At 63.3% G+C, this 230686-nt stretch carries 222 protein-coding genes and 6 tRNA genes (2 of these 228 cut by a window edge); 88 read left to right on the forward strand and 140 right to left on the reverse strand.

The window, feature by feature from the left end; translation table 11 throughout:
• The 6 genes from H351_RS17845 to fmt all read right to left on the reverse strand — a co-directional run.
• Positions 1-153, reverse strand: partial view of a riboflavin synthase gene (locus H351_RS17845; protein WP_003944892.1) — the 5' portion only. 456 nt of this gene lie to the left of the window's left edge; the window shows 153 of its 609 coding nt (coding positions 1-153); the start codon lies at positions 151-153; the stop codon falls past the left edge of the window.
• Positions 154-158: 5 nt separating this feature from the next.
• Complete coding sequence (gene ribD / locus H351_RS17850; RefSeq protein WP_019748385.1) at positions 159-1211, reverse strand: bifunctional diaminohydroxyphosphoribosylaminopyrimidine deaminase/5-amino-6-(5-phosphoribosylamino)uracil reductase RibD; 1053 nt, start codon at positions 1209-1211, stop codon at positions 159-161.
• An 8-nt stretch (positions 1212-1219) separates the two neighbouring features.
• Complete coding sequence (gene rpe, locus H351_RS17855; protein ID WP_019748384.1) at positions 1220-1903, reverse strand: ribulose-phosphate 3-epimerase; 684 nt, start codon at positions 1901-1903, stop codon at positions 1220-1222.
• 98 nt (positions 1904-2001) lie between these two features.
• Positions 2002-2349, reverse strand: coding sequence for an MmcQ/YjbR family DNA-binding protein (locus H351_RS17860; protein ID WP_019748383.1), 348 nt, complete (start codon positions 2347-2349; stop codon positions 2002-2004).
• A gap of 40 nt (positions 2350-2389) precedes the next feature.
• Positions 2390-3838, reverse strand: a complete 1449-nt coding sequence (locus tag H351_RS17865) for an RsmB/NOP family class I SAM-dependent RNA methyltransferase (RefSeq protein WP_019748382.1) — start codon at positions 3836-3838, stop codon at positions 2390-2392.
• Complete coding sequence (gene fmt / locus H351_RS17870) at positions 3835-4758, reverse strand: methionyl-tRNA formyltransferase (protein ID WP_020907709.1); 924 nt, start codon at positions 4756-4758, stop codon at positions 3835-3837. The genes H351_RS17865 and fmt overlap by 4 nt, the downstream gene beginning before the upstream one ends.
• 288 nt (positions 4759-5046) lie before the next feature.
• Between fmt and H351_RS17875 the strand changes: the two genes are divergently transcribed.
• Positions 5047-5253 carry a hypothetical protein gene (locus tag H351_RS17875; protein ID WP_003944900.1) on the forward strand — a complete coding sequence of 69 codons (207 nt, stop codon included), beginning with the start codon at positions 5047-5049 and terminating at the stop codon, positions 5251-5253.
• Positions 5254-5310: 57 nt separating this feature from the next.
• Here H351_RS17875 and H351_RS17880 read toward each other — a convergent pair whose 3' ends face one another.
• From H351_RS17880 to H351_RS17970, 19 genes are all read right to left on the reverse strand, one after another.
• Positions 5311-6330: an esterase/lipase family protein gene (locus tag H351_RS17880; protein WP_029255331.1), complete on the reverse strand. Its 1020-nt coding sequence runs from the start codon at positions 6328-6330 to the stop codon at positions 5311-5313.
• Between the two features lie 94 nt (positions 6331-6424).
• On the reverse strand, positions 6425-7093 hold the full coding sequence (locus tag H351_RS32550) for a PadR family transcriptional regulator (protein ID WP_370671296.1): 669 nt from the start codon (positions 7091-7093) through the stop codon (positions 6425-6427).
• Between the two features lie 190 nt (positions 7094-7283).
• Complete coding sequence (locus H351_RS17890) at positions 7284-9302, reverse strand: primosomal protein N' (RefSeq protein ID WP_029255330.1); 2019 nt, start codon at positions 9300-9302, stop codon at positions 7284-7286.
• 25 nt (positions 9303-9327) lie between these two features.
• Positions 9328-10542 carry a methionine adenosyltransferase gene (metK, locus tag H351_RS17895; RefSeq protein ID WP_003944827.1) on the reverse strand — a complete coding sequence of 405 codons (1215 nt, stop codon included), beginning with the start codon at positions 10540-10542 and terminating at the stop codon, positions 9328-9330.
• 188 nt (positions 10543-10730) lie between these two features.
• On the reverse strand, positions 10731-12029 hold the full coding sequence (gene coaBC, locus H351_RS17900) for a bifunctional phosphopantothenoylcysteine decarboxylase/phosphopantothenate--cysteine ligase CoaBC (RefSeq protein WP_020969581.1): 1299 nt from the start codon (positions 12027-12029) through the stop codon (positions 10731-10733).
• The gene (rpoZ, locus tag H351_RS17905; protein ID WP_003944996.1) at positions 12026-12325 is read right to left on the reverse strand and encodes a DNA-directed RNA polymerase subunit omega; all 300 of its coding nucleotides are present in this window, start codon (positions 12323-12325) and stop codon (positions 12026-12028) included. The genes coaBC and rpoZ overlap by 4 nt, the downstream gene beginning before the upstream one ends.
• 98 nt (positions 12326-12423) lie before the next feature.
• Complete coding sequence (gene gmk, locus H351_RS17910; RefSeq protein WP_029255329.1) at positions 12424-13023, reverse strand: guanylate kinase; 600 nt, start codon at positions 13021-13023, stop codon at positions 12424-12426.
• A 36-nt stretch (positions 13024-13059) separates the two neighbouring features.
• Positions 13060-13380, reverse strand: a complete 321-nt coding sequence (gene mihF, locus H351_RS17915) for an integration host factor, actinobacterial type (RefSeq protein ID WP_003944825.1) — start codon at positions 13378-13380, stop codon at positions 13060-13062.
• Positions 13381-13749: 369 nt separating this feature from the next.
• On the reverse strand, positions 13750-14949 hold the full coding sequence (locus H351_RS17920) for a glycosyltransferase 87 family protein (protein ID WP_020907703.1): 1200 nt from the start codon (positions 14947-14949) through the stop codon (positions 13750-13752).
• Between the two features lie 57 nt (positions 14950-15006).
• Positions 15007-15828 (reverse strand): orotidine-5'-phosphate decarboxylase, encoded by an 822-nt coding sequence (pyrF, locus tag H351_RS17925; RefSeq protein ID WP_021332968.1) that lies wholly within the window; start codon positions 15826-15828, stop codon positions 15007-15009.
• Positions 15825-19181: a carbamoyl-phosphate synthase large subunit gene (gene carB, locus H351_RS17930; protein WP_019748372.1), complete on the reverse strand. Its 3357-nt coding sequence runs from the start codon at positions 19179-19181 to the stop codon at positions 15825-15827. Before carB ends, pyrF begins: the two co-directional genes overlap by 4 nt.
• Positions 19181-20356: a glutamine-hydrolyzing carbamoyl-phosphate synthase small subunit gene (gene carA / locus H351_RS17935; RefSeq protein WP_003944927.1), complete on the reverse strand. Its 1176-nt coding sequence runs from the start codon at positions 20354-20356 to the stop codon at positions 19181-19183. The genes carB and carA overlap by 1 nt, the downstream gene beginning before the upstream one ends.
• Positions 20353-20934: a PH-like domain-containing protein gene (locus tag H351_RS17940; protein WP_020907699.1), complete on the reverse strand. Its 582-nt coding sequence runs from the start codon at positions 20932-20934 to the stop codon at positions 20353-20355. Before H351_RS17940 ends, carA begins: the two co-directional genes overlap by 4 nt.
• A gap of 6 nt (positions 20935-20940) precedes the next feature.
• Positions 20941-22248, reverse strand: a complete 1308-nt coding sequence (locus H351_RS17945; protein ID WP_003944990.1) for a dihydroorotase — start codon at positions 22246-22248, stop codon at positions 20941-20943.
• 26 nt (positions 22249-22274) lie between these two features.
• Positions 22275-23219, reverse strand: coding sequence for an aspartate carbamoyltransferase catalytic subunit (locus H351_RS17950; protein WP_029255328.1), 945 nt, complete (start codon positions 23217-23219; stop codon positions 22275-22277).
• Positions 23216-23857: a bifunctional pyr operon transcriptional regulator/uracil phosphoribosyltransferase PyrR gene (pyrR, locus tag H351_RS17955; protein WP_020907698.1), complete on the reverse strand. Its 642-nt coding sequence runs from the start codon at positions 23855-23857 to the stop codon at positions 23216-23218. Before pyrR ends, H351_RS17950 begins: the two co-directional genes overlap by 4 nt.
• Before the next feature lie 173 nt (positions 23858-24030).
• Positions 24031-24528 carry a transcription antitermination factor NusB gene (nusB, locus tag H351_RS17960; protein WP_007728014.1) on the reverse strand — a complete coding sequence of 166 codons (498 nt, stop codon included), beginning with the start codon at positions 24526-24528 and terminating at the stop codon, positions 24031-24033.
• Positions 24529-25092: an elongation factor P gene (gene efp / locus H351_RS17965; protein WP_003944958.1), complete on the reverse strand. Its 564-nt coding sequence runs from the start codon at positions 25090-25092 to the stop codon at positions 24529-24531. It lies immediately after the preceding gene.
• Between the two features lie 34 nt (positions 25093-25126).
• Positions 25127-26221, reverse strand: coding sequence for a M24 family metallopeptidase (locus H351_RS17970; RefSeq protein ID WP_029255327.1), 1095 nt, complete (start codon positions 26219-26221; stop codon positions 25127-25129).
• 111 nt (positions 26222-26332) lie between these two features.
• On the opposite strand from H351_RS17970, the gene H351_RS17975 reads away from it, so the two are divergent.
• Entirely contained in the window at positions 26333-26941 is a 609-nt protein-coding gene (locus H351_RS17975; protein WP_019748369.1) for a B-4DMT family transporter, read from the forward strand.
• An 87-nt stretch (positions 26942-27028) separates the two neighbouring features.
• Here H351_RS17975 and aroQ read toward each other — a convergent pair whose 3' ends face one another.
• The 11 genes from aroQ to H351_RS18030 form a co-directional block, all read right to left on the reverse strand.
• On the reverse strand, positions 27029-27457 hold the full coding sequence (gene aroQ / locus H351_RS17980) for a type II 3-dehydroquinate dehydratase (RefSeq protein WP_029255326.1): 429 nt from the start codon (positions 27455-27457) through the stop codon (positions 27029-27031).
• Complete coding sequence (gene aroB / locus H351_RS17985) at positions 27454-28563, reverse strand: 3-dehydroquinate synthase (RefSeq protein ID WP_020907694.1); 1110 nt, start codon at positions 28561-28563, stop codon at positions 27454-27456. Before aroB ends, aroQ begins: the two co-directional genes overlap by 4 nt.
• A 25-nt stretch (positions 28564-28588) precedes the next feature.
• A complete protein-coding gene (locus tag H351_RS17990) occupies positions 28589-29098 on the reverse strand; it encodes a shikimate kinase (RefSeq protein ID WP_020907693.1) in 510 nt (169 codons plus the stop codon).
• Between the two features lie 13 nt (positions 29099-29111).
• Entirely contained in the window at positions 29112-30299 is a 1188-nt protein-coding gene (gene aroC, locus H351_RS17995; protein ID WP_003944974.1) for a chorismate synthase, read from the reverse strand.
• A 111-nt stretch (positions 30300-30410) separates the two neighbouring features.
• Entirely contained in the window at positions 30411-31109 is a 699-nt protein-coding gene (locus tag H351_RS18000; RefSeq protein WP_020907692.1) for a S1 family peptidase, read from the reverse strand.
• Positions 31110-31334: 225 nt separating this feature from the next.
• Positions 31335-31973: a prepilin peptidase gene (locus tag H351_RS18005; protein WP_029255325.1), complete on the reverse strand. Its 639-nt coding sequence runs from the start codon at positions 31971-31973 to the stop codon at positions 31335-31337.
• An 80-nt stretch (positions 31974-32053) separates the two neighbouring features.
• Positions 32054-32893 carry a shikimate dehydrogenase gene (locus H351_RS18010; protein WP_029255324.1) on the reverse strand — a complete coding sequence of 280 codons (840 nt, stop codon included), beginning with the start codon at positions 32891-32893 and terminating at the stop codon, positions 32054-32056.
• A complete protein-coding gene (mltG, locus tag H351_RS18015; protein ID WP_019748362.1) occupies positions 32883-34193 on the reverse strand; it encodes an endolytic transglycosylase MltG in 1311 nt (436 codons plus the stop codon). The genes H351_RS18010 and mltG overlap by 11 nt, the downstream gene beginning before the upstream one ends.
• On the reverse strand, positions 34190-34723 hold the full coding sequence (gene ruvX, locus H351_RS18020; protein WP_029255323.1) for a Holliday junction resolvase RuvX: 534 nt from the start codon (positions 34721-34723) through the stop codon (positions 34190-34192). The genes mltG and ruvX overlap by 4 nt, the downstream gene beginning before the upstream one ends.
• 2 nt (positions 34724-34725) lie before the next feature.
• Positions 34726-37398 carry an alanine--tRNA ligase gene (gene alaS, locus H351_RS18025; RefSeq protein ID WP_019748361.1) on the reverse strand — a complete coding sequence of 891 codons (2673 nt, stop codon included), beginning with the start codon at positions 37396-37398 and terminating at the stop codon, positions 34726-34728.
• A gap of 77 nt (positions 37399-37475) precedes the next feature.
• Positions 37476-38822 carry a replication-associated recombination protein A gene (locus tag H351_RS18030; RefSeq protein WP_420876502.1) on the reverse strand — a complete coding sequence of 449 codons (1347 nt, stop codon included), beginning with the start codon at positions 38820-38822 and terminating at the stop codon, positions 37476-37478.
• 207 nt (positions 38823-39029) lie between these two features.
• Here H351_RS18030 and H351_RS18035 point away from each other — a divergent pair, with 207 nt between their 5' ends.
• Positions 39030-39410, forward strand: coding sequence for a nuclear transport factor 2 family protein (locus H351_RS18035; RefSeq protein WP_019748359.1), 381 nt, complete (start codon positions 39030-39032; stop codon positions 39408-39410).
• 71 nt (positions 39411-39481) lie between these two features.
• Here H351_RS18035 and H351_RS18040 read toward each other — a convergent pair whose 3' ends face one another.
• The 3 genes from H351_RS18040 to aspS all read right to left on the reverse strand — a co-directional run bounded on the left by H351_RS18040 (position 39482) and on the right by aspS (position 43647).
• The gene (locus tag H351_RS18040) at positions 39482-40663 is read right to left on the reverse strand and encodes a protein kinase family protein (protein WP_024487255.1); all 1182 of its coding nucleotides are present in this window, start codon (positions 40661-40663) and stop codon (positions 39482-39484) included.
• 191 nt (positions 40664-40854) lie between these two features.
• A complete protein-coding gene (locus tag H351_RS18045) occupies positions 40855-41820 on the reverse strand; it encodes a DUF389 domain-containing protein (RefSeq protein ID WP_019748357.1) in 966 nt (321 codons plus the stop codon).
• Between the two features lie 18 nt (positions 41821-41838).
• Positions 41839-43647 (reverse strand): aspartate--tRNA ligase, encoded by a 1809-nt coding sequence (gene aspS / locus H351_RS18050; protein WP_019748356.1) that lies wholly within the window; start codon positions 43645-43647, stop codon positions 41839-41841.
• Between the two features lie 163 nt (positions 43648-43810).
• Here aspS and ypfJ point away from each other — a divergent pair, with 163 nt between their 5' ends.
• The 3 genes from ypfJ to H351_RS18065 all read left to right on the forward strand — a co-directional run bounded on the left by ypfJ (position 43811) and on the right by H351_RS18065 (position 46141).
• Positions 43811-44734, forward strand: a complete 924-nt coding sequence (gene ypfJ, locus H351_RS18055) for a KPN_02809 family neutral zinc metallopeptidase (protein ID WP_003945028.1) — start codon at positions 43811-43813, stop codon at positions 44732-44734.
• A 76-nt stretch (positions 44735-44810) separates the two neighbouring features.
• Complete coding sequence (locus H351_RS18060) at positions 44811-45422, forward strand: ArsR/SmtB family transcription factor (protein WP_021332959.1); 612 nt, start codon at positions 44811-44813, stop codon at positions 45420-45422.
• Between the two features lie 2 nt (positions 45423-45424).
• On the forward strand, positions 45425-46141 hold the full coding sequence (locus tag H351_RS18065) for an SRPBCC family protein (RefSeq protein WP_029255321.1): 717 nt from the start codon (positions 45425-45427) through the stop codon (positions 46139-46141).
• 4 nt (positions 46142-46145) lie between these two features.
• Here H351_RS18065 and H351_RS18070 read toward each other — a convergent pair whose 3' ends face one another.
• The 4 genes from H351_RS18070 to H351_RS18085 form a co-directional block, all read right to left on the reverse strand.
• Entirely contained in the window at positions 46146-47546 is a 1401-nt protein-coding gene (locus H351_RS18070) for a DUF2252 domain-containing protein (RefSeq protein ID WP_019748352.1), read from the reverse strand.
• A gap of 31 nt (positions 47547-47577) precedes the next feature.
• Positions 47578-47997 (reverse strand): DUF1622 domain-containing protein, encoded by a 420-nt coding sequence (locus H351_RS18075; RefSeq protein ID WP_007728052.1) that lies wholly within the window; start codon positions 47995-47997, stop codon positions 47578-47580.
• Between the two features lie 51 nt (positions 47998-48048).
• Positions 48049-49080, reverse strand: coding sequence for an ABC transporter substrate-binding protein (locus tag H351_RS18080; protein WP_235867799.1), 1032 nt, complete (start codon positions 49078-49080; stop codon positions 48049-48051).
• A gap of 101 nt (positions 49081-49181) precedes the next feature.
• On the reverse strand, positions 49182-49541 hold the full coding sequence (locus H351_RS18085; protein ID WP_029255319.1) for a zinc ribbon domain-containing protein YjdM: 360 nt from the start codon (positions 49539-49541) through the stop codon (positions 49182-49184).
• Between the two features lie 113 nt (positions 49542-49654).
• On the opposite strand from H351_RS18085, the gene H351_RS18090 reads away from it, so the two are divergent.
• The 4 genes from H351_RS18090 to H351_RS18105 all read left to right on the forward strand — a co-directional run bounded on the left by H351_RS18090 (position 49655) and on the right by H351_RS18105 (position 53453).
• Positions 49655-50287 carry a TetR/AcrR family transcriptional regulator gene (locus H351_RS18090; protein WP_029255318.1) on the forward strand — a complete coding sequence of 211 codons (633 nt, stop codon included), beginning with the start codon at positions 49655-49657 and terminating at the stop codon, positions 50285-50287.
• A gap of 43 nt (positions 50288-50330) precedes the next feature.
• Positions 50331-51902 carry an MDR family MFS transporter gene (locus H351_RS18095; RefSeq protein WP_020969565.1) on the forward strand — a complete coding sequence of 524 codons (1572 nt, stop codon included), beginning with the start codon at positions 50331-50333 and terminating at the stop codon, positions 51900-51902.
• Positions 51903-51916: 14 nt separating this feature from the next.
• Positions 51917-52516, forward strand: a complete 600-nt coding sequence (locus H351_RS18100; protein ID WP_029255317.1) for a CHAP domain-containing protein — start codon at positions 51917-51919, stop codon at positions 52514-52516.
• 208 nt (positions 52517-52724) lie between these two features.
• Positions 52725-53453: an HD domain-containing protein gene (locus H351_RS18105; protein WP_029255316.1), complete on the forward strand. Its 729-nt coding sequence runs from the start codon at positions 52725-52727 to the stop codon at positions 53451-53453.
• Here H351_RS18105 and H351_RS18110 read toward each other — a convergent pair whose 3' ends face one another.
• A complete protein-coding gene (locus H351_RS18110; RefSeq protein WP_029255315.1) occupies positions 53454-53825 on the reverse strand; it encodes a cupin domain-containing protein in 372 nt (123 codons plus the stop codon). It abuts the gene before it with no gap.
• 89 nt (positions 53826-53914) lie between these two features.
• Between H351_RS18110 and H351_RS18115 the strand changes: the two genes are divergently transcribed.
• Complete coding sequence (locus tag H351_RS18115) at positions 53915-54733, forward strand: helix-turn-helix domain-containing protein (protein ID WP_029255314.1); 819 nt, start codon at positions 53915-53917, stop codon at positions 54731-54733.
• A gap of 95 nt (positions 54734-54828) precedes the next feature.
• Here H351_RS18115 and H351_RS32555 read toward each other — a convergent pair whose 3' ends face one another.
• From H351_RS32555 to H351_RS18125, 3 genes are read right to left on the reverse strand one after another with little or no spacing between them, the layout of a single operon-like run.
• Positions 54829-55020, reverse strand: a complete 192-nt coding sequence (locus tag H351_RS32555) for a hypothetical protein (RefSeq protein ID WP_244891366.1) — start codon at positions 55018-55020, stop codon at positions 54829-54831.
• A gap of 17 nt (positions 55021-55037) precedes the next feature.
• Positions 55038-55184, reverse strand: a complete 147-nt coding sequence (locus tag H351_RS32560) for a hypothetical protein (protein ID WP_244891367.1) — start codon at positions 55182-55184, stop codon at positions 55038-55040.
• Positions 55181-56236 (reverse strand): LacI family DNA-binding transcriptional regulator, encoded by a 1056-nt coding sequence (locus tag H351_RS18125; protein WP_228232709.1) that lies wholly within the window; start codon positions 56234-56236, stop codon positions 55181-55183. The genes H351_RS32560 and H351_RS18125 overlap by 4 nt, the downstream gene beginning before the upstream one ends.
• Before the next feature lie 70 nt (positions 56237-56306).
• Here H351_RS18125 and H351_RS18130 point away from each other — a divergent pair, with 70 nt between their 5' ends.
• On the forward strand, positions 56307-57536 hold the full coding sequence (locus tag H351_RS18130; RefSeq protein ID WP_029255312.1) for an MFS transporter: 1230 nt from the start codon (positions 56307-56309) through the stop codon (positions 57534-57536).
• Here the strand turns inward: H351_RS18130 and H351_RS32565 are convergent.
• The 5 genes from H351_RS32565 to H351_RS18150 are packed head-to-tail and all read right to left on the reverse strand — an operon-like array spanning position 57497 to position 63242.
• Positions 57497-57922: a class I SAM-dependent methyltransferase gene (locus H351_RS32565; protein WP_244891368.1), complete on the reverse strand. Its 426-nt coding sequence runs from the start codon at positions 57920-57922 to the stop codon at positions 57497-57499. The genes H351_RS18130 and H351_RS32565 overlap by 40 nt on opposite strands.
• Before the next feature lie 40 nt (positions 57923-57962).
• Positions 57963-58196, reverse strand: a complete 234-nt coding sequence (locus H351_RS32570) for a class I SAM-dependent methyltransferase (protein ID WP_244891369.1) — start codon at positions 58194-58196, stop codon at positions 57963-57965.
• A 6-nt stretch (positions 58197-58202) separates the two neighbouring features.
• On the reverse strand, positions 58203-60746 hold the full coding sequence (locus tag H351_RS18140) for a polynucleotide kinase-phosphatase (protein WP_029255311.1): 2544 nt from the start codon (positions 60744-60746) through the stop codon (positions 58203-58205).
• Complete coding sequence (locus tag H351_RS18145; protein ID WP_029255310.1) at positions 60743-62167, reverse strand: 3' terminal RNA ribose 2'-O-methyltransferase Hen1; 1425 nt, start codon at positions 62165-62167, stop codon at positions 60743-60745. The genes H351_RS18140 and H351_RS18145 overlap by 4 nt, the downstream gene beginning before the upstream one ends.
• Positions 62168-62204: 37 nt before the next feature.
• Positions 62205-63242 carry an Rv2578c family radical SAM protein gene (locus tag H351_RS18150; RefSeq protein WP_003944842.1) on the reverse strand — a complete coding sequence of 346 codons (1038 nt, stop codon included), beginning with the start codon at positions 63240-63242 and terminating at the stop codon, positions 62205-62207.
• 98 nt (positions 63243-63340) lie between these two features.
• Between H351_RS18150 and H351_RS18155 the strand changes: the two genes are divergently transcribed.
• The 4 genes from H351_RS18155 to H351_RS18170 are packed head-to-tail and all read left to right on the forward strand — an operon-like array spanning position 63341 to position 66906.
• A complete protein-coding gene (locus H351_RS18155; protein WP_019748335.1) occupies positions 63341-63706 on the forward strand; it encodes a RidA family protein in 366 nt (121 codons plus the stop codon).
• A gap of 53 nt (positions 63707-63759) precedes the next feature.
• Positions 63760-64644: a DUF5995 family protein gene (locus H351_RS18160; RefSeq protein WP_020969555.1), complete on the forward strand. Its 885-nt coding sequence runs from the start codon at positions 63760-63762 to the stop codon at positions 64642-64644.
• 49 nt (positions 64645-64693) lie between these two features.
• Positions 64694-66127, forward strand: a complete 1434-nt coding sequence (locus tag H351_RS18165; protein WP_230091150.1) for a putative nucleotidyltransferase substrate binding domain-containing protein — start codon at positions 64694-64696, stop codon at positions 66125-66127.
• Complete coding sequence (locus H351_RS18170) at positions 66124-66906, forward strand: Fic/DOC family protein (protein ID WP_029255308.1); 783 nt, start codon at positions 66124-66126, stop codon at positions 66904-66906. The genes H351_RS18165 and H351_RS18170 overlap by 4 nt, the downstream gene beginning before the upstream one ends.
• A gap of 115 nt (positions 66907-67021) precedes the next feature.
• Here H351_RS18170 and H351_RS18175 read toward each other — a convergent pair whose 3' ends face one another.
• Genes H351_RS18175 through H351_RS18190 form a run of 4 tightly spaced genes read right to left on the reverse strand, consistent with a single transcriptional unit; the run spans position 67022 to position 72046 of the window.
• Positions 67022-69004, reverse strand: a complete 1983-nt coding sequence (locus H351_RS18175; protein ID WP_029255307.1) for a 5-oxoprolinase/urea amidolyase family protein — start codon at positions 69002-69004, stop codon at positions 67022-67024.
• Positions 69001-69654, reverse strand: a complete 654-nt coding sequence (locus H351_RS18180) for an urea amidolyase associated protein UAAP2 (protein ID WP_029255306.1) — start codon at positions 69652-69654, stop codon at positions 69001-69003. Before H351_RS18180 ends, H351_RS18175 begins: the two co-directional genes overlap by 4 nt.
• Positions 69651-70484: an urea amidolyase associated protein UAAP1 gene (locus H351_RS18185; RefSeq protein WP_029255305.1), complete on the reverse strand. Its 834-nt coding sequence runs from the start codon at positions 70482-70484 to the stop codon at positions 69651-69653. Before H351_RS18185 ends, H351_RS18180 begins: the two co-directional genes overlap by 4 nt.
• 2 nt (positions 70485-70486) lie before the next feature.
• Positions 70487-72046 carry an amino acid permease gene (locus tag H351_RS18190; RefSeq protein ID WP_029255304.1) on the reverse strand — a complete coding sequence of 520 codons (1560 nt, stop codon included), beginning with the start codon at positions 72044-72046 and terminating at the stop codon, positions 70487-70489.
• 197 nt (positions 72047-72243) lie between these two features.
• Between H351_RS18190 and H351_RS18195 the strand changes: the two genes are divergently transcribed.
• Positions 72244-72975, forward strand: a complete 732-nt coding sequence (locus H351_RS18195) for a TetR/AcrR family transcriptional regulator (RefSeq protein ID WP_029255303.1) — start codon at positions 72244-72246, stop codon at positions 72973-72975.
• Between the two features lie 12 nt (positions 72976-72987).
• Here H351_RS18195 and H351_RS18200 read toward each other — a convergent pair whose 3' ends face one another.
• Entirely contained in the window at positions 72988-73542 is a 555-nt protein-coding gene (locus tag H351_RS18200; protein WP_019748325.1) for a LysM peptidoglycan-binding domain-containing protein, read from the reverse strand.
• Positions 73543-73981: 439 nt separating this feature from the next.
• Here H351_RS18200 and H351_RS18205 point away from each other — a divergent pair, with 439 nt between their 5' ends.
• Entirely contained in the window at positions 73982-74629 is a 648-nt protein-coding gene (locus H351_RS18205) for a hypothetical protein (protein ID WP_029255302.1), read from the forward strand.
• A 17-nt stretch (positions 74630-74646) separates the two neighbouring features.
• On the opposite strand, the gene H351_RS18210 is transcribed toward H351_RS18205, so the two are convergent.
• From H351_RS18210 to H351_RS18220, 3 genes are read right to left on the reverse strand one after another with little or no spacing between them, the layout of a single operon-like run.
• Positions 74647-76329 carry an ATP-binding cassette domain-containing protein gene (locus tag H351_RS18210; protein ID WP_029255301.1) on the reverse strand — a complete coding sequence of 561 codons (1683 nt, stop codon included), beginning with the start codon at positions 76327-76329 and terminating at the stop codon, positions 74647-74649.
• A gap of 15 nt (positions 76330-76344) precedes the next feature.
• Positions 76345-78108 (reverse strand): 3-oxosteroid 1-dehydrogenase, encoded by a 1764-nt coding sequence (gene kstD, locus H351_RS18215; RefSeq protein WP_029255300.1) that lies wholly within the window; start codon positions 78106-78108, stop codon positions 76345-76347.
• Positions 78108-78728 (reverse strand): TetR/AcrR family transcriptional regulator, encoded by a 621-nt coding sequence (locus H351_RS18220; RefSeq protein WP_020969546.1) that lies wholly within the window; start codon positions 78726-78728, stop codon positions 78108-78110. The genes kstD and H351_RS18220 overlap by 1 nt, the downstream gene beginning before the upstream one ends.
• Positions 78729-78886: 158 nt before the next feature.
• On the opposite strand from H351_RS18220, the gene H351_RS32575 reads away from it, so the two are divergent.
• The 5 genes from H351_RS32575 (at position 78887) to H351_RS18245 (ending at position 83222) form a co-directional block, all read left to right on the forward strand.
• Complete coding sequence (locus tag H351_RS32575; protein WP_230091149.1) at positions 78887-79390, forward strand: nuclear transport factor 2-like protein; 504 nt, start codon at positions 78887-78889, stop codon at positions 79388-79390.
• Positions 79387-80442 carry a BUD32 family EKC/KEOPS complex subunit gene (locus H351_RS18230; protein WP_029255298.1) on the forward strand — a complete coding sequence of 352 codons (1056 nt, stop codon included), beginning with the start codon at positions 79387-79389 and terminating at the stop codon, positions 80440-80442. The genes H351_RS32575 and H351_RS18230 overlap by 4 nt, the downstream gene beginning before the upstream one ends.
• A gap of 80 nt (positions 80443-80522) precedes the next feature.
• Positions 80523-81497, forward strand: a complete 975-nt coding sequence (locus tag H351_RS18235) for an ABC transporter ATP-binding protein (protein WP_021332944.1) — start codon at positions 80523-80525, stop codon at positions 81495-81497.
• The gene (locus H351_RS18240) at positions 81497-82288 is read left to right on the forward strand and encodes an ABC-2 transporter permease (protein WP_029255296.1); all 792 of its coding nucleotides are present in this window, start codon (positions 81497-81499) and stop codon (positions 82286-82288) included. The genes H351_RS18235 and H351_RS18240 overlap by 1 nt, the downstream gene beginning before the upstream one ends.
• A gap of 133 nt (positions 82289-82421) precedes the next feature.
• On the forward strand, positions 82422-83222 hold the full coding sequence (locus H351_RS18245) for an alpha/beta fold hydrolase (RefSeq protein ID WP_029255295.1): 801 nt from the start codon (positions 82422-82424) through the stop codon (positions 83220-83222).
• A gap of 9 nt (positions 83223-83231) precedes the next feature.
• Here H351_RS18245 and otsB read toward each other — a convergent pair whose 3' ends face one another.
• Positions 83232-84020 carry a trehalose-phosphatase gene (gene otsB, locus H351_RS18250; protein ID WP_019748315.1) on the reverse strand — a complete coding sequence of 263 codons (789 nt, stop codon included), beginning with the start codon at positions 84018-84020 and terminating at the stop codon, positions 83232-83234.
• Between the two features lie 173 nt (positions 84021-84193).
• Between otsB and H351_RS18255 the strand changes: the two genes are divergently transcribed.
• Together H351_RS18255 and H351_RS18260 are read left to right on the forward strand one after the other, a co-directional pair.
• Positions 84194-84523: a type VII secretion target gene (locus tag H351_RS18255; RefSeq protein WP_029255293.1), complete on the forward strand. Its 330-nt coding sequence runs from the start codon at positions 84194-84196 to the stop codon at positions 84521-84523.
• Positions 84520-85827 (forward strand): hypothetical protein, encoded by a 1308-nt coding sequence (locus H351_RS18260; protein WP_244891370.1) that lies wholly within the window; start codon positions 84520-84522, stop codon positions 85825-85827. Before H351_RS18255 ends, H351_RS18260 begins: the two co-directional genes overlap by 4 nt.
• Before the next feature lie 33 nt (positions 85828-85860).
• Here the strand turns inward: H351_RS18260 and H351_RS18265 are convergent, their stop codons facing one another.
• The 4 genes from H351_RS18265 to H351_RS18280 all read right to left on the reverse strand — a co-directional run bounded on the left by H351_RS18265 (position 85861) and on the right by H351_RS18280 (position 89503).
• Complete coding sequence (locus H351_RS18265; protein ID WP_019748312.1) at positions 85861-86850, reverse strand: malate dehydrogenase; 990 nt, start codon at positions 86848-86850, stop codon at positions 85861-85863.
• A 66-nt stretch (positions 86851-86916) separates the two neighbouring features.
• Positions 86917-87546 carry a hypothetical protein gene (locus H351_RS18270; RefSeq protein ID WP_020969537.1) on the reverse strand — a complete coding sequence of 210 codons (630 nt, stop codon included), beginning with the start codon at positions 87544-87546 and terminating at the stop codon, positions 86917-86919.
• Positions 87536-88807, reverse strand: coding sequence for a histidine--tRNA ligase (hisS, locus tag H351_RS18275; RefSeq protein WP_019748310.1), 1272 nt, complete (start codon positions 88805-88807; stop codon positions 87536-87538). The genes H351_RS18270 and hisS overlap by 11 nt, the downstream gene beginning before the upstream one ends.
• A 15-nt stretch (positions 88808-88822) precedes the next feature.
• Positions 88823-89503: an MBL fold metallo-hydrolase gene (locus H351_RS18280; protein WP_021344166.1), complete on the reverse strand. Its 681-nt coding sequence runs from the start codon at positions 89501-89503 to the stop codon at positions 88823-88825.
• Positions 89504-89697: 194 nt separating this feature from the next.
• Between H351_RS18280 and H351_RS18285 the strand changes: the two genes are divergently transcribed.
• Both H351_RS18285 and H351_RS18290 read left to right on the forward strand, forming a co-directional pair.
• Positions 89698-90579 (forward strand): peptidylprolyl isomerase, encoded by an 882-nt coding sequence (locus tag H351_RS18285; RefSeq protein ID WP_029255291.1) that lies wholly within the window; start codon positions 89698-89700, stop codon positions 90577-90579.
• Complete coding sequence (locus tag H351_RS18290; protein ID WP_019748307.1) at positions 90579-91391, forward strand: peptidylprolyl isomerase; 813 nt, start codon at positions 90579-90581, stop codon at positions 91389-91391. The genes H351_RS18285 and H351_RS18290 overlap by 1 nt, the downstream gene beginning before the upstream one ends.
• Before the next feature lie 52 nt (positions 91392-91443).
• Here the strand turns inward: H351_RS18290 and H351_RS18295 are convergent, their stop codons facing one another.
• From H351_RS18295 to H351_RS18340, 10 genes are all read right to left on the reverse strand, one after another.
• Positions 91444-93855: a RelA/SpoT family protein gene (locus H351_RS18295; protein ID WP_029255290.1), complete on the reverse strand. Its 2412-nt coding sequence runs from the start codon at positions 93853-93855 to the stop codon at positions 91444-91446.
• Positions 93856-93953: 98 nt separating this feature from the next.
• A complete protein-coding gene (locus H351_RS18300) occupies positions 93954-94532 on the reverse strand; it encodes an adenine phosphoribosyltransferase (protein WP_019748305.1) in 579 nt (192 codons plus the stop codon).
• On the reverse strand, positions 94529-96259 hold the full coding sequence (locus H351_RS18305; protein WP_019748304.1) for an ABC transporter substrate-binding protein: 1731 nt from the start codon (positions 96257-96259) through the stop codon (positions 94529-94531). The genes H351_RS18300 and H351_RS18305 overlap by 4 nt, the downstream gene beginning before the upstream one ends.
• 2 nt (positions 96260-96261) lie before the next feature.
• Positions 96262-97485 carry a protein translocase subunit SecF gene (gene secF / locus H351_RS18310; protein ID WP_020907642.1) on the reverse strand — a complete coding sequence of 408 codons (1224 nt, stop codon included), beginning with the start codon at positions 97483-97485 and terminating at the stop codon, positions 96262-96264.
• On the reverse strand, positions 97482-99203 hold the full coding sequence (secD, locus tag H351_RS18315) for a protein translocase subunit SecD (protein ID WP_029255288.1): 1722 nt from the start codon (positions 99201-99203) through the stop codon (positions 97482-97484). Before secD ends, secF begins: the two co-directional genes overlap by 4 nt.
• A 220-nt stretch (positions 99204-99423) precedes the next feature.
• Positions 99424-99771 carry a preprotein translocase subunit YajC gene (gene yajC, locus H351_RS18320; RefSeq protein WP_019748301.1) on the reverse strand — a complete coding sequence of 116 codons (348 nt, stop codon included), beginning with the start codon at positions 99769-99771 and terminating at the stop codon, positions 99424-99426.
• A gap of 138 nt (positions 99772-99909) precedes the next feature.
• Positions 99910-101007, reverse strand: a complete 1098-nt coding sequence (gene ruvB / locus H351_RS18325; protein WP_019748300.1) for a Holliday junction branch migration DNA helicase RuvB — start codon at positions 101005-101007, stop codon at positions 99910-99912.
• A complete protein-coding gene (ruvA, locus tag H351_RS18330) occupies positions 101004-101603 on the reverse strand; it encodes a Holliday junction branch migration protein RuvA (protein WP_029255287.1) in 600 nt (199 codons plus the stop codon). Before ruvA ends, ruvB begins: the two co-directional genes overlap by 4 nt.
• Positions 101600-102169 carry a crossover junction endodeoxyribonuclease RuvC gene (gene ruvC / locus H351_RS18335; protein WP_020907638.1) on the reverse strand — a complete coding sequence of 190 codons (570 nt, stop codon included), beginning with the start codon at positions 102167-102169 and terminating at the stop codon, positions 101600-101602. Before ruvC ends, ruvA begins: the two co-directional genes overlap by 4 nt.
• Positions 102170-102294: 125 nt before the next feature.
• On the reverse strand, positions 102295-103047 hold the full coding sequence (locus H351_RS18340; RefSeq protein WP_007732951.1) for a YebC/PmpR family DNA-binding transcriptional regulator: 753 nt from the start codon (positions 103045-103047) through the stop codon (positions 102295-102297).
• A 145-nt stretch (positions 103048-103192) separates the two neighbouring features.
• On the opposite strand from H351_RS18340, the gene H351_RS18345 reads away from it, so the two are divergent.
• Together H351_RS18345 and H351_RS18350 are read left to right on the forward strand one after the other, a co-directional pair.
• A complete protein-coding gene (locus H351_RS18345) occupies positions 103193-103549 on the forward strand; it encodes a GntR family transcriptional regulator (RefSeq protein WP_003943322.1) in 357 nt (118 codons plus the stop codon).
• On the forward strand, positions 103546-104466 hold the full coding sequence (locus tag H351_RS18350) for a hypothetical protein (protein ID WP_029255286.1): 921 nt from the start codon (positions 103546-103548) through the stop codon (positions 104464-104466). The genes H351_RS18345 and H351_RS18350 overlap by 4 nt, the downstream gene beginning before the upstream one ends.
• A 30-nt stretch (positions 104467-104496) precedes the next feature.
• On the opposite strand, the gene H351_RS18355 is transcribed toward H351_RS18350, so the two are convergent.
• Positions 104497-105198: a GAP family protein gene (locus tag H351_RS18355; protein WP_029255285.1), complete on the reverse strand. Its 702-nt coding sequence runs from the start codon at positions 105196-105198 to the stop codon at positions 104497-104499.
• Position 105199: 1 nt separating this feature from the next.
• On the reverse strand, positions 105200-105400 hold the full coding sequence (locus tag H351_RS18360) for a hypothetical protein (RefSeq protein WP_003943331.1): 201 nt from the start codon (positions 105398-105400) through the stop codon (positions 105200-105202).
• Positions 105401-105511: 111 nt separating this feature from the next.
• Here H351_RS18360 and H351_RS18365 point away from each other — a divergent pair, with 111 nt between their 5' ends.
• Positions 105512-106726 (forward strand): sensor histidine kinase, encoded by a 1215-nt coding sequence (locus tag H351_RS18365; protein ID WP_244891371.1) that lies wholly within the window; start codon positions 105512-105514, stop codon positions 106724-106726.
• On the forward strand, positions 106681-107358 hold the full coding sequence (locus H351_RS18370; RefSeq protein WP_046378508.1) for a response regulator: 678 nt from the start codon (positions 106681-106683) through the stop codon (positions 107356-107358). The genes H351_RS18365 and H351_RS18370 overlap by 46 nt, the downstream gene beginning before the upstream one ends.
• Before the next feature lie 25 nt (positions 107359-107383).
• Here the strand turns inward: H351_RS18370 and pdxT are convergent, their stop codons facing one another.
• Complete coding sequence (pdxT, locus tag H351_RS18375; protein ID WP_003943308.1) at positions 107384-107989, reverse strand: pyridoxal 5'-phosphate synthase glutaminase subunit PdxT; 606 nt, start codon at positions 107987-107989, stop codon at positions 107384-107386.
• Positions 107989-108840, reverse strand: coding sequence for an acyl-CoA thioesterase II (gene tesB / locus H351_RS18380; RefSeq protein WP_020969525.1), 852 nt, complete (start codon positions 108838-108840; stop codon positions 107989-107991). Before tesB ends, pdxT begins: the two co-directional genes overlap by 1 nt.
• 35 nt (positions 108841-108875) lie before the next feature.
• Between tesB and H351_RS18385 the strand changes: the two genes are divergently transcribed.
• On the forward strand, positions 108876-109541 hold the full coding sequence (locus H351_RS18385) for a nucleoside/nucleotide kinase family protein (protein ID WP_244891372.1): 666 nt from the start codon (positions 108876-108878) through the stop codon (positions 109539-109541).
• Positions 109542-109591: 50 nt separating this feature from the next.
• Here the strand turns inward: H351_RS18385 and H351_RS18390 are convergent, their stop codons facing one another.
• Positions 109592-110413, reverse strand: coding sequence for an acyl-CoA thioesterase (locus tag H351_RS18390; RefSeq protein WP_019748291.1), 822 nt, complete (start codon positions 110411-110413; stop codon positions 109592-109594).
• Positions 110414-110527: 114 nt separating this feature from the next.
• Complete coding sequence (locus H351_RS18395) at positions 110528-112036, reverse strand: HNH endonuclease signature motif containing protein (protein ID WP_029255282.1); 1509 nt, start codon at positions 112034-112036, stop codon at positions 110528-110530.
• A 196-nt stretch (positions 112037-112232) separates the two neighbouring features.
• Here H351_RS18395 and H351_RS18400 point away from each other — a divergent pair, with 196 nt between their 5' ends.
• Positions 112233-112709 (forward strand): RidA family protein, encoded by a 477-nt coding sequence (locus tag H351_RS18400; RefSeq protein WP_020969521.1) that lies wholly within the window; start codon positions 112233-112235, stop codon positions 112707-112709.
• A 98-nt stretch (positions 112710-112807) separates the two neighbouring features.
• Here H351_RS18400 and pdxS read toward each other — a convergent pair whose 3' ends face one another.
• From pdxS to H351_RS18445, 9 genes are all read right to left on the reverse strand, one after another.
• Positions 112808-113716, reverse strand: a complete 909-nt coding sequence (gene pdxS, locus H351_RS18405) for a pyridoxal 5'-phosphate synthase lyase subunit PdxS (protein ID WP_020969520.1) — start codon at positions 113714-113716, stop codon at positions 112808-112810.
• A gap of 171 nt (positions 113717-113887) precedes the next feature.
• A complete protein-coding gene (locus H351_RS18410; RefSeq protein ID WP_003943320.1) occupies positions 113888-114910 on the reverse strand; it encodes an NUDIX hydrolase in 1023 nt (340 codons plus the stop codon).
• The gene (locus H351_RS18415; RefSeq protein WP_003943332.1) at positions 114907-116034 is read right to left on the reverse strand and encodes a glycosyltransferase family 4 protein; all 1128 of its coding nucleotides are present in this window, start codon (positions 116032-116034) and stop codon (positions 114907-114909) included. Before H351_RS18415 ends, H351_RS18410 begins: the two co-directional genes overlap by 4 nt.
• Positions 116031-116933, reverse strand: coding sequence for a phosphatidylinositol mannoside acyltransferase (locus tag H351_RS18420; RefSeq protein WP_021344147.1), 903 nt, complete (start codon positions 116931-116933; stop codon positions 116031-116033). The genes H351_RS18415 and H351_RS18420 overlap by 4 nt, the downstream gene beginning before the upstream one ends.
• Complete coding sequence (pgsA, locus tag H351_RS18425; protein ID WP_037120344.1) at positions 116930-117625, reverse strand: phosphatidylinositol phosphate synthase; 696 nt, start codon at positions 117623-117625, stop codon at positions 116930-116932. Before pgsA ends, H351_RS18420 begins: the two co-directional genes overlap by 4 nt.
• 81 nt (positions 117626-117706) lie before the next feature.
• Positions 117707-118261: an ATP adenylyltransferase gene (locus tag H351_RS18430; RefSeq protein ID WP_019748284.1), complete on the reverse strand. Its 555-nt coding sequence runs from the start codon at positions 118259-118261 to the stop codon at positions 117707-117709.
• On the reverse strand, positions 118258-120315 hold the full coding sequence (gene thrS, locus H351_RS18435) for a threonine--tRNA ligase (RefSeq protein WP_007732914.1): 2058 nt from the start codon (positions 120313-120315) through the stop codon (positions 118258-118260). The genes H351_RS18430 and thrS overlap by 4 nt, the downstream gene beginning before the upstream one ends.
• A gap of 133 nt (positions 120316-120448) precedes the next feature.
• Positions 120449-120901, reverse strand: a complete 453-nt coding sequence (locus H351_RS18440; protein ID WP_029255280.1) for a TIGR02611 family protein — start codon at positions 120899-120901, stop codon at positions 120449-120451.
• A gap of 187 nt (positions 120902-121088) precedes the next feature.
• Positions 121089-121160 (reverse strand) — tRNA-Val (locus H351_RS18445).
• A gap of 293 nt (positions 121161-121453) precedes the next feature.
• Between H351_RS18445 and H351_RS18450 the strand changes: the two genes are divergently transcribed.
• From H351_RS18450 to H351_RS18470, 5 genes are all read left to right on the forward strand, one after another.
• Positions 121454-121526 (forward strand) — tRNA-Gly (locus tag H351_RS18450).
• Positions 121527-121551: 25 nt separating this feature from the next.
• Positions 121552-121622, forward strand: a tRNA-Cys gene (locus H351_RS18455).
• A gap of 1 nt (position 121623) precedes the next feature.
• Positions 121624-121698, forward strand: a tRNA-Val gene (locus H351_RS18460).
• A gap of 92 nt (positions 121699-121790) precedes the next feature.
• Positions 121791-121866 (forward strand) — tRNA-Gly (locus H351_RS18465).
• A 16-nt stretch (positions 121867-121882) separates the two neighbouring features.
• Positions 121883-121957: transfer RNA gene (locus tag H351_RS18470), tRNA-Val, on the forward strand.
• Positions 121958-122103: 146 nt separating this feature from the next.
• On the opposite strand, the gene H351_RS18475 is transcribed toward H351_RS18470, so the two are convergent.
• Positions 122104-122601 (reverse strand): alpha-isopropylmalate synthase regulatory domain-containing protein, encoded by a 498-nt coding sequence (locus H351_RS18475; RefSeq protein WP_029255279.1) that lies wholly within the window; start codon positions 122599-122601, stop codon positions 122104-122106.
• Between the two features lie 174 nt (positions 122602-122775).
• Positions 122776-124161: a GH1 family beta-glucosidase gene (locus H351_RS18480; protein ID WP_029255278.1), complete on the reverse strand. Its 1386-nt coding sequence runs from the start codon at positions 124159-124161 to the stop codon at positions 122776-122778.
• Between the two features lie 116 nt (positions 124162-124277).
• Between H351_RS18480 and H351_RS18485 the strand changes: the two genes are divergently transcribed.
• Both H351_RS18485 and H351_RS18490 read left to right on the forward strand, forming a co-directional pair.
• On the forward strand, positions 124278-125474 hold the full coding sequence (locus H351_RS18485; protein ID WP_019748279.1) for an MFS transporter: 1197 nt from the start codon (positions 124278-124280) through the stop codon (positions 125472-125474).
• Positions 125475-125541: 67 nt separating this feature from the next.
• Entirely contained in the window at positions 125542-126075 is a 534-nt protein-coding gene (locus tag H351_RS18490; protein WP_019748278.1) for a GNAT family N-acetyltransferase, read from the forward strand.
• 12 nt (positions 126076-126087) lie between these two features.
• Here the strand turns inward: H351_RS18490 and zapE are convergent, their stop codons facing one another.
• On the reverse strand, positions 126088-127104 hold the full coding sequence (gene zapE, locus H351_RS18495; RefSeq protein WP_019748277.1) for a cell division protein ZapE: 1017 nt from the start codon (positions 127102-127104) through the stop codon (positions 126088-126090).
• Between the two features lie 43 nt (positions 127105-127147).
• Between zapE and H351_RS18500 the strand changes: the two genes are divergently transcribed.
• From H351_RS18500 to msrB, 4 genes are read left to right on the forward strand one after another with little or no spacing between them, the layout of a single operon-like run.
• Positions 127148-127897: a pyrimidine reductase family protein gene (locus tag H351_RS18500; protein ID WP_029255277.1), complete on the forward strand. Its 750-nt coding sequence runs from the start codon at positions 127148-127150 to the stop codon at positions 127895-127897.
• Positions 127898-127916: 19 nt separating this feature from the next.
• Positions 127917-129470: an alpha/beta fold hydrolase gene (locus H351_RS18505; RefSeq protein ID WP_029255276.1), complete on the forward strand. Its 1554-nt coding sequence runs from the start codon at positions 127917-127919 to the stop codon at positions 129468-129470.
• Positions 129471-129530: 60 nt separating this feature from the next.
• Positions 129531-130814, forward strand: a complete 1284-nt coding sequence (locus H351_RS18510) for a glycosyltransferase family 87 protein (RefSeq protein WP_019748274.1) — start codon at positions 129531-129533, stop codon at positions 130812-130814.
• 9 nt (positions 130815-130823) lie between these two features.
• Positions 130824-131255 carry a peptide-methionine (R)-S-oxide reductase MsrB gene (gene msrB, locus H351_RS18515; RefSeq protein WP_003942631.1) on the forward strand — a complete coding sequence of 144 codons (432 nt, stop codon included), beginning with the start codon at positions 130824-130826 and terminating at the stop codon, positions 131253-131255.
• 185 nt (positions 131256-131440) lie between these two features.
• Here msrB and H351_RS18520 read toward each other — a convergent pair whose 3' ends face one another.
• From H351_RS18520 to hemE, 7 genes are all read right to left on the reverse strand, one after another.
• Positions 131441-132361 carry a WXG100-like domain-containing protein gene (locus H351_RS18520; protein ID WP_019748273.1) on the reverse strand — a complete coding sequence of 307 codons (921 nt, stop codon included), beginning with the start codon at positions 132359-132361 and terminating at the stop codon, positions 131441-131443.
• Positions 132361-132672, reverse strand: a complete 312-nt coding sequence (locus H351_RS18525; RefSeq protein WP_029255275.1) for a hypothetical protein — start codon at positions 132670-132672, stop codon at positions 132361-132363. Before H351_RS18525 ends, H351_RS18520 begins: the two co-directional genes overlap by 1 nt.
• Entirely contained in the window at positions 132665-133138 is a 474-nt protein-coding gene (locus H351_RS18530; protein WP_223257840.1) for a YbaB/EbfC family nucleoid-associated protein, read from the reverse strand. Before H351_RS18530 ends, H351_RS18525 begins: the two co-directional genes overlap by 8 nt.
• A gap of 82 nt (positions 133139-133220) precedes the next feature.
• Entirely contained in the window at positions 133221-135497 is a 2277-nt protein-coding gene (locus H351_RS18535) for a molybdopterin guanine dinucleotide-containing S/N-oxide reductase (protein ID WP_051119105.1), read from the reverse strand.
• A 54-nt stretch (positions 135498-135551) separates the two neighbouring features.
• On the reverse strand, positions 135552-136247 hold the full coding sequence (gene hemQ / locus H351_RS18540) for a hydrogen peroxide-dependent heme synthase (protein ID WP_019748269.1): 696 nt from the start codon (positions 136245-136247) through the stop codon (positions 135552-135554).
• Between the two features lie 4 nt (positions 136248-136251).
• Positions 136252-137613 (reverse strand): protoporphyrinogen oxidase, encoded by a 1362-nt coding sequence (locus H351_RS18545; RefSeq protein ID WP_020969510.1) that lies wholly within the window; start codon positions 137611-137613, stop codon positions 136252-136254.
• Positions 137610-138707, reverse strand: a complete 1098-nt coding sequence (hemE, locus tag H351_RS18550) for a uroporphyrinogen decarboxylase (RefSeq protein WP_021334677.1) — start codon at positions 138705-138707, stop codon at positions 137610-137612. The genes H351_RS18545 and hemE overlap by 4 nt, the downstream gene beginning before the upstream one ends.
• 168 nt (positions 138708-138875) lie before the next feature.
• Between hemE and H351_RS18555 the strand changes: the two genes are divergently transcribed.
• The 5 genes from H351_RS18555 (at position 138876) to H351_RS18575 (ending at position 145722) form a co-directional block, all read left to right on the forward strand.
• Positions 138876-139466: a DUF3000 domain-containing protein gene (locus H351_RS18555; RefSeq protein ID WP_019748266.1), complete on the forward strand. Its 591-nt coding sequence runs from the start codon at positions 138876-138878 to the stop codon at positions 139464-139466.
• Between the two features lie 60 nt (positions 139467-139526).
• Positions 139527-140933 carry a WS/DGAT/MGAT family O-acyltransferase gene (locus H351_RS18560; RefSeq protein WP_029255273.1) on the forward strand — a complete coding sequence of 469 codons (1407 nt, stop codon included), beginning with the start codon at positions 139527-139529 and terminating at the stop codon, positions 140931-140933.
• 11 nt (positions 140934-140944) lie between these two features.
• On the forward strand, positions 140945-142234 hold the full coding sequence (locus H351_RS18565) for an HRDC domain-containing protein (RefSeq protein ID WP_029255272.1): 1290 nt from the start codon (positions 140945-140947) through the stop codon (positions 142232-142234).
• A gap of 161 nt (positions 142235-142395) precedes the next feature.
• Positions 142396-143616 carry a thiolase family protein gene (locus tag H351_RS18570; protein ID WP_003942598.1) on the forward strand — a complete coding sequence of 407 codons (1221 nt, stop codon included), beginning with the start codon at positions 142396-142398 and terminating at the stop codon, positions 143614-143616.
• A complete protein-coding gene (locus H351_RS18575) occupies positions 143617-145722 on the forward strand; it encodes a 3-hydroxyacyl-CoA dehydrogenase NAD-binding domain-containing protein (RefSeq protein WP_029255271.1) in 2106 nt (701 codons plus the stop codon).
• Positions 145723-145788: 66 nt separating this feature from the next.
• On the opposite strand, the gene H351_RS18580 is transcribed toward H351_RS18575, so the two are convergent.
• Both H351_RS18580 and H351_RS18585 read right to left on the reverse strand, forming a co-directional pair.
• On the reverse strand, positions 145789-147360 hold the full coding sequence (locus tag H351_RS18580; protein ID WP_029255270.1) for a GMC oxidoreductase: 1572 nt from the start codon (positions 147358-147360) through the stop codon (positions 145789-145791).
• 102 nt (positions 147361-147462) lie between these two features.
• The gene (locus H351_RS18585) at positions 147463-148014 is read right to left on the reverse strand and encodes a TetR/AcrR family transcriptional regulator (RefSeq protein WP_029255269.1); all 552 of its coding nucleotides are present in this window, start codon (positions 148012-148014) and stop codon (positions 147463-147465) included.
• Positions 148015-148138: 124 nt separating this feature from the next.
• On the opposite strand from H351_RS18585, the gene H351_RS18590 reads away from it, so the two are divergent.
• From H351_RS18590 to H351_RS18600, 3 genes are all read left to right on the forward strand, one after another.
• Positions 148139-149143, forward strand: a complete 1005-nt coding sequence (locus tag H351_RS18590) for an iron-siderophore ABC transporter substrate-binding protein (protein WP_029255268.1) — start codon at positions 148139-148141, stop codon at positions 149141-149143.
• Between the two features lie 30 nt (positions 149144-149173).
• A complete protein-coding gene (locus H351_RS18595; protein WP_244891373.1) occupies positions 149174-149539 on the forward strand; it encodes an SRPBCC family protein in 366 nt (121 codons plus the stop codon).
• Positions 149540-149752: 213 nt separating this feature from the next.
• Positions 149753-151195 carry a sugar porter family MFS transporter gene (locus H351_RS18600; protein ID WP_020907569.1) on the forward strand — a complete coding sequence of 481 codons (1443 nt, stop codon included), beginning with the start codon at positions 149753-149755 and terminating at the stop codon, positions 151193-151195.
• An 88-nt stretch (positions 151196-151283) separates the two neighbouring features.
• On the opposite strand, the gene dxs is transcribed toward H351_RS18600, so the two are convergent.
• Positions 151284-153230: a 1-deoxy-D-xylulose-5-phosphate synthase gene (gene dxs, locus H351_RS18605; protein ID WP_029255266.1), complete on the reverse strand. Its 1947-nt coding sequence runs from the start codon at positions 153228-153230 to the stop codon at positions 151284-151286.
• Positions 153231-153482: 252 nt separating this feature from the next.
• On the opposite strand from dxs, the gene glsA reads away from it, so the two are divergent.
• Together glsA and H351_RS18615 are read left to right on the forward strand one after the other, a co-directional pair.
• The gene (gene glsA, locus H351_RS18610) at positions 153483-155309 is read left to right on the forward strand and encodes a glutaminase A (protein WP_019748258.1); all 1827 of its coding nucleotides are present in this window, start codon (positions 153483-153485) and stop codon (positions 155307-155309) included.
• Positions 155310-155318: 9 nt separating this feature from the next.
• Positions 155319-155984: an SIMPL domain-containing protein gene (locus tag H351_RS18615; RefSeq protein WP_029255265.1), complete on the forward strand. Its 666-nt coding sequence runs from the start codon at positions 155319-155321 to the stop codon at positions 155982-155984.
• A 50-nt stretch (positions 155985-156034) separates the two neighbouring features.
• Here H351_RS18615 and H351_RS18620 read toward each other — a convergent pair whose 3' ends face one another.
• The 4 genes from H351_RS18620 to H351_RS18635 form a co-directional block, all read right to left on the reverse strand.
• Complete coding sequence (locus tag H351_RS18620; protein WP_019748256.1) at positions 156035-157681, reverse strand: MDR family MFS transporter; 1647 nt, start codon at positions 157679-157681, stop codon at positions 156035-156037.
• Between the two features lie 5 nt (positions 157682-157686).
• Positions 157687-158175 (reverse strand): MarR family winged helix-turn-helix transcriptional regulator, encoded by a 489-nt coding sequence (locus tag H351_RS18625; protein WP_003942624.1) that lies wholly within the window; start codon positions 158173-158175, stop codon positions 157687-157689.
• A 154-nt stretch (positions 158176-158329) separates the two neighbouring features.
• Entirely contained in the window at positions 158330-159598 is a 1269-nt protein-coding gene (locus H351_RS18630) for a class I SAM-dependent RNA methyltransferase (protein ID WP_029255264.1), read from the reverse strand.
• Between the two features lie 48 nt (positions 159599-159646).
• On the reverse strand, positions 159647-161641 hold the full coding sequence (locus H351_RS18635) for an APC family permease (protein ID WP_007732857.1): 1995 nt from the start codon (positions 161639-161641) through the stop codon (positions 159647-159649).
• Positions 161642-161812: 171 nt separating this feature from the next.
• On the opposite strand from H351_RS18635, the gene H351_RS18640 reads away from it, so the two are divergent.
• The 3 genes from H351_RS18640 (at position 161813) to H351_RS18650 (ending at position 163554) form a co-directional block, all read left to right on the forward strand.
• Positions 161813-162478 carry a potassium channel family protein gene (locus H351_RS18640; protein ID WP_019748254.1) on the forward strand — a complete coding sequence of 222 codons (666 nt, stop codon included), beginning with the start codon at positions 161813-161815 and terminating at the stop codon, positions 162476-162478.
• An 86-nt stretch (positions 162479-162564) separates the two neighbouring features.
• On the forward strand, positions 162565-163227 hold the full coding sequence (locus H351_RS18645) for a potassium channel family protein (protein WP_003942632.1): 663 nt from the start codon (positions 162565-162567) through the stop codon (positions 163225-163227).
• 33 nt (positions 163228-163260) lie between these two features.
• Positions 163261-163554: a GNAT family N-acetyltransferase gene (locus H351_RS18650; RefSeq protein WP_019748253.1), complete on the forward strand. Its 294-nt coding sequence runs from the start codon at positions 163261-163263 to the stop codon at positions 163552-163554.
• Here H351_RS18650 and H351_RS18655 read toward each other — a convergent pair.
• Both H351_RS18655 and H351_RS18660 read right to left on the reverse strand, forming a co-directional pair.
• Entirely contained in the window at positions 163547-164260 is a 714-nt protein-coding gene (locus H351_RS18655) for a DUF3159 domain-containing protein (RefSeq protein WP_029255263.1), read from the reverse strand. The genes H351_RS18650 and H351_RS18655 overlap by 8 nt on opposite strands.
• Positions 164261-164312: 52 nt before the next feature.
• Positions 164313-164687 (reverse strand): OB-fold nucleic acid binding domain-containing protein, encoded by a 375-nt coding sequence (locus H351_RS18660; protein WP_003942613.1) that lies wholly within the window; start codon positions 164685-164687, stop codon positions 164313-164315.
• A gap of 138 nt (positions 164688-164825) precedes the next feature.
• Between H351_RS18660 and H351_RS18665 the strand changes: the two genes are divergently transcribed.
• Positions 164826-165551: an alpha/beta fold hydrolase gene (locus H351_RS18665; RefSeq protein ID WP_019748250.1), complete on the forward strand. Its 726-nt coding sequence runs from the start codon at positions 164826-164828 to the stop codon at positions 165549-165551.
• Between the two features lie 11 nt (positions 165552-165562).
• Here H351_RS18665 and H351_RS18670 read toward each other — a convergent pair whose 3' ends face one another.
• Both H351_RS18670 and dut read right to left on the reverse strand, forming a co-directional pair.
• Entirely contained in the window at positions 165563-166402 is an 840-nt protein-coding gene (locus H351_RS18670; protein WP_029255262.1) for a DUF3710 domain-containing protein, read from the reverse strand.
• Positions 166403-166405: 3 nt separating this feature from the next.
• Positions 166406-166900: a dUTP diphosphatase gene (gene dut / locus H351_RS18675; protein WP_003942635.1), complete on the reverse strand. Its 495-nt coding sequence runs from the start codon at positions 166898-166900 to the stop codon at positions 166406-166408.
• A gap of 41 nt (positions 166901-166941) precedes the next feature.
• On the opposite strand from dut, the gene H351_RS18680 reads away from it, so the two are divergent.
• Positions 166942-167439 carry a DUF3093 domain-containing protein gene (locus H351_RS18680; RefSeq protein WP_019748248.1) on the forward strand — a complete coding sequence of 166 codons (498 nt, stop codon included), beginning with the start codon at positions 166942-166944 and terminating at the stop codon, positions 167437-167439.
• Positions 167440-167519: 80 nt separating this feature from the next.
• Here the strand turns inward: H351_RS18680 and H351_RS18685 are convergent, their stop codons facing one another.
• Positions 167520-167822 (reverse strand): DUF4193 domain-containing protein, encoded by a 303-nt coding sequence (locus tag H351_RS18685; protein ID WP_003942593.1) that lies wholly within the window; start codon positions 167820-167822, stop codon positions 167520-167522.
• Positions 167823-168355: 533 nt separating this feature from the next.
• Between H351_RS18685 and cei the strand changes: the two genes are divergently transcribed.
• Complete coding sequence (gene cei / locus H351_RS18690; RefSeq protein WP_003942618.1) at positions 168356-169039, forward strand: envelope integrity protein Cei; 684 nt, start codon at positions 168356-168358, stop codon at positions 169037-169039.
• 16 nt (positions 169040-169055) lie between these two features.
• Here the strand turns inward: cei and H351_RS18695 are convergent, their stop codons facing one another.
• The gene (locus tag H351_RS18695) at positions 169056-169934 is read right to left on the reverse strand and encodes an inositol monophosphatase family protein (protein WP_021344118.1); all 879 of its coding nucleotides are present in this window, start codon (positions 169932-169934) and stop codon (positions 169056-169058) included.
• A gap of 156 nt (positions 169935-170090) precedes the next feature.
• On the opposite strand from H351_RS18695, the gene ppgK reads away from it, so the two are divergent.
• Together ppgK and H351_RS18705 are read left to right on the forward strand one after the other, a co-directional pair.
• A complete protein-coding gene (ppgK, locus tag H351_RS18700; protein ID WP_037120333.1) occupies positions 170091-170858 on the forward strand; it encodes a polyphosphate--glucose phosphotransferase in 768 nt (255 codons plus the stop codon).
• Between the two features lie 112 nt (positions 170859-170970).
• Entirely contained in the window at positions 170971-172395 is a 1425-nt protein-coding gene (locus tag H351_RS18705; protein WP_370333980.1) for an RNA polymerase sigma factor, read from the forward strand.
• A gap of 69 nt (positions 172396-172464) precedes the next feature.
• Here H351_RS18705 and H351_RS18710 read toward each other — a convergent pair whose 3' ends face one another.
• From H351_RS18710 to H351_RS18725, 4 genes are all read right to left on the reverse strand, one after another.
• Positions 172465-173274 carry a tyrosine-protein phosphatase gene (locus H351_RS18710; RefSeq protein WP_029255259.1) on the reverse strand — a complete coding sequence of 270 codons (810 nt, stop codon included), beginning with the start codon at positions 173272-173274 and terminating at the stop codon, positions 172465-172467.
• A gap of 21 nt (positions 173275-173295) precedes the next feature.
• Complete coding sequence (locus H351_RS18715; protein ID WP_003943778.1) at positions 173296-174468, reverse strand: cation:proton antiporter; 1173 nt, start codon at positions 174466-174468, stop codon at positions 173296-173298.
• Between the two features lie 7 nt (positions 174469-174475).
• The gene (locus H351_RS18720) at positions 174476-174958 is read right to left on the reverse strand and encodes a cation:proton antiporter regulatory subunit (RefSeq protein ID WP_021344116.1); all 483 of its coding nucleotides are present in this window, start codon (positions 174956-174958) and stop codon (positions 174476-174478) included.
• Positions 174959-175044: 86 nt separating this feature from the next.
• Entirely contained in the window at positions 175045-175422 is a 378-nt protein-coding gene (locus H351_RS18725) for a DUF952 domain-containing protein (protein ID WP_020969495.1), read from the reverse strand.
• A 234-nt stretch (positions 175423-175656) separates the two neighbouring features.
• Here H351_RS18725 and H351_RS18730 point away from each other — a divergent pair, with 234 nt between their 5' ends.
• Positions 175657-175848, forward strand: a complete 192-nt coding sequence (locus H351_RS18730) for a DUF7455 domain-containing protein (protein ID WP_003942643.1) — start codon at positions 175657-175659, stop codon at positions 175846-175848.
• A 133-nt stretch (positions 175849-175981) separates the two neighbouring features.
• On the opposite strand, the gene H351_RS18735 is transcribed toward H351_RS18730, so the two are convergent.
• On the reverse strand, positions 175982-177760 hold the full coding sequence (locus H351_RS18735; protein ID WP_029255258.1) for a DEAD/DEAH box helicase: 1779 nt from the start codon (positions 177758-177760) through the stop codon (positions 175982-175984).
• A 256-nt stretch (positions 177761-178016) separates the two neighbouring features.
• On the opposite strand from H351_RS18735, the gene H351_RS18745 reads away from it, so the two are divergent.
• Positions 178017-179264, forward strand: a complete 1248-nt coding sequence (locus H351_RS18745; RefSeq protein ID WP_020907556.1) for a YihY/virulence factor BrkB family protein — start codon at positions 178017-178019, stop codon at positions 179262-179264.
• On the opposite strand, the gene H351_RS18750 is transcribed toward H351_RS18745, so the two are convergent.
• Positions 179237-179473: a DUF3039 domain-containing protein gene (locus tag H351_RS18750; RefSeq protein ID WP_003942602.1), complete on the reverse strand. Its 237-nt coding sequence runs from the start codon at positions 179471-179473 to the stop codon at positions 179237-179239. The genes H351_RS18745 and H351_RS18750 overlap by 28 nt on opposite strands.
• Positions 179474-179556: 83 nt before the next feature.
• Here H351_RS18750 and H351_RS18755 point away from each other — a divergent pair, with 83 nt between their 5' ends.
• From H351_RS18755 to H351_RS18765, 3 genes are all read left to right on the forward strand, one after another.
• Positions 179557-179916 (forward strand): DUF3099 domain-containing protein, encoded by a 360-nt coding sequence (locus tag H351_RS18755; protein WP_019748237.1) that lies wholly within the window; start codon positions 179557-179559, stop codon positions 179914-179916.
• Between the two features lie 26 nt (positions 179917-179942).
• Positions 179943-181442, forward strand: coding sequence for a DUF7782 domain-containing protein (locus H351_RS18760; protein ID WP_029255257.1), 1500 nt, complete (start codon positions 179943-179945; stop codon positions 181440-181442).
• 159 nt (positions 181443-181601) lie between these two features.
• Positions 181602-182573: a sigma-70 family RNA polymerase sigma factor gene (locus H351_RS18765; RefSeq protein WP_003942639.1), complete on the forward strand. Its 972-nt coding sequence runs from the start codon at positions 181602-181604 to the stop codon at positions 182571-182573.
• A 178-nt stretch (positions 182574-182751) separates the two neighbouring features.
• Here H351_RS18765 and H351_RS18770 read toward each other — a convergent pair whose 3' ends face one another.
• On the reverse strand, positions 182752-185457 hold the full coding sequence (locus tag H351_RS18770) for a bifunctional acetate--CoA ligase family protein/GNAT family N-acetyltransferase (protein WP_020969494.1): 2706 nt from the start codon (positions 185455-185457) through the stop codon (positions 182752-182754).
• A complete protein-coding gene (locus H351_RS18775; protein WP_019748234.1) occupies positions 185450-186721 on the reverse strand; it encodes an acetoin utilization protein AcuC in 1272 nt (423 codons plus the stop codon). The genes H351_RS18770 and H351_RS18775 overlap by 8 nt, the downstream gene beginning before the upstream one ends.
• Before the next feature lie 176 nt (positions 186722-186897).
• Between H351_RS18775 and H351_RS18780 the strand changes: the two genes are divergently transcribed.
• Entirely contained in the window at positions 186898-187584 is a 687-nt protein-coding gene (locus tag H351_RS18780) for an iron-dependent transcriptional repressor DtxR (RefSeq protein ID WP_003942150.1), read from the forward strand.
• 8 nt (positions 187585-187592) lie between these two features.
• The gene (galE, locus tag H351_RS18785) at positions 187593-188582 is read left to right on the forward strand and encodes a UDP-glucose 4-epimerase GalE (protein WP_029255256.1); all 990 of its coding nucleotides are present in this window, start codon (positions 187593-187595) and stop codon (positions 188580-188582) included.
• On the opposite strand, the gene H351_RS18790 is transcribed toward galE, so the two are convergent.
• Together H351_RS18790 and H351_RS18795 are read right to left on the reverse strand one after the other, a co-directional pair.
• Complete coding sequence (locus H351_RS18790) at positions 188579-189709, reverse strand: DUF4192 domain-containing protein (RefSeq protein ID WP_037120326.1); 1131 nt, start codon at positions 189707-189709, stop codon at positions 188579-188581. The two genes, galE and H351_RS18790, sit on opposite strands and share 4 nt — an antisense overlap.
• 155 nt (positions 189710-189864) lie before the next feature.
• Positions 189865-190620: a sensor domain-containing protein gene (locus H351_RS18795; protein ID WP_029255254.1), complete on the reverse strand. Its 756-nt coding sequence runs from the start codon at positions 190618-190620 to the stop codon at positions 189865-189867.
• A 361-nt stretch (positions 190621-190981) separates the two neighbouring features.
• On the opposite strand from H351_RS18795, the gene H351_RS18800 reads away from it, so the two are divergent.
• From H351_RS18800 to H351_RS18810, 3 genes are all read left to right on the forward strand, one after another.
• A complete protein-coding gene (locus H351_RS18800) occupies positions 190982-191941 on the forward strand; it encodes a proteasome assembly chaperone family protein (protein WP_003942198.1) in 960 nt (319 codons plus the stop codon).
• A 181-nt stretch (positions 191942-192122) separates the two neighbouring features.
• The gene (locus H351_RS18805; RefSeq protein ID WP_019748230.1) at positions 192123-193160 is read left to right on the forward strand and encodes an alpha/beta fold hydrolase; all 1038 of its coding nucleotides are present in this window, start codon (positions 192123-192125) and stop codon (positions 193158-193160) included.
• Positions 193161-193186: 26 nt separating this feature from the next.
• Positions 193187-195691 carry a DEAD/DEAH box helicase gene (locus H351_RS18810; RefSeq protein ID WP_020907550.1) on the forward strand — a complete coding sequence of 835 codons (2505 nt, stop codon included), beginning with the start codon at positions 193187-193189 and terminating at the stop codon, positions 195689-195691.
• A 54-nt stretch (positions 195692-195745) separates the two neighbouring features.
• Here the strand turns inward: H351_RS18810 and H351_RS18815 are convergent, their stop codons facing one another.
• The gene (locus tag H351_RS18815) at positions 195746-196153 is read right to left on the reverse strand and encodes a DUF5997 family protein (RefSeq protein WP_019748228.1); all 408 of its coding nucleotides are present in this window, start codon (positions 196151-196153) and stop codon (positions 195746-195748) included.
• Positions 196154-196209: 56 nt separating this feature from the next.
• Here H351_RS18815 and H351_RS18820 point away from each other — a divergent pair, with 56 nt between their 5' ends.
• The 5 genes from H351_RS18820 (at position 196210) to H351_RS18840 (ending at position 202121) form a co-directional block, all read left to right on the forward strand.
• The gene (locus H351_RS18820; RefSeq protein WP_003942255.1) at positions 196210-197058 is read left to right on the forward strand and encodes a LysR substrate-binding domain-containing protein; all 849 of its coding nucleotides are present in this window, start codon (positions 196210-196212) and stop codon (positions 197056-197058) included.
• 120 nt (positions 197059-197178) lie between these two features.
• Positions 197179-197487, forward strand: a complete 309-nt coding sequence (locus H351_RS18825; protein WP_021334291.1) for a type VII secretion target — start codon at positions 197179-197181, stop codon at positions 197485-197487.
• Positions 197484-199835 carry a TPR repeat domain-containing protein gene (locus tag H351_RS18830; RefSeq protein ID WP_029255253.1) on the forward strand — a complete coding sequence of 784 codons (2352 nt, stop codon included), beginning with the start codon at positions 197484-197486 and terminating at the stop codon, positions 199833-199835. Before H351_RS18825 ends, H351_RS18830 begins: the two co-directional genes overlap by 4 nt.
• Positions 199836-199998: 163 nt before the next feature.
• Positions 199999-200643: a hypothetical protein gene (locus H351_RS18835; RefSeq protein ID WP_029255252.1), complete on the forward strand. Its 645-nt coding sequence runs from the start codon at positions 199999-200001 to the stop codon at positions 200641-200643.
• Between the two features lie 77 nt (positions 200644-200720).
• On the forward strand, positions 200721-202121 hold the full coding sequence (locus H351_RS18840) for an FAD-binding oxidoreductase (protein ID WP_029255251.1): 1401 nt from the start codon (positions 200721-200723) through the stop codon (positions 202119-202121).
• Between the two features lie 28 nt (positions 202122-202149).
• On the opposite strand, the gene H351_RS18845 is transcribed toward H351_RS18840, so the two are convergent.
• Positions 202150-203070 (reverse strand): hydrogen peroxide-inducible genes activator, encoded by a 921-nt coding sequence (locus tag H351_RS18845; protein WP_020907545.1) that lies wholly within the window; start codon positions 203068-203070, stop codon positions 202150-202152.
• Positions 203071-203299: 229 nt separating this feature from the next.
• Between H351_RS18845 and H351_RS18850 the strand changes: the two genes are divergently transcribed.
• From H351_RS18850 to H351_RS18860, 3 genes are all read left to right on the forward strand, one after another.
• A complete protein-coding gene (locus H351_RS18850) occupies positions 203300-203887 on the forward strand; it encodes a peroxiredoxin (RefSeq protein ID WP_003942119.1) in 588 nt (195 codons plus the stop codon).
• Between the two features lie 2 nt (positions 203888-203889).
• Complete coding sequence (gene ahpD, locus H351_RS18855) at positions 203890-204429, forward strand: alkylhydroperoxidase, AhpD family (protein ID WP_003942122.1); 540 nt, start codon at positions 203890-203892, stop codon at positions 204427-204429.
• 80 nt (positions 204430-204509) lie between these two features.
• Complete coding sequence (locus H351_RS18860) at positions 204510-205190, forward strand: PhzF family phenazine biosynthesis protein (RefSeq protein ID WP_003942237.1); 681 nt, start codon at positions 204510-204512, stop codon at positions 205188-205190.
• Here the strand turns inward: H351_RS18860 and H351_RS18865 are convergent.
• A complete protein-coding gene (locus H351_RS18865; RefSeq protein WP_019748222.1) occupies positions 205176-205874 on the reverse strand; it encodes a hypothetical protein in 699 nt (232 codons plus the stop codon). The two genes, H351_RS18860 and H351_RS18865, sit on opposite strands and share 15 nt — an antisense overlap.
• A 17-nt stretch (positions 205875-205891) precedes the next feature.
• Here H351_RS18865 and H351_RS18870 point away from each other — a divergent pair, with 17 nt between their 5' ends.
• Positions 205892-206158 carry a hypothetical protein gene (locus H351_RS18870; protein ID WP_007732799.1) on the forward strand — a complete coding sequence of 89 codons (267 nt, stop codon included), beginning with the start codon at positions 205892-205894 and terminating at the stop codon, positions 206156-206158.
• Positions 206159-206160: 2 nt separating this feature from the next.
• On the opposite strand, the gene H351_RS18875 is transcribed toward H351_RS18870, so the two are convergent.
• Positions 206161-207384: an aminotransferase family protein gene (locus tag H351_RS18875; RefSeq protein ID WP_020907543.1), complete on the reverse strand. Its 1224-nt coding sequence runs from the start codon at positions 207382-207384 to the stop codon at positions 206161-206163.
• A gap of 132 nt (positions 207385-207516) precedes the next feature.
• On the opposite strand from H351_RS18875, the gene H351_RS18880 reads away from it, so the two are divergent.
• Entirely contained in the window at positions 207517-207834 is a 318-nt protein-coding gene (locus H351_RS18880) for a DUF2322 family protein (RefSeq protein WP_020907542.1), read from the forward strand.
• Here the strand turns inward: H351_RS18880 and H351_RS18885 are convergent.
• Positions 207805-208482 (reverse strand): Pr6Pr family membrane protein, encoded by a 678-nt coding sequence (locus tag H351_RS18885; RefSeq protein ID WP_020907541.1) that lies wholly within the window; start codon positions 208480-208482, stop codon positions 207805-207807. The genes H351_RS18880 and H351_RS18885 overlap by 30 nt on opposite strands.
• Positions 208483-208535: 53 nt before the next feature.
• On the opposite strand from H351_RS18885, the gene hrpA reads away from it, so the two are divergent.
• Positions 208536-212441 carry an ATP-dependent RNA helicase HrpA gene (hrpA, locus tag H351_RS18890; RefSeq protein WP_021333610.1) on the forward strand — a complete coding sequence of 1302 codons (3906 nt, stop codon included), beginning with the start codon at positions 208536-208538 and terminating at the stop codon, positions 212439-212441.
• A 286-nt stretch (positions 212442-212727) separates the two neighbouring features.
• Here the strand turns inward: hrpA and nrdR are convergent, their stop codons facing one another.
• Together nrdR and H351_RS18900 are read right to left on the reverse strand one after the other, a co-directional pair.
• Entirely contained in the window at positions 212728-213225 is a 498-nt protein-coding gene (nrdR, locus tag H351_RS18895) for a transcriptional regulator NrdR (protein ID WP_020907539.1), read from the reverse strand.
• A gap of 195 nt (positions 213226-213420) precedes the next feature.
• Positions 213421-214146: a LysM peptidoglycan-binding domain-containing protein gene (locus H351_RS18900; RefSeq protein WP_029255249.1), complete on the reverse strand. Its 726-nt coding sequence runs from the start codon at positions 214144-214146 to the stop codon at positions 213421-213423.
• A gap of 286 nt (positions 214147-214432) precedes the next feature.
• Here H351_RS18900 and lexA point away from each other — a divergent pair, with 286 nt between their 5' ends.
• A complete protein-coding gene (lexA, locus tag H351_RS18905; protein WP_020723648.1) occupies positions 214433-215161 on the forward strand; it encodes a transcriptional repressor LexA in 729 nt (242 codons plus the stop codon).
• Between the two features lie 92 nt (positions 215162-215253).
• Here lexA and H351_RS18910 read toward each other — a convergent pair whose 3' ends face one another.
• From H351_RS18910 to H351_RS18920, 3 genes are all read right to left on the reverse strand, one after another.
• Entirely contained in the window at positions 215254-216396 is a 1143-nt protein-coding gene (locus H351_RS18910) for an acyl-CoA dehydrogenase family protein (protein WP_019748214.1), read from the reverse strand.
• Between the two features lie 185 nt (positions 216397-216581).
• Positions 216582-217862: a uracil-xanthine permease family protein gene (locus H351_RS18915; RefSeq protein ID WP_020907537.1), complete on the reverse strand. Its 1281-nt coding sequence runs from the start codon at positions 217860-217862 to the stop codon at positions 216582-216584.
• A 75-nt stretch (positions 217863-217937) separates the two neighbouring features.
• Positions 217938-219611 carry a putative PEP-binding protein gene (locus H351_RS18920; protein ID WP_029255248.1) on the reverse strand — a complete coding sequence of 558 codons (1674 nt, stop codon included), beginning with the start codon at positions 219609-219611 and terminating at the stop codon, positions 217938-217940.
• Positions 219612-219802: 191 nt separating this feature from the next.
• Between H351_RS18920 and H351_RS18925 the strand changes: the two genes are divergently transcribed.
• From H351_RS18925 to H351_RS18940, 4 genes are all read left to right on the forward strand, one after another.
• Positions 219803-220570 carry a DeoR/GlpR family DNA-binding transcription regulator gene (locus tag H351_RS18925; RefSeq protein ID WP_029255247.1) on the forward strand — a complete coding sequence of 256 codons (768 nt, stop codon included), beginning with the start codon at positions 219803-219805 and terminating at the stop codon, positions 220568-220570.
• Positions 220567-221562 (forward strand): 1-phosphofructokinase, encoded by a 996-nt coding sequence (pfkB, locus tag H351_RS18930; RefSeq protein WP_029255246.1) that lies wholly within the window; start codon positions 220567-220569, stop codon positions 221560-221562. The genes H351_RS18925 and pfkB overlap by 4 nt, the downstream gene beginning before the upstream one ends.
• 18 nt (positions 221563-221580) lie before the next feature.
• The gene (locus H351_RS18935) at positions 221581-223650 is read left to right on the forward strand and encodes a PTS fructose transporter subunit IIABC (RefSeq protein ID WP_029255245.1); all 2070 of its coding nucleotides are present in this window, start codon (positions 221581-221583) and stop codon (positions 223648-223650) included.
• 97 nt (positions 223651-223747) lie between these two features.
• Positions 223748-224005, forward strand: a complete 258-nt coding sequence (locus tag H351_RS18940) for an HPr family phosphocarrier protein (RefSeq protein WP_003942144.1) — start codon at positions 223748-223750, stop codon at positions 224003-224005.
• A gap of 39 nt (positions 224006-224044) precedes the next feature.
• Here H351_RS18940 and H351_RS18945 read toward each other — a convergent pair whose 3' ends face one another.
• The 7 genes from H351_RS18945 to H351_RS18975 form a co-directional block, all read right to left on the reverse strand.
• Positions 224045-225370, reverse strand: a complete 1326-nt coding sequence (locus H351_RS18945) for an alpha/beta hydrolase (protein WP_029255244.1) — start codon at positions 225368-225370, stop codon at positions 224045-224047.
• 55 nt (positions 225371-225425) lie between these two features.
• Positions 225426-226433: a hypothetical protein gene (locus H351_RS18950; protein WP_029255243.1), complete on the reverse strand. Its 1008-nt coding sequence runs from the start codon at positions 226431-226433 to the stop codon at positions 225426-225428.
• Positions 226426-227901, reverse strand: coding sequence for a GTPase HflX (gene hflX / locus H351_RS18955; RefSeq protein WP_003942213.1), 1476 nt, complete (start codon positions 227899-227901; stop codon positions 226426-226428). Before hflX ends, H351_RS18950 begins: the two co-directional genes overlap by 8 nt.
• 75 nt (positions 227902-227976) lie before the next feature.
• Positions 227977-228846 carry a diaminopimelate epimerase gene (dapF, locus tag H351_RS18960; RefSeq protein WP_029255242.1) on the reverse strand — a complete coding sequence of 290 codons (870 nt, stop codon included), beginning with the start codon at positions 228844-228846 and terminating at the stop codon, positions 227977-227979.
• 32 nt (positions 228847-228878) lie between these two features.
• Positions 228879-229550 carry a class F sortase gene (locus H351_RS18965; RefSeq protein ID WP_029255241.1) on the reverse strand — a complete coding sequence of 224 codons (672 nt, stop codon included), beginning with the start codon at positions 229548-229550 and terminating at the stop codon, positions 228879-228881.
• An 84-nt stretch (positions 229551-229634) separates the two neighbouring features.
• The gene (miaA, locus tag H351_RS18970) at positions 229635-230570 is read right to left on the reverse strand and encodes a tRNA (adenosine(37)-N6)-dimethylallyltransferase MiaA (RefSeq protein WP_029255240.1); all 936 of its coding nucleotides are present in this window, start codon (positions 230568-230570) and stop codon (positions 229635-229637) included.
• Positions 230558-230686: the 3' end of a class III extradiol dioxygenase subunit B-like domain-containing protein gene (locus H351_RS18975; protein ID WP_020907527.1), read on the reverse strand. It continues 630 nt past the right edge of the window; only the last 129 of its 759 coding nucleotides appear in the window; its start codon lies off the right edge, out of view; it ends in the stop codon at positions 230558-230560. Before H351_RS18975 ends, miaA begins: the two co-directional genes overlap by 13 nt.

Raw genomic sequence — 230686 nt, forward strand, 5'->3', positions numbered from 1 at the left:
GACGACCGTCAGGCACACGCCGTTGACCGCGATCGAATCGCCGTGACCGGCGTCGGAGGTGACCAGTGGCCCGCGCACCGTGAAGCGTGCAGCATCGACCAGTTCTTCCTTGGCGACAATTTCGCCGAGTTCTTCCACAATTCCTGTGAACACGCGCCCTACTCCTCGTTCCCCGGAGCAGAACTCTCCGGAACCAGACTCAACAAAATATCGGGGCCGATCGTTACCGCGGACTCCAAACGGAATCGGTGAGCGTCGGTGATGGTGTGCACTCCGGCATCGACGAGCGCGGAAGCGCCCGCGCCGAGCAGTATCGGAGCGATGTACGCCTCGATGACGTCGACATATCCGGCGGCGAGGAATGCTCCGGCCAGACGGGGCCCACCCTCGAGCAGTACGTCTGTGTACTCCCCCAACGCCTCGACTACTTCGTCGATATTGTCGGTGTTGAGCACCAAAGTCGGTGCGGTGTCATCGAGAACGCTTGCCGTCGAAGGTATTTCACGCTTTCCGACGACGACGCGTACGGGCTGATGCGCCGCGAGCTCACCGGTGGGCTGACGCGCCGTCAGCCACGGATCATCGGCGAACACGGTGCCGGTGCCGACCACGATCGCATCGATCTGCGCCCGCTGAGCATGCACGCGCGCCCTCGCCTGCGGACCGGTGATCCACTGACTCGTTCCGTCCTCGGCAGCGCTGCGTCCGTCCAGACTGGCCGCGTACTTCCACGTGATGTGCGGGCGACCGGTGCGCTGTTTGTGCAGCCAGGCTCGCAGTGGACCAGCTTCCACCTCGGGTGCTCTCAGTCCGGCCGTGACGCTGATTCCAGCGCGCATGAGCGTCGCTGCGCCGCCGGAAGCCTCGGGATTGGGATCACCGACTGCGTAGACGACCGCCGAGACCCCGGCGTCGATCAATGCCTGCGAGCAAGGGCCGGTTCGCCCCTGGTGATTGCACGGTTCCAGTGTCACCACGGCCGTTCCACCACGTGCCGCATCGCCAGCCTCGTCGAGAGCCACGACCTCCGCGTGCGGTCCACCGGGCGGTTGCGTCATACCGACGCCCGCGATGGTGCCGTCGGCGGCGAGGATGACAGCGCCGACCGGCGGGTTGGGGCTGGTGAATCCGCGCGCAGAATCGGCTGCGGCCAGCGCAATCTGCATCGCGGCGTCAAGATCAGCCGTCGACGCCTGTCCACCCTTTGCCATCGAGCGGCTCAGACCGACAGCGTCAGGTGCGGCGACGCCGAGGCGGCCTGCGCGCGTAGCTTGCGCACCGCCTCACCGGGATCACTCGCCCCGTACACCGCCGAACCGGCGACGAAGCAGTCGATCCCTGCTTCAGCGGCCTGCTCGATCGTGGAAGCGTTGATGCCGCCGTCGATTTCGACGAGGAGCGTCAGCTCACCCGAGTCGACGAGCTTTCGAACTGCGCGTGCCTTGTCGAGCACCTGAGGCATGAAGGACTGACCACCGAATCCGGGTTCGACGCTCATGATCAAGAGGGTGTCGAAGTCCTTGAGGATTTCCAGGTAGTCGTCGATCGGGGTTCCAGGCTTGATGCTCAGCCCCGCCTTGGCACCAGCTGCACGAATATCGCGGGCAACCGAACGCGGGTCGTCGGTGGCCTCGGCGTGGAACGTGACGTTGTACGCACCGGCCTCGGCGTACGGCGGCGCCCAGCGCTCCGGATTCTCGATCATGAGATGGCAGTCGAGAGGAATGTCCGTCGCCTTCAGCAGACTCTCGACCACCGGCAGACCCAGCGTGAGATTGGGAACAAAATGCGCGTCCATCACGTCGACGTGAAGCCAGTCGGAGCCGGACACGGCAGTCGCTTCATCGGCGAGTCGAGCAAAATCTGCGGACAAAATGGACGGTGCAATCATCGGGGAAGCCACGCCGCCGAGTTTAGCTGTGACTCATCGCCGACCGTGCATGCACATCGGCTGTGCTTCATCGCCGACCGTGCATGCACATCGGAGCCGGTGAAATCCGATCAGTTCTTGACGACGGTGCGGAGCTTTCGCACCTTGGCGGGCGCCTTGATCCGCCACGCATCTTCGAGCATCTCGCCCAACTGCACCTCGTCGATCAGTTCGAGGTGCACGAGGATCGATCCGTGCCCGTGATAGTGATCTGTGGTGAAGAAAGCCGCCTCGCCACTGGCGAGTAGCGCCTCCTTCTCGTCCAGACCGCACATCACGACCAAAGCGCCCTCCGCTTCGGTGCGGAGCCGCGCAAAAGTTTTACCTGCCACCTTGAGTGCCGGGGTGTTGTACGAGGTCGACTCTTCCACGGAGGGAAGAGCCGAACCCAGTACTACAACCTGTTCCCACGTAACCATGTAGGCACCATACGACTACCGATGCCCAGAAGTCATCCGATCAGGCCAGCGGCTTGCGCAAAGCGGCCATGAACATAGCGTCCGTGCCGTGTCGATGCGGCCACAACTGAACCGACGATCCGTCGCCGACGTCCGGGACACCTGGCACCAATTCCTTGGTGTCGAGTTCCACGACGCCATGACGCCGCACCGCATCGGCGACCACTGCCAGCGTTTCCGACAAGTGCGGCGAGCACGTGGAGTACAGCACCACTCCGCCGGGGCGAACCAGTTCGATTGCAGCAGCGAGCAATTCACGCTGCAACTTCACGAGCGGAGCCACATCGGACGGCTGGCGACGCCAACGTGCCTCCGGGCGCCGACGCAGCGCACCCAACCCGGTGCAGGGAGCGTCGACGAGGATGCGGTCGTATCCGGGTTCGAGCCCGGATTCGCGGCCGTCCGCCACGTGTACGTCCACGGGAAGCTCGCGAGTGGTCTTGCGAATCAACTCGGCACGGTGTTCGACCGGCTCGACGGCGTCGAGTCGACCACCTTCGATGCCGGCAAGAGCACCGAGAAGTGCCGCTTTTCCTCCTGGACCTGCACAGAGGTCGAGCCAGCGTCCGGAGTCTTCACCTTCGAGAGGAGCAATGCTGAGGGCGCGGGCAACCAGCTGACTGCCCTCGTCCTGCACTCCTGCCAGGCCTTGGCGGACCGCCTCGAGTTGTCCGGGGTCACCGCCGTCGAGATGCACGGCGTACGGCGAGTACGGCCCGATCTCGCCGCCGGTCACCAGTGCGAGCTCCTCGGCGGAGATCTCACCGGGGCGGGCGACGAGGTGCACGGCGGGGCGGGCGTCGTCGGCGATCAGGACGTCTTCGAGCTCTCCGGCTGCAGCGCCGAGCGAGTCGGCAAATACCTGCGCGATCCACAGGGGATGCGCGTGCTCGAAGGCGAGTCGGCCGACCGGGTCCTTCGGGGCTAGCAGCTCGACCCACTCGTCCTGGGTGCGTTCGGAAACACGGCGCAGGACCGCGTTGACGAATCCTGCTCGGCCCTGGCCGTTTTCGGCGCGAACGAGGTCGACCGAGGTGGCAACAGCAGCGTGCGGTGCGACACGAGTACGCAGTAGTTGGTACGAGCCGAGTCGGAGTACATCGAGCAGGGTTCCGTCGATCTCTTCGATCGGCCGACCCGCCGCATGCGCGATCACCGCATCCAGGAGGCCCTGAGCACGTGCCGCGCCGTACGCGAGTTCGGTTGCCAGCGCCGCATCGCGTGCGTCGAGTTTGCGGTCACGCAGGAGCCCGGGCAGAACCAGGTTCGCGTATGCGTCACGTTCACGGACCGCGCGCAGGACGTCGCGCGCAGCCAGTCGCGGCTGATCGAGCCCGGCGGTTGCCGGATCCGGCCGCTTGGCCTGCTTCGGCTTGGTGTTCTTGCCACCGGTTGCATTCTTGGCTCCGGGACCCTGTGTCCGCCGTGCCGGTCGTCGTGATTCGGTCACTGTGCTCGTACCTCCGCGTCGAGTCGGGCACCGCGTGCCCAGTCCCCTGCCGACATCAATTTCTTGCCCGGGGGCTGAATCTGCCCGAGTCGTACCGCGGTGGTCGCGGTACCGATGTACAGACCATCCTTGCGTACCGAGATCTCACCGACTGCCAGGGTCTCGTCCGTAACGGTGACCGGGCCGACCTTGACTCGAAGATCACCGATCATCGTCCATGCCCCAGGCGCGGGTGTGACTGCTCGGATGTGCCGGTCCACCGTGCGAGCGGGCAATTCCCACCGCACGCGGGCCGCGTCCACAGTCACCTTGGGGGCGTACGAGACGCCGTCGGCAGACTGCGGAACCGCGTTGATCTCTCCGGCCTCCAGGCCGTCGAGTACCGATTCGAGCAGGGCAGCGCCGTTTTCCGCCAGACGCCCGAGCAGGTCGCCTGCCGTATCGGTGTCGCGAATCCGCTCGGTCATCACTCCGTACACGGGGCCGGTATCCATGCCGGCTTCCAAACGGAACGCACTGGCGCCCGTCACCTCGTCACCGGCACTGATCGCAGCCTGCACCGGCGCGGCGCCGCGCCACGCCGGAAGCAGCGAGAAATGCAGATTGACCCAACCGTATTTCGGAATGTCGAGGACGTTCTGCGGCAACAGGTTTCCGTAGGCGACGACGGGTGCGCAGTCCGGTTCCAGGCGGGCGAGTTCGGCTGCGAAGTCGGGATCGGACGCCTTGACCGGGGTCAGGACCGGGATGCCGTGCTCGTCGGCAAGCAGACCGATCGGCGAGCGGGTGACTTTGCGACCGCGGCCCGCCACAGCGTCCGGACGCGTGACGACGGCTACCACTTCGTGGTTGGCAGACTCGATGAGACGACGCAGCGAAGGAACCGCGGGTTCGGGCGTTCCGGCGAACACGACGCGCATGTCAGCTCTCCCGTTTCGTTGGGCTCTTCGGACTCTGATCAGCCGATCGGCCTGTCGAACGCGGTGGACTGCAACTCACGAAAATGCTCCCGGATGTGTCGGTGGGTGGAACTGTCAGTCTAAGGACTGCGGGAGCTATGACCTACCTCGCGCCACACCGAACCACTTTCTCAGCAATTTCTTTGATCAGAACCCTGCAGATTCACCGGTCCTCGGTATTGACTGTCTCTGTCGTCGCCACTCGGCGGAGGCTGATACGGGATACACCGATCACACGGAGGAACTTAGATGGCAGGCATCGACAGTAAGTTCGACAAGGCCTACGCAGGAAAGTCCGTCGAAGAATTGGCGGACGCCCCGGTCGCGGCACTCAACGGCGTAAGCGATTCGGACGCAGAACATTTGAAGGCAGCGTTCAACATCAAGACCGTCCGCGACCTCGGAACGAACAAGTTCTTCCTGTGGGCGCAGGCCACTGCCAAGCTCGCCGAGTAAACATCCCGACCCACGTGATCTCGGTGCTCACGAGTTAGCAGCTCACGAATTTGCAGCTCACGAATTTGCGTCGATGACCACTTGCGGAATATCCGTGCCGAGCGGCACCACGCTGCACGAAGCGTGCCGCTCGGCATCGGGGTCGAGGACCGTCCGGATGACGTCGATCACGAAGGGGTCGTACGGCATGCGGAAGTGGCCGGTCAGGTTCGACGGGCACAGATCCTGGAGGACGATGTTTTCTGCACCGGCGTCGCGGAGCGCGATGTTCGAGGACGGCTGGATCATCTCGTCGACAGTGGACCCGATAGTCGTGTAGCGCACTCCGGGTACGGTGTCACCGCCGTCGTTGAGGGCGTTCAACGTATCCGACCCCTGCATCTGCTCGCGGACAGCTCGCGAAAAGACATCTTCGACAAAGTCTTCTCCGCCGGGGATCGCACGGACGATGGGAACCAACCCGAACATCACCCCGCCGTAGGTCGGCGAAGCCAAACCGACCCAATGATCGACGTAGGCGTCGCCGCCCATTTTGTTGACGTAGTGCCGCGTCACCGTCGCGCCTTGGGAGTAGCCGATCACGTCGACCTTGTCCGCTCCGGTCGCGGTCAGCACCTGATCGACGAAAGAACCGAACGCGGTGGCACTACCGACTATGTCGCCGACGCCGTAAGTCTCGTGTGCGATGTCCCCGTTTTCTTCTTCGATCGCACCGCCGTAATTGAGGGCGAAGACGCAATAGCCGTCAGCTGCCAGTGCCGGCGACAGGGCCGCCCAATCCGCGTACGCCTCGGTGTCGGTTCCGTGGGCGAGTACAACCGGTCGGGGATGCGTGGCGGACGGCTCACAGGCGAAATCGTTCGACCCGGCAGGTGCGGATCCTGGATGAGCATGCGCATATGCCGTGGCAACGGAACGAGTCGCCTGACCCGGACCGATGTCGAGAGGAACGTCCATCGCGTCGGCACTCGCAGACGGGAGCGTCGGTGCGGCAGCCGATATCGCCGGCGGTGCTCCGATCAGCAGCGCCACTGCTACCGAAAATGTCAGTCCCACAGACCGTTTGACGCCAGCCATTGTTCCTGCTCCTGCTCTGATCCTACGAGGGAGCTGACCGTAACACCAGAAACTTCGGGGCGCATACCCTACCGAACAGTAGGTATCCGACGTCTCAATTGCCGCCTTCATCGGCGTCATCACCGGCAAGCACTCGGTAGAGCGACTTGCGCGCCTCGACAAGCACGTCGGCTGCGGCCTTGACCTGCGCTGGTGTGCCTACAGCAGCCACTTGACCGGCCGCGCCCATCAGCTGGCCGATCAGTTCACGAAGGTCCTGCTCCGGCTCCCCTACGCTGAGACGAACGTCATCCCACGGTGCCCCAAGATCGGCGCGATGCTCCTCGACGTACGCGAGGCCTTCCTCGGTCAGCTTGGCGGTCTTGCGGCCGGCGACCTTTTCGATGATGACGAGTCCCTCGTCCTCGAGTTGGGACAGCGCGGGATAAATGGAACCCGGACTCGGCTTCCAGACGCCGCCGCTGCGCTCGACGATCTGCTGAATCAATTCGTAGCCGTGCATCGGCTCTTCCGCGATCAACAACAGAATCGCAGCGCGCACATCTCCACGACGACCTCGTCCGCCACGTCCTCGCCCGCGACCGAACTGAGCGCCCGGACCGAAGCCGGGGCCGGGTCCGCCGTCTGGACCGAAACGCCCCCGCCGATGGCCTCTGCGTGGCATGTCACCGAAGCCCGGCCGCTCGTGCGGTCGACCGCGTCGTCCACCGTCTCGATCGCCGGGACCATCGCCCGGCGCGCCGTCGTCCGTCGGCACCCACATCACAAATGGTGGCCGTTGCTCACGGCCGAAACCGCCGAAGAAGCCGCGTCGGCCGAACATCCCCTCGTTCGGGAAACTTGCATCCATCGTCGAACCTCCATCACTATCGTTGATAGTTCGACGATATATCGCCATATCAGGTTGTGCAAGATTTTTGCTGCACACAAGCATGCCTCTGAGAACTCGAAAATCAGCCGATGCGGCGTGGGTCGATCTGAATGCGGACCGGACCCGATGACTTCCGCGCACTGCGCGCGGCCCTCGCATGTGCCAGAGCATCCGCAAGGCCGCGACCGTCCTTGCGTGGAACGCGGACCAGCAGTCGCTCCGGCGCGACACCGCTCTCGTCCTCACCGGAATACGGAAGCCTCTCCCCCGCAGGCAATTCCACTGGTCCGAGTAGTACAGCACTTGCCGGCAGATCAGCTGAGTCCACCAACTCCGCAATCGCTGCGGATCCACCGTCGATCGCAGCCATGTGAACGGCCGGAGGAAAGCCGACCTCGTCCCGTTCCTCGAATTGAGACTGTGCGTGCCCCACCGGATCCCATCGGACCAACGCCTGCACCGTCGGGATACCCGAGTCTGCGACAACCACAACTTCACCGCCTTCGGACAGCGGAATCACCATGGCAGCAGCCGACATCCAGCGTCTGAGTGTTTCCTCGGCGGCGCGCAGATCGGGCCGGCCGAGCAGTGCCCAACCGTCGAGCAAGAGCGCGGCGCCGTAGCCGCCGGTCATCACCGGCTCCGCACCCACTGTCGAGACCACCAACGCGGGCCCGTGTGGCAGTTCCTTGACCACATCACCGCCCCCGGACAGAACAACTTTTACACCGGGAAACGCCCGCCCGAGTTCTTCGGCGGTCCGGCCGGCACCGACCACCACCGCGCGCAACGCTTTCGCCCCGCACGCGTGACATCGGTAGGCGGCATCGGCAACCCCGCACCAGCGGCACGCCGGTGTCCCGGCGCCGTCGGGACCTGCCGCAGCGGGAAGAGCCAGTGGGCCGTTGCACCGACGGCACCGTGCCGGGGCACGGCACTTTCCACAGGCCAGGGTCGGTACGTACCCCCGCCGAGGCACCTGCACCAGGACTCCGTTGCCCTCACCCAGAGCGCGCCGGGCGGCCGCGAATGCAATAGCGGGCAAACGAGCCGCTCTGGCTCCCGGATCGCGAGCCAAGGCTTGATCGCTGTCGGCAAGCGCGGTGATCTTGGGTGCGTGAGCACGAACGACGTCCCGCGTAGCGACCAGATCGTGCGCCCATCCCGAGTCGACGAGTACCTGCGATTCTGCCGTACGGGAGAACCCACCGATCACGACGGCGCACCCGGCGACGTAGCCACGCAGGACGGCAACTTCGCGGGCATGTGGATACGGCGACCGCGGCTCGGACAAGTTGTCGTCGCCGTCGTCCCAGACGACGACAAGACCGGTCTCGGGCGTCGGCGCAAAAACAGCACTCCGCGTGCCGACGACGATCCGGGCGGTCCCGCGCAGTGCAGCGAGCCACCTTCGGTATCGCATGGCCGGCCCCAGGCCTGCGGACAGACCCACCACTGCATCCGCTCCGGAGAGCTCGGTACATGCGGCGACGACGCGGTCCAGGTCGCGTTGATCGGGCACAACCAGAATCGCGGATTTACCACTTGCCGCTACAGCCCCGGCCAATTCGGCCAGGCGCAGTGGCCAGTTTTCACCAGGCAACGCCTGCCAGACCGCACGCGGGCTTTTCGACTCGCGAATCGCGGACAGAAAGGCGTCACCGAATCTGTAGAGATGCCAACCATTTTCGATCGGTTCAGGAGCGGACGGCGGCTCGGCGGGCTCCCACGGTTCCGCCTCGACCTTCGCGTGGCGCGGCGGTACCGCCAAACGGAGAACATCGGCGCGGGTTCCGGCATAACGCTCCGCCACACGATCGACGACTTGCGCGATTTCTGCCGTCAGGACCCGCTCGGACGAGATGACGCGTTCGAGCCAGCCGAACTTCCCCTGATGGTCACTGGTCGCCTCGCGCGAGACGATGAAACCGTCCACCAGACGACCAGCGAAGCGGATGCGCACCCGGACTCCGGGCTGCGCATCCGCTTCGAGTTCACGAGGAACGAGGTAGTCGAATTCACGGTCGAGGTGAGCGAGCGGGAGCATCGGCAGCACCCGGGCGACCGGATCGACTTCTGCCGCTACTCTTTCCGCGCCCACCCGCGCCCCGTCTGTACGTCAGTGATCAGAGACCAGCTGCGCTACGCAGCTTGTCGGCACGATCGGTGCTCTCCCACGGGAGGTCGATGTCGGTGCGACCGAAGTGACCGTATGCCGCCGTCTGCGCGTAGATCGGACGCAGCAGGTCGAGGTCGCGGATGATCGCTCCCGGACGCAGGTCGAAGATCTCGGTGATCGCCTTCTGGATCCGTGCCGGATCGGTCTTCTCGGTGCCGAAGGTTTCGACGAAGAGTCCGACCGGAGCTGCCTTGCCGATGGCGTATGCGACCTGAACCTCGATGCGGTCGGCCAGACCTGCGGCAACAGCGTTCTTGGCCACCCAACGCATGGCGTAGGCAGCGCTTCGGTCGACCTTTGACGGGTCCTTGCCGGAGAACGCGCCGCCGCCGTGGCGAGCCATTCCGCCGTAGGTGTCGACGATGATCTTGCGGCCGGTCAAACCGGCGTCACCCATCGGGCCACCGAGGACGAACTTGCCCGTCGGGTTCACCAGCAGACGAACATCGGAGGTGTCGAGATCGGTGAGGTTCACGTCGGTCAGCACCGAGTGAAGCACCTTCTCGCGAAGATCGGGCGTCAACAGGTTGTCGAGGTCGATGTCAGCGGCATGCTGGGTGGAGATGACCACGGTGTCGAGACGGACAGCCTTGTCACCGTCGTACTCGATGGTGACCTGGGTCTTGCCGTCCGGGCGCAGGTACGGCAGCACGCCGGACTTACGGACCTCGGTCAACCGGCGAGAGAGACGATGAGCCAACGCGATGGGCAGCGGCATCAGTTCCGGCGTGTCGGTGGTGGCGTAGCCGAACATCAGGCCCTGGTCGCCCGCACCCTGACGGTCGATCTCGTCGTCGCTGATTCCGTCGACGCGAGCCTCGTGCGAGTGATCGACACCCTGCGCGATCTCGGGCGACTGAGCGCCGATCGCGACGTTGACGCCACAGGAGTTACCGTCGAAGCCCTTTGCCGAGCTGTCGTAGCCGATCTCGAGGACCGTGTCGCGCACGATCTTCGGAATGTCTGCGTACGCAGTGGTCGTGACCTCGCCGGCTACGTGAACCTGGCCGGTGGTGACCAGAGTTTCGACGGCCACGCGGGCGCGCGGGTCCTGGGTGAGCAGCGCGTCGAGGATCGAGTCGCTGATCGCGTCACAGATCTTGTCCGGATGCCCCTCGGTGACGGACTCGCTGGTGAATAGCCGACTGCCGGACTTGCTCACAGATCTCCCTCTCGACGACTGAGTTCTTGACTACAGCTTATTGAAGTATCCGAATCACCGTTCGGTGACCGTTTTGTCATGCTTTGTTAGCTGGGGGCTGAGCCGACGATAACGGTTGGACCGCCTGCGCAACACCCTTGTGCTCACCCGATTATCGTGGGGTAACTCTCACCACCGGGCGCGTGTCGCTACTCGGGGAAGAGCTTGACCAGGGCGTCGAGTACTCGACTGGCCATCAAAGCCTTGGATCCGTGCTCGAGCGCGGACTCCGAGCCGTCGGAACCGAGCAGCCAACCGTCGTTGTGATCGACCTCGAACGCCTTGCCCTCGCCGACCGCATTGACCACGAGGAGGTCGCAACCTTTGCGGGCAAGCTTGGAGCGGGCGTAACTGAGAACGTCACCGTGGGCGTCACCGGTCTCTGCGGCGAATCCGACGATCACCGTTCGAGCGTCCAGATCGCCGTCACGACGCGCTTCGACGAGACCGGCGAGGATGTCGGCATTTCTGGTGAGGCTGATCGAGTCGGGTTCGTTTGCGCCCTTCTTGATCTTGCTGCCTTCGACGGTGGTGGGGCGGAAGTCCGCGACAGCTGCAGCCATGACGACTCCGTCGTGTCCCGGTGCGTGCTTCTCCACTGCCAACCGGAGATCTTCGGCCGTCTTGATGTGCACGACGTCGACAGCGGCGGGGTCGGCAAGATCGGCCGTGTAACCGGCGATCAGCGTGACGTGAGCGCCGCGTTGTGCGGCCAGACGGGCGAGCGCGTAGCCCTGTTTGCCGGAGCTGCGATTACCGAGAAAGCGCACCGGATCGAGCGGCTCGCGAGTACCGCCGGCGGTGACCAGAATGCGGCGACCTTCCAGGTCGCGCGGCAACGCGTCCGAGCGCTCGAGGAGCAACGATGCCAACCCGACGATCTCGTCGGGTTCGGGAAGTCGACCGGCTCCGGTGTCTTTTCCGGTCAAACGCCCGGAGGCAGGTTCGATCACGTGGACGCCGCGCGAGCGCAGTGTCGCCACGTTGGACACCGTTGCGGGGTGCTCCCACATCTCGGTGTGCATTGCGGGGGCGAAGACGACCGGACAGCGTGCGGTCAACAAGGTGGCTGTCAAAAGGTCGTCTGCGCGGCCCATGACAGCTCGCGCCATCAGATCAGCGGTTGCCGGCGCGATGACAACGAGATCGGCTTCCTGTCCGAGGCGGACATGCGGAACCTGCGGGACGTCGTTGAAGACGCCGGTGTGAACCGGGTTGCCGGAGAGTGCTTCGAACGTGGCGCGGCCGACGAACTCCAGAGCGGATTCGGTCGGAATCACGCGGACGTGATGACCGCTCTCGGTGAAGCTGCGGATGATCGAGCACGCTTTGTACGCGGCGATACCCCCACCGACACCGACGACAATGCGCTTACGTATCGATGTGGGCGCGTCGGACACTCCCCCGACACCCGAACGAGGTTCGGGTGCGGCAGACGTGGTGCTCACTCGCCTTCGGTGTGCTCGAGGAGATCAGCGTGGATTTCACGCAACGCGATGGACAGCGGCTTTTCCTGCAGACCGGGCTCGACCAGAGGTCCGACGTATTCGAGGATGCCGTCACCGAGCTGGTTGTAGTAGTCGTTGATCTGGCGCGCACGCTTGGCCGAGTAGATGACCAGGGCGTACTTGGAAGAGGTGCGTTCGAGCAACTCGTCGATCGGCGGGTTGGTGATGCCGAGCGGGGTGTCGTAGGCAGGCAGAGCGCCCTGACCTGCTGCGGACGCGGCTGAAGTGCTGCTCACTCTTGTGTCTCCTGAATTAGATCTTCATTGAAGAACTAGTTTTATCGATCCGGATATCTGAGAAACGGGGCGGAAATCGGTTCCCGAAGGGTGCGGAATCAGTTCCCAACCAACAAGGATACCAACTCATCGCAAGCACGGCTTACATCCTCGTTCACGATGACCGTGTCGAACTCGTCCTGTGCGGCCAATTCCACTCGGGCCGTCTCGAGTCGGCGTGCCACGACGTCTTCCGTTTCGGTTCCCCGTCCGGTCAGCCGTTGCACCAGAACGTCCCAGCTCGGTGGAGCCATGAACACCAACAGAGCTTCGGGCATCGCCTGGCGGACAGCTCGTGCTCCGGCGAGATCGACCTCGACGAGTACGGGCTTTCCAGCTTCGAGCGCTTCTTCGATCGGAGCTGCGGGGGTGCCGGAGCGCTGTAGACCGCCGTGGATTTCCGCCCATTCGAGAAGTTCACCGGAGTCGATCATCCGTTGAAATTCTTCACGGGAGGTGAATCGGTAGTCCTTGCCGTCCACTTCACCGGGACGGGGATCGCGAGTGGTCGCCGAAACGCTGAAAACGAGTTCAGGCAACCGAGTTCTCAGCTCGCGAACGACGCTGGACTTACCGACAGCCGAAGGGCCGGCCAGTACAACCAGCCGACCCCTCCGCACTGCGGTCTTGCTCTCTGACACTGTTGCGTCAGCAATCATCAGACACTGCCGCGTCAGCAATCATCACTTGTCGGCTCAGGCCTCGAAGTCAAACTTGGTGAGCAGAGCCTTGCGCTGCCGATCACCGAGGCCACGAAGGCGACGGGTCGGTGCAATCTCCAGCTCGGTCATGATCTCCTGAGCCTTGACCTTGCCCACCTTGGGCAGCGCCTCGAGCAGTGCCGAAACCTTCATCTTGCCCAAGATTTCGTTGTCTTCGGCGTCCTTGAGGACCTGCTTGAGGTCGGTGCCGCCACGCTTCAGGCGCTCCTTGAGCTCAGCCCTGGCCTTGCGGGCAGCAGCTGCCTTCTCCAAAGCAGCAGCGCGCTGCTCATCAGTCAACTGGGGAAGGGCCACGGTTCCTCCGTCTCGTCGTGTGCAAATTTTGTCTATTCCGCTGATAACCAGCAGCGATAGCGACCGTACTCACGCCTGGCGCGAATTGCTAACCCACCCCCCGCGGTCCGATGCAGATCGCGGTGGGTTATGCGCGTCGAATCGATGTCACACATCATCGCCGTTTTCGGCTGGATCGAGACGGATTCGACGCAACACGAACGTGCGTACAGTACCGAAATAGACTGTAACACAAAGCATTTCGATACATCAGATGCGACGTCCCCATGCGTGTGTGCGAAATCGTTACCTGCGGGAATGAACGTGGTCGCCGACACATCCAAAAATTTCGAGCATTTTCGACGCCCATGCGCGTGTCGCGGCCTGTTTTCAGGTCGGCAGCGACGATTTCGGATCGTCGGCATCGACCGTGTCCGGTTCGGTGCGGCTCACGCCGGGGGCGGCCAGAGCGAGTACTACCGCGAGGCTCGCCCAGAGCAATGAATTCTCCAGGACGAAGCCGACGACCGGGATATCCATGTCCGCGCCGACCCGAGGAAGCCGAAACAGCACGACCGCAGCGGTGAGGCCGATCGCGATCCAGGACCACGCGGGTACCGATCGGGTGTCCTCCCCCACGCCCGACTTGATCGGAACGAGGAGCACACCCACCGCCGGCACCAACCACACGAAGTGGTGGGTCCAGGCAATGGGAGTCACGATTGCCGCCAGCAGAGCAACCACCGTGAAACCGGCAAGATCACCTCGCAGGCGCTGAGCGCGCCGCGTCGCGACAATTCCGAGGACACCCAACACTGCACAGGCGACGAGCCATGCCGGACCCACCAGGCCCTCGGGGAGTAGCCGTAAGGCCATTCCACGCACGGACTGGTTACCGAACACGGACGGGTCACCGACCGCGACGCGCCCCGAGAGTGAGGCGATGTCACCGAAGTAGTCGATCGTCTGTCGCGGGAGAACGGCAAAGCCGAGTGCCGTGGCGCCGAGGAAGCCGGCGAGGCCGCCCGCAACTGCTTTCCAACGCCCGGTGATCACGTAGTAACCGATGTAGACGAGAGGCACCAGTTTGACGGCCCCGGCGATCCCCACCAGCACACCCTCGGGAATCCACCGTGGTCGAGCCAGCACGTCGATCAGGCACAGGAGTGTCAGGAACAAACCGACCTGCCCGTACCCGAGGTGATCGGAGATCGGCGATGCCGCCGTCCACAGGACCAGGAAACCTACGTAGACGACGACGGGCCGCCTACGTGTGAACGGGACTTCGCGATAGCTGAGCACGATGATCGCGGCCAGCATCAGGAGGCTGACGAAACTCCATCCCCACTGGACCGCACCCCAGGAACCCAAGGCGACCGGAACGGCGACGAGCGCAGCGAAGGGCGGATAAGTGAACGGCAGTCTCGCGTTGAACGACTCGTCGTACAGGTTCGAGCCGTCGAGGACGGCTTGACCTGCCGTCCGGTACACGGCGAGATCGTCGCCGTGTACGCCGGTGACGGATTGGAACCCGGTGGCGAGCAGCGCGCACGCCGCGACGAGAAGTCCGATCTGCCACCAACGATTCACCGACGGACGGTACCACCGGGTTCCACCGCTCGAACGAGCCTCGAGGTCACTCACGGATCAGTGCGCCAATGCGGCTTCGATCTCGTCTCGGTCACGCATTGCTGCCTCCCGAAGTGCCGATACCGAAGGACCATGCTTGAGCACCCCACGGGAAGTGTTCGGCAGCAGGAGCTCGGTCGATCCCGCGAAGATGTCTGCGAGATCCGCTGCCGTCGCACCCTGCGCGCCGAGCCCCGGAGCGAGAATCGGGCCGTTGAACTGCGACAGGTCCAGACCGTGGTCCCGAGTTGCACCGACCACCAGTCCGACGGTGTCGCGTCCGTCGGCGTTCGCGTCGACCGCAGCGTTGACGATCGACTGAGCCACGCTCACACCGTCGGCCGACGACTGTTGAAGTACGCCGCCTTCCGGATTGGAGGTTCGTGCCAGCACGAAGATCCCGCGTGCGTTCTGCCTTGCCAGTTCGAGTGTCGGAGCCAACGCCCCGAATCCCAGGTACGGCGAAACGGTGACCGAGTCGGAGGCCAACGGCGAATCACCCAACCAGGCTTGCGCGTACGCGTCCATCGTCGAACCGATGTCACCGCGCTTGGCGTCCGCGACGACAAGCGTTCCAGCATCGCGAAGAACCGAGATGGTCCGCTCCAACACGGCGAAGCCGGCGCTTCCGTACGCCTCGAAGAACGCAACCTGAGGTTTGACGAGTCCAACCTCACCGGTGAAGGCCTCGACGCAGATCTCGGCGAAAGTCTCCAGACCTTCGGCGGTACGTGGCAGTCCCCACGCGTCGAGAAGCGCGGGATGCGGGTCGATACCGACGCACAGCCGCCCCCGGTCCGCGATCGCGGACCGGAGACGATGCCCCCAACTGTGACTCACGACTGCTGTGCCGGCTGACGAAGACCTGCGTGCAGTTCCTGCAGGGAGTGAACCCCGATGTCGCCGCGGATGGCCGCTTCGATGCCCTGCACGGCGGCCGAGGCGCCCTGGACCGTCGTGATGCACGGGATGTTCGACGCGACTGCTGCGCTTCGGATCTCGTAGCCGTCGACACGCGGACCGTTGTTGCCGTACGGGGTGTTGATGACCATGGCGACCTCGCCGCTGCGGATCTGGTCGACGATGGTCTCGGCACCGGCCGGAACATCCTCACCCGACTGCTTGTACACCTGCTTGCACTCGATACCGTTGCGCCGCAACACATCTGCGGTTCCTTCGGTGGCAAGGATGGTGAATCCGAGATCTGCCAGGCGCTTGACCGGGAAGATCAGCGAACGCTTGTCCTTGTTGGCGACCGAGACGAACACCGCGCCTGTGGTGGGCAACGACCCGTAGGCGGCCGTCTGCGACTTGGCGAAAGCCGTACCGAAGTCGAAGTCGATTCCCATGACTTCACCGGTGGACTTCATTTCCGGGCTGAGCAAGGTATCCACGCCGGTACCGTCGGCGCGGCGGAAGCGGTTGAACGGCAACACAGCTTCCTTGACCGCGATCGGTGCACCGGCCGGGGTGTTTCCACCGTCGCCGGTCGCCGGCAGGATGCCGCTTGCGCGCAGGTCGGCGATGGATTCGCCGAGCATGACGCGGGCGCATGCCTTGGCCAGCTGGACGGCCGTCGCCTTGGAGACGAACGGAACCGTACGGCTGGCGCGGGGATTTGCTTCCAGCACGTAGAGGATGTCGTCCTTGAGTGCGTACTGGACGTTGAGCAGGCCCTTGACGCCGATGCCCTTTGCGAGAGCCTCGGTGGAACGGCGGACGTTCTCGAGATCCGCCCGGCCCAGAGTGATGGGCGGGAGCGCACACGCCGAGTCACCGGAGTGAATGCCGGCTTCCTCGATGTGCTCCATGACGCCGCCGAGGTACACCTCGGTGCCGTCGCACAGAGCGTCGACGTCGATCTCGACCGCGTCTTCGAGGAAGCGGTCGACCAGGACCGGGCGGTCGTCGGAGATCTCCGTGGCACGCGAGATGTAGTCGGCAAGTGAAGCCTCGTCGTAGACGATCTCCATGCCGCGTCCACCGAGCACGTACGACGGACGCACCAGCACCGGGTAGCCGATGCCTGCTGCGATCTCGCGGGCGCCGTCGAACGTGGTGGCGGTACCGAACTTCGGGGCAGGCAGACCGGCTTCGGTGAGCACGCGACCGAATTCGCCGCGGTCCTCCGCCAGGTCGATGGCTGCGGGGCTGGTTCCCACGATGGGAACGCCGGCAGCTTCGAGGCGCTTCGCCAATCCGAGCGGGGTCTGGCCGCCGAGCTGGACGATGACGCCGGCAACGGTGCCCGACTGCGCCTCCGCGCGGTAGACCTCGAAGACGTCCTCGAATGTCAGCGGCTCGAAGTACAGGCGATCAGCGGTGTCGTAGTCCGTGGAGACGGTCTCGGGGTTGCAGTTGACCATGACGGTCTCGTACCCGGCCTCGGACAGCGTCTGGGCAGCGTGGACACACGAGTAGTCGAACTCGATGCCCTGGCCGATGCGGTTGGGGCCGGATCCGAGGATCAGAACCTTGGGTCGCTCGGTCTGCGGAGCAACTTCGGACTCGGCCTCGGGATCAAGCTCGTAGGTCGAGTAGTGGTACGGCGTCTTGGCCTCGAACTCTGCGGCGCAGGTGTCGACGGTCTTGTAGACGGGGCGCACGCCCAGCTGATCACGCAGAGCGCGAACGGCGTCCTCACCTGCGTGCGTGTCACCACCGAGTTCGGGGCGCAGAGCCGCGATCTGGCGGTCCGAGATGCCGTGGTACTTGGCCTGACGCAGGGCAGCCTCGTCGAAAGACTCTGCAGCGCGAAGCTTTTCACCGAGCTCGTGAATCTGCTGGAACTGGTCGAGGAACCACGGATCGATCTTGGTGGCGTCGAAGAGCTGCTCGACAGTTGCGCCGAGGGCGAATGCCTTCTCGATGCCGTACATGCGGCCGTCCTGCGGAACGCTCAGATCGGCGAGCAGGGCGTCCAGGCTCTCCGTCTCGATGTCGGCGCCGGTCCAGTAACCCGCACGCTTGGTCTCGAGTGAACGCATGACCTTGCCGAAAGCCTCGGTGAAGTTGCGGCCGATGCTCATGGCCTCGCCTACCGACTTCATCGTGGTGGTCAGGGTTCCGTCGGCACCGGGGAACTTCTCGAAAGCGAACCGCGGAGCCTTGACGACGACGTAGTCGAGTGTCGGCTCGAAGCAAGCCGGGGTTTCCTTGGTGATGTCGTTGACGATCTCGTCGAGCGTGTAGCCGATGGCAAGCTTGGCGGCCATCTTCGCGATCGGGTAACCGGTCGCCTTCGACGCCAGCGCCGACGAGCGGGAAACGCGCGGGTTCATCTCGATGACAACCAGGCGGCCGTCCTTCGGGTCCATCGCGAACTGGATGTTGCAGCCGCCGGTGTCGACGCCCACCTCACGCAGAATATCGATGGAGAGGTCGCGCATCGCCTGGTACTCGCGGTCGGTCAGCGTCATCGCGGGAGCGACGGTGACCGAGTCTCCGGTGTGGACACCCACCGGGTCGACGTTCTCGATGGAGCAGACGATCACGACGTTGTCGCGACTGTCGCGCATGAGCTCGAGTTCGTATTCCTTCCAGCCGAGGATGGATTCCTCGATCAGGACGTTCGCCGTCGGCGACGCGGCCAGACCGCCACCGGCGATGCGGTTGAGATCGTCGACGTCGTACGCCATGCCGGAACCGAGGCCGCCCATGGTGAAGGACGGACGCACGACAACCGGGTAACCGAGTTCGGCGACCGTGGCGTGTACTTCGTCCATCGTGTAGCAAACTGCGGACTTCGCAGATTCGCCACCGACCTTGGCGACGATGTCCTTGAACTTCTGGCGATCCTCGCCGCGCTGGATGGCGTCGAAGTCGGCGCCGATCAGCTCGACGTCGTACTTCTCGAGGATGCCCTGCTCGTGCAGCGCCACAGCGGCGTTGAGAGCGGTCTGACCACCGAGCGTCGCGAGGACGGCGTCGATCTTGTTGCCCTGCAACGCTTCCTTGGCGATGACCTTTTCGAGGAACTCGGCCGTGATCGGCTCGACGTACGTGGCGTCGGCGAACTCGGGGTCCGTCATGATGGTGGCCGGGTTGGAGTTGACCAGGCTGACGCGCAGGCCCTCCTCCTGGAGGACGCGGCAAGCCTGGGTGCCCGAGTAGTCGAACTCACAGGCCTGACCGATGACGATCGGACCGGAGCCGATTACCAGGATGTGCTTGAGATCTGTACGGCGTGGCATTAGTTCTTGACTCCGGTTTCTTTCCGTGCGGAGAGCAGGCTGGTGAAGCGGTCGAAGAGGTACGCAGCGTCGTGCGGGCCGGCTGCCGCCTCCGGGTGGTACTGCACCGAGAAGGCCGAATCGTCGAGCAGGCGAACACCTTCGACGGCTCCGTCATTGGCGCAGGTGTGGCTTACCACGGCGCGACCGAACGGGGTGTCGAATTCCTGGCCGGCTTCACCTTCGAGTGCGAAGCCGTGGTTCTGCGCGGTGATCGCGATGCGACCCGTCTGATGCTCGATCACCGGGATGTTGATGCCGCGGTGGCCGAACTTCATCTTGTACGTGCTCAGGCCGAGGGCGCGGCCCAGGATCTGGTTACCGAAGCAGATACCGAACAGCGGCAAGCCCTGTCCGATGACCTCTTTTGTCAGGTGCACTGCGCCGTCGGCGGTGGCCGGGTCACCGGGACCGTTGGAGAGGAACACTCCGTCGGCCTTCAGGTCGAGGATCTGTTCGAGACTCGCATTGGACGGCAACACGTGGACGCGGATACCGCGCTCGGCGAACATGCGCGGGGTGTTGGTCTTGATACCGAGGTCGATCGCGGCAACCGTGTACAGCGCCTCCCCGCCCTTCGGCTCGACGACGTAGCCGCTGGTGGTGCTGACTTCACCGGCAAGATCGGCGCCGAGCATGGTCGGCTGATCCTGAACCCGTCGGACCAGTTCGTCATCGGCGGCGATGGCTTCACCGGAGAAGACGCCTGCCTTCATCGAACCGCGAGTACGCAGGTGGCGAACCAGGGCACGAGTGTCGATCCCGGCGATTCCGACGATGCCCTGCTCTTCGAGCTTGGCCTGCAGCGAACCGGTTGCACGCCAGCTCGAGGTGACGCGCGAGGGGTCACGAACGACGTACCCGGCAACCCAGATCTTGGCGCCGGCACTCTCGCCGGTCGGTCCGACCGACTCGTCGTCTTCGTCGTTCCAGCCGGTGTTGCCGATCTGCGGCGCGGTGGAGACCACGATCTGGCGGTGGTAGCTGGGATCGGTGAGCGTTTCCTGGTAGCCGGTCATGCCGGTGCTGAACACCGCTTCGCCCAGGGTCTGTCCAACCGCACCGAAGGTGGTTCCGCGGAACACCCGTCCGTCTTCGAGGACCAGTACTGCGGGGCTGTTGCCAAAGCCGCTCATGCGTTCTTTCCGTTCTGCTCGATGTCGCCAGAGCTTGCGTCTTCGTTGTCATTCGTCTTGTTCGAGGCAGTCTTGTTCGAAGCAGTCTTGTTCGAAGCAGTTACCGGCTTGACCCAGTCCGGATAAACCGTCTTGTCGTCACCGCGCACGCCCGTGTCGATCTCGGTTCCGCTCGGCAATTCCCAGCGAATCACCAGGACGCCGTCCTTGCTCATGACCTTGCCGGCAAGACCGTTCTCCGTGCGGATCGCGCGGATCGACTTCTCCGGAATCCAGATGGCCGACGCACCGTCACGCTCGACCAGAATTCCGCCGCTGTAGCGGCTGATCTCGCAGGTGGCGCGGAAACCGAGGTCGCCGACGGCGATGCGGTCCTGCCAACTGGGTGCGATGGTGCTACCGACGTACAGGCCGGTGGTCGGCAGGACGAGCAGTTCACCCAGGGTTGCCGGTACCGTCGGCAGTTCGCCGATCTTGTCTTTCTGGCGTCGAGCGCGTCCACGCCAACCGACGTACATCAGGCCGATCATTGCGACCCAGAAGATCGCCAGACCGATGATCCACAGTGCTCTGTCCATGACGCGCTACTCCTCGCTACTCCGCAGCCGCACATTCCCGTCGTGTGCGGTGATGCGGCCACGTAACAGTGTGGTCGTGACCCGTGCGGGCAATGTCATCGACTCGTACGGAGTGTTATGCGCGACACTCGCCAGGTCTGGGCCGTGGACCGTCCACTCGGCCGACGGATCGACCAATGTCAGGTTGGCGGGCTCCCCCACCTCGATGGGACGGCCTTGATCGTCGAGTCCGACGATCGCCGCCGGGCGCTCGCTCATGACCCGCGCAACACCGCGCCAGTCCAACAGGCCGGGCTGAACCATCGTCTGCACGATGATCGAGAGCGCGGTCTCGAGGCCGAGCATTCCGGGGCGGGCGGCCGCGAATTCGCAGCACTTGTCCTGCTCGGCGTGCGGAGCATGATCGGTGGCCACGCAGTCGATGATGCCCTCGGCCAGACCCTTGCGCAGGGCAGCAACATCGCTGGCCTCACGAAGTGGCGGGTTGACCTTGTTGATGGCGTCGTACGTCTCGAGACGTGAATCATCGAGGAGCAGGTGATGCGGGGTGACCTCGGCGGTGATCGAAATCCCTTGGCTGCGAGCCCACTTCACGAGTTCGACGGTTCCGGCGGTGGATGCGTGGCAGATGTGAACGCGGGCGCCGGCGTCACGCGCGAGCAGTGCGTCACGGGCCACGATCGATTCTTCGGCTGCTCGCGGCCAACCGGCCAGGCCGAGACGCGCGGCCGTGGGGCCCTCGTGGGCGACCGCACCGACCGTCAAACGCGGTTCTTCCGCGTGCTGCGCGATCAGGACGCCCAGTGAGCTGGAGTATTCGAGCGCGCGACGCATGATCAGTGGGTCGTAGACGCAGTGACCGTCGTCGGAGAACATCTTGACCTTGCCGACGCCTGCCGCCATGGTCGCCATCTCGGCGAGCTGCTTGCCTTCCAGGCCTGCGGTGACTGCGCCGACGGGGTGGACGTCGACGAGGCCGACTTCCTGTCCGCGTCGCCAGACGTGATCGGTGATGACCACCGAATCGGCGACGGGGCTCGTGTTCGCCATCGCGAAGACCGCGGTGTATCCACCCAGAGCGGCCGCGGAGCTTCCGGTTTCGATGGTCTCGGTGTCTTCGCGACCAGGCTCACGTAGATGGGTGTGCAGGTCCACGAAGCCGGGAAGCAGGATCTGCCCGCCGGCATCGATCACCTCGGATGCCGTGGCCGGATCGAGGTCCACGCCGATCTCGAGGATCGTGCCGTCGCCGACGAGGACGTCGGTGGGCTCACCTTCTCCGTAGATCAGGACTCCGCGGAGCAGGACACTCACGGGTGATTCTCCGTTCTCGTTTCTGGTCACAGCGCACCGTCCTCCGACCCGACCAGCAGTCGGAACAAGACAGCCATGCGCATGTGTACGCCGTTGGTAACCTGTTGCAGTACAGCAGTTTTCGAGGAATCGGCGACGGCGGATGCGATCTCCATGCCGCGCAGCATCGGACCGGGGTGCAAGACCACCGCGTAGTCGGCCAGCATCGCCAGTCGCTTCTCGGACAGGCCGTAGTTGATCGAGTACTCGCGCTGCGAAGGGAAGAAGCCGCCGTTCATGCGTTCGGCCTGAACCCGCAGCATCAGCACCGCGTCGAGTCCGGGCAGTTCGGCGTCGAGCGAATGCGAGACCGTGACCGGCCACGTGTGCGCGCCGACCGGCAGCAGTGTCGGAGGCGCCACCAAGACGACCTCCGCGCCGAGCATCGAGAGCAGCAGCGCGTTGGACCGGGCCACACGGCTGTGCAGAATGTCGCCGACGATCGCGATCCGCTTGCCCTCGATGTCGCCGAGGCGCTGGCGAAGGGTCAAAGCGTCGAGAAGCGCCTGAGTTGGATGCTCATGCGTGCCGTCACCTGCGTTGATGACTGCCGGGCCACCGTCGTCGGCCGCTCCGGTCCACTTGGCGATCTGATGGGCGGCACCCGAAGCCGGATGCCGCACGATGAGGGCGTCAGCACCGGCCGCGCGCAGGGTCATCGCGGTATCGCGCAGGGATTCGCCCTTGGACACCGAGGAACTCGATGCGCTGACGTTGATGACGTCCGCGCTCATCCACTTACCGGCCACCTCGAAGGACACCCGGGTGCGCGTCGAGTTCTCGAAGAACACCGTCATGACCGTGCGTCCGCGCAGCGTCGGGAGTTTGCGTACTTCGCGGCCCAGCAGCGCCTGCTCGAAGCGTTCTGCCTCGTCGAGAAGTTCTACCGCGGACTCACGATCGAGGTCCGCGATGGAAAGAAGGTGCTTCACGCGCTCTTACCTCCGGAGATGACTACCGCTTCCCTGCCGTCGTGTTCCTGGAGGAGAACCTTGACGTCTTCTGACCTCGCGGTCGGGACGTTCTTGCCGACGTAGTCGGCGCGCAGCGGCAGTTCGCGATGACCGCGATCGACCAGCACTGCGAGTTGGACGGCCCGGGGGCGACCGAGATCGCGCAACGCATCGAGGGCGGAGCGCACGGTGCGACCGGAGAAGAGGACATCGTCCACCAGGACGACCAGAGCATTGTCGACGCCACCTTCGGGGACGGACGTGCGCTCGAGCGGGCGATGCGGCTTGGTGCGGAGATCATCACGGTAGAGCGTGATGTCGAGAGATCCGATGGGAAGACGCACACCGGAGAATTCTTCGATCTTGGCGCGCAGTCGCGTGGCGAGGGTGGTTCCGCGCGTCGGGATGCCGATCAGGACCACACGAGGGGCTGTTCCCTCGGGTCCGTCGAGTGCGGTTTTCTCGATGATCTCGTGAGCGATCCGCGCGATGGTCCGGCCCACATCCTGGGCGGACAACAATTCACGGGTCTCACTACTTGCCTCGGCACCAGCGGATGCCTTGGCGCTGCCTGGACCTGCAAGATCGGATGGGCGAGACCCTTCGGGCACGCTCATACAGCGACCTCCTTCTCCGCCTCACTGGACGGATCGTTAAAGGATGTCTGACGGTCCCCACCCTATCAGCCGACAGACCTGATCCCGCCGTGCGAGCAGCGACTTCGACCGGTTGTGTGCAGACACACAACGCGCACGGTGACACTCGCACGGCGGTGGTGGAACAGAACTTGCTACTCGGTACCCGAATCCGATTCCTGCGCGCGCTGCGAGGTCGCAGCTGCAGCCGATCGAACCTGCGGCGCAACGAGAACGACCTGACCGAGGATTCCGTTGACGAATCCCGGAGAGTCGTCCGTCGAGAGCTGCTTCGCGAGTTCGACGGCCTCGTCCACGGCGACAACCGGCGGAACGTCCGTCGCATGGAAGAGCTCCCACACGGCGATACGCAGAATCGCACGGTCGACGGCGGGCAGACGCTCGAGCGTCCAATCCTGCAGATGCGAGGAGATGACCTGATCGATCCGGTCCAGATTCTCCGCGACGCCGGACACCAACGTGACGGTGTAGGCCGCGACGGGTGCTACCGCGTCGTCCTTGACGGACAGATCGGAACGCTCCGATGCGAGCGCGACCGGATCGAGGTCACGTGCCTCGGCTTCGAAGAGGAAGTCGACGGCACGCTTGCGCGCCTTGTGGCGTGCACCGAGTTTCTTATGTGTGCCGGACACTCAGGAATTCACACGCCCGAGGTAGTTGCCGTCACGGGAATCGACCTTGAGCTTGTCACCGGTGTTGATGAAGAGCGGCACGTTGATCTCGGCACCGGTCTCGAGGGTGGCAGGCTTGGTGCCGCCGGTGGAGCGGTCGCCCTGCAGGCCCGGATCGGTGTGCTTGACGACGAGCTCGACCGTGACCGGAAGCTCGACGAAGAGGGGAACGTCTTCGTGGGTCGCGACCTGGACGGCCATGTTCTCGAGCAGGAAACGCGACTGGTCGCCGACGGTGGATTCACTGATCGACACCTGGTCGTAGGTGTCGCCGTCCATGAAGATGTAGTCGCTGCCGTCGTGGTACAGGTAGGTCATGTCACGACGGTCGACCGTGGCGGTCTCGACCTTCACACCGGCGTTGAACGTCTTGTCCACTACCTTGCCCGAGAGCACGTTCTTGAGCTTGGTGCGCACGAAGGCAGGGCCCTTGCCGGGCTTGACATGCTGGAACTCGATGATCGTCCACAGCTGGCCTTCGATCTGCAGAACCAGACCATTCTTGAAATCACTGGTGGAAGCCACTTGCTTCGCGTCTCCTAGGGGTCGGGAAACCGTCTCAGACGACGGTAAGGTCTTTTGCGGTCAGTGTGAGCAGCTCTGGCCCCTGCTCACGAACAACGAGCGTGTCCTCGATCCGTACACCTCCGCGCCCGGAGAAGTACACGCCCGGCTCGACGGTCACCGCCGCGCCGGAAAGAAGTGTACCGGTGCCGAGCTTGCCGATTCCCGGTGCTTCGTGGATTTCGAGGCCGACACCGTGGCCGAGGCCGTGCAGGAACAACTCGCCGTAGCCTGCATCGTCGATCACCGAACGGGCGGCGGCGTCCACGGCCGCACATTCGACACCCGGAGCGAGGGCATCGCAACCGGCAGCTTGTGACCGCGCGACGAGTTCGTAAATCTCCCGTTGCCAATCGGAAACGGACTCGAGCACGTACGTCCGGGTCATGTCCGAGTGGTACCCACCGACCTGTGCGCCGAAGTCGAGTTTCACGAAGTCGCCCGACGCCAGGATCGCGTCGGTCGGTCGGTGATGCGGAATCGCCGAGTTGACGCCTGCCGCCACGATCGTCTCGAAGGAAATACCGTCTGCGCCGTTGTCGAGCATCAGGTTTTCCAGTTCACGACCGACCTCTCGTTCGGTTCGGCCAGGTCGCAGACCGCCGCGAGCGATCAACTGCGCCAACGCGGCATCGGCTGAAGTGCATGCGGCGCGCAACAACTCCACCTCGTGCACGTCCTTGACCATGCGCAACTGTTCGACGAGTCCACTCACCGGTTCGAACCGGATCTTCGGTGCTGCCTCGGTCCATGCGCGATGTTCGGCGAACGTCGCGACGTGTGACTCGAACGCGAGAACGGGCATCGTCGACTTCTCGATCAAGTGCGCAGCACTCGAACGGGCGATTTCAGCGCGCAGGTCCGGAACCTGCTCCGCCACCTGCGTCACGTAACGACCGTCGGTGCAGATCACCGTCGCGCGTTCGTCGGACTCCGAATCGGACGCACTGACGACGAGCGCAGCATTGGAACCGGTGAAACCGGTGAGGTACCTGATATTGAGGAGATCTGTGACGAGAATCGCGTCGAGTTCGCGCTCCGCGAGGAGGCGTCTGAGGGATTCACGGCGTGTTCTGAAGTCGACCGGCATCCCTCGAACCTACCGCCCTCGCAGACCTGCCGATCAACTCGAAACTCACGGTTACAGCAATAAGTGTGGGTTAGGCCACAAGGTGTAATGGGTTCTAGTTAGGCTGTACCCATGAATGCGTGGTTGGTACGTGGCCTCGGCATGGCCCTGATACATGTTGTGTTTCGTGCGTTGCTCGGTGCAGCAATCGCACAGTGGCCACTTCAGGGGTCCACCCTGCGCTGGCTGTCCCTGTTGATCGTCATCGTCTTCGCCGCGATCTGGGGTGGTATCGACGGCATTCGCGACCGCCGAAACTTCCCCGAACCCGAGGACGGCGCCGATCTGACCATGCTGTGGCTCAAAGCTGCTTTGGTCGGCGGATTCGTCGCCGGCGCTGCCAGCTGGGCACTCAGCCTGGTCCCCTCCCTCGAACTCACTCAGCAGGGCTTGTTCTTCGAGGTGACCTCCGGTGCGGCGTTCACGATCCTTCTCATCTTCGTCCCTGCCATGATCGCCATCACCGTCGGACGTTTCTTCGTCAGTCGTGAGCAGCGCAAGAATGGAACCGCTCCGCAGACCCCGTCCCACGAGCGTCACCACGAACCGGTGCCCGTCAGCGAGGGCTACGACTCCCCCACCGAGCAGCACGCATACAGCGGAGCCGCCATGTCCGTCGAGGAATCCGACGCCGATACCGCGGTCTTCCCAGCGATCGATCTGGGCAAGCGCGAGCAGTAACGCCCGCCGTCTACACAATCGAATGCGGCCCCGAGGAAATTTTCCTCGGGGCCGCATTCGTGTGGTCGGCTTTTCGACTTCCCTCGTTCAGCCTCGCTCGGCGAGGAACCTGATCGCCAGCGGATACGCGGCGACGCCGAGTCCGACGATCACGCCGGTCGCAATCGGACTCAGGTAGGAATGGTGCCGAAACTCTTCTCGCGCATGAACGTTCGAGATGTGCACCTCGACGAGACCTGCGGTCAGTTCGGCGCATGCATCTCGCAGGACCACCGACGTGTGCGTCAAGCCACCGGCATTGAGGATCACCGGTTCCCCCGCGTCCGCCGCGTCGTGGATCCAACCGAGCAGATCGCCTTCGTGATCGCCCTGACGGACGATCACCTCGACGCCGAGGTCCTTACCTGCCGCGACGCACAATTCGATCAGATCGTCGTGTGTGGTCGCGCCGTAGACCTCGGGCTGACGCTTACCCAGACGCCCCAGATTGGGTCCGTTGACGACGTTGATCCTCACAGCAGGACCGTTCCGCCGGCCGGCCTGGGATCACGGGCGATCGCGGAGTACGCCGCGACCAGCAGGCTCGGATCCGGCCCTTCGAGGCGGCCCGGCTTGGCGAGGCCGTCGAGGACCACGAAACGGAGTAACCCGGCACGGTTCTTCTTGTCGGTCTGCATTCCCTTCATCAGATCGCCGAACGCATCACCGTCGTACGACGTCGGCAGCCCGACGAGATCGAGGATCGACTTGTGACGATCGGCGGTGGCGTCGTCGAGTCGGCCCGCGAGCCGTCCGAGTTCGGCAGCGAAGACCAGGCCGACGGAGACAGCGGCACCGTGGCGCCACTTGTAGCGCTCACGACGTTCGATCGCGTGGCCGAGGGTGTGGCCGTAGTTGAGGATTTCGCGCAGATCCGACTCGCGCAGATCCGCGGCCACGACCTTGGCCTTGACCTCGACGGAGCGCCGAATCAGCTCGGGCAGAACAGTTCCCGACGGATCGAGAGCAGCCTTGGGATCGGCTTCGATGAGGTCCAGGATCACCGGGTCGGCGATGAATCCGGTCTTGATGACCTCGGCCATGCCTGCAACGATCTCGTTGTGCGGCACAGTCTCGAGCGTCGCGAGATCGATGAACACCGCTCCCGGTTCGTGGAACGAACCGACGAGGTTCTTGCCCGCTTCGGTGTTGATACCGGTCTTGCCGCCCACTGCTGCGTCGACCATCGCGAGCAAAGTGGTGGGGACGTGAACAACCTTGACACCACGCATCCACGTAGCCGCTACGAAGCCGGTGAGGTCGGTCGCCGCTCCCCCGCCCAAGCTCATGATCGCGTCGCTGCGAGTCAGGCCGATCCGGCCGAGCACGTCCCAGCAGAAGCCCGCGACGGCAAGATCCTTACCGTCCTCGGCGTCGGGGATTTCGATGCGGTGAGCGTCGATTCCCTTCTCCGCCAATGCAGCCCGTACAGCCTCCGCGGTCTCCGCCAGCGGCGGCTGATGGAAGATCGCGACAGTGCGCGCGCCGTCGAACTCGGCAACAAGGTCACCGAGCAGGCCGCGGCCGATCACGACCGGGTAGGGACTTGCGGTCTTCACCTCTACACGTACGGGTTCGGTCACTGCTCCACTACTCCGCTCCGGTTGTTCATTTGTCTTGAAGTTTCGACACCAATTGCCCGACGACACGCGCCGGGCTTCGGCCGTCGGTCCGAATCCGAATCGTGGCCGAACGCCGGTACAGCGGACGACGACGCCTCATCAGCTCCTGGTACTTGACCTTGGGATCTCCGCCGGCCAGCAGCGGACGATGATTGTTCGCCCCCGTGCGGCGAAGCCCTTCGGCGACACTGATCTCCAGGTAGATGACCGTGTGACCCTGGAGCAGTTCGCGCGTGCGATCGGACAGGATCGCACCACCGCCGAGCGAGACGATTCCGTCGGTGGCCTGCAACGCGTCGCGAACCACCGATTCCTCGATCTCACGAAACCGAGGCTCTCCGTCATGGGTGAAGATCTCCGGGATCGTTCTACCCGTGGTCCGTTCGATCTCGGCGTCGGTATCGACCAATTCGAGTTCGAGTGCCTGCGCGAGACGTCGACCGATGGTCGATTTGCCGGCACCGGGCGGACCGATGAGTACAGCCTTCGGCTTCATCGATACGTGAGTCCTATCGAGGCGGTCGGGCTGCGATGCCCTCGGCGTAACGACGGTAGTTGGCAGTGGTTTCAGCAATGGAATCACCACCGAACTTTTCGAGTGCGGCCTGAGCCACGACAAGCGCAACCATCGATTCGGCGACGACGCCGGCGGCCGGAACCGCGCACACATCGCTGCGCTGGTGGATGGCAACCGCTTCCTCGCCGCTCTCCATGTCGACCGTCGCCAGAGCGCGCGGAACCGTCGAGATCGGCTTCATCGCGGCGCGAACTCGAAGGGCCTCACCATTGGTCATGCCACCTTCGATACCGCCTGCGCGGTTGGTGGAGCGCACGATGCCGTCCGGGCCCGGGCGGATTTCGTCGTGAGCCTCGCTGCCACGACGGCGCGCGGTCTCGAAGCCGTCACCGACCTCGACGCCCTTGATGGCCTGAATTCCCATGAGGGCAGCGGCAAGTCGTGAATCGAGACGCTCGGCGCCACTGACGAAGGTGCCGAGTCCGACCGGCAGCCCGTGGATGACGACCTCGACGACGCCACCGAGGGTGTCGCCGTCCTTCTTGGCCGATTCGATTTCGGCGATCATCGACTCTTCGGCGGCCTTGTCGAAGGCACGGACCGGGCTCGCGTCGATCGCGTCCAGATCCTTGCCCTCCGGCACGGGCCCGACGTAAGGCTCGGAAGCACCGATGGAAATAACGTGTGAAACGACCTCGGCACCGAATACCTGACGCAGGAACGACCGTGCGACTGTTCCGGCGGCTACACGGGCTGCGGTCTCGCGAGCGCTGGCGCGCTCGAGGACGGGACGCGCGTCGTTGAAGCCGTACTTGAGCATGCCGCTGTAATCGGCGTGACCGGGACGCGGGCGCGTCAGCGGAGCATTGCGAGCCTGATCGGCGAGCAGGTCCGGGTCGACCGGGTCGGCGGACATGATGGTTTCCCACTTGGGCCACTCGGTGTTGCCGATTTCGATGGCCACGGGGCCACCGAGCGTAAATCCGTGGCGGACACCACCGATGATGGTGACCTTGTCGGCCTCGAACTTCATCCGCGCGCCACGGCCGTAACCGAGTCGACGACGGGCAAGTTCGGACGAGATGGCCTCAGAGGTCACTTCGACCCCCGCGACCATGCCCTCGAGCATCGCGACGAGGGCGGGACCATGGGATTCTCCGGCAGTTATCCAACGCAGCACGCCGACCATCTTTCCACGTCGCGGACCTCAGTTGTCACAGTGGCCCTCCCGGTGAACACAGATGGCCCACACGCACGATACGTGTGGGCCATCTCAGAGGTTCCTGCGGGTCTAGAACAGGCGGAATCCTCCACCGTTGGCATTGATGTCAGCCAAACCGATGTTGATGTCCGCCGAGTTGTCGGGAGCATGGAACGGCGGCGGGAGCGGCTCGAAGCAGTACGGTTCGAAGCCGTTGCTGATCAAGCCCACCAGGCGATCGCCGACGACGAGTGGTCCACCGGAGTCTCCGGGAATCGAGCACGTGTGCTCGACAATTTCACCGTAGACGGAGTCGTAGCCCCAGGTGATACCGCACGTGTTGCCGGTCGAACGGCCTTCCTTGCACACGATCGTGCCCGGTGCAGGCGGAGCGCCGATTCCGTTGATCGTCGTGCCGCCGACGGTACGTAGCGGGGCTACCTTCGCGTCGTCGAGATCGATCACCGCGATATCCGAGACCGGACTCGAGTAGGAGAACCGACCGATGGGGCCGGCTTCGGGCAGGTATTCGGCGAACACCCGGTCCCCGACAACTCCGCAGTGTCCGGCGGTGAGTGCCACGAGCGAGCCGGCGTTGTCGTATCCGACCGCGGTCAACGTGCACGCCGCAACTTGCTCCGGATCGGAATGATCCACGTCCGGCAGCAGGATTCCTGAGCCCCCGCCCAGTGCCACCGACGAAGGTGCAGGCGCGGCGCCGGCGACGCCCGCCCCTGCAGCCACAGCCGCCAAACAGGCTGCCGCAGCGACGAAAAGCCTTGTGCGCATAGGTTCCCCCGATAATCGAGTGCGAAACGAGATTCGTTTTGTCCCATTTCCGAAGCCTCAGTCAACGTCAGGGAGTGGACATTCGGCAAGTCCGACTCGCCGCATACTGGGACTGCGCGCCTGCGATACCCGCCTTTATGAAACCGACGGTTACGTCTTTCCTGCAGATCACGGTCCGTCGTTGAACAGTCAATAACGCAAGGTTTTCCGCGGATGTTGCACTCGTCACGTCAACCAGGCAAACGCCGTCGAACCGCAGGCTGCCAGGCACATCGAGGGACCGTGCGCGATGGGCGAATTGTGGGCTACCGGCTCCGACTGTCGCCGGCCCAGTTTTCGCAGTTCGATCACGACACCCAGGGTTGCGGTGAGCACCGATGCAGACACCAACGACCACAGCCAGGCGTCAGCGCCCACCAATCCGGTCAGAGCGCCCAACGGAAGAGAGAGCTTCACATCGCCGAGACCCATGGAACCAGGCGACATCACGTGCGCCAGGAGGTGGATTCCGGCGAACAGTGCCGATCCCACTGCAGCAACCCACACCGTTCCCGACGCCGCCGCGTAGACCATCACGACGACGTAACCCGGCAGCGTGAAACTGTTGGGCAGCCGGCGCACGGCCAGGTCGACAGTCGAGATTGCGACGCACCACCACACCACGGCAAGACCTGAGATCAGTTGCACCACCGAGGTATTCAGTGCGCCGACGGCAACCCAACCTGTGGCGACACCGCACTGGGGCACACAACAGAGAGCCACGACTGGTCGATAACCGTGTCGTCGCAACCAACTGTCGACGATCGCCCGAGCACCGGCACCAGCGACTACCCCAGCGCCTGCCAAGACCACCAACGTCCACATGGTTTCGAGCTTGGTGTCTGGCGTTCACCAGCGGCACTCTACGAATCGCCTTGTGGACTACCTCGACACTGTGAACAGAGCTAAGCGATAGCGGCTGCCATCGCCTCTCGCGGAGCGGGCTTGCCCGTGAACTGCTCTACCTGCCCGAAGGCCTGATTGAGCAACATCTCGAGGCCACCGATCACCGTGCCACCAGCCGCCTCGACAACCGAAGCGAGTGGCGTCGGCCAGGGGTTGTAGATCGCGTCGAGGACAAATCGTGCCCTCCCCAGTTGCTGGGCGAAAGGCGCGGCCGCTTCTGCGGGAACGGTGCTGACCAAGACCGAGGATTCGGCACAGATCCCACCGAGTCGTGCGTCGTCGAAGGTGACCAGATCAATGTCCAACCCGACCGCGCCGCCGCATTCGACGGCCCCGGACGCACGTCCCGGATCACGCGCGACCACGGTGACTGCCCGAACTCCCATGTCGGCCAACGCGACCAATGCCGGCCGCGCGGTGCCGCCCGCGCCGACGACTACCGCCGAAGTGCCGCTGAGATCGCCGACGCCGCCGGCGATCAACGCACCGCTGACTCCGTCGACGTCCGTGCAGTCGGCACGCCAACCGCCCTCGATGCGAACCAAGGTGTTGGCCGAGCCGATGGTCACCGCTCGCGGTGTGCGTTCGGTGGCATAGTCGAGTGCTGCGATCTTGCCCGGCATCGTCACGGAGAGGCCGACCCATTCGGGGCCGAGTGAGTCAACGAGGGCAGGCAACTGCTCGCCGGTGCATTCGATCCGCTCGTAGGTCCAATCGCTCAGACCCAAAGCCTCGTACGCAGCAAGGTGCAGCAACGGCGACTTCGAGTGAGCGATCGGGCTTCCGAGAACTGCCGCCTTACGCGGCGTCGCGAGCGAAGTCGCGGTACTACCGTCCACTGTCGAGAATCCCACTTTGCTGTGCCAGTTCGATGTTGGCCAGATGCTCCTCGTAACTCTTGGTGAAGAGCGTCTGGCCTTCCTTGTTGATCGTGACGAAGTACAACCAGTCACCGGCCGCCGGAGATTCCACGGCCTTCAGCGCGTCGATGCTCGGTGAAGCAATAGGCGTCGCAGGCAGACCGGGCATTGCGTACGTGTTCCAGGGCGTGACGCGCTCACGGTCCGCATCGGTCGTGGCGACCTCGGTGGTGTCGAGTGAGTAGTTGACCGTGGAGTCGAACTGCAAAGGCTGATCGACTGCGAGTCGGTTGACGATCACCCGCGCGACCTTGGCCATGTCGCCAGGCAATGCCTCACGTTCGACCAGCGACGCTGCCACCAACAACTGGTACGGCGACATTCCGACTCCGCTGCCTGCTGTCAGGATCCCTGTGGCCTCGTACTTAGCGGCGCTGCCCTCGACCAACGAACGCAGGATCTCGGTCGGCGTCGCAGTGGGGTCGAAATCCCAACTGCTGGCGGCGATCAGGCCTTCGAGCTGACGGTCCTTGTCCGGCACGCTCTTGACCGACGACATCGCCCAGTCCGGCACGCCGAGCGAAGCCAGATCGGAAGACGCTCCCGCAGTGTTCAATTCGTCCGTCGAGACGCACTTCTGAGCGGAAACCGGGCCGACACAACTCGCCTCGGAAATGAGGTTGTAGATGCCCTTCTTGAGCGAGCCCGTCTGCGCGTCCGAACTGTCGTGCAGCTGACGCCCTTCGGCGATGACAACACTGCCGACTCGGGAGTCCGGGGCAACCAAACTGTCGAGTGCGCTCGCGGCACTACTCTGCACCGGCACCTGGTAGAAGCCGGGTTGTACCTTCTGGATCTCCGACGGATTGGCGATCGCAGCGTTGTAGAAAGCAGCGGAACTCGCGACGACGTTCTTCGCCTCCAGCGTCGCACCGATCTCCGATGCGGTTTCTCCACTGTTGATCTGGATGACCACGGGTGCGCCGCCCGGGCCGGCGAAGTCCTCCGCGGCCTTGTTGCGATCCATGTACCAGAGGGCACCGTAGGCACCGACACCGAGAACCGCGATCACCAACACCAGGAGAGCGAGAACACCAACCTTCTTACCTCGCTTGGCGCGCTTGTTGCGCGCTTCGCGTTGCTTGCGTGCCTCCGCTCGCGACATATGCGGCGGATCGATGTTCTGCGGCAACGCACGCATGACCATGGTCTCGTCGTTGTCGAAGTCGAACGAACTGGTGGGCCGGCTTCCGCCGCCCTCATCCCACCGCGCGTTCACAGATCGCCCCCCAGTGCAGCGTCCTTCGACGACTCCCCTGGTTTCACAGCTCTACTCCGCTCGTCCAGCCAGCCTTGCAGGATTTCCACCGCCGCAGCCTGATCGATCATCGGCCGCTGGCCACGTGCCTTGACTCCACTTTCGCGGAGGTTGCGCGCAGCCGTGACGGTCGTCAGTCGTTCGTCGGACAATCTCACCGGGATCGGTTCGACGGCCCGCTGCAGTCGTTTGGCGAATGCAGTCGCGATACCGGCGGCTTTACCTTGCTCACCGCGCAGCGTCTGTGGCAGTCCGACGATAACCTCAACGGCCTCGTATTCGGACACGATGGCGATAATGCGCCGGATATCCGGCGCGTCGGGCCCACGCTCCTTCGAGCGTGGAACCGTTTCCACCGGTGTCGCGAGGATGCCGTCGGGGTCGCTTGACGCGACGCCGATGCGAACACTGCCGACGTCGATGGCGATGCGCCGCCCGCGACCAGGATCGTCGATGCCGGGGCGATCGGGACCCTGCTGCGTAGCCACCACCGTCAGCTGCCGCCCGCCAGCTCTCCGACTCTGTCCCGGATCGCATCGAGCGCTGCCGGGATTCCGGCGGAGTCCGAACCCGAGCCCTGGGCCATGTCGGGCTTTCCGCCGCCGCGGCCACCGATCTTGGGACCGAAGGACGCGACAAGCTCGCCGGCCTTCACACCGAGACCCTGGGCTGCCTTGCTTGATGCGACCACGAACGGGACCTTGCCGTCGACGTCACCGAGGAGAGCTACAACGGCGGGTTCGGAGCCGAGTCGGCCCTTGATGTCCGTGACGAGGCTGCGCAGATCGTTGCCGCCGACTCCCGCGGGAGCAGGCTCGGCGATGACCAGGACGCTACCGATGCGCTTGGCCTTGGCGACGTACTCGCCTGCCGACGCCAGCACAGCCTTGGCCTTGGTCTGCTCGAGTTCCTTCTCGGCCACCTTGAGTCGCTCGACGAGCGCCTCGACGCGGGCGGGTACCTCTTCCGAAGGAACCTTCAGTGAGGAGGAGAGTCCGGCGAGGAGAGCGCGTTCCTTGGCGAGGTAGCGGTAGGAGTCCAAACCGACGTACGCCTCGACGCGTCGGATTCCGGAGCCGACCGACTGCTCACCGAGCAGCGTGACCTGACCGATCTGGGCGGAGCTTCCGACGTGAGTACCGCCGCACAGTTCCATCGAGAACGGACCGCCGATTTCGACGACACGAACCTCGTCGCCGTAGTTCTCACCGAAGAGTGCCATCGCACCCATCGCCTTGGCCTTGTCGAGATCCGTGACAAATGTGTTGACCGCGTAGTTGGACGCCACGGCTTCGTTGGTGAGTGCCTCGATGTCCTGCTTCTGGGAGTCGGACAGCGCGCCCTGCCAGGAGAAGTCGAAGCGGAGGTAACCCGGCTTGTTGAGCGAACCCGCCTGCACCGCGTTGGGGCCGAGCACCTGACGCAGCGCCGCGTGCACCATGTGGGTACCGGAGTGCCCCTGGGTTGCACCCTTGCGCCACTCGGCGTCGACGTGCGCGAGCACGACGTCGCCCTCGGTGATCTCGCCCTTCTGCACCGTCACCTTGTGCGTCCAGACCTTCTTGGCGATCTTCTGCACGTCGTTGACCTTGGCTTCGAGACCCGGCGCGGTGAGCGAACCGATGTCGGCGATCTGTCCACCGGACTCTGCGTAGAGCGGGCTGCGGTCGAGGATGACCTCGACGTCCTGACCGGCCTTCGCGACCGGCACGCGGACACCGTCGACGATCAGTGCGAGGACGTGAGCCTCGGAGACGAGCTCGTCGAAACCGGTGAACTCGGTGGCACCTCGATCGAGCAGTTCCTTGTAGACCGTGAGGTCCGCATGCGCGTGCTTGCGCGCTTGAGCGTCGTCCTTGGCGCGCTTGCGCTGCTCGGCCATGAGCGTGCGGAAGCCGTCTTCGTCGACGGTGAGACCGGCCTCGGATGCCATTTCGAGCGTGAGGTCGATCGGGAAGCCGTAGGTGTCGTGCAGTGCAAACGCCTGATCGCCGGCGATGACCGACTTTCCGGACGACTTGACCGTCTCGGCAGCATTCTCGAACAGGGCCGACCCCGAAGCCAGCGTCTTGAGGAACGCGGTCTCCTCACCGACGGCAACGTTCTCGATGCGCGTGAAGTCGGTTTCCAGAACCGGGTACGACGGCGCCATCGTGTCGCGGACGACGATCATGAACTCGCGCATGGTGGGCTGCTCGCTGCCGAGCAGTTTGGCCGAGCGCACGATACGACGCAGCAACCGGCGCAGGACGTAGCCGCGGCCGTAGTTGCCGGGGTTCACACCGTCGGCGATCAACATCGCGGCGGTGCGTGCGTGGTCGGCGATGACGCGGAAACGGACGTCAGAAGTGTGATCGGTCCCGTACACGCTGCCGGTCAGCTCGGCAGCCTTGTCGATGACGGGGCGGAGAAGGTCTGTCTCGTAGACGTTTTCGACGCCCTGCAGGAGGAACGCAACGCGCTCGACGCCCATGCCGGTGTCGATGTTCTTCTTCGGCAGCGGTCCGAGGATCGGGTAGTCGCCCTTGTTGGTGCCCTCGCCGCGCTCGTTCTGCATGAACACGAGGTTCCAGATCTCGATGTAGCGATCCTCGTCGGCTTCCGGGCCACCCTCGACGCCGTACTCGGCGCCGCGGTCGTAGAAGATCTCCGAGCAGGGGCCGCACGGTCCGGGAATGCCCATGGACCAGTAGTTGTCCTTCATGCCGCGGCGCTGGATGCGCTCTTCGGGCACACCGACCTCGTCGCGCCAGATCGAGAACGCTTCGTCGTCGTCGAGATAGACGGTTGCCCACAAGCGCGTGGGATCGATGCCGTATCCGCCGTCCTCGACCGAACCTGTCAGCAACTGCCAGGCGTGGGAGATGGCTTCCTTCTTGAAGTAGTCACCGAAGGAGAAGTTGCCCGCCATCTGGAAGAAGGTGTTGTGGCGGGTGGTGATGCCGACCTCTTCGATGTCCAGGGTGCGGACACACTTCTGCACAGACGTCGCGCGCGAGTAGGACGGCGTCTGCTGCCCGAGGAAGAACGGCACGAACGGAACCATGCCCGCGTTGACGAACAGAAGGTTCGGGTCGTCGAGAATCAGCGAGGCGCTGGGCACCTCGGTGTGGCCGGCCTTGACGAAGTGGTCGAGGAATCGCCTGCGGATCTCGTGGGTTTGCACTAACCGGTCCTTACCTTCAAGAGCGTCGAGCTATGGGTGTCCAGACTAACGCGTCGACCGGTGGAACCTGGCAGGCGTCAGCCACGAACGATTCGGCGGAGTTTGCTCACCCGATCGGCGATCTCTCGCTCGTTGCCGTGTGCGGTGGGCTGGTAATAGTCGACACCCACCAGATCGTCCGGTGGATACTGTTGCCGCAGAACACCATCACGTGTGTCGTGCGGGTACTTGTATCCGACTGCGTTGCCCAATTGCTCGGCACCCTTGTAGTGCCCGTCACGCAGATGCTGCGGTACCAGTCCGGATTTTCCGGCGGCCACGTCGGCCATGGCCGCACCGAGAGCGGCGATCACCGCACCCGATTTGGGAGCCGTCGCCAGATGAATGGTGGCCTGTGCCAGCGCCAGACGAGCCTCCGGCATACCGATCAGCTGCACTGCCTGGGCAGCGGCGGTGGCAGTCTGCAGCGCCATCGGGTCCGCCATGCCGATGTCCTCGCTGGCATGAACCACCAGACGCCTCGCGATGAAACGAGGGTCTTCGCCCGCGGTCAGCATCCGAGCGAGGTAGTGCAGGGCGGCATCGACGTCGGAGCCGCGAATGCTCTTGATGAAGGCGCTGATGACGTCGTAGTGCTGATCTCCGGCACGGTCGTACCGAACCGCGGCCTTGTCGACACTGGCCTCGACGGTCGCTAGGTCGAGCACCACTGGGCCCGAAGAGTCACCGGCCGTGTCCAGTGCAGCTCCGGCAGCGGCCTCGAGTGCCGTCAGGGCTCGGCGTGCGTCACCGGCCGCCAGACGAACGAGGTGTTCCATCGCGTCGTCGTCGATCGCGATCGCTCCCCCGAACCCGCGCTCGTCGGCGACCGCACGCTCGAGCAGTTCCTGGACATCCGCAGCGGTGAGCGATTGCAGTTGCAGGACCAACGAGCGCGACAACAGCGCGGAGACGACCGAGAAGGACGGGTTCTCGGTGGTCGCGCCGACCAGGAGCACGATCCGGTTCTCGACCGCGGCGAGCAAGGCGTCCTGCTGGGTTTTGGAGAAACGATGGACCTCGTCGATGAACAAGACGGTCTGTTCGCCGTTCAGCAGACGACGGCGGGCAAGTTCGATGACACCGCGGACTTCCTTGACGCCGGCGGACAGGGCAGACAATGCCTCGAACCGACGGCCGGTAGCGCCCGAGATCAACGACGCGAGCGTGGTCTTGCCGGTGCCGGGAGGTCCGTACAGGAGGACCGATGCAGCGCCGGACCCCTCGACCATTCTGCGCAGCGGAGCACCAGGGCCGAGCAGGTGCTGTTGACCGACAACTTCACCGAGAGTGAGGGGGCGCATGCGGACAGCCAGAGGAGCACCGGGTGGCACCGAGGACAATGCGCGCTCGGCGACAGACACGACATCGGGTTCGTCGACGATCGCGGATTCCTCCGGAGTTGCCTCGAACAGGCCGTCTTCCGCCACCACGCCGTCTTCCGCCACCACGCCGTCTTTCGCCCCCACACTGTCTTCCGCTTGCCAATCGCTCACGAATCGACGCTACTAGAGACCACCGACGCCTGACACAACCCGCAGTTCCGCCAGCCCTCACGTCCTCGGCAAAGGCGCTGTAATAGCGTTGTCGCCATGAGCACCTCCGAGATCGCCACCGTCCTCGCGTGGCACGATGCACTCAACTCCCAAGACATCGACACACTTCTGCAGTTGTCGAGTGACGACATCGAGGTAGGCGGCCCCAAGGGCGCGAGCCAGGGACTCGCTGCCCTGCGCGAGTGGGCCACCAACGCCGGCATCACGCTCGTCCCCGGGAAGATGTACGTCCACCATGGCGTGGTCGTCGTCGAACAGACCGCAACGTGGGCGGCCGAACCGGACAAGTCCGCGACCCTGGCCTCGGCTTTCCGAGTCGTGGCCGACCAGGTGACGTCGACGTTCCGCCATCCTGATCTGGCGACGGCGCTCGCGGCGACGGACCTGTCCGAGAACGATCTGGTCTCCGACAACTGAGCGGACTCGACCGAAAAAGGGCGCTCGTGCTGCATGCACGGGCGCCCTTCTGCGTGTGATCAGTCAGAGACTCAACTGAACTCGGTGCGCAGCGCCGCCACGACGTCGCGGGCGTGTGCCTCGACGGCGTCGTTGCCGGCGAGCTTCGCCGAACGCGCGAGCCTTGCCCAGCGGCCCACCAGTGCGTCGGCGCGTGGAATCGAGAGATAGTGCTCGCGGACAGCGGCGATACGTGAATGATCCTCGGGCAGGTACAGATAGGTGCTGAGCCAGACCCAGATGAGTTGGGCCTCGACGATCCTGCGCCCCAATTCGGCCTCGTCGGCCAGGGCCGGCCACATCCCGACGACCTCGGCCCGCCAGGCATCGACCATCGCCGACGCCCGCTCTTCGGTCAGGTCGATGTTGCACAGGCAACCGGGGAACGACACCAACGCGTAGGTGATGTCGAGGAGGGCGTCCCGGTAGCCACCCCACTCGTAGTCGAGGAACTGCACGCCGTCGTCGTTGACGATGATGTTGTCTGGGCACAGGTCCGACGGACTGAAGGCGCGGAATCGACCGCCACTGAACAGTGTCTGCGCGTGCTGAACCTGCTCGAGAATGTCCGAACTCACATCGATGCCGAGACTTTCCACCAACATCGCGGGAACACCGGCCACTGCGCGTCCCACCTGATCCGCCACTTCATCGGAGCAATGGGCGACCTCGGCTCGACGCAGCAGTGCGGTGAAGTCGTCCTCACGGCCGACGGTCGCGGCGTGCATGCGCCCCATGGCCTGCGCCATGGCCATCAGCGTGTGAGTGACGGTGTCCGGGTCGGAGTCTTCGAGTCGGACGCTGATTGCGGTGGCGTCGCCGAGATCACTCAGGATCAAGAGGCGAGCATCGAGGTCGGACGCCAACAGTTCGGCGCCGGGGCGTGCGTCCTTGGCAAGCGCGTTGGCGAACTGATACGACACCGCTTCACGAAGGAAAGCGGTCTCGACGTCGAAGTCACCTTCGGACGCGGCGGGGAGCGCAATCGCGGTTTTGGTGGCTCCCTGGAAGTTGTCGCGGACCTGCTTGATCACCAGCGTTCGAGGCAGCGAGAACGGGTTCTCGGCGACACGTACGCGTAGCACGACGGTGCGGCCACTCCCCCCGAGATCGACTGGATCCACCAGGGTTACGGGTGCCCCTGTGCGGCGTGTCAGCAACTGCTCAGCAGCTGCGACGACTTCGGAAACGGGGTCTGCCAGTAATGCGGTCATCACCGACCAACTTACCCGTTAGTGACTCCGATCATGCCCAGCTCATCCACTCACAGCGGCGAATTCAAGCTCTCACAGCGACAGAAATTGCCGCCTACCTGCGGTGATGACAAAAGTCCCTAATCGCCACACCGGCACACAGTTCTCGCGAGAATTCTGCTGTCGGTGAGCAGAACTCCGAACCGGCGATGTCATGGAGTTTTGTCCTCGTCGACAAATCGAGAAATGCCTTTCAACGCTGCTTCGAATTCCTCGTCGGCCCGGGTTCTGACCCAGAGGACGAGCACGCAGGCAGTGACGATCCCGACCAGGTTGACAGCCAGTTGCAGCGACGACAACCCGGCGATCCGCCATTCTCCGTTTGCTGCCGCAACTACCGCGAAACCGGCGGCAGGAACCGTGGTGACGGAGATGAACACTCCGACCAAGGCAGCGGACTTCGACGAGACGAGTGCCAGCATTCCAGCCGCACCGGCAAGAAGCGCGACGACAAACGAGATGGGCCCGACCTTGTAGACGAAATCGACCTCGTGGAGCGATTCGAGACTCACGACGTCCATCCACCCGAAGAACTTCACCACGAACGTTGCGGCGAGAGTCACGCCCATCGCGATGGGGAATCCGACGGCGAGCGCGAGAATCGAACGTCGACGCAACCGTCGATCCCGCCGTACGAGTGCCACAGCCAGCGCGGCCAGCGGCCCGAACTCCGGGCCGACGACCATGGCGCCCACGATCGTGATCTGAGAGTCGGTGACAACGCCGATTGCCGCGAGCAGACATGCGATCGTCAGGAACGCGACGAACAATCCGTTGAGAGTTGATTCTTCCCGAGTGCGGGACAGCAATTCCTCCCACACGACGGAATCCGCGGGATCACCCGGCACGTCGCGCTCAGCTTTGCGCGCCGCCGCCGACAACACCGTCTCGACTGGTACGAGCGTCATTCCGCCGTCCTCGGCGACGCCGAGAGCGGTCAGAGCATCGACGACGTCGTTGGCCGCCTCACGGGCGACGTCGGCCTCCACCATGTCGCCGGCGGGATGAACCGCGACATCACGTAATACGACGATGTGTGTCGCGCCCCGCTGCGACGCGAGCGCACCGAGAACTTGCTCGGTGCGCTCGGTCGGGCAGATCACCCGCAAATGCAGCATGGCGATCCGGTGTCGGCTCTACTTGGCTTCGACGGTGTCGCCTTCGGACTTCTTGTCCTCTGACTTCTTCTCGGGCTTCGCATCAATACCCGATTCCTTGCGCTGCTGCGCAGAAATCGGTGCCGGAGCATCCGTCAGCGGGTCGACGCCGCCACCGGACTTCGGGAACGCGATGACCTCACGGATGGAATCCATGCCGGCGAGGAGTGCGGTGATGCGGTCCCAGCCGAAAGCAATTCCGCCGTGCGGAGGCGCGCCGAAGGCGAAGGCGTCGAGAAGGAAGCCGAACTGCTCCTGCGCCTCTTCCTCGGAGATACCCATCACCTTGAACACTCGTTCCTGAATGTCCTTGCGGTGGATACGAATACTGCCGCCGCCGATCTCGTTGCCGTTGCAGACGATGTCGTAGGCGTAGGCGAGAGCGGAATCCGGATCGGTGTCGAACGTGTCGAAGAACTCCGGCTTCGGCGACGTGAACGCATGGTGCACGGCGGTCCAGGCGGAGTGGCCGAGAGCAACGTCACCGGATGCAGTGGCGTCGGCGGTCGGCTCGAACATCGGAGCGTCGACGATCCACACGAAGGCCCACGCGTCGGGATCGATGAGATCCTTCTTGCGGGCGATCTCACCACGGGCAGCGCCGAGGAGAGCGCGCGTCGACTTGGTCGCGCCCGCTCCGAAGAAGATGCAGTCGCCCGGCTGGGCTCCGACGTGAGCGGCCAGGCCCTCACGCTCGGCGTCGGTCAGGTTCTTGGCAACGGGACCACCGAGAGTGCCGTCTTCGCCGACCAACACGTACGCCAGGCCCTTGGAGCCGCGCTGCTTCGCCCACTCCTGCCAGGCATCGAGCTGCTTGCGCGGCTGGCTTGCACCACCGGGCATCACGACGGCGCCAACGTATTCGGCTTGGAAGACGCGGAAGGTCGTGTCCTTGAAGAACTCCGCGCACTCGACGAGTTCGATACCGAAACGCAGGTCCGGCTTGTCGCTGCCGTAACGACGCATTGCCTCGTTGTAGGTCATGCGATCGATCGGCGTCTTGATCTCGTGGCCGACGAGCTTCCAGAGCGCCGTCAGGATTTCCTCGGCAAGCAGGATGATGTCGTCCTGGTTGACGAAAGCCATCTCGATGTCGAGCTGAGTGAACTCGGGCTGACGATCGGCGCGGAAATCCTCGTCGCGGTAGCAACGCGCGATCTGGTAGTAGCGCTCGATGCCGCCGACCATGAGTAGCTGCTTGAACAGCTGCGGGCTCTGCGGCAGTGCGTAGAAGCTACCGGGCTGCAGGCGTGACGGTACGAGGAAGTCACGGGCACCCTCTGGCGTCGAACGCGTGAGCGTCGGAGTCTCGACCTCGACGAACTCGTGGTGCGCGAGAACGCCGCGCGCTGCGGCACTTACCTTGGAACGCAAGCGAATTGCGGATCCGGGCCCTTCACGACGCAAGTCGAGGTATCGGTACTTGAGGCGTGCTTCTTCGCCGACCTGATCGTCGAGCTGGAACGGCAGCGGTGCGCTTTCGTTGAGAACCTCGAGTTCGGTGGCGTTGACCTCGATTGCTCCGGTGGGGATCTCGAAGTTCTGGTTGCCCTCGGGGCGAACCTCGACCGTTCCGGTTACGCGAACGCAGTATTCCGCGCGCAGACGGTGCGCCTGCTCGGCCACGTCACCTGCCCGGAAAACTACCTGCGCAACTCCGGATGCATCACGGAGATCGATGAAGATCACTCCGCCGTGATCACGACGCCTGGCTACCCAACCGGTGAGCGTTACGGTCTGCTCTGCCTGCTCGGGTCGCAATGAACCGGCGAGATGTGTGCGCAGCACGGGATTCCTTTCGAACTACTTCCAATAACCGATGACCGACTACTTTGCCTGCGATCCTACGGAGCGAACTGCGCAGAGCGGAAACGCGGACCCGCATCGCATGCGAAGCTATCTCCAGAAGTGACGGCAAGCACTTGTTCACGACAGCAGAAAGCGGACATAGATGACCTTCAACGAGGGGGCCCGCGGCGAAGCGGGACGCGTTCAGGTTCAAGGCGGCGGGGGCGGCGGTGGCCGCGGCGGCAAGATCGCGATCGGCGGTGGCGCGGGCGGCATCATCGTTCTGATCCTGGCGCTGTTGTTCGGCGGTGACCCCGGCTCACTACTGGGCACGTCCACCGAAACTTCGAGTTCGTCGACCGGACTGTCGTCGGTCGACGAGTGCACCGGCGCTCAGGCAAACGCCGATGTGAACTGCCGCGTCACACTGACCGTCGGAAGCCTCGACGACGTTTGGGAACAGCAGTTGGTCAAGCAGACCGGCACGGCGTACGTGCGACCCGAAGTCATTCTGTTCAGCGGTTCGGTCAACACCGGTTGCGGCCAGGCGTCGAGTGATGTCGGTCCGTTCTACTGCCCGGCGGACCAAACGGCGTACTTCGATACGAGCTTCTTCCAATTGCTCGTCGACCGTTTCGGTTCCAGTGCCGGACCGCTCGCACAGGAGTACGTGGTCGCTCACGAGTTCGGACATCACATCCAGAATCAGCTCGGCGACATCGGCCGCGCGCAGGCCGACCCGCAGGGTGAGCAGTCGGGTGCGGTTCGCACCGAACTCCAGGCCGATTGCTACGCAGGCGTCTGGGCGCATTTTGCCGACACGATTCCCGATCAGGCGACCGGTCAACCGTTCCTGAAGCCCTTGTCAAAAGACGACATTCGCGACGCGTTGTCCGCCGCCTCGTCGGTGGGCGACGACCGTATCCAGAAGTCCACGACCGGTCGGGTCAACCCTGAAGGCTGGACACACGGATCGTCGGCACAGCGTCAGGCGTGGTTCATGACCGGATACCAGACGGGCCAGATCTCGTCGTGTGACACGTACTCGGCGCGGGATCTGAACAATCCGCCCGATCTGAAGCGGTAGAGAACCCCCGAAATACCATCCCGCCGACAATTTTTTCTGTCTTGACAGATCTAGTTGTCGGTGGGATGGTTTTCTCATGTTGGAAGTTGCAGTCATCGATCGCCCCGCAGCTGCCGAGGCCTCGCTCGATCCGATCCGCCAACGGATTCTGGCTGAACTGGCAGTTCCGGCATCAGCATCCTCGCTGGCACCCCGAGTGGGTTTGACGCGCCAGAAGATCAATTACCACTTGCGCACTCTCGAGGAACACGGACTCGTCGAACTCGTCGAGGAGCGCAAGCGGGGAAACATGACGGAGCGGATCATGCAGGCCAGCGCCGCGTCGTACGTCATCTCCCCCGCTGCAATGTCCGCGCTCGCGCCGGACCCGAGCCGGTTCCCGGATCAGCTCTCGGCGCGCTGGCTCGTCACTCTCGCGGCGCGGATCGTCCGAGAGGTCGGCGAACTGATCGCCGGCGCAACTGCGGCCGGAAAACCGTTGGCGTCCTTTGCCATCGACAGCGACATCACCTTTGCCACGGCGGCCGACCGCGCCGCCTTCGCCGGCGAACTCGGCGAGTCGGTCAACTCGCTTGTGGCCAAATACCACGACGGCAATTCCGAAGCCGGGCGCAAACACCGCTTGGTTGTCGCCCTGCATCCCAGTCTCACCACACCCCACGTCACCACACCCGAAACGGAGCAGTAGCGATGTCCGAGAAATTCGAAATCCGCCGCGAGGTGGTCGTCCCCGGAACTCCCGAGCAGATCTGGGCCGCAATCTCGGCAGAGACGGCCGGCTGGATGTTCCCGTCTCCGCTCGAAATCCCTGCGGACGGCAGTAGTCCGGACAGCCCGATCATCGCGACGTGGGAGCCGCCCCGCGAGCTAGCCATCCACATGCAAGGCCCCGACGGCTGGTTCAACAACCTCGAGTACGTCGTCGAGGCCCGCGACGAGAGCACCGCCGTTGTCCGCTACGTCCACGCCGGAGTGTTTGCCGAGGACTGGGACAACCAGTACGACGGCGCGAGTAAGCACACGGACTTCTACCTGCACAGTCTCGGCCAATACGTGCGGTACTTCGCCGGCAAACCCGTCACCTATGTCTCAGCCGAAGGCCCGGAATCCTCGTCCTCGCCGCAAGCGATGGGAACGCTTCGCAGCGCCCTCGGAATCACCTCGGGCACCGCTGTCGGTGACGCCACGTCGGTGAAAGTCCCCGGAATCGGAACCGTCGACGCGATTGTCGACTACATCAACGACTGGTTCATCGGCTTGCGTACCGAGGACGCATTGCTGCGGTTCTACGGACGAAACGCCTTCGGCGGCACCGTCGACGCGGCCCACCACCTCTTCGCAGAGGGCGCTGACGGTGGATCAGCAACGACAGCGTGGCAGGCCTGGCTCGACGGCGTGTTCGCCTGAGTCGTCACACTCCCCGCTCTGCTGACACGCGACCGTCGTCGATCGCGGTCAGCAAAGCGGCATGATCGCGTGCGTTGCGTTTGGCGTAGGCAGCCGCGAACTCCCCGATCGCGAAATCGAATTCGGTTCCGTCACCGAGATATTCGGCGATCGCAATCCGATCGGACGAGCGAGCATGCGCATAGGCCAGGACCCTCGCGCATAGTCGCCCGTAGAGTTCCATCCCTTCAGGTTTCATGGTTTCGATGACCGCTGATCCCTTGCCGTCCCGAAGTTGGCGGATGTAGAAGTCGTGCTCATCCTCGTCGAGTCCCGGTCCGCGCTCCCACCCCAGGAAGATGTCACTGGTGGCCTGCATCAGGCGCTGCCCGTTCACTACTCGTTCGCCCTCGTTGGAGAAGGTGGGGCCATCGACGTACGCCGAGAGAACGGACGGCTGCGCCTCCTTGACCTGCAGGATCAACGGATCGTCGTCGTCGACGCCTTTCATCAGGATCATCCACGCGCGCGTTCCGACGCTCCCGACACCGACAACTTTCCGCGCGATGTGCGTCATCTCGAAGCTTTCGAGCAACACCCGACGGTCCCACTGCAACGTGCTTCGATAGGAACGAACGCGCTGACGTAGCAACTCCTCGATCTGAGTGAGGTCGGTGCCCGCGAACAATTCCTCTGCCGGCACGATCAGCGGCGGGTCACTGATGAACCGCCTTCTCCCGTCGACGATTTCGGTGAATTTGCCGGCAGCCTGAGCGCTGTCTCGGCGACGAGCCTTGTCCAACGTCGCCTGGGTCCGCTCGAGCATTCGCTTCTTCAAATCGACGCGAAGTTCTTCCAGTCCGTCTTCGGGTGCGATGTGCGCGTACCAAACTGCGAGGTTCCCCAATCCTGCCTGAGCGATCAGGGTTTCGCGATACTCGGCCGCACACCCGCGAACGATCTTCTTACGCTCTTTGCCGGAGTATCCGTTGTCCTTCGCTGCGATCGCCAAACTGGCGGCCAGCCGTTTCACGTCCCATTCGAACGGCCCCGGGTACGTTTCGTCGAAGTCGTTGATGTCGAACGCGAGCTTTCGCTCGGGCGTCGCATAGATACCGAAGTTGCTCAGGTGTGCGTCGCCGCAGAGTTGGCTGTTCAGGCCGGAATCAGGGCTTCGGGACAAGTCGTCCGTCATCACCAGGGCAGCACCACGGAAGAACGAGAACCGGGACGCCGACATGCGCCCGTATCGGATGGGCACCAGGTCCTGTACCCGCGACTTCGCCTGCAATTCCAGCAGTGATATCGGATCGCGGTCACTCTCTGTCAGATCCGCGAGCGCGGCCAATGGCGTATCTCTACGCGCCTGGCGGCCGCGCGCCCGCCTCTCGTCGACAGTGGGATGCTCGGTACGCACTGCTGTCATCTGCCCGACCTTTCACTCGCAACGGCTATCGCTACGAACTCGACGCGTCGGGCGTCGTTCGGCCTCCTGATCCGCGCGCTGCGCGTACCAGGAGTTCCGGACTTGACACCAACGCCTTGCGCCACGGAAGTACCCCGTCGATCTCGATCTGAATCGACAGGCTCAACACGGTCCGAATCAGAACGATCATGCCCAGAACTGCGGCGTCGGTCAGCGACGGTGAAGACGTCACAGTCTTCACCAGATCAGCGGCGACAAGGATCTCGAGCCCGAGAAGGATGACCGCACCCATCGTCTCGCGCAGAGTGCGAAACGCTGAACTACCGTCGCGCGTTCGACTCCAGGCGCGCCCCGCGATCACGAATGCGAACACGAACCCGAGGACCATGGCGACAACACCGAGTACTTCGAACCATTCGGTGACAAGCTCGAAGAACCTGATTTTGTCCATGATCATGATTCTCGAGGTAATGCACCGATAAGTCGAGGTGACACGACGGAGTCAGCTGAAGATCCGCTCGATGTCGTCGAGTCGCAGCTCGGTCGCGCGAGGAGAATAGCCCGAGCCCCACAGGCTGTCGTCGACGTAATGGACGTTCCCCGAGCGGACAGCGGGAAGACGCTCCCAGAGCGGGTTCATTGCCAACTGCGCGCGGACGTCCTGCTGGTCCTGGAATGCACCCACGATGATCACGTCGCTGGTCACCTGATCGAGTTGCTCCGCTGTGAGTGTGCGGGTGAACTCCTCCGATGTAGCTCGATCGCCCGGGAACCCGAGAGCATCGAGAAGAGCGTCGACCTGGTTGTAGACGACACCGTTCTCGCCGGTACGCAGCAGCGTCACCGACGGTAGCGAGCCGAGGGCCGAGAGCCGATCCTTGATTGCGAGGAGGCGCTCTTCCGTTCTCGCGTTCAATTCCGCAGCAGCTTCTTCGCGTCGGACCGCGACGCCCATCGAGGTGACCAACTTCTTCATCTCGTCCCACGTGAGGTACCCGTTGAAGCCGGCGAACACTGGAACACCGGTCGCAGAGAGTTCGTCGTAGGACTTTGCCGCATAAGCATTTCCGGCGGTCAGGAGCATGACGATCAGATCTGGCGACGCGCCGATGATCGCTTCCTTGTTCCACGTTCCCGCCGTGCCGAGGTTCGGGATGTTCGCCGCCTCCGGCATCGTGCGCAACACCGCGTCGCCGCCCACCCCTTCGAGACCGAAGAAGCCGCCGACGATCTTCTCCGGCGGCACACCGAGGTCGAGGACCGTCGCCATGGCGCTGACGTGGGCGATGACCATTCGCTGCGGATCCGACGGAATCTCGACACTGCCCGTCTCATCCTGCACTGTGACGAGACCACTTGGCGCCGAGCCGCTTTCGTCGCTGCTGCACGCTGCCAGCAAGGTCGCGGCTGCGACACCGAGCCCGGCGCCGAGGAATCCCCTGCGTGTCAGCGCATCGACGATGCGTTCCCACTGCTCGTCTGTATCGAGTGTGGTGTTATCGAGTGCGGGCGTCAGGCAGATTGAGTTCGGCACAGTTCGGTCCATTCGTTCGAGCGGTCGAAGATCTCCTCGATTGTGGCTATCGAACCGTCGAAACTGAACAGGATTTCGAGCCGACATCTATCGCTGTCCGGTCACACCTTCTTGACGACACTCGACTTCAATTGCATCGGTCCGATGCCGTCGACCTTGCAGTCGATGTCGTGGTCGCCAACGCCCTGGACAAGGCGGATGTTGCGCACTTTCGTACCTGACTTGATGCCGGTCGGACTGCCCTTCACCTTGAGTGTCTTGACGACCGTCACCGTGTCTCCGTCCGCAAGGATGTTTCCTACGGCATCTTTCACCACACCCAGTTTCACCACACCCGAGTCCTCGCCGGCACTATCGGTCGGCGCCCACTCGTGCGCGCAGGACGGGCAGACCATCAACGCGCCCATCTCGTAGGTGTATTCGCCGGCGCATTCGGGGCAAGGGGGCAAGGTTTCTTCCACGCGGTTCATCCTATCCACCAGGCACCCGATCCCCATTTTTGCATTTCATGAGGCATTCTTGGGCGAAATATTGCATTCGATGAAACTTTGCACTCTGTGCAATTATGGATGAAATGGGAACCGAAACTCTCGGATTGCGCGAACGAAAACGAATTGCGACGAGGCAGCTGATCGAGCACACTGCCGTCGAACTCGTCCTCGACCTCGGCTACGACGAAGTGACTGTCGAGAAGATCTGCGAGGCCTGCAATCTGTCGACCCGCACGTTCTTCAACTACTTCCCCACCAAGGACGCAGCGATCGGTGGGCTCATGCTCGTCGTGCCAAGTGAGGCAACCATGCTCACGCTCATCGGCGAGCACCCGGACGATCCGCTGCGCGGCGCCCTCGCGGTATTCGAGGCGGCGATGCAGATCGTCGACGAGCGACCCGATCTGCTCGCGCATCGACGCGAATTGTTCGAACGTCATCCCACGCTGTTGCAACAACATCTGGCCACCTTCCACAATCTTGAAGACACGCTCACCCGGATCCTCACGCGGGAGTTGTCGCACAGAACCGAGTATCGCCGCCTGCACTCGGATACAGCCGCTGCCGACGAAGCCACGGCAACGGTCATCACCGCAGGCGCCGCGATGCGTTACGTCTTCCGAAAATGGCAGAACAGTGAACGGGCAAGCCCCAGAACCGACTTGCTTGATCCGGCGCTACTCCTGATGGCTCGAATACTCAGGTCCGAGAGCTGATCCACACTCTCTCGCACCAGCTGTCACTCAACTAAGGAACTACATGTCCACTCGAGAAGCTGCGACCGTCGAGCCCGACGGCACGCATACCGATACCGAGGCCGCGCCGGACAAACGGTCGATCATCCTCGTTTTTGTCGGGCTTATGATCACGATGCTTCTGGCATCGCTCGACCAGATGATCTTCAGCACCGCGCTCCCGACCATCGTGGGTGAATTGAACGGCGTCAACCACATGGTCTGGGTGACGACGGCATACATCCTCGCCTCGACCGTCATGATGCCGGTGTACGGAAAACTCGGTGACCTGATCGGCCGCAAGGGCCTCTTCATCGGCGCCATCAGCATTTTCATCGTCGGTTCGGTGATCGGCGGTCTGTCCCACGACATGACCACACTCATCGCTGGTCGAGCCGTGCAAGGACTCGGCGGCGGCGGATTGATCCTGCTGTCCCAGGCGATCATCGCCGACGTCGTCCCGGCCAGGCAACGCGGCCGGTACATGGGTGCGATGGGCGGCGTGTTCGCACTGGCTTCGGTTGCCGGCCCCCTTCTCGGTGGATGGTTCACCGAGGGCATCGGCTGGCGCTGGGCATTCTGGATCAACATCCCCCTCGGGCTCCTCGCAATCGCGAGCGCAATGGCATTCCTTCACCTGCGGAAGCCGAACCTCGGCAAACCTCGCATCGACTATCTGGGAATGGTCCTCGTCGCAACGGCCGCAACCTGTCTGATCCTGTTCACCACCTGGGGCGGCAACACCTACGCCTGGGGGTCAGGCGTCATCATCGGGTTGATCATCGGCTGCATCGTGACCGCAGTGGCGTTTGTCTTCGTCGAGAAGCGTGCTGACGAACCGGTAATTCCGATGCACCTGTTCGCTCAACGAAACTTCGTGTTGACCACGGTCGCGGGTCTGATCATCGGCATCGCGATGTTCGGTGCGCTCGCATACCTGCCGACCTACATCCAGATGGTGACCGGTAAGAACGCCACCGAAGCAGGACTGATGATGATTCCGATGATGGCAGGCCTGCTGGTCGCCTCCATCGGATCCGGTCAGCTGGTCAGCAAGACCGGCCGCTACAAGATCTTCCCCATCGTCGGAACATCCATCGTCGCAGTCGCTCTCGTCCTGCTCTCACGTCTGACGCCGTCGACCTCACTGCTGGTCTTCGGTTGCTACATCGCACTCATGGGTATCGGCCTCGGCCTCGTCATGCAGATCTTGATCTTGATCGTGCAGAACACCTTCCCCGCGGCCGAAGTGGGAACGGCCACCGCGTCGAACAACTTCTTCCGTCAGATCGGTGCGTCGTTGGGCAGCGCGATCGTGGGCAGCCTGTTCGCCTCGCGTCTGACCAATCTCCTGGCCGAGCGACTCCCCGCGAATGGCGGCGCGGTCGGTGGTGACGAGAACTCCTTGACCCCGGGAATCCTCTGGAAGTTGCCCAGCCAGGTTCGCGAGATCATCGTCGGTGCGTACAACGACGCGCTGGCGCCGATCTTCCTGTACCTCGTCCCCTTGGTCATCGCGGCAGTTGTCCTGTTGCTCTTCGTCAAGGAGAAGCCACTCGCGACGACGATCGATCGCTCGGCACCCCCGCTCGAGTAATTGACTATCGTGGCGTGATGTCGCACGCACCGAATACGCCCAGACGCACTCTCGCTGTTCTGGGCGTATTCGGCGTTGTGGTGGTCGTAGCTGTCGCCGGCGCACTGTGGTGGTTCGCGCGCGGCGACGACGCTCTTGCCGGCGAGAATCTCGATTCGTTCCCGGCCGTCGACCACAGCATTCTCAGCGCTCAGCAGAGTGCGCTACTGGGCGTCCTCGAGCAGGAGTGGGAGTCAGGGAGTCCCGGCACCAAGTACGCCGAGGGCGTCGAGGAATCGTGGTGTGCCGATTTCGTGAGCTGGTCGATGAACCAGATCGGCACGCCGTTCTCGAACCCCAACTCAGGGTCGTGGCGCATCCCCGGGGTGTACACGCTGCAGGAGTATTACGAGTCCGTCGACGCGTTTGTCCCCTACGGTCAGGACTACCAGCCCAAGGTCGGCGACACGATCCTGTACGGCGACTCGAGCCCCTTCGGCCAACACGTCAACGTCGTTCTGGTCAACGACGGCGGCACTCTGACGACCGTCGGCGGCAACGAGAACAACAAGGTCATGCTCCATCGCATCGTCCCGTCGGAAGTCCCGGGGATCGTCGGGTTCGGCGTCATCTGAGCCACCCCCGCCGTCTTTGCGTGATGAAACTTGATTGCTGTGAGCGGCGAGATTTCCGAATGGGTTCAACCGTTGATTGGTGCGAATGGATCGACATTGTTCGGATAATTCCTTGTTTCCGTCGTCGACAGATATTCATATCGAACGAAGCATTAGAGCTGACAACTAGATTCATATCCAGCTGCCCCCTACCTCAGACAGGAATTCGATGCGCCCTGGTGAGCTGACCACCCTCGAGCAGATACAACTCATGGCCCGCGCGGCTGCTGCGCAGGCCATGAGTGCTCCGTCGATGCTCCGACTGCGGCTCGGCCGCTACCCCACTCGCACACCCGAGCTGCGCAAACGCCCACTCCCCGACACCAAGCTGTGCAGCGAAGCGCTCGATCACGCCAGAGGAACCCTCTCCCCCGCGGTCTTGAACCACAGCCTGCGCTGCTGGATCTGGGCCGACGCCTTCGCGCAGATCGATGCGATCGAGTACGACCCCGAAGATCTCTTCACTGCGTGCGCCCTTCACGATGTCGGACTGGGCGCAGAAGGATCGGCCGAGCACGGGTGTTTCACCTACATCAGTGCCGCAGACGCTGAAGAACTCGCGACCCGAGTGGGAACTTCGGAGAGGTCGGTACGGCGAATCGGCGAAGCGATCCGTCTACACATGGATCTGACCGTCGACCGCGGCGCGGGCGCTGACGCCTATCTACTGCATGCCGCAGCGCATTTCGACGTTGCCGGTCGGCGTGCGCCCGAAATTCCGCGAGCAACTGTTGATGCAACAATCGCGGAGTACCCGCGAACAGGGTTCACCGACGAGTTCGCGCAATCGATGCGGCGCGAGGTCGAGCTCCGTCCGCACTCTCGCGCGGCGACGCTCTGGAGATCGGGAATGGCCCTGCCGTTGCGTACCAATCCCCTGGATTGGAAGAGCCGGTAACTACGAAAAGTCCTCGAGCATTGCGGTTCGCGCCCCTCCGACGTTCCCGGTATTCACCACGCCGACGGGTTCGATCAACATCACCTCCGCTTCTTCCTCGGCGATCGGGCAATGTTCGACTCCGCGAGGTACCACGAACAGTTCACCGGGCCCCAGTGGAACATCTCCGTTTCGGAGTTGGATTCGAATCTGCCCCTTCGTCACCAGGAACATTTCGTCGGTGTCGGTGTGGGAGTGCCAGACGAATTCACCTTTGATCTTGACGATCTTGATCTCGTAATCATTGAGGACCGCAATCTTCTTGGGCGACCAGTGCTCGGTGAACTGACCGAACTTCTCGCGGAGCGATACCGCTGTTGCCGAACTGTTCATGTTGTTCCTCCCTCGGGCGCGACACCATCGCGATGACGACCCCGCCACTCTTCGTCACCCGAGGCAGCTGCGTCTTGTACGTTTCTGACATGGATCCCCGCGGCGCACAGATCACCGCGTGGGCACCGGGCCTCGCGGGAATCACCGAGGTCTTCCATGCCGATTTCGTCGGACACGCCTATCCCAAACACACGCACGATCAGTGGTCTCTGATGCTCGTCGACCGCGGCACGATTGCATACGACCTCGATCATCGCGCTCATGGCGCAGCACCCGAGATCGTGACTCTGTTGCCGCCAGGCATCGCACACGACGGAGTTCCGGTCACCGAGGCCGGATTTCGTCAACGAATCCTTTACCTCGACACGTCAGTTCTCGGCGAGGTCCTCATAGGCCCGGCGGTGGACAGCCCCGAGATTCGAGACCCTCTGCTGCGCCACCGCATCGATCAACTGCACTCTGCACTCGGCCCGGACGGCGAATCACTCGAAGCCGAAAGTCGCCTGAGGTTCCTCGCTGAAAGATTGAACGAGATCCTCACACCGGCCACAGGTCGATCCCGTCACACGCCGACCGTTGACGAACGCGTTGCCGATCAACTTCGGGACCTGCTCGATGCGCGACTCACAACGGGAATCACGATGCGGGAAGCGTCGAACATCCTGCAACGGGACCCCACGTATCTGATCAAGAACTTCGCGAAGCATTTCGGGCTTCCGCCTCACAAGTACGTGACGGGACGTCGAATCGATCTGGCGCGACGCGCAATCCTCGCCGGGCGCGAATTGGCGGACGTGGCCGTCGACGTCGGATTCCACGATCAATCCCACCTGTCGCGGCACTTCGTCAAGCATGTCGGGGCGCCGCCCGGTAAATACGCACTGAACGTGGTCGGCAGAGCGCGCTAGTCGAAGCACCTGGCACCGGTTTCCTCGAGCAGACACTGGTTCCGATCAGCTGGTGTCTGTGTCCACTGAATGAAAACGGTGTCAGGTCCCAACGATCAAGCAGCCGTCTCGAGGTCGACCAGGAGGAAGTCCTCGCGCAGCGGCCCGTATTCACGATCGGTCAGCTGATACGAGCGCAACGCGCGAGGCGCGCGGGCCAACTCGTAGAACCGCTCGGACCCGGACACGAATTGCCTCGATGCCCAACCCCAGTTCGGGCCGTGCGGAAACTTCGGGTCGGGCAGCATGTCGGACTCCATCGACATCAGCCGTAGACGGCGAACCACTCCGGTAGTTGAGGCATTCTCGTCGAAATCGGTCCACGCCTGACGGGCATTTGTGTCGTCACGAGGAGTTCCAGAGGAACGAACCACCGAAGACGCAGAGCGTCGACCACTACCGGCGTAATCATCGTGTCGAAGTTCGCCGACGCACCGACCACTCGACCGGCTCCACCGCATCGTCCAGCCCGAGAACCACGCGAGCTGCATTGCGTCCTTGATCGAACAGGGACTGGCGAACTGTGGTCAAGCCGGCGTCCGATGCGGCTGTTGTGTCGTCCCATCCGACGACTGCGACATCGTCGGGCAGCGCGAGGCCGAGTTCACGGATCGCGTCCAGAACCCCCAGCGCCAGTTCGTCACTCATCGCCAAGATGACATCGGGCCTTCGGCTCTCGGGAACGTCGAGCAGGGACCGAGCCATCCGCGCACCCTCGCTCCGCTCGTTGACGGTGACGACCCCCACCCGCACCGAGGGCCAATCGAGGCCCGCGTCGCGTACGGCGCGCTCGTAGCCCTCGAGCCGATGGCGGGACACCGGAAAGAACGCTTCACCTGGATCCACGTCCATCCGAATCTCGGACCGACGCTCACGATCCCACGGAAGGCTGATCACCGCGGGCCGCTGCGCCCCCGACAACCCGACTGCCGCGATCGCAACGGCGCCGGCAACATCGTCCATCCCGACGAGATCCACACCCTCGTGCAACGGCCCACCCTGGATGCACGCGGGTTTTCCGGTGCCGACAATCGCGTCGAGGATGGGATCGTCGAAGACGGTGGTCCAGACGACAAAGCCGTCTACTGCCGCGTCGCGAACTCTGTCGACGTCTCCAGGTTTCCCCGAGTTCGGCAGCATCATCAGCCCGGCGTTCGCATCCAGGCACGCTTCGGCGACTCCCGAGAGGAATCGCCGAGCTACTGCGTCTTCGAAGGCGTACGTCAGCTTCTCGCTGAAGACGACCGCGATGTTGTTGAATTTCCCGCTCCGCAAGGACTGCGCCGCCCGGTTAGGGCCCGCGTACTCGAGCTCTTCGGCGGCGGCGAACACCTTGGCTCGCGTTGATTCAGACACGCGCTCGGGCTGTGCGAAGGAGTACGACACCGACATCACCGACACGCCTGCGGCCTTGGCGACGTCGGCCATCGTCGGTCGACTCGAACGCTGCGCACGTATGGCCATGAGCATCAGCATAGCGAGTGCAGAATATCCATTGCGCAGGTGTGTATCGATACATGTATCGTTACACAACATGACTGTTCGACTGCCGAAGGCAACCACGCTACGGCTGATGACACTGGCCGGAGCAGCCTTCGCCTACGTGACGGCCGAAATGCTCCCCGTCGGACTGCTCAGCGAAATCTCGACGGACCTCGACGTCACCGAAGGGCGTGTCGGCCTACTGCTGACCTTCTACGCATACGGTGTCGCGGTCTTGACGCTTCCGCTGATCGGAGCGGTCAAAACCTGGCCGCGACGACGCGTCGTCGTTCTGACGGTGGCCACCCTCGCGGTGTCGCAACTGGTCGCAGCATTGGCCGTCAACTATCCGATGCTGGTGATCGGACGATTGCTCTGCGCTGCGACGCACGGAGTGTTCTGGGCTGTCGTTGCCCCGGTCGCAGCCACTCTGGTTCCGCGCGGACAACAGGGCAAGGCAATCGCGATGGTGTATGCCGGTACGTCTCTCGCTTTTGTTCTCGGAGGTCCACTGTCTTCGGCGATCGGCCAATCCTGGGGTTGGCGGACTGCGTCGGCGGCAATCGGTGTGGTGGCAGTGGTCATTGCTTTCTCACTGCATCGTGCGTTGCCCGAAATGCCGGTCGATCAACACCATCGGAGCAAGCGAGACAAACCGAAGCCGACACCGGCGATGAAACGGGCACTCGCCGTCATCTGCGCGGCAACGCTGTTTGCCGCCCTGGGGCAGTTCGCTTCGTACACGTTCTTCACACTTCTGGTGGAGGAAAGCCTCGGCTCGTCCGGTGGCATCCGTACCGCGATGCTTCTGGTCTACGGCGCCGCCGGCGCAGTCGGAGTGTGGGTCGCCGGCAAGTACTACGACCGCCGACCGCGTCTCTTCACGCTCATCTCGATCGCGACGGTGGCAGGCGCGCTGGCCATCTTCTGGCTCTTGGCGCCGTCGATGGGAGCGTTCGCCGTCGTCGCCACGATCTTGTGGGGTGCGGCGTTCACCACCGTTCCGATCTGCCTCCAATCCTCGGTTCTGCGCGCCGTCCCGATCGGGACCGACCGCGCCTCGGCCATCTACGTCGTCGTGTTCCAGATCGCGATTGCAACGGGCGCTCTGCTCGGTGCGGCCGTCGTCGACGGTGGCGGGCTCTCACATCTGGCGGGCATCGGGGCCACTCTGATGATCGGTTCGTTGGTGATAGTCGGGTTCGGCCGACGCGCATTTCCCCGCGAACCGCAGCGGTCTACTCACTCCCCCACCGACGCGGCAGCGACGGTCGCGTCGTAGATCAGGGTGTATCGCCAGAACAGTCGTCTCCTGATCCGGCTACCTGGCAAACACAACGCGGCCGCGCGTCGGACGTCAGCCATCGACTCACCCGGTTCCGCGGTGGGAGCCGTCATCGCCTTCAGTGGCTCGGAGGCAACCCGTCGATGCTTGACGACGCCGACGACGGGATTGCACACGGTCGCCAACACCGACAGGAGTGCGTCGGTGGCTGTGGTCGATCGATAACACCCGACCACGACGAGCCGGCCGCCCGGTTCGAGCAGGCCGCTCAGCCGCTTCATCGACTCTTCGAGTGGAAGATGATGCAACGCCGCGACGACTGTGATCGCGTCGTACTTCGCCTCGGATGCAAAGTCCTCGATCCGCCGTGCTTCGATGATCACGTTCTCGTCGTCGACCTTGCGCGCACGGCGGCCGACGTCGTCAGGTCAGGTCGGGTTCCACACCGACCACCACGTCGAACCGCCGCCGCAAGAGGTCGATCAGATTGCCGGTCCCGCTCCCCACGTCGAGAGCGCGACCCGACCTGACTCCGCGCAGATTACGTAGAACCCACCGGCCGTAGTGATCGTTGTGACTCCACGGATGGCGTCGGTTGAAACCGTCCAAGCGCGCAATCACACCCATACCCGACGGTATCAATCCGAGCCCGGGCACCGGCCGTCACAACCGCGGGTCGACCGGCTCCGATTCGAGAGCCAACACTGCGAACACGGCCTGGTGCGCTCGCCACAAAGGTTCACGGTCGACGAGCCTGGATACCGCCTCCATGCCGAGCGCGTACTCGCGCAGCGCCATCGACTGCTTGTGTCCGAGGTTGCGGTTACGCAATCTCGCAAGCGTCGACGGTTCGAGGTAGTCGGCACCGTAGATCAATCGCAGGTACTCCCGGCCGCGAACCTTGATCCCCGGCTGAACCTTCGCGTTGTACCCCCGCGGTCCGTGAATCTGATTCGCCAGCGGTTTGACGACCATCCCCTCACCACCGTCACCGATGAGCGACTCCCACCACTTCGTCGCTTCGGACACCGAGTCTTCGGAACCGAGATCGACGACCAGGCGACGTGTAGTGGTAAATCGATTCGGGTCGGCCGCGGCCAGGCGGTCCGAAATACCGAGGTGCCATTCGTGATCCCGTTCCCCGTACGACTGGCCCTCGGTCGCCAGAATCTGGAACGGCGCGATGGTGACGCCGTCCAGTCCGTTCGTCGGCCACACGTACCGTCGGTACGCCTCTCCGAAGCGCTCGATACTGGCGGCCCGAACAGTTGTCTGTTCGAACATCTCCGCCACGTCCAGGCCCCGCGACCCGGCCCGCGCCAACACGGCCTCGCGAGCTGTGAGGTCTGATCGCCCGGCCGCCGCGACCGACGCGTACTGCGAGCGCAGCAGACCTTCCGCTTTGACGTTCCACGGCAACAATTCGCAGTCGAGGAGCAGCCAGTCGGTGCCCAACTCTTCCCACAACGCAGCGGAGGTGACTGCGGCGGCGATGTCGTCGATCAACTGCTGAGTCAGGTCGTCGTCGAAGAACTGGCGGCCGGTGCGGGTGTGCACCATCCCGCTGAGCGCATCCGGTGCGTCGAAGCGGGACTGAGCAACCGATCGATCACGGCACACGAGCACCACTGCCCGCGAACCCATGTGCTTCTCTTCGCAGATCACTGTTCCGATTCCGCCGGCCCGGTATGCGTCGAACGCGGTCGACGGGTGTTCCAGATAATCATCGGATTGGGCGCTCGCGCAGGGCGCCATGGTCGGCGGTAGGTACCGCAGCCATTGCGGCGCGACGGCGAATCGGCTCATCACTTCCAAGGCGCCGGCAGCGTTGTCGGTGCGAACGGACACTCGACCGCGCAGTTCGGTGTCGACGCCGGTTGTTTCGAGGACGTCGGCGAGATCGAGCACATCCGGATCACGAGTCGGCGGTGCCAGCGGTACCACCGGCTCGTACCAAACCTGCTCCGCCGGAACCGACACGATCTCTCGTTCCGGGTATCGAAGGGCGGTGAGGGATCCACCGAACACACAGCCGGTGTCGAGGCACGCGGTGTTGTTGATCCATTCCACCTCGTGCACCGGAGTGTGACCGTAGAGGACCATCGCTGATCCTCGGTAGTCCTGCGCCCACGGGTATCGAACGGGCAGGCCGAATTCGTCCGTCTCACCGGTGGTTTCACCGTAGAGCGCAAAGCTTCGCACTCGGCCGGACGCCCTGTTGTGGTAGTCCTCCTTGAGACCGGCGTGCGCGACAACGAGTTTGCCGTCGTCCAGGACGAGGTGCGCGACGAGACCGTCACAGAAGTCGACGACGCTTTCGCGGAACTCCGCCGACTCGCTGGCCATCTGCTCGAGGGTCTCGGCGAGTCCGTGACTCGGCGTGACCTTCTTACCGCGCAGCGCCTTGACGAGTTTGTTCTCGTGGTTACCCGGAACCGCTATCGCATGTCCCGCCGCGACCATCCCCATGACCAGACGCAGCACACCGACCGAATCCGGTCCCCGATCCACGTAGTCACCGAGGAAGACGGCAGTTCGCCCGACCGGCGGCACCGCATCGACAGCTCTGCCATCCGTCCCGAAGTCGACGGTGTAGCCGAGTTTCACGAGGAGCGTCTCGAGCTCACTTCGACATCCGTGGATGTCACCGATGACGTCGAACGGACCACGCTCGACACGCAGATCGCTGCGGAGCGGGTGGCGCAAGAATGTGGCTTCGGAAACCGCGTCCTCACCTCTGAGGATGTGAACCGAACGGAAACCTTCCTTACCCAACCCGCGGAGCGAGCGAGTCAACTGTTGGTGCTGGCGACGAATCACGTCGCGTCCGAACGTCCGATCAGAGCGTGCGTCGTTTCGTGCAGAACAGACCGATTCCGGAACATCGAGCACGACTGCCACCGGCAGTATGTCGTGCTCGCGAGCCAACGCAACGAGTCGCTTGCGCGCAGCGGGCTGGACGTTGGTCGCGTCGACCACCGTGAGGCGTCCGCGTCGCAAACGCTTGGCCGCGACGAACTCCAGCACTTCGAAAGCATCGGACGTCGACTCCTGTGAGTTCGGATCGTCACTGACCCATCCTCTGAATGTGTCACTCGAGAGGGTTTCGTACTCACCGAAGTGGCGCGCCGCAAAGGTCGACTTTCCCGAGCCACTGACGCCGATGAGTACTACCAGGGCGAGATCTGGAATCTCGTACACCGTCATGACGTTCGTGCCTCCTTCGTGAAGATTGCCATCTGTGTCGGCCCGCCGAGGACCGGATCAATTGCTCCGATAAATTCGAACTCCACGCAATAGCCGTGGACTCGGGCCGTTTCGGTTGCCCAGTCGTCGAATTGGGTCCGTGAGAACTCGAACCTGTGATCGGGGTGCCTGAACTCTCCCGCGGCCAATGCCGGATACAGCACGTTGTAGTCGGCATTCGGAGTAGTCAGCAGCACATACTGCGGTTCTGCGTCCACGAAGACCGATCTGACCAGCGCCGGCAGGCGCGCCGTGTCGACGTGCTCGACCACCTCCATCAGCACGGCTGCGTCGAAGCCTTTCAAGCGTGCGTCGCGGTACGTCGCGGACGACTGCATCAAAGACACACGTTCACGCTGGACGTCGGACTTTTCGGTGAACTTCAATCTGCGTTGCGCCCGTGTCAGTTCGCGCGCGCTCACATCGACGCCGACAAGTTTGTCGAATTGAGCGTGCGGCATCAGCGCCTCGAGCAATTTACCTTCGCCACAACCGATATCGACAATTGTTCTCACGTGCAGTCGCTGAAGCGTCGCCAAAACTGCGTCGACGCGAAGGCGTGCCAGCGGCGGATCCGGTCTCGGTGCTTCGATCTGCGCCTCGGCTTGTTCGGGAATCAGTCGATCGACCACCGATTCGACCAGGTCGCGTCGACGAGCCAGGTAGCGGGACATGATCAGCACGGAATCCGGATGCGACGCCAACCACTCTCCAGCGACGCGGATCAATTTGTCTGCCTCGTCAGGTCCCACCCAGTAGTGCTTCACATCGTCGAGGACGGGCAACAGCACGTAGAGGTGCCGTAGGGCACTCTGCACCGTGTGTTCCCCGGTAAGTGTCAGCGACACGAAGTCGGAGTTTCCCCACGTCGGTAGGTGCGGATCAAGCTGCACCGGTATCGCGGTCACGTCCCAGCCCAGCGGCTCGAACAGCCGACGAGGCAATTCCGCATCGCCGCCACACGGAACCACCGGAATCGAGACGGTCAACGCGAGTTCGGCTCCGACGAGTTCCGGGTGCGACTTGCACGTTCCCGTCAACGCGGTCCGAAACAGCTTCGACAGAGCAACCGAGAGTATGGACGACGCCGCATACGGCCGATCGTTGACGTACTCCCCCAGCGAAAAGTTGTCGCCACTCTTGCCGCGGCGATACCTACTCTGCACAAGTTCGATGGGGTCGACGTCCACAATCACTGCCACCGTGGTCTTTTCGGCCGAGGCCTCCGGGTACAGAACCGTGGCGGTGCCGATCGCCAAGTCGAAGGTTTGCACGCGGTCGGGATGTTTGTGCAGCAGGTAGCTCAACGCGGTCGCATCAGGAGTCTGCGGGGTCGGGGTGGACGTCAGTGTGAGTAGCACCAGGCGAATGTAGCCCGGCAAACGTCCGGGGCGCCTCCGATTTACGCGCCCGCGGCCGTCAGAACAAAGTGAGAGCTGCTCCCGCACCCACCAGTTCCCGAGGCGCCTCACGCGGTTCACTGCCAGCCGCACTGACGTCTCGATGCTCCGAACGACCACCCAACCCATGACGCTCGACCAATGGCTCGACACGGCTTGCGAGCCAACGCTTGTATTCGGGAGTGACATACGCACCCCGCCCGTACAGCTCGCGGTAGCGACGGATGAGTGCCGGATGTTCCTGAGCAAGCCAATTCATGAACCAACCCCGAGTACTCCCCCGCAGGTGCATCGGGAAGACCGTCACACTCGTCGCACCGGCTTCGGACAGTGCCTCGAACAGACCGTCGAGGTGACTGGTGGAATCGGTGAGGAACGGAATGACCGGCGCCACCATGACATTGCACGAGAATCCCGCGTCGGTGATGGCCCGGATCATCTCGAGACGCGCCCGCGGTGACGGGGTACCAGGCTCGATCTGCTTCTGAAGTGCAGCGTCGTTGATCGCCAATGACACTCCGATTCCGACGTCGACCTGCGCCGCCGCCATCTTCAACAGCGGCAGGTCCCGTCGGAGCAGAGTTCCCTTCGTCAAGATCGAGAAGGGAGTTCCCGATTCGGTCAACGCGCGAATAATGCCGGGCATCAAGCGGTATCGGCCCTCCGCTCGCTGATAAGGATCAGTGTTGGTACCCAGTGCCACTGCCTCCCGTTTCCAGGACTTTCGCGCCAATTCCTTGCGGAGCACCGCGGCAATGTTCGTCTTCACGACCACTTGGGAATCGAAATCCGCGCCGGCGTCGAGGTCGAGGTACTCGTGACTCGGTCTCGCGAAGCAATATCGGCATGCGTGCGAGCAACCACGAAAAGCGTTGACGGTGAAGCTGAACGGCAACGTCGACTCTTCGGGCATCTTGTTGAGCGCGCTCTTGCAGAGCACCTCGTGAAACGTAATTCCCTCGAACTCGGGAGTCTGCACGGAGCGAACCAACCCGGCCCGTTCGAGTCCGGGTAGCGCTCCGTCATCTGCATCCAATGCCTGACCCGACCACCTCATGGCCCCAAGTCGAACACTTGTTCTAAGGTATGTCAAGATGGAGCGAATACCCGACCGTGCCTCACCACGGCCGGGAAGTTGTTGGCAGAATTCGGGGCATGTCGAACAGAATCAATATTTCGTCCGGTTCCGAATGGGAACCCAAGATCGGTTACTCCCGTGCCGTGCGCATCGGTAACCAGATCGCAGTCTCTGGCACCACCGCTCCTGGTGAGACCCTCACAGATCAGACCCGCGCAGCGCTCGAAACTATCAAGGCAGCACTTGCCGAGGCCGGCGCCTCGCTCGACGACGTCATCCGCACTCGCATGTACCTGCGCGACATGACGCAGTGGGAGCAGGCCGCTCTCGCGCACGGTGAAGTGTTCGGCGAGATTCGTCCCGCCACGACCATCCTCGAGGTCAGCTCGCTGATCGACCCCGCTCTGCTCATCGAGATCGAGGCCGACGCGGTTCTCAGCTGATCGCCAATCCGGACATTTGTGAAATGGGCGCCTAGTCTGAGCCGATGAAACCGATGCGGCTGTATCCGTTGACGCTCGCGCTCGGCATCACCGCCGCTTTCCTCTCGCCCGGTTCTGCACTCGCAGATCCGGGCGAGAGTCTTTCGACGGCTTGCGGCAGCCAGTTGAGCAATGCCGAGGTGGGCCGGATTGCCGAACTCAGCGACGTCACGACGCTGAACGGTGCCGGACTGCCTCGGCTCGAGACCGCTGTCGAACGTCATCGTGAGATCACGTCGATCCTCGTCTCACACCACGATTGGCGAGGCTTGTTCTCCATCGGCCTCGACGCTGTCGAACACGAGGCGGTGATGCCGCTGCAGCGAGACCCTGCGGCCTTCGCCGATGACGAGTGGGCCCATTCCGTCAGCTTCGAATTGCTGCGCAGGTACCTGGTGAACGTCCATGCGGAGTTCACCGGTACTCCCACCGATCCGGCGTGGACCAACTACTTCGCCCTGACACGTCAGTGCGACGCCAGTCCAGCACGGGTTGCCATGGCCGGCTACAACGCGCATCTCACCGTCGACCTCGCTCACGCCGTCGCCACGTCCGGAACCACTGCGGAGGATGTCACGGATTTCTACAAGATCGTCGATTCCATTGCCGTCAAGGGTGGTTCGATCGTGACCCTCACCAAGGCCGAGTACGACGCCGATCTGGGGCCGCTCTGGCGGTTCTACTTCGTCGGCGAAGGACTCGACCGATTGGCCGGAAACTCGCAGCCCTCGGAACTGCTGCTCCGCGCCGCCGACAGCGGATACAACACCATCACACTGGCCAACGGATTCGCCCTCCAGAATCCGCAGACACGTCCCGGCGCAGAACAGGAGATCGACGCACTCTGGCGTACTACGGATTCCGCTCTCGACGTACTCTCGCGACTCGGCGGTCTCTGACATCTCACCCTCCGCTGCCTGAAACGGACACACCTGCGACAATGACCCCATGACGGGGCACTCGGCGGGGCAAGGCATCCAGAGTCCCGCCATGCGCCGGGTGCGAGACCTGTTGCGCGGGCCCGCAATTGTCTGCGACGGCCAGGCAACCATCCGCGAGGCCGCGAAGTTGATGACCGATGCGGGCCGCCGTGCTGTTGTGATCCCGACGGAGACAAGCGATTTCGGAATCTTCACCGAAGGTGACCTACGCGCTCGCGTGGTAGTCGGTGGTATCGACAGCAATCAGCCGGTATCAACAGTGATGACGCCGTCAGCAGTGACAGTCGATCCGGATCGATTGGGCGCCGACGCCGTGACCGACATGCTCGAGTACGGATTGCGCCATCTCCCGGTCGTGACCGAGGCAGGCGCACTGATGGGTGTGCTCGAACTCAGCGACCTCCTGACTTCGGCCACCAATCAGGGTTTCGAACTGCGCGCAGCGCTCGCCACAGCACAGGACGACGCCCACCTCGTCGAAACAGCCCGCGCGGTCCCTGTTCTGGTGACGGAATTGGTGGCCTCACGGGTCTCACCGCTCGACATCGGCGCGACGCTGGCCGTGCTGATCGACGTGACGGTCAGGCGAGCCATCGAATTGGTGGTGGGCGGAGACGAGCGACCGGATTTCGCGTGGCTGTCGCTCGGCAGCGTCGCCAGGCGTGAAGCGCTCCCCTCTTCGGATATCGACAGTGCGCTGGTGTGGGGCGGCGAATCTCATCACGAGGGAGCCGACGCCGCGAAGACCATCCACGACATCCTCGATCTCTGCGGGTTCCCTCGCGACACCAAGAACGCCGTCGCGACCCAGGCCAGGTTTGCTCGGACGCTCCCACAATGGCGCACTGCGCTGCGGAAATGGGTATCCAATCCGTACCAGGACCAAGCCCTGGTCATGTTGTCGATGCTGGCGGATGCCCGCGTCGTCGCAGGCGATCCGGCGTTGGATCCTCGCCCTGCGGCGTTGGATCAACTGCGACTGCACCCGGCCGTCATGCGACTGCTCCTTCGCGAAGCGGTCGGAGACAAGGCAAAGCTCCATTCGTTCAAGGACGTGATGACGCGTCGGACCGGAACCGTCGACCTCAAAGCCAGCGCCGTCCAACCGATCGTGAACATCGCTCGATGGGCGGGGATTTCCGTGGGCGCCCGCACGAGTTCGACACTCGAACGCCTCAAGGCTGCAGCGGGAAGCGGTTTCCTACTCGACGACGACGCCCAGGTACTGATCGAATCTTTCGAGGTGTTGCAGCAGATTCGTGTCCGCCACCAGACCGATCAGTTCGCGGCAGGTCGGCCACCGACCGACGAAGTCGTGATCTCCGAACTCACTCCGCTCTCGCGGAGCTTGCTGAGCAATGCAGTGCGCGAGGTCGCAGGTGTGCAACGACGACTCGAATATGCCGCGTCCGCGTCGGCGCTACCCGACATCGACCCGTGAATCGCACTGCGCTCGAACAGGTTCTGGCGGCGGAGCGCCTCGAAGGCTGGGATCCGAGTAACGAGCAGATCGCGGAACTCGAGGCCGTCATGATCGGGATGCTTTCTCGGCGTGAGTATTTCGAGCAGGAATTAGCGCGAGCCGTCGGCCTGTCGTCACCAATTCCCCCGCGGATCCGCTGGCGAAGATCAGCGCCGTACGTCTATCGCGGTACATCGGTGCTCGAGAACAATTTCGACGTGCGAGATCCCGCCGCACTGCAATCACTCGAGTTCGCGGCGACCGCGCTTCGTCTGGGTGAGGCGCATCTCGGCAGCGACCTCGTACCGCACACGCGAGACACAGCCGAACTTCTCCTACTTCACCAGCACGTTTTCCAAGATCTGTACCAGTGGGCCGGACACATCAGAACCGTTGACATCAGGAAAGGTGCGGCAACGTTTGCCCCGGTCTCGGCGATTCGGAACTACCTGTCCGAGGTGGAAGAGATCATCGCCGCCGTCGATTGGATAGCGCTCGATCACGGCGCTGCGTCGTTCGCGCTCGCATCGGTGTACTCGACGCTCAATCATGCCCACCCGTTTCGGGAAGGAAACGGGCGAACCGGAACACTCTTCCTGCACCGACTCGCCGCCGACACCCGATATCAGCTCGACTTGTCGCGGGTGAGCAGAACCGAGTGGGTATCCGCGTCCAGGGATTCTGCGCCTTTCCGGCCCACCGGGACCCCGTCGCCTCGCCCGTTTATCGATCTGTTCAATCGCGCGCTGACTCGCTGACGCAAACATCTGCTGCCCGTTCCAGGCGGACTGAACACCGTTACTGCTGAGTGAGCACCGCTTCCGACACGCTGGAAGCGGTGCTCACTCGAAGAAAAGGGTGCTCACTCGACCATCAACCGGGTAGCGCGAACTCTCCTGCGTCGGACCAGCGCTGACGCTCGGCTCCGAATGCGACGGACTGCATCGCGCGGAACTCCTCGATCGAGCGCGAGTTCGACGCAAGGAACTCCTGATGCTCGGCCAGCGAGAAGCTGCCGTCCTCGATCTCGACTCCCCCGCCGCGGCCGGCCGCAGTGTCCGCGCGCAGATCCATCAGCTCTTCCGGCTCGACGGGGTACCAGGAGATCCGGTCGAAGAATCGCAGCAACCACGGAGTGCCCTCCTCGAACGGGCCCGACTTCGCGGGGTGGCGGTGATTCCACACCTGCGTCGTACGCCCGACGAACTGGTACCCGCCCGGGCCTTCCATGCCGTAGATGCAGAGGTACGCCCCACCGATCCCGACGGCGTTTTCGGGGGTCCAGGTGCGGGCGGGGTTGTATTTGGTCGTGACAAGGCGATGACGTGGGTCGAGCGGCGTCGCGACCGGAGCTCCGAGGTAGACGTCGCCGAGTCCGAGCACCATGTATTCGGCGCCGAAAACGGTGTCGAACACGTCGTTCACGGATTCGAGACCGTTCATCCGGCGGATGAACTCGATATTCCACGGGCACCACGGCGCGTCCGCACGCACTCCGTGCATGTACCGCTGGATCGCTTCGCGCGTAGCCGGGTCGTCCCACGACAGTGGCATCCGCACAGTGCGACTGGGCACAACGAGTTCGTTGGCCGCAGGCAAGGTGTCCTCCGCCTCGGCGAGCATTCCCATCAGTTTGCCGACGGGCAGCACGTCTGGGTCGACGCGGACCTGCAGGCTGCGGATTCCCGGGGTGAGATCGAGTAGTCCGGCCGGCTTCTCGGCTTCGAGTCGCTGATGCAGTGCATGTGCACGCGCACGTAGCGCCAGGTCGAGATTCATGTCGCCGTATTCGACCAACACGTTGTCATCGCCTGAGCGCCGGTACGTGACCGCGGTGTCGCCGTCACGGCGGGCTATGACGCCGTCGTCGCCGTCACCACCGGAGGAATGCACAACCGAATTGGACGCTCGACGCGATACTCCGAGGTCACGGCGGGAGGCTGCCCGTTCGGCGCGGACCGGCACGAAGCGAATCTTGTTCCCGGGAGCCAACTGTCCAAGCTTCCAGCGATCAGCAGACACCACCGTGATCGGGCAGACGAAGCCGCCGAGGCTCGGTCCGTCGGGCCCGAGGAGGATGGGCGTGTCGCCGGTGAAGTCGAGTGCACCGATCGAATACGCGTTGTCGTGGATGTTCGAAGGGTGAAGTCCCGCTTCGCCGCCGGTGGTTCTGGCCCAGTCAGGTTTCGGACCGATCAACCGGACTCCGGTGCGGTCGGAGTTGAAGTGGACCTCGTACTCGGTCGCGTACAGCGTGTCGATGTCGGAGCGGGTGAAGAACTCCGGCGCCCCGTGCGGGCCCTCGGTCACCGCAAGTTCCCAGCACGTGTGTATCGCCGGAACATGCTCGGCGGGAACACCTCCCGCTGCGCCGCTCGCCTGTCCGAGTTTGAGAACGTCCCCCGCCCGCAAAGTCCTACCTTCGTGTCCACCGAACCTGCCCAGGGTGAAGGTCGACGCACTGCCGAGATAGTCGTCGGTCTCGATTCCGCCCTGTACGAGTACGTAGATGCGCAGTCCTGGGCCGCTGAGCGTTCCGACGTCGAGCACCGCTCCAGCGGGGACGAAAACAGGACGCCACTGACCGTGGGCGATGCCGTCGACGGTCACAGACACCGGAGCGCCCGTGACGCACACCGTGGTGTCCTCGTCGAACGTCATCGCAGGTCCGGCCATCGCGCATTCGATGCCGGGTGCGCCTTCGGGATTTCCGAGTGCGGTGTTTCCCAACCGAAACGACAGGTCGTCCATCGGGCCCGACGGTGGGACACCGATCTGCCAGTACCCGACGCGCCCTGGATAGTCCTGAACCGTCGTCAACATTCCGGGACGCACGATGGTCAGTTTTGCGTTCATTCGTCTGCCTCCGGCCGTGTGACGATCATGCGGACGGCCGTCGGATCGAAGCCGTTGCACGGGTTGTTGATCTGCGGGCAGTTGGACACGAGGACGAGCGCGTCGCGTTCGGCACGCAACGCGAGCCGCTTGCCTGGCGCAGACAGTCCGTCGACGATTCCGAGTGTGCCGTCGGGGTCGACCGGGACGTTCATGAAGAAATTGATGTTGGACACCAGGTCCCGCTTACCGAGCCCCCATTTTGCGCCCTCGACGAGGAAGTTCTCGACGCACGCGTGCTGGTGCTTGGTGTGGTGGCCGTATCGCAGGGTGTTCGATTCCTGTGAGCACGCGCCGCCGACGGTGTCGTGGTTTCCGACCTCGTCCGCGACCAGGGTCATGAGCGGAGTTCCGTCGTCACTGCGGAGCACGGATCCTGTGGTCAGAAACAGATTCTGCTGCGCTGTGACCGTCGCTGCTGCCGAGTACCGAACGCTGTGATCGTCACTGGCATAGACGAGTGTGTCGACGGCTTGATTTCCGTGCAGATCGACGATGGTCAGGACGTCGCCGGCGCGGACAACTGCGGACCACGGCCCGAACGCTTCAGCAATCTCGTCGAGGATCACCGTTCCGGGAACGAGGGCGGGGACATCCAGGGTGGTGGTCATGCGATCTCCTCCAGGTTCGAAGCCGTCCAGGCGTCTCCGGTATTGAGCACTGCGCGTTGGTATTCCGGCCCGAGATCGTCAAGGCTGCCGAGTTCGTCGGCCGCGTTCCACGCGAGCACTTCGAGGGACGTGGTGGGAAACTCCAGCGCCGGATCGAGTGGGTGCGCGGTGTTGGCGATCATCACGATGACCGGCAGGTGGATCAGAAGGTCGACCGTCGCGCCGGCGCCGGCGGAACCCGTACTGGTGAGAGCGCCGTCCGCCTCGACGCGGACACCATGGAAGAAGGACAACGGCGGCGCAATGTCCTGCGGCCCGAGTCCGTTCTTCGCGGCAGCGACGGTGAACAGTTCACGACCGGCGGGTGAGGCACTGTGCAGCGAACCCTGCCCGTACTTCGCCTCGTTGGTAGCGCGTGACGTCGTTCCGCAGAACGCGTCGTGGTGACCCGACGTGTCGGCGACCACCGTCGCGAGTACTCGCCCCTGATCGGAGAGCAACGGGTGCCCGACACCGAGATAGGCCTGCCATGGCACCTTGACGGTATCGGCGACGTTGAGACGCTCCCAGGGGGCGTCGGCGCGGTAGAGCAAGATGTTTGCACAGGCGCTGCCGACGATGTCGCGAAGTCGCAATCGGGTTCCACGGGCGAGAACCTTGGTCGTGTATCGCCCACCCGGCACTGTTTCAGCCCAGGTCAGACGTTCGGGAGCGACGTCGTCGGGCGGGTTCGGCCAGCGGGTGGCCGGCAACACCGGCATGGAGTCTGTGATTGTTCCGGCCTGGGACCGGGCATGCTCGCGCGCTCCGGCGGTGGTCTGAGTACTCATGGTCAGGCTCCGATCGTGACGGGATTCGGGGTGGCGCGGCCACGTGGGAAGCAAGCGACTCCCAGCCCCACGACCAGCGCTATCGTGATGGGCGCGGCCCACTGCAGAATGGGGTACTCCCCCGTGGGGTTGAAGATCTCGGCTCGTGGCCAGGACAGGTTGATCACCATCAGCGCGCCGTACACAACCGCGGCGATGTTGACCGGAACTCCCCAGATGCCCAGGGAGAAAAGCTTTTTGCCTTCGGCGTCGAACTTGGGGCCGACTGCCGTGCGAGGCCATCCCTTGAGACGCTGAACCAGCAGCGGCACCGTCACCATGAGGTAGGCCAAGTAGATCAAGATGATGCATACGCTGGACAGGGTTGCGAAAATTGCCGAGTTGCCTACGTTGACGGCCAGGACGGCAATGCAGACCAGACCGATGAGGACGGACGGCGCGATAGGTGTTCCGGTGCGGGGGTTGACCTTTGCCAGTACCTGCGAGGCAGGAAGCCGCCCGTCGCGGGCCATGGAGAACATCAGCCGTGAAGCAGCAGTCTGAATGGCCAAGGTGCACACGAACACTGCGATCGAGACGTCGATCAACAAGACCGTGCCCCACGGCGAACTCAGAATGGAGGTCAGTACGTACGGCAAACCTTCCGTGGCCAGGCGTCCGTCGGTGAGTGAGGGCGCTGCCATCAACGCGCCGAGGATCATCAAGCCGCCGCCGAGTGCGGAAGCGGAGAGTGCAAGGCGGATCGTACGAGGTGCGACGCGTCGGGGGTTGCGGGTCTCCTCGGCCAGTTCGCCTGCCGAACCGAAGCCGACCATGACGTAGGCAGCCATCAGTCCGGACATGATCCACGCCCAGGCGTATCCGGGCTGACCGCCGGCACTGCCGGTGTCGAAGACGACGTCCGGTCCGCGCTGAGCGTGGGTGAAGAACATCCCGATCACCGCGATGACACCGACGATTTCGCAGGTCACGCCGATGTTGTTGATACGCGACATCCAGTTGACGCCGATGCAGTTGATGAAGGTGGTCAGAACCAGAAGTACCGATCCGAGCAGCACGGCATTGGCAGCACCGCTCGAGGAGGTGAGTGCACTGTCCTCACCGATGATCTGGAACCCGCTCCACACATTCGGGAGCACGACCTGCAAGGCGATCGCGGCGGCCGACGCGGTGACGATCTGAGCGAGAATCATGAACCAACCCGCGAACCAGCCGACGATTTCACCACCCATCCGCCGCGACCACTGGTAGATGGCGCCCGAAATCGGATATCTGGCAGCAAGTTCCGCGAAGTTGAGAGCAACCATGAACTGACCGATGAAGACGACGGGCCAGGTCCAGAAGAACGCCGGACCCGCGAAACCGAAACCGAGGCCGAACAATTGGAAGATCGTGGTCAGGATGGAAACGAAGGAGAAGCCCGCGGCGAACGACGCGAACTTTCCCAGCGATCGATGCAGCTGCTGCTCGTAGCCGAACTCCGCGAGGTCACCGTCGTCGTGAGGCGAAGAGGCGAGTGCGGATGCGGTGGTGGGCTGCGCAGCCGGGGTGGTTGCACTCAACGGCGTACTCCTTCGGCGAAGCGATTCAGAGGCGAATAACTGTCGATTGATAGTTTTCGCGAAATCCACTCGCCGCAGGTGACGCCCGCGTATACGATTCGCCTGATTCTGTAACAGGCTCGTTGAGTACGTTTCGAGCACGTGACCGAATGCTCACAGCGACGGCCACCCCGCATGTAAGGCCAGAGCCTGCCACTATGGAAGGCGTGACCAACGCCGGCCCCGGACGACCCCGCCTGACCGCTCGCCGACGCCCGGGTGGGACTGCCCGGGCGGAGATCTTGGATGCAGCCGCTGAACTGTTCACCACCCGAGGCTTCGCCGCGACGTCGACACGCCACATCGCCGAAGCAGTCGGAATGCGTCAGGCGTCGCTGTACAACCATTTCGCCACCAAGGACGACATCCTGGTTGCACTGCTCGCCGACACCGTGACTCCGGCGCTCGACTTCGCGGAGACTCTCAGGCCACGCGGCACCTCACCCGAGGTGAAGCTGTACGCGCTTTCGTACATCGACGCGGCCCAACTGATCACCGGACGGTGGAACCTCGGCGTCCTCTATCTCTTGCCGGAACTGAGAAGCGACAGGTTCATGTCGTTCCGAGCCGATCGCGATCGGCTTCGCGAGCAATACCGGGCCCTCGCCCAGGCAGTGCTCGACGCGATTGACGATCCAGCATCAACTCACCTGGCCGAGCTTCCGTTTCGCCTGGTGGAAAGCGTGATCAGCGCGCGAGCCGACGCACTCGAAGGCACCCCGATCCCCAACGCCGCCGTCATCGCCGGGTCGGCACTGCACATTCTGGGGTGGCGCCAGGATCTTGATCCCATCCACACGGAAGCGGCAGAGCTAATTGCGAACGCAGAAACGCCGAAATTGTCCGGGGCTGCATCAGCTCCGGACAATTTCGACGCAATGAGGACCTAAACGGCCACGAGACTAGACCGAGAGGGACTGTCCCGGGAAGATCAGGTTGATGTTCGGGACCTGGCTGGCGAGGTTCTCGAGCGAGATGCCGTGTGCAGCAGCGATCTTCGACAGGGTGTCGCCTGCCTTGACCACGTAGTTGCCGCTTCCGGTGCTTGCTGCCGGAGCCGACTCGACGGAAGCCTCAGCGGTGACGGGGGCTGCTGCGGCCTCGTAGTTGCCTGCGGTGGTGCCGGTGGTCAGGTACTGACCGCAGACGGGCCATGCGCCGACGCCCTGGCCTGCGAGAACGTTCTCGGCGACACGGATCTGCTCAGACTGGCTGGCGTTGGCAGCGTTGCCCGATCCACCGAACGCGTTCCAGGTGCTCTGCGTGAACTGCAGTCCGCCGTAGAAGCCGTTTCCGGTGTTGGCGGCCCAGTTACCGGAGGACTCGCAGTTTGCGACTCCGGACCAGTCGTGGCCGGCTGCCGAAGCGGTGCCGGTGCTCATGGCGAGCGGGATTGCGACGACTGCGCCTGCGGTTGCAACTGCGCCGAGGGCGCGCTTGAAGGTGATGCTGGTCATTGGGTAAATCCTCTCCGCTACCGCGGACGAGGTCGGCCCGGACGCTTTCACGTCTCGTCGATCGACTCGCCTGTTTCACTCCTGCCCCGCGAAGGTTTCGGGAGTACCGGACCCGCGGGGCAGAAGCACGCAGTTGCGGGTCGGTGTTTGCCCGGTAGTTTCGGGCTGTCAACGACCGTAGGCGATGGTCACGGATTGGTCACGGGGCAGTTTTCCGGCACTGCCGTACCAGATTCAGTCGAGATTCAAGAAATAACCACAGGTCAACTAGTTGATTCGAGCTTCAACCATACCGATCGTTATCCGTCCGTTATGTGGCAACCGTCACTGCGATTTTGTGACCCACCGCACCGAAACGGGCGTGTCGGAACGCAAAACAGCCCCATTCAAATGTTAAGAGAGTCCTGGCAACGAGCAAAAACCAACCGCCCCAATCATTATGGAGAATGAACTGGTGATCGTCGCAGTAGAAGGACCCAGCGCCGCCGGCAAGACCACCTGGTGCCGAACCCAACTCGGTGGACAAACCGCAGCGGAAGGATTCGTCGCCGAGTATCAGCCCACGGGGCGCGAGCCGGACGGCACGGATCTCGACGTCCAGGCAAGTTACTGGGCAACGGTCAATTCGAAGCGATGGTCGCAAGCGGAAGAACTCGAATCGAGAACCGGGATCGCGCTCTGCGACAGCGACCCGCTGAAACTGCACTACAGCTGGTGTCTCGCCGCGGTGGGCGCCGCACCTCGGGAGCGATTCGAGTACGAGCTCGAGGCAGTCGAGACGGCTTTTACGCGCCTCGAACTGGGTCTCGCGGATCTGACCGTCATCTCGATACCGTCACCGAAGCAACTTCGACTGCAGCGCGAAGGAGACCCCAGCCGCCGACGACGGCATTTCGAGCTTCACGCGGCGCTCGCCGAGCCGCTCACCCACTGGTACTCGGCGGTGGACAGGGTGGATCCAGGTCGCGTTCTGTGGGGCTTCCCGACACTGCTCGATCTTTCGCGCTGTCCCCCACCTCGATCGGATCGCAGCGATCCGGGCCTCCTGCGCGCGATGCTCAACGAGTTGCCGCCACTCCCCAGATAGCAAGCGGCTACTCGATCTCAGCGCGCTCGTTCGACCCTGGCCTCGTCCCATACCGGAGACTCGCTCTCGTACACGTTCCCGTCCGATCCGAATACCAGGAACCTGTCGAACCCGCGCGCGAACCAACGATCGTGGGTTACCGAGATGACGGTGCCGGCAAACTGTGCGATGCCCTGTTCGAGCGCGTCAGCCGAATGAAGGTCGAGGTTGTCGGTCGGCTCGTCGAGCAGCAACATCGTGGCGCCGGAAAGCTCGAGGAGCAGAATCTGCAGGCACGCCTGCTGTCCGCCGGACAGGTCGTCGTACTTCTGTTCGGCTGCTTGGGACAATCCGTAACGGTCGAGCGCGCGGCTCGCCGCTTCACGCCCCATTCCGTTTCGGTGTTCGTCGCCCATGTGCAGGATCTCGAGCAGCGTGTTCCCGGTCAGATCAGGCCTGGAATGGGTCTGCGCAAACAATCCGGGACGTACCCGGGCACCCAGCGTCGCAGTACCCCCGTGCTCGACCGGCGCGATGTCGAGCGCCTCGACGGGCAGATGCTCGGTCCCCGGATCGGTCCCACCACCCGCCAAGAGACGAAGGAAATGTGACTTCCCGGATCCATTGGAGCCCAGCACGGCAACCCGATCTCCGTACCAGATCTCGGTGTCGAAAGGCTTCATCAATCCGGTCAGCTCGAGATCCTGACATACCAACGCGCGCTTGGCGGTTCGCCCGCCCGCCAGCCGAACTGTCACCTTCTGCTGAAGTGGAATCGCTTCGGGTGGCCCTGCCTCCTCGAACTTCGCCAACCTGGTTTGCGAGGCGTGATACCGCGCAGCGACGCCGTCGTTGAACTTGGCCTTTTCACGCAATCGCAGAACCAGGGCACGCAGTTTCGCGTGCTCCTCGTCCCAGCGTCGACGCAGTTCTTCGAATCGAGCGTTGCGATCCTCGCGGGCCTGGTGGTAGCTGGCCAGCCCAGCGCCGTGGGTCCACGACGTTGCGCCGCTGATTCCAGGCTCGAGCGTCACGATGTGGGTGGCCGCGTTGGCGATCAGTTCGCGGTCGTGGCTGACGAACAAAACCACTTTCGACGATTCCGAGATCGTCTTTTCCAGCCATCGTTTGCCCGGAACATCGAGGTAGTTGTCCGGCTCGTCCAGCAGGAGTGCGTCGTCGGGCCCAGCGAACAGTGCTTCGAGAACCAACCGTTTCTGCTCGCCACCGCTGAGCGAGTTGGCCGCGCGCCACTTCGCACGGTCATAAGGAACACCGAGAGCCGCGGTAGTGACCTTGTCCCAGAAGTCTTCGGTCTCGTAGCCGCCCGCATCGGCCCAATCGGCCAGCGCGTGCGAATACTTCATTTGAGTTGATTCCTCGTCGCGCTCGATCATCGCGTTTTCTGCCGTATCGAGCGCCAGTGCTGCATCCCGGATCCGCGCCGGAGAGACGGACAACAGAAGATCGCGCACGGTGGACTCGTCGCGAACCTGGCCGACGAATTGCCGCATCACGCCCAGTGTTCCGGATCGAGTGACAGCGCCCTCGTCAGCGACGGCGTCTCCGGCGACAATGCGAAGCAATGTCGTCTTACCAGTCCCGTTGGGCCCGATCAGTGCAGTTTTTGCACCGTTTCCGACCCGAAAGCTGACACCGCTGAGCAGTTGTCGACCATCAGGAAGGAAGTAGTCGACGTCGGCGATGTTGAGGTGGGTCACGCTCTCAAGGGAACCCTACCCACGGCGATCTGCCAAACCATTATTCCTGCCTTCGGTGTCGAGTTCACGACCGTCATGGGATCGTCCGACCGCATCGAGCGCGGCCAGATATCCGAAAACCATTGCGGGACCGATAGTTGCACCTGGACCGGCATAGGTATGACCCATGACCGGCGAGCTGGTATTACCTGCTGCGTAGAGCCCGTCGATGACCGAACCGTCGGCGCGCAACGCTCGCGCGCGAGCGTCCGTGTTGATGCCGCCTTTGGTCCCCAGGTCTCCGGGCACCATCTTCGCGGCATAGAACGGACCCTTCGTGAGTTCTCCGAGGCTGGGGTTGGGCTTGTTGGTGCAGTCGCCGTAGTAGTGGTCGTATCTGCTTGTCCCACGGCCGAAGTCGCGATCGACTCCGTCGCGCGCGTGACTGTTGAATCGTGTGATGGTGGCGGACAGCGCATCGCCCGGCACTCCGATCTCGGCAGCGAGTTCGGCAATCGATCCAGCTCGCACGATCGCACCCGATTCGATCCACGACCGAGGTATCGGCCTGCGCGCCGGCACTCCCGCGAACAGATAACGGTCACGGTACGTCTGATCGAAGATCAGCCAAGCGGGGATGTTTTCAGCGGGTCCTTCACCTCGGCCGTACTTTCCGCCGAACATGGCGTGCGCGGCTTCGACGTAGGGAAGCGACTCGTTCATGAAGCGCTGACCGCTGGCGTTGACCATCAGGCTTCGAGGCAACGAGCGTTCCGCCAAGGCGAACCACGGGCCTTTGGGTAGCGGAATCGACGGGGCCCACCACGCGTCGTCCATGTACGAAATTGCCGCGTCGACGCGTAGAGCTGCACGGATACCGTCTCCGGTATTGGTCGGTGCCCCGAGAGTCCACTGCGCACTACTCGGCCGGCGCTGATACTCGCCTCGCATGTCGTCGTTGTTGTCGAACCCGCCGCACGCGAGGATGACACCGCATCGAGCGTGCATGGTTCTCTGCACTCCCCCGGACTCGAGTCGCGCACCCACGACACGATCATTGTCGGCAACCAAATCCACAAGCCTCGTTCCGAGCGCGACCGTCACTCCGGCGTCCCGAACTCCGAGCATCAGTTCCGCCATGAGCGCCGGCCCGAGCCCGATCAGCTTCTTCTTCCGAGCTTTTGCGACCAGGGATCTCATTCCCACCCGAAGCATTCGCACCGGCCCCCGCCAATGCCGAACCCCCGTGCTCAGCCAACGGTAATCAGATTGTTGGACAACCATGTTGAGCGGCACCTTCATGTACGGCGGATGAAGGGTCGCGAGATCGTCGCCCAGAGCTCGCGCGTCGAACGGGCGCGGCTCGCACGAGCGGCCGCTTGCAAGCCCGCCAGGTGCCTCGGGAAAGTAGTCGGAGTAACCCTTCACCCATTCGAGCTCGAGTGCAGAGTGCCGAATCAGGAAATCGAGGGCTTCCGGGCCTCGATCGATATACGTGTCGATACGGTCGGTGTCTGCATCCTCTCCGACAATGCTCTTCAGATATGTTCGCGCAGAGTCGATATCATCCGCCGGCGCCTCGCGGCGAAGTATCGAGTTTCCCGGAATCCACACTCCGCCCCCGGACCGGGACGACGAACCGCCCCAGTACTCCGACTTCTCCACGAGAATTGTCGAGAGTCCGTTGCGGGCTGCAGTGATGGCTGCGGACATGCCGGCAGCCCCCGATCCCACAACGATCACATCCACCGCTGGTACATCCACTACCGAGAGCTCGGAGTTTCGAGAGTTCTCGTTCATCACTGGTCACGACCTTTCATGTCATCGTCATCCTGCGTGCGCCACCGGGATCCCTGAACCGCGTCGAGTGCCCCCTCGACGCACACGGGAAGTGATGCCCCACGCTTCTGGGGGTTACGTATCCATTGCCGATAGCCGAACTCCGCCGCCGCCAACATCAAGTGAACGAGTAGTCCTGGTCGGCTGTCATTTTCAGGATCGAGTTGCATTCGTTGTGCCACCAACTCCACCAACCGATCACGATGCTCGGGCGCGATCAGCGCGACTCGATCCATCAGGTGCGGCGCGGTGCGGAACGCTGCTCGCCACTGATCGATCTCCGCGGACTCGAAAGCATTGGAACGCTCGAGGATTGCCCGCGAGATCGCAAGATCAGCCGACTCAGATGCCGGGCGATCCTCGAGCAGTGTCACGATCCCGGCACCGCCCTGCCTGACCGGGTCCAACAGCAGATCCTCTTTGTTACGAACGTGCCGGAAGTACGTACTCGCCGACACCCCCGCTGCTGCCGCAATCTGCTCGGTGGTCACATCCTCGAAACCGTCACGCGCGAACAGATCGAATGCCGCACGTTGAATGTCTGCTCGCACCTGCAACCGTTGTCTCTCCCGTAGTGACATCAGCAACGTCCTCCCGCCTCGGCCGAGATCCGGCCATTCTCGATAATGCGAGTCTCACCTATTGTGACAGTCACTGTCAATATCCAATTCTCTGTCAGATATCAGCAGACCCCGGCATTTCGTTGACAGGGCATTCGATGCCACGACAAGCTTCGAAGATGAAACGATGGTTCGCGGCGGGCTTCGGAACGGCGATCGTCTCGCGATCACTTCTGCGCAAAGCACTCATCTTCAAGTTCCGACGCGACGTACGTGCACTCAATTCCGGCAATTACCGGCCGCTGTTGAATTCCTATCACCACCACGCGGTGCTCAGATTCGCCGAGGGTGATCATCGGTGGGCAGGAGTGCATGCCGGACGGGACCAAATCGAGACGTTTCTCCAGGAATTTGTCGACGCGGGGCTTCAAGGCGCGGTCACCGAAGCGTATTTCGGTGGTCCGCTCTGGCGCATGACACTGCTCGCCCGATTCGACGACCGAGCCCGTGGCCCGGACGGCGCCGTCATCTATCAAAATCGAACAGTGCTTCTCGTTCGAACCAAGTGGGGAAGAATCGTCGAGCAGGAGGACTACTACGAGGACACCGCCAGAATCGGTGACTTCGACAGACGGCTCCGCGAAATCGAAGCCGGACGAGCCTGTGGCACAGTCGCGGAATGACGGACGTCAGGATTGACCGCCACCGGAAACTATCAGCATTCCTGTCTTCCCGGAACGATGTCGAACTGGCCCGACTGGTCGACACCGCTCGAGTCTCGAGCGTAGGCGTGGGCGGCGCCGCAGGACTCGTCGGTGTCTGCGAAAACAGGTTCGACAGCGTTCCGGTCTTCACCAAACGCATCCCACTGACCGAACAGGAACTCGCCGACGTGGGCTCTACTTCCAACCATTTCGACTTGCCGACGTTCTGCCAGTACGGCATTGGGGGCCCGAGCTTCAACGCCTGGCGAGAGCTGGCCGCGAACGTCATGGTCACCGAGGCCGTTCTGGCCGGCGAAACACAGTCGTTCCCAATGCTTTACCACTGGCGGGTGCTGCCCGGTCGATCGCCGGTTGCACTCGAACACGCCGACATCGCTTCCGTTCCCACCGCCTGCGCCAGTAGTGAAGCGCGGGTCCGCCTCGAAGCACTCGCCACTGCGCCGTGCAGCCTCGTACTGTTCTGCGAGTACATCGCACACCCGATCTCGGATTGGCTGCAAGACAACCCGGCCGCCAAAGCTGCCGAAGTCGAGCGACAGTTTTCGGAGATCGTGGCGTTCTTACGCGATCGACAGTTGCTGCACATGGACGGCCATTTCGGCAACATGCGCACCGATATGGAGCGGATCTACCTCACCGACTTCGGACTGGCCACATCCCAACACTTCGACCTGTCGACTACCGAACATGACTTCGTCCGGCGCCATGCCACCCATGACGCCGACTACGCCGCCATGCTTCTGGTCAACTGGCTGGTCACCGAAGTCTGCGGAGTGCCGAGACCGAAACACGGCGGACCAGTCGCCCGCAACCAGTACGTACGACGATGCGCCACAGGTCATGTCCCAGGTGATGTGGCACCGGAGGTGGCCGCGATCTTGACCCGGCACGCGCCCGCCGCTGCGAGAATGAACGACTTCTACTGGCGATTGTTCGACGGCGACTTCGATGCGCCCTACCCTCATGCCGCGGCAGTTCCGACTTCCGGTCGAGGACAGGGTTTTCCCTGAACTGCCGTCTCCACATCTCAGGGTCCATGTCATCCTCCGGACCGATGTGCTGGTCAGCGCCGTAGGGCACAGTTCTCATCATGATTGAACTGAGGGGATTGACCAAGGTTTACGGACCGACGAAAGCGGTGGACGATTTGTCGTTCACGGTCAAGCCGGGCATCGTGACGGGCTTTCTGGGCCCGAACGGTGCGGGTAAGTCGACGACGATGCGGATGATTCTGGGTTTGGATCAGCCGACGTCGGGTGCGGCGTTGATCGACGGCAAGCCGTACCGGGAGTTGAAGACGCCGTTGCGGACGGTGGGCGCGTTGTTGGATGCGAAGTGGGTGCATCCCAATCGCAGTGCGCGGGCGCATCTGCAGTGGATGGCCGCTTCGAACGGGATCCCGAAGTCCCGCGTCGACGAGGTGCTCGGGTTGGTCGGATTGTCCGAGGTGGCGGGCAAGAAGGCCGGCGGGTTCTCGCTCGGTATGTCGCAGCGTCTCGGGTTGGCGGGTGCGTTGTTGGGTGATCCGAAGGTGTTGTTGTTCGACGAGCCGGTCAACGGTCTCGATCCGGAGGGCATCGTCTGGATTCGTAAGTTCATGCAGCGGTTGGCGGCCGAGGGCCGCACGGTGCTGGTGTCGAGTCACCTTCTCTCGGAGATGGCATTGACGGCGGAGCAGTTGGTGGTGATCGGTCGGGGACGGTTGATTTCGGATTCGACGGTCGCGGAGTTCGTGGATCGCTCGTCGGAGTCGACGGTGCGCGTGCGCAGCCCACAATTGGACGCTCTCCATGCCGCATTGACTGCCCACGGACTGACTGTCCGCGAGGAGCATTCAGGATCGGAGCCGGTGTTGGTGGTGGTGGATTCGACCACTGATGTGATCGGGGGTCTGGCTGGTTCGCAGGGAATCGTGTTGCACGAGTTGGCGTCTGTGCAGGGGTCGCTCGAGGACGCGTTCATGAAGTTGACCGGAGACGATGTCCAGTACCACGCATCCGGTATCGATCCGGGTGCCGGAGCCCACCACACAAACACACAGCACGCTATGGGAGGTGCACTGTAATGGCTGTTCTCAGTGCAGAACGTATCAAGATCACCACGACCAAGTCGCCGCTGTGGTGCACGATCACAATCATCGTCCTAGGGTTGGGCGTCGCCTGGATGATCGGGCGTTCGTCGAGTTCGAGCATCCAGGCGTACAACGACGAAGCCGCATCAGGAACTCCTGATTTCGAGAAGTTCCTCCCCACGTTCAATGAAGCGGGACTGGGAGTTTCCGGCTTCGGCGTCATGGTCCTGATGATCATGGCGGCCCTCGCGATTACCAGCGAATACCGCTTCGGCATCATCCGCACCACCTTCCAGGCCATCCCGAGCCGGGCTTCGGTCCTGATCGCCAAAGCCTGCCTGATCGGCGCCTTCGGCGCGGCGCTGTCCTTCGTTCTCATGCTCGGCGCGGTATTCATCACCAAAGCTGCTGCAGGCTCTGAAGGTTCCACCAATCTGGCACTCGACAACGCCGATGCCTGGCGCGCCGTCTACGGCGTACCGATCTTCGCCTTCCTCTGCGTTGTCCTTGCCATCGCCGTCGGAGCACTCCTGCGGCAATCTGCCGGTGCTATTGCATTGCTCCTGCTCTGGCCGCTGCTCATCGAGAGCCTGTTCGGCATGTTCGGATCCTTCGGTAGGAACGTCACACCGTTCCTCCCGTTCGCCAACGCCGACCACTTCCTCTCTTCGGGTTCGAGCACCAATTTCCATTGGGGCCCTTGGGGAAGCCTGTTCTACTTCGCAGCATTTGTGCTGGTGGTTTTCGGAATCAGCATCGCCGTCGTCAACAAGCGCGACGCCTGACCTAACACCAAGACTGGCCGTACCGGAGATGTTCCGGTGCGGCCAGTTTCTTGTTGCCACAACCGCGGTTCACAGAACTTAGGATAGGCTCACTTCTATCTGATTCGGCAACGAACTGAGGCAACGGACAGCGATGCAGACTCTGACAACCCAGACTATTTCCACTCCGGGCACCGAAATGCGTGTGTGGCGCACGCCGGCGCTCGATCGGAAATGCGTGGTCTTCCTGCATGGCGCCGGAGTTGATCATCGAATGTTCGACAACCAGGTCGCGGAACTCGCGGGCGCCTATTCCCTGGTGCTGCCCGACCTACGCGGTCAAGGGCTGTCGATTCTCGAGGAAGGCCACCGCGCCACTCTCGACACTGTGATCGACGACGTGAAGGTCATGCTCGACTCGCTCGGAATCGATCGCGCAAGCATCGTCGGACACTCGTTCGGCGGAAACATCGCGCAGGAGTTCACCCATCGTCATGCGGATCGAGTAGACAAGCTCGTCATGATCGGCAGCCCTGGCCAGCACCGGGAAATGAGTGGAGCCGCTGCCTCGGCGATCAAAATCGGCACGCATTTGTATCGACGGATTCCGTGGGGTCCCTTTGCCTTTTACAGTGGCCGGTGGTCGAGTCGAAATCCCGCAACTCGCAGATACGTTGCAGACTGCATGCTGGCCGCCGGACGGCAGACCTGGCTGGATCTGGGAACAAGCGGGTTCGCGTCACTCTGCCCGGTGGATACGGCACCCCGAAAGGAGACCCTCCTGATGCGGGGAGAGGTCGACATGCCGCGCCAACTCGATCGAATCTACGACGCCCTGAGCGATCAACTACCGGACCTGATTCGCCGGGTGGTGATCACCGGCGTCGGACATCAATGCACACAGGACAATCCGGAAGAGGTCAACCGCGCGCTGGTCGAGTTCTTGGCAGACTGACCTCACGTGTCAGCGTTCCAGGTGCGCGGCAAGCTCTTTCATCCAATCGAGGAATGCCGGCGGGCCGTCGAACTGGACGCCGTCGACAGCAGCCACTTCCGGTGCAATGTCATCGCCCTTGACCACCAACGCTTCTCCACCCGAGGCAAGGACAGCAGCAAAGGCAGGTAGGTCACCACGGTCGTCGCCCGCGTACGCGACGACGTCGACGCCTGCGGTGGCGATCGCGCGAAGAAGGCCTGTCCCCTTGTCCTCCTCAACGGGTGGACGCAATTCTTCGACCAACTTGCCGGGCTCACGCCGCAACCCGGTCCGGCTCGCGATTTCTGTCGTCGCTGCTTCCACCAGGCGCTGCGCGACCGCTCGATCCGCGGCCCGACGCCAATGCACAGCCACCGCAAGGCCTTTGCTCTCGACGTGGATGCCAGGAACTGACTGAGAGTCGAACAGGCGACGCAGTTCGGCTTCTGCTTCGGCGACGGCATCACTGAACGCAGCGACGGCCGGAAGCACTTCGATTCCGTTCTCCGTCCAGGTCTCGACGCCGTAGGAACCCATGAGAACAACCGAATCCAGACTCAGTCGTTCTCGCAAGAACGACGCCGGCCGTCCCGAGAGCAAGCCCACCACGCCGAAGTGCCTCGACAAAGTCGCGAGCACCTCCTCGGCACCGGGCAGGAGCGCACTGGCCGACGGATCGTCGACGATAGGTGCAAGCACACCGTCGAAATCCATCACCAGTCCACAGCGAGCTGGATCGGACGTGAGTCGGAGGATGACGTCCGAAGCGGTTCGCATGGTTCGAGTGTGCCAAATCGATCGCACCCGCAATACCAACACCGGATCAGAATGTAATCTCTGCCACTTCGTCCAGGTTGTCCGGAAAGCGCAGGGTGAGCCGTGTCCACTCCCCTCCGGCGCCGCTTCTCTCCGATACAGTTCTCACGACGCTTACCAACTGGGGGGTAATGATGAGCGAATTGACTGTCGTCACTGACGACATCCGAAGGTACGGCTCGACGTCGGCCGAAGCTGCAGGACACATCGCGCAGGCCGCCGCCGTCGATCTGGGCGCCAACATCGCGGCAGTCGCACCAGCCGTCGGTCCTGTCGGCATCGAGTTTCTCGCGGCATTCGCGCGCGCCCAGGCAACTCACACCAAAGATGTTGCAGCACTGGCGACCTTCTACGCCGGCAACGCAGCAACGGCGAGTGCAGCCGCTCAGGCCTACGACACCACAGATCTTTCAACCGCGTCAGATCTGGCCGGCATCGCTGGATCGACGGACGTGACCGCGTGAACAGCGATCGCGTGAACAGCGATCGCATCGAGACCGATCGCATGAACACCGAAGACGACTCGACGACGGTCCTCGAATTCCTTCAAGGTGGTGCTCCGGCCCCGGCATTGCCGAACAACACGGTCGAATCGATGCTCGCCGGCATACCGGTTCCGGCATTACCCGGAATCGAAGATCTGTTCGCGCCGTTGATCGAACTCGGGAAGAGCCTCGGCACCGGCACTTTTGCCGGCATCGATCCCGTCGGCATCTTCAACCAGGCGTCCACTCTCATCGACCAAGCCATGGGACTGTCCCAAAGCGCGGTCGCCGAGGTGGGCCAGACCTGGAACAGCACCGGCAGCGAAGCCGCGACCGAACTGTCGCGATCCGCCCAGAACAGCGGCGCAGAATTGAGCGAACGCGGAACCGCGATATCGAAAACCGCTGCTGCCGCCGCGGAATCGGTGCAGCGAGGCAACGCGAATCTCGCGGCGATCGCGCAGTCCTTCGCGACCACGGTTGCAGCTGCTGCACCGATCGCGTGGACACCACCAGGACAGGCGATGCTGATTGCCTCCGCAGCCGAACACATGCAGGCAGCCGTCGCGGCGGTGACACAGACTCGCGGGGAAATGCTCGGGCACACCGCTGCCATGAACGCCCTTGCCGGGTCGATCCCCGTGCCGACTCCACCGATCGGTGAGGCTCTCGCCAACCTTGCCACTCCGGAGGCGCTCGCCGACGCCGCCCGTCAGATCGCCCAACCTCTGGCGGCATCAGCCGTGTCGGCATCGCCGCTGTCTGGATCGCCGCTGTCTGGATCGACCGATGCCGGCGACGCACCGTTCTCCACCCACTCAGGCGCCGACGCCGTTCGGACCTCGGCAGCGCAGGCAGGCGCCGGACTTCCGACCGGCGTCGACAAGCTGTGGGGCGCAGGCAATTCGTCGACGTCACTCGCAGCCGGCGGGTCGCCGTCGCCCAGTGCGACAGCGAGCTCCGGCGGAGCATGGGTGGGTGGAAGCGGCACTACCGGTGGAACGATGAGAGGTGCAGCGGGAGTTGCTGCAGTTCAACCGGTTCCGGTAGCAACGCCCGGCCTGGGTGCACCATCTTCGGCGGTCGGCAGTAGCGGCATATCGCCGGGCGGCATGATGGGCGGCGGTCCTCGCGGAACGCGGGACGACGAGTCGTCACGCACGACTCCGGGGTATCTCGTCAGCGCCGGTGACGAAAACTCGATGGTCGACGATCTACCGATGGTGTCACCGCCCGTGCTCGGTGCCGAGAATCCCGATCAGTACCTGTTCCGAGATCTCTGATCGGGACTCCCCGGCCGGGGCGGCATTACAACCTCAAACGAAGCCCAACTCCCGTACCGCCGCACGCTCCTGCTCCAATTCGCTGACGGACAGGTCAATCCGTTCGCGTGAGAAGTCGTCGATCGCGAGATCCGGAACGATAGCGAATTCACCATCGGCACAGGTCACCGGGAAGGACGAGATCAATCCTTCGGGCACCCCGTAGGAACCGTCCGAACAGACGGCCATGGATACCCAGTCGTCTTCGGCCGTTCCGATCACCCAGTCACGGACGTGGTCGATCGACGCGCTGGCCGCACTTGCCGCAGAGGACGATCCACGCGCAGCAATGATGGCGGTGCCTCGTACCTGCACAGTCGGGATGAAATCGTTCTCCACCCAGTCTCGGTCGTTGATCACCGCGAGCGCAGGCTCACCCGCGACGGTCGCGTGGGACAGGTCCGGGTACTGCGTCGCCGAATGGTTTCCCCAGACGGACACCTTGCGCACCGACGACGCACGAACGCCGGTCTTCTTCACCACCTGCGCAATCGCTCGGTTGTGGTCGAGGCGCGTCAGCGCACTGAACCGAGTATCGGGTACATCCGGCGCGTTGTTCATCGCGATGAGAGCGTTGGTGTTGGCCGGGTTTCCGACGACCAGCACCTTGACGTCCGAGGCTGCGTTGTTGTTGATCGCCTTCCCATGCGCTGTGAAAATAGCGCCGTTCGCGCTCAGCAAGTCGGCGCGCTCCATCCCCTTGCTCCGCGGACGTGCACCGACCAGCATCCCGACGTTCGCGCCGGAGAAGGCGACATCGGGATCGTCGGTGATGTCGATGGAGCTCAGCAAGGGAAATGCGCCGTCTTCGAGCTCCATCGCGACGCCTTCGGCAGCGGACACGGCGGCGGGAATCTCGAGCAGTCGAAGTTTGATCGGTACGTCAGCGCCGAGCATCTCCCCCGCAGCTATGCGGAAAAGCATGCCGTAGGCGATCTGACCCGACGCTCCGGTCACCGTGACGGTTACGGGCGCAATACTCATTGCCGACTCCTCACCTGCCGTTTTCACGACTGTCCGTTCTACAACGCTGTAAGAACGGTTTCCACGCTAGTCGAGTAATCCGGCCACTTCGTGGTCTGTCAGTGTGGTTCTCGGCACTCGTCCCTCCGCCGTCACGAGTTCGACGGCGCGGTAGAGCGGACGCTCGGCCAGTCCGGCGCCGCGGGCTTCGGCACGCAACTGTTCGATCAGCACCGAGGACAACGCGGCAGCCGGTACCAACTCACTGGCCGCCAGGGCGTCGGCGAGCTTGCGGAGTGCAAGGATCTCCAACTCGCGCCCGCCCCCTGCCGTGTAGAGCGCCAGCGGTATTCGCACGGTGGACCGACCGTCACCGAGTGTCAGGCTGACCTCGCTGATCCGGCCGGATCGCACCGTCAACGCCGCCGTGAGCACCTCGGCCACGTCGACGTCGTTGGTGCGAAAACCAGCTTGTGCTCGAATCCTGTTGCCATACAAGGTGATATGTCGGCGCAGCGTCATCAGAATCGCCAGTGACGTCGGAACCGCGATGACGGCACCGACGATCACTCCGACCGTCACCGTCGAGAACACACTGACGATCAACCCGACGACCACACCGAAGACCACCACAACAACGGCGAACTTCTTCAGCCGCGGCGCGATCAACGCCACGGGAACCAGATCGAGCGAAACCGGTTCAGCCTCAGTGCTCAACGAGATCCCCGAGCTTGTCGACAACTTGGTCGAGCGGCACCGTCTCCTGCTCACCCGTCGCCAATTGTTTGACAACGACAACGCCCTCTTCGAGCTCGCGCTCGCCGAGAACCAAGGCGACTGCGGCACCCGAGCGATCGGCCGCTTTCATCGAGCCCTTGACGCCACGATTTCCGTACGCCAGGTCGACGCGAATCCCATTGGCACGCAACTGGTGTGCGATCTTCACCAGTGCCGCCTTCGCCTCGGCTCCCATCGGTACACAGAAGACGTCGACACGTGCCGGCGGCGCAACCGACTTACCCTCGGCCTCGAGCGCGAGAACCGTGCGGTCGACGCCGATTCCGAACCCGATCCCCGAGAGCGGCTGTCCGCCCAGCTGTTCCATCAGTCCGTCGTAACGACCACCACCACCGATTCCGGACTGCGCGCCCAGTCCGTCGTGCACGAATTCGAAGGTCGTCTTGGTGTAGTAGTCGAGGCCGCGGACCATGCGCGGGTTGACGACGTAGGGAACTCCCAAGGCGTCGAGGTGCGCTAGTACCTCGTCGAAGTGCGCCTTGCAGCTCTCCGAGAGGTGATCGAGCATGAGCGGTGCGCCGGCCGTCATCTCACGTACATCTGGGCGCTTGTCGTCGAGCACCCGAAGCGGGTTGATCTCGGCGCGTCGACGCGTGTCTTCGTCGAGCGGGAGTGCAAAGAGAAACTCCTGCAGCAGTTCGCGGTACTGCGGTCGGCAGGTGTCATCGCCGAGAGAGGTGATTTCGAGGCGGAAGCCGTCGAGCCCCAACGACCGGAATCCGGCGTCGGCGATCGCGATGACCTCAGCGTCGAGCGCGGGGTCGTCGATCCCGATGGCCTCGACGCCGACCTGCTGCAACTGGCGGTAGCGGCCGGCCTGCGGGCGCTCGTAGCGGAAGAACGGGCCCGCGTAGCTGACCTTGACCGGCAACTGTCCACGGTCGAGGCTGTGCTCGATGACGGCACGCATGACGCCGGCGGTTCCCTCGGGACGCAACGTCACCGAACGGTCACCGCGATCGGCGAACGTGTACATCTCTTTGCTGACGACGTCGGTCGACTCACCGACACCGCGCGCGAACAGGCCGGTGTCCTCGAAGATCGGCAATTCGATGTGGCCATACCCGGCCAACCTGGCGGCGCGCGTCAAACCGTCACGAACGGCGACGAATTCGGCTGACTGCGGCGGAACGTAGTCCGGAATTCCCTTGGGTGCAGAGAAGGTGCTGGCTTTACTCACGAGAGGTACTTTTCCTTATTCTTGTGCGCTGAGTCCAACGAGAAACGGGTTCGAGCTTCGCTCGGCGCCGATCGAACTGTTGCCACCGTGCCCGGGCAGGACCACGGTCTCGTCACCGAGTACCAGTAGCTTCCGGGCGATCGAAGCGAGCAACTGCTCGTGATTTCCGCCTGGCAGGTCGCTGCGCCCGATGGAACCCTGGAACAGGGTGTCACCTGTGAACGCCAAGTCCACGGGCCCGCTCTCGGTGTTCGCCTGGGTGCGGAACACCACCGATCCCTGCGTGTGCCCGGGCGTGTGGTCCACCACGAACGTCATTCCGGCCTCGGTGATCTTGTCTCCGTCGCTCAGTTCGATCACCTCGTCCGGCTCCACGAACGTCATGCCCTGAATGAATTCCTTCATCGTCGGGCCGATCCCCCGTGCCGGATCGCTGAGCATGTAGCGATCCTCGGGATGGATGTAGGCGGGCACGGAGTACCGCTCACAGACCTCGCGGGCCGACCACACATGATCGAGGTGACCGTGGGTCAGAAGTACTGCATTGACCGACATGTCCTTGGAGTCGAGATATTCGAAGAGCGGCTCGGCTGCATCCTGACCCGGATCGACGACTACGCATTCGCACGCGTCGTCCTGAGCGAGTATGTAGCAGTTGGTTTGGAACATCCCGGCCGGAAAACCAGTGACGAGCACGGGGGCAACTCCTCTTCGAAGGGTGGAAACGAACAACACGCTGTCGGTTACAGCCTAAGCTGCTGCCCCGCCAGTAAGTTCTCAGGTTGCAATGGGAGACTCTGACGACGAGTAGAGCCGCTTGCCGAAGCCGACCCCAGGGTGTCGCTCGGTGGGCCGACCACGATCCACCCGCGATACGGAGGACTACAGCAGTGCCGAGTAACGAGCAACGCCGCGAGGCGGCGAAACGCAAGCTCGAGCGTCAGCTCGAACGTCGCGCAGAACGTGCCCGCAAGCGCAAGCAGATGACGATAGCCGGAACTGCGCTCGGCGTGGTCGTCGTAGTCGGCGTCGTCGGTGGACTCATCTGGTTCAGCAATCGCAGTGACGACGACGCGAACACCACCAACACTGCTGCCGACGATTCGAGCCTCACGCCACAGACTGCGGGTGCAATGCCGGCCGGTCTGTCGACGCCGCTGGCCGACACGGTTTCCTGCTCGTACCCGGCTGACGGCGCTACCGCGTCCAAGGCCAACAACCCTCCGCGTACCGACGGGATTCCCACCACCGCGCCGGACGCGACGCCGAGCATCAGCGTCGAGACCTCGCAGGGAAACATCGGGCTCAAGCTCGACGGAACGAAGTCTCCGTGCACGGTCAACAGCTTCGTGAGCTTGGCGCAGCAGGATTACTTCAACGACACCACCTGCCACCGCATGACGACGAGCCCCTCGCTCCAGGTTCTGCAGTGCGGTGACCCGTCGGGCACCGGCACCGGCGGACCGGGCTACGGATTCGACAACGAGTTCCCCACCACGGCGTACGCCACCACCGACCCGGCAGCGCAAGAGCCCGTCACCTACGCGCGCGGCACGGTTGCGATGGCCAACACCGGGGCACCCGGTAGCAACGGCAGCCAGTTCTTCCTCGTCTACGGCGACTCACAACTCCCGCCGCAGTACACGGTTTTCGGCACGATCGACGAGACCGGTCTCGCCACTTTGGACAAGGTCGCGGCCGGCGGATCGACACCAGAGGGCGACGGCAAGCCGAATCTGACCACCGACATCAAGACAGTAAGGCTCGACTGATGCGACGTAATCCTGTGATGCGCTTTCCTGTAGTTATTGCCGCCGCAAGCGCCGCAGCGCTGCTTCTGGCTGGTTGTTCCAGTGATTCCGGTAGCTCGGACTCGCCGTCCAGTACCTCCAAGGCGAAGACGACAACGGCTGCCATGCCGCCGCTCGACATGTCACAGTTCGACGCACTCCCGCCTGTCCCGACTCCGGCGTCGGCGACTGTCGACTGCTCGTACCCGAGCGCGGCGGGCGCTGCAAAGACCGTCAATCCGCCGAACTCCACGGGCGTGTCCACCGAGGGAACCGTCAACGTCGCGCTCACGACTACGGCCGGCCCGATCGGGATGGAACTGAACCGGGCAGAAGCCCCATGCACGGTCAACAGCATCGTGAGCTTGACCGAGCAGAAGTATTTCGACGACACCCCGTGCCATCGACTGGTCACCACACCCGGTCTTCAGATCCTGCAGTGCGGCGATCCCTCGGGCAAGGGCACGGGCGGACCGGGCTACGGATTCGACAACGAGTACCCGACCACTGCGTACTCCGCTAACGATCCGGCGCTCTCCTTGCCTGCCGTCTACCCCCGCGGCACGCTCGCAATGGCCAACTCGGGTGCACCGGGCAGCAACGGCAGCCAGTTCTTCCTCGTCTACGAGGATTCGGTCTTGCCGCCCAACTACACGGTCTTCGGAAAGATCGACGACGCCGGCCTGGCGACGATCGAGAAGATCGCAGCCGACGGCGACGACGGAGGCATGGGTGCAACCGGTGGCGGCGCACCCAACACCCCGATCACCATCGAGACTGCAGTAGTCGCCTGACCGACTGTGCGCCTTTATTAACCGCCCGCGGTTAATAAAGGCGCACAGCAGTTTACGAAGCAGAGGTCACGCGGTAGACGTCGTAGACGCCTTCCACATTGCGAACCACGTTGAGCACATGACCCAAGTGCTTCGGGTCGCCCATCTCGAAGGTGAACTTGCTGATCGCCACTCGGTCACCTGAGGTGGTGACCGAGGCCGACAGGATGTTCACTTTCTCGTCGGCCAACGCCTTGGTGACGTCGGAAAGCAACCGATGACGATCGAGCGCCTCGATCTGGATCGCGACCAGGAACACCGACGTCGCTGAGGGTGCCCATTCGACGTCGATGATTCGCTCGGACTGATCGTGGAGCGAGTTGGCGTTGGTGCAGTCGGTACGGTGCACGCTCACCGCCCCACCGCGCGTGACGAAGCCCAGAATCGAATCGCCCGGAACCGGCGTGCAACACTTTGCGAGTTTTGCCACCGTGCCGGGTGCTCCGGGAACCAGAATTCCGGAGTCACCCGTACTGCGGGTGCGCACCGGCATGGTCGACGGCGTCGAACGCTCGGCCAGTTCCTCCTCGACGGCGCCGACGCCGCCCAGATGAGCAACCAGTCGCTGCACGACGTGGTGCGCAGACACCTGGCTCTCGCCTACCGCCGTGTACAACGCCGAGACGTCGGGATAGCGAAGTTCATGCGCGATCGTGCTCATCGATTCGGCATTCATCAACCGCTGCAACGGAAGTCCCACACGGCGGACTTCCTTCGCGATCTGATCCTTGCCGGACTCGAGCGCCTCTTCGCGGCGTTCCTTCGCGAACCACTGACGGATCTTCGCCTTGGCACGCGGCGAGACGACAAACGTCTGCCAATCTCGGCTCGGTCCGGCGGTGGCAGCCTTCGACGTGAAGACCTCCACCACTTCGCCGTTTTCGAGAGTTCGTTCCAGCGCGACCAACCGGCCGTTGACCCTGGCACCGATGCATCGGTGCCCGACCTCGGTGTGCACCGCATACGCGAAATCGACGGGAGTCGATCCGGCAGGCAACGTGATCACGTCACCCTTTGGCGTGAAGACGAAGATCTCCTTGACCGCGAGGTCGTAACGCAACGATTCGAGGAACTCCCCCGGATCGGCCGCTTCACGTTGCCAGTCGAGTAGCTGACGCATCCACGCCATGTCGTCGACCTCGGCGATGTCGCCCGCGTGCTTACCCTTGGTCTCCTTGTACCGCCAGTGCGCGGCGATACCGAACTCCGCGGTCCGGTGCATGTCCTGGGTCCGGATCTGGACCTCCAGGGGCTTGCCTTCCGGTCCCACGACGGTGGTGTGCAGTGACTGGTAGACGCCGTAGCGCGGCTGTGCGATGTAGTCCTTGAAGCGTCCGGCCATCGGCTGCCACAGTGAGTGGACAACGCCGACCGCGGCATAACAGTCACGCACTTCTTCACACAGGATGCGGACGCCGACCAGATCGTGGATGTCGTCGAAATCGCGGCCCTTGACGATCATCTTCTGATAGATCGACCAGTAATGCTTGGGCCGGCCTTCGACGATGGCGTTGATCCGCGAGGCGGACAGAGTCGAGTTGATCTCGGCGCGAACCTTGGCCAGATAGGTGTCACGAGAAGGCGCGCGATCGGCGACCAGTCGAACGATCTCGTCATACTTCTTCGGGTGCAAGATGGCGAACGAGAGGTCCTCGAGTTCCCACTTGACGGTCGCCATTCCAAGTCGATGTGCAAGTGGCGCAATGACTTCGAGAGTCTCTCGCGCCTTACGTGCCTGCTTCTCGGGCGGCAGGAATCGCATCGTGCGCATGTTGTGCAGACGATCCGCGACCTTGATCACGAGCACGCGCGGGTCCCGCGCCATCGCGATGATCATCTTGCGGATGGTTTCGCCCTCGGCGGCGGTGCCCAGAACGACCTTGTCGAGTTTGGTGACTCCGTCGACGAGGTGAGCGACCTCGTCACCGAAGTCCTTGGTCAACTCTTCGAGTGAGTACCCGGTGTCCTCGACGGTGTCGTGCAGCAGGGCTGCGACGAGGGTGGTGGTGTCCATACCCAACTCGGCCAGAATGCTTGCGACGGCCAACGGATGCGTGATGTACGGATCGCCGGACTTGCGACGCTGGCTCGAATGTCTGTCCTCGGCGACGTCGTACGCACGCTGGAGCAGCGCGAGGTCGGCCTTCGGATACAGCTCACGGTGGAGGCTGACCAACGGCTCGAGCACCGGGCGGATGGTGGCGTTGCGCTGACCGGTGATGCGCCGAGCAAGCCGAGCGCGCACCCTACGGGAGGCGGAAGCGGGCACGGCCAGGTTCTGCCCACCCCGATTGCCGGCAGTTTGCGCAGATCCCGAATCGTCGGGCACCGCGGACTTCGATGGTGTCGTCTCCGGAGCCGGATCTGCACCCGTCTCCTGCGACACTGCACCCGAGTTCTGTGATCGATCAAGATTCGACGTCATGTCGCCACCTCCTACCACCGAGTTGGTTGAGGCAACCGCCCTGCATCGGGTAATTGCCCTGGAGGTCTAACTCGACCCCCAGGAGACAACTTTAATACTCAGACCTTCACCAGGGATGTCAGTGGGTACTTCAAGAAGCGATCTCGACCGCGCAGTTCCTCGATCTCGAGCACCACTGCGACGCCGACGACGTTCGCTCCACCCAACTCAACCAACTGTACAGCCGCCTCGAGTGTCCCTCCGGTAGCCAGAACGTCGTCGATCACCAGAACATTCCGCCCGGTGAGATCGAAGCCGTTTGCGGGGATCTCGAGAGTCGAGGATCCGTACTCGAGGCTGTACGAACGAGAGAGTACCGGCGGCGGCAGTTTGCCGACCTTCCGCACGGCCACCACCCCGGCACCCATCTTCGCGGCCGCACCGGCACCGAGCAGGAAACCGCGAGCATCGACGGCGGCAATCGTGTCGGCGTCCGGAGCACAGGCGACAAGGGCGTCGAGCACGGCCCCGAACCCCTCGGCGTCGGCGAACACCGGAGTCAGATCGGCGAACCGAACCCCGGGCCCGGGAAAGTTGTCCGCCCAACGGGTCAGCCGAACAACGGCGTCTCCGGCAGCCCGGTGGATTGCGATCAATTCTTCAGGCGTGTGCAAGGCAACACCATTCGAGACGCTCATCTGCGTAATACCCATCTGTCCATGTTCCAGCCGGTAGCGGCCCGAGTCGGATTGACCAACACTGCCGACATGCCTGGAGCTACAGCGACAGTTCGTAGTTGATTGAACAGTGGAATCGTAGGCACCTGGGTCCACAGGATGTTCTCCGCCTCCACCGAGAGTCCCAATTGCGCACTGGTGCTCGCATCCACGTTCAACTGATCGATGATCTGATCGATCCGTGCATTTCCGTACGTACCGAGGTTTGCGCCGTTGCCCGATCGCAACGCTCCGCGCGCGTCGATCATGCTCGCTGTTCCGCCTGCCCCGACTTTGCCTGCCATGCCGGAAAGCACAGCGTCGACTCCCCCGGACTGCAGACTCGCAGGATCGAAGCTGTCGGTACTCGCGTCCTCGATCGTAATTCCCGCCGGAGCACACGCGGCTTTCGCTTCAGAGACGATCTGCGCCCGCACCGGGTCAGGTGCGAGGTACCCGACCCGGACGGTCAACTGGTCGAGATCGGCTTCCGACAACGACGTCTTCGCGGCATCGACGTCGGCATTGGCGTACCGGTCACCGTCGACCGCAGCGGCGTCGCTGTACACGAGTGAATCCGGCGCCATCAGTCGCGAATCGACCACGCCGGAACCCAGACCAGCCTGCGGCGCGTTATCCGTCTGCCCGAACTTCTCGAACAGAGTTGTCCGCGGAACACAATGCGCGAACGCTCGACGGGCGGCTTCGTCGCCCAGCGAACCAGACGTCGCGAGAACGAACTGCTCGATCGACCGCGACGGAATCTGTTGGACGTCGAACCCGGACGGAGTACCGAGCTCGCCGGCGGACCCGGAAGCGACGTCGACGACCTCGATCGAGTTCTTGTCGAGATCCTCGGTCAGATTCACACCACGTGGCCAGACGACGATGCGATCGGTCGCCGGCTTGTTGCCCCACCACCGCTCGTTCGCGACCAGCACCAGGCCGTCGTCGGCGCTGTACGAGTCGATTCGATACGGACCAGCGGAAGGCAGTACGGAGGTGTCCACCTGACCTGGAGTCAGGTTCCACCCGGTGTTCCAGAAGTCGGCGATCTTCGACAACGCGTCGGTGTCACCGGCATTCACCGCGCTCACCACGTCGCCGACTCCGGCGCGCTGCGTCACGATGTGTGAAGGCATCAATGCAGTCGCACCGAACAACGACCGCCAATCGGTGAACGATCGCCCGGGCTTGAAGAAGACAGTCGCGTCCTTCGACCCGCTCTGGCAGTCGATCCGGTCGATGTCCGCGTAACCGAGATTGTTCGCCGTGTCGAACATGGGCTTCGCAGCACCATCGACGTCTTTGGTGAACTTGCCACTCGACGCCGCCCAGGTGAGGACCAGATCGTCACAGGACATCGGAATCCCGTCGGAGTACACCGACGCCGGATTGAGCTTGTACGAGACCGTGAGCACGTCACCGGGCAACTCCGACGCCGTTCCGATGTCGGTGTCCGACACAGGAGCTCCGGCCGGGCCGGTGAACGTGAAGCCGGGAAGCACCCGGCCGAACGCGGCCATCGCCCCGGACACCGATCCAGCTGTCGTGTTGGCGTTGTACGTGGAGATGGAGTTGTCGATGGCATATCCGATGGACGGAACCTGCTCGGCGCTTTCCGAGCAGGCCGCCAACGAACCGGCAGCCACAGCGGTGGCCGCAACGAACGTCATCGATCGAACCAGTGTGCGTGTTCTTGGGAGCATGTTCAGTGCCCCTTCTTGTTTCGCTTTCCGGTCGGCCGCACACCCGGCTGCGGAGCAACCGGCGCACGGCGTGCAACTGGTGCGCCGACGGCAACCGTCTGCGTACCCTTCTCGGCCAGAGTAGCCCGGCGCGAGAGCACCTTACGAGTGTGCGCGGCAACGGGTCCCCAGCGTTCCTTCATCGACACCAGGAGCGGCGTCGCGAAGAAGATCGAGGAGTACGCACCCACGATGATGCCGACGAGCTGAACCAGCGCAAGGTCCTTGAGCGTGCCGACGCCGAGCATCCAGACCGCGACAACCATCAGAGCGATCACCGGGAGCACACTGATGACGGTCGTGTTGATCGATCGCATCAAGGTCTGATTCACCGCGAGGTTGGCCTGCTCGCCGTACGTCCGGCGCGTCAGATGCAGAACACCGCGTGTGTTCTCTTCGACCTTGTCGAACACCACCACTGTGTCGTACAGCGAGAAGCCGAGAATGGTGAGCAAACCGATCACCGTCGCGGGCGTCACCTCGAAACCGACGAGCGAGTAGACGCCGGCAGTGACGATGATGTCGAAGAACAACGCGACAATCGCGGCTACCGCCATGTCCCGCTCGAAGCGGATGGCGATGTAGATACTCACGATCACCAGGAACACAATCAGCGCGATCAGCGCCTTCTTGGTGATCTGGCCGCCCCAGGTTTCACTCACGTCCGCAAAACTGATGGCCTGCGCCGACGGGTTCCCGTTCTTGTCCTTGGGCTGGAACTCGTCGAAGAGCGCCGACTGCAGATCGTTGATCTGCGTCGCGTTCAACGTCTCCGACCGAATCTGTACGGTGGCGCTGGCACCCGAGCCGACCGTCTGCACGCTGACCGGCTCGAACCCGAGTGTGTCGGAGTAGACGGTTTCCACCTCCGACGTCTCGACTCCACCCTCGGCCGGGAACTGAATGCGCGATCCGCCCTCGAAATCGATACCGAAGGTGAAGCCGCGCAGGATGATGCTGAGCAGCGCAATGGCGACCAGAGCGCCGGTCAGTCCGTAGTAGAAACGACGCCTGCCGACGACCTCGAACGCACCCGTTCCCGTGTACAGCCGCGAGAGCCAACTGTGCTTGGGCATCGCGCCCTGATCGACGCCGGAGTCGGTGATCTCCGACCGGGCTGCGGCATCGGCGGACTCGGCCGAGGAACTGTTGTTGGACCCCACCGGGGAGTTGTTGGACTCGCTCATGCTCGTGTCTCCTTAGCCGACGCAGCGGCGGCAACCTTACGTTCGCGGGCAACCTCTTGCACTGCGCCGAGACCGTTTACGCTGGGCTTGGACCAGAACGCCGAACGGGACGCCATGCTGACCAGTGGCCACGTCACGAGGAACACGACAATCACGTCGAGAATGGTGGTCAGACCCAAGGTGAAGGCGAAGCCTCGCACCTGTCCGACCGCCAGCACGTACAGAACTGCAGCCGCGATGAAGCTCACCGCGTTGCCGGACAGAATTGTTCGGCGCGCTCGCGCCCAACCGCGTGGCACCGCGGAGCGGAAGCTACGGCCCTCACGCATTTCGTCCTTGATGCGTTCGAAGAACACGACGAACGAGTCGGCGGTCATACCGATACCGATGATCAGACCAGCCATGCCGGCCAAGTCGAGTGTGAAGCCGATGTATCTACCGAGCAGAACCATGATCGCGTAGACCATGACTCCGGAGAGGATCAGCGACAACGCCGTCAGGACGCCGAGCATCCGGTAGTAGACGAGGCAGTACAGCAGAACGAGAACGAGACCGACCGCGCCGGCAATCAATGCCGCCTGAAGTGAGGCCAGGCCGAGCGTTGCCGAGACCGTCTCGGCCTCGGAGGCTGCGAACGAGAGCGGAAGCGAACCGTACTTCAGAGTGTTGGCAAGTTCTTTGGCGCTCTCCGCAGTGAAACTGCCCGTGATCGAGGTCGCGCTACCCGCAGGCGTTGCACCTTGAATCGTGGGGGCGCTGACGACCTTCGAGTCGAGCGTGAACGCTGCCTGCTTGCCGATGTTGGCTGAGGTGAACTCGGCCCAGGTGTTGCTGCCGGTCGTCTTGAACGAGAGGCTGATCTCGTGGCGCGACTGCTGCGAGTTGAAGACCGAAGACGCGTCGGCAATCTCCTGGCCGTCGATGATCGAAGGACCGAGAAGATAGATGTTCAGTCCGTCTTGCGAGCACGCAACCAGCGGAAGAGTCGGGTCGTCGTTTCCACGGAGCGGATCCGCGACGGAGCAGTCGAGGTTCGCCACTGCTTGCTGCTGCACCGTCGGATCGCTGCTCTGTCGGAGGGCGCGCGCTGCGGCGATTTCCGCTGCTGCTGCGTCGCCTTCGTCGGTGCCGTCACTCGATGCGTCCACGGGGGGAGCCGGTGTTGTCGTCTCCGGCGCAGGGGTTGCCTCCGGAGTGGTCGGGTCCTGAGCCAGGAACGGGCGGTTCTGCGGCGTCTGGGTCCCGTCGGCCGGCGCCTCGGGAGCCGGAGCATCAGTGGCCGGAGTTTCAGCCGCTGGCACCTCTGGGGTAGCTGTCCGGTTCGCGTCACGGGTGGCGACGTCGATCGAACCCGTCACCGGGCGGATGTACAGACGGGCGGTCTGGCCGAGCGAGCGAGCCTGCGCACTGTCGTCGCCGGGAACGGTGATGACGAGGTTGTCACCGTCGACGACGACCTCGGAGCCGGAAACGCCGAGACCGTTGACGCGGGTCTCGATGATTTCCTGAGCCTGCTTGAGACTGTCCTGACTGGGAGCGCTGCCGTCCGGGGTACGAGCGGTCAACGTGACGCGCGTTCCACCCTGCAGGTCGATGCCGAGTTTCGGCGTGGCCGACTTGTCTCCAGTGAAGAACACCAGGGCATACAGTGCCACCACCAGGACCCCGAAAAGGGCCAGGTAGCGGACCGGATGCACCGTTCCGGTGGAAGGTGCCACGATCTTTAAGTCTCCTCAGTAGGTGCAGAGCTTCAGTAAATGCAGGGCTCGGGCGGTCGACGACCACCCGAGCTGCGGCGTTCGAACTGCAACGATTGATCAACGGGATGAACTGAGCTGCTGGTGAAAGAACTACTCCGATGAAAGAACTACTACAGACCAACCGATCTGGACGTGTGTCCGAGTTCACAACTCTAGAACACGTGCCAGGTCGACGAAGTCAGGACTCCTTGGTGAGCCGGATTTCGGTGTCAGCAGCTGATTCTTCGATCTCGGAAACCGAGTCGTCGTCGTACTCGTCGGTTTCGGTCGTCTCGACAACGCGCTCACGGATGACCAGACGCGACCAGGTGGTGATGACACCGTCGGCGATCTCGAGGTCCACGGTGTCGTCGTCCAGAGAAGCAATCGTGGCATAGAGCCCGGCCGTGGTCTGCACTCGATCGCCGACCTGCAGCGAGTCCTGCATCTCGGAAGTGGCAGCCAAAGCCTTCTTCTGCTTGCGCATGCCCAGGAACATGGGCACCAGCAGTGCGAGGATCAAGAGTGGGAAAAGCAAACTCGACATGTGTTGATCAACCTCGGTTGTGTTGCACGTTTTACGCCGCGATGGTCCCGGATGGACCTACGCAATACACCAGTGTGCCATTAGTTGCTGAGGATTCCTGACAGATCGGCCGTTCAAGTAGGCCTTTCCAGTCGAAATTCACTCTCCGTTCGGATCGAACAACGTGGCCTGCGGTTCGTTGACACGAACCTCGATACCGCCCGCTGCGGCATCCGGCGGCGGTGTCATTCCGAGTTGAGTCCAGGCAGCGGCGGTAGCCACGCGTCCTCGCGGCGTCCGGGCGATCATCCCGGCCCGAACCAGGAACGGCTCGCACACTTCTTCCACCGTCGACGGTTCCTCGCCGACGGCCACCGCAAGCGTCGACACGCCGACTGGCCCGCCGCCGAACGACCGCACCAACGCACTCAGTACGGATCGGTCGAGACGGTCCAAGCCCAACTGGTCCACGTCGTAAACAGCCAAGGCCGCCTGAGCGACGTCCATCGTGACGATTCCGTCGGCGCGAACCTCGGCGAAGTCACGAACCCGGCGCAGCAATCGGTTCGCGATACGCGGCGTCCCTCGCGAGCGTCGTGCGATTTCGGCGCCGGCGTCAACTTCGAGATTGACACCCAGAATTCCGGCCGAACGCATCAGAATCTGTTGCAGCTCTTCGGGTTCGTAGAAATCCATGTGAGCGGTGAACCCGAAGCGGTCGCGCAACGGACCGGTCAACGCACCTGACCGTGTAGTCGCACCGACCAGCGTGAACGGTGCAACCTCCAGAGGAATCGACGTGGCACCCGGCCCCTTACCGACGACGACGTCGACACGGAAGTCTTCCATCGCCAGGTACAACATCTCCTCGGCCGGACGAGCGATTCGGTGAATCTCGTCGATGAACAGCACGTCACCTTCGACGAGGTTGCTCAGCATCGCGGCCAGGTCTCCGGCGCGTTCGAGCGCCGGTCCGGACGTCAACCGCAGAGAAGAGCCCAACTCCCCCGCGATGATCATCGCCATCGACGTCTTGCCGAGTCCGGGGGGACCGGACATCAGGATGTGATCAGGTGTGCTGCCGCGAAGTTTTGCTCCGGTGAGCACGAGCTGCAGTTGTTCGCGAACACGGGGTTGCCCGATGAAGTCGTCGAGACTCTTGGGACGCAAACTCGCTTCGACATCGCCGTCTCCCGCCACCAATTCGGCAGAGACCTGCGACTCGTCGTCGAAATCGTCGATCGGGTCGAAGTTCATCGAGTCTTACCGAGCAGCGACAGAGCAGAACGCAGCGCTACCGACGTAGTGGCCTCGGGCGATTCCGCCAGGACCGAATCCGTGGCCTGCTCGGCCTGCTTGATCGGGAAGCCCAGACCTTCGAGAGCCTCGACGATCTGATCACGGATCGAACTGCCGACGGCGACACCGGAAGCCGCGCCGGCCGTCGTCGCGACGGCGTCGACCTTGTCGCGCAGTTCGACGACCATGCGCTCAGCGCCGCGTTTTCCGATACCGGGGACCCTCGTCAACGCCGTCAGGTTGCCTTCCGAGAGCGCCCGCCGCAATGCATCCGGTTCGAGAACTGCAAGAGTTGCCATCGCCAGGCGCGGTCCGACTCCGGAAACCGTCTGCAGGAGGCTGAACAGGTCCTTCGACTCGGTATCGGAAAAACCGTAGAGCGTCATCGAGTCTTCGCGAACGATCATCGTCGTGAACAGTCGCGCTTCGCTTCCCCGATGCAGTGCACCGAGAGTCACCGGGGTGGCGTTGACCCGATAGCCGACACCTGACGCTTCGATGACCGCGTGGTCGAGCGCAATATCGAGTACCTCGCCGCGTACCGACGCGATCATCGTGAACCTGCCTTCTTCATCTCGGCCAATTTTGCCTGATACTTACGCATTTGTTCAGCGGCCATCGCCTCGGCGCGGGCCATTCGCTCGATCATCGGTGCTCGCCAGCAGTGACAGATCGCGAGCGCCAGAGCGTCAGCGGCGTCAGCCGGTTTCGGCGCCGTCTTCAAGTTCAGGATTCGCGTCACCATCGCGGTGACCTGCGCCTTGTCGGCGTTACCGCTGCCGGTAACGGCGGCCTTCACCTCGCTGGGCGTGTGGAAACACACCGGGATACCGCGTCTGGCGGCAGCGAGCGCGACAACTCCGCCTGCTTGCGCCGTGCCCATCGCGGTGCTGACGTTGTGCTGCGCGAACACACGCTCGATCGCGACGACCTCCGGCTTGTACTGCTCGATCCACAGTTCCGCCGCATCGGAGATCCGCAGTAGCCGAGACCCGAGGTCCATCTCGGGCGGGGTCCGCACCACGTCGACGGCAATGGGGCGCACTTTCCTGCCGTTGCTCCCGTCGACCACACCCAACCCGCAGCGAGTCAAGCCTGGGTCCACTCCGAGCACGCGCACTTTGTCACACCTCTCCATACCGAACAGCTGTTCGATAGCTTAGCGGTGCGCGGGCCTACTACCCCGCATCAACACGCAACCCGGCCGAGACGCGGACGTCAGGGCCGGGTTGAGTTGAAAAGCAATCAGTCTTCGAGAGCCGCGAGAACCTCGTCGGACAGATCGATGTTGGTGTAGACGTTCTGCACGTCGTCAGAGTCTTCGAGCGCGTCGACGAGCTTGAAGATCTTGCGTGCGCCGTCGACATCCAAGGGAACCTCGACGGAAGCGCGGAAATCGGCTTCAGCGGAGTCGTAGTCGATGCCGGCTTCCTGAAGTGCCGAACGGACGGCAACCAGATCCTGTGGCTCACTGACGATTTCGAAGGTTTCACCGAGATCGGTGACCTCCTCGGCACCGGCGTCGAGCACAGCCATCAGGACGTCGTCCTCCGACTGGCCGTTCTTCTCGAGCGTGACGACGCCCTTGCGAGCAAACAGGTAGGAGACGGAACCCGGGTCAGCGAGGTTGCCACCGTTACGGGTCATCGCGGTGCGAACTTCACCGGCTGCGCGGTTGCGGTTGTCGGTGAGGCACTCGATCAGAACGGCGACGCCGTTGGGTCCGTAGCCCTCGTACATGATGGTCTGCCAGTCTGCGCCGCCCGCTTCTTCACCGGCGCCGCGCTTGCGCGCACGCTCGATGTTGTCATTGGGAACAGACGTCTTCTTCGCCTTCTGGATGGCGTCGTACAAGGTGGGGTTGCCCGTGGGATCGCCACCGCCGGTTCGTGCCGCCACCTCGATGTTCTTGATCAGCTTCGCGAAGGATTTGCCACGACGTGCGTCGATCACAGCCTTCTTGTGCTTGGTGGTGGCCCATTTTGAGTGGCCGCTCATGCGATTCAAGCCCCTTTCCTGCTGCGTTGCGCACGCCGAATGCGCGTCTTTCAGCTCTGCCGATGTTACCCGTCCCACGTCACAACTCGCTGCATCCCCCGACACGAATTAGTCAAACCGCGCATTGTTTGCATAGAATGCAAACATGTTGGTCCGAATAGATCACGCCTCCACAACTCCACTCGCGGAGCAGATCGCAGCCGGGGTTCGTGGCTCGGTCATCCGCGGTGAGATCGGTCCAGGTGACCGCCTGCCGTCCGCTCGCGCTCTCGCCGAGTCGATCGACGTCAATCTCCACACGGTTCTTCGTGCGTACGCAACACTCCGCGACGAAGGCCTGATCGACCTCCGACGCGGACGTGGCGCCGTCATTCGCGCCGAATTCGACTCGGGAAGAACAGCTCTCAACGAATCTGCGCGCGAGTTCGTACGGCAGGCCCGCAATCTCGGACTCGATACTGCGCACATGCTCGACCTCATCAAGGAGACCAGCACACAATGACGACCAGCAAGATCCGACTCTGGACAGCAGCTTCGCTGACTCTGATCCCGACCCTGATTCTGGTTCTCGCACGCTTCGCGTGGGGTGACCGCCTTCCCGAAACCGTCGCGAGCCATTGGTCCGGATCGACCCCGGACGGGTTCAGCACCACGACGACGTTTTTCGCCATCACGCTGGTGATTTCACTGGTGGCTGTCGTTTGCGCCTGTGTCGTCGCGGCCCGTTCGAGCGACAACGCGCCCTTGTTTCTCGCCGTAACCTCGATCTCGAGTGCGACACTGGCGACGATCTGGATTCTGAGCGTCGCCTTGACGATCGACGCCGGGTCGCCGGAAGACGCGCGTATCGGCTGGTGGATTCTTGCGCCGATCGCGGCGGTACTCGTAGGAGTTCTGGCATACGCGCTGCCTGACCAGCAACGAAGCGGCCCGGAGTCGCCACTGCCGACCCCGACGCTCGACACTCCGCTGACGGCCTCCGAACGTGCAGTGTGGGTCGGGCAGGTCCGCAGCGTCTGGCCGTGGATCGTTACCGCCGGCCTCGTAGTTCTCGTGATCGCGACTGCCGCGTACTCGGATTGGTGGGTTGCCGTGATCCTAGGTGTGTCCACCCTCGCCGTCACAGCATTCGCGTCGGTCACCGTGCGCGTCGACCGTCACGGTGTCGGCATCAGTTCCTGGGGCGTTCGATGGAAGAAGATCCCCATCTCGAAGGTGAAGTCCGCATCAGTCGACGCGATACGTCCGGCCGAATGGGGTGGATGGGGTTACCGAATGACACCGCGCGGAACAGCCGTCACTCTCCGCTCGGGTGAGGCCATCGTGGTCACTCTCGAGAACGGACGACTGTTCGCCGTAACCGTCGATCACCCGGAAGACGGTGTGAAGCTGATCAATTCGTTGGTTCAGGCTGGTTGATTCACGAACAACGTCAATTTACGAACAACGTCAATTCACGAACAACACGGCAGCGGCATTGCCGGCGAGGTAGAAGCCGGCAATGCCGAACACCCAACCCATCGCGCTGTCGCCGTGGCGTGAGATGAACGAGTCCACCCCGCTCAGCGGCTTGTCCAGTCGGTCGCCGGCCACGATCCGCCCGCACAACAGAAGCACTGCCGGAGTGGCCATGATCAGGCAGTATCCGGCAAGTATCGACGCAGACGTGACTGCGGACAGCCCAGCAGCGGTGATCATCGCGATCGCCGCCAAGTAGGGCAGCATCGTCACCAATTCGGCGGTCCCGGCAGCAATTGCCAGAAGTACAACACTTCTCGCGGAACTGGCCGAGCCGAGCACCCGCTCTCGCCAAACATGGGTTCGATCGGCTTGACCGGATGTGCGCCTCTTCTCGGAATCGAATCGAAAGCTCCACGCGAACAACGCGATACCGAGTATCAACTGCGCACCGCGGGCGGCGGGGGTTTCGAGCAGCGGGGCGACGACAGGCATACCTGCCCGTGCCGTCGTCCAGACTGCCACCCCGACAACAAAATAGAACGTCGTGATGACCACCAGATACGTCAGCAGCCTGCGAACCTGCGGTCGTCCCGGCATCAACAACATCCAGACCGGGACGACCAAAGTTCCGATGCTCGTACTGTCCAGCAGGGCGAGCCCGCCCAGCGTGGTGAGCAGGACGAGTTTCACGTCAGTCGTTTCGGCGCTCGGGTATCGCTGTCTCCCTCGTTCGGACTGCATTCACGATGTCGAAGGCACCGATGATCGCGAGGATCACGCCGAGTGGTCCGCCGCGAAACCAGAAGAACTCGGCGTCACGCGCGAACAGCCACAGACAGCCGCCACCGACGACCAAGAGAATGCCGATCATCAACTCGAAGCGAATTTTCATACGTCGAGCCTGTCTTCTCTATCGAATCCGCACATCAGCCATCGGAACAACGCCGACCTCATCATTTGGTATGACAAGTCAGGCGCCCCGATGTGCTCTGATAAGTCTGTGGTGACCAGAAGTCGGAGTGTCGGCAAGTGGAACGATCCGCTCATCGCCTTCGGCCTGTTCGCGATCGGGGTACTCCTCTACCTGGTCGGCCTGTACCAAATGTGGACCGATGTCGGAGGTGTCGGCGACGTTCCCGCCGGGGTTCGGATCGGGATGCTGGCTCTGCTGTGTGCGATCGACTCGTTCCGGCGGGTGCGTCCGGCAACAGCTTTGGCGGCGGGGGCCGTCATCGTCGCGGTCGACGCTGCCCTGGGACCCACTCTGCCGATGTGGCTGGTCCTCTCGGATCTCACCTACGCCGCAGTTCTGTACGGGACGGCGCGGCTGGGCCGAGTGGTGTGTTCTCTGACCGCGGTGACGGTTGCCGCGCTCACCGCACTCGTCTACCTGTCCACCCAGGACGTCCGCGCTGCGGCTGGGGCAGGCGTGGTGACGGCACTGTTCTTCGGTACGCCGGTGTGGTGGGCACTGGTCATCCGTCGACAAGTCGAACTGACCGAGGCCGAACGCGAGCGTTCCAGAGTCCACGAAGCACTCGCCGCTCTAGACCGCGAGGCCGCAGTCGCTCACGAACGAGCAACCATGGCGCGCGATCTGCACGACGTCATCGCAAGCCACCTCTCCGCCATCGCAATCCATTCGGAGGCGGCACTGTCCACCACAGCTCTCTCCGGTGAACGGGGCGAACCAGACGACGGCTTGCGGGAGATGATCGGGGCGATCAGATCGAGCAGTCTCGCGGGCCTTTCCGAGATGCGGTCGATGATCGAACTGCTCCACGCCGGGGACGACGAGACCCCGGACCCGCGTTCCTCTCCCCCGCGGCTGACCGAGTTGCCCGTCGTCCTGGACGCAGTTCGGGCAGCCGGCGGCACTGTGCACGTTGCGATCGACGTCGATGCTGCCGCCTTGCCGAGCGTGGTCGATCACACGGCGTATCGGATCACCCAGGAAGCCTTGACCAACGCACTCAAACATGCGCCCGGTGCGCCGATCTCGATGTCGATCTCTCTCCAGCACAATGCATTACAGATCGAGATCCGAAACCCCGTCGGTCCCGACACATCCCATCCGCGAGCAGGAACGCGCGGACTTGCAAACATGCGTCACCGCGCCGAGCTGCTGGGCGGTTCACTCGACGCACTTCCGGTCGACGGAGAATGGACGGTATGCGCACAGCTACCGGTCCCCGCACCGAACGGAACGGATCGGTGATCACCGTCGCCCTGGTCGACGACCACGCCGCGATCCGCTCCGGCCTGGCGATGATCCTGCGGCAGCACGACGACATCGATGTCGTTGCAGAAGCCGGTGACGGAGCGTCGGCGATCACCGTCACCCGCACGCATCAACCCGACGTCGTACTCATGGACGTCCGGATGCCAGGCACCGACGGCATCGAGGCGACGCGTCAGATCATCGGGACGACCCGCAGCCGGGTTCTGGTGTTGACCACCTTCGACCTCGACGAATACGTCTTCGCGGCCTTGCGCGCCGGCGCGTCGGGATTTCTGCTCAAGACTGCGACCGCGGACGAGCTGACCAGCGCTATCCGCAACGTCGCGGCTGGAGATGCAGTGCTCGCTCCTCGCGCGGCGCGTGCACTGATCGGCGAGTTCGTTCAGCGTGCACCCAAACCCACCGAACCGCTGGGATTGAGCGAGCTCACCGATCGTGAACGCGAGGTGCTCGCGCTGCTTGGGACGGGTATGTCCAATGCCGAACTGTCGCGTGAACTCGGTGTCGGTGCTCCGACGGTGAAGTCTCATGTGTCACGAGTTCTGTCGAAGTTGCACCTCACCTCACGCGTCCAGGCGGCGATCCTTGCCCGCGAACTGGAGCTGTAGGTTCGGCCGAGGCTGACTACTCGAGTTATCCGCGAACCAGATCGACGAACATCTCGTGCACTCGACGGTCCCCGGTGACCTCGGGATGGAAAGAAGTGGCGATCACCGAGCCCTGCCGAACCGCGACGATCCGGCCCGCGGCCTCCCCCGCGGCGGCGGGAACCTGTGCAAGGACCTCCACGCCCGGTCCAACTCGCTCCACCCACGGCGCGCGGATGAAGACGGCGCGGATGGGATCTCCGATGATGCCCTCGAACTCCAGGTCGGACTCGAAAGAATCGACCTGTCTGCCGAAAGCGTTGCGGCGCACCGTCATGTCGATGGCGCCGAGATGTTCGGCGTCCGGCCGGGTGTCGAGTACCTCGCTCGCCAGAAGAATCATGCCGGCACACGAACCGTAGGCCGGCAGCCCGCCGCGAAGACGCTCACGCAGCGGATCCAACAGTTCGAACACCTGCAGAAGCCGGCTCATGGTGGTGGATTCGCCACCCGGAATCACGATTCCGTCTACCTTGTCCAGCTCCTCCGGCCGTCGGACACCCACGGCATCCGCACCCGAATCATCAAGTGCAGCAAGGTGCTCGCGAACATCACCCTGGAGGGCGAGTACACCGATCAACGGACGCGTCATCACACAGTTCCTGTCTTGTTCTCACGGCTGTCGGGTTCGCGTTCCAGACGCGTCAAACCCTCCTGAACCACCGCTGCCACCATGTTGCCATCGCGATCGTAGATACGCCCTTGAGTGAGCGCGCGACCGAAACCTGCCGACGGCGATGTCTGGTCGTAGAGCAACCACTCGTCGGCCCGGAACGGACGCAGGAACCACATCGCGTGATCGAGCGAAGCAGTCTGCGTCTTCACGCCCCGGTGCGGGACTTTCGAAGTTCCGAGCAGGGTCATGTCACTGAGGTACGCAAGCGTGCAGATGTGCAACAGCGGACGATCCGGCAGAGCCTCGCGGTAGCGCATCCACACGCGCTGTTGTGCGGCGAGATCCGGCGCTGACGCACTCTGCTCGGCCGGCACAATTCTGATGTCCCAGTTCTTCCACTCTTGGTAGAACTGCGATTCCGCCAACTTGGGAACGGTCTGCGCGTCCTGCAAGTCCTCCGGCGCCGGAACGTAAGGCATCCGATCCTGATGCTCGATACCTTCGTCCTCGACGTGGAACGAGGCCGACATCGTGAAGATCGTCTTGCCGTCTTGGACTGCGTTCACCCGGCGGGTGCAGAACGAGCGCCCGTCGCGGATGCGGTCCACCAGGTAGACCGTCGGAATCTTCGGGTTGCCCGGGCGCAGGAAGTATCCGTGCAACGAGTGCACGTGGTAGCTCTCGTCGACGGTGCTCACGGCAGAAACCAGAGACTGCCCGGCAACCTGCCCGCCGAACGTCCGCTGAAGTGCAGTGGGATGGACCGCACCACGGAAGATGTCCTTCTCCAGGTGTTCGAGCGCGAGGATCTCCTCGATACCAACCATGAGTCCTCCGGAAATAGACCGCCGCAGTGGGCGCGATGACGGTTTACAATATCGCCTCGGCGAGCGGGCACGGCACCATGGTGGGCGTGAGCACATTCATCCCGTCCACTCCCCTCGCCCTGGCCGAGCAGATCGCAACGCTGACCGGATCATTTCCGTCGGTGGCGGTAGTAGCGATCGACGGACCTGATTGTGCGCAGCCGTCTCGGCTCGCGGAACTCGTCCGGGCCGCCGTCGAGTCGCACAGCAGGCCGAGTGCTGTTGTGTCACTGCACGACTACGTGCGGCCGGCTTCGCTGCGATACGAGTTCGGTCACGAGGATGCGCTGAGTTACCGCACCATCTGGTTCGACTATCCGGCACTCGATCGTGAAGTGATCACCGCCGCCCGCACCAAACGAGCGTTCTTGCCGAAACTCTGGGACGAACCCACCGATCGATCGGCTCGCTCGACCCGCGTCCCCGTCCATGAGCGCGCGGTCATCGTGATCGCCGGTCCGATGTTGCTCGGGCGTGGGCTGGAGTTCGACGTCAGCGTCCGCCTGGACATGAGCGAACCTGCCATGCGGCGGCACACACCGGAGGCGGATCTGTGGACCGTCGACGCACTCCTCGAACACCGATCAGAGGTGTCCGAGGAGGTCGATTTCGAGGTCAGGTACGACCATCCGGCCCGGCCTGCGGTGCGGTCTCGCCCGTGAAGGTCTCGCTGCGATTGATTTCACTTCGGGCGACCTCACTTCGGCCGACCTCACTTCGGGCGATACAGCCTGGTCAGGCCTTCCTGGACGACTGCAGCAACCATGTTTCCTCGGCTGTCGAAGATTCGTCCCTGCGTCAATGCGCGACCGAAGCCCGCTGACGGCGACGTCTGGTCGTACAACAGCCACTCGTCGGCCCGGAACGGCCGCAGGAACCACATGGCGTGATCGAGCGAGGCGCTTTGCATGGCGACGTCCATGTGAGGGCCTCGGGAAGATCCGAGCAGCGTCATGTCGCTCATGTACGCAAGCGTGCACACGTGAAATACCGGGTCGTCCGGGAGAGCCTCGCGGGAACGGAACCATACTTGCTGCTGTGCGGCAGCGCCTGGACGTTTGTTGATGTCGGCCTTCGGCACCATCCGGAGGTCCCAATCGGACCACTCGCGAGCCAACCACGCAGTCTCGGGATCTTCCGAATCCTGGGCGATGGCCAAGGTCTCGGGGTCAGGGACCGGCGGCATCTCGTCCTGGTGCTCGATGCCTTCGTCTTGGACGTGGAAGGATGCCGACATCGTGAAAATGGCTTGCCCGTCTTGAATTCCGGTGACCAAGCGGGTCGCGAACGATCGACCGTCCCGAACACGATCGACCAGAAAGACCGTCGGCTCCATCGGATTGCCCGGACGCAGGAAGTACCCGTGCAACGAATGAACTGAATAGGCCGGATCGACCGTGCGTACCGCCGACACCAATGCCTGGCCGGCGACCTGGCCGCCGAAAGTGCGGGTCAGGGTGGTCTCCGCGATGATTCCTCGAAAGATGTCACGCTCGAGGCGTTCCAACTCCAGAATTTCTTCGATCCTCGCCATCGATGCTCCACATCTTCCCGTGTACCGACGTCTACCGACCTTCACACAATGCCTGACGCACCCCCGGCCACCAAAGTGGGCATCCGAAAACCCTGAGCGACGGGGCGCATCGACTCAGAACGGCGGTGGATCGTCTCCGCCGTCGAAGGTCCTCCTCGGGGCCTTCTTCATCCGCCGGTGCATCCGTATCCGCTGACGCCGGCGCTCACCCCACACACGAGAGGCCTTGTTCTCCAGACGTGTGCGCCGACGCCGACCACCCTCGGGCAGTACAGGCTCGAGCATTCCCGCCAGCAGACCTGACGGCCTGGTTCGGTAGCAATGTCCGGTCGGGGAGGTCAGCATGACACTCCGGTCCGGGTTCGAGGTGTGCAACCACTGACCGGAATGCTTGAGGCGGTGATGGTTTCGACAATACGCACTCAGATTCGACGCCACGGTCTTTCCACCACGAGCGGGATTGCGATGATCAAAGGGCTCAGTGTGATCAAGATCTGAATTCCATGCAGCGACATCGCAGTGCAACCACTGGCAGCTTCCTGCGATCACCCGCACCCAGGTGTCGAGGACAGTGCCGGGGCGGTAGACCGACGCCGAAGGAACAACGGGTGGAGGTACTGGCTCGCCCTCACCGGAAGACTCGAGCGCGGCATCGGCTGGTACCTTCACCTTCCGAATCAGCGCAGCCGCGGCGATGTCACGCGCATGCTCTGCACTGATCACTCCATAACCGTCGAGGTGAGCGGGTTCGTCTGCACCTGGTGCGTCACCGCCCTGAAGCGTTGATTCCAGCATGACCACGTGAACCAACGGCCGACGCACCACGACAATCCCGCTTCGATCTTGTGGGCAATCGTCCAGGCCGCAATCGCACGGCAGAATCGTCGACCCGGATACCAACGCTCCCAATGCGTCAGCTCGTCGTTGCTCGTACTTACGGGAATCGTGCCGACACACCGACATTGCCAACTCCCGCAACCGACGGTCGAAAGCCCGTGCTTCCTCCGCCGGAATACTCCCCAATATCCGCGCCATTCCGTCCTCGGCAGCGCTCACACCCACGAACCGATCAGCCAGGGCGCGGCGTCGACGTTCGCGTATCCCCTCGGGATCCACCACGGCGACGATCCGGTCGATAGCCGCTGTCAATCGGCGACCGGTCAAGCCAGTACCGCCAGGCATCGGTGGCGCCGAGATCTTTTCGAGGAGTTGCCGTTCCACCTCGTCGATCAAATCGTCAGCGACGTTGGCCGTAGCGGAGTCGATCAATCCGACTCGATACAGATCCAGTTCTCCGCGCGCCATGGCGGCACGCGTGCGATGGAGGCGAGTCTTGAGAGAAAAGCCGAGACCGATCAACTTTCCCGCTGCGGCACGGCCCATGGTCAATGCCGCGCCGAGCTCGGCCTCAGCCAGTTCGTGAGCGGTAGACGACCAAGCACCATTATCGGTGTGGTCAGCGCTGCGACGCTCGAAAAACTCAGCAATGGCGGCGAGTTTCCGTTCCACGAGCATCGATTCGCGCGCATGCAGGTTGGCAATGAGATCGATGAGGGCGCAGTCGGATTCAGCACCGGACAGCAGCGCTGCGGTACCCGAACTTCCTACTCCGTCATCGAACATTCCTCAACATTATTCGAATATACGTTCGATATCCATGATTTCCAGGAATCAGTCCGAACAATCCCGATTGACCGAAAATCCATGGCGAATATCACCAAAAGTGATGGGGTGGGCGCAAATACGACTTGGACTTGCCGAGACTCCCGATGACAGACTCGAACACCATTCCCGGACAAAAGAACCCATTGAGGAACCGATGAACGACGCAAGTACCTGGACCGCACGACTCGCCGCACTCGACCTGACCCTCCCGCCTGTTGCCACCCCCGCAGGCTCATACCTTCCCGCCGTTCAGACGGGGTCATACGTCTACACGTCGGGGCAATTGCCGCTCGTCGACGGCACTACGACGTGCATCGGCAAGTTGGGCGAGGGCGTCTCCGTCGAAGACGCCGCCCAGGCGGCGCGGTTGTGCACTCTCAACGGACTCGCGGCCGTTGATGCCTTGGTCGGTCTCGACCGCATCGTTCGGGTCGTCAAGGTCGTTGGATTTGTTGCTTCGGGATCCGGATTCTCGCAGCAACCCCAGGTGATCAACGGTGCGTCCGACCTGCTGGCCGAGATCTTCGGTACCGCTGGACAGCACGCCCGCTCTGCGATCGGCGTGGCCGAACTCCCCCGAAACAGTGCCGTCGAGGTCGAGTTCGTGTTCGAGGTATCGGACAGCATCTGACGGTCCGCCACACCCCGAAGGGCGGCGGTTGCCAATGCAACCGCCGCCCTTCTTGTGTGAAGACTTTCAGGCACTGAGCCCGGTCGTCGAACCTGCTGTCACCAACCGCGCTCTGCGAGGCGGTGTCCGACGGGCAGGTCGTCGACGTTGATGCCGACCATTGCCTCGCCGAGTCCGCGCGAGACCTTGGCGAGCACGTCCGGGTCGTCGTAGAACGTGGTGGCCTTGACGATTGCCTCGGCGCGCTGCTTCGGGTTGCCAGACTTGAAGATACCTGATCCGACGAAGACGCCCTCGGCGCCGAGCTGCATCATCATCGCAGCGTCTGCCGGGGTGGCGATGCCGCCGGCGGTGAACATGGTGACAGGCAGCTTGCCGGCCTTGGCGACCTCGACGACCAGTTCGTAGGGGGCCTGGAGTTCCTTGGCGGCTACGTACAGTTCGTCCTCGCTCAGCGAGGTCAACCGGCGGATCTCGCCGCGGATGGTGCGCATGTGTGTGGTGGCGTTGGAGACGTCTCCGGTGCCGGCTTCACCCTTCGAGCGGATCATGGCCGCGCCTTCGTTGATGCGACGGAGCGCTTCACCGAGGTTGGTGGCGCCACACACGAAGGGAGCGGTGAACTTCCACTTGTCGATGTGGTTGGCGTAGTCGGCCGGGGTCAGGACCTCGGACTCGTCGATGTAGTCGACGCCCAGGCTCTGCAGGATCTGCGCTTCGACGAAGTGACCGATGCGTGCCTTCGCCATGACGGGGATGCTGACGGTGGAGATGATGCTGTCGATCATGTCCGGGTCACTCATGCGCGAGACGCCGCCCTGTGCGCGAATGTCTGCGGGGACCCGCTCGAGTGCCATGACGGCGACGGCGCCGGCGTCTTCGGCGATCTTGGCCTGCTCAGCGGTGACCACGTCCATGATCACACCGCCCTTGAGCATTTCAGCCATGCCGCGCTTGACGCGGGCGGTGCCGATGGCGGTGGCGGGGGCAGAGTCGGGGGTGCTCACAGCAAACTCCTGCAGTAGTGGCGTGACGAAAGAAACAAGGCACGGCGAACACACGAGTTCATTCGCTCGGAGGCCTCTGGCCAAAACTCTAGGACGAACCGGCCTTCGATTCCGTATCCAATTTGCCATTGCTGGCCTTAAACTGCCCGCGAGCACTGAACGACCGAACGATCAGCGGATGGAACGCACTTCCGGATCCTCGGAACCGTCCGCAATCGTCGCGGCCTCCACCAGGAGGTTTGCCAGATCCAACGGGTAGACGGGCTCACCGGACTTGGCCAGTCGGCGGATCTCGTCGGCGCTGCACCAGCGATGACCCGTAATCGCACGCTGCTCCAATTCCGTGTGGCCTTGGAAGACCGGCTCGAAGCCGTGAGTGCGCGTAGCGAAGAACAGCTCTTCCGAACGGATCAGCTCACCGTCGAACGGGAAGATCGCCACCCGACGCCAAAGCGGACCTCGCAGATTCTCCGGCGCCACGACGAATCCGGTCTCCTCCTCGATCTCACGAACCGCGGCCGCTCGCAGATGTTCGCCGCGTTCGAGCCCGCCGCCGACGGTGAACCAGAAGTAAGTGTTCGGGATCTTGGGATCGTGCCCGCGCAACAGCAGCACCCGATCGTCCTCGTCCAGCATCACCACGCGGGCAGAGGTCCGTGACGTATCCACGGTGATTCCCTCGGGCACCGCCGCCGCTGTCGTGCGCTCAGAGATCTCGAAGTACTGAGGCAGTGGCGCCGTTCCGCCGAGATGTAGCCAGCGAACAAGTCGTCGGGTACGCAACGCGAGAGTGTCTCGCACCGCGTCGTTGTGGAACCGCCGGGCGATCAGCACGCGCGCCTCGGCATCGGCCAACTCGGCCACCAGTTGAGGTCGCAGCGACGTCGTGCCGTAGGCAGCGAGAGCATTGGACAGCCGGTTCTCGGCAAGCTCGCGATCCTGACGATCCGCCCGTTCGGCGGCGTCCGCCAAGGTGACGAATCTGCGGGCGTCGTCGGCGCTCATGTCCACAGCCGCCGCGCGGACAACCGCGGCACGACGGGACAGAGCCGCATCGAGCGCCAACCACGACTGATCCGAACGCACATGCAGTCGATCGAGTCGGTTCGCCGTCCCGTACGCCCACAGTCCGACGACCAGGACGACGGCAGCGACGAGCCCGAGAATGAAGATCGTCAGAGCGGAGAAGGTCATGAACCCACCACGCGTACGCCGGTGCCGCCAACCGTGACGGTCTCGTAGACACGCAGGATCTGTTCGGCCACCACCGGCCAGTCGTATTCGGCAACAACACTTGTCGCGGTGTTGACCAGCGCGCGTCGTCGATCCGGGTCACCGAGAACGGAATCGATTGCCTCGGCCAAGGCATCGGAGTTCCCGATGGGGACCAGCAAGCCGGCCTGACCGTCGCGAAGAACACGGCGAAAAGCGTCCAACTCACTGGCCACGACGGCAGTGCCAGCCGCCATGGCCTCGACCAGCACGATCCCGAAGCTCTCACCGCCGAGATTGGGCGCGCAGTAGACGTCCGCACTGCGAAGCGCCGACGCTTTCTCCTCATCGCTGACCTGCCCGAGCAGGCGGAGATGCTTGAAGTACTTGCCCGCCTCTTTGCGGAGTTTCTCCTCGTCGCCGCGTCCGACCACGATCACTTCGAGATCCGGGTGACGCTCGACCAACTCCGGCAACGCACCGAGTAGTACGGCCATCCCCTTGCGCGGTTCGTCGTAGCGACCGAGGAACAGAATGGTTCCACCTTCGCGCGGGTAGCCGGGCAACAGATCGGCCTCGGCAAACGCTGCGACATCGACGCCGTTGGGGATCTCGACGGCGTCGGATCCGAGGGACTCGACCTGCCAACGACGCGCCAACTCCGAGACTGCGATCCGGCCGCTGATCTTCTCGAGATACGGAGCCAAGACACCCTGAAAAGTGCTCAGCACCAAGGACTTCGTGGTCGACGTGTGGAAGGTGGCGACGATCGGGCCTTCCGCGATACGCAACGCGAGCATGGACAGACTCGGCGCATTGGGTTCGTGGATATGTAGAACGTCGAAGTCACCTTCCGCGATGAACTTGCGGAGGCGGTTGTTCGCCGTCGGGCCGAAGGACAACCGCGCAACAGAACCGTTGTAGGGAATCGCGACGGCTTTACCTGCGGAAACCACAAAATCCGGCAACTCGTCGTCATCGGACGACGGCGCAAGCACACTCACTTTGTGACCACGTTCGATCAGCACCTCGGCCAGATCCACCACGTGCGCCTGCACGCCACCGGGGACGTCGAAGGAGTACGGGCAGATCATGCCGATCTTCATTCACCCTCCATGCGGGCGAGCCGCGATTCGGAGAGGTCGGAGCGCCACAGCGGCTGAAGCATGTGCCAGTCAGCGGGGTGCGCTGCGATGTTGACCGCGAAACGGTCGGCAAGTGCCTGCGTGGCCGGGCCGACTCCGCCGGATACGTCGATCGGTGGGTCGATCTTGAAACCCCAACCGTCGGGAGTGAACCAGCAGTGGACCGGAAGTAGCGGCGCGCCGGTATCGATCGCGAGCTTCGCCGGGCCGGCGGGCATGCGAGTGGGTTCTCCGAAGAAGGTGACGGGCACACCCTTCTTCGCCAGATCGCGCTCCCCCAGCAGGCACACGATCTTGTTCTCGCGCAGATGCTTGGACAGTTCGACGAACGGTGGATGCTCCCCGCCGCTGAGCGGAAAGATCTCGAAACCGAGACTCTCGCGGTATTCGACAAACCGTTCGTACAGGGATTCGGGCTTGAGCCGCTCGGCAACGGAGGTCAACCCACCCCACTGCTGAACACACCACACGCCGGCCATGTCCCAATTACCGCTGTGGGGCAGCGCCAATACCGCGCCATTACCTGCCGCCATTGCCTTTTCCAGATGATCCTGGCCCTCGACCAGCGCATGCAGCGCTTTACCTGTCGCGACCAGATCCATCGACGGAAGACGGAACGCCTCACGCCAATACCGGGCGTACGAGCGCATCGAATCCTTGATCAACTGATCCGGAACTTCCGCCGGCGTCGTGCCCAGAACTCTCGCGAGGTTCTTCCTGAGTTGTTCGGGTCCGCCCTTGCGTACCGCGAAATCCGCTCCGGCGTCGAACAGCTTGACCGCCACCGATTCCGGCAGGCTTCTCACCAGCCGCCAACCCGCGGCATATCCCAGATCGGTTGCGCGCTCGGAAAAACTCACTGCTCGGCCTCACCTTCAGGCTTGGGATCGCCCTCGGTGTTCGGCGCGCCTTCGACCGTCGATGCCGCCGGGGCGATCGGCAGAAGTTCCCGGGCGCCAGGCGAATTGCGCACCGCGAGCACTCGTTGGAAGACCGTCACGATACTTCCGGCGGCAAGTACCCACATCGCGATGTGAATCGCCCACGGTAGACCCATACCTGTCAGGCCAGATCCGACCAACACGATGATCAGTCGGTCCGGGCGCTCGATCCACCCTCCGTCCGCAGTCAGCCCGCTCGCCTCCGCGCGCGCCTTCGCGTACGAGATGACCTGCGAGGTGACGAGGCAGATGAGCGTCGCGACGAGCAGCCACTTGCTGTTCTCGTGGTAGACCGCCCACCAGGCCAGGCCGGCAAAAATCGCGCCGTCGGCCACGCGGTCGCAGGTCGCGTCCAGTACCGCCCCGTACCGCGTTCCGCCGCCGCGAGCACGAGCCATTGCGCCGTCGAGCATGTCGAACATGACGAAGAACCAGATGAACAAGGTTCCCCAGAACAGATGTCCGGACGGAAACAGCGTCACCGCACCGGCGACGCTTGCCACCGTGCCGATCACCGTCACCGAGTCCGGCGTCAGACCGGTCTTGACCAGCGCCTTCCCCATAGGTGCCGTCACCTTGGACACCGATGCGCGCCCGAAGAAGCTCAACACCGCAGGAACCCTCCCCGTCGTGAGTTCCGGTTCGGAACTCGTTGCAGCAATGCATCCTGCCATGAAGCCGGATGCATCAACCTATTGTTGCCAGGCACCGGCGAGTAGTCCCCTGGTCTCCCGCAGCAATTGCGGCATCACCTTGACCCCACCGAGCACGGTGATGAAGTTGGCGTCGCCGCCCCAACGTGGCACTACGTGTTGGTGAAGGTGCTCGGACAGCGAACCGCCCGCGGCAGCACCGAGATTCAGACCGACGTTGAATCCGTGCGGATTCGACACGCTCTTGATCACCCGCAACGCACGCTGGGTGAACGCCATCAACTCGGCGCTCTCCTCCGGCGTGAGGTCTTCGAGGGCCGCGACCTTGCGGTACGGCACCACCATCAGGTGACCCGGGTTGTACGGGTACAGGTTCAAGACCGCGTAGACGTGTTCACCGCGGGCGACGATCAACCCTTCCTCGTCCGACATTTTCGGAATGTCGATGAACGGTTCACCCGTCGTACCCGGGGTGTTGGGCGCCTCGGTGATGTACGACATCCGATGTGGCGACCAAATACGCTGCAAATGATCAGGATCGCCGACGCCGTGGTCGATCAGCGAACCCGGACCATCGTCACCGGGGGCGCTCACTGCGCCACGCTTGGCTGCACCAGTTCGGCTGTCGGCGAGGCATTCTCGCGGCGGCCGATCCACTCGGTGATGATCCGGACGGCGTCGTCGACGGGAATTCCGTTGATCTGGGTGCCGTCACGGAAACGGAAGCTGACCGCGCCGGCTTCCACGTCACGCTCGCCCGCGAGGAGCATGAACGGGACCTTTTGCGTGGTGTGGTTACGGATCTTCTTCTGCATCCGGTCATCACTGAAATCGACCTCGGCGCGAACACCGGCTGCCTTGAGCTTCTTCGTGACGTCGAACAGGTGATCGGCGAAGGCCTCGGCCACCGGGATTCCGACGACCTGCACCGGCGCCAGCCACGCCGGGAACGCGCCCGCGTAGTGCTCGGTCAGGACACCGAAGAACCGCTCGATCGAGCCGAACAGCGCGCGGTGGATCATGACCGGACGAGTCTTGACGCCGTCGTTGCCGGTGTATTCGAGCTCGAACCGCTCGGGCAGGTTGAAGTCGAGCTGGATGGTCGACATCTGCCAGGTGCGGCCGAGGGCGTCCTTGACCTGAACGGAAATCTTGGGACCGTAGAAGGCGGCTCCGCCCGGATCCGGCACCAGCGTCAGGCCGGAAGCTTCACCGACCTCGGCGAGCGTTGCGGTCGCCTCTTCCCAGACGTCGTCGCTACCGACAAACTTGTCCGGGTTCTTGGTGGACAGTTCGAGGTAGAAGTCGTCGAGGCCGTAGTCCTTGAGCAGGTTCAGAACGAACTGCAGGGTGGTGGTCAGCTCGTCGCGCATCTGCTCACGGGTGCAGTAGATGTGAGCGTCGTCCTGGGTCATGCCGCGCACACGGGTCAGGCCGTGGATGACGCCGGATTTCTCGTAGCGGTAGACCGAGCCGAATTCGAAGAGCCGCAACGGCAATTCACGGTACGAACGTCCGCGAGCACGGAAGATCAGGTTGTGCATCGGGCAGTTCATCGGCTTGAGGTAGTAGTCCTGGCCCGGCTTGCGCACGGTGCCGTCCTCGTTCAGTTCCTCGTCGACGTGCATCGCCGGGAACATGCCGTCGCGGTACCAGTCGAGGTGACCGGAAACCTCGTACAGATGCCCCTTGGTGATGTGCGGAGTGTTGACGAACTCGTAGCCCGCCTCGATGTGGCGGCTGCGCGAGTAGTTCTCCATCTCGGTGCGGATGATGCCGCCCTTGGGGTGGAACACCGGCAGACCCGAACCGAGCTCGTCGGGGAAGCTGAAGAGGTCCAGTTCCGTACCGAGCTTGCGGTGATCACGACGCTCGGCCTCGGCAAGCAGTTCCAGGTACTCGTCCTGAGCCTCGGTGGACTCCCACGCGGTGCCGTAGACACGCTGCAGATCGGCGTTGTCCTGGTTGCCACGCCAGTAGGCGGCGGAGCTTCGGGTCAACTTGAAGGCCGGGATGTGCTTGGTGGTCGGAATATGCGGGCCGCGGCACAGATCGGACCAGATCTTGTCGCCGGTGCGAGGATCGAGATTGTCGTAGATGGTCAGCTCGTTGCCACCCACCTCCATGATCTCGGGATCGTCGATACCGGACTTGTCGTCGATCAGTTCGAGCTTGAAGGGCTCGTCGGCCAACTCGACCCGAGCGTCCTCGATCGAATCGACCACTCGACGCGAGAAACGCTGCGATCCCTTGATGATCTGCTTCATACGCTTTTCGAGCTTGGCCAGATCCTCCGGAGTGAACGGACGATCCACTGCGAAGTCGTAGTAGAAGCCGTCCTTGATCGGCGGACCGATGCCGAGCTTCGCGTCGGGGAATTCTTTCTGAACCGCCTGCGCGAGGACGTGGGCCGCGGAGTGCCGGATGACGCTGCGGCCGTCCTCGGTGGATGCTGCCACCGGCTCGACGTCGACATCGACCTCAGGTGTCCACGACAGATCCTTGAGCGTTCCCTCGCCATCGCGGACAACGACGATCACGTCGGGCCCCTTCGTGGGGTATCCGGCTTCGCGCACTGCAGTCCCGGCGGTCGTCCCCGCGGGCACCCGAAGTGGGGCGGCTGAGTGCTCTGGCGCGGGACTGGTCACGGCGATGTGCTCCTAAAGGTATTGCGACAAGTTAGACAGGCGTCGTACCCACTGCGAGCACGCGCACGATCATGTTATCGGCCCTACCGACATGGTGAGACAACCGAGTGAAGGAAACCGGGCCGCGTTCAGCTCACAGTGGCGACTCGAGCCACGAGTAGTCCAGGCCCACCCATGTCCCGATCAGGCCGAAGGTGCCGAGCACCCACAAAGTCGCCAGGACGATCACTGTGGTGAACAGAACGCCCAACCCCTTGACGAACAGCGACTGCTTGCCGAACCATTCCATGAACCTGTCGTATCGAGCCTTCGCGAAATGAAGGAGTCGATGTGCCCACGCGAACTCCGACGCCAGTATGCCGAGGCCGGCGAAGACGATGAGCCAACCGGGCCCGGGGTACGGAATAGCCACGATGCCTGCTGCGAACACGATCGTGCCCACGACTCCGACGCCGATGCGGTACGCAAGATTGAGGGTGGGCCGCGCGGCGATTCCAGCGCGCCACCGCTCCCAGCGGGACTCTGCGTCTTGGAAGACGGACAGGTCTGAATCGTCGACGGGAGAATCGACCTTTTCGGTACTCAAGTCGGTCACCTTTTCGGTCGCGAAATGTCTCTTCGACCAGGCTACCGAAATCGTCGCCCGGCGACCTGCGTCGACGGTCTGCATGCCGAAACAACCGTGCCCTCGAACAGCTGTGCTCTCAAACGACTGTGCTCTCAAACGACTGAAGGCGTCCCCGATGATCGGGAACGCCTTCAGTGTTTTTCTGTGGTCCCGGCTGGGATCGAACCAGCGACCTTCCGCGTGTGAAGCGGACGCTCTCCCACTGAGCCACGGGACCGTAAGTCATCCGAACGCATGCGCTCGAACGAGTTGGAACATTAACACGGCTGCGCGATGAATACGAATCACCAGGTTGGCATTCGTTTTGCCCCAGGCGACCCCGAAATCTCCGAATTCGAGCTGATTTCAGACCGTATTCATCGCCAAGACGGGCAGTTGCAACGCGCGCGACGGGCCGATTCGACTCCGAACACGCCACTGAGCTGGTGATTTGTGTGTATCCGACACGGTCGGCTAATGTTTCCAACGCACCGAGGAGAGCGAGCAGCTCCCCAAGCAACACGGTGCGATGCGGACGTGGCGCAGCTGGTAGCGCACAACCTTGCCAAGGTTGGGGTCGCGGGTTCGAATCCCGTCGTCCGCTCGAGAGGTGTGACTCAACCTTTTACGGTGGAGTGGCCGAGTGGTGAGGCAACGGCCTGCAAAGCCGTGCACACGGGTTCGATTCCCGTCTCCACCTCGCGCGATTAGCTCAGCGGGAGAGCGCTTCCCTGACACGGAAGAGGTCACTGGTTCAATCCCAGTATCGCGCACCACGTCAGGCCCTCGGGCCTGATGGTCAAGACCTGCTTGCAGGTCTGATAAGTTAGAAAAGTACTGAGTTCCGGTAACGGAGTTCATTGCTCATGCGGACGTGGCGCAGCTGGTAGCGCACAACCTTGCCAAGGTTGGGGTCGCGGGTTCGAATCCCGTCGTCCGCTCCATTTTTCTCCAGAACCCGCGCGATTAGCTCAGCGGGAGAGCGCTTCCCTGACACGGAAGAGGTCACTGGTTCAATCCCAGTATCGCGCACCATTTGAAATTGCAAGAAGCCGGAACCTCAGGGTTCCGGCTTTTTGCGTTCGAGCGCCGAACACATCTACCGCAGTACAGACGCAAGCCCTCTCGGGAATCCACGTCAGTACTGGGGTTGATGTAGCTGATCAGATTGTTGTAACTGATCAGTGAGAGAAGCGGTTCGCTGCCGAAGTCATCGCGCGCAGCGAGGACTCAGTCGACGACTCCGCAATCCCCATCGCCCAGCTCCGACGGCCGTCGCACTCGGTAAAGATGAACGTCGCCGTGCGGTGGCCGATCTGGTGCTGATGGAAAGACAGGATCTCGAGCGAGATTCCCGCGTCGTGCAGCATCGACGTCATGGCCGAGATCGCGCCAGTCGAGGTGGCGGAAGCCTTCTGGATGCGCTCCCCCAGACCGAGAGTCGCTTCGAAAGTCCAACGACCCGGCGCAATCTTCTCGGAGGACCACGCGCCCAAACGGATCGGGCCGCTCATAGCCGCATACGTGGACTCGAACTCGGTCCAAGACATCGCCGAGCATTCGGCACGCAGGCCGACTGGCAGAGATTTTCCGTGACGCGCCGCGAAAGGATCAGCAGCGGTAGAAGAAGAATCAGAACCGAAGGCAGAATCAGAAGCGAAGGCGAAGTTGTAAGTCATGATCGTGGTCTTCCTAGAATGAAGTGGAGGACCAACTGGTAGCAAGACGACCCGCAGCGAGGGGTCGGTCCGATTCAGACCCCGCTACGGCGGCTTACTACGAGAATTCGCTTCATGAGAGACGAGGCTAGGCGGCCCGGTTCGAGAATGCAACCCGGACCGCCTCCGCACAGGTCAGACCTGAGCCGATTTATGCTCGGCGATCAGGGCGCGATACCACTCGAACGAGGTCTTCGGTGTGCGCTTCTGGGTGTCGAAATCGACGTGTACCAGGCCGAATCGCTCTTTGTATCCCGCAGCCCATTCGAAGTTGTCGAGGAGTGACCACACAAAATAGCCACGGACGTCGACACCGTCGTCCATTGCCGATCGGAGGGCGCGAAGGTGCGCGTCGTGGTAGTCGATTCGTACTTCGTCCTCGACGACGCCTGCGGCATCCGGTGCGTCGTGGAATGAACATCCGCTTTCCGTGATGTAGATCGGCGGCAGTGCGTCACCGAACCGAGCTCGGAACGTCCGCAGGATCTCACCCAGCCCTTCGGGAACGATCGGCCATCCGAAATCGGTTGTGGGATAACCGGTAATCGCGACAGGCGCAAAGGGCAGGCCCGGCGGCAGGTCGACCTCGAGCACACCTTCGGTCCCTTGGCCTTCCACCGGAGCGGCAATCATCGTCGGCTCGTAGTAGTTGATCCCGTACCAGTCGAGCGGCGCCCCGATGATTTTCAAGTCCTCGTCGACGGGACCGCTGAGCAGCTGAGCGAATTCGTCGGCGGGGTACTTCCCGACCAGAACCGGGTCGGCGAACATCCAATTGACGACGTGGTCGTAGATGTCGGCAGCCATCACGTCTTCCGGGGAATCCGAGGCGGCACGCACCGGTGCATGGTTCGAGGCGATTCCGATGTTCGTGCATCCGGTTGCCCGAAGCGCTTCGACAGCGAGGCCGTGCCCGAGCAGCTGGTGATGTGCGGCTTGGAAAGCCTCGAACCCCAAGGCCAGGCCGGGGGCATGAACTCCCAGGGCATGACCGTAGAGCGTGTGCACTACCGGTTCGTTGAGCGGCATCCACATTCCGACACGATCGGACAACCGTTCGCCGACGACCTGGGCGTACTCCCCCAGCCGGTACGAGGTGTCTCGGTTCATCCAGCCGCCCTGCTCTTGCAGTGCGAGGGGCAGATCCCAGTGAAAGAGAGTGACGGCAGGAGCAATTCCCACCGAACACAGTCGATCGATCAGGCGGTCGTAGAAGTCGAGCCCTTTCGCATTCACAGCCCCCGATCCGGTGGGCAGAATTCGCGACCACGACAGGGACAGCCGATAAGCGTCGAGCCCGAGGTCTTTCATCAACTCGATATCCGATTCCCAGCGGTGATAATGATCGGCAGCAACCGCTCCGGTGTCGCCCCCGACGACTACACCGGGGCGGTCACAGAACTCGTCCCAAATCGACGGTCCGCGACCGTCTTCGGCCACAGCTCCTTCGATTTGGTAGGCCGCGGTGGCGGTTCCCCAGACGAAGGAAGACGGAAATTCTGGTGTCGGCTGCCGAGTCATGTCGGTCAGTTAATCAAAGAACCGTGCAAAACACGCAGCTTTGTTGGACACTCGACCAGTATCAAGATCCAGTACCGTTCGGCCTAACCGAACGAACGAGACAAAGGCCCTGCTTGATGACGGATAACACCCGCACCCTGACGAGGGCTCGGATCGCCACTTCGGTGGCCTTCGGACTTCAAGGATTTCTGCTCGCCGCCATTCTGACGCAGCTGCCGCAGTACAAGGATTTGTTCGAGCTGAGCGAGACACTGGTTGTGGTTGCGGTTGTCACCGTGTCCGTCATCGCCGGGCTCGGCAGCGTGCTCGCCGAGATTCTGGCCGTGAGAACGTCGAGCAAGATGACTCTGCGAACCGGACTCGCCGTCATCGCAGTCTTCGGCGGGGCAACCGGAATTGCGCCCAACGCGGCGATGTTCTTCGTCTTCCTGGCGATCTACGGCATCGGACTCGGCATGGTCGACGCCGCCGCCAACATGCAGGCAGTCTCGATCCAACACGCCAAGGGTCGCTTCATCCTCTCCTCGTTCCATGCTTCCTGGAGCGTCGGAGCGATTGTCGGCGCTCTGTTCATCTCTGCTACCGCAAGCCTCGACATCTCGATCCGCATAACGCAGGTGATCGCGGGAGTTGTTGTCGGACTGATGCTTCTGGCCTTCGGCCCGCAACTGCTCGATCGCTCCGAGTCTCCGGTTGCCGATGCAAACATCACGAGCACCGCGAAATTCACCGTACCCACCCGCGCGTTCGTCCTCCTCGGCGTCGCGATGGCATTGTTCTATGCGGTCGACTTCAGCGTCGGAAACTGGTCGACGCTGTACGTCAAGGACGAACTGCTCGCCGACGCCGGGACGGCCGCCCTTTCCGTGGCGGCGTACCAAATCGCGGCACTGGTCGCACGACTGACCGGCGACTACTGGGTCGGCAAGTTCGGTGAGACCACCGTCGTGCGGATCGGCTCTCTCATCGGCGTGGTCGGCATGACGATCGTTGTCCTCGCGCAATCTCCCGCCGTTGCCATCGCCGGCTTCCTGATCGTCGGCCTCGGCGTACCGGTGATCGCCCCGATCTGCTTCAGCGCCGCCGGACGGATGGCTCCCCCGGATCAGGTCGACGCGGTGATCGCACGAATCAACCTCTTCAACTACGTCGGCACGGTGGTCGGCGGCGGCATCGTCGGCGCGGTCGCTGCCTTCAGTGACCTTCGAATCGGGTTCCTGATTCCGCTGGCGTTCTGCGCGATCTTGATAGTTCTTGCTCCCGCGTTCGCACCGAAACGAGCCACGACGCCGGTCGCCGAGAACGCCGCTTGAGCATCACGCTCGACGAAGGTGGTGTACTTGATCAACCGAATCATGTGCGCGAGAGGTAGAAACTGACGTGACGATCACCGTTGACCGGGCCGGAATCTGGGATTCCGAAGCAATCGCCGACGTGGCAGCGGTGACGTTTCCGCTGGCTTGTCCGCCGGGCGCATCCGACGACGACATCAGTGCCTTCATCGACAACGTCCTATCCGTCGACAAGTTCTCCGAGTATCTGACGGACCCGACACGAACCGTTCTCAAGGTCATTCGCGACGGCGCGATCGTCGGCTACGCGATGCTCGTCGACGACGAGCCCGCCGACCCGGACGTCAAAGCTGCTGTGACACTTCGCCCGACGACGGAACTTAGCAAGTTGTACGTGCTTCCGGGAAACCACGGAACCGGCGCGGCAGCATCCCTGATGGACGCGGTTGTCGACCATGCACGACGCAGCGGAAGTGCCGGGATCTGGCTGGGTGTCAATCAGGAAAATCTGCGCGCCCAGAAGTTCTACGCCAAACATGGCTTCACCCAGGTCGGCACGAAGACGTTTCTCGTGGGGGCACAACTCCACCACGATTTCGTGATGGAGCGTCCCGTCAGCTGACAGGCCTGCTGATCAGCCGGCCGCGACCTCGAAACGAGAAAGTGCGAGCAGACGCGAGGTCGCGCGCAGGTACTTCTTCTTGTACCCACCGGCAAGCATCTCGGGGGTGAAGATCTCGTCGAGGCGTGCGCCGGAAACGGTGACCGGGATGCTCGCGTCGTACAAGCGGTCGGCAAGAACCACGATGCGCAGTGCAACAGACTGATCCGTGGCCGGGTGAACGCCGTCGATGAAGACCGCCTTCACCCCCTCGACCAACTTGTTGTAGCGCGACGGATGCAGTGTGCTGAGGTGCTTGCACAGCTCGTCGAAGTTGTCGAGCGTGGCGCCGTCGATCGCCTCGGCCCGAGAGACCAATTCCTCCGAGGAGATGGGCTCCGGTGCGGGCGGGAGATCGCGGTGACGGTAGTCGGGGCCGTCGACGCGAATCGTCTCGAAGATCGAGCCGAGCTTCTTGATCTCACGCAGGAAGTCCTGAGCCGCGAAGCGACCCTCACCGAGCTGGCCGGGAAGCGTGTTCGACGTCGCGACGATCGACACGCCGCGCGCGGAAAGCTCCGAAAGGAGGCGAGAGACGAGCATGGTGTCGCCCGGATCGTCGAGCTCGAACTCGTCGATGCAGAGAACGCTGTGGTCGGCGAGCGCTTCGACCGCTTTGTTGAAGCCGAGAGCGCCGACGACGTGTGTCAGCTCGACGAAGGTTCCGAAAGCCTTCGGCGACGGAACGCTGTGGAAGATCGACGCCAGCAAGTGAGTCTTACCGACACCGAACCCGCCGTCGAGGTACAGGCCGGCGCCGGTCGCCTGGGTCTTCTTGCCGAACAGTCCGCGGCGTCCACCACTACGGATCTTGGTTACGCGCTTGGAGAATTCCTCGGCCTTGGCGACAGCAGCTGCCTGGCTCGGTTCCTTCGGATCAGGAATGTAGGAGGCAAAACTCACCTCGTCGAACATTGCGGGAGGCACCATTTGAGCTACCAGTTGATCGGCGGGTACCACCGGGCTGCGATCGACAAGACGTTCATGCATCCGTCAAGGGTATCTACGTGATGTGATCTCTCATGTGCACCGTATGGATATTGCGACCTACTTCACACCAGGCCACGAAGACGAACTCCGCGGCTTGTACGCCTATCCGGAGAACCTCTCCCAACCCTGGATGCGCGTGAACTTCGTTTCCAGCATCGACGGGTGCGTCTCCGTCGACGGAGTGAGCCATGGACTGGGCACACCTGCAGACAAGTCGGTATTCGGGATCTTGCGCGAACTTTGTGACGTCGTCGTGGTCGGCGCAGGCACAGCGCGAGCCGAGAACTACGGGGGTGTGCAGATCTCGGACGCAGCCCGGGCGCGACGAAAGGCGGGCGGCCTCGCTCCGGTCCCACCGATCCTCGTCGTCTCGGCGCACGCGTCGATCGACCCCGAAAGCCGGCTCCTACGAGATACCGAAATTCCGCCGATTCTTGTTGTCGGTAGCGCCGCGGACAGCGCAGCGATTTCAGCGCTGAGATCGGTCGGAGCGCAGGTGGAGGTGACGGACTCACCGAATGTCAGCAGCGGCGACATCGACAGGGCCTTGTCGGCTCGCAAGCTCCGTCGCGTGCTGTGTGAGGGAGGGCCGTCACTTTTCGGGCAGTTGATCGAGGACAATGCCGTCGACGAACTTTGCATCACCACTTCACCTCAACTGGTGGGGAGCAAAGTCGGCCGAATCTCGCTCTCCCCCAATGCAATGCCCACGTCGATGCGTCCCGCTCACATTCTCGGCGACTCGGACGGCACGATCCTCACTCGATGGGTTCGTCAGCAGCCACGTCGGTGAACCTGGCACTCTGGTCGGCATGCGCAGAGTTGCTTTGATGGCCGTCGTCCTCGCGACGTGTTGTGCGTGCGGCGCCGGGCCGTCGCTTCGGCCCGCCGTCGCGGTCGAAGGCCGCACCGACGGCAGCCCTGCCCAGAGCGAGGGACCGTCACCCGATGCGCCGCCGGTCGACCCCGGCGTCCCGACCGACGACATACCGTGGCGAGACTGCACCGGCACGTCACTCGCCGACCAGGCTCTCGCAGCGTCGAGCGTCGGCGTCATCCTCGAATGCGCGGAATTCAGTGCCCCCATCGACGTGACCGGCGCCATCGACGGCAACTTCACTGCCGGCTTGACCCGCGCTCGGACATCCTCGACGCCTGCCAACGCGTATCCGATCGTGTTCACATCCGGCACCGACCGTTCGTCGGGAAACTCTCTGGCCATGCTCGCTACGTCCGGCTTGACGACGGTGCTCGCGGACCACCCCGTCGTTGCCCTGGATCGACGCGGAATCGACAGGTCCACCGCAATCGACTGCATGACGCCGGAGATTCGGCGCGGCCTTCACGATCTGGGCCAGTTCGACGCGGACTCCACCGGCGACGCCGCCGACGCGGTCGCCGCTCTCGGTCACGATGCAACCATCGCCTGTACCGACTATCTCGATCCTCAAGAACTGAAGTTCGGCGCGGACTCCGCGGCCGAGGACATCGACGCTCTACGTACGCGGTGGGGCGTCGAGACCATCGCTCTGTGGTCGGCAGGGTCCGGCTCGGACATCGCGCTGAGCTACGCGGCAGCCCACCCCGACAACCTCGCGAGGTTGATCCTCGATTCTCCCGCTCCGGTGGCCACGGACGCTGCCACCGAGGCAGAGAGCCGCGTGCAGGGCGAGGAAGCGGCGTTGACCGCATTCGCTCAGCGATGTGTGGCGCTGGGGTGCTCGCTCGGACCTGATCCGAAGAAAGCGGTCACGGACTTGATGGAGCGCGCTCGGGCCGATGAATTCCAGCCGCTGTCCGCCGCTGCGGTGTCGAACGCGATTTCGGCGAGCCTGTGGACTGCCGGAACCAACCGTGAGCAAGAGACCCGCTCGCTCTCAGACGCTCTGTCCGCGCTCGGTACCGGCAATGCTTCGCCGATTCGAGAGCGCGCCGCCCGGGCAGAGAACGAGGTGGACGGTGACGGCCAGTTCATCGGACGATGCACCGACGGCATGCAGTGGCCGGGGATCGGGCGCGTCCGCGAACTGGCGGACACCTGGGGCACCAACTATCCGGTATTCGGTCGAGAAGCCGCGCTCGGTTTGCTCGCATGCGCCAGCTGGCCGTCGACCGCCAACTCTCCCCTGCCGAATCAGTTGAAGCCCGCCGTCCTCGTGCTGAGCGGTCAGGGCGACCCGGCCGTCGGGAACTCCGGACTCTCGACCGTCACCGGCGTCGTGACCAACGCGGGGTCGCGCTTCGCAACCCTGGACTGGCAGGGTGCGGGTCACCCCGCGGCACAATCCACCTGCGCGCAGCAGGCGATGAGGGCATACCTCACCGACGCCTCCCTGCCCAGCAACGGAAGCGTGTGCCCGGCCTGACTCGGGCGCTTGTCCACCACGACCGAAAAGGGGTGCATCCCCCGATCACACCCTGCTCCGGTGTACCGTGCCGAAGTGTTCCTTCGACAGCTCGAGCCGCGTACCGGGCGGACAACCCAACAAGTCGTCAACTTCGTTTTGTGGCCGATCGCCGTGATGACCGTGCTCAATCGTGTCATCGTCACAGCAGTCAACGGCGCCATCACCGATGACTTCCGACCGGTCTACAACGCCGCGCTGGCGTTCTGGAACGGGCGCGACGTCTACACCGCAGATTTCAACTCCGTAGACCCCCATTATCTGTACCCACCATCGGGTTCCTTGTTGATGGCACCCCTGGCGATCCTCGATCCCGAGCGCTCGCGGTGGCTGTTCATCGGTGTCAATGCCGTCGCCATTCTCGTGGCTCTCTACCTGCTGTTGCGCTTGTTCGACCTGACGATCAGTTCCATCGCGGCGCCGATTCTGGTGCTCGGTGCTTTCATGTCGGAGACGGTCACCAACACGTTGGTGTTCACCAACATCAACGGCCTCGTACTGCTCGGCGAAGTTGCCTTCCTCCTGCTGCTGATGCGCAAGAAGGATCTGTGGGCCGGCGCCGCGATCGGTCTCACCATCGCAGTGAAACCCACTCTCGCGCCACTGCTCCTGCTGCCGCTCGTTCGCGGTCAGTGGAAGGTGCTCGTCACCGCCCTGGGCATCCCGTTCATTCTCACGGTCGTGGCATGGCCGCTTGCGTCGGATCCGATGGACTTCGTCCGCCGCACCGTGCCGTACCTGCTCGAATCTCGTGACTACTTCAACAGTTCGATTGTCGGAAACGGCGCTTACTTCGGTCTGCCCGAATGGTTGATCCTGCTGTTGCGCGTCGTGTTGGCCGCCATGGTCGTCGTCTCTCTGTGGCTTCTGTACCGCTATTACCGCAACGACGAACTCTTCTTCCTCACCACCGCGACCGGTGTGATCATGACCGCGTCGTTCCTGCTGCCATCGCTCGGCCAGATGTACTACTCGATGATGCTGTTGCCGCTGTTGATGTCCGTGGTGCTCAAGAACTCGGTCATGCGGAACTGGCCGGCGTGGCTCGCCGTCTACGGCTTCATGACGTTCGACAGCTGGTGGTCGAACCGCTGGCCGACCTTCGGCCGGGCAGCCGAATACACCAAGAGCACCCTCGGCTGGAGCCTTCTGCTGATCGTGATCTTCTGTGTCCTCGGATACCGGTATCTGGTCGCGCGTCGCGAGGGCCGCTTGGATCGCGGAATCGATCCCGCCTACCTCCTCGATCCCCCGCTCGATACCGTCTCACCTGCCGACGAAGCCGAAACGGCGACAAAGCATTAGCGTGGAGGCATGAGTTCTTCACACGATGGCATCGACAGCACACCTGAGGTCACGTACACCGAGAGCGAGTGGCGCGAAAAGCTGACTCCGGAGGAGTTCGCCGTCCTGCGCCAAGCCGGCACCGAACGCCCCTTCGTCGGCGAGTACACCGACACCACCACGGAAGGCGTTTACTCCTGCCGAGCGTGCGGAGCCGAACTGTTCCGCAGCACCGAGAAGTTCGAATCGCACTGCGGGTGGCCGTCCTTCTTCGATCCGGCGGATTCGGATGCCGTGATCCTGAAGGAAGACAGCTCACTCGGGATGCGCCGTGTCGAGGTCATCTGCAAGAAGTGCCACAGCCACCTCGGTCACGTCTTCGAGGGCGAGGGATACCCGACGCCGACCGATCAGCGGTACTGCATCAACTCGATCTCGCTGGTTCTCAAGCCCGCTCAGTAGCCAGGTCGTGGGCTGCCCCGTGTCGCTCAGTAGCCAGGTCGTGGGCTGCCCCGTGTCGCTCAGTAGCCAGGTCGTGGGCTGCCCCGTGTCGCTCAGTAGCCAGGTCGTGGGCTACCCCGTGTCGCTCAGTAGCCAGGTCGTGGGCTACCCCGTGTCACTGGTAGCCCACGATTCGAGACTTCAACTCAGAAGTCCCAGTTCAGCGCAGTCGGGCTCAGACCAGCAGCGTTCAGGTCCTCGTTTCGAGCGACAAGACCGTCCTTGACTGACCCGATCCCACCACCGATCGCGCCGGACGTGATGTCCGTCAACGAGGCATCGCCGCCCGTGACTTCCTTCGTCACGATCGCAGCGGACGCTCCCGATACCGCATCGTCGAAAGCCCCCCGCGCGATCTGCTGCAATCTCGAACCGGTCGGGAGCGGGTTCGGGTCGGGGCCGACACGATCCGGCGTCGTCTTCAACCCTCCGTTCGCAAGTCCCTTGATGAAACCGTCGCGCCCCTCGGTCACGACCTTGCCACCGTCGATCGACTGGCGATGATCCATCGTCATCTGCCCGAGTTGAATGGCGAGGCCGGAGAAGACGGCAGCGGCAGCTTCCACTGCTGCAGCCTCGATCACTCGTATCAACAATTGCTGCAACAGCATTCGGACCGTGAGTGTTGTTGCCACCTCCGCCGCCACGATTCCGGCGGTACTCGCACCCAGTGTCGGGACAGCGGCCGCCACCATGGCGGCAATCTCGAGCGCCAGTGCGCCCAGCGCCGCGAGGATCGACAGTTTGGTGTACTCGATGTCCGTGCCGGTATCGGTGCATGACTGACCCAGTTCGGCCGCGGCAGAGGACAACCGCTCGAAGACCTCCGCAACTCCCCCGGCCTCCGACCAATACCGAGACAACGAGTCGCCGGCTCGACCGTCGATCGATGCCAGTACTGTTTGCAATCCGTAACCACCGGCAGCGGCCGAAGCCTCGATCCGATCAGCCGCGCCTGACCAGGCATCACCCAACCTCCACAGTGCCGTTTCGTCTCCTTGCGGCCAGTCACTGCCCACCGCAACCGACGCAACCGCCTGTAACCAGCCTGGAATCTCGAGTCCCATCAGAGCCCACCCGCCATGTCGTCGGCAAGCGAGGTGTCGATCGATTCGAAACGATCGGCGATCTCGATCAGCGTGGCAGTCAATTCGCGGAGCGCGCCCGCGACCAGTGTCATCCCGCCGACTGCTGACTCCGCACCGGGAACATACGCGTCCGAGAATGCGGTTCCGAACTGGTCAGCGCCCCAGCACCCCTCTTCGGCGCCGGCCACTGTTTCCAGAGCACTCCGTGCCTCGTCGAGATCGGCAGCGACCACCTCGAATGCTGGTGCAGCACTTCCCATCGCGGCCACGTCCACGTCCAGTTCAGACATTGCCGGAGCTCCTCAGAACGGTGCGGTCCCAGTGCTCGTCGCCGCCGACCGGCACCGACGCCGGACGAGGCGCGAGAATCTCACGCAATCCGAGCACACCGGGAACGAGGTCGGGCAAATCGATCCTGGCCGCTTCGGTGAACGGCCTCGACATCTCGGCAATCTGTCGGCGCATGTCCTCCGCCGCAGATGTGGCCGTGGCCAGGATCAGATTTCCCAACGCTACCGGCGAATGCTTGCCGTAAGCGCTCCCGGAGAGGGTGACTCCCACGGTCGCCCCCGAAGCGTCTACGACGACTTCCACACTGCCATCACTCGAGCGCGCGCTCGCCGTTGCTCGTGCGATCTTCTCCTGCATATCCGCCAGCGATCGCGTTCGCTCCAACAGATCAACCTGCATCGAATCGATCTGAGCCCGAAGAACTTCGACCTGTCCCCTCATCGAACCAACATCCGCCCCACTCACGATGGCCCCCACCTCCGATAGATCGTGACACCTGATTCAGGCGCTCACGAGGTTCGACGCGGGAGGTGGCCGATCGGTTCCGTCAGCGCGAACGAAGCACGGGCGGATCGAACGCCTTGACCGGCGGCAGAACACCTTCGAATTTCTCGATCTGCACCAGAACGTGCTGGCCGGTGCACCCGTGCGAAAGCGAAGACGTGCCGACGTCCGGCGTCAGAACGTTGGGATTTCCGTGAACACACAGCGAATCGGGATCGGCAGGATCGAGCGGGTCGTACCACGCCCCGGTCGACAACTGGACGACGTCGCTCCGCAAATCCGAATCGACGATCACACCAGCCAGGCACGCCCCGCGATCGTTGAATACGCGCACCACGTCCCCAGCCGACACGCCGCGCTGGGCCGCTGCATCGGGGTGCATACGAATCGGCTCGCGTCCCTGAATCTTCGATGCCTGGCTCGCAGCGCCGTGATCGAGTTGGCTGTGCAGCCGCGTCTTGGGCTGGTTGGCGATCAAGTGAAGCGGGAATTGCGTGGCCCGTGGTCCACCCAGCCACTCGTCGGGCTCGTACCAGCGCGGATGGCCGGCGCAGTCGTCGTAGCCGAAAGACTCGATGGTCTCGGAGAAGATCTCGATCTTCCCACTCGGAGTCGAGAGCGGATACTTCTCGGGGTCCTCGCGGAAGTCACCGAAGAGCACGAGGTTGTCTTCGGTTCGCATCCGGTAGTGCCCGTCCGACCAGAAATCCTCGAACGTCGGTGTGTTGCCGCCGTCTGCATCGACGAACGGCCGCCATTGACCGTAGAGATGCTCGATCCACTCCTGTGAGGATCGCCCCTCGGTGAACTGCTCCCCGAATCCGAGCGCAGAAGCCAGAGCGGCAAACGTGTCGTAGTCGTCTCGCGAGTTCGCGAAAGGTGGAACTACTTGCTGCATCGCGACCAGAAGTGGATCATTTCGTGTGCAGCTCAGGTCATTTCGTTCGAGCGACGTTGTCGACGGGACAACGATGTCGGCGTTGCGGGCCATCGGCGTCCAGTAGGGATCGTGAACGACGATCGTGTCCGGACGCGCAAATGCCCGTCGCAGCCTCGGGAGATCCTGGTGGTGATGAAACGGATTGCCACCGGCCCAGTAGACCAACCGAATATCCGGATAGGTCAGGCGCCTGCCGTCGTAGTCGAACTCCTCGCCGGGCGAGAGCAAGAGATCGGAGATCGCGGCCACCGGAATGAAATCGGGCACCGGATTCACACCTTGTGAGAAGGTCGGCAACGGATACGGCACCGGAGCCAGACCCGGCTCGTTCATCGAACCGTAGCCGTGGCCGAAACCGCCACCCGCAAGCCCGAATTGGCCGAGCATCGCGGCGAGTGTCACGCCCATCCACGGTGCCTGCTCACCGTGTTTGATGCGTTGCAACGACCACGTGACGGTCACCAGCGTCCGGCCGGACGCCATTCTCCGAGCCAGGTCGGTGATGAACTCCGCCGGCACCCCGGAGATCTTCTGCGCCCAGCGCGGATCCTTCGGTACACCGTCGGCACGTCCGAGCAGGTAATCCTCGAAGCGTTCGTAGCCGACGCAGAAGCGGTTCAGGAAATCGCGATCGTGCAGGTCCTCCGACGCCAGGACAAACGCCAGGGCAAGCATGATTGCCACGTCGGTTCCCGGAACGGGTGCGATCCACTCGCAGTCACCATCGACGTCGTCGCGCAACGGACTGAAGGAGACGATCTTTCCGCCGCGGGCACGAAATGCGTCGAGCGCCCCGCGCGTCGGATGATCGCTCGTACCACCGGCATTGACGCCGGTGTTCTTGATCGGTACTCCCCCGAACGAGACGAGAAGATCGGAGTGCTTGGCGATGACGTCCCACGACGTGGAGCGCGCGAACAACTTCCAGTGTGTTCCGACCACACGCGGCATGATGACGCCGGTGGCACCGAGCGAGTAGCTGTGGACCGACTTGGTGTATCCACCCAGCTGATTCAGAAATCGGTGAACTTGGCTCTGCGCGTGATGGAATCGACCGGCGCTGGCCCAGCCGTACGAGCCGCCGAAGATCGCGTTGTTCCCGTGCGTGTCGACCACGCGACGCAACTCGCGGGAGAGGAGTTCGGTCAGTTCGTCCCACGAGACCGAGACGAACTCGTCCGCTCCCCGTCGGTCGCTGGGACCAGGCCCGTTCTCGAGCCAACCGCGGCGCACCACCGGGCCCGAAACGCGAGCCCGACTGCGCACCGAACCGGCGAGGTTCCCGAGCATCGGCGAGGGATTCGAATCACCCTCGTACGGATGCACGGCGGTCACCTCGCCGGCGACCGATTCGGCGGTGAACATTCCCCAATGGGACATGTGTTGACGACGCCGGTTCGGTGCAGTTGTCACAGAAACTACTTTCGAAGTAGATCAGGGTAGGGAAAGGACCAGCTTCTCGATGTCCACGCGCGGCCCGGTGAAGAACGGCACCTCTTCGCGAACGTGCAAGCGAGCTTCGGTGGCACGCAGATCGCGCATCAGATCGACGATACGGATGAGCTCAGGCGCTTCGAACGCGAGAATCCACTCGTAGTCCCCCAGAGCGAAGGCCGGGACCGTGTTGGCGCGAACGTCCTTGTACGAGCGAGCAGCCATACCGTGATCGGCGAGCATCTTGCGACGCTCCTCGTCGGGGAGCAGGTACCACTCGTACGAGCGGACGAACGGGTAAACGCAGATGTAGTCGCCCGGATCCTCACCCGCGATGAACGAGGGCACGTGGCTCTTGTTGAACTCCGCGGGGCGGTGCACCGCCGAGTTGCTCCAGATGGGAGCACTGGCCTGTCCGAGGACGGTGGTGCGGCGGAAATCCGCGTACGCGGCCTGAAGTTCCTCGATGCTGGCCGCGTGGGTCCAGATCATGAAGTCCGCGTCGGCGCGCAAGCCGGCGACGTCGTAGATGCCGCGAACCACGACGCCCTTGTCTTCGAGACCCTCGAAGAACAAGCGGGCGTCCTTGACCGCAGCTTCCCGATCATCGCCCAGCACACCGGGTTCCACCTGGAACACGGAGAACATGAGGTAACGGATTTCAGAGTTCAGTTTGTCGAAATCAAGGCGTGCCATGGGTCTATCGTGCCACTCGCTCGAATATCCGTGTAGCCGCCGTCGTGCCGACTGCGACACACGCCGGAACCCCGACGCCGTGCAGCCACGACCCGGCCACTTCGAGGCCGTCGAACTGCGTCATCCCGGACTCGATTTCAGCCACGATTTCCGTGTGACCTGGGGAGTACTGGGGAAGACCGCCGTGCCACCGCTGTACGAAGCTCGCTCCTGGCTCCTCGGTGATTCCGGTCACGGTCTCGAGATCGGCGCGCGCAAGTTCGATCAGTTCACCATCCGGCCGGTCAACGATCTCCGATGCGCCGAATCGACCGAACGACACCCGAACGAGATGCTCGCCGCGATCAGCGAGGTGCGTCCACTTTCGGCTCGACAGCGTGAACGCCTTGGCGGTCAGGTCGGCGTCGGTGGCAACCAGGATCCCCGAATTCTGCGGAAGGTCGACCTGACCGGGCAAGCGGAGCGCCACCACCGCGGACGACGCCAGTTCGATCCGCGACGCGATACGCGCAATATCCGCATCGACGCCGGCCAACAGCACCGCTGCGCGCGGCGCCGGAACAGCCAGAATCACCGCGTCGACGCTGCCGAGCGGATCGACGTTCCAACCTTTCCCGTCCCTGCGTAACCCGGAAGCCTCGCCGCGGACGAACGTCGCGTCGGCGGCCTGCCGCAGCGCATCGAGCAAGATGCCGTAACCGTCCCTGAGCGCTCCGAACACTGGTCCGGGTGTAGGTGTCGGCACTGCGGCTGCAACTGCATCCGTGAGGCTCTGAGCGCCCGCATCGAGCGCCGCAGCGAGTGTCGGCAAAGCTGCACGCACTCCGATGGTCTCCGCCAGGCCCGAGTACACCCCGCCGAGAAGCGGATCCACCGATCGGCTGACCACCTGATCACCGAATCGCCCTGAAACCAGTTCGGCAACACTGCAATCGGAACCGCGGGTCCACTCGAACGGAACGCCTGGTTCGGCAGCTATGCGCGACAGCGTCTGCTCGTCGACTAGATCTCTCACCGACTCGGACGATGCCGGGATTCCCATCAGGGTTCCGGCAGGAAGTCGATTCAGTGAGCCCTGGGACCAGATCAACGGGCTCAACCCCGCGGGGTAAACGATCTGATCGGTCAGTCCCAGCTCGGCGAGAAGCGCAGGGACTTCGGGCCGACGGGCGATGAACGCCTCGGCGCCGATGTCGATCGGGCCACCACCCAGATCAATCGTTCGCAGCTTCCCGCCCAGTCGCGGAGAGTCGTCGACGACCGTGATGTCGGCAACGGAGCCCAGACTGCGCCGAAGCCGGTACGCGGCAACCAGACCGGAGATTCCGCCTCCGATCACCGCGACCGACGGCCGAGTGGTTGTCACAGCGAGTGCACCAGCTCCACCGCCGAGGTGATCGCCGTGGGATCGGTGTCGGGAAGAACTCCATGGCCGAGGTTGAAGATGTGGCCGATGGCACCGGCTTCGATCGCGCGGTCACCTTCAGCGGCGATCCGGCGCACCTCACGATCGATCACCTCGGGGCCCGCGAACAGTACAGCGGGATCGAGATTGCCTTGCAGCGCCTTGCCCGGACCGACACGACCGGCCGCGACGTCGAGCGGAATCCGCCAGTCGACACCCACGACGTCGGCACCTGCCTCCCCCATCGCGCCGAGAAGTTCACCGGTTCCGACACCGAAGTGGATACGCGGAACGCCGGCAGCGGCAACCTCGGCAAACACCCGTTCGGAATGCGGGAGAACAAATTCCCGGTAATCGGCCAGCGAGAGCGCGCCGGCCCACGAGTCGAACAGCTGAACCGCGTCGACACCCGCCTTGAGCTGCGTCTGCAGGAAGCAGATCGTGGTGTCTGCCAGGCTTCCGAGCAACGCGTGCCAGGTCTTCGGATCGGAGTGCATGAGCGCCTTGGTCTTCTCGTGGTTCCGGCTCGGACCACCCTCGACCAGATACGACGCCAAGGTGAACGGTGCTCCGGCAAAGCCGATCAGCGGAGTCGAGCCCAACTCGGTGGTGAGAAGTCGAACGGCCTGCGCGATCGCCCCGACCTCTTCGGGAACCAATCGAGGGAGGGCTGCGACGTCGGCGATGGAGCGAATCGGATTGGCAACCACCGGTCCGACGCCGGCAACGATGTCGAGATCGATTCCCGCAGCCTTGAGCGGAACAACGATGTCCGAGAACAGGATTGCCGCGTCCACATCGTGACGGCGCACCGGCTGCATCGTGATCTCACAGACCAGCGCCGGATCGAAACACGACTCCAACATGCCGATCCCCGCGCGGATCTCGCGATACTCCGGCAACGAACGTCCGGCCTGGCGCATGAACCACACCGGCCGTCGACTCGGAGTGCGTCCGGTCGCCGCGGCGAGCAACGGTGCGTCGGGCAAAACTCGCCGAGCGCTGTATTCCGCCGACCCGGTCATGCCTGAATTCATGTTGTCCAACCCGCTCATCAGTCCTCGCGCTCTCCGCCAACGTGTGTCTTCGATCGACTCAATGCTGCCATGTCCCACACTCGGGATCGGACACCCGAGCGGTTCGTGAGCGGCCACACACCCGAACCACACTCGGTCGGCGCGCCTCCACCTACCCGCCCTTATCCCCGACTAACGTCCTGACCTGTGACGACATCCGGATCGACAGCCGACCCGGCCGAGTTCCGTGCCGCCGTGGAGGCGATGACCGCTGCGCGGGTTCGGCCCGAGATAGAGGTCGGTCCCATCCGTCCGCCGCAGCGTCTCGCTCCGTACAGCCACGCAGTGGGAGCCGAGGTTCTGCACCCGGACTCCGACGTCGTGGCCGAGCAGTCCGAAGGCGACGCTTTCGGCCGCCTGATCCTGTTGTTCGATCCGGACGGCGACGAGGCGTGGAACGGCACCATGCGGTTGGTGGCCTACATACAGGCAGATCTTGACGAAGCCGTCGCCGCGGATCCACTACTTCCCGAAGTAGCCTGGAGTTGGCTGGTGGACGCACTCGAAGCCGGACCGGAACCTTTTGTGGCCCTGGGCGGTACGGTCACAGCCACAACTTCCGTGCGATACGGCGACATCGCGGGCCCGCCGCGAGCCCACCAACTCGAGTTACGAGCATCCTGGACTGCAACGTCATCGGAATTGGCTCACCACGTCGAGGCTTTCTGTGAAGTTCTCGCGTACGCGGCAGGACTTCCGCCTGCCGGGATAACCACGCTGTCGCGGCAGGGCGACTAACTCCACTACTCGTTTACGCATTCCCCCGGAAAAATACTAGAACCTGTTCTAAAATGAGTCATGCAACGTCTCAGCGGACTCGACGCGACCTTCCTCTACTTGGAAACACCGACCCAGCTATTGCACGTTTGTGGACTCGTACTGCTCGACCCCTCGACCATTCCGGGCGGTTACGACTACCGGAAGCTGCTTCGCGAGTTGGACTCGCGGATGGCCACGATGCCGACCTTCCGGCGCAAACTCAAAGATTCCCGCCTCAATCTCGACTACCCCGTGTGGGTCGACGATCACGATTTCGACATCGAGCGGCACTGCCACCGGACCGCGGTACCTGCTCCGGGCACACACGCGGAACTGGCAGAACTCGCCGGACACATCGCGAGCCAACCGCTGGATCGTTCCCGCCCACTGTGGGAGATGTGGGTCATCGAGGGACTTGCCGACGGACAGATCGCCGTCATGTCGAAGATTCATCACAGCGCTGCCGACGGCGTCACCGGCGCGAACATCCTCGCTCAGCTGTGCAGTCTCGAACCGGATTCACCGGCGCTCGTGGATCCCACCGCACAGGGTGCGGGCGACGCGGGAACGCTGGACATCGCCATCGGCGGACTCATGGCCGTCATCGCCCGACCCGCAAGAATTGCCCGTCTGGTCCCCGGCGGAATCGCGATGCTCCCCAAGTGGGTGACGCGTGCACGAAAGGGTGAAGCGATGCCTGCTCCGTTCACCGCGCCGCGGACCTCGTTCAACGGCGCTATCACCGGTCACCGCAACGTCGCCTTCAGCCAGCTCGATCTCGCGAAGGTCAAAGCCGTCAAAGACCGTCACGGCGTAAAGGTCAACGATGTGGTTCTCGCGCTGTGCGCGGGTGCTTTGCGGACCTACCTCGAGGACCGCGACGAACTGCCGGAGGACTCCCTCGTCGCGATGGTCCCCGTATCGGTCCACGGTAAATCCGATCGGCCGGGCACAAACCAGATCTCGGGCATGTTCACGCAGCTGGGCACCCAGATCGGCGATCCGGTCGAGCGTCTGCACGCGATCAGCGATTACAACGCCACCTCGAAGAACCACAACGAGGCTCTGGGTGCGAACATCCTCCAGGACTGGTCCCAGTTCGCATCACCAGCGGTGTTCGGCGCCGCCATGCGGGTGTACTCGTCGCTCAAACTCGCCGAGCGTCACCCCGTCGTGTCCAACCTGGTCGTCTCGAACGTGCCCGGGCCGCCGGTCCCGCTCTACTTCCTCGGCGCCCAGATCAAGGGAATGTTCCCGCTCGGCCCGATCTTTCACGGGGCAGGACTCAACGTGACGGTGATGTCACTCGACGGAAAACTCGACGTCGGCATCGTCAGTTGCTCCGATCTGGCACCCGAATTGGACCAGCTCGCGCAAGGTTTCGGAGCCGCACTCGACGAACTGTTCGACGCTGAGGTGACAACCCCGGCCCCGACTGCGACGTAGAGTCAGTGACCATGTCCGAAGTCACCGATGATGCAACCGAGCCCACCTCCGACGTAGTTCCACTGCTCGTTCCGCGTGACGGAGTTCCGGACGTCATCACCACTGCCGCCGGTGTCGCCGACGCCGCGGCCGCGCTGGCCTCCGGCCACGGCCCGCTCGCCGTGGACGCCGAGCGGGCATCCGGATTCCGTTATTCGGCACGGGCGTACCTGATCCAGCTCCGACGCGAAGGAGCGGGATCGTTCCTGCTCGACCCGATTCCGACAGCGCAGGACCTGCAGCCGTTGGCCGAGGCGATCAACCCGTTGCAATGGGTGCTGCACTCGGCCGATCAGGATCTCCCCGGCCTCGCCGAACTGGGCCTGACACCGGCCGAGCTGTTCGACACCGAACTGGCCGGTCGACTGGCCGGGTTCGAACGAGTCGGACTCGCCGCGATAGTGGAACGAACCCTGCGGGTGGAACTTCGCAAGGGTCACGGGGCCGCGGACTGGTCGACACGTCCGCTGCCGGACGCCTGGTTGAACTACGCCGCCCTCGACGTCGAAGTGCTTCTCGAACTGCGCGACGCCATGGAAGCCGAACTCGAATCCCAGGGCAAGCTCGAGTGGGCGAAGGAGGAGTTCGAGTACATCCGTCTGGCCGGCCCGCCCAAGCCCAAGCCCGACCGTTGGCGTCGTACATCGCACATCACCTCGCTCAAGACCACTCGGCAGTTGGCGGCAGTACGGGCGCTGTGGCAGGCGCGTGAGGATCTCGCGCGCAAGCGCGACGTGTCGCCGAGCCGGGTTCTCCCTGACTCCGCCATCATCGACGCCGCTCTCAAAGATCCTCAGTCGCTGGATGCGCTCCGTTCGCTTCCCGTGTTCGGCGGACCACGTCAACGCCGGTATTCGCGTGTGTGGATGGACGCGCTGGAAGCTGCGCGCAGGCTCCCGGACAGCGAGCTTCCGCCGAAGACCCCGCCGATCGTCGGACCCCCTGCCGCCGGTCGGTGGGCTCGCCAGGACCCGGCGGCGGCCGATCGACTGACGGCGGCTCGGGCAGCACTGTCGGACCTGAGCAAGGAAGTGTCGGTGCCCGTGGAGAATCTGCTCCAACCCGACCTGGTCAGGCGCCTGTGCTGGGACTGGAAGTTGGAACCCGACTCCGACATCGCCGAGGTCGAGACCGCAATCGAGACCAAGCTCACTTCCGGTGGCGCACGTGGCTGGCAACGCACTTTGACGGTTCCCGTCCTCGCCGAGGCACTGAACTCCGTGGTCCCGGCCGAGCCCGAAGTAGAAGAGCCTGAATCCTGACCTGACCCCGGTGTGAGGTTGGAGCAATTCGGCACGTTAAGTTACCGGTCAGTAATGGGCAGTAGTACGCTCGATACGAGGCCGGACGCCTGGCCGTGATCGCCGAACCAACGTCTCACCGCACTTCGGAGTGGTGGGCAGCTCCATCAGGAGGAATTCGCGTGGCTCCATCCACAAACAACCAACGCAACGTCGTCTTCGTCGACGGCATTCGCACCCCGTTCGGCAAGGCCGGCCCGAAAGGCATGTACGCCGACACGCGCGCAGACGATCTCGTCGTCAAGGCGATTCGTGAGCTGCTTCGCCGTAACCCGCAGCTCGATCCCGCACGGATCGACGAAGTGGCTGTCGCAGCCACCACGCAGACCGGTGACCAGGGCCTGACCATCGGCCGCACCGCTGCGATCCTCGCCGGTCTCCCCGAAACCGTTCCCGGATTCGCCATCGACCGCATGTGCGCCGGCGCGATGACCGCCGTCACCACCACCGCGTCGGGCATCGGCTTCGGCCAGTACGACGTCGTGATCGCCGGTGGCGTCGAGCACATGGGCCACCACCCGATGGGTGAGGGCGCAGACCCCAACCCGCGCTTCCTCGCCGACCGCCTGGTCGACCCGAGCGCCCTCGTGATGGGTAACACCGCCGAGAACCTGCACGACCGGTTCCCGACCATCACCAAGGACCGCACGGACGCCTACGCCGTCAACAGCCAGAACAAGTACGACGCTGCCAAGAAGGCCGGCTTCATCGCCGACACTTTGGTCCCCGTCGCCACCCGCAGTTCCGCGGGCTGGGGTCTGGCCACCGAAGACGAGCCGCCGCGCCCCGGAACCACCGTCGAAGATCTCGCGAAGCTCAAGACGCCGTTCCGCCCGGCCGGACGCATCACCGCCGGTAACGCCGCCGGACTCAACGACGGTGCCACCGCAGCACTGCTCGCCGGTGAGGACACCGCAGCCGAGCTCGGCCTGCCGGTCGGCATGCGCATGGTGGGCTTCGCCTACCAGGGCGTCGACCCCGCCGTCATGGGTATCGGCCCGGTTCCCGCCACCGAGAAGCTCCTGGCACGCACCGGCCTGAAGATCGAGGACATCGGACTCTTCGAGATCAACGAGGCGTTCGCCGTTCAGGTCCTCGCGTTCCTCGAGCACTACGGAATCGCCGACGACGACCCGCGCGTCAACCAGTGGGGCGGCGCCATCGCGTGTGGCCACCCCCTCGCTTCCTCGGGCGTTCGCCTGATGACGCAGCTCTCCCGCCAGTTCGCGACGCGTCCCGACGTGCGCTACGGCTTGACCACCATGTGCATCGGACTCGGCATGGGCGGCACCGTCATCTGGGAGAACCCGAACCACGCTGACTACCAGGCAGGGGTTAACTAAATGTCTGATATTGCAACAGCATTCGCCGACGAGGTCGTGACGAACGCCTACACGAAGATCATCTCGGCCCCCGGCATCGAGGGCCCGTTTGCACTGATCACCCTCGACAACGGCTTCGACCACACCAAGCCGTCGTCCTTCGGTCCCGGCGGACTCGCAGCATTCGACGCCGCCCTCGACGAAGCCTTCGCAGCCAACCCGGTTGCCATCGCCGTCACCGGCAAGCCGTTCATCTTCGCCGCCGGCGCGGACCTCAAGGGTGTTCCCGCGATCACCTCTCGCGAGCAGGGACTCGAGCTGGGCCGCTTGGGTCACAAGGTGTTCCGACGCCTGCGTGAGTCGTCCGTTCCCACGTTCGCCTTCATCAACGGTGTCGCTCTGGGCGGCGGCCTCGAGGTCGGCCTGCACAGCCACTACCGCACGGTTGCCGCCAATGCGGGCGCACTGGGTCTTCCGGAAGCATTCCTCGGTCTGGTCCCCGGTTGGGGCGGAACGCAGTTGCTCCCCAACCTCGTCGGCCCGTCGAACGCCGTCACCGTGGTGATCGAGAACTCGCTGAACCAGAACAAGGTGCTCTCCCCCAAGAAGGCACTCGAACTCGGCGTCGTCGACGTCGTTCTCGATTCTGCCGACTTCATCGAGCAGTCCCTCGCCTGGGCGTCGCAGGTCCTCGCCGGCGCAGTGACCCCCGCTCGCCCCGAGATCGACCGTGGCCAGGGCTGGGACGACGCGATCGCTCGTGCGAAGGCGATCGTCGACGGCAAGACCAAGGGCAACGCTCCCGGCGCCGTCAAGGCCGTCGAGCTGCTCGAACTGGCTCGCAGTACCGACATCACGGATGCGGCTTCACTCGACAAGGGCTTTGCGGCCGAGGACGAGGCTCTTGCCGATCTCCTCCTGACCGACGAGCTCCGTGCAGGTCTGTACGCCTTCGATCTGGTGAACAAGCGCGCCAAGCGCCCCGCCGGAGCACCCGACCGCTCGCTCGCCCGCAAGGTCAGCGGCGTCGGCATCGTCGGTGCCGGTCTCATGGCCAGCCAGCTCGCGCTGCTCTTCGTCCGCCAGCTCAAGGTGCCGGTCATCCTGACCGACATCGACCAGGAGCGCATCGACAAGGGTGTCGGTTACGTCCACACCGAAATCGAGAAGCTCCAGGGCAAGGGACGCCTGTCCCCCGACGCTGCGAACCGCCTCAAGGCGCTCGTCTCCGGTTCCCTCGACAAGGCCGCGTTCGCCAAGACCGACTTCGTCATCGAAGCCGTCTTCGAGAACATGGACGTCAAGAAGAAGGTCTTCGCGGAACTCGAGCAGTTCATCGCTCCCGAAACCATCCTCGCCACCAACACGTCTTCACTCTCCATCACGGAGATGGCGTCCGGCCTCGAGCATCCCGAGCGTGTGGTCGGCTTCCACTTCTTCAACCCGGTTGCCGTTCTTCCCCTCCTCGAGATCATCAAGGGCAGCAAGACCGACGATGCCACTCTCGCAACGGCTTTCGCCACCGCGAAGTCACTGAAGAAGTCTGCTGTCCTGTGCGGCGACAAGGCCGGCTTCGTCTTCAACCGTCTCGTCACCCGCACCTTGGGTGAGGTCATGTCCGCCGTCGACGAAGGCACCCCCTTCGACGTCGCGGACAACGCCATCGCCGAACTCGGCATGCCCATGTCGCCGTTCACCTTGCTGGCCCTCGTCGGACCCGCAGTGGCTCTGCACACCGGTGAGACCCTGCAGGAGTCCTACCCGGACCGGTTCAAGAGCTCACCTGGACTCGAAGCACTCGTCGAGGCTCGCAAGCCCGGCGTGTGGACCTGGGGCGAGAACGGTCAGGCCGTCGATCCCGAGGTCGCCGCACTGTGGCCGCAGGGTGACAAGGTGTCCACTTCGGAAGAGGTCCTCGAGCGCACACGTCGTGCGTTTGCCGAAGAAATTCAGATCATGCTCGACGAGGGCGTCGTAGCGGCAGCCGAGGACATCGACCTCTGCCTGCTGCTCGGCGGCGGGTTCGGATTCTGGAACGGCGGCATCACGCCGTACCTGGACCGGACCGGTACCTCCGAGGCTGTCAACGGCAAGCGCTTCCTCGCGCCTGGTGTTGCCAGCGTCTGAGTCAGTCGATCGACCCGTCACGGACGGCGTGCCTTCGGGTACGCCGTCCGTAGCGTTTGCGCAGGTTCAGAATAGGGTTCCCACATCGTCTTTCACGATGTTCTCGAGCGCACGCTCCGCGACGGCGGCGATAGTCATCGACGGATTGCACGCAGCGGAGTTCCCCGGCAACAGAGCTCCGTCGAGCACGTACAACCCCCGCTGGCCCAGAACCCGACCATCAAGATCGCACACCGAGTTCATGCAGGCACCGCCGAGGGGATGCCAGGTGGACGGCAGTAACGCGTTGGTGTCGGTGAGCAGTCCTCCTGCCGCGATCTGCTGGGCCGCAGGTCCGATGTGGCCTTGCTGGATCGCAGAGTCGCCATCCCTCGGCCAACGGAGCACCGCCTCGCCTCGCGCTGAGTCGTACACGAACCGACCTCGGTCGCTGCTGACCCCGAATCCGACCATCACCGTGCTGTGAGCGTCGAACGCCACCGGCGGGAACGACGCCTGAATGACGGTGAACGCGTTATGCGGGTCGTCCCAGTTCCGGCTGCCGTAGACGACCGGCCCGCCCTGCGTCGCACCGAAATTCTCCGCGAGATCCGACCAGATGTAGATCCGGTCGGCATTGGTCCCCCACCCCGCGCCGAGTTCGTCGGGCAGATCCGTGATCCGCCCCGTTGCCGCGGCGCGGACCAGGAGTTTGGTGGTGTTCATGCTGCCGGCAGCCATCACGAGCGCATCCGTCGTCAAAATCTTGTTCTCGAGAATCTTGCCGGAAATGTCGGTCCGGTCCACGTACACACGCCACCGTCCGTCGGCCGCCCGCTCGACATCGGTGACCTGGTGCAGAGTCTCCACATTCACCAATCCGGTCGCTTCCGCTGCCGCAATGTAGGTGACATCCACCGAATGCTTGCCCCCGTTGTTGACACCGAGCGCGCCGTCACCGTTGGTGTACGACGGCTTCATCTCACCCCTCAGTTCGGCCAACGCGTAGTTCCAGTCGATCGGCATCGGAATTTTCGACACGGGTAGACCGGAACGCGTTGCGTTACGCGCGAATACACGTGCCGCCTCGTAGTTCGGGCTGGAAATCAGTTCGTCGGGTGCAGTTTCCACTTGCAACATCCGCGCCACCCGCGGGTAATGGACGCGGTCCATTCGTGCGTAATCGAGCTCCTCCGGAAAGTGCGTGTTGAAGACCGCTTCTTCCGGTTGCAGCGTCATCCCTTGGTACACAAGCGATCCGCCGCCCACCCCGGCTGCGCAGATCGCGGTCATGTTCTCACCGGTCACCGTCTCCAACAAACCCGCGTATGGCTCGAAGATCGCCGGCCTGCCGAACAGAGTCGGGTTGGACTGATACCAGAGGATACGCTTGTCCGGACTGGCGGGATGCGGAAAAGTTTCGGCATTCGGCCCGGTCTGCCACCGAATCCCTCTCTCCAGCAGGGTGACCGGAACCCCGGCCTCGGCCAAGCGAAGTGCCGTCACCCCTCCGCCGAACCCCGAACCGATAACCACGACACGGTGCACTTCACGTGTCAGCGGAATCCCTGTTGCAGCCTTGGCAGTGCGTGGCGCCATCATCGCGACTCCCACGGCGGCCGTACCGGCCAAGAACGATCTACGTTTTACTCCGGACATGACTGGTGCTCCCTCGAAGAATGTCGCCAGAGAATTCCGGGCACGCCAAAACTAGACACTCTGACGCTCGAGTGTCAAGGTTTTGGCGGAGCAGGCGAGGAACTACGAGGTCGACCGGATTGCGGGCCCGAGCCACCTCGAGAGAAAGGCCCGCAAGGAGTCATCGGAATGGACGAGGTCACTGTCGAATGCAACAACCGAAAGCCCCAGTCGCACGGCAATTTCCACTATCTCATCCAACTCCGCCTCCGTGGCGAGGCCACGTTCGACCATAGGGGCGAGCATCTGACCAGCGAAAGGTATTGCTCGACTCATCATTTCGAGATCGAAGACAGGGTTTCCCCGCTCGGCGAGGAGCAGAGTCGCGAGCACCGGATGAGCACGCACGGCAGTTCGCGCGGCAACGATGAATTCGACGACGTAGTCGCACGCCGTGTCGACCGACTCCACCTGTGCCGTGATCTCCCCGAGAACCTCGACAGCGAGACCGCCCATCGCCTGGGAGACGACCTCTTCACGTGTACCGAAAATCGAGTACACCGTCTGGCGCGAGACACCGGCCGCGGTGGCAACTGCGGCAATGTTCACAGCCTCGAATCCGCCACCTTCGATCAGTCCGAGGGCGGCGCCGAGAATCTTCTGCTGAGATCGCACGAGGAAAGTATCGCCCACCGAAACGGCGCCCTGAGAAACGCGGTCCAGATCCGACCCCCACCTGCATAAACGGCACAATCGGTTTCGTTTGGCTGCCGAAATTCAGTAGGTTAGGCTGCCCTTCATGAAAACTTCTCTTCGGGGCTTCACTGCCCTCGGTGCGGCTGCAATCGCGGTCACCGCACTTGTCTCGTGCTCCTCGGATTCAGGCACATCCACGACATCCCAAGGTACGGACGGATTCCCCGTCAGCATCGAGAACACCTTCGGCACCACGACCATCGACTCGAAGCCCGAGCGCCTCGTCACCCTCGGATGGAACGCGCAGGACATCCTGTACGCACTCGATCTGACTCCGGTCGGACAGCCCAAGTACACCTACGGTGCGGACGACAACGGCGTCATGCCCTGGGCCCAGGACTACTTCGACGCGGACAAGACAACGCTCTTCGACATGCCGGCCAGCGGAGAACCGCCGATCGAGTCCATCGCGTCGTTGACCCCCGACGTCATCCTGGCGCCGTACGAGGGCTTCGAGGAATCCGTCTACAACCAACTGAGCAAGATCGCACCGACGGCCGCTTATCCCGGCGCAGCGTGGCAGACGTCCTGGCAGGACCAGACCCGCATCGTCGGCAAGAGCGAAGAGGCCGAGAAGCTCGTCGACGGCCTCGACGCGACTCTCGCCGATACCGCCGCAGCCCACCCGGAGTTCGCCGGAAAGACATTGGCAGTGGTCAACTTCGACACCGATTCGAGCAACATCAACGTCTATCTGCCCACCGACCCGCGGGTCCAGGTGCTGACGGAACTCGGATTCGTCAACGCGCCGGGCGTCGAGAAGCTCGCCGCGGACAATGCAGGTGGATCGTTCTTCAAGACGATCTCCTACGAGAATATCGCCGACATCGACGCCGATGTGATCGTCGGCTTCACCGACGGCTCCGGTGATCCGTCCGGCATACCCGCAGTCGGTGGACTCGACGCGGTCAAACGCGGATCCACCGCATTCCTCAGCGACACCCGCGTCATCGGCGGACTGAGCAACGTCAACGTCCTGAGCACGCCTTGGGTCCTCGGCCAGATCACACCGACGTTGAGTGAAGCCGCAAAGCGCGCGGCCGCCTAGAAACGGGATTTTCACGACACCCTCTCCGGCGTGATCCGTATCGAACGGCTCGCCGGAGAGGGATATGCCGTTGGCACCAAATGGCGCGAGACTCGGAAGATGATGGGCAAGGAAGCAACCGTGGACATGTGGGTGACCGAAGTCGACGCTCCCGCCCGCACGGTCGTCAAAGCCAACTCCCACGGCATGAACTACACGAGCGGGTTCACTCTGAAGCCTGACGCCACGGCCACGATCCTCGAGATGTACTTCTCCGGGGAATCCGAATCCACTTCACGTATCTCGAAGATCTTCACAGCGGTTTTCGGTCGATTGGGCGCGCGAGTGACCCGGAAATTCATGCCAAAGGATCTCGAGGACATCGCAGCCAAAGCCGAGAGTCGCGCGGGTAAGTAAACCGCCCTCACCTGCATCGACATTATTGTTTGCATAGTCACTGCAATCAATACCTTGTCTCTGCGTCCGGTTGTTTCGACCTGGGAATGGACTCAGCTGGATAACGGCGCGTGAGTCCCCGCCAAATCTCGTCCGGTGGGCGTAGCGTGCAGAGTGCTCGCGGATGGATCGACGCATCGGGGTGTCGACCGTAGGGCCTTTGAGGGGGCAGGAATGGCATTCAGCGGAACCGCCTCCGGCGGTGGATCCGGCGCTACTCGCGCCGACGTCGGACATGCAGTGCTCTTCGCCGGCGCCGCCGCGCTCGGCGGTTTTCTGTTCGGATACGACACCGCTGTCATCAACGGGGCAGTCGGTGCGATCCGAGACAAGTACGACATCGGCGCCTCGGGCACCGGGCTCACGGTCTCACTGACTCTGCTCGGCGCAGCACTCGGCGCCTGGATCGCAGGCACACTCGCAGATCGCCTCGGCCGCATCCGCGTCATGCAAATAGCCGCGGTGTTGTTCATAATCGGCGCCGTCGGTTCCGCAGTTCCGTTCAGCGTCTACGACCTCACGTTCTGGCGCGTGGTCGGCGGCCTGGCCGTCGGTTTCGCATCGGTCATCGCTCCGGCGTACATCGCGGAGATCTCTCCCGCTGCGATTCGCGGCCGTCTCGGTTCGATGTACCAATTGGCGATCGTTCTCGGAATCGCCGTGTCGCAGTTGGTCAACTACGCACTCCAGGCCGCGGCCGGTGGCGATCGCAATCAGATCGCGGGCCTCGAGGCCTGGCAGTGGATGTTGATGCTCGAAGCCGTTCCCGCAGTTCTGTATCTGATCATGACGACCACGATTCCCGAGTCGCCGCGATTCCTCGTAGCGCAGGGCAAGGACGATCGCGCTCGCAAGATCATCTCCGACCTGGAAGGCGGCGATCACGACGCCGTCACCGAGCGGATGAACGAGATCCGCGACTCGCTCAGCGAGAAGCAAGCCAAAACAACGGTCCGTCAACTCTTCTCGAAGCGGCTCGGCGTCTCCCACCTGGTGTGGGTCGGCATCGCACTCGCCGCACTGCAGCAGCTGGTCGGTATCAATGTGATCTTCTACTATTCCAGCACCCTGTGGCAGGCAGTGGGATTCGGTGCCGACCGCTCCCTTCTGATCAGCGTCGTGAGCGCCTTGGTCAACATCGTCGGTACGTTTGTCGCCATCGCCGTCATCGACCGAGTCGGTCGAAAGCCGCTGTTGTTGGTCGGTTCCGCCGGTATGGCCATCTCACTGGGCACCGCGGCGTTCTGTTTCCATTCGGCAACGGTGACCAAGAACGAGATCGGCGAATCTGTGGCCACGCTGACCGGAGCCAACGCGACTATCGCACTTATCGGTGCGAACGCATTCGTATTCTTCTTCGCTCTGTCCTGGGGCCCGGTGGTCTGGGTGTTGATCTCCGAGATGTTCCCCAACCGCGTGCGTGCTGCAGCAGTCGGAATTGCGACCGCCACCAACTGGGTCGCGAACTTCCTGGTCTCCTGGACGTTCCCGGCACTTGCCGATTGGAATCTGTCGTACACCTATGCCGGCTACGCCGTCATGGCAGCGCTGTCACTGTTCGTCGTCCTGCGATTCGTGAAGGAAACGCGAGGCAGCACACTCGAATCCGTCCAGTAGCGAGATCTCACGGTTTCACACCGAAAAGCGGTGGCCCTCGGATTGATCCGAGGGCCACCGCTTTTCGAGATTATCGTGAGACGAGTCGTCAGCCTTGCGCGACTTCGCCCTGAGCCGAAGCCGAGGACGCGTCTTCCTGGACGTGGACGCCGACGCTGCCCATCCCCGCCACCCAGCCGGTGATCTTGCGGGAGAGGTCCTGAGCCGTGAGTCCGAGTTCCTTGTGAATGGCTTCGCGGCTGGCGTGATCGAGGAACTGCTGGGGAACGCCCATGTCGCGGCACGACGTGTGCACTCCGGCGGCACGCATCGCGGCCGAGACCGTCGAACCGATGCCGCCGTGCAGACCGCCGTCTTCGATGGTGACCACGAGGGCGTACTTGTCCGCCATCTTCACCAGCGAATCCGCGACCGGCAGAACCCATCGCGGATCAACGACGGCAACCGAGATGCCCTGCTTGTCGAGCCGCTCGGCAATCTCGAGCGCCAAGGATGCAAACGGGCCCACCGCGACGAGGAGCACGTCGCCTCGCTCACTCTCGCTGGCCTTGAGGACGTCGACCATTCCGTCGAGTCGCTTCACTGCCGGAATCGCTTCGGGTACAGCACCCTTCGGGAACCGTACGACCGTTGGGCCGTCGTCGACGAGAAGCGCCTCGTCCAACTCTTCCCGCAGTGTGTCTGCATCACGCGGTGCCGCGACGCGAATCCCCGGGATGATTCCGAGCAGCGAAAGATCCCAGACGCCGTTGTGGCTGGCGCCGTCGACTCCGGTGACCCCGGCGCGGTCGAGCACGACTGTCACCGGTTGTTTGAGCAGTGCGACGTCCATCAACAACTGGTCGAAAGCCCGATTGAGGAAGGTCGAGTAGATAGCAACGACGGGGTGAAGGCCGCCAAGTGCAAGACCGGCGGCCGAGGTCATCGCATGCTGCTCGGCGATACCGACGTCGAAAATCCGATCGGGGAACTTCTCACCGAATGCCGCGAGGCCGGTGGGCCCGGCCATCGCCGCGGTGATGGCGACGATGTCCTCACGACGTGAAGCCTGCTCGATCAATGCGGCCGAGAAGACCGACGTCCAGTCCGGCGCGGACGACTTGGTGCCGCGACCGGTGACGGGATCGATGACGCCGGTGGCATGCATCTGGTCGGCCACGTCGTTCTCGGCGTGTGCGTAACCGTTGCCCTTACGAGTGACGGCATGCACGATGACCGGTCCGCCGTAGGCCTTCGCCCGGCGCAACGCCGATTCCATGGCGGCTTCGTCGTGTCCGTCGACCGGTCCGAGGTACTTGATACCCAGATCGGTGAACATGACCTGAGGGCTGACCGCGTCCTTGAGACCCGCCTTCATTCCGTGCAGGACGGAGTACGCGGTGCGCCCCACCCAGGGCAGTCTCTTGACCAAGCGTCGGCCACTGTCGAGGGCGCGCTCGTAACTCGGCGCGGTGCGCAGTGCCGAAAGATGGTCGGCAAGGCCGCCGATGGTCGGCGCGTACGAGCGGCCGTTGTCGTTGACGACGATCACCACCGAACGGTCTTTTCCGGCTGCGATGTTGTTGAGGGCTTCCCAACACATTCCGCCGGTCAGGGCGCCGTCACCGACGACGGCGACAACGTGGCGATTCTGGCCCGTGAGCGCGAAGGCCTTCGCGAGGCCGTCGGCATAGGACAACGCGGCGGAAGCGTGAGAGGACTCGACCCAGTCGTGTTCGCTCTCGGCGCGGCACGGATACCCGGACAGTCCGCCCTGCTTACGCAGAGTGTCGAACTGATCCTGACGACCGGTGAGGATCTTGTGCACATAGGCCTGATGGCCCGTGTCGAAGATGATCGCGTCCTGCGGCGAGTCGAAAATTCGGTGCAGTGCGAGGGTCAACTCCACGACGCCCAAGTTGGGCCCGAGGTGACCACCGGTCGCAGCGACCTTCAGCACGAGGAACTCACGAATCTCGTCGGCCAACTCCGTCATCTCGGCGTGGCTCAACTGACGTAGATCGTCAGGACCCTGAATGCGGGCAAGAACACCCAACGAGATCGCTCCCTCCGTGCTTCACAGCTGCACCGGTGCGCGCCGCGGCTGTCTTCGCGACAGTGCTGCCAGTCTACGGAGCGTTCCGGCGAACCGACACGCGGACTCGGCCCGAATCCGGTGTGACTTCGCGTAACAGCGAAATCCCACGGATCGCTCGTGATCGCAATCACAGACAAATGGGATCCGTCGCAATCGACTCGACAACTCTTGTTCCACAAAACGACCGCCATGTCGGCTTAAGGTCGACATATGGGAACTGTGGTCGAAGACCTGATAACGCGAGTGTTCGACGAAGTCCGATCACTCGACGAGGGCGAGTTGGCCGACTACATCCCCGAACTCGCGGCGGTCGCCCCCGATTCGTTCGGAATCTGCATCGCCACCGTCGACGGTTACGTCTACGAGATCGGTGACTCGCGAATCCCGTTCACCATTCAGTCGATCTCGAAACCCTTCACCTACGCCTTGGCTCTCGCCGATCGGGGAAGCGAGGCGGTTGCCGCGAAAATCGATGTCGAACCATCCGGCGAGCCGTTCAACGAAATCAGCCTCGACCCGCTCACCGAACGGCCACGAAACCCCATGATCAATGCCGGGGCGATCACCGCTGCATCACTGGTCGCCGGCCCGAATCCCGAGGCCCGCTTCGAGCGCATCCGCTCGGCGTACTCGAGGTACGCGGGCCGCGAACTGGCATTCAACGAGTCGGTCTACACCTCCGAGGCGCGCACCGGTCACCGCAACCGCGCGATCGGACACATGCTGCGATCCTTCGACGTCATCACCGGCAATCCCGACGAGGCCGTCGACCTGTATTTCCGTCAGTGCTCGATCGACGTGACCTGCCGCGATCTGAGTCTGATGGCTGCGACGATGGCGAACAACGGAGTCAATCCGCTCACCCACGAGCGTGCGCTGGCGCCCGCGGGCGTCGAGCAGGTCCTCAGCGTCATGGCGACCTGCGGCATGTACGACGGCGCCGGAAAGTGGCTGGTGGAGGTCGGATTGCCGGCCAAGAGCGGCGTCGGCGGCGGAGTCCTGGCGGTTCTGCCTGGCCAGATCGGCATCGCGGTGTACTCCCCCAGGCTCGACGTTCACGGAAACAGCGTTCGCGGAGTTGCGTCTGCCCGGGCACTGTCGAAGGAACTCGAACTGCACTTCCTCCACGTGACGCGGGCGTCACGCTCGTCGATCCGGGCCAGATACAGCGTCATCGAAGCACCGTCGCGAGTACGACGAACCCCGACCGAACAGGCTGTGCTCGACGACGTCGGCAAGCGCAGCCGGGTCTACGAACTGCACGGCGATCTCCTCTTCACCGGTGCCGAATCGGCGGTCCGCGAAATCGGCTCGGTGGACGAGGGCCTCGAAGTTGTCGTCATCGACGTCCGCCGTGTCGACGACGCCAGCGACGTCGCAGTACGCATGATCACTGCGCTGCAGGTTCAACTGGCCGAGCAGGCTTGTGCGGTGGCCGTCGTCGATCCGCAAGGACTGCTGGGACAACGAAGTTCGAGCATCGACCCCGCCAGAAGAAGTGGTCGGGTTTTTGCGGATCTCGATTCCGCCATGCAGTGGTGCGAAGACACGTTGCTTGCGGTGCATTGTGAGGCCGAACGGCAGGCGTCGACGATCTCGATCGAGGACCACCCAGTTCTCGATGCTCTGTCCGCGGCACAGATCGAGGGATTCTCGGCAGAGTTGGAGACTCGTACCTATGCCCGCGGCGAGAAGATCGCCCGCCGAGGTGAATCGGCGTCTGGCTTCTACCTGATTCTCAGTGGCCAGGTCAGCACCATGTTCACCGACGCGCACGGGGTCGAGCACCGCATCACGACGCTCTCCGCCGGAATGACGTTCGGCGAGATGACGATGTTCCTCGACACTCCGTTCCTCAACGACATCCGCGCCGATTCCACGGTCACCGTGGCCGTGCTGACTCCGGAGCGATATGCAGAACTGACCGCACAGGCACCCGAGTTGAAACTTGCGCTTCTCGAACGACTGGCTGCGGGCGCCTACGAGCAATTGGACCTGATGTTGCGGAGTGTCATATCCGCCGGACGAATCGGATAGGAAGTACACATGCCGACCACCGCCCTCACCTCGGAACCGTCCACTGTCACGGTGACCGGAACTGCCACTGCAACAGCTGTTCCCGACATCGTGCGGCTGACGATCGGAGTATCGGTGACACAGACGGCCGTTTCCGACGCATTCGACGCCGTCGCGCGTCTGTCCAATGCTCTGACCGAGACCCTGCACGCGCGCGGTGTGCGCGGAGCGGACCTCACCACCGCCGGGCTGAGCGTCCATCCGCAGACTCACTGGAGTGACGGAGGCCGCCAGGAGACAACAGGATTCACCGCATCGACAACTTTCCGAGTCGTACTGCGAGAGCTGGAGCCGGAAGCGGCGAACTCCCCCGCCGCCGTCATCGCGGCGTGTGTATCGGTGGGCGGCGACGCGATTCGGCTCGACGGGCTCGAGTTCGACCTCGACGACCGCAGCGATCTGGCGACAAAAGCACGCGAATTGGCATGGACGGCAGCCGAATCGAAAGCCAGACAGTTCGCGGACCTGGCAGACAAAGATCTGGTCGAAGTTCTCGAGGTGCTCGAGGACTTCGACCAGATCGTGCCGATGCGCGGACGTGTCGCGGCGATGAAAGCGGATTCGGCCCCGATAGCCGTCGAACGCGGAGAGATCGAAGAATCGATCTCTGTCCGCGTTCGATGGGCTATGGCGTGACAGAACTGTTCAGAAGACGCGGCCGGCGGTAGACCAGCCGGGCATGCGGATCAGCGAGTGAGGTTCTTCTCTTCGTTCTTCTCTTCGCGCTCTTCTTCGTACTTCTGCTCGGCGTCGGGAGTCGCGATGTCGATCGTGGTGCGCAGCGGACGGTTCGGGATGAAGATGACCGACACGAGCGTGACCACAGCGACGACGGCTGCGACCAGGAAGATCCGTCCTGTCGCGTCGCCGTAGGCGAACCGAACGATCTGCGAGACGAAGTCAGGCATATTGCTCAGGTCGAGGCCGTCCTGGAGGCTCTTTCCAGCTACTGCCTGCTGCTCGGGCGGCAAGGTGGAGACCGAATCGACTGTCAGTGTCTTGACGCGAGTCGCAAGAATCGAACCGAGCACCGACACGCCGATCGCGCCGCCGAACGTGCGGAAGAACGCCACGATACTGCTGGCCGCACCGATGTTCTCGACGCTGACCGTGTTCTGCACCGCGAGCACGATGTTCTGCATCAACATGCCGGTACCCAGACCGACGATGGCGATGAAGATTCCGATGGTCCAGAGGCTGGTGGCGTGGTCGATCGTCGACAGCAGCCCGAAACCGACCAGCAGCAGTACCGCGCCGGCGACGATGAAGGGCTTCCACTGACCGAACTTGGTGATCAGCTGTCCCGAGCCGACGGAGGCGACGAGCATGCCTGCGACCATCGGAATGGTGAGCAATCCGGCTTCGGTGGGATCGAATCCGCGTGCGGTCTGGAAGTACTGCGTCAGGAAGGTCGTCGCGCCGAAGAGGCCGACACCGACTGCGATCGAGGCGATGATCGCGAGAGCAGTTGTGCGCTCGGTGATGATCTTGATCGGCAGGATCGGATCCTTGACCTTGGATTCGACGAACATCGTCAGGCCGAGCAGGGCCAGACCACCGATGACGAAGAAAGCCGACTCCTTCGAGAACCAGGCGTAGTAGTCGTCCTGACCGGCAAACGAAACCCAGATCAGCAGGACGCTGACACCGGCGGTGAGCAAGGTGGCGCCCATCCAGTCGATGGAGACGTTGTCCTTCTTCACGGTCTCGACGTGCAGTGTGCGCTGAAGCAGGAACAGTGCGATGACTGCCAACGGAACACACACGTAGAAGCACCAGCGCCAGCCGGCAGTGTCCACGAGGACGCCGCCGAGGATCGGTCCACCGGACATCGAGACGGCCATTGCCGCACCCATGTATCCGGAGTAGCGACCGCGATCTCGCGGCGGGATGATCGTGCCGATGATGGCTACGACGAGAGCAGTCAGGCCGCCCATGCCGATGCCCTGGATGACACGTGCACCGAGCAGCAACGGAACATTGTGCGCCGCGCCGGCGATAACCGAGCCGATCACGAAGATGACGATCGCGGTTTGGACCAGGACCTTCTTGTTGTAAAGGTCGGCCAGTTTGCCCCAGATCGGCGTCGATGCCGCAGTGGCGAGCAGTGCCGTGGTGATGATCCAGGCGTACTGCGTCTGAGTTCCGTGCAGTTCACCGATGATCGTGGGAAGCGCTGTCGAAACGATGGTGCTGCTGAGCAGCGCGGTGAACAGCGCTGCGATCAGTCCGGTGAGTGCTTCGAGAATTTCGCGGTGAGTCATCGCGCCCGCTTCGCGAGCCGATCCGTCACCTCCGGTACTTGCCCGGGTTTCTCCTACTGTTGCTGCCATGTGCCTTATCTCCCAATACTTTCTACGCCCGTGTGCGGAACTGCCGGTGAGGCCTGCCGATTCGATGCGCCGAACGTCTCGTTGAGACGTTGCAGCGATGTCACTGCGGCCATGGCCTCTTCCTGGCTCCAGTCTTCGAGCATGTTGCGCAAACGCGCCGCACGCCGCTGCGTGGTTCTCCGTAAAACGTCGTGTCCCTCTTCCGATACTCGGATGCGGAACGCCCGCTTGTCAGCCGGATCGGGATTTCTCTCGACATACCCCGCGTCGACCAGATCCGACATTTGTCGGCTGAGCGACGACTGACTGACACATAGATCGACGGCCAATTCGTTCTGTCGGCACTCCCCACGCGCTGCCAGCATGAACAACACACTGACCAGCGCAGGCGGCAGCAGGCTGTCTGCACCGGTGGTGACCGCGGCTCGCAGCGATCTGCCGAACATGAAGATCGTGTCGACGAGCGCCTGGGCCGTCTCCGGCTGTACCGACATTGCCTACCCCTGAATTCGAGCGGCCCGAACGAGCCGTGACTTGAAAACGGAAAACTACTTGCAGAACGAAACTATACGATTAGTTGCGTAATGCAAGCAACTGTTCTGAACGCGAGAAGCGTCACACCGTTTCAGGGAAAGATTTCGGGACGCGTCAGCGTTCGAGGAGCGCGATGCACTCCATGTGGTGTGTCTGAGGGAAGGCGTCGAACGCCCGGAGGCCGCCGATTCTGAAGCCCTGCTCCAGGTAGAGACCGATATCGCGGCCGAACGACGCCGGGTCGCACCCGATGTGCACGATCCGTTCAGCGCCCGTTGCGGCGAGAGCTTCCACGACCGGACGGCCGGCTCCCGCACGTGGCGGGTCGAGCACGACGACGGCAGGCGAACGCTCCAGATCCGCGATGACGTTCTCGACGCGGGCGCTGTGGAAGCGCACCTGACCGAGATCGGACAGAGCTGCCCGCCCGTCCGCGACTGCGCGCGCCGAAGATTCGACTGACTCCACCACGCCGGACGGCCCGACAAGGTCGGCGAGCACGGATGCGAAAACCCCGACTCCGCCGTAGAGATCCCACGCCGTGTCCGCGGTAGCGGCTCCGGCCCACTCCCCGACCACCTGTGAGTACGCGTTCGCAGCGCCGCGATGGGCCTGCCAGAAACCGGTCGCGGCCAGCGCCCATTCTCGATTGCCGACGCGCTCGATCACTGTGTCCGATCCGATAGCCACTCGGGTCTTTCGCGGGCCGCCGCTCGCCGCTCGGCGTGCCATCGCGCCGCGACGCCCCGGCGTCCGCCGTCCCGTCTTGGACACCGCGGGTGCGGCAATTTCCACGACGTGCCGCTGACCGGCAGCGTCGAGAACGACCTGCAGCTCGCTCCCTGGCGCCCATTGCGCACCGCCGAGACCGTCGTACGCGCTCTGATCGATCTGGGTGCAGCGCAGGTCCGTGACGATCCGGTTGCTCCGGTACGCGTGGTATCCCGCGACCCCGTGCCCGTCCACCGCCAACCGGACTCGCGTGCGCCAACCCGTTCCGTCTCCGGTTCCAGGTAGTTCCTCTACCGCGACGTCCGATTCGACACGAGCCAGTCGCAGAAGCTGCTCACGCACGACCGAGGTCTTCATCTCACGTTGGACACTCAGATTCGCATGCGAGTAGTCGCAGCAGCCCGCCCCGCCCGGGCCGGAGATCGGGCATGTCGGATCGATGCGATGCGGAGATGCGTCGAGAACTGTGATCGCGTCGGCGCGGCAGAACGATCCGCCCTTGTCCTCCGTCACCCGGACCAGCGCCCGCTCCCCCGGCAAACCGTGACGGACGAACACGACCCGTCCCTCGTGCCGGGCGACGACGAACCCGCCGTGACCGGGGTTGCCCAGATCGACCTCGAAGGTCTGCCCGGTCCAATTCTCACTCAACGAACTACGCCTGCCATTTCGATGTTGCCGATCATTTTTCGCCGGTGATCATTTCTCGCCGGTGTCGTAACCGCGACGCGTGGCGCCTGCGGTCTTCTCGATGTCCAGCGGCTTTGCCTTTGCCGACGAACTCAGCTGCCACGGAACGCTGGTCACCATCACGCCGGGCTGGAAGAGCAGACGACTCTTCAGACGAAGCGCGCTCTGATTGTGCAGGATCTGCTCCCACCAGTGTCCGACGACGTACTCGGGAATGAAGACGGTGACGACATCACGCGGAGCATCGCGTCGTACACGCTTGACGTAATCGAGAACCGGCTTGGTGATTTCGCGGTACGGCGACTCGATCACCTTGAGCGGAACCGTCACGTCGCTCTTCTCCCACTCACGCACGAGTGCACGGGTGTCGGGCTCGTCGACGTTGACCGTGATGGCTTCGAGAGTGTCCGGTCGCGTGGCTCGCGCGTAGGCGAGAGCTCGCATCGTCGGCATGTGCAACTTCGAGACGAGCACGATCGAGTGCGTGCGGCTGGGCAGTACGCCGTCCCACTCCTGCTCCTCGAGCTCGGCTGCGACGCTGTCGTAGTGCTTGCGGATCATCTTCATCACGATGAAGATCGCGACCATCGCGACGATGGCGATCCAGGCGCCGGCAGCGAACTTGGTGATCAGAACGATGATCAGGACGGTGGCGGTCATTGCGAGACCGATCGAATTGATCACTCGCGAGCGCTGCATCCGGGCCCGCTGTGCCTTGTCGGTCTCGGACTTCAGATGCCGAGTCCAGTGCTTGATCATGCCCGTCTGGCTGAGCACGAACGAGACGAAGACGCCGACGATGTACAGCTGGATGAGCTTGGTGACCTCGGCGCCGAACACCACGACGAATGCGATCGCAGCACCGGAGAGGAAGAGGATTCCGTTGCTGAATGCCAGTCGGTCGCCGCGCGTGTGCAGCTGACGCGGTAGGTACCGATCCTGCGCCAGGATCGATCCGAGTACCGGGAATCCGTTGAACGCGGTGTTCGCGGCCAGAACCAAGATCAGTGCCGTGACGATCGCCATGAAGAAGAATCCGATCGGGAAACCACTGAACACGGCTTCGGCGATCTGCGCGATCAAGGTCTTCTGGTGGTAACCCTCCGGCGCACCGACCAGCTGTTCCTGCGGATTGTGTGCGTAGACGATGCCGATCTTCTGAGCCAGGATGATGATGCCCATCAACAGGACGATGGCGATCGACCCGAGCAGCAGCAAGGTCGTGGCCGCGTTGCGCGATTTCGGCTTCTGGAACGCCGGTACGCCGTTACTGATGGCCTCGACGCCGGTCAATGCAGCACAGCCCGAGGAGAAGGCACGCGCGATCAGGAACGCGAAGGCAATTCCGTACAGATGCGAATCCTCGGCGTTGAGTGTGAACGACGACGATTCCGCGTGCACGTCTTCACCAAGAACGTAGATCCGGAAGAATCCCCACCCGAGCATCAGGAACATGCCGACGATGAATGCGTAGGTCGGAATTGCGAACGCGGTACCGGATTCACGGATACCGCGAAGGTTGACCGCGGTCAGCAACACGATCGCCGCAACCGCGAACAACACCTTGTGCTGCGCGACGAACGGCAGAGCCGAGCCGATGTTCGACGCCGCCGACGAGATCGACACGGCGACCGTCAGCACGTAGTCGACCATCAGCGCACTACCGACGGTCAGACCGGCGGTCGGGCCGAGGTTGACCGTCGCGACCTCGTAGTCGCCGCCACCGGACGGGTATGCATGGACGTTCTGGCGGTAACTCGCCACCACCACAGCCATGACGATGGCGACGGACAATCCGATCCAGGGTGTGTACGCATACGCGGAAATACCCGCGACGGAGAGAACCAGGAAGATTTCTTCGGGGGCATACGCGACGGACGACATCGCGTCGGACGCGAAGACCGGTAGTGCAATTCGCTTGGGTAGCAGCGTGTGCCCGAGTTTGTCGCTTCGGAACGGCCGACCGAGCAGGAGCCGCTTGGTAGCGGTCGAGAGCTTAGACACGTGCAAAGCGTAAGCCGTCTCGCCCGATTCGGAGTCATCAGAGCCCCAACTTCACCTTTTGTCGTGACACCCGGCACGCAGGCGACCGTTGTACTTGCTCTTCCCGTGAGGGGCTGTACCGTTCGATTCGGCGTGCAATCGCGCCATGAGGGTCCATGAACGGAGTAGGGCGTGTATGTCGTCATCATGGGGTGCGGTCGAGTGGGTTCTTCCCTCGCCGCGTCTCTGACCAGGATCGGACACGAGGTCGCCGTCATCGACCGCGATCAGAGTGCGTTTCTGCGTCTCGATCTCGACTTCCCGGGAACCAAGGTTCTGGGAATGGGGTTCGACCGTGACGTGCTGGTCCGGGCGGGCATCGAGCGGGCCGACGCCTTCGCTGCGGTGTCCTCGGGAGACAACTCCAACATCATCGCGGCGCGAGTCGCACGCGAGACTTTCGGCGTCGAACGCGTCGTCGCGCGTATTTACGACGCCAAGCGTGCCGCTGTTTACGAGCGCCTCGGCATCCCCACCGTCGCGACCGTGCCGTGGTCGACGGATCGCTTCCTGCACACGCTGACCAAGGAAAGTCAGACCGCGAAGTGGCGCGATCCTTCGGGCACTGTTGCGATTACCGAACTTGCCCTGCACGAGGATTGGGCCGGCAAGCCGATCGCACTACTCGAGAGCGCGACCAGTTCGAGAGTCGCCTTCATCATCCGATTCGGAACCGGCGTGCTCCCCGATCGCAAGACCGTCATCCAGGCCGACGACCAGGTCTACATCGCCGCGGTATCGGGAACTGTCGCCGAAGCGATCGCACTGGCCGGCAACCCGCCGCCGAGTGACGACTGACGGAGGCCGCAGATGACTGATCCGAACGCCGCCCCTCACAACAAGCCTGCGACTGTGTTGCACTACAACGTGATTGGAAGTTCTCGATGAAGGTCGCCATCGCCGGAGCCGGCGCCGTAGGCCGCTCCATTGCGCGAGAGCTGATTCGAAGCTCACACGACGTCATGCTGATCGAGCGCAAACTCGATCACATCGAACCGGAGTCGGTGCCCGAGGCGAAGTGGGTACACGCGGACGCGTGCGAACTCAGCCGCCTCGAGGACGCGTCGATGGAGTCCTACGAGGTCGTGATCGCCGCAACCGGAGACGACAAGGCCAACCTGGTCCTCAGTCTGCTCGCGAAAACCGAGTTCGGCGTTCGCCGAGTTGTCGCCCGCGTCAATGATCCCCGCAACGAATGGCTCTTCGACGAGTCGTGGGGCGTCGACGTCGCCGTCTCGACACCGCGGATGCTCGCTTCGCTCGTCGAAGAAGCCGTCTCCGTCGGTGACCTGGTCAAACTGATGACACTGCGGCAGGGGCAGGCCAATCTCGTCGAGATCACGTTGCCCGACAACACACCTCTTGCCGGAAAAGCCGTCAAGAAGCTCGAACTTCCGCGGGACTGCGCACTGGTCACCATTCTGCGGGGTGGGCGTGTGATCGTCCCGCAGATGGACGATCCCATCGAAGGTGGAGACGAACTCCTGTTCGTCGCGGCCGTCGACGCCGAGGATCAGTTGCGCGTTGCACTCCGCCTGGAGAATTGACCGACGAACACACTGACGACGAAAGGGAATCACATGGCACAAGCACCCGAAAACACCGTAGTCACCGACAATCCAGCCCAGAGCCGGTACGAGATCCATGCAGACGGCGACCTCGCCGGCATCGAGGACTACACCACGTCCGGTGACGTCGTCTCGTTCAACCACACCGAGATCTACCCGGCCTTCGAAGGTTTCGGGCTGGCCGCGATTCTGGTCCGCCAGGCTCTGGACGACCTACGCGCCCGTGGTCTCAAGGTTCACCCGGTCTGCCCGTACGTCGTGAAGTTTCTCGACAAGCACCCCGAGTACCAGGACCTGATCAGCTGAGATCGCGGTCTTCGCGCGGCTTCGTCAGATTCACCGAGCCCACCTCTTCGGACCCTGCGTCCGTTGCGGTGGGCTCGCTGCTTTCGGGCTCCACAACCGGTTCCGGCTCGACGATGCGATCGGCCTTCCGCACAGCCCAGACCGTCACGAGCAGCACCAAACCGGTCAATGGCCAACCCATGCCGATACGCGCGACTGCGAGCCATCCGGTGTGGTCGGTGTCGTAGAGCTGTGACTGAACGAGATACCGTGCACCGAAGACCAGCGCCCACGCCGCCGTCGCGATGTCGTAGAGCCGGACGGCGGAGCTGTGCTTGCGCCACAGATTGCCGTGCCCGTTGAGATAACCCCAGATGATTCCGACGAGGGGCCAGCGCACGAGGATGGAAATCAGGAAGACCGCACCGTAGGCGAGGCTCGTGTAGATACCGAAGAGGAAATATCCTTTGGCATCGCCGGTGCGATAGGCGATGAACGCGGAAACTCCGACTCCGAGAAACCCGGAAATTGCGGGTTGGAGGGAATCCTTGCGGAAAAGGCGCCAGGCCGCGAGAGCGACAGCGACGCCCAATGCGGCCCAGATTGCCGCGGTGAGGTTCCAGATGCTGTTGACCGGGACAAAAATCAGAATCGGCAAAGACGAATAGATCAGACCACTCAGCCCGCCGAGTTGGTCGATTACCGATCGCTGTTGTGTTTCAGTCACCTGTCGAGGGTGCCACAGTCACCGAGTTGCACGGTAAATGCGGGAAACGCGCCTATTCGCCGCGCAGTTCGTAGTAAGGGTTGAAGATCGCCTTGCGACCGTCACGCTCGCCCACACGACCGCGGATCAGCAGGGTCTTACCGGTCTCGATTCCCGGGATCCGGCGACGCCCGATCCAGACGAGATTGATCACCTCGGTGCCGTCGAAGAACTCGGCCTCGATGCTGGCATTTCCCGACTTGGGACACGCGTCGACGCTGCGGAGTCGGCCCACCATCGTGACTTCTTCACCGCGACGACAATCGCAGGCCTTCTGACCTCCGGAAGCCTTGTTGGACTCGGCCATCTCCTGGGCGTCCAACTGGTCGACGTCCTCGGTCAGACGCTGGGTCAGTCGACGAAAATATCCTGCGGCGGCGGGTGCCATTGCGCGCTCCTGCGAACATGTGTGACGCAAGGGTTTCGCGTCACGTGAAGGGCTGTGTGATCGCCACTGTAGACCCATTACGAGCGTGTAACCACACCGGTCAGTCCGCGTCTCGGGGGCACCGGGCAAGATCAAAAGATGCAGAACTCAGAATCGGCGACCGTTGCCGTCGTTCTCCCAGGTACAGGCTCTGACGCCCACTTCGCAGACCGCGCATTCCGGGCGCCGCTAGCGGCTCTGGGTGTGCGCATCGTCGCAATTGAACCGGACCCTCGGCGTGTCGTGGACGGCTATCTGGACGCGATGGACCGAGCCGCGGACACCCACGGCCGAATCATCGTCGGAGGCGTCTCGATCGGGGCCGCCGTGGCGCTCCAGTGGGCCGCCGAGAACCCCGATAGAACCGTGAGTGTGTTGGCAGCGCTTCCGGCCTGGATCGGGTCGGCGGACGACGCACCCGCTGCAGCGAGCGCGAGGTTCACCGCAGCACAACTGCGCTCCGAAGGATTGGAGGCGGTGATCGCAGCGATGCTCGCGTCGAGTCCGGCGTGGCTCGGAGCCGAACTCGAGCGCTCCTGGCGCTCTCAATGGCCCGATCTCCCGGCCGCGCTCGACGAGGCGGCGTCGTACCACTCGCTCAGCGAGAGCGCGTTACAGGCGGTGGGCATTCCGGTCGGCATCGCTTCGGCGGTGGACGATCCGGTTCATCCCGCGGCAGTGGCGCAGGCCTGGGCGAATGCACTCCCCCGCGGCGCAGTCGCCACGACGACGCTCGACATGATCGGGCGCGACCCCGCAGTTCTCGGGGCCACCTGCATCAAAGCGCTCGCGGCGATCGAATCCGATACCACCGCGAGCGCCTGAAAGAAACCCTGCTACTGACCCAATTGCTGCATGGCAGAACCGGATTCGCCGCTACGCGGCGGCGGGGTCGGTCGCGCTGGAGGTGCCGGCGGAGCGGGCGGAGCTGACTGCTGTTGCTGCTGGGCGGCGACCTGTTGCTGCTGCGCTGTTGCCAACTGCTGCTCGTGTGCGGCCGCCAACTGCTCGGCGAGTACCTGCGGGAGCACGACGGGCAGCGGTGTCCGCACCGGATGCGGCTCCGATCCTCGGTTGACGACGGTGTCTCGCAGGATGTCGCGTGCGATTGCCACCAAGGGGGTGTTCGCGGCGGTGGATCCGCTCGGACCCGCTACCACGCAGCGCACCATCCACCGCGGACCGTCGACGCCGATGAACCGCAGGTCCATGTTGGCCGTCACGGCAGCCAGTTCCCGGCCCCAAGGGCCGTTCTCGACGCTCACCGCAGAATTGTCGTCGCGAAGCGACTGCGCGAGTTCGGCAACGACCTCACGCCACTGACCGGGTGATTTCGGGGCGGCGTATGCAGCAACCGTGACGCGGCCATGTTCGGTGACCAGGTGCACGGCCTGCGGCGAACCGTTGGGTGCCATCTCGACCTGCAACTGTCCGCCGGTCGGCATCGGCACCAGAACGGAACCGAGATCCAGGCGCTGACCGTCACGGCCTGCCGTCGGATCGTCGGAATCGATCTCCGTGATGTCGTAGGGGCCTTCCGATTCGTCACCGAACTCGTCGCCGGCGACGTCGAGATCGTCTTCGACCTCGTCGATCTCCACCGACTCGTCGTTTTCGTCACCGAAGAAGCTGGTGGGTTCCTCGTCGACGTCTGTCTTCTTCTTGCGTCCGAACATGATTCAGACTCCCTCTCCGACGACCGCGCCAGGCGCATCGGTATCGAGTATCGCGTGACCGCCGCTGGAACCGTAGCCTCCGGTTCCTCTGGTCGTGTCGTCCAGCGACTCGACTTCCTCGAAAACCGGAAGTTCGACTCGTTGAACCACGAGCTGAGCGATTCGGTCACCGCGGCGGATGTCGATGGCTGTGGCCGGATCGAGATTGATCAAGCAGACCTTGAGTTCGCCCCGGTATCCCGCGTCCACGGTTCCGGGCGCGTTCACGATCGACAGTCCCGATTTTGCGGCAAGTCCGGAACGCGGATGGATCAACCCGACGGTGCCCACCGGCAAAGCGATCGCGATCCCCGTTCCGACCAGTGTTCGGTGGCCGGGTTCGATGGTGACATCGCTGGTGGAGCACAGATCCACACCCGCATCTCCGGGATGCGCACGCTGTGGAACGGGCAGGTCTGGATCCAGTCGCTTCAAGGCGATGGAGAGATGGTCGCTCACGTGGGCCAAGACTACTCGTAGCGACGGACTATCCTTGACAGGTGCCCGAAACATCTCGACCTGACGTCGCCACCACAACGCCCCCGTCCACGACGCTGTTCTCCGAGCGCCTGTGGGTGCCGATCTGGTGGTGGATCGCCGGGCTGGCCGTAGCCGGACTCCTCGCGGCCGAGGTCCACATGGGCCGCCCGGGGCTTCTCTCGTACCTGGCGTACGTCGTGCTGCTCCCCATCCCGATCTGGGCGGCATTCTGGCTCAGCCGGATGCGCGTCGAGGTGGTGGAGACAGCAGGGGTGAAAGAACTGCACGTGGGTCGAGCCCACCTGCCGGTCGAACTGATTTCGCGGGCGGCAGCAGTGCCGGCTTCCGCAAAGAGTGCGGCGATGGGGCGCCAACTCGATCCGTCGGCGTTCGTCCAACATCGCCCATGGGTCAAGACAATGGTGTTGATCGTGCTCGACGACCCGGAGGATCCCACGCCGTACTGGCTGGTGAGCACACGTCGTCCCGCTGATCTGCTGGCTGCGCTGGATCGCTGACCAGCGCGGTCACAGCAAAGCAGTACTTCCCGACCCTTGGTCGACCCGCGAGCTGACGGGTCGACCACCGGGAAGGGAGATCAGGCAGCGCAGTCCATGCATACGAGCTGTCCGTTGGCATCACTGGCCAGGCGGCTGCGGTGATGAACCAGGAAGCAGCTCGAACACGTGAACTCGTCTGCCTGCTTCGGAACAACTCGAACCGAGAGTTCCTCGCCGGAAAGGTCGGCACCCGGCAGCTCGAAGGACTCCGCGGTGTCCGTCTCGTCGATGTCGACGACGGCTGACTGCGCTTCGTTGCGTCGCGCCTTCAGCTCCTCGAGAGAGTCCTCCGAAACCTCGTCGGACTCTGTACGCCTCGGTGCGTCGTAGTCAGTTGCCATCTCGTCTACCCCATCCTCTTCGTGTATCCCGGTCCCGTGTGCGCCGAGAATCCGGTAGATCCTTGATGCGCATGGAAACCGCCGTGGCATCCAGATCATTCCCTGTCGCTGCATAACGCTGCAGGACTGGAATTAGTGCCCGGAAGTTCCTTCCGAGAACGTGATCTGCGCCTCATTTGGTTGTCATTTCGGCGTCCGGCCGATGCCCAGTTGAACGACCTGGGCCGCCAGACAGTAGCCGACGTGAGCACGAAAGTAGTAACCGAATCGGAAATTTCCGAAAAATGACTGCGAATTGTCACCAAGGCAAGAGCAAGCTGTGACCTTTCGGCGACATTTTCAGACCGGATCCGGGTAGAAACTGCCCGCTAGTTGCCCAACTACCGTTGGGCGATCGCCAGCGGCCCGACGCGTCGAGCCGCGCTTCGGCTGTGTCGTCACACAAGCCCTCTAAGGTAGGCACCGAACGTCATGCCGGCGCCGCTCGGCCCGATGGCGAAGTAGAAGTTTCGTCAAGAAAGTCGAGGGATACCGTGGTTTCTCTGATCACCGAAGGCAGCTCTACCGATGACCAGGGACGTCCGTTCCGCCGTCGGCGCGCGTGGCCGGTGATCGCCGTGTTCGCGGTACTCGCATTGATCGGCAGTGTCTTGTGGGTCCGCATCCTGAGCGCCGAGGCAGAAGTCAGTGACACCGTCGCCTGCAACCTCCCGCAGCCTTCCTCCGATCCCTCGGCAGCGGCGCCACTACCGCTGGGAACCGTCGTCGACCGTTCGAAGCTGCTCGACGTGGATCCCGCTCCCCTGGCGGCCACCAAGGTTCGTGTGTTCAACGCCAACGGCGAACACGGTCAGGCCGCCCAGGTGGCAGCGCAACTGAGCGAGTTCGGCTTCTCCAGCGCGCCGGACGTCCAGGTCGGAAACGACCCCGTCTACGTCGACCAGAACATGGAGTGCCAGGGCCAGATCCGCTTCGGAGCGAACGGCCTCGCCGCCGCCAGTTCCGTCTGGCTGGTCGCCCCCTGCGCCGAACTGGTCCAGGACGGCCGCGGCGACGACACCGTCGACCTGGCTCTCGGCACCTACAACAAGGGCGCCCTGACCCCCAACACCGACGCCACCGCGATCCTGCATGCTCTGGCCGAGCAGCCCGCAAACGCCGAAGTCGCTCCGATGGACATCGCACTGCTCAAAGCAGCGCGCACGGCGCGCTGCTGACAAACCCGGTTCGGCCTCAGCTCGGAATCGGCTGATCTGCGCCGATCGAACTGAGCATGTGCGCGAACTGCTCGGCGATCGCCGGAGCCACCGCATAGACGACATCTCCGTCGGCCGAAGTGGAATTGGGCGCCGGGACGTTGATCACGGCGCCCGCTTCGGAAGCGATCAGGGAGCCCGCGGCCCAGTCCCACGGACTCAGCCCGTGCTCGAAGTGAGCGTCGACCCGGCCGGTGGCAACCATGCACAGATCCAAAGCAGCCGAACCGATGCGTCGGATGTCGCGAACCTGCGGCAGGATCTGCCCGATCAAGGTGCCCTGCACCTTTCGGCGATCCGCTCCGTAGCCGAAACCGGTGGCCAACAGAGCCATTGACAGTTCGGTCACCTCATTGGCGTGCAGTTCGCTGACGACGCCGTCGGCCGTGGCCATGGTTGCGCCGCCGCCCCGGTGCGCGGAATACGTTGTTTCCAGCGACACGTCGACGACAGCCCCGGCCACTGAGATCCCGTCGATCTGTACGGCCACCGAAATGGCGAATGCGGGGATTCCGTAGAGAAAATTCACCGTGCCGTCGATGGGATCGACAACCCATCGAACTCCCGCGGAATCGTCGGTGTCTCCGCCACCTTCCTCACCCAAGATCGAATCTGCAGGGCGCAATTGCGCCAGAAGGTCGCGAATCACCTGTTCGGTTTCGGTATCGACCACCGTGACGGGATCGGTCGGCGTGCTCTTCGCAGCAACCGAACCACCCTCGGAGGCACCGGAACCCACCAGGCCGAATACCTCGGGCCGACGCACGCGGACGTGTTCGGCTGCGCGTTCGGCGACGGCTACGGCAACTGCCCGCAATTGTGCGGGGTCCAGAGAATCGGCGGAAAAGTCGGGCAACGTTCTTTCTGAAGGGCGCACCGGACCATCGCAACACATCTCTACCGAGGGGCACCACTCGAACGCCTGGAGTCGCACGCGCCCGAGTCCTTGTTCGGGTTAGTGTTTGCAACGGTAGATCGTGACCTCGAATTCGACACTCAGGAGCGCAGGACGATGACAACCACAGGTTTCGGGATCGACGTCGGCGGCAGCGGCGTCAAGGGCGGCACGATCGACCTGAGCACCGGGGAAATGATCGGTGACCGCATCAAGATCCTGACCCCGCAGCCGTCCACTCCCGATGCGATCGCGGGCACTGTGGCCGAGATCGTCGAGCAGGCAAAGTGGACCGGGCCGGTCGGCATCACGTTGCCCGCTGTCGTGACCGGCGGCGTCGCGCGCAGCGCCGCGAACATCGACAAGTCCTGGATCGACACCGACGCGGCCTCGCTCTTCGGCAAGGCCCTGGGCGGGCGCGAAGTCACCGTCCTCAACGACGCCGACGCCGCCGGAATTGCCGAGGACTCGTTCGGCGCGGGCAAGGACACCTCCGGCGTCGTGATCCTCTTGACCTTCGGCACCGGAATCGGATCTGCCGTGTTGCACAACGGAGTTCTGTTGCCCAACACCGAGTTCGGCCACCTCGAGGTCGACGGCAAGGAAGCCGAGCATCGAGCGGCGTCGTCGGTGAAGGAAAAAAAGGACTGGAGCTACAAGGAGTGGGCGGTCGAGGTCTCCCGAGTTCTGACCACCTTCGAGAACCTGCTGTGGCCTGATCTCTTCATCGCCGGAGGCGGAATCAGCCGCAAGCACGAGAAGTGGATTCCGCACCTGACCAACCGCACGAAGGTCGTCCCCGCCACCCTCCTCAACACCGCTGGAATCGCCGGAGCTGCGCTCGCGTCGGTCGGACTGACCAGGCCGGCCCCCGTCGCCGGATGAGAAAACCTGCACGTGAAAAGCGGAAAATCTACCTGTTACGGCCCGCCGTGACGTAAGAGTTTCCTGAGAGTCGTTACAATGGTGAAGTCCGGCTGCGCGCCGGCCAACAACCATTGACCTCTCCGCCGGATCACCACTCTGGCGTGACGCCGCACGACACCGTCACGAAAGGGCGTACGTGGCAGCCACCGATACACGTCAGACTGCTGATTCTCCATCAGAGTCAGAGCCACAATCTCCAGCCGTGGAGGCGGCCACCGTCACCGCTCCGGCAGCCAAGAAGGCTCCGGCGAAAAAGGCTCCCGCCAAGAAGGCAGCAGCAAAGAAGGCTCCGGCCAAGAAAGCTCCGGCCAAGAAGGCAGCAGCTAAGAAGGCCAGCCCCAAGAAGGCCGGCGATCCTGATGCCGAAGACGGCGATGTCGAGTTGGAAGACATCGACATCACGGACGGCGACCTTGCCGAGGTCGAGTCCGATGTCGTCGAGGTCGTAGCAGTCGGCGAAGACGAAGAGACCGCTGCAGAGCCGTCCGAGAAGGACAAGGCTTCCGGCGACTTCGTCTGGGACGAGGAAGAGTCCGAGGCTCTTCGCCAGGCACGCAAGGACGCCGAACTGACGGCGTCCGCCGACTCGGTTCGCGCTTACCTCAAGCAGATCGGCAAGGTCGCACTCCTCAACGCCGAAGAGGAAGTCGAACTGGCCAAGCGCATCGAGGCCGGCCTCTACGCCGTGCAGATCATGCAGGATCTTGCTGACAAGGGCGAGAAGTTGCCTGCAGCTCAGCGACGCGACATGAGCTGGATCTGCCGCGACGGCAACCGCGCCAAGAACCACCTCCTCGAGGCCAACCTTCGCCTGGTCGTCTCGCTGGCCAAGCGCTACACGGGCCGCGGCATGGCGTTCCTGGACCTCATCCAGGAAGGCAACCTCGGTCTGATCCGTGCAGTCGAGAAGTTCGACTACACCAAGGGTTACAAGTTCTCGACCTACGCCACGTGGTGGATCCGTCAGGCCATCACCCGCGCAATGGCCGACCAGGCTCGCACCATCCGCATCCCGGTGCACATGGTCGAGGTCATCAACAAGCTCGGCCGTATCCAGCGTGAGCTGCTCCAGGACCTGGGCCGTGAGCCCACGCCGGAAGAGCTTGCCAAGGAAATGGACATCACGCCGGAGAAGGTGCTGGAAATCCAGCAGTACGCGCGTGAGCCGATCTCTCTCGACCAGACCATCGGCGACGAGGGCGACAGCCAACTCGGTGACTTCATCGAGGACTCCGAAGCTGTTGTCGCAGTCGACGCCGTCTCGTTCACTTTGCTGCAGGATCAGCTGCAGTCGGTACTCGAGACGCTGTCCGAGCGCGAAGCCGGCGTGGTTCGCCTCCGCTTCGGCCTCACCGACGGCCAGCCGAGGACTTTAGACGAAATCGGACAGGTCTACGGCGTCACGCGTGAGCGTATCCGTCAGATCGAATCGAAGACGATGTCGAAGCTGCGCCACCCGTCGCGTTCGCAGGTTCTGCGCGACTACCTCGACTAGTCACACCAGCTACGCGAAGAAGAGCCGCTCTCCGGATTTCCGGAGAGCGGCTCTTCTTCGTTTGCCGCCTCAGGCCAAGAGCGTGTCCCGGAGTTGTGCGATGTCCCCGTCGCTCAACTGCAGGCCGTCCCGGACGTAGTTGTCGAAGTTGCCGTACACCCGATCCACCGTGGCGAAAGACGTGTCCAGCCACGACTGTTCGACGCCGTCGATGAACGCACTCCCGGTGCGAGGTCCGGTGAGGTACTGGTTGCTGAGCATGTAGTCGGCGTTCACGTCGGCGCGGCTCACGCCGAGGAGGGTCAGAAGAACCGCAGTCATCCAGCCGGTACGGTCCTTGCCCGCCGAGCAGTGGTAGAGGACTGCACCCTCGGTGTTCGCGACGTTCACCAAAGCGTCGTGGAATGCGCGGCTCGCCCCCGGATCGGTCGCCATCAACGCGTACATCGTGGGCATGTCCACCAGGGCCGGGAGGTTGGCGGGGTTGGTTCCGATGACGTCGAACCAGTTGGTTCGTGCCCCGTTCGGAATGCGGTCTTGCGAGAGCGTCCGTTCGACGACCGTGCGGAAGTCGTCCACCGATTCCACTCCGCGTTCGCTCAACGACGCGAGATCCGACGGCGTCAGCTTGTCGAGGGCATTCGAGCGAAACACCTTCCCCCACCGAACGGTCCGCGCCTCCTCGGTGACGTAGCCGCCGATGTCACGTGCGTTCGACGCACCCTCGAGATGCAGCGATCGGTCTGCGGCAACCTGCGCAACTGCAGGTCCGGCTTGTTCGAGCGCGGGTATTCCCCCGGCGAGCGCCGGCACCGGACCGCACGAGAGGATCACCGCGCACAGGACTGTCGCGGCGGGACGGGCGATTCTGTTCGACATCCGGACAGAATAGGGCCGCAATCAGGACTTCGTACGAACCTTGATGTACAACGAGGCAACCGGTTCGATAACTCTTGCCGCCACTGGACCGATGACCGCCATCAGGAGCACGTAAGCCGTTGCCAATGCCGCCAGTTCGGCGTCGACCGCACCCGCGGACACCGCCAGCCCGGCGATGATGATGGAGAACTCACCGCGGGCGATCAGGGCGGCACCGGCGCGGGCTTGACCCATTCGCGCGACACCCTGACGTCTGGCCGCCCAGGCGCCGGTGATCAGCTTGGTGATCGCGGTGACGACGGCCAGGATCGCAGCCCACCCGAGGACGGGCGGAATGGAACTGGGATCGGTGTTGAGACCGAAGACCACGAAGAACATTGCAGCGAACAGATCTCGAAGGGGCTCGAGCACGCGACTGGCATTGTGCGCCGTCGACCCCGAGATCGCGATCCCGAGGAGGAACGCGCCCACAGCCGCCGACACCTGCATCGCCGAACTGATGCCGGCAACCAACAGTGCGGCACCGAGCAGCTTGAGCAGGAGCGTCTCACTGTCGGGACTGTCGAGGAGCGCGGAGACGTACCGCCCGTATCGCAGGGCCACAACAAGAACCACGGTGATGACCAACAACGAGATCCCGACCGCTTCGAGCCCGCCCATGAAGCTGACGCCCGCAAGCATCGCGGTCAGAATCGGCAGATACAGCGCCATCGCCAGGTCTTCGAACACCAGAATCGACAGCACGACCGGTGTTTCGCGGTTACCGAGGCGCCCCAGGTCGCTGAGCACCTTGGCGATGATTCCCGAAGACGAGATGTAGGTGACGCCGGCCATGACCGTCGCCCCCACGACGCCCCAGCCGAGAATCAAGCCGACCACCGCGCCGGGAGTCGCGTTGAGGACGATGTCGACGATGCCCGCTACGCGTGAGCGTTTGAGACCGGTCACGAGCTCGGCCGCGGTGTATTCGAGCCCCAACAGCAACAAGAGCAGGACGATCCCGATCTCACTTGCCAGATGGGAGAACTCGCCGATGTCTCCGAGTTGGATGAAACCGCCCTGTCCGAAGCACAGGCCGCCGATCAGGTAGAACGGGATCGGCGACATCCCCACGCGAGCAGCGAGTCGTCCGAGCAGTCCGAGCGCGAAGAAGACCGCGCCGAGTTCGATCAGTGCGAGGGTGGTTGTGTCCACGCGCCAGTCAGCCGTTGGCCAAGATTTTTGCCGCTGCGGCCAAACCGTCCGGCGTTCCGACTGCTACGAGAAGATCTCCCCCGGTGAAGGTGAAGTCGGGGTTCGGGGACGGGCTGACCTGTCCGGCACGCATGACGGCGACGATGGAGACTCCGGTACGCGTGCGCATGCCGGTGTCCCCGAGGGTCTGCCCGTCGTAGCGCGAACCGTCCTTGATGTAGAGCTGTTTGGTTCGAATGCCCGGAAGGTCACGGTGCTCTTCTTCGAGCTGCGCAACGAGCTGTGGGGCACCCAGGAGATTGCTGAGCGCTGCCGCTTCCTCGGTGGTCAGAGGCAGCGAGGCAGCACACGCGTCAGGGTCGTCTGCCTTGGACACGATGAGGTCGGTATGACCGTCCCGATGGGTGACGACACCCACGCGACGACCGGAAGACAGAACAAAATCCTTGCGCGTCCCGATCCCCGGTAGTGGGGTGACTTCTACGTTCATATACCAACGGTAGCGCCGATCGGCGACCTGCATCGCGTGAGGGCCACAATCCGCCGGGAGCACTTCGCGGCGAGCGAACCGGCGACCTACCGAACCGGCGAAAACACGCCGTTCTCGTCCGGAAGATACTCGACGACAGCGGTGACGGCTGCGACCGGAATCGGGGCGTACAGATGCGGGAATCGCATCGATTCCGGGTCAGAAGGGACGCCCGGTTCGTACTTGACCTGACCACCGAGCAGGGCCGGATCGATGGCGAGAAGGACTATGTCGTCGCGGCCGGCGAAGATCCGATTCGCCGGGAGATGAACTTGCGCCGGAGTCGACATGTGAACAAATCCCTCCGCCTCGAATCCGTCGGGGATACGTTCGCCGTGCTGTTGTGCCCGCGCCCATTCCTCGCGCGTGCACATGTGGAGCAACTCGACGCTCTCGTCGACAAGTGGTTCGCGTCCCGGGTTCATCCGCCCAGAATATCGGGCTGAGGTCGGCGATTCGAATCAGCTGTCAGCGAACAATCTTCACCCGAGAATGCCTGCCCAGCGCATTTCCAGTGAGACACAACACTAAGAAACGCCTTCGGGAACAACCCGTAAACCCCAAACGTCTGTAAGAGTGGATCTACCGCGCCATTCCGACGCGGCGGACCAGGCCCCAGGCACGCGGCCCGAATGCCGCAAAGCCAGTACGGAGGAGTCATGCCCGGAACACTGACCAGCCCACAGTTGACCGCTGCCGACCGGTGCGACCGGTGCGGTGCCGGAGCACGCGTACGCGCCGTGCTTCCCACCGGCGGCGAGCTTCTCTTCTGCGGACACCACGCAACCGAACACGCGGATCGACTTCGCGAGATGAATGCCGTCGTCTCCGAAAGCGAACCCGCAATCTGACCTGTCAGCCGGGGGTGGCCTCTTCACGAGGCGCGCCATGAACGCCAGAACGGGCGATCACATTCACTGTGATCGCCCGTTCTGCCGTTCCGGGGCCGCAAGCACGCGAAGCGTACGGGACCGGTATCGGCTGCTACCAGCTGCGTAGGATCGCGATGCGCTCGGTCAGCTGATCGACAGTCGCGATGGCCGTCGGCGGGCCTCCGCACACTCGGCGAAGTTCCGCGTGAATGATGCCGTGTGGTTTGCCGGTGCGGTGAACGTTCATCGCCACCAACCCGTTCAGCTCCTTGCGGAGCGCTCCGAGCTGATCTGCCGTGGCCGCTCGATCGGATACCACTGCCGCCGTGGGTTGCGGTGCGGCGGCCTTGGCCGAGTTGGCCTCGACCTGTGTCTGCTGGCGTTGACGCAGCAATGCCCGCATCTGATCGGCGTCGAGTAGGCCTGGCAGACCGAGGTAGTCGGCTTCCTCGTCACTTCCGGCGAATGTCGCGGTACCGAAGGACGATCCGTCGTAGATCACCTGGTCGAGTTCGGCATCGGCGCCCAGGGACGTGAACGCCTTCTCCTCCTCGCCCAGCTCGTCCTTCTGCTTGTTCGCATCGGCGAGCAGGTCGTCTTCGAGGCCGTCCTTCTCACGATGCGGCTTGCCGAGTACGTGGTCACGCTGAGCCTCGAGCTGTGCAGCAAGGTCGAGAAGCACCGGCACCGACGGCAGGAAGACGCTGGCAGTTTCGCCCTTACGACGCGAACGCACGAAGCGCCCGATCGCCTGAGCGAAGTACAGCGGGGTCGACGCGCTGGTCGCGTACACACCGACCGCCAGACGGGGAACGTCGACGCCCTCGGACACCATGCGGACCGCGACCATCCATTTCTGGTCGCTCGCACCGAATTCGGCGATTCGCTTGGACGCGGTGGGGTCGTCGGACAGCACGACGGCCGGCTGTTCGCCGGTGATCGCTGTCAACGCCTTCGCGTACTCGCGGGCCACTGTCTGGTCCGTCGCGATGACAAGTCCGCCCGCATCGGGCATACCCGTACTGCGCAGCTGCGCCAAACGGGTGTCTGCTGCTTGCAGCACGGCAGGAATCCAGTCGCCGGCAGGGTCCAAGGCCGTACGCCATGCCCGAGTCGTCTGCTCGGCGCTCAGCGGCTCGCCGAGCCGAGCGGTGAATTCCTCGCCGGCGTTGTTTCGCCACCGTGCCTCGCCCGAGTAGGCGAGAAACACGACGGGGCGAACCACGCCGTCCTTGAGGGCATCCGAATATCCGTAGGAGTGATCGGCTTTCGAGCGGAGCAGACCTTCCTTGTCCGGCTCGTACTCGACAAAAGGAATGGCACTGTCGTCACTGCGGAACGGAGTTCCGGTCAGTGCGAGACGCCTGGTCGCGTCGCCGAACGCCTCACGAATGGCGTCGCCCCAGCTCTTGGCGTCGCCGCCGTGGTGGATCTCGTCGAGGATGACCAGCGTCTTGCGGCCCTCGGTGCGCACACGGTGCTTCGACGGGTGCGAGGCAACCTGGGCGTAGGTCAGCACGACGCCGTGATAGTCACTCGAGGTCTGGCCGGTCGAGTTGGAGAACCGCGAGTCCAATGCCAGGCCGGATCGCTGAGCGGACTCCGCCCACTGGTGCTTGAGGTGCTCGGTCGGCGCCACGACGGTTATCTGGTCGACCGTCCGGTCACGGAGCAATTCCGAAGCTACCCGCAGAGCGAAGGTGGTCTTACCTGCTCCCGGCGTTGCGACCGCCAGAAAGTCACGCGGACTGCTGGAAAGGTACTTGGTCAGTGCATGGCGCTGCCATGCACGAAGGGAACCGGTAGGGGCGCCAGGTTGGGTTCCCGCGGATTGAGCTCCGGCGGGTTCGGGCGAATTGCCGAACTCGGCTGCCACGGTCTCAGACGTCATAGGCCGCGCCTCCACTGGAATCGCACTGTTGTCTCGCGCTCCTCGAATTTTCATCAATGTCCGGCGACGAGCCTAGCCGCCGCCACCGACGAAAGCCGCACTCGAAGCGCGTACTCATGGCCGTTCTCACTTCGGCCGGCGAGGTTTCGCTGCTCTCGTATCCTGCCGACCTGCACGCGAATTGTCTCAGAAATGTGCGACACGTCGGCGCCATGGTTGGGCAACCGGGTGTGTCGTCAGGGATGCTGGAGACATCATGAGTGAAGCGCGAGGCGAGAAGTCGAGCGGAAGTGATCTGCACCACCGCAGATGGCATCCGCTACGCCGCACCGGGCAGTTGATCGGTCGCACACTGAGCAAGGCCTGGGACGATTCCATCTTCGGAAAGGCGGCTACGGCCGCGTTCTGGCAAACGCTGTCACTGGCTCCCCTGCTGCTGGGCCTTCTCGGAATGATCGGCTACATCGGTGGGTGGTTCGGACCCAACACCGTCGAGATCATCGAATCCAAGATCGTCACGTTCAGCGGAACGATCTTCAGCGAAAGCGTCGTCGACCAGATCATCCGCCCGACGGTGACGGACGTCCTTCAGCGCGGACGACCGGAGATCATCTCGGTGGGCTTCCTGCTCTCCCTGTGGGCGGGATCATCGGCGATCAGTACGTTCGTCGACTCGATCGTGGAAGCACACGGTCAGCAGGATGCGCGCAATCCCATCTGGCAGCGCATCTTCGCCCTGCTGCTCTACGTGATGTTCCTGGTGATGGCGGTGTTCATCCTGCCGCTGGTAGCTCTCGGGCCGACGCTCGTCGGGCGAGCACTGCCGGCCTCCTGGTACGTGGTCGGATCGAATCTGGTCGACACGTTCTACTACCCCGCTGTCGGTCTGCTGGTGATCATCGGCCTCACGACGCTCTACAAGGTCGCTCTGCCGAAGTCGCTGCCGTGGCATCGACTGCTCGCGGGCGCGCTGGTCGCCGGTGTGTTCTTCATGGCCGCCAGTACCGGATTGCGCTGGTACCTGGGATTTGTCACCAGCACCGGCTACACGTACGGCGCACTGGCAACGCCGATCGCATTTCTGCTCTTCACGTTCTTCCTCGGTTTTGCCGTCGTCCTCGGCGCCGAGTTCAACGCGACGGTTCAGGAGTTCTGGCCGGCTCGTGCCACTCGGATGGAGCAGATGCGAGAGTGGCTTGCGGCTCAGAACACCGACGACGAGACCGGTCCGGTCACCAACCTGACCTGGCACCTGGCCACCAGCCCGATCCGCATCTCGGGCGACAAAGCGGATCCGGCCACGGTCCCGTCGTACGGGCGGCCCCGCAGCAGACAAACGGAGTCGCGCCAGAACTCGTGCGCCGACCAAGATCCCTGCGATGAACCGCAGGCAGACGCGAAGAGCCCGGCGGCCGACTGCGTCGAGGCTGTCGATCCGCCGAGCTCCGGAAGTACTCCCGCGCGCGTGACCCGAGGTCAGTCGCCCTTGCGGAGCCCTTCGTAAATCTTCTTGCAGTCCGGGCACACCGGTGATCCCGGCTTGGCGGACTTCGTCACGGGAAACACCTCGCCGCACAGCGCGACGACATGGGTTCCCATGACGGCGCTCTCGGCGATCTTGTTCTTCTTCACGTAGTGGAAGAACTTCGGGGTGTCGTCGTCGGTCGTTTCGTCGGTGGAGACGTCGGGACGTTCCTTGGTTTGAGTGCTCACCCCTCCAATAATGCCGTCTCCGTCACAGCGGTGCGACCCACGGGTCGTGTGCAATTGTCGGCCGAGAGTGGAACAGTGGAGTCATGGCACGAAATGGCGCGTTCGGCAGGTCCGACGAGGCCGGGACTCCCGATAATCCCGTACTGATCACCGAAGCGCAGAAGTCCGTCGAAGAACAGCACAAAGCCCGAGTGCGCAAGTACATGATCATCATGTCCTTCCGGTTCCCGGCGTTGATCCTCGCGGCGATCGCGTACGGCATCTGGGCCAACGCCTGGATCTCGATGCTCATCATCGGTGCATCCATTCCGCTTCCCTGGATCGCCGTCCTGATCGCCAACGACCGACCACCGCGCACCAAGGACGAACCGAGCCGATACGACGGACGAAAGAAGACCGCAGGCGAGATCGAATCCGCGACGCACCACACCATCGAAGGCTGACAAGTTCCGCCTGCGAGAATGACGGGGTGAGAAGCGAAACGCTCCTGTCCATCACCCCTGCGCTGCGTGAGGCTCTGCTTCGCAATCGATTCGACACGGGAACCATGCTCGAGGCATTGGGTCCCGAAGTTCACGCCGCTCTCGGCCGAAGTGAGCCGGTGCCCGTGCGCCGCGCCACCCGAGAACTCGGGGACCTGGGCGTTCTCATCAGACTGTTCCTTCTCGCCGATGATTGCCCAGCAGGCGACGTCGCCGCGGCGTTGACTCCGCTGACAATTGCGCAGTGCGTCGACGCCGGCCTGCTCGAAGGTGAAAACTTCGACAGTGAGAATCCGCTCGTGCGGGCCGCGGTCGATCTTCGCCCCATAGACGTCGGCGACGGCGACCGTTGGGTGATCTCGGATCTCGACGGCGGAATCCGTCCCAAGAAGGCCACGGCCGATCACGTGCTGGGCGTCGGACATGCGTCACTGTCCTTGCTGCAGGCCACGCCCACCGCGAAGGTCGGCAGCGTGCTCGACCTCGGTACGGGATGCGGCATCCAAGCCCTGCACGCGAACACATACGCCGATTCGGTCACCGCAACCGACATCAATCAACGCGCCGTCGACCTCACGGCCGCAACCATGGCGCTCAACGGACTGGACGTCGAACTGCTTCAGGGGTCCTGGTTCGAACCCGTCGAGGGTCGAACCTTCGACCAGGTGGTCGCCAATCCCCCGTTTGTCGTCGGCGAGGCACGCGTCCATCACACCTACCGCGATTCCGGCCTCGATCTCGACGGTGCGAGCGAATTGATGATCTCGCGCTCGATCGACTATCTGAACCCCGGCGGCACGGCAGCACTGTTGGCCTCGTGGGTGCACATCGAAGGACACGACTGGCGTTCGCGGATCGCGTCGTGGCTGCCGGCGCACGGCGTCGACGCCTGGGTGGTGCAGCGCGACGTGGCGGACCCAGCTCTGTACGTCGGCACGTGGCTCAAGGACGGCGGGCAGGATCCGCGAGATCCGGAATCGGCATCGAGAGCAAACGCCTGGCTGGATCACCTCGAAGAAGCCGATGTCGAGGGCGTCGGCTTCGGTTTCGTGTTCCTTCGCCGCACCGACTCCCCCACCGACCTGATGGCCGAGGACCTCATGCACGGCTTCTCGGACCCGCTCGGGGCCGAGGCGCTCGCTTACTTCGACCGTCTTGCCTGGTTGCGTGAACACGACGTCCTCGAGGAGCGATTCGTCCTCGATCCGGACACGGCTCTCGAACGCGTCTACCTCCCCGGCGACGAGGGATGGCAGCAAGTGGTCACGCGTGTGCACCGCGGCAACGGACCGCACTGGCAGCATGAGATCGACGAGCTCGGTGCTGCGCTGCTGGCCGGGCTCCGAGCGGACGGACTGGTGGTCGACGAACTGGTCGAACTTCTTGCCGCGGCGAACGGCGAAGACCCGGACCAGCTACGTGAGGCCGTCGTCACATTGCTGGTCTCGCTTGTCCGGCACGGGTTGGTGCTTCCCGTCACGAACTGAGTTCCCGGTGAGTTGCAGATTTTTGTGTTCTCAGCAACTTCTCAGGACGACTGGGAAATAACTGCAGGTCACGGCGTTCTAGCGGAAATCGGCGCGGGAACTTTCCCGGAACTCTCACACGTTGAACTGTGTGAGAGACCGCCGATAGGGAGGCAAGTCATGACAAGCCCCAGCACCACTACTCGCATTCGTCCGAGCGCCGCAGATCTGGACGCCCAGAGCCCGGCCGCAGACCTGGTCCGCGTCTACCTGAACGGGATCGGTCGTACTGCACTGCTGACAGCAGCAGACGAGGTCGAACTGGCGAAGCGAATCGAAGCGGGGCTGTACGCCAGCCACGTCCTTGCCACGGGAAAGCGCCTGACAGTCGCCAAGAAGAGGGATCTCGCAACGATCGTTCGCGAGGGACAGTCGGCCCGTAGCCACCTCCTGGAAGCGAACCTGCGACTCGTCGTCTCGCTGGCCAAGCGCTACACCGGCCGCGGAATGCCGCTCCTCGATCTCATTCAAGAAGGCAACCTCGGACTCATCCGTGCCATGGAGAAGTTCGACTACGCCAAGGGCTTCAAGTTCTCGACGTACGCCACCTGGTGGATCCGTCAGGCGATCACGCGCGGAATGGCTGATCAGAGCCGCACCATCCGGCTCCCAGTCCACCTCGTGGAGCAGGTCAACAAGCTCGCCCGCATCAAGCGCGAACTGCACCAGCAGCTCGGGCGCGAAGCGACGGACGACGAGTTGGCCGAAGAGTCGGGCATTCCCGCCCACAAGATCGCGGACCTGCTCGACCACAGTCGCGACCCGGTAAGCCTGGACATGCCAGTCGGCAACGACGAAGAAGCTCCCTTGGGCGACTTCATCGAAGATTCCGAGGCGACTTCGGCGGAGAACGCCGTCATCGCCGGTCTGCTGCACAGCGATGTGCGCAGCGTGCTCGGGACGCTCGACGAGCGCGAGCAGCAGGTCATCCGACTTCGCTACGGTCTCGACGACGGCCAGCCTCGCACACTCGATCAGATCGGCAAGCTCTTCGGCCTCTCGCGTGAGCGGGTTCGTCAGATCGAGCGTGAGGTCATGGGCAAGCTCCGCGTCGGCGATCGCGCCGAGAAACTGCGGTCCTACGCCAGCTGATCAAACAACACAGCACGTGCGTCAGCGCGCCACACCACTCGCGCTGACGCACCGCACAAAGCACCGGCCACCGCTTATTCCCTCCCCCTCGGGAATGTGCGATGGCCGGTGTTGTTCGCTGTGTCTACCGCAACCGCAGCGCCTACCGCAGACGCTGTACCTGCCGCAGACGCTGTATCTACCGCAGACGCCTGGGCCCCAGGTCGATTGCGCTCGGCTCGGGCCCGATGCGTACTCGCGAATCGGTGATCTCCGCGCCGGTAGCCGAAGCAAGTACCGGCTCACAGGCCAGTTCGCGGACTTCCGGAATGTCGTCGGCCAGCGCCGAGATCCGCTGGACCAGATCGACCAAGGCACCCTTGTTGACCGGAACGGCATTTCGATATCCGGAGAGCAGCGGCGCTGCCTTGGGTGCGTCGATCAACTCCGTAGCAGCGTCTTCCGTGAGCGGCAGTACGCGATAGGCACGGTCCCCGAGGAGATCGGAGATCACACCGGCGAGACCGAACGAGATCAGCGAACCGAACGACGGGTCGTCTTGGACACCAACCACACACCCGATGCCCTTGGTTGCCATTTTCTGCACGTGCAGCAGCGGTTCACCCGACGCGGCCGCAAGATCTCGGTAAGCGAGGCGCACCGATTCAGGTCCACTCAGATCCAGCCTGACGCCGCCCAGATCCGGTCGGTGGCGCCACATTTCGCCGGTTGCCTTGACCGCGACCGGGTAGCCGACAGCATCCGCTGCCTCTACAGCTTCGTCTTCGCTCAGGACCGAACGGAATTCGACGACTGCAACCCCGTAGCACTCGAGAAGAGCTGCTGCTTCGACGTCCGAAAGCCAACGGCCAGGCGAGTTTTCAAGCCAGGCGGCCACCATCTTCTGGGCTCGTTCGGAGTCGATTCCCGCGGGGCGAACAACCTTCGACGCAGGCTTGCTGCGCCACTCCGCGTAACGCCAGGCCCTCGCCAACGCCAGTGCGGCGCGCTCCGGCCCTGGGTAGGACGGCACCGAACCGCGGGTCGGGTTTCCGACTTCGTCGCGGACCGCCAGGACGTCCGGCACACCCTCCGCTGCGAGGAACGTCGTGAGAATCGGCTTGTCCGAGCCGGCGACGGCGTCTTTGAGTGCTTTCGCGAACGGCTCGACCGGAATGGCAACCGGAGGAACGAAGACGGCGATGACGGCATCGACGTCGAACGACGCCAACGCGTCGCGCACGGCAGCGGCGAACAGTTCCGGACTCGCCTGGGCGCCAAGGTCGACCGGGTCGCTGACCTGCAAACCTTCACTGCGGGCGGCGTCCGCGGCAAGGACACCGAGCGCGGTCGAGTTGCCGATGACAGCAAGCCGTGGACCGGCCGGCAACGGCTGGTATCCGAAGAGCAAGGCACAGTCGAACAATTGTGAAATGGAGCCGACCTGGATGACGCCCGCCTGTTCGAAGAGGGCGCGGACGATCGAATCGTCGATCTCGACTCCGGTGGCGGCGAGAACCGGCGGAACCGCGTGCCGACCGCTCTTGACCGCGACGATCGGCTTCTTCCGCGCAACTCGGCGGGCGATCCGGGAGAACTTTCGCGGGTTGCCGAAGCTCTCCAGGTAGAGAAGGACCACTTCGGTGGACTGGTCGGAATCCCAGTACTGCAGAAGGTCGTTGCCCGAGACGTCCGCACGGTTGCCGGCAGAAACGAAGGCGGACAACCCGATTCGGCTGCGCGCGGCTTCGTCGAGAATGGCGATACCGAGCGCGCCGGACTGACAGAAGAAACCCACGTTGCCTGCCACCGGCAAGACCGGCGCGAGAGTCGCATTCAACGAGATCGCGGGGTCGTTGTTCGCGACACCCAGCGCATTCGGACCGATGAGGCGCATTCCGTGAGCGCGTGCTGCATGGACCAGTTTGCGTTCGGACGAGCGTCCGTCCGGACCGCTCTCACTGAAGCCCGACGAGACCACCACCAGCGCTTTGACGCCCTTGTCGAGGCAGTCGTCGAGTACCGAATTGATCGATTCCGCAGGTACAGCCACGACGGCGAGATCGACGTCGTCAGGAATGTCGCGAACAGTTGGGTACGCCCGCACCCCGTGAACCGAGCGATGCTCCGCGTTGACGGGGTAGACCGGTCCGGTGAATCCGCCGCGCAGCAGGTTGGTCAACACCGCGTTACCCACCTTGGCGGGGTCCGCTGATGCGCCGATCACTGCCACCGATCGTGGACTCAGCACGTTTCCCATGCTGCGGGCCTCAGCTGCCCGCTCACGCGAATTACGTACTGAAACAAGCGCTTCCGTCGGGTCGATCGCGAATTCGAGGCGCAGCACGCCACCGTCGAACGAGCGGCTCACCTGATACCCCGCCTCACGGAACACCGTCACCATGTTGCGGTTCTCGGACAGGACCTCGGCGACGAACATCGTCAGGCCGTTCTCGGCCGCTGCTGCTGCCAGGTATTCGAGCAGGATCGGGCCGAGGCCGCGCCCCTGGTGTGCGTCGGCGACGACGAAGGCGACCTCGGCAGACTTTCCGTCACCGACGTCGAGGAGTCGCTCGTAGCGACCCACCGCGATGATCTCGTCGCCGAGCATCATCACGAAGGCGACGCGGTTGTGGTGGTCGACCGTCGTGAAGTTCTTCACGTCGCGCGCCGACATCGTGGGATACGGGCCGAAGTAGCGCAGGTACCGGGTCCGCTCGGAGAGTTTGCCGTGGAATTCGACGAGCTTGTCCGCGTCCTCGGGAACGATGGGTCGCAACGCCACCGCGCCGCCGTCGGAGGCGAGAACGTCGACTACCCACGAATGGGGATAGGTGTGAGCCGGGTCGGTCTTCGGCGCCTGGTCGCTCGCGCCGCCGGCATCGGTATCGGACTGTTCAGTCACGGGGATCCTCCGGGTCGAGTCCGAGTAGCGGGAACGAAGCACGGCGTGTGGCGATGATCGCCGAGTCGATTCGGGTGAGTGCACGGTCCACCGAGGCGACACCTGTCTCCGGTGTACCACCCGGGCCGTCCCACGGGGTGTATGCGACATCTCCGCCGTCGCCCATGGTCGGCGGGAGGTCGACGCTCGGCGCTCGCAGCTTCGTCGATTCCTTCCACTCGTCAGGCACAGCTGTGTCGACGTCGACCTCGCGATCGAGCGCGGCAGCGATCAGGTGAGTCCATGCCCTCGGCACGACGCGAACCAGTCCGTATCCGCCGCCGCCGACTGCCAGCCACCGGCCCTCGGAGTAGCGGTCGGCAAGATCGCGCATTGCCAGGAACGCTGCTCGCTGGCCGTCGACGGTCAGAGCGAGGTCCGCGAGCGGGTCCTCGCGGTGCGAGTCGACTCCGCACTGGCTGATGATGATCTGCGGGCGGAAGGCTGCAATGGCTCCCGGGACGACGGCGTGAAATGCGCGCAGCCACAACGCGTCGACGGTTCCGGGAAGCACCGGGATGTTCACTGCAGTACCTTCGGCGGCCCCGTCGCCGACCTCGCTCGACCATCCGGTGTTCGGCCACAAGGTTGCCGGGTGCTGATGCAGCGAGACCGTGAGCACCCGCGGGTCCCCGAGGAACGCATGTTGCACTCCGTCGCCGTGATGAGCGTCGACGTCGATGTAGGCGATGCGGTCGTAGCCGTTGTCGAGCAGCCACGAAATCGCCACAGCCGCATCGTTGTAGACGCAGAATCCCGAAGCCCAATCCGCCATCGCGTGGTGCATGCCGCCGCCGATGCTGACCGCGCGACGCGTACGTCCCGAAGCGATTTCCTGCGCTGCGGCCAGCGAGCCGCCGGCGAGGATCGCACTTGCTTCGTGCATGTGCGGGAAGACCGGGTTGTCCTCGGTACCGAGCCCGTGGGGAACATCCTGGCCGCTCACACCGTTGTTCGCAGAGTTACCCGCGTCTTTGACCGCTGCAAGATATGCCGGTGTGTGGATTCTGAGGAGGTCGGCATCGGACGCGGCGCTCGGTTCGAGAAATTCGATGCCCTCGAGAAGTCCGAGGCTTCGCGAGAGTGCCATCGTGAGATCGAGGCGAGTGGGATTCATCGGGTGATCGGCGCTCCACCGATAGCTCAGGTACTCCGGACTCCACACCACGACTCGATTCGCTCGAGACGCCGCGGGGTCCCCGTCAGATCTGATCGACGCGGTCATGGGATCACGCTACTTCCTTCTCGTTTCGTGCCGCACACCACACTCGCGGCCCGCTTCGGAGACCGAGATCGAGTGACACGAATCCAATTCGGACACGCGCTGGACTCGCCGCAGTGGAGGCGGCACCGGAACCACGAACTGAACGGTAGAATGATCAACTGACGAAGGGGTTGAGTGTGAAGGATCTAGTCGACACCACGGAGATGTATCTCCGGACGATCTACGACTTGGAAGAAGAGGGCGTAGTCCCACTCCGGGCGCGGATCGCCGAACGGCTCGAACAGAGCGGACCCACCGTCAGCCAGACAGTTGCGCGTATGGAGCGCGACGGCTTGCTGATGGTCGCCGGCGATCGACATCTGGAACTCACCGACAAGGGTCGCGATCTCGCGATCTCTGTCATGCGTAAGCACCGGTTGGCAGAGCGCCTACTGGTGGACGTCATCGGTCTGAAATGGGAAGACGTACATGCCGAGGCATGCCGTTGGGAGCACGTGATGAGCGAGGAGGTCGAGCGTCGGCTCGTCGTCGTTCTGAACAACCCCACGACGTCGCCATACGGCAACCCGATTCCGGGCTTGGACCAGTTGGGACTCGACGGCCCGGTTGCCACCACCGAAACATTGGTGCGCCTGACCGATATTCCGCACGGCGCACAGACAGCTGTGGTCGTTCGGCGACTCGCCGAGCACGTGCAGTCCGATCCCGAGGTGATCGCGCAGCTGCGTGACGCCGGCGTCGTTCCCGACGCCAGGGTGACGGTCGAAACCCGTCCGGGCTCGGTGACCATCATCGTGCCGGGTCACAGCGGGTTCGACCTGTCCGAGGAAATGGCTCACGCCGTTCAGGTCAAGCAGGTCTGAGGAACTAGATGAAACTCCTGGTCACCGGCGGCGCCGGTTACGTCGGCAGTGTGTGCAGCACTGTGTTGCTCGAGCGTGGACACGAAGTTGTCGTCATCGACGACCTCTCCACCGGAAATGCCGACGCGGTGCCTGCCGGTGCCGAGTTCATCGAAGGGGATGTGGGGGCGCTGGCCGCCGACATCCTCGGCAGTGCGGGTTCACCGGTTTTCGACGGCGTACTTCACTTCGCCGCGCAGTCGCTGGTCGGCGAATCCGTGCTGCACCCCGAAAAGTACTGGCGCGGAAACGTCGTCACGACCATCGAACTGCTCGAGGCGATTCGTGTCTCCGGCACTCCCCGGCTCGTGTTCTCTTCCACCGCCGCGACGTACGGCGAGCCGGAGCAGTCCCCCATCGTGGAAACCGCTCCGACCCGCCCTACGAATCCGTACGGCGCGACCAAGCTCGCGATCGATCATGCGATCACCTCGTACTCGATCGCCCACGGCCTCGGCGCTACCAGCTTGCGCTACTTCAACGTCGCGGGTGCGTACAAGTCCGCCGGCGAGAACCGGGTGATCGAAACCCACCTGATTCCGCTCGTCCTTCAGGTCGCACTCGAGCAGCGAGACAAGATCTCGGTATTCGGAACCGACTGGCCCACGCCGGACGGCACCGCGGTACGCGACTACATACACGTGCTTGACCTCGCCGAAGCGCATCTGCTGGCGCTCGAATCCTCGGTTCCCGGCGAGCACCGCATCTACAACCTCGGAAGTGGTGCCGGCTTCAGCGTGCGCGAGGTGATTGCTGCCTGTGCGCGGGTCACCGGCCTGCCGATCAACGTCGAAGACGCGTCACGACGGCTGGGTGATCCGGCCGTACTGATCGCATCGAGCGACAAGGCGATTGCCGAGTTGGGTTGGACGCCCACGCGTACCGATCTCGACGTCATAGTCGCCGATGCGTGGCAGTTCCTCCAGGATCTGGGCGACCGCTCACACGCTGCTCGCTAGCTTCCGCTCGGCAGTGCCGGCGGCAAGCCGGTAATTCCGAGCGATTCCCCGATGGACAATCCGACGGCCGCAAGGTCACGGATCCCATCGGGGTGCACACCGGATTGCAGCGATAAATCCAGCAATCCGGCCAAGGTGTGTTCCGAATCGGCCGACAGTGCGGCCGACAGCGCAACACCTGCCAGGGGCCCGTCGCCGCGCACGTATGCAAAGAACCCGAGAAGTGTTGCCGGCCAAGCTCGTTCGGGAGACGGTACTTCATGGGTAAGTACGAGCCACAATTGCTCGGCATGTGCGGCAACCGACGTGATCGCCAGACCCAACACCACGTCGCGCACGTGAACGTCCGTCAAAGCGACCACCAGATCGGCGCATTCCTGCGGGTCAGGGTAGTAAGTGCCCGCCTCCACACGGCGGACATGTTCCAACACCAGATCGACCCGGCGCTGAACTGCGGCATCACGGCCTGATCCCCCGCTGTACTCACTCGATTCTCGGCGGCTCGCGATCAGTCGGGCAATCGCGTCATGATTGCGAGCGGCACCGTGTACCCACCGGACCAGTTCCTCACGCGAACGGCGAATGACCCTCCCGCCCAACACCTGCGCCGCCGCGACCGACGAAGATGCCGGGTCTGGCAGGGTGCCGCAGTGAATCGAACGCGTGACGCTCGTCCACGGCTGGTCAGATTCTATTGCGGCCGTGCATAATACGTCAGCCAGCTCGACGCAGGTTCCGCCGAGCATGTCTTCGAATACCTCGACCAGCTCGATGGTTTCGTCGATGAGAGTTTCAGCTGTCGAGCAATTGGTGATCACCACGAGAACGACCGCACGCGCTCCTTCCGCGTCACACACGGCGGCGAACTGGCGCAGCGCCGCGCTCATCTGCCTCGCGGGCTTTCCTTTGACGCTTGGAAAGTAGTCGTGTCGCATTACCGGGCCGAGCGTCGAGGCGGAAGCGCCCATCAAAGACAGCGCAACGACGGAATTGGACGGATGGAATCCCAGGAGGGCGGGTATTGCCGCGATCAATTCGCCTGGATCGGAAACACGTTCAACGCGTCCGAAAAGGGCCAGGTCGTCGTCGGAGAATTCGAATTCTCCTGGAAGAGGTGATGTGGTCATGCACAGACCCTCGCCGATCGCCCCGATGCCGCCATCCACTCGACCAGGGAAAACAGCGACGTCGAATTCGTCTGTGGATTATCGAGTCAGTTGGGGACGAATGATCGCGCCGCACCGAAAAGGTCCGCTCTGTGTCGGACCCGTGTGCTGCGAAATCACTTGCCTGCTTTGACCTTCTGTACGGCTGCGGTGAACGCTTGATCCAGAGGTGCCGTCGAGGGCGTCGCAGAACCGAACGTCATCAGTGTTGTTGCTACCCGTACGTCGCCGACCTGCGCGATCAATGTCAGCATCGTCTGATCGCCGGCTGCGGCTTTGGGGGACACGACGGTGCGGCGAAGTGACATCGTCTTGTCGGCATCGATCGGCGACGGCGGAAGAATTTCCGTCGTCACTGTAGTGGTGACGCCGTTCGCAGTGACAGTCATGGACGGGCACTGGCGAGTTTGCGCTTCCAACTCGTCCAGTGGTGCGTCGACCTTCGTGAGTTCGACCGAAATCGTTGCCCTCGTCGCATTGTCGGTCCCGACCGCCATCACGGTCCCGTTCGGACCGTAATCCTGTTCCGGTGGCTCACATTCGGATGGATCGACGGTGGCACCGCGTGGGACGCCGACTAGATCCGGCGCTGCCATCGGAACGGCCTGCGGGGGCAGCACAACGGCGCCGAAGGGCTCGGGAAATTCCTCGGGAGTCAGCAGCAGTTCGGACAACGGTGCCGCCGTTTTCGGAGAGGTGGATTTCGGCGTCGAGGATTTGGGTGCAGTCGTCGTACTCGGCGCCGCTGAGCCGCTGTCGGTCGCACCGGCAGTCGCCGGCGCGGAGTCCGGAACGGGTGCACCTTGGACCGACCCGGAGCAGCCCGCGAGTAGTGCAACGGCGGCCACCGCAGCAAGGGAGCATGCGGCCACTCGCCTGGACGATCGTGGACACACCCGCATGTAAGCCTCCGCACTCGACCTCGACCGATCCCGACAATCGACCAATGCATTTCGGACAAATCGGCCGTGCCGACCTTGTCTTCCACTCTGCCATGTCCGAAGCCGCGCACCCGACATCTAGCGAACGCCCAGGCCAAGTGTCGAAAGATACCGCTCGGCTTCGCTCTCAGCGAACGCCCGGCTCGTCGGATCGGGAATGATCGGTCACCGACTCGGTGTTCTTACCGATGAACGTCTGATCCAGTGCTGTCGGGCACCTGACTCCGATGCTGTCGAGCGTGCGCCGATAGTGGACACTTGAGATCAAGACCGAAGAGCGAAGGGGACTGCGATGGACGAACAGTCGAGGATGTACGAGCTGGAATTTCCGGCGCCCCAGTTGGCGGCTGCCGACGGCCAGGGACCGATCCTGATTCACGGACTCGAGGGTTACTCCGACGCCGGTCACGCCGTGAAGTTGGCGACGACGCATCTGCGCGAAAGCCTGGAAACCGAGCTTGTCGCGTCGTTTGCTGTCGACGAGCTGATCGACTACCGCTCACGTCGACCAACGATGACGTTCAAGGCCGATCATTTCTCCGATTACGACGCTCCGGCGCTCAATCTGTACGCACTGCGCGATACGGCCGGCACGCCGTTCCTGCTGCTCGCAGGGATGGAACCGGACCTCAAGTGGGAGCGGTTCACCACAGCCGTTCGTCTGTTGTCCGAACAGCTGGGAGTGCGTCGAACCATCGGGCTCAACGCGATTCCGATGGCAATCCCGCACACCCGACCGCTGGGTGTGACAGCACATTCGACCAACAAGGACCTGATCCAGGACCATCAGCGTTGGTCAGGTGAACTGCAGGTTCCCGGCAGCGCATCGTCACTCCTCGAGCTTCGTATGTCTCAGCACGGGCACGAGGCGATGGGCTTTTCGGTGCATGTCCCCCACTACCTCGCGCAAACGGACTACCCGGGCGCCGCAGAGACTTTGCTCGAAAACGTTTCCGAGGTTTCGGATCTGGAATTGCCCTTGGTTGCACTGGGTGAGGCCGCGGCGCGCGTTCGGGAACAGGTTAACGAGCACATAGCCGGGAACGAAGAAGTTCAGACTGTAGTCCACGCTTTGGAGCGTCAATACGACACTTTTGTCGCCGCTCAGGAACAACAGTCGTCCCTTCTGGCCGGCGAGGCCGACCTTCCCAGCGGTGACGAGATCGGCGCAGAGTTCGAAAAGTTCCTGGCCGAACAGGCAGGAAATGACGACTTCGGCTCAGCTGGAGACCTCGATCGAGGCGACAACTGACGAAAATGTGACGGGCGGGGCGCATAATTCGACATTGTGCGCATTCCGCAACCCCTCCGTTACCTGGGCTGTTGTTCAGGACACATCCGTCGGATAGCCTCAAACTCTGTGTGATTTTCGTTGACGGCTCAACAACTGGAGCAGACAGTCAACGTGGTCACACGCCGAGCCAGGAGGCGACATGAGCAGACCACGGAACCGTCAGCTCCGACCGGTCCCCGACGAGGAACCGCGGATGATGTTCCGGACGATTCACGGCTACCGACGCGCATTTCGGATAGCCGGCGAGGGTCCGGCAGTACTGCTCCTGCACGGAATCGGCGACAACTCGTCGACGTGGACCGAGATCATTCCCCACCTCGCCAAGAAGTACACCGTCATCGCACCTGACCTGTTGGGTCACGGCCGCTCCGACAAGCCGCGCGCCGATTATTCGGTAGCCGCGTATGCCAACGGCATGCGTGATCTTCTGTCGACGCTCGGCATCGAGCACGTCACCGTCATCGGGCATTCGCTCGGCGGCGGCGTCGCGATGCAGTTCTCCTACCAATTCCCACACATGGTGGATCGCCTCGTGCTGGTCTCGGCCGGTGGCGTCACCAAGGACGTCCACCCACTGCTGCGCCTCATGTCCGTTCCGGTGGTCAACGAGGTCGTCAAACTGCTCCGGATACCTGGCGCGATGCCGCTCGTCCGGATGGCCGGAAACCTTGCCGGTGTCGTTCACGGTTCGAATCTGCGCCCCGGCACCATGCTGCACGACACGCCAGACCTGATTCGAGTGCTCGCTGATCTCCCCGACCCCACTGCCTACGAGGCCTACCTTCGTACGCTGCGGGCAGTCGTGGACTGGCGCGGACAGGTCGTCACGATGCTCGACCGCTGTTATCTGACCGAGAATCTGCCGGTTCAACTGATCTGGGGCGACGACGACTCCGTCATTCCCGTCTCCCACGCTCACCTCGCGCACGCAGCGATGCCGAACTCACGTCTCGAAATCTTCCGCGGCTCGGGCCACTTCCCGTTCCGCGACGATCCGATGCGTTTCCTGCAGATCGTTGAAGATTTTCTTTCCAGCACCGCACCACTCGTCTTCGACGAGGCCCGCTGGCGTCACATGCTGATCTCCGGCGTCGGCGAGAACACCATCACGGGAACGTCGTCCACCCGCATGGCAGTGCTCGACGCCATGGGCTCGGACGAGCGAAGCGCAACCTGATCCGCGGTTGCGGCTAGCCTGTACGAGTGCTGCTGACGGAACTTCTCCCCGACAACGCGGATCCTGATTCCGTTTTCGACGCCTTCTCTTCGTGGACCCTCGAACGAGGTTTGACGCTCTATCCTGCCCAGGAAGAGGCCGTCATGGAGTTGGTCTCGGGTGCAAACGTGATCCTTGCGACGCCGACCGGGTCCGGTAAATCGATGGTAGCGATCGGCGCGCATTTCTATGCGATGTCGCTCGGCAAGCGCACCTATTACACAGCGCCGATCAAGGCCTTGGTGAGTGAGAAGTTCTTTGCGCTGTGTGAGGTCTTCGGTGCCGAGAACGTCGGCATGATGACCGGCGACGCCGCCGTGAACTCGTCGGCGCCGATCATTTGTGCGACGGCAGAGATCGTCGCGAATCTCGCACTGCGAGAGGGCCCGAACTCCGATATCGGCCAAGTCGTGATGGACGAGTTCCATTTCTACTCCGAACCCGATCGAGGTTGGGCGTGGCAGGTTCCGCTCATCGAGTTGCCGCACGCGCAGTTCCTCTTGATGTCGGCAACTCTCGGTGAGGTCGACTTCTTCTCCGAGGATCTGACGCGTCGCACCGGGAAGCCGACCACCGTCGTCTCCGGCACGGAACGCCCTGTGCCTTTGATGTTCTCGTACGCGACCACGCCGGTCGGCGAAACCATCGAAGATCTGGTGACCACCAACCAGTCCCCCGTCTACATCGTGCATTTCACGCAGGCGGCCGCGCTCGAGCGCGCCCAGGCACTGACGAGCGTCAACTTCTGTTCCAAGGCCGAGAAGGAAGCGATCGCCGAAGCGCTGGGCGGTTTCCGCTTCACCACGGGGTTCGGAAAGACACTCTCGCGCCTGGTCCGGCACGGCATCGGCGTTCACCATGCTGGCATGTTGCCCAAGTACCGACGGCTCATCGAAGTTCTCGCGCAGGACGGGCTTCTCAAGGTGATTTGCGGTACCGACACTCTGGGCGTCGGAATCAACGTCCCGATCCGCACAGTGCTGCTGACCGGTCTCGCCAAGTACGACGGCGTCCGCACACGGCATCTGAAGGCCCGCGAGTTCCATCAGATCGCCGGCCGCGCGGGTCGTGCAGGCTACGACACGATGGGCACCGTTGTCGTCCAGGCACCGGAACACGAAGTGGAGAATCTGCGGGCAGTCGCCAAGGCCGGCGACGATCCGAAGAAGATCAAGAAGATTCAACGCAAGAAGGCTCCCGAGGGGTTTGTGTCCTGGAGCGAAGCGACGTTCGACCGCTTGGTCGCGGCATCGCCCGAACCGTTGGTATCGCGATTCTCGGTCAGCAACTCGATGCTGCTCAATGTCATTGCCCGCCCGGGCAACTGCTTCGACGCGATGCGGCATCTGTTGGAGGACAACCACGAATCGCGTCCGGCGCAACGCAAGCACATCCTCAAAGCGATCTCGCTGTATCGCGGATTGCTCAGCGCCGGCATCGTGGAACGCCTCGACGAACCCGACGAGTACGGCCGCATGGCTCGGTTGACGATGGACCTGCAACGCGACTTCGCCTTGAACCAGCCACTCTCACCGTTCGCCTTGGCGGCATTCGAACTTCTCGACGTCGAATCCGACAGTTACGCACTCGATGTCGTCTCGATCATCGAGTCGACGCTCGACGATCCGCGTCAGGTTCTGATGGCGCAGCAGCACTTCGCACGCGGCGAAGCGGTGGCGCAGATGAAGGCGGACGGCATCGAGTACGAGGAGCGCATGGAGCTTCTCGAAGAGGTCACCTGGCCGAAACCGTTGTCGGACTTGCTGTTCCCGGCTTTCGAAATGTACCGGGGTGGCCACCCGTGGATCACCGAGTTCGCCCTCTCCCCCAAGTCCGTGGTGCGCGACATGATCGAACGCGCCATGACGTTTGCCGAATTGATCAGCCATTACGGACTTACCCGGTCCGAGGGCCTCGTCCTGCGCTACCTCGCCGACGCCTACCGCGCGCTGAGGCAAACCGTCCCGACCGAAGCGCGCACCGAGGAACTCGAAGACATCATCGAGTGGTTGGGCGAGCTGATCCGTCAGGTCGACTCGAGCCTGCTCGACGAGTGGGAGTCACTCACCGACCCCGGAGCCGAGGCAGACACGGAAGAGGTTGCGTTCGGCGCCGACATTCCCCGTCCCATCTCGGCGAACCCGCGCGCATTCCGCGTCATGGTGCGCAATGCGATGTTCCGACGCATCGATCTCGCGTCGCGTCGACAGTGGAACGAGCTGGAAAACCTCGAGGACGGTATCGAGGCCGCCGAGTGGGAAGAGCAACTACTGCCGTACTTCGAGGAGTACGCAACCATCGGAACCGGGCCGTCGGCGCGCGGTCCGGCGCTCTTCCAGGTCACTGAGGACGGAGAGTTCTGGCGGGTGCGGCAGGTGCTCGAGGATCCGGAGGGCGATCACGGATGGGCGCTGCTTGCCGTCGTCGACATCCCGGAATCGGATGCGGCGGGTGAAATCGTGTTCGACGAGCTGAGCGTCGTAGAAGGCTAGCGCCTGTGCGCCTTTCCGGTAGTCATCGCTACCGGAAAGGCGCACAGGGGGGCGTCAGCCCCTTCGAGCCTTCCGCGGCTGGTTACGACGCGCAGCGCGCTTTTCCTTGATGCGAACGTTTTCGGCCCGCACGTCGGCCTGAACAGCGCGTTCCTTTTCGAGCCAATCAGGCTTCTCTTCGAGGAGTGCGGCGATCTGATCCGTGGTGAGTGCTTCTTCGACGCCGCCGCGGGCCAGGCCGGCGATCGATACGCCCAGTTTGGCGGCGATGACCGGGCGAGGGTGCGGTCCGGTGCGTCGCAGCTCCAGCAGCCACTCCGGCGGATCGGTCTGCAGAGCAGTCAGCTCGTCACGAGTCACGTCGCCTTCCTGGAACTGCGCAGGTGTTGCTTCCAGGTACACACCCAGCTTCTTGGCAGCCGTCGTCGGCTTCATCGTCTGGGGAGTTTTGTTCGACGTCATGCAACAAGAGTAACCAGCCGATACGGGTGCTTTTACCAAGGCGGTAGCCTTGCCTGGTGACAGACGCGGATAGTCAGGCAATTTTTCGACTCGCGTACGCCCCGGGGGTGACGCCCACCAAGTGGGTCCGGGTGTGGCACGAGCGGCTCCCCGAGGTGCGTCTGGAACTTGTTCAGTTCCCGGTTCTCGAACTCGAAGCTGCACTTCGCGCAGGTGAAGCAGATGCAGGGTTGGTTCGCCTGCCGATCGACCGGACCGGCATCAGCGCCATCTCGCTGTATGCGGAAACCCCGGTGGTGGTGGTACCGAAAGATCACGTGTTCACTACTGTCGATCAGATTTCCGTCGACGATCTGGCCGACGAGATAGTGCTCGATCCTCTCGACGACAGACTCGACTGGCCGACCCGTCCCGGAAAGACCGCCGCCGAGCGACCCGCGACCATCGCCGACGCCATCGAGTTGGTGGCCGCCGGCGTCGGAGTTGTCGTGGTTCCCCATTCGCTGGCGCGGTTCCACCATCGCAAGGACCTGACCTTCCGTCCGGTGGACGGTGCGCCCGAGGCTCCTGTGGCTTTGGCATGGATGGAGTCCAAGACCACAGATCTGGTCGAGGAACTTATCGGCATCGTGCGGGGCCGAACGGCGCAGAGTTCCCGCGGCCGAAACGGTGAGCCGGCGGAGAAGATCAAGGGCTCCGTCAAGGCCAAGATCGCGGCCCGCGAGCGTCGCGCAGAAGCTGCCAAGAACGGGCAGAAAGCTAAGGGCGCCGGCACCGCAAAGAACATATCCGGACGCAACGCCGGTTCCGGTAAGGCCAAGGCGGGCGGCAAATCAGGCAGCGGCAAGTCCGGTGGGACCAAGAGTTCGGGTGGCCGGTTCTCCGGAAAGCAGAAGGGCCGCTAGGGCTTTCACACAACCCCCTCGACCGCGAGGACGATGACGCACCCCTCGAGGTCGGGTCATCTGGCATGCTCTATCCTCGATTCACTGTGATCTCGCAGATGAATTCGGGGGGATTCGTTCATGGGTGTGGATACTTTTTCAGCTGATCCAGCCGAATTGGCAAGTGCTGCGGAGGGGCTGACGGCATCTGCCGAGGAACTCGGTGGATTCTCGGCTTCGGAGGCCGCTACCGCCGCATCGGCCGGAGCCGCCGGGTCGGCGTTCGCTGCAGCCATAGCCGACAACGTCGTCACCGTCGACGAACTCGGCCGCGCGATCGGTGCGGGGATCACTGCTACCCGCACGAAACTGGAAAACTCCGCACGAGTGTTCGCCCGGGTCGACATCGCCAACGGCGCACGGATCGAGGATTCGGGAGACGTGCGATGACACTGTCGATCTCGCAGATCCGATCCTGGAATCTGGACGCCCTCGACAACTACGCCGGCTCCCTGGGCCGCGGACATGACGTATTCGACAGCAACGTCGACATCGCGCACCGCATCATGGACACCGCAACCAGCGATTGGAGCGGCAGCGCGGCGACCGCAGCATGGGATTCGGCAACCCAGCAGCATGCCTTCGGGCGAGACGCCGTCGCGATAGTCGGAGACGCCGGGCGCTGTGTCGCAGCGCAATCGGCAAACCTCCGGTACACCCGCGAAACACTGGTCAGCCGCGTCGACGACGCGAGCGCCGACGGTTTCACCGTCTCTGACGACGGTTCCGTCACCGCGACGCCCGCAACTCTGGCGAGCACAGATCCGCGCGGGGTAGAAGCCCGCCTCGAATATCACTCGTGGCGCATCGGCACGGCACTCACGGACGTCGACGAGACTGACGCGAGCGCCGCCAGAATCCTTACGGAGATCACCGCCGCAGGCACCTCGCTCATCGACCGCAAGGCCGATTTCGGGATCCCCGATGCAGCGTCGACCACCCCTTCACATCACGTTCGGTTCGATGGTCAGGGAGCCCACGACTCCGACATTCTCGCGCAGTCCCCGGGCGCAACACCCGAGAGCGAGGCGGCCAAGCAACGGTTGATCGCCGCGACGACTTTCACTCCGGAACAACAAGCGCAACTTGCTGCCGGCGGGCCCGTGGTCGTCGACCCGGAACAACTCGCCTACCTACGTGAGTTCTACGCCGATACCAACCTCGACGAGCTGAAGAATATCGGTGCAGGAGCCGAAGGATTCCGCACGGTCAACTTCCCCGATGCGAATGTCCCCGCCGACGCGCGAATCCCCAGCGCCCTCGCCTCGGGCATGTTCACCGTCTCCAATCCCAACGTCACCGACGGCAACGGCAACGCGGGCAGCCTCGACAACCTTCCGCCAGACGTCCGCAGAATCTTCAGCGACCCCGCGTACAGCTCGCAACTCCAACCCGGTGGGTACTCCACCACCGTGAACGTCAACCATTTCGACGATTCGAATGCACTCACGGACATACTTCAAAATGCAGACCCGGCGACGCAATCCGGCAGCGCTTTGAGTTCTGCACTGCTCGATCGCAGCGCAGATCTCGCCCCTCTCCAATCGCAAACTTCATCGAGCGCCCCGATGCGATTGGTCTTCGACGACGACGGCCAGCCCGTCAGCAACGATGAGCTCGACTCCAGCCTCACCAAAGCCCTCGACGTTGCCACTCGGGACATACCTTCGAACGCCGACTTCCTCACCACCCCTGCTCATCAGGACGACGTGGTGAATCTGTTCACCCGCGAATGGAACGATGACGGACGAGCCGTCAGCGGCCTCACCGATTGGATCGGACCCGACGCCACCAACTCCAACCCAGCTGTTGCCGAACGGGCCGGCGCCTCTGCCCTTGCGCTCGCCCACAATCTCGCCGACAACAAAGGTGCCTACCTCGACATCGCCGGCCTGGACAACAGATCCATCGGAGAAGTGAATCCCGCGTTGACGCAATCCATTGGTTCCGCGGTGACCCCGTACATCGGGAATCTCGTCGGATTGGAACCCGATCAAACCGGTACCCTCGGTTTCGAAAATCTCGATGCCTACGACGACAGATTCGCCAATGCAAAATCGGTGATCGCGATCATCGACAGCGACCCCCACGCAGCCGCAAGTTTCAATGCGAACATGCTCGGAGCCGCGGGCCAACTCCAAGGGACCTTCGTCGAAACCAGCATGAGCGGAGACATCGCCGCGGGTTCTTCGCAATATGCAATATATGCGGGACGCGTCCAGGCACTGATGGACGGCGCTCTGGAGGAAGAAGCCTTCAACCGAACCGGTGACGCTGCGGCGGCGCAACAGGACATCATCAGCAGACGTGGGAAAACATACGACGAACTCGGTTGGCTGATTTCCGGCGGTGCCGCCATGATCCCAGGCTTCGGACCACCGACCAGCGTTGCAGTCAGCATGCTGGGAGTCGAACTCAAAGATCACGTCCTGGGCTCCCCGGTCGAAGTTCCTCCGGCACAACTCAACTTCACAGACCAGAGTTCGGCTTCGACGACCCTTCTCGATTACCGATTGGTTCAGGCACTCGACAACGCCTACGGAAGAAAAGACTTCGAGCAACTGAACGGTTTTCGAGTCAATGGCGATCCGAGCGAATCCCTCAGACCAGTCGATCTGGAGACCCTGGGTCTAAACGGCAAATTCGACAGCACGCTGCAGGACTATTTGACGTTTCGGGGATTCAATCGCGATACGTTCATGACCAACATGAGAGACGGACTCGACGATGTCGGATAGATTTCCTGCGTTTACAAGGCGAAACCACCGCGCCGCAACCGCTCTTGCACTGGCATTCAGCATGGGATCATGTATCGCGGGTTGCGCGGCACCCAACTCAACCGAAAACGTCAGCGCCACAACCACGCCCGCCGCGTCAAACGTCTATGTACTACCGAGCTACATGACCGACTATCACAACCAATGGCTCGCAGACCCCGGCATCGACCTCTTCAGCGAAGAGGCCACCATAATCCGAGCATTCATAGAATCCGACTACATCGTTGACAGTGGTGGCGATCGCAGCGACGCCTACCACGGGTTCTCGAGAATCACTGCGAACACTCGTGGAACGGTCTCGAGCGATCGCCGCTACGGAGAACCCGCAGACACACCACCACGCGTCTACCGAGGTACCAGCATCAACCGGATCTTGAGTATTCAAACAATTCCCGCCGGATACCCTGGCGATTCGACCGTCGTCGCTTACGCCTGCTCCGACGCCTACGATACCGATTACGACGGCCGCAAACCGGATTCGTCGCGACTCCCGAGCAGTAGTTACGAGATCTGGATGCACAACACCGCTTCTACGGCTACCCCCTACCCTCGATTCGAAGGGCCCCGCAATGCACCGGAAGGGGACGTCTTCGGCGGCTGGATCGTCGACAAATTCACCAGCTCCACCAGCGACCGTGTGCAACAGGAGACTTGCTCTGACTGGTTCAAATCGCGTCACGACGGGAATCGACTCCGGATGAGCACCGACTTCGCCCCACCCCTCGTCCTCCCCAACTACCCCGGCTGGCCAGAAGATGCGGCCCGGTAGGGGCCAGGGCAACGGTGCCGCGCCCAAATCTGACCAAGTCAGGACCTCAGCGGCGCTGCCGGACGCATGATGGAGTGATGACGGTCGAAAATTCGTACGCCTTGGACGAACTTGTAGCGGCACTCCCCGAGGGAGCCGTCCTGCTGGATCCGGATGTGACCGCGGGCTACCGCCAGGACTGGGCCGCCGACCCGACCGCCGGCCATCCCGCTGCCGTGGTTCGCGCAACGTGCACCGAAGACATCCAAACAGTGATGCGCTGGGCAACCGCCAACCGCGTACCGGTGGTTCCCAGAGGTGCCGGCTCGGGCCTTTCCGGTGGATCCAGCGCCGTCGACGGTTGCATAGTGGTCAGCACCGAGCGAATGCGACAGATCACGATCGACCCGGTCGCCCGTGTGGCGGTTACGCAGCCCGGTTTGATGAATGCCGAGGTCAAGAAAGCAGCCGCAGAGCACGGACTCTGGTACCCACCTGACCCGTCGTCCTTCGAGATCTGTTCCATCGGCGGCAATGCAGCCACCAACGCCGGCGGACTCTGCTGCGTCAAGTACGGAGTTACCACCGACTACGTTCTCGGACTCCGGGTCGTGCTGGCAGACGGGACAGCGGTCAGCCTCGGAGGTCCACTTCTCAAGGACGTCGCCGGACTCTCCCTCACCAAACTGTTCGTGGGCAGTGAGGGAACTCTCGGCATCATCACCGAAATCACGTTGCGTTTGATTCCCGCGCAGCCGCCCGCATCAACCGTCGTCGCGTCGTTCGACTCGGTACAAGAAGCTGCGGACGCGGTCTTGGCGATCACCAGCAACATGCGTCCGGCGATGCTCGAGTTCATGGATCATGCCAGCATCAATGCCGTCGAGGATTCGGTACGCATGGGTCTGAACCGCAAGGCTCACGCACTGCTGCTCGCGCAGTCCGACGCACCCGGCGCGGCAGGCGTGCTGGAAATCGAGACGATTGTTCAGGCGTGCGAAAACAACGGAGCCACCGAAGTATTCGCCACCGATGACCAGGCCGAAGGTGACGCTTTTGCGGCGGCACGGCGGGCAGTGTTCCCGGCAGTGCTCGCGATGGGAAGTCTGCTTCTCGAAGACGTGGGCGTTCCCATGCGCGCACTCCCGCAGCTGGTAACCGGGGTCGAAGCCATCGCAGACGACCTCGACGTCCTGATCTGCACGGTGGCGCACGCCGGAGACGGAAACACACACCCGCTCATCGTCTTCGACCCCGCAGACCCGGACATGTCCGAACGCGCACAGATCGCATTCGGACGGGTGATGGATCTCGCCATCGCGCTCGGCGGCACGATCACCGGCGAACACGGGGTCGGTCGACTCAAGCGCGACTGGCTGCCGTCACAGTTGGGTGAAGACGTCATGGCCCTCAATCGCAAGGTCAAGGATGCGCTCGACCCGCTGGGAATTCTCAATCCCGGAGCCGTCATTGCCGTGAAAGAAGGCTCTCTCGACTAGCTTTCACGTCGACGTCGAACGAGTTACGTCATCGAGGAACCGTCGGGCTGACCGAACGGACCAGCTCGGCCAGCTGACGGAATCCTTCTGCTCGGCCACTCGACGAGCGGAACACGACGCCGATCGTGCGACCTGGAGCCGGCGAGGCGAAATGCGCCGTCGACAAGTCCCCGCGTCGAACCTCCACGGCAACAGCCGATTCCGGGACCAAAGTCACCCCGAGTCCCCCGGCCACACATTGCACGACTGTCGCGAGAGAGGTAGCCCGCGTGTCGCCGGCAAGCGGATGGGCGTCTACCGAACGGCACAGATCCAACGTCTGGTCGCGCAGGCAATGGCCGTCGTCGAGCAAGAGCAACGGCAGCGCGTCGAGCACGTCCGCCGTGAGATCGACACGTCCGGCCAAGGAATGATCGTTCGGCACGACCATCACGAAATCCTCTTCGTACACAGGAACTTCCACCAGGCCAGGTGTTCCGGCAGGAAGCGCCAACACCGCGACGTCGAGCGCTCCCGATCGCAGGGCATCCAGCAAGCGCGCCGTTTGATCCTCGACTATTTGCGGCGCCAACGACGGTAGCTTCTCGCGCAGCTCCGGCAACAACCCCGGAAGAATGTACGGCGCAACGGTCGGGATCAACCCGATGCGTAGCGGTCCGGTCAGAGAGTCGCCGGAGCCGGCCGCGCTCGCGACGAAACCGTCGGCAGCCTCGAGGATTTGCTTCGCCTGACCGAGCAAGCGCTGTCCGTCCGCGGTCACGAGCACGCGCCGCGTACTACGTTCGATCAGTTTGACCCCTAGTCCCGCCTCGAGAGCCGCCAGCGCCTGCGACAGTGTGGGTTGGCTCACACCGGAACGTGCTGCGGCAGTACCGAAGTGCCGGTACTCGGCCACCGACACAAAGGCACGCAGCTGTGACAAGGAAGGTTGATAAGTCTGATCAGACATGCCTATCAGTGTAGTGCCACCCATCACCTTTACCTTTTGAACGGTTTGATGCAGAATGGACTCATACCAAAAAGCGCCGGTCACAACCTCGACACTCCAGTCGAAACCGTCCGACCCGCTGACGGTGACAAACCCTCTCGATCCAGCACGTTCGGCCGTCACAGTCCGAACAGCCGGATCGTGTGCGCAAGAAATTCCTGTTCACGAGACACGTAGGAGAATGAGACACATGGCTCTGCTCACAATCGGCGACCAGTTCCCCGCTTACAACCTCACGGCTGTCATCGGCGGCGACCTGTCCAAGGTCGATGCCCAGCAGCCCGATGACTACTTCACCACCGTCACCAGTGACGACTACGCAGGCAAGTGGCGCATCGTCTTCTTCTGGCCCAAGGACTTCACCTTCGTGTGCCCCACCGAGATTGCTGCATTCGGCAAGCTCAACGAAGAGTTCGCAGACCGTGACGCTCAGGTTCTCGGCGCTTCCGTCGACAACGAGTTCGTGCACTTCCAGTGGCGTGCACAGCACGAAGAGCTCAAGACCCTCCCCTTCCCGATGCTCTCGGACCTCAAGCGCGAGCTTGCCGAGGCCACCGGCGTCCTCAACGCCGACGGCGTTGCAGACCGCGCGACGTTCATCGTCGACCCCAACAACGAGATCCAGTTCGTCTCCGTCACAGCCGGTTCCGTCGGCCGTAACGTCGACGAGGTTCTCCGCGTCCTCGACGCTCTCCAGAGCGACGAGCTGTGCGCATGCAACTGGAAGAAGGGCGACCCGACCATCAACGCCGGCGAGCTCCTGACTGCGAGCGTCTGAGTATGAGCGTCGAGAACCTCAAGAACTCGCTTCCCGAGTACGCGAAGGACCTCAAGCTCAACCTGAGTTCCATTGCGCGCACGACGGTCCTGAACGAGCAGCAGTTGTGGGGAACGCTCCTCGCAACGGCCGCAGCCACCAAGTCTGCGTCCACGCTCAAGGAGATTGCTTCCGAGGCGGCCGACAACCTGTCGGCAGAGGCGTACAACGCCGCTCTCGGCGCAGCGTCGATCATGGGCATGAACAACGTCTTCTACCGCACCAAGGGCTACCTCGACGGTAAGTACGACGACCTTCGTGCCGGCCTGCGGATGAACATCATCGGCAACCCGGGCGTCGACAAGGCCGACTTCGAATTGTGGTCGCTTGCAGTGTCCGCGATCAACGGCTGCAACCACTGCCTCGAAGCTCACGAGAACACCCTCCGCCAGGAAGGTGTCGACCGCGAGGTCATCTTCGAAGCGATCCGCGCCGGTTCCATCGTCGCGGGCGTCGCACAGGCTGTCGAAGCCAACGAGATCCTCTCTGCCGCACAGGTCTGATCACTCGGACCTGAGTGCAGTTCGAAAAGCCCTCCCCACCGTGAAGGTGGGGAGGGCTTTTCGCGCGCTAGGGTGGACCGATGGGTATCGAGGTGAGTGTGGTCCGGGTCTTCACGGACGAGAACGGCAAGCACGGGAATCCGTTGGGAATCGTCGACGCGTCCACGGTTGCAGAATCGGATCGACAAGCCGTCGCGAAGGAACTCGACTACAGCGAGACCATCTTCATCGACGTTCCGGATGACGGCGCCTCACGTGCGCGGGTCCAGATCTTCACTCCGGCAGCAGAACTCCCCTTCGCCGGACACCCGACCGTCGGTGCCACGTGGTGGCTGGGCGAACAGGGCCGTCGCGTGAGCGCCCTCGACGTTCCTGCCGGCAGTGTCGACGTCCGCCAATCCGGCGCTTTGACGTGGGTACGCGCGCGTGCCGAATGGGCACCGGAATTCGCGATCTATCCGATGGACACGGTCGACGACGTCATCGACGCAGATCCGTCCGACTACGAGGCGGATCATTCGTATCTGTGGGCATGGCAGGACAAGCTCGAAGCTGCCATCCGCGCACGCATGTTCGCACCGGTGATGGGAATCGCCGAGGACGAGGCGACCGGATCTGCAGCGCTGCGCATCACGGACCGATTGAGGAAATCACTGCTCATCACCCAGGGACGCGGATCGGTGCTTCACACCACCTTCTCTCCGGAAGGGTGGCTCGAAGTCGGCGGCCGCGTCGTCGCCGAGCCGTCACGAACCTTGTGAGTACCCGGCGGGATTGCGTCCGGCCTCGAGGTCACGTGCGCTGAGTGACACCGAGATCTCGTCACCGAGCGCAACTCCCGGCGCGAGGGGCAACTGATCTCCACTCCAGAACTTGCCCGGATCGAACCAGTTGATACGACGATTACCGACAAGCAGACCCATCGCCTCATAGGTCTTGGCAACCACTTCGGCGCAATAGGCGCTCTCGACGGCCACTGCGGACACGTCGGACTTCTTGCGCAGCTTCGGGATTCGGCCTCCGAACCAGCGTGAGGCAAGCTTCGCCGTCGACGGGAACGGCGTACCGTCCAGCCGTGCGATCGTCTTGAGCAGAGCGTCTTCCTGCTCCCGGGTGACTTCGTGGTCGAGCTGGCGCAACCATCCACGCTGCCCGTACTTGGCGCCCCAGACCTGAACCGCCGATCGCAGATCGTGCAGTTGGACACCACGCTGGAAGCGTCCGGTCCACATGTCCTGCAGCGAGTGACCGAGTTCCGCATGCCACATCAGCGGCGGAAGGTCGTCGATCACGACCGACATTCCGACGTGGTTGACCGGGCTGTTGGTCAGCGTCTGGATGGCCCGGTCCGCCGTCGACTCTCCGCGGAAGATCCAGATGTCGCCCGTGCGGGTCGCCGCGGCGGCCTCCTCGAGACTCACCTGCGAAAGCAATCGTCGGTCCATGCCTCTAGCGTAGAGGGATGAAACTCCCTACTCCTCTGCGCGCCTCGCACGTTTGGAAACTGGTCGGCCTCGCCGGTGCAATGGGCGTTGCCGCCACCGGGGTTCTCGTTGCGCGCGGCGAACGCCAGCGTCGGGCCTACTCTCCGGACGAAATTCGCTCGGTACTGCACGAGCGGTACACCCAGGCCTACGCCAAGCAGTCGGAACAAGAGGTTCTGGAACTCGAACCTGCACCCAACGCTGTGCGGCGCCGAATCGAGAAACTCTTCCGGCGCCGCAACTGAACTCATCCGAGAGCTGCGAGGATCCCTGCTGCCATCTCCGCGACCTGATCGTCGGTCATGACGAACGTCGGCGAAATCTGCATCGCACCCTGACCCGCCGCGCGACCCGAAATACCGTGCTCACGCAACGTCTTCACGAACGGCAACGCCTCCGCCGGATCAGCCAACTGCACCGCAGCGACCGCACCCAGTCCACTACGAACCTCCGCCACCCGCGGATGCTCGGCCAACGGCTGCAGATGCGTATGCAACGACGCCTCCAGACGCTTCGACTCCCCAAGCAAATTCTCACGCTCGAGAATGTCGAGGTTCGCCATCGCCGCCGCAGCAGCACCGGCATGCCCGCCATACGTGTAACCATGACGCCACCACGAACCCGCATAGAACGGCTCCGCCACCCGCGGCGCGATGAACACCGCACCCATCGGAACGTAACCGGACGTCAAACCCTTTGCCGTGGTCATCATGTCGGGCTGCAAATCGAAACGAGTAGACGCGAACCACTCGCCGCCGATACGACCGAAACCGGTCACGACCTCGTCGACGACAAACAGAATGTCGTGCTCGCGGCAGATGTCGCGCACCTCGGCCAGGTACCCCTCCGGCGGAAGATACACCCCACCGGCACCGATGATCGGCTCCGCGAAGAACGCGGCGATCTTGTTCGCACCGATCCTCTCGATCAACTCGAGCAGACTCTTCGCATCATCCCAGCCGACCGTGGCCGCATCCGCCATCAGCTCGCCGTAACCCTCACGGTTCACCGGAATACCCGCCAGAGCTGTTCCCGCAACATGCATTCCGTGGTACGCCTTCTGACGACCGACGATGATCGCCTTCTCCGGCTGCCCCACCTCGTGCCAGTACCGGCGAGCGAGCTTCGCCGCAGTGTCCACCGAATCCGAACCACCCGAAGTGAAAAAGATCTTGCTCCCGGCAACCGGCGCGATCGTCGCCAACCGCTCCGCCAACACCTGCGTGGTCTCGGGAACAAAATCACCGAAGTTGGAGAAATGAGCGATCTTCGACAACTGAGCCGCCACCGCATCCGCGATCTCCGTGCGCCCGTGCCCGACATTGGTGAACCACAGGCCCGCCGTCGCATCCAGATACCGAGTGCCCTCGCGGTCCCAGATGTACGCGCCCTCACCGCGAGAGACGACAAACGCGCCGTTCTTCTCCACAGCGCCCATGTCCGCGAACCCGTGCCACAATGCCGAAGCCATCATTGTCCCCTTCGAATACAAACGATGCTGGTGTGCAAACGATGTGCTGCGACTATATCGACACCGGGAATCGGCGCACGACGGCGCTCGCCGGGCACAGGCATTTCCGGGTACACACGTAATCTGTCGACCATGACTTTTGCCGACAATCTCGCCGCACTGCCCACCATCGATCATCTGGCCGCCATCGAGGTACTCGACGCCGACGGAACCGTCATCGACACCGTCGAGAACAAGCCCGGAAAGTCCGGCTCGGTCAAGGTGTACAACCATCTCGCTCAGGTCTACGGCGCGCTCACACCCGAAGCCGCCTCGGCAGGACTGACGATCTTTGCCGAACACACCGAGGACGCGCGGGCGAACCCCGGTAAGCACCCGAACGTGGACCGCCTCGAGCAGGTGCTCGCCTCCGGCAATCCACTAGGACTTCGCAGCGTTCCGTCCGCGTAGCCCGGCTCCCAGCCGTCCGACGGCATTGACCGCCAACGCCATCAGGGCCATCGCGATGCCCAGTACGACAAATCCGATGAACAGGGCCAGATAGCCCTGGTGGCGAGGATCCATGAACGGATACGGATACCAGTCGACGATCGGCCCTCGAATCAACGTGTACACCGCGTAGATCACTGGAAACAGCAGCCACTGCAGCGAGCGGATTTCGGAGATCCTGTGCCTCGAAGCGAAGAACACCCAGTCGAGGAGCATCACCAGCGGAAGAATGCGGTGGAGCGCCGAGTTGATCCACGCGTCGTTCAAATTGACGTCGATATTCGCCAGTAGAACGGCGTAGATGATTCCGGTGATCACCATGTAGAGCGTCACCGCACCGCGAACCGACTGCCATGTCCGAGACTGCGGATCCCGAAGGGCGCCGACCAGCAATACGATCACCGCAAGGATGTTGCTCTCGATGGTGAAGTAGCTCAGATAGTTCGACAACGAGAATCCGTCGGCGTTTCGAATCGGAATCCACAGCAGCGCCGTGAGTCCGTAGAACGCGAACAACAGGCGAAGTACTCGCACGGCAACAGGCGTCGACGCGACCGGTGCAGCAGCCTCATTTGCGGTATTTGTCGTCACTGGTCGATATTTGCACATCAAAACGATCTGCGAGCGGTAGTTGTGAACGCGTTCGATAGGCTGTCATCAGCATGTCTACAACACCACCGGCCCCACTCTCCCCCAAGCGGAGTGACCTGAAGAGCGCGCTGGCGCAGGTCTCACTCCGCGACGAGAGTCGACTCCGTCGCAAACTCGACCGTGCCCGCACACCAGACGCTTTGGTGGCGCTGGCCGAGGAAATTGAAACGGCGCGCACACGGTTGGCGGCACGATCCGCCAATGTTCCCGCAGTCTCGTATCCGGAAGCTCTGCCCGTCAGTCAGCGCAAGGACGACATCGCGACCGCGATCTCGGAGAATCAGGTTGTCATCGTCGCCGGCGAGACCGGCTCGGGTAAGACAACTCAGATCCCGAAGATCTGTCTCGAACTCGGACGTGGCGTCCGCGGCCTGATCGGACATACACAGCCTCGCCGGCTGGCAGCACGCACCGTTGCCGAACGTATCGCCGAAGAACTCGACACCGAACTCGGCGACGCCGTCGGATACACCGTGCGGTTCACCGACCAGGTCTCGGACCGCACCTACGTCAAGCTCATGACCGACGGCATTCTCCTCGCCGAAATTCAGCGCGACCGTATGCTCCGACGCTACGACACGCTGATCATCGACGAAGCGCACGAACGCAGCCTCAACATCGACTTCATCCTCGGTTACCTGGCTCAGCTGCTCCCCCGCCGACCCGATCTCAAGGTCATCATCACGTCGGCGACCATCGATCCCGAGCGCTTCGCCAAGCACTTCGCTGTCGACGGTAAGCCCGCGCCGATCGTCGAGGTATCCGGGCGAACATTCCCCGTCGAAATGCGTTACCGGCCACTGACCGTCGAGTCCGGCGACATCACCTTCGACCGCGATCCCGTCGACGCGGTCTGCGAGGCGGTCGACGAGCTGAGCGCGGAGGGCGAAGGCGACATCTTGGTCTTCCTCTCCGGCGAACGCGAAATTCGCGACACCGCAGACGCTTTACGCGATCGGCGTCTTCGCAACACCGAAATCGTCCCGCTGTACGCGCGGCTGTCTGCTGCCGAGCAACACAAAGTGTTCTCGCCGCACACCGGCCGACGCGTCGTCCTTGCCACCAACGTGGCCGAGACCTCGTTGACCGTTCCCGGCATTCGGTACGTCGTCGATCCGGGAACCGCGCGCATTTCGCGATATTCGGTGCGCACCAAGGTTCAGCGGTTGCCGATCGAGCCCATTTCGCAGGCGTCAGCTCGTCAGCGGTCCGGGCGTTGCGGCCGCGTCGCCGAAGGAATCTGCATCCGACTGTATTCCGAGGAGGACTTCGAGTCACGGCCGGCGTTCACCGAGCCGGAGATCCTGCGGACCAATCTCGCATCCGTCATCTTGCAGATGACGGCCCTCGGTCTGGGCGACATCGCCGCCTTCCCCTTCGTCGAACCGCCGGACCAGCGCGCCGTCAAGGACGGAATCGGACTGCTCGAAGAACTCGGCGCCATCGCGCGAGGTTCCGAGGCAAGCCACCCCGAACTGACGCCGGTCGGCCGCGAGCTGGCCCAGATTCCGGTGGATCCGCGGATGGCACGAATGCTGGTGGAAGCCAAGAACAACGGTTGCCTTCACGAAACCCTTGTCATCGTCGCGGCGTTGTCCATCCAGGACGTTCGCGAACGGCCCGCCGAGTTCCAGCAAGCCGCCGACGAAAAGCACGCCAGGTTCAATGTCGAGAATTCCGACTTCCTGGCATACCTGAAACTGTGGGACTACTTACGCGAACAACGTAACGACCTGTCCTCCAACCAGTTTCGCAAGATGTGCCGCAACGAGTTCCTGCACTGGCTCCGCATCCGCGAATGGCAGGATCTGCACGGGCAACTCCGGCAGATCACCCGCGGCCTCGGCTGGACCGTGGGTGAGACACCCGCAAGCGAGAACGCGATCCATCAGTCACTCCTCGCCGGTTTGCTCTCACACATCGGGCTACGCGAGGGCGAGAAGCGGGACTACCTGGGCGCCAGGGGCAGCCACTTCGCGATCTTCCCCGGATCGGGACTGTTCAAGAAACCACCACGCTGGGTCATGGCCGCCGAACTCGTGGAAACGTCGAGGCTGTGGGCGCGCATGTCCGCGCGTATCGAACCCGAGTGGGCTGAAAAACTCGCCCCGCACCTGGTGAAACGGACCTATTCCGAACCTCACTGGTCCTCCAAGCGCGGTTCGGCGATGGCATACGAGCGGGTCACTCTCTACGGAGTTCCCCTGGTGACAGGCCGCGCAGTGACGTACTCACGAATCGATCCCGAGGCCTCTCGCGATCTCTTCATCCGCCATGCGCTCGTGCAGGGCGAATGGCAGACGAACCACAAGTTCTTCCACGAGAACCGCGCACTCCTCGACAACGTCGAGGAACTCGAGAACCGCGCGCGCCGACGCGACATCCTCGTCGACGACGAAACCCTCTACGAGTTCTACGACGAACGTATCGGCCAGGAAGCCGTATCCGCCAAGCATTTCGACCAGTGGTGGAAGACCGAGCGGCGCAAGAATCCGAGTCTGCTGACTTTCACGCCGGAAACGGTGGTCAACTCCGACGCGGCTGCAGTACTGGGCGGCGAGTACCCGGACGCCTGGCGCCAGGGCGACATGCAGTTTCCGCTCACTTACCAATTCGAGCCCGGAAAGGACGACGACGGCGTCAGCGCGCACATCCCGGTCGGCCTGCTTGCGCAACTTCAGCCGGTCGGCTTCGACTGGTTGGTCCCCGGTATGCGCGTCGATCTGGTTACTGCTCTGATCAAGACGTTGCCCAAGAACATCCGACGCGCTGTCGTGCCCGCACCTGACTACGCCGCCGCAGCATTGGCAGCAGTCAAACCTCGATCCGAGCCGTTGATGACCGCAATGGCCCGCGAACTCTCGCACTTGGGCGGGATCCAGATCGACGCCAAGGACTTCGATCCCGCCGCGCTGCCCGACCATCTTCGGATGACATTTGTCGTCGAGGACGAATCGGGCAAGGTTCTCGCGAAGGGTAAGGATCTGGCGCAACTACGACGCACGCTCGCCCCGCGCGTACAGAAGGAAGTGGCCAAGGCGGCAACCGGTACGGAACGGGCAGCGGCAACCGTCTGGACATCCGAAACGCTCGGCGCACTGGAACCGACCATTACTCGCTCCATCGGCGGACAGCAGGTAACCGGCTACCCAGCACTGGTGCCGGAAAACGGCGGAGTTGCCGTTCGTGTCCTGAGTACGCCGGCTGCGCAGGCGCAGGCGATGCGGGAAGGCACTCGGGCGCTTCTTCTCGCGGCCGTTCCCACCCAACTCAAGGCCGTGACCGCCGGCTTGTCGAACACTCAGCGTCTGGCTCTCGGCCAGAATCCGGACGGCGGCTTGGAGGCCCTCGTCGAAGATTGCCGGGTGGCAGCTGCCAACGAAGTGATAGCTGCCCACGGCGGACCGGTACGCACGCCTGAGGCGTTCGACGCCCTGGTGAAGATCGCACGCTCCGAACTGGCCGGACGCGTCTCCGCGATCCTGCGCATGATTGTTCCGATCCTCGAACAAGCACACCAACTGAGCGTCGTTCTGGACCGCTCCCGCGGCGAAGCAGCAGACGACGTCCGAGAACAGTTGACCTCACTGCTGTTTCCGGGATTTGTCGCCGAATTGGGCTCGGCCCGCCTACGCGATTTGCCGCGGTATCTTGCCGCAGCAAAATTCCGTCTCGAAGCTCTACCCGCAAGTGCACAACGAGATCAGCAGGCGATGGACGTCCTCGACCGGGTGTACGCAGCGTACGACCGGTTGTTGAGTTCACTTCCCGAAGAGCGTCGTACTGCTCGAGATGTCGACTCGATCAGCTGGATGATCGAAGAACTGCGCGTGAGCCTGTTTGCGCAGTCCCTCGGTACACCCACACCGATTTCCGAAAAGCGAGTCCTGAAAGCTATCGAAGCGATCAAGCGTTGACGTTCGGCGAGAATTGCGCGATCAGTAGATTGTCTGAATGTTGACGTTGGTGAGGAAACCACCAAAGGTGGCAACAGTGTTGGCGAACCCGAGGGTTACCAGGCTGTTCACGACTCCGAGAACTGCAACTAAGTTCATAACGCCTCCGTGAAGATCCGAGATGCGGACGAACGTACTTGGTCGACACTAAGCGAATAACTTGCCCGATTTGTTCGATTGTTCGCTTTGTGTTCTCAGCGTTACCTACGGCCGCTTTGTGCTCTCAGCGTTATCTAAGGCAAAGGCCTCAGTCGACGGAAACGGTCTCGGCGCCGGAAGCCTTGTCGGCAGCACGGGTCTCGGCATGTTCGCGCATGTCGGTGATCTCACGTTCGAAATCCGCGGCAGAACTGAAGGACTTGTACACCGATGCGAATCGCAGGTATGCAACCTCGTCGAGATTTCGAAGCGGATCGAGAATCGCGAGCCCTACCTCGTTGCTGGGAATTTCGGCAGAACCCGAAGCACGTACGGCATCTTCGACCTGTTGGGCCAGCAAATTCAGCGAATCGTTGTCCACTTGGCGGCCCTGGCATGCGCGACGCACTCCTTTGACCACCTTTTCTCGGCTGAACGGCTCCGTCACGCCGCTGCGCTTCACAACCGAGAGAACTGCCGTCTCAACCGTGGTGAATCGGCGGCCACACTCGGGGCACGAACGGCGCCGCCTGATCGCCTGGCCCTCGTCGGCCTCGCGCGAATCGACCACTCGGGAATCAGGGTGCCGGCAGAACGGGCAATGCATCGGGGTTCCTTCGTTGTCGCCGAAATGGCCGCAACTCAGATTCGCTACCGACTGCAAATCCTCCGACGATTTACAGAGCAGATCCACGTACTCAACGCGACCACCCGAGGTGGTGGGACTGTCAAGTGGACAGCTTACTCGCTGTGAACCGACTGCTCTCACGCTCGGTACGCCCCCGCCTGGCACGGGGTACGGTCAGCGGCCCGAGGCCGGCACGATCAGCGTTTGCCCAACGGACAGTCCGGAACTCGACATCGCATTGAGATCCATGATCTGCTCGATCACCGAGCCGACAGCCTGGCCAGGCGCAACCTTGGCAGCAATATCACTGAGGGATTCACCCGCAGCAACACGAACCACTTCGGTCGCACCGTTTGTCGCAGCGACATCACCACTCGACAAAGCGCCGATCCCCACCAACGCCAACACTGCCAGTGCAGTGAATACGGCGCCAAGGAACACTGTCTTCCAACTGACGTCCTCGGCAGCCACTTCATGTTCGACCCGTGAGACACCGACTCTGTTTCGGTGCGCGAAACTTCCTCCGTACGGGCGTGACGAATCGTGCTCGCCGTCCCACCGGCGAGGAGATTCACGCAATGAACGCGAACCTGAAACCGCGCCCACCGCCGGAACACGACGAACGACGGCCGCCTGCGGTTCGTTGTCGACATTCCTGGCCACGCCCCGCATTTCGGCCGTGCCGCGCCGTTCGAACGACACACCGTCAGCGTCGGATCCACCATCGGGCCCATAGAACGAGGGGTGGTACTTCAACGCCGACGTGCCGTCGAAACCAATCGCGTCGTCACCAATCGCGTCGTCGAAAACCCTGTTGCTTCTCAGTGCTGCGTTACCCATCGTGACCTCCGCTGGTCGACACCGATCGATGTGTTCGATCATGCGTTCGATGGAACGCATGTTCGAATTTCTACCACGCCTGGACGACAATGTCTCTACTTCAAGCGACACGAATCGAACAGATGTTTGAAACCGCGAGCAAATCCGGCTAGATTCGTGTCAGACCACACAGCGGGAATTGCGAAAGCCTCCGTGTTTGTCGACAGCTCGAATGTTGGCAGGAGGCACCGACAGGTTTCTGCGCGATTTGCACCAGGCACTTTTTCAGACACAGCTTTTTCAGACACAGCCTTTACAGACACGACTTCTTCAGACACGACTTCATCAGACACGGAGGCAACAGGCCATGAAGGACGATCGCTCCAGCACAGCCGCGGAGGCAGGAGCTTCTGCAGTTCCGTCTCCGTCGAGCGAGACGCTCACCGAGCGTCAGCGGCGCGTTCTCGAAGTCATCCGCGATTCGGTGACGGAGCGCGGGTATCCGCCGAGCATTCGCGAGATCGGTGATGCGGTGGGGCTCACCTCCACGTCGTCGGTCGCACATCAACTGCGAACGTTGGAGCGCAAGGGCTTCCTTCGACGCGATCCCAATCGCCCTCGTGCAGTCGATGTTCGAGGTCTCGACGAGGTTGCGGCCGATACCGCCATCGCGTCGGTGTCGAAGCATTCCGGCGAGTACAACAGTGCCGACCCGCTACCGGAGCCGGCGTTCGTCCCCATCCTGGGTCGCATCGCTGCCGGCGGACCGATCCTTGCCGAGGAAGCGGTAGAGGACGTGTTCCCACTCCCCCGCGAACTCGTCGGCCAGGGTTCGCTCTTCATGCTCAAGGTTGTCGGCGAGTCGATGATCGATGCAGCGATCTGCGATGGCGACTGGGTTGTGGTCCGTCAGCAGAACGTGGCGGAGAACGGTGACATCGTGGCCGCCATGATCGACGGCGAAGCCACCGTGAAGACGTTCAAGCGTACGAAGAAGGAGGTGTGGCTGATGCCGCACAACGAACTCTTCGAGCCGATTCCCGGCAACAACGCCGTCATCCTGGGCAAGGTTGTCACCGTCATGCGGAAGATCTGAGTTCGCTCGCACCCTCGATCACAAGACTCTGGGCCCCGGCATCAGCCGGGGCCCAGAGTCTTTTCGTGACGATCAGCGGTCCATCACCCGAATCAGAGATTCAGCGAACGTCCGATGATCTCCTTCATGATCTCGGTTGTGCCACCGTAGATGGTCTGCACACGAGAGTCCATGTACGCCTTTGCAACCGGGTATTCCTTCATGTAGCCGTAGCCTCCGTGCAGCTGGAGGCAGCGGTCGATGAGCTTGACCTGGGCTTCGGTGGTCCACCACTTCGCCATCGCAGCTTCCTGCACGGTCAGCTTCTCGGCATTGAGCTGCTCGATGAACTTGTCCACCAGGATGCGCACTGCCGTGGTCTCCGTTGCCAATTCGGCCAGTACGAATCGGGTGTTCTGGAAGCTGCCGATCGACTTGCCGAATGCCTTGCGGTCGCGGCAGTACTGGATCGTGCTCTCGAGAACCGATTCCATTGCGGCAGCGGCAACGACGGCGATCGAGAGTCGTTCCTGGGGAAGGTTCTTCATCAAGTAGAAGAATCCCATTCCCTCCTCGCCCAGCAGGTTGGCAGCGGGAACGCGTACGTCGGTGAAGCTGAGTTCGGCGGTGTCCTGAGCCTTCATGCCGATCTTGTCGAGGTTGCGTCCACGCTCGAAGCCAGGCATGTCCCGCTCGACCACGAGGAGGCTGAAGCCCTGAGCACCCTTGTCGGGGTCGGTGCACGCGACAACGATGATGATGTCGGCGTTGATTCCGTTGGTGATGAAGGTCTTCGAACCGTTGAGGACCCAGTGGTCCCCGTCGCGAACCGCTTTCGTCTTGATGCCCTGCAGGTCGCTACCGGTACCCGGTTCGGTCATCGCGATCGCCGAGATCAGCTCACCCGACGCGAATCCGGGTAGCCAACGCTGCTTCTGCTCCTCGTTGCTCAACTCCAGGAGGTACGGTGCCACGACGTCGTTGTGCAGCGTGAAGCCGATACCGCTGAACCCACCCTTGGTGGTTTCCTCGGTGATGATCGCGTTGTAGCGGAAATCCTTGACACCGCCGCCGCCGAATTCCTCAGGGACCGCAGTTCCCAGGAAGCCCTGCTTTCCGGCCTCGACCCAGACGTCACGATCGACGATGTTCTGCTCTTCCCACTTCTCGTGGTTCGGTGCCACGTGCTGTGCCAAGAACTTCTGGTACGACTCCCGGAAGAGTTCATGTTCCGGTTCGAACAGGGTGCGCTCCACGCCGACTCCTTGCAATTCGATATATGGCACTTCAGTGATGTACCCGCTGGGGATATACCCGCTGGGGTGTATTCGCTGAGACTGGGCACGCCGAAGTGCGCGGGCCCACGTCACTGCCTCCGACGGTAGAACCTGTTGCGATACCCGTCGATGACCCGAACGATCACGATTCGTGACTGTAGCGGTTATCTGTTACTCGAAGTACGGAATTTGGCGAGATATCGCATGATCGGGTACGCGACGAGGATGCCGATCGATCCCCAGGCGATGCCGCCCAACTCGACCGAACCGATGGTCAGCGTCAAGTTCCCGATGCCGGCGACCAACGCTGCCGCGGCGACCGTGAGGTTGACCGGATCGGTGAAGTCGACCTTCGCTTCCATCCAGATGCGCACACCGAGAATGCCGATGAGGCCGTAGAGAACCATCGTTGCGCCGCCGATGACGCCGTTCGGAACCGTGAAGACCAGTGCGCCGAATTTGGGCGAAAATGCCAGGATCACAGCGGTAGCGGCGGCTACCCAGTACGCGGCGGTCGAGTACACACGCGTCGCTGCCATGACACCGATGTTCTCGGCATACGTGGTGGTTCCGGATCCGCCACCGGCGCCCGCCAAGGTAGTGGCGAGACCGTCGGCAAACAGTGCATTGCCGGCCAGATCGTCGAGGGACTTACCCGTCATGGCGGACACCGCTTTGACATGTCCGACGTTTTCGGCGACCAGAACGATCACCACGGGGAGCGCGAGCACGATCACCGACCAGTCGAACGACGGTCCGTGCAGACTCGGCAGCCCGAACCAGTCCGCTTCGCGCAGAGCGGACACTCGTTCACTGTCGAGTCCGCCGATGACCGCGGCGAAGACCCAGCCGATCACGACGCCGACCAGAATGCCCAGCCGGCCGAGCAGCCCGGGACCGACGACCGTGACCAGCAGGATCGAAACGAGCGTCACCGTGGCGATCAGCGGCTGCGATTCGAAGGAGCCGACCGCCGTCGGAGCGAGGTTGAGACCGATCAGCGCGACGACAGCGCCCGTCACCACCGGCGGCATGACGGCGTCGATGACCCGGCTGCCGATCAGACGTACGGCGACGCCGATCAACATCAACACGATGCCGACGGCCATGACGGCACCGAGTTGCGCGGCCGGGCCCGATCCTGCCGACGCTGTCAGCGGGGCGATGAACGCGAAGGACGAACCGAGATAGCTGGGGATCCGGCCCCGGGTGATGAGCAGGAACAGCGCGGTGCCGATACCCGAGAACAACAGCGTCGTCGTGACGGGGAAGCCGGTGATGGTCGGAACGAGCAGTGTCGCTCCGAACATCGCGATGACGTGTTGCATCCCGATTCCGATGGTGCGCGGCCAACTCAGTCGTTCGTCCGGCGCCACGACGGCTCCGTCGGCGATCCGCTTGCCGTCTCCGTGGACAGTCCAGCCGATTCCGCCGGCCCCGGTCATTGTTTCTCGTTCGATCACAGGTCGAAATACTAGAGGTCAGGCGCTCGGTCTCCGACCGAGACCGATCAAACCAGTTCAGCTGATTGCGTCAGCCGCCGCTTTGCGCGCTGCCACCGGATCACCGGTTGCCAGCACCGCTGCCGCAGCCGCCTCACATTGCGCCATGGTGACGGATCCGACCTTCGCGCCCACACCCGCGACCGACGCCGCAGCACAGGAGAGCGAGGAAACTCCGAGTCCGGCCAGAACACACGCCAACAGTGGATCGGCGGCCGCCTCACCGCAGACGCCGACGCGCTTGCCTGCCGCCTGACCTGCCTGGGCCGTACGTGCGACAAGGGCGAGCACCGCGGGCTGCCATGGATCGGCCAGGTCGGCGAGTTCGGAGGACATCCGATCAGCGGCCATCGTGTACTGAGCGAGGTCGTTGGTACCGATCGAGAGGAATTCGACGTGTTCGAGAATCTGGTCGGCCAACAGCGCCGCCGCCGGGATCTCCACCATCACACCGGGAACAAGATCGCGTGCCCGCACCGCATCGGCAAAACGTTTCGCCTCGGCCGGGGTGGCGATCATCGGTGCCATCACCCACGGCGACGAGTTGGTCGACGCCGCAGCTGATGCGATCGCGTCGAGCTGGCGGTCGAGAATTCCCATGTCCTGCCAGGCGATTCGGACCCCACGAACGCCGAGTGCCGGATTCGCTTCCTCTTGATGGTTGGCGAATTTGAGCGGCTTGTCCGAACCCGCGTCCAACGTGCGAATGATGACCTTCTTTCCTGCGAAGGCCTCGAGAACCTCGGCGTAGATCGCCGCCTGCTCGTCTACGGTCGGTTCGGTCTCACGGCCGAGGAAGCAGAGTTCGGTCCGGAAGAGCCCGATGCCCGCCGCAGCAGTCGACGCCGCGGCGCGAGCGCCCGCGCCGTCTTGAACGTTGGCGAGAACGTCTACCGGCCGGCCGTCCGCCGTCTGGCCCGGTCCGGTCCAGGTGCTGACGCGTTCGCGATCGATCCGGGATTGTTCGACCAGCTCACGCGCGTGCCCGGGATCCGGCTCCGCGATCACGTCGCCGGTTGTTCCGTCGATCAGAATCGGTATTCCTGCCGAGATGGATTCCAATTCCTTCGCGGCGACGATGCACGGGATGCCCAACTGCCGCGTGATGATTGCCGTGTGGCTGGTCGGGCCGCCGTAGATGGTCACGAGTCCGATGATCTTGGATGCATCGAGGCCCGCGGTGTCTGCAGGAGCCAGATCGTCCGCGCACAGCACCGACGGTGTCTCGGGCATCGGAACTCCAGGTTCAGGTAATCCGGAGAGTTCGGCGATCACGCGGTCGCGGATGTCCTCGAGGTCGGTGACGCGCTCGGCCATCAAACCGCCGACCTTGGTGAACAGCACCACGAACTGCTCCGTCGCCGCGATCGCAGCCTGCACCGGGGGCACTCCGCCGGCGATCGACTTCTTGGCCGCCCCGATCCAGCCACGATCAGCTGCCATCGCCGCGTTGGCCTGCAAGACCTCTGCGGCCGCGCCGGTAGCTTCGGCGGCCCGTCCGAGAAGGCGGTTCTCGACAGCCTTCGCCGCTGCGACGAAGGCGTCTGCGGCGGCCTCTCGATCGGCCTCGTCGAGTGCCGGCGCATCGGTGACGAGTTCTGGTCGGCTGGACGGCCAGATCGCCGGTCCGTAGGCGATTCCAGGCACCACGGGGGTGCCGTGCACGGTGATTCGGTTGAGCTGTTCGGTCATCTGTCCTCCTTGAGCGATGGGCCCGGTGTCTCACCGGATCACCTCGAGCGCGTAAAGCCCTCACCTTCGTTGTGACGAAGATTACTCCCAAGTCTTGACATGTCAACACACTCGGGCGTAAAACAACATAAAGCAACATTCACTGTGATCCACAACGCACCGTCGGATCACACTTCGGAATCGGAGAGCACGTGTACGCGGAAGAACGCCAACAAGCGATCGGCACCATGGTGTCGCAGCGCGGACGCATGTCCGTGGCGGCTCTGTCGGAGACCTTCGGTGTGACCACCGAGACCGTGCGTCGCGATCTGGCCTTCCTCGAGCGGATCGGACAGATCAGGCGTGTACACGGCGGCGCCGTTCCCACCGGATCCCTCCACGTCACCGAACCGGGCATGGCGGAACGCGATCAGACCCGCGCGCAACAGAAGGACCGGATCGCCCGCTGCGCGGTCACCTACCTCCCTCCCACCGGCGGCAGCGTGATCTTCGACGCGGGCACGACCACGGGCCGCATGATCCCCGAACTGCCGACCGAGAACGACTTCACAGCCGTCACCAATTCCGTCCCGATCGGCGCACGCCTGGCATCGATGAACTCGATTTCCCTGATACTGCTCGGCGGTCGAGTACGCGGGGTGACTCAAGCCGTGGTCGGCGAGGACGCCCTACGCCTGCTGAGCACGTTGCGAGTCGACGTCGCCTTCATCGGAACGAACGCGATCAGCGTCGGGCACGGACTCTCCACTCCGGACAGCGAAGAGGCCGCCGTCAAACGAGCAATGGTCAAATCCGCCAATCACGTTGTGGTGGTGGCCGATTCCACCAAAGTCGGCCGCGAGCACTTGATCAGCTTCGCCCCACTCGACAGCATCGACGTCCTCATCACCGACGAAGAGATCAGTCCCACAGACACATCCGAGTTCCACGACCACGGAATCGAGGTGGTGATCGCATGATCGTCACACTGACAGCCAACCCGAGTATCGATCGGACCGTGCAACTCGAGCAACGGCTCGAACGAGGCTCCGTCCTACGTGCCCACTCCACTCGCAGCGACCCCGGCGGCAAGGGGGTCAACGTCGCGCGTGTTCTCGCCGCAGCCGACCTCGACGTGCTCGCGGTTCTACCGGGAAACGATGGTGACCCTCTGCTCTCGGCGCTGGCAGCCGGCGGGATTCCCCACATCGGTGTCGCCACAACGGGTCTGGCTCGCACCAACATCACCATCGCGGAACCGGACGGGACAACGACGAAGATCAACGAACCCGGCGCAACGCTGTCCGGTTCGACGCTCGACGCCCTGGCACAGGAGTTGATTGTCCGCGCCGATACCGCACTGTGGTTCGCGCTGTCCGGCTCACTGCCCCCCGGCGTTCCGCTCGGGTGGTACGGCGAGCTCGTCGCGGCGCTGCGCGATCACCCGTGCAAGGTGGCGGTCGACACCTCGGACGCCCCGCTGACGGCACTCGCCGAAGCGTTCCCCGGCTCGGCACCCGACCTGCTCAAACCCAACGGCGAGGAACTCGCACAACTGACCGGCGTCGACGGCCACGTCCTCGAACGTGCTGCCGAGAACGGTGATCCCGGGCCTGCAGTCACGGCGGCGCGGCGATTGGTCGACCGCGGCGTCGGCAGTGTGCTCGCCACGCTCGGCGCAGCAGGTGCTGTCCTCGTCACCGCCGACGGCGCGTGGATCGCCACTGCTCCCCCGATTGTCGCAGTCAGTACCGTCGGCGCAGGCGATTCTTCGCTGGCCGGCTACATCCTCGCCGAAGCGGGAGGCGGCTCGGAATCCGAGCGGTTACGTCACGCGGTCGCCTACGGAAGCGCCGCTGCCTCCCTTCCCGGCACAACTCTTCCCACGCCCGAACAGATCGATCTGGCAGCGGTTTCGGTATCTGCAGCCGATGCCTCCTCTCCCATCCCCGTCCCCACCGAACTCGCCTGACGCCCTAAGGAACCTGACATGTCCGATACCAACGCAGCCGGCGGTTCCGGCCCCGAGATCATCAGTCCCGAACTGATCTCACTCGACACCGACCTGGGTACGACCAAGGAAGATGTCATTCGTTCTCTCGCAGCGCGACTGACTGCAGCGGGACGAGCGAGCGACGCCGCGGGGCTGGTCGATGCCGCACTCGCTCGCGAAGCGCAGTCCGCGACCGGACTGCCGGGCGGAATCGCCATTCCCCACTGCCGCGCCGAGGCCGTCTCGTCCGCGTCCCTGGGATTTGCTCGACTGGATCCGAAGGTCGATTTCGGTGCACCCGACGGCCCCGCCGATCTGGTGTTCCTGATCGCGGCACCCGAAGGCGCCGGAGCCGAGCACATGAAGCTGCTCTCGTCCTTGGCCCGAGCGCTCGTCCGACCCGCGTTTGTCACGTCGCTTCGTGAGGCGTCGACGCCGGACGAGATCGTGAGACTGGTCGACGAGGTACTCAATCCCGCGCCGAAGGATGCTCCAGCAAAAGCTGCGGCAGCCACACCCACTCCTCCTGTTTCCACCGGGAAACACGCCACCGAGGAGGCACCGGCTCCAACGCCCGCGGAGCGTCACATCGTCGCGGTCACCGCGTGCCCGACCGGAATCGCTCATACCTACATGGCTGCGGACTCGCTCGTCGCCGCGGGTGAACGCGCCGGGGTCAAGGTTCACGTCGAAACGCAGGGCTCGAGCGGAAGCACCCCGCTTGACCCTTCCGTCATCGCCGGAGCCGCCGCGGTCATCTTCGCCACCGACGTCGGAGTGAAGGGCCGCGAACGATTCGCCGGCAAACCCGTTGTCGCTTCCGGCGTGAAGCGGGCGATCAACGAGCCGGACAAGATGCTTGCAGAAGCGTTGCGCGCCTCCGAGAATCCCGCCGCCGCCACCGTGGACGGCACCGCCGCCGCGGCCGCGGATTCCGATGCCGGTTCCGTAGGGTTCGGCACCCACCTCCGTCAGGTCCTCCTGACCGGTGTCAGCTACATGATCCCGTTCGTCGCGGCCGGCGGTCTGCTGATCGCACTCGGCTTCCTGCTCGGCGGATACGAGATCTCCGGTCCTGCCAAGGACATCGTTCTCAACAACTCGATCACCAACCTTCCCGACGGTGGTCTGGCCACCTATCTCGGCGCAGTGCTGTTCCAGATCGGTTCGTTGGCATTCAGCTTCCTGGTGCCCGCGTTGGCCGGCTACATCGCCTTCGCTATCGCCGACCGGCCTGGCATCGCTCCCGGCTTCACAGCCGGCGCGGTCGCCGTGTTTGTCGGTGCCGGATTCATCGGCGGCCTGGTCGGTGGTCTCATCGCCGGTGTCGTCGCGCTCTACATCGGCCGGATCGCCGTCCCGCAGTGGCTGCGGGGCCTGATGCCGGTGGTGATCATTCCGCTGTTCGCGACGCTGGTTGTCGGAGCACTGATGTTCATCGTCCTCGGTCGTCCGCTCGCCGCGATCACCTCCGGTCTCACCGACTGGCTCAACGGACTGTCCGGCAGCTCGGCCATCTTCCTCGGCATCATTCTCGGCCTGATGATGTGCTTCGACCTCGGCGGACCGGTCAACAAGGCGGCTTACGCCTTCGCTGTAGCCGGACTCAACGTCAACGACCCGGCCACTTTGCGCATCATGGCGGCAGTCATGGCTGCCGGTATGGTTCCGCCACTGGCCATGGCACTTGCCTCGACGGTGCTGCGTCCCAAGCTCTTCAGCGAAGCCGAACGTGAGAACGGAAAGGCTGCCTGGTTGCTGGGTTCGGCATTCATCTCCGAGGGCGCGATTCCGTTCGCCGCTGCCGACCCGCTTCGCGTGATCCCCTCGATGATGGCGGGCGGCGCCGTCACCGGTGCGCTGATCATGGCTTTCGACGTCACTCTCAGCGCCCCGCACGGCGGGATCTTCGTCTTCTTCGCAGTCGGCGGAATCGGCTGGTTCCTGGTCTCGCTCGCCGCGGGAACCGTGGTAGCTGCGCTCGCCGTCGTCGGAGCCAAGGAGTTCTTCCGCAAGGGTCCGTCCGATGCCGAACTCGACCCCGAAATCGTGCCCGCTGCGGCATGATCGACAGCAAGCAACACTGCAGTCACCACTGTTGTCACCAAATCCGCCCAAAGACCCCACAACGTCCGCACCGATAGATTCACAACGAGGAGATCCCATGCCCAGCAAGACAGTTGCCGTCGGTTCCGCAGTCGGCCTCCACGCCCGCCCCGCCGCTCTCATCGCCGAAGCAGTCGGAGCCTCCGGCGCCACGGTCACCCTCGCAGTCGCCGACGGCGAACCGGTGGATGCAGGTTCGGCACTGATGATCATGACGCTCGGAGCCGCCAAGGACACCGAAGTCACCATCGAGTCCGACGACGCCGACGCACTCGCCAAGGTCGCCGAACTGGTAGCCGCTGATCTCGACGCCTGACCTGATGTCAGTCGGTGCTGTGTAGCGGGCCGGACACTCTCACGGAGTCAGTGCGAGTGTCCGGCCCAGCCAGTCCATTTCGAGTTCCAGAGCAGTGCCCCACACATCACCCGAGTGCCCGCCGGGAAGGGTGTAGTAGTCCACGTTCATGTCGGCGGCGCGCGCAGCCTCGAACATGATCTCCTGCTGAGGGCGGTAGATGTCGTCGTCTTCACCCGCGACGAATACACCAGACAACTGCGGATACCGATTCTGCGCCATCAGGTCTCGGGCGTTGACCGCGTCGAACGCGCTTTCGTCACCGTCGAACATGGCCGCCACGGTGTCCTCGTGATCACCGGTCGACGGTTCGTCCTGCCCGGAGAAGTCCAGGAACGACGGGTATCGGTCCGGGAAGTTCACGGCCATCTCGATCGCGCACGTCCCGCCGTAGGAGAACCCACCGATAGCCCATTGCGCAGCGTCCGGATTCACTTGAAGGTTCGATTCGATCCAGTTCGGGACGTCCTGGTCCAGATACGTCGCGACGTTGCCGAGCGCAGAATCCATGCAGCCGGGGTTGGCGTCGTAGTCCCCCAACGCGTCGGGCACCACCACGACGGGAGCAAGCCCGGAATGCCTCGACGCATAGGCGTCGACTGTGGTCGCGAGACGGCCACTGTCCAGCCAGTCGCTGGGGCTGCCGGGCTCACCCGCCACCAACACCAGTACGGGCAACTCGGCACGCGGATCGGCAAGATAGGCAGGCGGGAGATACAACGTCGCCGGCCTCGCGTCGAAACCCGAGATGTTTCCCGGAATCGACGCTTCCGTCACGACGCCGTTGCTCGGCATCCGCACCGGAACCTCCCAATGAGTTTCGGTGGGAAGTCCCCGCTGTAGCCAAGGTTCGGCCCCGGGGAGCGAATCGAAAGCAACGTGCTCGACCGAGCCGACCGGCCAGTGCCCGACCAGTGATCCGAGCGTGGGGTAAGTGCCGGTCTGGGCATTGACCTGACCCACCGCGACGATCGCGGCCAGACCGGCCAACACCGTCACAGAAAGGCCGCGGGCCAGTCCTGGACGCCGAAGGAGAACAAGCGCCGCGCCGATGACTCCGAATATCGCCAACGCTATCCACACAAAACTCGACAGGGGTAGCTGCGCGGGCAACGGTCGATAACTGAGCCACACGAACATCGCGCCGCCGGCGGACCCGACCACTGACAAGCCCAGTGCGACAAGCACGGCCCGACGCGGCAACCAACGAAGCAAAAGCAGCGTGCCGACGCCGACGAGGACGGAACCAACGAGCAGCGCTGCGGTGATGTGTCCGTGCTCGAGTGACATACGCGAGAGCCGCGTCAGGAGTTGATGCCCGTGCATTCGTTCCAGTATCCACATCTACCGGCAGTCTGCGAATTCGTGGAATTGGTGGGAATCAGCGGCGTCGTCGAGATCTCACGAACGCCGCGCCTCCGAGCGCGCATCCTGCCGCGACCAATCCGGCCCACACGAATGTCCATGGATCGACCCCGACGCCGACCGAACCGGCAGACGAGTCAGCCGTCGATTCGGTCGCTTCCACGAGCGCGCGCATCACGTGAACCGGCGGCAAAGCTCCGCCGGCAGATTCCGATCCGATCAGAACATCGCCCGCGTCGTTGAATGCCACGGCCTCGCCCTGAGGCTCCGTCGGGAGCGGGATCCGCAGGGGTTCGGTATCGGTGAGCGTCGCGCCGATTCCGCCGTCCACGACCTCGTACAGGTACAGATCGGAGTAACTCCGAAGCGCGATCGCCGAACCGTCCGACGACACCGCTCCCCCGGTGAACATCACCGACACGGGCTTCTCCGGTCCGAGAGATACGGCTCCGACGCGCTCGAGCGGCGTCGGGCCGGGTTGCGCCAAGTCACTCAGTTTCTGATCCCCGACGGGTGTGTAGACACTGCTGGAGCCGAACAATTCCTTGGTCACGACAAACACATGGCCGTCAGGGTCGAGCAGAATCGATTCGGTGTCGTGCGCGCCGTCCGGGTACGTGAGGCGGTGCAACGTACCGTTACCGGAATCGAGGTCCATCGTGATGAACGCCACCGTGTCGCGGGTTCGGAGGTTGTCGCCGGTATCCGACAGAACGAGCGTTCGACCACTCACCGCAAGATCTTCGACGTCGTATGGATCGATCGGGACCGGAATCTGTTTCTGGACAACACAGTTCAGGTCCATTTCGAATACGAAGTCGTCACTGCCGCCGTCACCCATCGCGTAGATCCGATCGTCGACGACGACCATCCCCGACAACTCCTGGAGCGCAGGATCGGTAGGTGTACAGAGTGGGGCGAACTCGCTCGGTTCGAACGACAACGCCTGTGCGAGCGCTCCGGGAAGCAGTGCGGTTGCCGTAGTCGCAGCAAGCACCGCGACCACGGCCCCGAAACTACGCACTAGGTGCGTACTCCACCAATGCCGAGGCCAACATCTGTGGCACGCGTGCGTGCACCCGCGTTCCCGCCTCTTCGTGAGTCGATTCCAAAATCGTTCCGTCCGAGTGGATTCGAGCCATCAGATCACCGCGCGTGTACGGCACCAGCACGTCGACCTCGACCTCCGGCCGAACCAGCACCTCGCTGAGATGTGCTCGTAGTTCAGCGATTCCTTCACCGGTCCGCGCCGAGACGAACACGGCACCAGGCAGCAGACCACGTAGTTGCGTCAAGGTAACCGGATCTGCCGCGTCGATCTTGTTGACCACGATCAACTCCGGCGGAGCCTTCGAATCCGTCTCGCGCAGAACATCGGTGACGACTTCCCGCACAGCCTTGATCTGTTCTGTCGGCAACGGATCCGAACCGTCGACGACATGCAGAAGCAGATCCGCGTCTGTCACTTCCTCGAGAGTCGAGCGGAATGCCTCGACCAACTGAGTCGGAAGGTGTCGCACGAAGCCGACCGTGTCGGTGAGTACGTACTCGCGGCCGTCGTCGAGTGCTGCGCGACGAGTTGTCGGGTCCAAGGTGGCGAACAACGCGTTCTCCACGAGCACACCGGATCCGGTGAGCGAATTGAGCAGACTCGATTTGCCCGCGTTGGTGTATCCGACGATGGCGATCGACGGGATGTCGCTCTGCAGTCGACGTGTGCGCTTGGTGTCGCGGGCGGCCTTCATGCCCTTGATCTCGCGGCGCAGTTTTGCCATGCGCTCACGAATACGGCGACGGTCGGTCTCGATTTTCGTCTCACCGGGACCACGCAGGCCCACACCTCCGTTACTGCCGGCACGGCCACCGGCCTGGCGCGACATCGACTCGCCCCAACCACGCAGACGCGGGAGCATGTACTCCATCTGAGCGAAAGCCACCTGGGCTTTACCCTCACGAGAAGTGGCGTGCTGAGCAAAGATGTCGAGAATCAGAGCCGTCCGGTCGATGACCTTGACCTTGACGATCTTCTCCAGCGCCGTGAGCTGCGCCGGCGTCAGCTCACCGTCGCAGACGACGGTGTCGGCGCCGGTCGCCAGGACTACTTCGCGCAGTTCCTGAGCCTTGCCGGAACCGATGTAGGTGGCAGCGTCGGGTTTGTCGCGGCGCTGAACCAGTCCTTCGAGGACCTCGGAGCCGGCCGTCTCTGCCAGTGCGGCCAGCTCGGTCATGCTCGCCTCGGCCTGCTCGGCAGTTCCCTGCGTCCAGACGCCGACCAGGACAACTCTTTCGAGTCGAAGCTGGCGATACTCGACTTCGGTGACGTCCTCGAGCTCGGTCGACAGACCGGCCACGCGGCGCAGGGCGCCGCGATCTGCGAGTTGCATCTCACCGGTCGACGGGTTGCCCGATGCGGACGCTGCCGTGTATTCGGCTTGCGCGTACTCGGACTGCTCGTGAGCGGTGGACTCTTCGTTTTCATGTGTGTTCGTCATACAAGATCCATGGTCCCACGAAACCTGGCCACGGTGCATCCGTATTTCCTGCAGGCGTATTTCCCGCGGGCGATATCACACGAGCGACTGCCACCAGGCATCGCTGATCGTCCCGCTCGCCACCAGAACCGAGGGCCCCCGCAACGACCCTTCGCCGCCTTCGACGGTGACCTGCACTTCGCCGCCGAGCACGCGCACCAGCACCGAGCCTTCGTCGCGGCCGTCGAACTTCAGCGCCGCGGCCGCAGCTGCGACCGTTCCGGTTCCGCAGGAACGAGTCTCGCCCACACCACGCTCGTGTACGCGCATGTGGACCCCACCGTCGTGGATCGGCGTCACGATCTCGATGTTGACCCCGTGCGGGAAGAACCCGGGATCGAAGCCCGGAGAAACACTCAAATCGAGCGCACTCAAAACTTCTGCCGTCACGTGCTCGTCGACACACGCCAAATGCGGATTACCGACGTCGATGCCGACGCCGGCGAAGACGCGGCCGTCGATTGTTGCCGAACTGGTGCCGAGGTCCTTGATCGGGCCCATCGCCACGGTCACGTCACCATGTGTGGCGTCGTAGCCGTGCACCACGACCGGACGCGCTCCGGCACGACTGCCGACCACGAACTCGTCCTTGCTCTCCAAGCCCGAGGCCTTGAGATAGTGGGCGAATACGCGAACTCCGTTTCCGCACATCTCCGCGATGGAGCCGTCGCTGTTGCGGTAGTCCATGAACCAGTCTTCGGCAGCGACGCCGTCGGGCAGCGCACCGAGCACGCCCGCGTCCGCAAGTGCGCCTGCCCGGGCGACACGAAGGATGCCGTCGGCGCCGAGGCCACGCTGACGATCACACAACGCTGAAACTCGCGCCGGCTCGAGATCGACCCGAACGTCGAGGTCAGGGAGAACAACGAAGTCGTTCTGCGTGCCGTGGCCCTTACTGAAATCCATGGTCGCCATCCTATCCGGACCTACCGACCGACTCACGCAGGTGACGCGGTGACCACGACGTTCTGTTCGTACGTGAATCCGGACGGCAACGAGGGGTCGGGCACGGTTGCGCCGCCGCAGGTCACGAGGACCAGCCTGGGCGCACCCGTTTCGGAAAAGAACTCGGCCGGCAAAGCCACCTTTTCGTACAGCTTCAGGCTCGCTGCGTGATAGGTGAACATCGTTCCGGTGTCGTCGCTCACGTAGACCGGTGTTCCGGGCTTCATCTGGTGCAGCGCCCACAAGGCGCCGTGCGTGCGATCACCGTCGTCGACGTGGCCGGCAACAAGATTGGTGCCCTCCGAAGATCCGAACTGCACACCGTTGGTGAAATGCGAAACCTTGTCAGGGTGCGGAAGGATCATTCCGCGGTTGGTGCCGAACCCACTGGTCACGATGTCGGCTCGCACATCGAGATCGGGAATCGCGAGCGTGTTCGGCGGCAGATCCGTTGGCGCAGGCGCCCAACTCGCCCCTGGATCGGTTGGAGCTCCCACGTCGAAGGGTGCTTCGGGAACAGGTGCGCTGATGGGCTTCCCGGCCGCACTCACCGCAAAATAGACGAGCACCCCGCCGACCGCGAGAAATGTGACGAGCAGTAGGAGAAGCGGCAGCCGACCCGCGCGTCGGCCTCTCGGTCGCGCGTGTGTCCCGGTCTGCGCCATGTTCGTTGTCCTCCAGTCCGTCGATCGCGAAAGGAATGGATCGCGAAAGAGCTAACTGTAAGATAGCTGATCGGGGCGATCGTGTTACAGGCCGCGATATGCAAGGGCAGCGAAGGCCGAGCGAGCCAGCTCCGGATCGGCACCGTCGAGCCAGTGCACGCGTGCGTCACGACGGAACCATGATCGTTGGCGGCGAACGTAGCGCCGCGTCCCGATGAACGTCCGTTCGAGTGCTTCGGCCAGATCGTATTCACCGTCGAAATGTGCGAGCACCTGTGCGTAGCCGATGGCTCGCGGCGCTGTGACGCCCTCACGCAATCCTTGCTCGACGAGTACGGCGACTTCGTCGACAAGTCCGCCTGAAAACATCAGTTCGGTTCGCAACCGAATCCGTGTGTCGAGTTCTTCCGTATCCCGATCCACGCCGAGAATGCGGGTTCCCCAACGAGGGTCACCGATCTGCGGAGCTGAGGCCGCGAACGGCAGACCTGTCAGCTCGACGACCTCGAGCGCCCGAACCATCCGCCGACCGTCCGTCGGCAGTATCGACGCCGCCGCTACCGGATCAGCAGCAACAAGCGCCGTATGCACCGCACCGACCCCACCGTCGGCCAGCACTGCCTCCCACTTCGCGCGAACTTCGGGATCCGTTGCCGGAAAGGACCATTCGTCGAGTAGGGACTGGACGTACATCATGGATCCGCCGACGATCACCGGAACCTTGCCCTCCGCGATCAGATTCTCGGCGATCGCGATCGCGTCGCTTTGATAACGCGCGACGGTGGCGGTCTCCTTCACGTCGAGAACGTCGAGCAGGTGATGCGGAATCCCGCGACGCTCGGCCGGCGTCAGTTTGGCGGTCCCGATATCCATGCCGCGATAGAGCTGCATCGCGTCGATGTTGATGATCTCACCGCCGAATTCTTCGGCCAGTGCCAACGCGAGATCGGACTTTCCCGACGCGGTCGGACCGACAACTGCGATCGGGCGAAGTCCTTCAGGGACGTTCACGGCCGCCACGTCCCGACGTGGTAAGCGACGCCGAACGGCGCGTCGCTGTAGTCGACCACCGAACGTGTCGTGGTTGACCGAGACGAGTCCATGAAGACACCGGCCAGGACCTGCCACGCCGCACG

This window comes from Rhodococcus erythropolis R138 (genome assembly GCF_000696675.2).
Classification (GTDB): domain Bacteria; phylum Actinomycetota; class Actinomycetes; order Mycobacteriales; family Mycobacteriaceae; genus Rhodococcus_F; species Rhodococcus_F erythropolis.

Bases quoted from the DNA above. Each gene is read 5' to 3' on its own strand.
- H351_RS18400 (WP_020969521.1), top strand. From the start codon at position 112,233: ATGAACGACGCAAGTACCTGGACCGCACGACTCGCCGCACTCGACCTG.
- H351_RS18935 (WP_029255245.1), top strand. From the start codon at position 221,581: ATGTCCGATACCAACGCAGCCGGCGGTTCCGGCCCCGAGATCATCAGT.
- H351_RS18130 (WP_029255312.1), top strand. From the start codon at position 56,307: ATGACTGTTCGACTGCCGAAGGCAACCACGCTACGGCTGATGACACTG.
- H351_RS18245 (WP_029255295.1), top strand. From the start codon at position 82,422: ATGCAGACTCTGACAACCCAGACTATTTCCACTCCGGGCACCGAAATG.
- H351_RS18185 (WP_029255305.1), bottom strand. From the start codon at position 70,484: ATGAGTACTCAGACCACCGCCGGAGCGCGCGAGCATGCCCGGTCCCAG.
- H351_RS18045 (WP_019748357.1), bottom strand. From the start codon at position 41,820: ATGCTGCATTTGCGGGTGATCTGCCCGACCGAGCGCACCGAGCAAGTT.
- H351_RS32555 (WP_244891366.1), bottom strand. From the start codon at position 55,020: ATGCTGCCCGACCCGAAGTTTCCGCACGGCCCGAACTGGGGTTGGGCA.
- H351_RS18665 (WP_019748250.1), top strand. From the start codon at position 164,826: ATGCAGAACTCAGAATCGGCGACCGTTGCCGTCGTTCTCCCAGGTACA.
- H351_RS18235 (WP_021332944.1), top strand. From the start codon at position 80,523: ATGATTGAACTGAGGGGATTGACCAAGGTTTACGGACCGACGAAAGCG.
- H351_RS17940 (WP_020907699.1), bottom strand. From the start codon at position 20,934: ATGGACAGAGCACTGTGGATCATCGGTCTGGCGATCTTCTGGGTCGCA.
- H351_RS18290 (WP_019748307.1), top strand. From the start codon at position 90,579: ATGCGACGTAATCCTGTGATGCGCTTTCCTGTAGTTATTGCCGCCGCA.
- H351_RS18240 (WP_029255296.1), top strand. From the start codon at position 81,497: ATGGCTGTTCTCAGTGCAGAACGTATCAAGATCACCACGACCAAGTCG.
- H351_RS18070 (WP_019748352.1), bottom strand. From the start codon at position 47,546: ATGACAGCAGTGCGTACCGAGCATCCCACTGTCGACGAGAGGCGGGCG.
- H351_RS18590 (WP_029255268.1), top strand. From the start codon at position 148,139: ATGAAAACTTCTCTTCGGGGCTTCACTGCCCTCGGTGCGGCTGCAATC.
- H351_RS18945 (WP_029255244.1), bottom strand. From the start codon at position 225,370: ATGCACGGGCATCAACTCCTGACGCGGCTCTCGCGTATGTCACTCGAG.
- H351_RS18800 (WP_003942198.1), top strand. From the start codon at position 190,982: ATGGACGAACAGTCGAGGATGTACGAGCTGGAATTTCCGGCGCCCCAG.
- tesB (WP_020969525.1), bottom strand. From the start codon at position 108,840: ATGGTTGGTATCGAGGAGATCCTCGCGCTCGAACACCTGGAGAAGGAC.
- pdxT (WP_003943308.1), bottom strand. From the start codon at position 107,989: ATGACGCGTCCGTTGATCGGTGTACTCGCCCTCCAGGGTGATGTTCGC.
- H351_RS18480 (WP_029255278.1), bottom strand. From the start codon at position 124,161: ATGACTCGGCAGCCGACACCAGAATTTCCGTCTTCCTTCGTCTGGGGA.
- H351_RS18835 (WP_029255252.1), top strand. From the start codon at position 199,999: ATGACCGACTATCACAACCAATGGCTCGCAGACCCCGGCATCGACCTC.
- yajC (WP_019748301.1), bottom strand. From the start codon at position 99,771: ATGTCGAGTTTGCTTTTCCCACTCTTGATCCTCGCACTGCTGGTGCCC.
- H351_RS18825 (WP_021334291.1), top strand. From the start codon at position 197,179: ATGGGTGTGGATACTTTTTCAGCTGATCCAGCCGAATTGGCAAGTGCT.
- H351_RS18475 (WP_029255279.1), bottom strand. From the start codon at position 122,601: ATGACTTACAACTTCGCCTTCGCTTCTGATTCTGCCTTCGGTTCTGAT.
- H351_RS18265 (WP_019748312.1), bottom strand. From the start codon at position 86,850: ATGAGTATTGCGCCCGTAACCGTCACGGTGACCGGAGCGTCGGGTCAG.
- H351_RS17990 (WP_020907693.1), bottom strand. From the start codon at position 29,098: ATGAAGCCGAAGGCTGTACTCATCGGTCCGCCCGGTGCCGGCAAATCG.
- dapF (WP_029255242.1), bottom strand. From the start codon at position 228,846: ATGGATTTCAGTAAGGGCCACGGCACGCAGAACGACTTCGTTGTTCTC.
- H351_RS18175 (WP_029255307.1), bottom strand. From the start codon at position 69,004: ATGAACGCAAAACTGACCATCGTGCGTCCCGGAATGTTGACGACGGTT.
- H351_RS18410 (WP_003943320.1), bottom strand. From the start codon at position 114,910: ATGACCTTCTCCGCTCTGACGATCTTCATTCTCGGGCTCGTCGCTGCC.
- H351_RS17860 (WP_019748383.1), bottom strand. From the start codon at position 2,349: ATGGTTACGTGGGAACAGGTTGTAGTACTGGGTTCGGCTCTTCCCTCC.
- H351_RS18345 (WP_003943322.1), top strand. From the start codon at position 103,193: ATGTTGGTCCGAATAGATCACGCCTCCACAACTCCACTCGCGGAGCAG.
- H351_RS18065 (WP_029255321.1), top strand. From the start codon at position 45,425: ATGTCCGAGAAATTCGAAATCCGCCGCGAGGTGGTCGTCCCCGGAACT.
- pfkB (WP_029255246.1), top strand. From the start codon at position 220,567: ATGATCGTCACACTGACAGCCAACCCGAGTATCGATCGGACCGTGCAA.
- H351_RS18645 (WP_003942632.1), top strand. From the start codon at position 162,565: ATGAAGGTCGCCATCGCCGGAGCCGGCGCCGTAGGCCGCTCCATTGCG.
- H351_RS18815 (WP_019748228.1), bottom strand. From the start codon at position 196,153: ATGACGTCGAACAAAACTCCCCAGACGATGAAGCCGACGACGGCTGCC.
- H351_RS32560 (WP_244891367.1), bottom strand. From the start codon at position 55,184: ATGATTACGCCGGTAGTGGTCGACGCTCTGCGTCTTCGGTGGTTCGTT.
- H351_RS18600 (WP_020907569.1), top strand. From the start codon at position 149,753: ATGGCATTCAGCGGAACCGCCTCCGGCGGTGGATCCGGCGCTACTCGC.
- nrdR (WP_020907539.1), bottom strand. From the start codon at position 213,225: ATGCATTGCCCGTTCTGCCGGCACCCTGATTCCCGAGTGGTCGATTCG.
- H351_RS17880 (WP_029255331.1), bottom strand. From the start codon at position 6,330: ATGGCTGGCGTCAAACGGTCTGTGGGACTGACATTTTCGGTAGCAGTG.
- H351_RS18165 (WP_230091150.1), top strand. From the start codon at position 64,694: ATGACGGGGCACTCGGCGGGGCAAGGCATCCAGAGTCCCGCCATGCGC.
- H351_RS18105 (WP_029255316.1), top strand. From the start codon at position 52,725: ATGCGCCCTGGTGAGCTGACCACCCTCGAGCAGATACAACTCATGGCC.
- H351_RS18525 (WP_029255275.1), bottom strand. From the start codon at position 132,672: ATGTCTGAACTGGACGTGGACGTGGCCGCGATGGGAAGTGCTGCACCA.
- H351_RS18880 (WP_020907542.1), top strand. From the start codon at position 207,517: ATGACTTTTGCCGACAATCTCGCCGCACTGCCCACCATCGATCATCTG.
- H351_RS18650 (WP_019748253.1), top strand. From the start codon at position 163,261: ATGGCACAAGCACCCGAAAACACCGTAGTCACCGACAATCCAGCCCAG.
- H351_RS18520 (WP_019748273.1), bottom strand. From the start codon at position 132,361: ATGGGACTCGAGATTCCAGGCTGGTTACAGGCGGTTGCGTCGGTTGCG.
- H351_RS18385 (WP_244891372.1), top strand. From the start codon at position 108,876: ATGACGGTTTACAATATCGCCTCGGCGAGCGGGCACGGCACCATGGTG.
- H351_RS18685 (WP_003942593.1), bottom strand. From the start codon at position 167,822: ATGGCAACTGACTACGACGCACCGAGGCGTACAGAGTCCGACGAGGTT.
- H351_RS18370 (WP_046378508.1), top strand. From the start codon at position 106,681: ATGCGCACAGCTACCGGTCCCCGCACCGAACGGAACGGATCGGTGATC.
- H351_RS18110 (WP_029255315.1), bottom strand. From the start codon at position 53,825: ATGAACAGTTCGGCAACAGCGGTATCGCTCCGCGAGAAGTTCGGTCAG.
- ruvA (WP_029255287.1), bottom strand. From the start codon at position 101,603: ATGATCGCGTCGGTACGCGGCGAGGTACTCGATATTGCGCTCGACCAC.
- H351_RS18830 (WP_029255253.1), top strand. From the start codon at position 197,484: ATGACACTGTCGATCTCGCAGATCCGATCCTGGAATCTGGACGCCCTC.
- H351_RS18745 (WP_020907556.1), top strand. From the start codon at position 178,017: ATGAGTGAAGCGCGAGGCGAGAAGTCGAGCGGAAGTGATCTGCACCAC.
- H351_RS18350 (WP_029255286.1), top strand. From the start codon at position 103,546: ATGACGACCAGCAAGATCCGACTCTGGACAGCAGCTTCGCTGACTCTG.
- ruvB (WP_019748300.1), bottom strand. From the start codon at position 101,007: ATGAACTTCGACCCGATCGACGATTTCGACGACGAGTCGCAGGTCTCT.
- kstD (WP_029255300.1), bottom strand. From the start codon at position 78,108: ATGAACGAGAACTCTCGAAACTCCGAGCTCTCGGTAGTGGATGTACCA.
- H351_RS32550 (WP_370671296.1), bottom strand. From the start codon at position 7,093: ATGTGGGTGCCGACGGACGACGGCGCGCCGGGCGATGGTCCCGGCGAT.
- H351_RS18805 (WP_019748230.1), top strand. From the start codon at position 192,123: ATGAGCAGACCACGGAACCGTCAGCTCCGACCGGTCCCCGACGAGGAA.
- H351_RS18720 (WP_021344116.1), bottom strand. From the start codon at position 174,958: ATGAACGTAGAAGTCACCCCACTACCGGGGATCGGGACGCGCAAGGAT.
- H351_RS18940 (WP_003942144.1), top strand. From the start codon at position 223,748: ATGCCCAGCAAGACAGTTGCCGTCGGTTCCGCAGTCGGCCTCCACGCC.
- carA (WP_003944927.1), bottom strand. From the start codon at position 20,356: ATGAGCGGCTTTGGCAACAGCCCCGCAGTACTGGTCCTCGAAGACGGA.
- pyrR (WP_020907698.1), bottom strand. From the start codon at position 23,857: ATGAGCGTGCCCGAAGGGTCTCGCCCATCCGATCTTGCAGGTCCAGGC.
- ypfJ (WP_003945028.1), top strand. From the start codon at position 43,811: ATGACCTTCAACGAGGGGGCCCGCGGCGAAGCGGGACGCGTTCAGGTT.
- H351_RS18710 (WP_029255259.1), bottom strand. From the start codon at position 173,274: ATGTCGAACAGAATCGCCCGTCCCGCCGCGACAGTCCTGTGCGCGGTG.
- H351_RS18915 (WP_020907537.1), bottom strand. From the start codon at position 217,862: ATGACCGGGGCCGGCGGAATCGGCTGGACTGTCCACGGAGACGGCAAG.
- H351_RS18005 (WP_029255325.1), bottom strand. From the start codon at position 31,973: ATGTGGACGTTGGTGGTCTTGGCAGGCGCTGGGGTAGTCGCTGGTGCC.
- lexA (WP_020723648.1), top strand. From the start codon at position 214,433: ATGAAGGACGATCGCTCCAGCACAGCCGCGGAGGCAGGAGCTTCTGCA.
- H351_RS18390 (WP_019748291.1), bottom strand. From the start codon at position 110,413: ATGGCGAGGATCGAAGAAATTCTGGAGTTGGAACGCCTCGAGCGTGAC.
- H351_RS18735 (WP_029255258.1), bottom strand. From the start codon at position 177,760: ATGACGTCTGAGACCGTGGCAGCCGAGTTCGGCAATTCGCCCGAACCC.
- H351_RS32575 (WP_230091149.1), top strand. From the start codon at position 78,887: ATGAAACGATGGTTCGCGGCGGGCTTCGGAACGGCGATCGTCTCGCGA.
- H351_RS18775 (WP_019748234.1), bottom strand. From the start codon at position 186,721: ATGACCGCGTCGATCAGATCTGACGGGGACCCCGCGGCGTCTCGAGCG.
- H351_RS17975 (WP_019748369.1), top strand. From the start codon at position 26,333: ATGAATGCGTGGTTGGTACGTGGCCTCGGCATGGCCCTGATACATGTT.
- H351_RS18040 (WP_024487255.1), bottom strand. From the start codon at position 40,663: ATGACCGCATTACTGGCAGACCCCGTTTCCGAAGTCGTCGCAGCTGCT.
- ahpD (WP_003942122.1), top strand. From the start codon at position 203,890: ATGAGCGTCGAGAACCTCAAGAACTCGCTTCCCGAGTACGCGAAGGAC.
- H351_RS18095 (WP_020969565.1), top strand. From the start codon at position 50,331: ATGTCCACTCGAGAAGCTGCGACCGTCGAGCCCGACGGCACGCATACC.
- H351_RS18305 (WP_019748304.1), bottom strand. From the start codon at position 96,259: ATGCTCCCAAGAACACGCACACTGGTTCGATCGATGACGTTCGTTGCG.
- H351_RS18090 (WP_029255318.1), top strand. From the start codon at position 49,655: ATGGGAACCGAAACTCTCGGATTGCGCGAACGAAAACGAATTGCGACG.
- secF (WP_020907642.1), bottom strand. From the start codon at position 97,485: ATGAGCGAGTCCAACAACTCCCCGGTGGGGTCCAACAACAGTTCCTCG.
- H351_RS18840 (WP_029255251.1), top strand. From the start codon at position 200,721: ATGACGGTCGAAAATTCGTACGCCTTGGACGAACTTGTAGCGGCACTC.
- H351_RS18075 (WP_007728052.1), bottom strand. From the start codon at position 47,997: ATGGACAAAATCAGGTTCTTCGAGCTTGTCACCGAATGGTTCGAAGTA.
- H351_RS18340 (WP_007732951.1), bottom strand. From the start codon at position 103,047: ATGAGCGGCCACTCAAAATGGGCCACCACCAAGCACAAGAAGGCTGTG.
- H351_RS18765 (WP_003942639.1), top strand. From the start codon at position 181,602: ATGACAAGCCCCAGCACCACTACTCGCATTCGTCCGAGCGCCGCAGAT.
- H351_RS18060 (WP_021332959.1), top strand. From the start codon at position 44,811: ATGTTGGAAGTTGCAGTCATCGATCGCCCCGCAGCTGCCGAGGCCTCG.
- H351_RS18255 (WP_029255293.1), top strand. From the start codon at position 84,194: ATGAGCGAATTGACTGTCGTCACTGACGACATCCGAAGGTACGGCTCG.
- H351_RS18870 (WP_007732799.1), top strand. From the start codon at position 205,892: ATGAAACTCCCTACTCCTCTGCGCGCCTCGCACGTTTGGAAACTGGTC.
- galE (WP_029255256.1), top strand. From the start codon at position 187,593: ATGAAACTCCTGGTCACCGGCGGCGCCGGTTACGTCGGCAGTGTGTGC.
- H351_RS18180 (WP_029255306.1), bottom strand. From the start codon at position 69,654: ATGACCACCACCCTGGATGTCCCCGCCCTCGTTCCCGGAACGGTGATC.
- H351_RS18755 (WP_019748237.1), top strand. From the start codon at position 179,557: ATGGCACGAAATGGCGCGTTCGGCAGGTCCGACGAGGCCGGGACTCCC.
- H351_RS18230 (WP_029255298.1), top strand. From the start codon at position 79,387: ATGACGGACGTCAGGATTGACCGCCACCGGAAACTATCAGCATTCCTG.
- H351_RS18535 (WP_051119105.1), bottom strand. From the start codon at position 135,497: ATGTCCCATTGGGGAATGTTCACCGCCGAATCGGTCGCCGGCGAGGTG.
- H351_RS18500 (WP_029255277.1), top strand. From the start codon at position 127,148: ATGGATATTGCGACCTACTTCACACCAGGCCACGAAGACGAACTCCGC.
- H351_RS18160 (WP_020969555.1), top strand. From the start codon at position 63,760: ATGCGGCTGTATCCGTTGACGCTCGCGCTCGGCATCACCGCCGCTTTC.
- H351_RS18150 (WP_003944842.1), bottom strand. From the start codon at position 63,242: ATGAGGTGGTCGGGTCAGGCATTGGATGCAGATGACGGAGCGCTACCC.
- H351_RS18730 (WP_003942643.1), top strand. From the start codon at position 175,657: ATGCCCGGAACACTGACCAGCCCACAGTTGACCGCTGCCGACCGGTGC.
- H351_RS18035 (WP_019748359.1), top strand. From the start codon at position 39,030: ATGAGCACCTCCGAGATCGCCACCGTCCTCGCGTGGCACGATGCACTC.
- H351_RS18360 (WP_003943331.1), bottom strand. From the start codon at position 105,400: ATGAAAATTCGCTTCGAGTTGATGATCGGCATTCTCTTGGTCGTCGGT.
- H351_RS18115 (WP_029255314.1), top strand. From the start codon at position 53,915: ATGGATCCCCGCGGCGCACAGATCACCGCGTGGGCACCGGGCCTCGCG.
- H351_RS18865 (WP_019748222.1), bottom strand. From the start codon at position 205,874: ATGGACCGACGATTGCTTTCGCAGGTGAGTCTCGAGGAGGCCGCCGCG.
- otsB (WP_019748315.1), bottom strand. From the start codon at position 84,020: ATGCGAACCGCTTCGGACGTCATCCTCCGACTCACGTCCGATCCAGCT.
- H351_RS17970 (WP_029255327.1), bottom strand. From the start codon at position 26,221: ATGCCGGTCGACTTCAGAACACGCCGTGAATCCCTCAGACGCCTCCTC.
- H351_RS18660 (WP_003942613.1), bottom strand. From the start codon at position 164,687: ATGGCACCCGCCGCCGCAGGATATTTTCGTCGACTGACCCAGCGTCTG.
- H351_RS18505 (WP_029255276.1), top strand. From the start codon at position 127,917: ATGCGCAGAGTTGCTTTGATGGCCGTCGTCCTCGCGACGTGTTGTGCG.
- H351_RS18790 (WP_037120326.1), bottom strand. From the start codon at position 189,709: ATGACCACATCACCTCTTCCAGGAGAATTCGAATTCTCCGACGACGAC.
- H351_RS18560 (WP_029255273.1), top strand. From the start codon at position 139,527: ATGCAACGTCTCAGCGGACTCGACGCGACCTTCCTCTACTTGGAAACA.
- H351_RS18575 (WP_029255271.1), top strand. From the start codon at position 143,617: ATGTCTGATATTGCAACAGCATTCGCCGACGAGGTCGTGACGAACGCC.
- hflX (WP_003942213.1), bottom strand. From the start codon at position 227,901: ATGACGAACACACATGAAAACGAAGAGTCCACCGCTCACGAGCAGTCC.
- H351_RS18850 (WP_003942119.1), top strand. From the start codon at position 203,300: ATGGCTCTGCTCACAATCGGCGACCAGTTCCCCGCTTACAACCTCACG.
- H351_RS18195 (WP_029255303.1), top strand. From the start codon at position 72,244: ATGGAAGGCGTGACCAACGCCGGCCCCGGACGACCCCGCCTGACCGCT.
- H351_RS18860 (WP_003942237.1), top strand. From the start codon at position 204,510: ATGGGTATCGAGGTGAGTGTGGTCCGGGTCTTCACGGACGAGAACGGC.
- H351_RS18295 (WP_029255290.1), bottom strand. From the start codon at position 93,855: ATGACGTCGAATCTTGATCGATCACAGAACTCGGGTGCAGTGTCGCAG.
- hemQ (WP_019748269.1), bottom strand. From the start codon at position 136,247: ATGGCACGCCTTGATTTCGACAAACTGAACTCTGAAATCCGTTACCTC.
- H351_RS17875 (WP_003944900.1), top strand. From the start codon at position 5,047: ATGGCAGGCATCGACAGTAAGTTCGACAAGGCCTACGCAGGAAAGTCC.
- H351_RS18845 (WP_020907545.1), bottom strand. From the start codon at position 203,070: ATGTCTGATCAGACTTATCAACCTTCCTTGTCACAGCTGCGTGCCTTT.
- H351_RS18965 (WP_029255241.1), bottom strand. From the start codon at position 229,550: ATGGCGCAGACCGGGACACACGCGCGACCGAGAGGCCGACGCGCGGGT.
- glsA (WP_019748258.1), top strand. From the start codon at position 153,483: ATGGGAACTGTGGTCGAAGACCTGATAACGCGAGTGTTCGACGAAGTC.
- H351_RS18920 (WP_029255248.1), bottom strand. From the start codon at position 219,611: ATGACCGAACAGCTCAACCGAATCACCGTGCACGGCACCCCCGTGGTG.
- H351_RS18220 (WP_020969546.1), bottom strand. From the start codon at position 78,728: ATGTCACTACGGGAGAGACAACGGTTGCAGGTGCGAGCAGACATTCAA.
- H351_RS18615 (WP_029255265.1), top strand. From the start codon at position 155,319: ATGCCGACCACCGCCCTCACCTCGGAACCGTCCACTGTCACGGTGACC.
- H351_RS18155 (WP_019748335.1), top strand. From the start codon at position 63,341: ATGTCGAACAGAATCAATATTTCGTCCGGTTCCGAATGGGAACCCAAG.
- H351_RS18620 (WP_019748256.1), bottom strand. From the start codon at position 157,681: ATGGCAGCAACAGTAGGAGAAACCCGGGCAAGTACCGGAGGTGACGGA.
- ppgK (WP_037120333.1), top strand. From the start codon at position 170,091: ATGACAACCACAGGTTTCGGGATCGACGTCGGCGGCAGCGGCGTCAAG.
- hemE (WP_021334677.1), bottom strand. From the start codon at position 138,707: ATGAGCGGGTTGGACAACATGAATTCAGGCATGACCGGGTCGGCGGAA.
- zapE (WP_019748277.1), bottom strand. From the start codon at position 127,104: ATGCATGAACGTCTTGTCGATCGCAGCCCGGTGGTACCCGCCGATCAA.
- H351_RS18565 (WP_029255272.1), top strand. From the start codon at position 140,945: ATGTCCGAAGTCACCGATGATGCAACCGAGCCCACCTCCGACGTAGTT.
- H351_RS18670 (WP_029255262.1), bottom strand. From the start codon at position 166,402: ATGTTCGGACGCAAGAAGAAGACAGACGTCGACGAGGAACCCACCAGC.
- H351_RS18000 (WP_020907692.1), bottom strand. From the start codon at position 31,109: ATGCGCACAAGGCTTTTCGTCGCTGCGGCAGCCTGTTTGGCGGCTGTG.
- H351_RS18580 (WP_029255270.1), bottom strand. From the start codon at position 147,360: ATGTCCGGAGTAAAACGTAGATCGTTCTTGGCCGGTACGGCCGCCGTG.
- H351_RS18885 (WP_020907541.1), bottom strand. From the start codon at position 208,482: ATGTGCAAATATCGACCAGTGACGACAAATACCGCAAATGAGGCTGCT.
- H351_RS18625 (WP_003942624.1), bottom strand. From the start codon at position 158,175: ATGTCGGTACAGCCGGAGACGGCCCAGGCGCTCGTCGACACGATCTTC.
- H351_RS18395 (WP_029255282.1), bottom strand. From the start codon at position 112,036: ATGTTCGATGACGGAGTAGGAAGTTCGGGTACCGCAGCGCTGCTGTCC.
- hrpA (WP_021333610.1), top strand. From the start codon at position 208,536: ATGTCTACAACACCACCGGCCCCACTCTCCCCCAAGCGGAGTGACCTG.
- H351_RS18415 (WP_003943332.1), bottom strand. From the start codon at position 116,034: ATGAAGATCGGCATGATCTGCCCGTACTCCTTCGACGTCCCCGGTGGC.
- H351_RS18205 (WP_029255302.1), top strand. From the start codon at position 73,982: ATGGAGAATGAACTGGTGATCGTCGCAGTAGAAGGACCCAGCGCCGCC.
- H351_RS18900 (WP_029255249.1), bottom strand. From the start codon at position 214,146: ATGCGTTCCATCGAACGCATGATCGAACACATCGATCGGTGTCGACCA.
- H351_RS18725 (WP_020969495.1), bottom strand. From the start codon at position 175,422: ATGAACCCGGGACGCGAACCACTTGTCGACGAGAGCGTCGAGTTGCTC.
- carB (WP_019748372.1), bottom strand. From the start codon at position 19,181: ATGCCACGCCGTACAGATCTCAAGCACATCCTGGTAATCGGCTCCGGT.
- fmt (WP_020907709.1), bottom strand. From the start codon at position 4,758: ATGCGCGTCGTGTTCGCCGGAACGCCCGAACCCGCGGTTCCTTCGCTG.
- msrB (WP_003942631.1), top strand. From the start codon at position 130,824: ATGAGTTCTTCACACGATGGCATCGACAGCACACCTGAGGTCACGTAC.
- H351_RS18125 (WP_228232709.1), bottom strand. From the start codon at position 56,236: ATGGCCATACGTGCGCAGCGTTCGAGTCGACCGACGATGGCCGACGTC.
- H351_RS18485 (WP_019748279.1), top strand. From the start codon at position 124,278: ATGACGGATAACACCCGCACCCTGACGAGGGCTCGGATCGCCACTTCG.
- H351_RS18875 (WP_020907543.1), bottom strand. From the start codon at position 207,384: ATGGCTTCGGCATTGTGGCACGGGTTCGCGGACATGGGCGCTGTGGAG.
- ribD (WP_019748385.1), bottom strand. From the start codon at position 1,211: ATGGCAAAGGGTGGACAGGCGTCGACGGCTGATCTTGACGCCGCGATG.
- H351_RS18140 (WP_029255311.1), bottom strand. From the start codon at position 60,746: ATGACGGTGTACGAGATTCCAGATCTCGCCCTGGTAGTACTCATCGGC.
- H351_RS18300 (WP_019748305.1), bottom strand. From the start codon at position 94,532: ATGAGCGTCTCGAATGGTGTTGCCTTGCACACGCCTGAAGAATTGATC.
- gmk (WP_029255329.1), bottom strand. From the start codon at position 13,023: ATGATTGCTGACGCAACAGTGTCAGAGAGCAAGACCGCAGTGCGGAGG.
- H351_RS18200 (WP_019748325.1), bottom strand. From the start codon at position 73,542: ATGACCAGCATCACCTTCAAGCGCGCCCTCGGCGCAGTTGCAACCGCA.